Origin of the sequence: Mesorhizobium caraganae (assembly GCF_016836705.1) — a bacterium.
Taxonomy (GTDB): domain Bacteria; phylum Pseudomonadota; class Alphaproteobacteria; order Rhizobiales; family Rhizobiaceae; genus Mesorhizobium; species Mesorhizobium caraganae.
Window position 1 is genome coordinate 115,180 of sequence record NZ_JAFCGY010000002.1, and the last position, 223,589, is coordinate 338,768.

Annotated in this window: 220 protein-coding genes, 1 tRNA gene and 3 pseudogenes (2 of these 224 only partly in view); 118 read left to right on the forward strand and 106 right to left on the reverse strand. The window is 63.0% G+C overall.

From position 1 onward, the window contains the following. Together JQK88_RS08110 and JQK88_RS08115 are read left to right on the forward strand one after the other, a co-directional pair. Positions 1–444: the 3' portion of an SDR family oxidoreductase gene (locus JQK88_RS08110; RefSeq protein WP_192256550.1), read on the forward strand. 312 nt of this gene lie to the left of the window's left edge; the window shows 444 of its 756 coding nt (coding positions 313–756); the start codon falls outside the window, past its left edge; it ends in the stop codon at positions 442–444. 4 nt (positions 445–448) lie between these two features. Next, positions 449–1,318: an aldose 1-epimerase gene (locus tag JQK88_RS08115; protein ID WP_192256552.1), complete on the forward strand. Its 870-nt coding sequence runs from the start codon at positions 449–451 to the stop codon at positions 1,316–1,318. A 79-nt stretch (positions 1,319–1,397) separates the two neighbouring features. Here the strand turns inward: JQK88_RS08115 and JQK88_RS08120 are convergent, their stop codons facing one another. From JQK88_RS08120 to JQK88_RS08160, 9 genes are all read right to left on the reverse strand, one after another. Further along, positions 1,398–1,874 carry a DUF4189 domain-containing protein gene (locus JQK88_RS08120; RefSeq protein ID WP_192256554.1) on the reverse strand — a complete coding sequence of 159 codons (477 nt, stop codon included), beginning with the start codon at positions 1,872–1,874 and terminating at the stop codon, positions 1,398–1,400. After that, positions 1,871–2,566, reverse strand: a complete 696-nt coding sequence (locus JQK88_RS08125) for a hypothetical protein (protein WP_192256556.1) — start codon at positions 2,564–2,566, stop codon at positions 1,871–1,873. The genes JQK88_RS08120 and JQK88_RS08125 overlap by 4 nt, the downstream gene beginning before the upstream one ends. 13 nt (positions 2,567–2,579) lie before the next feature. Continuing rightward, positions 2,580–3,155, reverse strand: coding sequence for an invasion associated locus B family protein (locus JQK88_RS08130; protein WP_192256558.1), 576 nt, complete (start codon positions 3,153–3,155; stop codon positions 2,580–2,582). Positions 3,156–3,164: 9 nt separating this feature from the next. Further along, a complete protein-coding gene (locus JQK88_RS08135; RefSeq protein ID WP_446669873.1) occupies positions 3,165–8,345 on the reverse strand; it encodes a YadA-like family protein in 5,181 nt (1,726 codons plus the stop codon). A gap of 106 nt (positions 8,346–8,451) precedes the next feature. Beyond that, positions 8,452–8,871 (reverse strand): hypothetical protein, encoded by a 420-nt coding sequence (locus JQK88_RS08140; protein ID WP_203278022.1) that lies wholly within the window; start codon positions 8,869–8,871, stop codon positions 8,452–8,454. A gap of 200 nt (positions 8,872–9,071) precedes the next feature. Further along, on the reverse strand, positions 9,072–9,977 hold the full coding sequence (locus JQK88_RS08145; RefSeq protein WP_203278023.1) for a helix-turn-helix transcriptional regulator: 906 nt from the start codon (positions 9,975–9,977) through the stop codon (positions 9,072–9,074). Positions 9,978–10,438: 461 nt separating this feature from the next. After that, positions 10,439–10,639, reverse strand: coding sequence for a hypothetical protein (locus JQK88_RS08150; RefSeq protein ID WP_192256566.1), 201 nt, complete (start codon positions 10,637–10,639; stop codon positions 10,439–10,441). A gap of 294 nt (positions 10,640–10,933) precedes the next feature. After that, positions 10,934–11,740, reverse strand: coding sequence for a L,D-transpeptidase (locus JQK88_RS08155; protein WP_192256568.1), 807 nt, complete (start codon positions 11,738–11,740; stop codon positions 10,934–10,936). A 299-nt stretch (positions 11,741–12,039) separates the two neighbouring features. Then, positions 12,040–12,702 (reverse strand): haloacid dehalogenase type II, encoded by a 663-nt coding sequence (locus JQK88_RS08160; RefSeq protein WP_112564279.1) that lies wholly within the window; start codon positions 12,700–12,702, stop codon positions 12,040–12,042. A 167-nt stretch (positions 12,703–12,869) separates the two neighbouring features. Between JQK88_RS08160 and JQK88_RS08165 the strand changes: the two genes are divergently transcribed. From JQK88_RS08165 to JQK88_RS08180, 4 genes are all read left to right on the forward strand, one after another. Next, the gene (locus JQK88_RS08165; RefSeq protein ID WP_112564120.1) at positions 12,870–13,748 is read left to right on the forward strand and encodes a branched-chain amino acid aminotransferase; all 879 of its coding nucleotides are present in this window, start codon (positions 12,870–12,872) and stop codon (positions 13,746–13,748) included. A 185-nt stretch (positions 13,749–13,933) separates the two neighbouring features. Continuing rightward, positions 13,934–14,536, forward strand: coding sequence for a superoxide dismutase (locus tag JQK88_RS08170; protein WP_142866647.1), 603 nt, complete (start codon positions 13,934–13,936; stop codon positions 14,534–14,536). 162 nt (positions 14,537–14,698) lie between these two features. Next, on the forward strand, positions 14,699–15,136 hold the full coding sequence (locus JQK88_RS08175; RefSeq protein WP_203278024.1) for a c-type cytochrome: 438 nt from the start codon (positions 14,699–14,701) through the stop codon (positions 15,134–15,136). Positions 15,137–15,145: 9 nt separating this feature from the next. Further along, positions 15,146–16,096: a cytochrome c gene (locus JQK88_RS08180; protein ID WP_192256572.1), complete on the forward strand. Its 951-nt coding sequence runs from the start codon at positions 15,146–15,148 to the stop codon at positions 16,094–16,096. Positions 16,097–16,102: 6 nt separating this feature from the next. Here JQK88_RS08180 and JQK88_RS08185 read toward each other — a convergent pair whose 3' ends face one another. From JQK88_RS08185 to JQK88_RS08195, 3 genes are all read right to left on the reverse strand, one after another. Further along, complete coding sequence (locus JQK88_RS08185) at positions 16,103–16,492, reverse strand: SET domain-containing protein (protein ID WP_112564128.1); 390 nt, start codon at positions 16,490–16,492, stop codon at positions 16,103–16,105. Positions 16,493–16,639: 147 nt separating this feature from the next. Further along, positions 16,640–17,266: a LysE family translocator gene (locus JQK88_RS08190; protein WP_192256574.1), complete on the reverse strand. Its 627-nt coding sequence runs from the start codon at positions 17,264–17,266 to the stop codon at positions 16,640–16,642. Next, the gene (locus tag JQK88_RS08195) at positions 17,263–19,407 is read right to left on the reverse strand and encodes a S9 family peptidase (protein ID WP_192256576.1); all 2,145 of its coding nucleotides are present in this window, start codon (positions 19,405–19,407) and stop codon (positions 17,263–17,265) included. Before JQK88_RS08195 ends, JQK88_RS08190 begins: the two co-directional genes overlap by 4 nt. Before the next feature lie 127 nt (positions 19,408–19,534). Here JQK88_RS08195 and JQK88_RS08200 point away from each other — a divergent pair, with 127 nt between their 5' ends. After that, positions 19,535–20,017: an SH3 domain-containing protein gene (locus tag JQK88_RS08200; protein WP_312037249.1), complete on the forward strand. Its 483-nt coding sequence runs from the start codon at positions 19,535–19,537 to the stop codon at positions 20,015–20,017. Between the two features lie 305 nt (positions 20,018–20,322). Beyond that, a complete protein-coding gene (locus JQK88_RS08205; protein ID WP_181058877.1) occupies positions 20,323–20,748 on the forward strand; it encodes a Ros/MucR family transcriptional regulator in 426 nt (141 codons plus the stop codon). A gap of 60 nt (positions 20,749–20,808) precedes the next feature. On the opposite strand, the gene JQK88_RS08210 is transcribed toward JQK88_RS08205, so the two are convergent. Both JQK88_RS08210 and JQK88_RS08215 read right to left on the reverse strand, forming a co-directional pair. Beyond that, positions 20,809–21,237, reverse strand: a complete 429-nt coding sequence (locus JQK88_RS08210; RefSeq protein ID WP_192256860.1) for a SufE family protein — start codon at positions 21,235–21,237, stop codon at positions 20,809–20,811. A gap of 115 nt (positions 21,238–21,352) precedes the next feature. After that, complete coding sequence (locus JQK88_RS08215; protein ID WP_203278025.1) at positions 21,353–21,727, reverse strand: DUF5330 domain-containing protein; 375 nt, start codon at positions 21,725–21,727, stop codon at positions 21,353–21,355. Positions 21,728–21,972: 245 nt separating this feature from the next. Between JQK88_RS08215 and JQK88_RS08220 the strand changes: the two genes are divergently transcribed. The 4 genes from JQK88_RS08220 (at position 21,973) to JQK88_RS08235 (ending at position 25,191) form a co-directional block, all read left to right on the forward strand. Continuing rightward, positions 21,973–22,200, forward strand: coding sequence for a hypothetical protein (locus JQK88_RS08220; protein WP_192256580.1), 228 nt, complete (start codon positions 21,973–21,975; stop codon positions 22,198–22,200). 64 nt (positions 22,201–22,264) lie between these two features. Further along, a complete protein-coding gene (locus tag JQK88_RS08225; RefSeq protein WP_192256862.1) occupies positions 22,265–24,007 on the forward strand; it encodes an ATP-binding protein in 1,743 nt (580 codons plus the stop codon). Further along, positions 23,982–24,770: a peptidoglycan-binding domain-containing protein gene (locus JQK88_RS08230; protein ID WP_203278026.1), complete on the forward strand. Its 789-nt coding sequence runs from the start codon at positions 23,982–23,984 to the stop codon at positions 24,768–24,770. Before JQK88_RS08225 ends, JQK88_RS08230 begins: the two co-directional genes overlap by 26 nt. 73 nt (positions 24,771–24,843) lie before the next feature. Next, on the forward strand, positions 24,844–25,191 hold the full coding sequence (locus tag JQK88_RS08235; protein ID WP_192256584.1) for a DUF1491 family protein: 348 nt from the start codon (positions 24,844–24,846) through the stop codon (positions 25,189–25,191). Here JQK88_RS08235 and JQK88_RS08240 read toward each other — a convergent pair. From JQK88_RS08240 to JQK88_RS08260, 5 genes are all read right to left on the reverse strand, one after another. Beyond that, positions 25,178–26,188: a DUF2336 domain-containing protein gene (locus JQK88_RS08240; protein ID WP_192256586.1), complete on the reverse strand. Its 1,011-nt coding sequence runs from the start codon at positions 26,186–26,188 to the stop codon at positions 25,178–25,180. The genes JQK88_RS08235 and JQK88_RS08240 overlap by 14 nt on opposite strands. Positions 26,189–26,601: 413 nt before the next feature. Then, positions 26,602–27,150: a DUF1254 domain-containing protein gene (locus JQK88_RS08245; protein ID WP_192256588.1), complete on the reverse strand. Its 549-nt coding sequence runs from the start codon at positions 27,148–27,150 to the stop codon at positions 26,602–26,604. Beyond that, positions 27,143–27,727 carry a DUF1214 domain-containing protein gene (locus tag JQK88_RS08250; RefSeq protein ID WP_192256590.1) on the reverse strand — a complete coding sequence of 195 codons (585 nt, stop codon included), beginning with the start codon at positions 27,725–27,727 and terminating at the stop codon, positions 27,143–27,145. The genes JQK88_RS08245 and JQK88_RS08250 overlap by 8 nt, the downstream gene beginning before the upstream one ends. A gap of 267 nt (positions 27,728–27,994) precedes the next feature. Further along, positions 27,995–30,154: a transglycosylase domain-containing protein gene (locus JQK88_RS08255; RefSeq protein WP_203278027.1), complete on the reverse strand. Its 2,160-nt coding sequence runs from the start codon at positions 30,152–30,154 to the stop codon at positions 27,995–27,997. Between the two features lie 152 nt (positions 30,155–30,306). Then, the gene (locus tag JQK88_RS08260) at positions 30,307–30,516 is read right to left on the reverse strand and encodes a hypothetical protein (RefSeq protein ID WP_376740386.1); all 210 of its coding nucleotides are present in this window, start codon (positions 30,514–30,516) and stop codon (positions 30,307–30,309) included. Between the two features lie 26 nt (positions 30,517–30,542). Between JQK88_RS08260 and JQK88_RS08265 the strand changes: the two are divergent. Then, positions 30,543–30,746 (forward strand): annotated as a pseudogene (locus tag JQK88_RS08265) (glycine cleavage T C-terminal barrel domain-containing protein); the annotation flags it as partial. 12 nt (positions 30,747–30,758) lie between these two features. Continuing rightward, the gene (locus JQK88_RS08270) at positions 30,759–32,312 is read left to right on the forward strand and encodes a trimethylamine methyltransferase family protein (RefSeq protein WP_203278028.1); all 1,554 of its coding nucleotides are present in this window, start codon (positions 30,759–30,761) and stop codon (positions 32,310–32,312) included. 167 nt (positions 32,313–32,479) lie between these two features. On the opposite strand, the gene JQK88_RS08275 is transcribed toward JQK88_RS08270, so the two are convergent. The 5 genes from JQK88_RS08275 to JQK88_RS08295 all read right to left on the reverse strand — a co-directional run bounded on the left by JQK88_RS08275 (position 32,480) and on the right by JQK88_RS08295 (position 36,003). After that, complete coding sequence (locus JQK88_RS08275; protein WP_112564283.1) at positions 32,480–32,839, reverse strand: SPW repeat protein; 360 nt, start codon at positions 32,837–32,839, stop codon at positions 32,480–32,482. Positions 32,840–33,010: 171 nt separating this feature from the next. Beyond that, a complete protein-coding gene (locus tag JQK88_RS08280; protein WP_192256596.1) occupies positions 33,011–33,643 on the reverse strand; it encodes an NAD(P)-dependent oxidoreductase in 633 nt (210 codons plus the stop codon). 57 nt (positions 33,644–33,700) lie between these two features. Then, a complete protein-coding gene (locus JQK88_RS08285; protein ID WP_192256598.1) occupies positions 33,701–33,865 on the reverse strand; it encodes a hypothetical protein in 165 nt (54 codons plus the stop codon). A gap of 131 nt (positions 33,866–33,996) precedes the next feature. Continuing rightward, complete coding sequence (groL, locus tag JQK88_RS08290) at positions 33,997–35,628, reverse strand: chaperonin GroEL (RefSeq protein WP_203278029.1); 1,632 nt, start codon at positions 35,626–35,628, stop codon at positions 33,997–33,999. A gap of 60 nt (positions 35,629–35,688) precedes the next feature. Next, positions 35,689–36,003 (reverse strand): co-chaperone GroES, encoded by a 315-nt coding sequence (locus JQK88_RS08295; RefSeq protein ID WP_112564160.1) that lies wholly within the window; start codon positions 36,001–36,003, stop codon positions 35,689–35,691. A gap of 247 nt (positions 36,004–36,250) precedes the next feature. Between JQK88_RS08295 and JQK88_RS08300 the strand changes: the two genes are divergently transcribed. Both JQK88_RS08300 and JQK88_RS08305 read left to right on the forward strand, forming a co-directional pair. After that, entirely contained in the window at positions 36,251–36,514 is a 264-nt protein-coding gene (locus tag JQK88_RS08300; protein ID WP_112564162.1) for a hypothetical protein, read from the forward strand. After that, complete coding sequence (locus JQK88_RS08305) at positions 36,511–36,777, forward strand: DUF1488 family protein (RefSeq protein ID WP_112564165.1); 267 nt, start codon at positions 36,511–36,513, stop codon at positions 36,775–36,777. The genes JQK88_RS08300 and JQK88_RS08305 overlap by 4 nt, the downstream gene beginning before the upstream one ends. 23 nt (positions 36,778–36,800) lie before the next feature. On the opposite strand, the gene JQK88_RS08310 is transcribed toward JQK88_RS08305, so the two are convergent. Both JQK88_RS08310 and JQK88_RS36010 read right to left on the reverse strand, forming a co-directional pair. Then, the gene (locus JQK88_RS08310) at positions 36,801–36,992 is read right to left on the reverse strand and encodes a hypothetical protein (RefSeq protein ID WP_192256602.1); all 192 of its coding nucleotides are present in this window, start codon (positions 36,990–36,992) and stop codon (positions 36,801–36,803) included. Positions 36,993–36,998: 6 nt separating this feature from the next. Then, positions 36,999–37,394 (reverse strand): hypothetical protein, encoded by a 396-nt coding sequence (locus tag JQK88_RS36010; RefSeq protein ID WP_246749774.1) that lies wholly within the window; start codon positions 37,392–37,394, stop codon positions 36,999–37,001. A gap of 91 nt (positions 37,395–37,485) precedes the next feature. Here JQK88_RS36010 and JQK88_RS08320 point away from each other — a divergent pair, with 91 nt between their 5' ends. Then, positions 37,486–37,890 (forward strand): DUF3168 domain-containing protein, encoded by a 405-nt coding sequence (locus JQK88_RS08320; protein WP_192256606.1) that lies wholly within the window; start codon positions 37,486–37,488, stop codon positions 37,888–37,890. Between the two features lie 7 nt (positions 37,891–37,897). On the opposite strand, the gene JQK88_RS08325 is transcribed toward JQK88_RS08320, so the two are convergent. Continuing rightward, complete coding sequence (locus JQK88_RS08325; RefSeq protein WP_192256608.1) at positions 37,898–38,284, reverse strand: ester cyclase; 387 nt, start codon at positions 38,282–38,284, stop codon at positions 37,898–37,900. Positions 38,285–38,564: 280 nt separating this feature from the next. Here JQK88_RS08325 and JQK88_RS08330 point away from each other — a divergent pair, with 280 nt between their 5' ends. The 13 genes from JQK88_RS08330 to JQK88_RS08390 all read left to right on the forward strand — a co-directional run bounded on the left by JQK88_RS08330 (position 38,565) and on the right by JQK88_RS08390 (position 53,655). Continuing rightward, positions 38,565–38,825, forward strand: a complete 261-nt coding sequence (locus JQK88_RS08330; protein ID WP_192256610.1) for a hypothetical protein — start codon at positions 38,565–38,567, stop codon at positions 38,823–38,825. Between the two features lie 64 nt (positions 38,826–38,889). Next, a complete protein-coding gene (locus JQK88_RS08335; protein WP_112564177.1) occupies positions 38,890–39,555 on the forward strand; it encodes a response regulator transcription factor in 666 nt (221 codons plus the stop codon). Continuing rightward, a complete protein-coding gene (locus tag JQK88_RS08340; RefSeq protein WP_203278030.1) occupies positions 39,539–40,960 on the forward strand; it encodes an ATP-binding protein in 1,422 nt (473 codons plus the stop codon). The genes JQK88_RS08335 and JQK88_RS08340 overlap by 17 nt, the downstream gene beginning before the upstream one ends. A gap of 175 nt (positions 40,961–41,135) precedes the next feature. Continuing rightward, a complete protein-coding gene (locus JQK88_RS08345) occupies positions 41,136–41,579 on the forward strand; it encodes an RT0821/Lpp0805 family surface protein (protein WP_142866619.1) in 444 nt (147 codons plus the stop codon). Between the two features lie 106 nt (positions 41,580–41,685). Next, a complete protein-coding gene (gene ccmI, locus JQK88_RS08350; RefSeq protein ID WP_203278031.1) occupies positions 41,686–42,840 on the forward strand; it encodes a c-type cytochrome biogenesis protein CcmI in 1,155 nt (384 codons plus the stop codon). A 3-nt stretch (positions 42,841–42,843) separates the two neighbouring features. Then, a complete protein-coding gene (ccmE, locus tag JQK88_RS08355; protein ID WP_192256616.1) occupies positions 42,844–43,287 on the forward strand; it encodes a cytochrome c maturation protein CcmE in 444 nt (147 codons plus the stop codon). Next, the gene (locus tag JQK88_RS08360; protein WP_203278032.1) at positions 43,287–45,278 is read left to right on the forward strand and encodes a heme lyase CcmF/NrfE family subunit; all 1,992 of its coding nucleotides are present in this window, start codon (positions 43,287–43,289) and stop codon (positions 45,276–45,278) included. The genes ccmE and JQK88_RS08360 overlap by 1 nt, the downstream gene beginning before the upstream one ends. Next, positions 45,275–45,739: a cytochrome c-type biogenesis protein gene (locus JQK88_RS08365; protein WP_203278033.1), complete on the forward strand. Its 465-nt coding sequence runs from the start codon at positions 45,275–45,277 to the stop codon at positions 45,737–45,739. Before JQK88_RS08360 ends, JQK88_RS08365 begins: the two co-directional genes overlap by 4 nt. A 350-nt stretch (positions 45,740–46,089) precedes the next feature. Further along, positions 46,090–47,640, forward strand: a complete 1,551-nt coding sequence (locus tag JQK88_RS08370; protein WP_192256622.1) for a Do family serine endopeptidase — start codon at positions 46,090–46,092, stop codon at positions 47,638–47,640. A 256-nt stretch (positions 47,641–47,896) separates the two neighbouring features. Next, complete coding sequence (locus JQK88_RS08375) at positions 47,897–48,568, forward strand: response regulator transcription factor (RefSeq protein ID WP_112564197.1); 672 nt, start codon at positions 47,897–47,899, stop codon at positions 48,566–48,568. A gap of 107 nt (positions 48,569–48,675) precedes the next feature. Further along, complete coding sequence (locus JQK88_RS08380) at positions 48,676–50,151, forward strand: sensor histidine kinase (protein ID WP_203278034.1); 1,476 nt, start codon at positions 48,676–48,678, stop codon at positions 50,149–50,151. Positions 50,152–50,162: 11 nt separating this feature from the next. After that, entirely contained in the window at positions 50,163–53,117 is a 2,955-nt protein-coding gene (locus JQK88_RS08385; protein WP_376740392.1) for a bifunctional [glutamine synthetase] adenylyltransferase/[glutamine synthetase]-adenylyl-L-tyrosine phosphorylase, read from the forward strand. A 64-nt stretch (positions 53,118–53,181) separates the two neighbouring features. Beyond that, positions 53,182–53,655 (forward strand): EF-hand domain-containing protein, encoded by a 474-nt coding sequence (locus JQK88_RS08390; RefSeq protein ID WP_192256627.1) that lies wholly within the window; start codon positions 53,182–53,184, stop codon positions 53,653–53,655. A gap of 256 nt (positions 53,656–53,911) precedes the next feature. Here the strand turns inward: JQK88_RS08390 and JQK88_RS08395 are convergent, their stop codons facing one another. After that, entirely contained in the window at positions 53,912–56,233 is a 2,322-nt protein-coding gene (locus JQK88_RS08395) for a PAS domain-containing sensor histidine kinase (RefSeq protein WP_203278036.1), read from the reverse strand. 317 nt (positions 56,234–56,550) lie between these two features. Beyond that, positions 56,551–59,190 carry an aminopeptidase N gene (gene pepN, locus JQK88_RS08400; protein WP_203278037.1) on the reverse strand — a complete coding sequence of 880 codons (2,640 nt, stop codon included), beginning with the start codon at positions 59,188–59,190 and terminating at the stop codon, positions 56,551–56,553. 242 nt (positions 59,191–59,432) lie between these two features. Here pepN and JQK88_RS08405 point away from each other — a divergent pair, with 242 nt between their 5' ends. Further along, positions 59,433–60,407: a DMT family transporter gene (locus JQK88_RS08405; RefSeq protein ID WP_376740387.1), complete on the forward strand. Its 975-nt coding sequence runs from the start codon at positions 59,433–59,435 to the stop codon at positions 60,405–60,407. A 29-nt stretch (positions 60,408–60,436) separates the two neighbouring features. Here the strand turns inward: JQK88_RS08405 and JQK88_RS08410 are convergent, their stop codons facing one another. The 3 genes from JQK88_RS08410 to JQK88_RS08420 form a co-directional block, all read right to left on the reverse strand. Beyond that, a complete protein-coding gene (locus tag JQK88_RS08410) occupies positions 60,437–61,249 on the reverse strand; it encodes a helix-turn-helix domain-containing protein (RefSeq protein WP_203278038.1) in 813 nt (270 codons plus the stop codon). Positions 61,250–61,496: 247 nt separating this feature from the next. Next, on the reverse strand, positions 61,497–62,381 hold the full coding sequence (locus JQK88_RS08415; RefSeq protein WP_203278039.1) for a uracil-DNA glycosylase: 885 nt from the start codon (positions 62,379–62,381) through the stop codon (positions 61,497–61,499). A gap of 208 nt (positions 62,382–62,589) precedes the next feature. After that, complete coding sequence (locus tag JQK88_RS08420) at positions 62,590–63,228, reverse strand: hypothetical protein (protein ID WP_203278040.1); 639 nt, start codon at positions 63,226–63,228, stop codon at positions 62,590–62,592. 219 nt (positions 63,229–63,447) lie between these two features. Between JQK88_RS08420 and JQK88_RS08425 the strand changes: the two genes are divergently transcribed. Together JQK88_RS08425 and JQK88_RS08430 are read left to right on the forward strand one after the other, a co-directional pair. Then, positions 63,448–65,127, forward strand: a complete 1,680-nt coding sequence (locus JQK88_RS08425; RefSeq protein ID WP_203278041.1) for an electron transfer flavoprotein-ubiquinone oxidoreductase — start codon at positions 63,448–63,450, stop codon at positions 65,125–65,127. Positions 65,128–65,275: 148 nt separating this feature from the next. Continuing rightward, on the forward strand, positions 65,276–65,875 hold the full coding sequence (locus JQK88_RS08430; RefSeq protein ID WP_203278042.1) for a DUF922 domain-containing protein: 600 nt from the start codon (positions 65,276–65,278) through the stop codon (positions 65,873–65,875). Positions 65,876–65,900: 25 nt separating this feature from the next. Here the strand turns inward: JQK88_RS08430 and JQK88_RS08435 are convergent, their stop codons facing one another. The 5 genes from JQK88_RS08435 to JQK88_RS08455 all read right to left on the reverse strand — a co-directional run bounded on the left by JQK88_RS08435 (position 65,901) and on the right by JQK88_RS08455 (position 69,638). After that, the gene (locus JQK88_RS08435) at positions 65,901–66,932 is read right to left on the reverse strand and encodes an endonuclease/exonuclease/phosphatase family protein (protein WP_246749775.1); all 1,032 of its coding nucleotides are present in this window, start codon (positions 66,930–66,932) and stop codon (positions 65,901–65,903) included. 104 nt (positions 66,933–67,036) lie between these two features. Beyond that, positions 67,037–68,497, reverse strand: a complete 1,461-nt coding sequence (locus JQK88_RS08440; RefSeq protein ID WP_246501744.1) for an AMP nucleosidase — start codon at positions 68,495–68,497, stop codon at positions 67,037–67,039. A gap of 182 nt (positions 68,498–68,679) precedes the next feature. Continuing rightward, positions 68,680–68,874: a hypothetical protein gene (locus JQK88_RS08445; protein ID WP_192256648.1), complete on the reverse strand. Its 195-nt coding sequence runs from the start codon at positions 68,872–68,874 to the stop codon at positions 68,680–68,682. A gap of 39 nt (positions 68,875–68,913) precedes the next feature. Continuing rightward, complete coding sequence (locus JQK88_RS08450) at positions 68,914–69,072, reverse strand: hypothetical protein (RefSeq protein ID WP_192256650.1); 159 nt, start codon at positions 69,070–69,072, stop codon at positions 68,914–68,916. 224 nt (positions 69,073–69,296) lie between these two features. Continuing rightward, positions 69,297–69,638 carry a DUF2147 domain-containing protein gene (locus JQK88_RS08455; protein ID WP_203278043.1) on the reverse strand — a complete coding sequence of 114 codons (342 nt, stop codon included), beginning with the start codon at positions 69,636–69,638 and terminating at the stop codon, positions 69,297–69,299. 444 nt (positions 69,639–70,082) lie between these two features. Between JQK88_RS08455 and JQK88_RS08460 the strand changes: the two genes are divergently transcribed. Together JQK88_RS08460 and JQK88_RS08465 are read left to right on the forward strand one after the other, a co-directional pair. Then, a complete protein-coding gene (locus JQK88_RS08460; protein ID WP_025583692.1) occupies positions 70,083–70,349 on the forward strand; it encodes an SEL1-like repeat protein in 267 nt (88 codons plus the stop codon). A gap of 381 nt (positions 70,350–70,730) precedes the next feature. Further along, positions 70,731–71,852 (forward strand): branched-chain amino acid ABC transporter substrate-binding protein, encoded by a 1,122-nt coding sequence (locus JQK88_RS08465; RefSeq protein ID WP_142880019.1) that lies wholly within the window; start codon positions 70,731–70,733, stop codon positions 71,850–71,852. 63 nt (positions 71,853–71,915) lie between these two features. On the opposite strand, the gene JQK88_RS08470 is transcribed toward JQK88_RS08465, so the two are convergent. The 4 genes from JQK88_RS08470 to JQK88_RS08485 all read right to left on the reverse strand — a co-directional run bounded on the left by JQK88_RS08470 (position 71,916) and on the right by JQK88_RS08485 (position 76,630). After that, positions 71,916–73,877 carry an acetyl/propionyl/methylcrotonyl-CoA carboxylase subunit alpha gene (locus tag JQK88_RS08470; RefSeq protein WP_203278044.1) on the reverse strand — a complete coding sequence of 654 codons (1,962 nt, stop codon included), beginning with the start codon at positions 73,875–73,877 and terminating at the stop codon, positions 71,916–71,918. Between the two features lie 118 nt (positions 73,878–73,995). After that, positions 73,996–74,370, reverse strand: a complete 375-nt coding sequence (locus JQK88_RS08475; protein ID WP_192256655.1) for a hypothetical protein — start codon at positions 74,368–74,370, stop codon at positions 73,996–73,998. 114 nt (positions 74,371–74,484) lie between these two features. Continuing rightward, positions 74,485–75,021 (reverse strand): O-acetyl-ADP-ribose deacetylase, encoded by a 537-nt coding sequence (locus JQK88_RS08480; protein WP_203278045.1) that lies wholly within the window; start codon positions 75,019–75,021, stop codon positions 74,485–74,487. Between the two features lies 1 nt (position 75,022). Next, on the reverse strand, positions 75,023–76,630 hold the full coding sequence (locus tag JQK88_RS08485) for a carboxyl transferase domain-containing protein (RefSeq protein ID WP_192256659.1): 1,608 nt from the start codon (positions 76,628–76,630) through the stop codon (positions 75,023–75,025). A gap of 105 nt (positions 76,631–76,735) precedes the next feature. Between JQK88_RS08485 and JQK88_RS08490 the strand changes: the two genes are divergently transcribed. After that, the gene (locus JQK88_RS08490) at positions 76,736–76,990 is read left to right on the forward strand and encodes a type II toxin-antitoxin system HicA family toxin (protein ID WP_192256661.1); all 255 of its coding nucleotides are present in this window, start codon (positions 76,736–76,738) and stop codon (positions 76,988–76,990) included. Then, positions 76,987–77,355: a type II toxin-antitoxin system HicB family antitoxin gene (locus tag JQK88_RS08495; RefSeq protein ID WP_203278046.1), complete on the forward strand. Its 369-nt coding sequence runs from the start codon at positions 76,987–76,989 to the stop codon at positions 77,353–77,355. The genes JQK88_RS08490 and JQK88_RS08495 overlap by 4 nt, the downstream gene beginning before the upstream one ends. On the opposite strand, the gene JQK88_RS08500 is transcribed toward JQK88_RS08495, so the two are convergent. From JQK88_RS08500 to JQK88_RS08510, 3 genes are all read right to left on the reverse strand, one after another. Continuing rightward, a complete protein-coding gene (locus tag JQK88_RS08500) occupies positions 77,352–78,515 on the reverse strand; it encodes an isovaleryl-CoA dehydrogenase (RefSeq protein WP_203278047.1) in 1,164 nt (387 codons plus the stop codon). The two genes, JQK88_RS08495 and JQK88_RS08500, sit on opposite strands and share 4 nt — an antisense overlap. A gap of 66 nt (positions 78,516–78,581) precedes the next feature. Further along, the gene (locus JQK88_RS08505) at positions 78,582–79,232 is read right to left on the reverse strand and encodes a TetR/AcrR family transcriptional regulator (RefSeq protein ID WP_203278048.1); all 651 of its coding nucleotides are present in this window, start codon (positions 79,230–79,232) and stop codon (positions 78,582–78,584) included. A 73-nt stretch (positions 79,233–79,305) separates the two neighbouring features. After that, positions 79,306–79,590, reverse strand: a complete 285-nt coding sequence (locus JQK88_RS08510; protein WP_203278180.1) for an acylphosphatase — start codon at positions 79,588–79,590, stop codon at positions 79,306–79,308. Between the two features lie 196 nt (positions 79,591–79,786). Here JQK88_RS08510 and JQK88_RS08515 point away from each other — a divergent pair, with 196 nt between their 5' ends. Further along, complete coding sequence (locus tag JQK88_RS08515; RefSeq protein WP_203278049.1) at positions 79,787–80,323, forward strand: MarR family winged helix-turn-helix transcriptional regulator; 537 nt, start codon at positions 79,787–79,789, stop codon at positions 80,321–80,323. Positions 80,324–80,492: 169 nt separating this feature from the next. Here the strand turns inward: JQK88_RS08515 and JQK88_RS08520 are convergent, their stop codons facing one another. Beyond that, positions 80,493–81,605 carry a pyridoxal phosphate-dependent aminotransferase gene (locus JQK88_RS08520; RefSeq protein WP_203278050.1) on the reverse strand — a complete coding sequence of 371 codons (1,113 nt, stop codon included), beginning with the start codon at positions 81,603–81,605 and terminating at the stop codon, positions 80,493–80,495. Positions 81,606–81,724: 119 nt separating this feature from the next. Between JQK88_RS08520 and JQK88_RS08525 the strand changes: the two genes are divergently transcribed. After that, positions 81,725–83,377, forward strand: coding sequence for a sulfotransferase family protein (locus JQK88_RS08525; protein WP_203278051.1), 1,653 nt, complete (start codon positions 81,725–81,727; stop codon positions 83,375–83,377). 247 nt (positions 83,378–83,624) lie between these two features. Here the strand turns inward: JQK88_RS08525 and JQK88_RS08530 are convergent, their stop codons facing one another. The 3 genes from JQK88_RS08530 to JQK88_RS08540 form a co-directional block, all read right to left on the reverse strand. Continuing rightward, a complete protein-coding gene (locus JQK88_RS08530) occupies positions 83,625–84,800 on the reverse strand; it encodes a porin (RefSeq protein WP_203278052.1) in 1,176 nt (391 codons plus the stop codon). Positions 84,801–84,925: 125 nt separating this feature from the next. Next, entirely contained in the window at positions 84,926–85,291 is a 366-nt protein-coding gene (locus JQK88_RS08535) for a GIY-YIG nuclease family protein (protein ID WP_376740389.1), read from the reverse strand. Positions 85,292–85,390: 99 nt separating this feature from the next. Continuing rightward, positions 85,391–85,481: transfer RNA gene (locus JQK88_RS08540), tRNA-Ser, on the reverse strand. A 463-nt stretch (positions 85,482–85,944) separates the two neighbouring features. On the opposite strand from JQK88_RS08540, the gene JQK88_RS08545 reads away from it, so the two are divergent. Together JQK88_RS08545 and JQK88_RS08550 are read left to right on the forward strand one after the other, a co-directional pair. Beyond that, a complete protein-coding gene (locus JQK88_RS08545) occupies positions 85,945–87,162 on the forward strand; it encodes a porin (RefSeq protein WP_203278053.1) in 1,218 nt (405 codons plus the stop codon). Positions 87,163–87,451: 289 nt separating this feature from the next. Continuing rightward, the gene (locus JQK88_RS08550; RefSeq protein ID WP_246749776.1) at positions 87,452–88,474 is read left to right on the forward strand and encodes a tyrosine-type recombinase/integrase; all 1,023 of its coding nucleotides are present in this window, start codon (positions 87,452–87,454) and stop codon (positions 88,472–88,474) included. Between the two features lie 61 nt (positions 88,475–88,535). On the opposite strand, the gene JQK88_RS08555 is transcribed toward JQK88_RS08550, so the two are convergent. Together JQK88_RS08555 and JQK88_RS08560 are read right to left on the reverse strand one after the other, a co-directional pair. Further along, the gene (locus tag JQK88_RS08555) at positions 88,536–89,435 is read right to left on the reverse strand and encodes an alpha/beta fold hydrolase (RefSeq protein ID WP_203278055.1); all 900 of its coding nucleotides are present in this window, start codon (positions 89,433–89,435) and stop codon (positions 88,536–88,538) included. A gap of 314 nt (positions 89,436–89,749) precedes the next feature. After that, positions 89,750–91,783: a lytic transglycosylase domain-containing protein gene (locus JQK88_RS08560; protein ID WP_203278056.1), complete on the reverse strand. Its 2,034-nt coding sequence runs from the start codon at positions 91,781–91,783 to the stop codon at positions 89,750–89,752. 245 nt (positions 91,784–92,028) lie between these two features. On the opposite strand from JQK88_RS08560, the gene dapA reads away from it, so the two are divergent. From dapA to JQK88_RS08575, 3 genes are all read left to right on the forward strand, one after another. Continuing rightward, complete coding sequence (gene dapA / locus JQK88_RS08565) at positions 92,029–92,910, forward strand: 4-hydroxy-tetrahydrodipicolinate synthase (RefSeq protein WP_112560720.1); 882 nt, start codon at positions 92,029–92,031, stop codon at positions 92,908–92,910. A gap of 25 nt (positions 92,911–92,935) precedes the next feature. After that, on the forward strand, positions 92,936–93,415 hold the full coding sequence (gene smpB, locus JQK88_RS08570) for an SsrA-binding protein SmpB (RefSeq protein ID WP_025583626.1): 480 nt from the start codon (positions 92,936–92,938) through the stop codon (positions 93,413–93,415). 89 nt (positions 93,416–93,504) lie between these two features. Further along, positions 93,505–94,233 carry a glycoside hydrolase family 25 protein gene (locus JQK88_RS08575; RefSeq protein ID WP_203278057.1) on the forward strand — a complete coding sequence of 243 codons (729 nt, stop codon included), beginning with the start codon at positions 93,505–93,507 and terminating at the stop codon, positions 94,231–94,233. A gap of 1 nt (position 94,234) precedes the next feature. Here the strand turns inward: JQK88_RS08575 and JQK88_RS08580 are convergent, their stop codons facing one another. Next, entirely contained in the window at positions 94,235–95,146 is a 912-nt protein-coding gene (locus tag JQK88_RS08580; protein ID WP_246749777.1) for a DMT family transporter, read from the reverse strand. A 139-nt stretch (positions 95,147–95,285) separates the two neighbouring features. On the opposite strand from JQK88_RS08580, the gene JQK88_RS08585 reads away from it, so the two are divergent. Next, on the forward strand, positions 95,286–95,759 hold the full coding sequence (locus JQK88_RS08585; RefSeq protein ID WP_142867694.1) for an Lrp/AsnC family transcriptional regulator: 474 nt from the start codon (positions 95,286–95,288) through the stop codon (positions 95,757–95,759). Positions 95,760–95,777: 18 nt separating this feature from the next. Here the strand turns inward: JQK88_RS08585 and JQK88_RS08590 are convergent, their stop codons facing one another. Then, entirely contained in the window at positions 95,778–96,428 is a 651-nt protein-coding gene (locus tag JQK88_RS08590; protein WP_203278058.1) for a uracil-DNA glycosylase, read from the reverse strand. A 12-nt stretch (positions 96,429–96,440) separates the two neighbouring features. Further along, a complete protein-coding gene (locus tag JQK88_RS08595; RefSeq protein ID WP_192256691.1) occupies positions 96,441–97,022 on the reverse strand; it encodes a LabA-like NYN domain-containing protein in 582 nt (193 codons plus the stop codon). 331 nt (positions 97,023–97,353) lie between these two features. On the opposite strand from JQK88_RS08595, the gene rpoZ reads away from it, so the two are divergent. From rpoZ to pyrE, 3 genes are all read left to right on the forward strand, one after another. Further along, on the forward strand, positions 97,354–97,755 hold the full coding sequence (rpoZ, locus tag JQK88_RS08600; protein ID WP_027045279.1) for a DNA-directed RNA polymerase subunit omega: 402 nt from the start codon (positions 97,354–97,356) through the stop codon (positions 97,753–97,755). 127 nt (positions 97,756–97,882) lie between these two features. Then, on the forward strand, positions 97,883–100,114 hold the full coding sequence (locus JQK88_RS08605; RefSeq protein ID WP_192256693.1) for a RelA/SpoT family protein: 2,232 nt from the start codon (positions 97,883–97,885) through the stop codon (positions 100,112–100,114). A gap of 25 nt (positions 100,115–100,139) precedes the next feature. Further along, positions 100,140–100,718 (forward strand): orotate phosphoribosyltransferase, encoded by a 579-nt coding sequence (gene pyrE / locus JQK88_RS08610; RefSeq protein WP_192256695.1) that lies wholly within the window; start codon positions 100,140–100,142, stop codon positions 100,716–100,718. Positions 100,719–100,842: 124 nt separating this feature from the next. Here the strand turns inward: pyrE and JQK88_RS37135 are convergent. Both JQK88_RS37135 and JQK88_RS08620 read right to left on the reverse strand, forming a co-directional pair. Continuing rightward, positions 100,843–101,001, reverse strand: a pseudogene (locus JQK88_RS37135) (type II toxin-antitoxin system HicB family antitoxin); the annotation flags it as partial. Positions 101,002–101,006: 5 nt separating this feature from the next. Continuing rightward, positions 101,007–101,180, reverse strand: a complete 174-nt coding sequence (locus tag JQK88_RS08620; RefSeq protein ID WP_192256870.1) for a type II toxin-antitoxin system HicA family toxin — start codon at positions 101,178–101,180, stop codon at positions 101,007–101,009. Positions 101,181–101,223: 43 nt separating this feature from the next. On the opposite strand from JQK88_RS08620, the gene JQK88_RS08625 reads away from it, so the two are divergent. The 6 genes from JQK88_RS08625 to era all read left to right on the forward strand — a co-directional run bounded on the left by JQK88_RS08625 (position 101,224) and on the right by era (position 105,349). Beyond that, the gene (locus tag JQK88_RS08625; protein WP_192256699.1) at positions 101,224–101,604 is read left to right on the forward strand and encodes a VOC family protein; all 381 of its coding nucleotides are present in this window, start codon (positions 101,224–101,226) and stop codon (positions 101,602–101,604) included. A gap of 260 nt (positions 101,605–101,864) precedes the next feature. After that, positions 101,865–102,449 carry a DUF2062 domain-containing protein gene (locus JQK88_RS08630; protein WP_192256701.1) on the forward strand — a complete coding sequence of 195 codons (585 nt, stop codon included), beginning with the start codon at positions 101,865–101,867 and terminating at the stop codon, positions 102,447–102,449. After that, positions 102,446–102,859: a holo-ACP synthase gene (acpS, locus tag JQK88_RS08635; RefSeq protein ID WP_192256703.1), complete on the forward strand. Its 414-nt coding sequence runs from the start codon at positions 102,446–102,448 to the stop codon at positions 102,857–102,859. The genes JQK88_RS08630 and acpS overlap by 4 nt, the downstream gene beginning before the upstream one ends. Positions 102,860–102,954: 95 nt before the next feature. Beyond that, on the forward strand, positions 102,955–103,704 hold the full coding sequence (lepB, locus tag JQK88_RS08640; RefSeq protein WP_192256705.1) for a signal peptidase I: 750 nt from the start codon (positions 102,955–102,957) through the stop codon (positions 103,702–103,704). After that, positions 103,704–104,420, forward strand: a complete 717-nt coding sequence (rnc, locus tag JQK88_RS08645) for a ribonuclease III (protein WP_203278060.1) — start codon at positions 103,704–103,706, stop codon at positions 104,418–104,420. Before lepB ends, rnc begins: the two co-directional genes overlap by 1 nt. Continuing rightward, positions 104,417–105,349: a GTPase Era gene (gene era / locus JQK88_RS08650; protein ID WP_203278061.1), complete on the forward strand. Its 933-nt coding sequence runs from the start codon at positions 104,417–104,419 to the stop codon at positions 105,347–105,349. The genes rnc and era overlap by 4 nt, the downstream gene beginning before the upstream one ends. 113 nt (positions 105,350–105,462) lie before the next feature. Here the strand turns inward: era and JQK88_RS08660 are convergent, their stop codons facing one another. Continuing rightward, positions 105,463–106,266, reverse strand: a complete 804-nt coding sequence (locus JQK88_RS08660) for a type II CAAX endopeptidase family protein (protein WP_192256709.1) — start codon at positions 106,264–106,266, stop codon at positions 105,463–105,465. A 267-nt stretch (positions 106,267–106,533) separates the two neighbouring features. On the opposite strand from JQK88_RS08660, the gene recO reads away from it, so the two are divergent. Both recO and JQK88_RS08670 read left to right on the forward strand, forming a co-directional pair. After that, positions 106,534–107,310 (forward strand): DNA repair protein RecO, encoded by a 777-nt coding sequence (gene recO, locus JQK88_RS08665; RefSeq protein WP_203278062.1) that lies wholly within the window; start codon positions 106,534–106,536, stop codon positions 107,308–107,310. Between the two features lie 10 nt (positions 107,311–107,320). Continuing rightward, positions 107,321–107,839 (forward strand): PaaI family thioesterase, encoded by a 519-nt coding sequence (locus tag JQK88_RS08670; RefSeq protein ID WP_203278063.1) that lies wholly within the window; start codon positions 107,321–107,323, stop codon positions 107,837–107,839. Between the two features lie 16 nt (positions 107,840–107,855). On the opposite strand, the gene JQK88_RS08675 is transcribed toward JQK88_RS08670, so the two are convergent. Next, positions 107,856–108,320, reverse strand: coding sequence for an NUDIX hydrolase (locus tag JQK88_RS08675; RefSeq protein ID WP_203278064.1), 465 nt, complete (start codon positions 108,318–108,320; stop codon positions 107,856–107,858). Positions 108,321–108,567: 247 nt separating this feature from the next. Between JQK88_RS08675 and JQK88_RS08680 the strand changes: the two genes are divergently transcribed. The 6 genes from JQK88_RS08680 to JQK88_RS08705 all read left to right on the forward strand — a co-directional run bounded on the left by JQK88_RS08680 (position 108,568) and on the right by JQK88_RS08705 (position 115,858). After that, positions 108,568–111,330 (forward strand): DUF2339 domain-containing protein, encoded by a 2,763-nt coding sequence (locus JQK88_RS08680; RefSeq protein ID WP_203278065.1) that lies wholly within the window; start codon positions 108,568–108,570, stop codon positions 111,328–111,330. Positions 111,331–111,485: 155 nt separating this feature from the next. After that, the gene (locus JQK88_RS08685; RefSeq protein WP_192256714.1) at positions 111,486–112,004 is read left to right on the forward strand and encodes an RNA polymerase sigma factor; all 519 of its coding nucleotides are present in this window, start codon (positions 111,486–111,488) and stop codon (positions 112,002–112,004) included. Then, the gene (locus JQK88_RS08690; RefSeq protein WP_192256716.1) at positions 112,001–112,792 is read left to right on the forward strand and encodes an anti-sigma factor family protein; all 792 of its coding nucleotides are present in this window, start codon (positions 112,001–112,003) and stop codon (positions 112,790–112,792) included. Before JQK88_RS08685 ends, JQK88_RS08690 begins: the two co-directional genes overlap by 4 nt. Positions 112,793–112,999: 207 nt before the next feature. Further along, positions 113,000–114,100, forward strand: a complete 1,101-nt coding sequence (locus JQK88_RS08695; protein WP_112560738.1) for a peptidase C39 family protein — start codon at positions 113,000–113,002, stop codon at positions 114,098–114,100. 2 nt (positions 114,101–114,102) lie between these two features. Next, positions 114,103–115,566, forward strand: coding sequence for a RimK family ATP-grasp domain-containing protein (locus JQK88_RS08700; RefSeq protein WP_192256718.1), 1,464 nt, complete (start codon positions 114,103–114,105; stop codon positions 115,564–115,566). Between the two features lie 19 nt (positions 115,567–115,585). Then, positions 115,586–115,858, forward strand: coding sequence for a DUF3303 domain-containing protein (locus tag JQK88_RS08705; protein ID WP_112560740.1), 273 nt, complete (start codon positions 115,586–115,588; stop codon positions 115,856–115,858). 43 nt (positions 115,859–115,901) lie between these two features. Here the strand turns inward: JQK88_RS08705 and JQK88_RS08710 are convergent, their stop codons facing one another. Then, positions 115,902–116,801 (reverse strand): LysR substrate-binding domain-containing protein, encoded by a 900-nt coding sequence (locus JQK88_RS08710; RefSeq protein WP_203278066.1) that lies wholly within the window; start codon positions 116,799–116,801, stop codon positions 115,902–115,904. A gap of 87 nt (positions 116,802–116,888) precedes the next feature. Between JQK88_RS08710 and JQK88_RS08715 the strand changes: the two genes are divergently transcribed. Then, positions 116,889–117,806, forward strand: coding sequence for a fatty acid desaturase family protein (locus JQK88_RS08715; RefSeq protein ID WP_203278067.1), 918 nt, complete (start codon positions 116,889–116,891; stop codon positions 117,804–117,806). Positions 117,807–117,816: 10 nt separating this feature from the next. Here JQK88_RS08715 and JQK88_RS08720 read toward each other — a convergent pair whose 3' ends face one another. Then, positions 117,817–118,998 (reverse strand): amidohydrolase, encoded by a 1,182-nt coding sequence (locus JQK88_RS08720; protein WP_203278068.1) that lies wholly within the window; start codon positions 118,996–118,998, stop codon positions 117,817–117,819. 91 nt (positions 118,999–119,089) lie between these two features. On the opposite strand from JQK88_RS08720, the gene JQK88_RS08725 reads away from it, so the two are divergent. After that, positions 119,090–119,938 carry an AraC family transcriptional regulator gene (locus tag JQK88_RS08725; protein ID WP_312037250.1) on the forward strand — a complete coding sequence of 283 codons (849 nt, stop codon included), beginning with the start codon at positions 119,090–119,092 and terminating at the stop codon, positions 119,936–119,938. Here JQK88_RS08725 and JQK88_RS08730 read toward each other — a convergent pair. From JQK88_RS08730 to ygfZ, 3 genes are all read right to left on the reverse strand, one after another. Next, positions 119,907–122,045, reverse strand: coding sequence for a putative bifunctional diguanylate cyclase/phosphodiesterase (locus tag JQK88_RS08730; protein ID WP_203278069.1), 2,139 nt, complete (start codon positions 122,043–122,045; stop codon positions 119,907–119,909). The genes JQK88_RS08725 and JQK88_RS08730 overlap by 32 nt on opposite strands. Positions 122,046–122,112: 67 nt before the next feature. Beyond that, entirely contained in the window at positions 122,113–122,751 is a 639-nt protein-coding gene (locus tag JQK88_RS08735) for a YfbR-like 5'-deoxynucleotidase (protein WP_203278070.1), read from the reverse strand. Then, entirely contained in the window at positions 122,751–123,611 is an 861-nt protein-coding gene (ygfZ, locus tag JQK88_RS08740; protein ID WP_203278071.1) for a CAF17-like 4Fe-4S cluster assembly/insertion protein YgfZ, read from the reverse strand. The genes JQK88_RS08735 and ygfZ overlap by 1 nt, the downstream gene beginning before the upstream one ends. A gap of 82 nt (positions 123,612–123,693) precedes the next feature. On the opposite strand from ygfZ, the gene JQK88_RS08745 reads away from it, so the two are divergent. Continuing rightward, positions 123,694–125,025 carry a dihydroorotase gene (locus JQK88_RS08745; protein ID WP_203278072.1) on the forward strand — a complete coding sequence of 444 codons (1,332 nt, stop codon included), beginning with the start codon at positions 123,694–123,696 and terminating at the stop codon, positions 125,023–125,025. A gap of 15 nt (positions 125,026–125,040) precedes the next feature. On the opposite strand, the gene JQK88_RS08750 is transcribed toward JQK88_RS08745, so the two are convergent. From JQK88_RS08750 to JQK88_RS08765, 4 genes are all read right to left on the reverse strand, one after another. Continuing rightward, on the reverse strand, positions 125,041–125,844 hold the full coding sequence (locus JQK88_RS08750) for a RodZ family helix-turn-helix domain-containing protein (protein ID WP_203278073.1): 804 nt from the start codon (positions 125,842–125,844) through the stop codon (positions 125,041–125,043). 127 nt (positions 125,845–125,971) lie between these two features. Continuing rightward, the gene (locus tag JQK88_RS08755; RefSeq protein ID WP_008874920.1) at positions 125,972–126,229 is read right to left on the reverse strand and encodes a hypothetical protein; all 258 of its coding nucleotides are present in this window, start codon (positions 126,227–126,229) and stop codon (positions 125,972–125,974) included. A gap of 332 nt (positions 126,230–126,561) precedes the next feature. Next, positions 126,562–126,936, reverse strand: a complete 375-nt coding sequence (locus JQK88_RS08760; protein ID WP_203278074.1) for a TIGR02301 family protein — start codon at positions 126,934–126,936, stop codon at positions 126,562–126,564. A gap of 49 nt (positions 126,937–126,985) precedes the next feature. Beyond that, positions 126,986–127,411, reverse strand: a complete 426-nt coding sequence (locus JQK88_RS08765) for an NUDIX hydrolase (RefSeq protein ID WP_203278075.1) — start codon at positions 127,409–127,411, stop codon at positions 126,986–126,988. Between the two features lie 123 nt (positions 127,412–127,534). Here JQK88_RS08765 and JQK88_RS08770 point away from each other — a divergent pair, with 123 nt between their 5' ends. Continuing rightward, entirely contained in the window at positions 127,535–128,299 is a 765-nt protein-coding gene (locus JQK88_RS08770) for an SOS response-associated peptidase (RefSeq protein WP_203278076.1), read from the forward strand. A 134-nt stretch (positions 128,300–128,433) separates the two neighbouring features. On the opposite strand, the gene JQK88_RS08775 is transcribed toward JQK88_RS08770, so the two are convergent. Continuing rightward, positions 128,434–128,589 carry a hypothetical protein gene (locus tag JQK88_RS08775; RefSeq protein WP_192256740.1) on the reverse strand — a complete coding sequence of 52 codons (156 nt, stop codon included), beginning with the start codon at positions 128,587–128,589 and terminating at the stop codon, positions 128,434–128,436. 446 nt (positions 128,590–129,035) lie between these two features. Here JQK88_RS08775 and cysS point away from each other — a divergent pair, with 446 nt between their 5' ends. The 8 genes and pseudogenes from cysS (at position 129,036) to JQK88_RS08815 (ending at position 136,221) form a co-directional block, all read left to right on the forward strand. Beyond that, on the forward strand, positions 129,036–130,469 hold the full coding sequence (gene cysS, locus JQK88_RS08780; RefSeq protein WP_192256742.1) for a cysteine--tRNA ligase: 1,434 nt from the start codon (positions 129,036–129,038) through the stop codon (positions 130,467–130,469). After that, positions 130,466–130,852 carry a VOC family protein gene (locus JQK88_RS08785; protein ID WP_192256744.1) on the forward strand — a complete coding sequence of 129 codons (387 nt, stop codon included), beginning with the start codon at positions 130,466–130,468 and terminating at the stop codon, positions 130,850–130,852. The genes cysS and JQK88_RS08785 overlap by 4 nt, the downstream gene beginning before the upstream one ends. A gap of 22 nt (positions 130,853–130,874) precedes the next feature. Then, positions 130,875–131,372, forward strand: coding sequence for a GFA family protein (locus JQK88_RS08790; RefSeq protein ID WP_192256746.1), 498 nt, complete (start codon positions 130,875–130,877; stop codon positions 131,370–131,372). Then, the gene (locus JQK88_RS08795; RefSeq protein WP_192256748.1) at positions 131,369–131,845 is read left to right on the forward strand and encodes a GFA family protein; all 477 of its coding nucleotides are present in this window, start codon (positions 131,369–131,371) and stop codon (positions 131,843–131,845) included. Before JQK88_RS08790 ends, JQK88_RS08795 begins: the two co-directional genes overlap by 4 nt. Continuing rightward, entirely contained in the window at positions 131,842–132,810 is a 969-nt protein-coding gene (pip, locus tag JQK88_RS08800) for a prolyl aminopeptidase (RefSeq protein WP_246749778.1), read from the forward strand. The genes JQK88_RS08795 and pip overlap by 4 nt, the downstream gene beginning before the upstream one ends. A 46-nt stretch (positions 132,811–132,856) precedes the next feature. Then, positions 132,857–134,473 carry a citramalate synthase gene (gene cimA, locus JQK88_RS08805; RefSeq protein WP_192256752.1) on the forward strand — a complete coding sequence of 539 codons (1,617 nt, stop codon included), beginning with the start codon at positions 132,857–132,859 and terminating at the stop codon, positions 134,471–134,473. Positions 134,474–134,597: 124 nt separating this feature from the next. Continuing rightward, positions 134,598–135,523, forward strand: a pseudogene (gene rarD / locus JQK88_RS08810) (EamA family transporter RarD). An 11-nt stretch (positions 135,524–135,534) separates the two neighbouring features. Next, on the forward strand, positions 135,535–136,221 hold the full coding sequence (locus tag JQK88_RS08815) for a glutathione S-transferase family protein (RefSeq protein WP_192256756.1): 687 nt from the start codon (positions 135,535–135,537) through the stop codon (positions 136,219–136,221). A gap of 14 nt (positions 136,222–136,235) precedes the next feature. Here JQK88_RS08815 and JQK88_RS08820 read toward each other — a convergent pair whose 3' ends face one another. Both JQK88_RS08820 and JQK88_RS08825 read right to left on the reverse strand, forming a co-directional pair. Then, positions 136,236–137,234 (reverse strand): transporter, encoded by a 999-nt coding sequence (locus JQK88_RS08820; RefSeq protein WP_203278077.1) that lies wholly within the window; start codon positions 137,232–137,234, stop codon positions 136,236–136,238. A 256-nt stretch (positions 137,235–137,490) separates the two neighbouring features. Beyond that, positions 137,491–137,781 carry a muconolactone Delta-isomerase family protein gene (locus JQK88_RS08825; RefSeq protein WP_203278078.1) on the reverse strand — a complete coding sequence of 97 codons (291 nt, stop codon included), beginning with the start codon at positions 137,779–137,781 and terminating at the stop codon, positions 137,491–137,493. Positions 137,782–137,894: 113 nt separating this feature from the next. On the opposite strand from JQK88_RS08825, the gene JQK88_RS08830 reads away from it, so the two are divergent. Further along, positions 137,895–138,779, forward strand: coding sequence for a LysR family transcriptional regulator (locus JQK88_RS08830; RefSeq protein WP_203278079.1), 885 nt, complete (start codon positions 137,895–137,897; stop codon positions 138,777–138,779). A gap of 135 nt (positions 138,780–138,914) precedes the next feature. Here the strand turns inward: JQK88_RS08830 and JQK88_RS08835 are convergent, their stop codons facing one another. Further along, entirely contained in the window at positions 138,915–139,526 is a 612-nt protein-coding gene (locus JQK88_RS08835; RefSeq protein WP_203278080.1) for an LOG family protein, read from the reverse strand. A 124-nt stretch (positions 139,527–139,650) separates the two neighbouring features. On the opposite strand from JQK88_RS08835, the gene JQK88_RS08840 reads away from it, so the two are divergent. The 4 genes from JQK88_RS08840 (at position 139,651) to JQK88_RS08855 (ending at position 144,179) form a co-directional block, all read left to right on the forward strand. After that, positions 139,651–141,090, forward strand: a complete 1,440-nt coding sequence (locus JQK88_RS08840; protein ID WP_203278081.1) for a LysM peptidoglycan-binding domain-containing protein — start codon at positions 139,651–139,653, stop codon at positions 141,088–141,090. A 226-nt stretch (positions 141,091–141,316) separates the two neighbouring features. Then, entirely contained in the window at positions 141,317–141,652 is a 336-nt protein-coding gene (locus tag JQK88_RS08845; protein WP_203278082.1) for an ArsR/SmtB family transcription factor, read from the forward strand. A gap of 24 nt (positions 141,653–141,676) precedes the next feature. Next, complete coding sequence (locus JQK88_RS08850; RefSeq protein ID WP_203278083.1) at positions 141,677–143,557, forward strand: ABCB family ABC transporter ATP-binding protein/permease; 1,881 nt, start codon at positions 141,677–141,679, stop codon at positions 143,555–143,557. A gap of 274 nt (positions 143,558–143,831) precedes the next feature. Further along, positions 143,832–144,179, forward strand: coding sequence for an antibiotic biosynthesis monooxygenase family protein (locus JQK88_RS08855; protein ID WP_203278084.1), 348 nt, complete (start codon positions 143,832–143,834; stop codon positions 144,177–144,179). Here the strand turns inward: JQK88_RS08855 and JQK88_RS08860 are convergent. After that, positions 144,158–145,036 carry an SMP-30/gluconolactonase/LRE family protein gene (locus JQK88_RS08860; protein WP_203278085.1) on the reverse strand — a complete coding sequence of 293 codons (879 nt, stop codon included), beginning with the start codon at positions 145,034–145,036 and terminating at the stop codon, positions 144,158–144,160. The genes JQK88_RS08855 and JQK88_RS08860 overlap by 22 nt on opposite strands. A gap of 231 nt (positions 145,037–145,267) precedes the next feature. Here JQK88_RS08860 and JQK88_RS08865 point away from each other — a divergent pair, with 231 nt between their 5' ends. From JQK88_RS08865 to JQK88_RS08875, 3 genes are all read left to right on the forward strand, one after another. Next, positions 145,268–145,966 (forward strand): phosphatidylserine decarboxylase, encoded by a 699-nt coding sequence (locus tag JQK88_RS08865; protein WP_192256775.1) that lies wholly within the window; start codon positions 145,268–145,270, stop codon positions 145,964–145,966. A 2-nt stretch (positions 145,967–145,968) separates the two neighbouring features. Continuing rightward, on the forward strand, positions 145,969–146,784 hold the full coding sequence (locus JQK88_RS08870) for a CDP-alcohol phosphatidyltransferase family protein (RefSeq protein ID WP_192256777.1): 816 nt from the start codon (positions 145,969–145,971) through the stop codon (positions 146,782–146,784). Positions 146,785–146,954: 170 nt separating this feature from the next. Continuing rightward, positions 146,955–147,218, forward strand: a complete 264-nt coding sequence (locus JQK88_RS08875; RefSeq protein ID WP_112560775.1) for a hypothetical protein — start codon at positions 146,955–146,957, stop codon at positions 147,216–147,218. A gap of 11 nt (positions 147,219–147,229) precedes the next feature. Here JQK88_RS08875 and JQK88_RS08880 read toward each other — a convergent pair whose 3' ends face one another. Beyond that, on the reverse strand, positions 147,230–149,452 hold the full coding sequence (locus tag JQK88_RS08880; RefSeq protein ID WP_192256779.1) for an AMP-binding protein: 2,223 nt from the start codon (positions 149,450–149,452) through the stop codon (positions 147,230–147,232). A gap of 167 nt (positions 149,453–149,619) precedes the next feature. Next, positions 149,620–150,027, reverse strand: a complete 408-nt coding sequence (locus tag JQK88_RS08885) for a tautomerase family protein (RefSeq protein ID WP_203278086.1) — start codon at positions 150,025–150,027, stop codon at positions 149,620–149,622. A 112-nt stretch (positions 150,028–150,139) separates the two neighbouring features. Between JQK88_RS08885 and JQK88_RS08890 the strand changes: the two genes are divergently transcribed. Beyond that, positions 150,140–151,003: a LysR substrate-binding domain-containing protein gene (locus tag JQK88_RS08890; RefSeq protein ID WP_203278087.1), complete on the forward strand. Its 864-nt coding sequence runs from the start codon at positions 150,140–150,142 to the stop codon at positions 151,001–151,003. Between the two features lie 151 nt (positions 151,004–151,154). Here the strand turns inward: JQK88_RS08890 and JQK88_RS08895 are convergent, their stop codons facing one another. Continuing rightward, positions 151,155–152,078 carry a DMT family transporter gene (locus tag JQK88_RS08895; RefSeq protein ID WP_376740390.1) on the reverse strand — a complete coding sequence of 308 codons (924 nt, stop codon included), beginning with the start codon at positions 152,076–152,078 and terminating at the stop codon, positions 151,155–151,157. A gap of 350 nt (positions 152,079–152,428) precedes the next feature. On the opposite strand from JQK88_RS08895, the gene JQK88_RS08900 reads away from it, so the two are divergent. Next, positions 152,429–152,860: a nuclear transport factor 2 family protein gene (locus JQK88_RS08900; protein WP_203278088.1), complete on the forward strand. Its 432-nt coding sequence runs from the start codon at positions 152,429–152,431 to the stop codon at positions 152,858–152,860. 10 nt (positions 152,861–152,870) lie between these two features. Here the strand turns inward: JQK88_RS08900 and JQK88_RS08905 are convergent, their stop codons facing one another. Then, positions 152,871–154,376, reverse strand: coding sequence for a S10 family peptidase (locus tag JQK88_RS08905; protein WP_203278089.1), 1,506 nt, complete (start codon positions 154,374–154,376; stop codon positions 152,871–152,873). Between the two features lie 139 nt (positions 154,377–154,515). On the opposite strand from JQK88_RS08905, the gene JQK88_RS08910 reads away from it, so the two are divergent. Beyond that, entirely contained in the window at positions 154,516–155,022 is a 507-nt protein-coding gene (locus JQK88_RS08910; RefSeq protein ID WP_192256789.1) for an OsmC family protein, read from the forward strand. Positions 155,023–155,178: 156 nt separating this feature from the next. Here the strand turns inward: JQK88_RS08910 and JQK88_RS08915 are convergent, their stop codons facing one another. The 15 genes from JQK88_RS08915 to JQK88_RS08985 form a co-directional block, all read right to left on the reverse strand. Beyond that, complete coding sequence (locus JQK88_RS08915; RefSeq protein ID WP_023689120.1) at positions 155,179–155,400, reverse strand: hypothetical protein; 222 nt, start codon at positions 155,398–155,400, stop codon at positions 155,179–155,181. A 139-nt stretch (positions 155,401–155,539) separates the two neighbouring features. Further along, positions 155,540–156,169 carry a hypothetical protein gene (locus JQK88_RS08920; RefSeq protein WP_203278090.1) on the reverse strand — a complete coding sequence of 210 codons (630 nt, stop codon included), beginning with the start codon at positions 156,167–156,169 and terminating at the stop codon, positions 155,540–155,542. A gap of 79 nt (positions 156,170–156,248) precedes the next feature. After that, on the reverse strand, positions 156,249–157,004 hold the full coding sequence (locus tag JQK88_RS08925) for an SDR family NAD(P)-dependent oxidoreductase (protein ID WP_203278091.1): 756 nt from the start codon (positions 157,002–157,004) through the stop codon (positions 156,249–156,251). Positions 157,005–157,034: 30 nt separating this feature from the next. Then, complete coding sequence (gene purF / locus JQK88_RS08930) at positions 157,035–158,516, reverse strand: amidophosphoribosyltransferase (RefSeq protein ID WP_112397309.1); 1,482 nt, start codon at positions 158,514–158,516, stop codon at positions 157,035–157,037. Positions 158,517–158,645: 129 nt separating this feature from the next. After that, positions 158,646–159,314 carry a CvpA family protein gene (locus tag JQK88_RS08935; RefSeq protein ID WP_203278092.1) on the reverse strand — a complete coding sequence of 223 codons (669 nt, stop codon included), beginning with the start codon at positions 159,312–159,314 and terminating at the stop codon, positions 158,646–158,648. Positions 159,315–159,362: 48 nt separating this feature from the next. Continuing rightward, positions 159,363–160,766 (reverse strand): DNA repair protein RadA, encoded by a 1,404-nt coding sequence (gene radA, locus JQK88_RS08940; RefSeq protein WP_203278093.1) that lies wholly within the window; start codon positions 160,764–160,766, stop codon positions 159,363–159,365. After that, a complete protein-coding gene (locus JQK88_RS08945; RefSeq protein ID WP_192256796.1) occupies positions 160,766–161,362 on the reverse strand; it encodes a hypothetical protein in 597 nt (198 codons plus the stop codon). Before JQK88_RS08945 ends, radA begins: the two co-directional genes overlap by 1 nt. A gap of 21 nt (positions 161,363–161,383) precedes the next feature. After that, positions 161,384–162,874 (reverse strand): replicative DNA helicase, encoded by a 1,491-nt coding sequence (locus tag JQK88_RS08950; RefSeq protein ID WP_112560787.1) that lies wholly within the window; start codon positions 162,872–162,874, stop codon positions 161,384–161,386. 219 nt (positions 162,875–163,093) lie between these two features. Then, a complete protein-coding gene (locus JQK88_RS08955) occupies positions 163,094–164,071 on the reverse strand; it encodes a small ribosomal subunit Rsm22 family protein (RefSeq protein ID WP_192256799.1) in 978 nt (325 codons plus the stop codon). A 2-nt stretch (positions 164,072–164,073) separates the two neighbouring features. After that, positions 164,074–164,397 carry a YnfA family protein gene (locus tag JQK88_RS08960; RefSeq protein ID WP_192256801.1) on the reverse strand — a complete coding sequence of 108 codons (324 nt, stop codon included), beginning with the start codon at positions 164,395–164,397 and terminating at the stop codon, positions 164,074–164,076. 72 nt (positions 164,398–164,469) lie between these two features. After that, positions 164,470–165,804, reverse strand: a complete 1,335-nt coding sequence (locus tag JQK88_RS08965; protein ID WP_203278094.1) for a cyclopropane fatty acid synthase — start codon at positions 165,802–165,804, stop codon at positions 164,470–164,472. A 177-nt stretch (positions 165,805–165,981) separates the two neighbouring features. After that, on the reverse strand, positions 165,982–166,566 hold the full coding sequence (gene rplI, locus JQK88_RS08970) for a 50S ribosomal protein L9 (protein WP_112560791.1): 585 nt from the start codon (positions 166,564–166,566) through the stop codon (positions 165,982–165,984). Between the two features lie 269 nt (positions 166,567–166,835). After that, the gene (gene rpsR / locus JQK88_RS08975; protein WP_006203718.1) at positions 166,836–167,084 is read right to left on the reverse strand and encodes a 30S ribosomal protein S18; all 249 of its coding nucleotides are present in this window, start codon (positions 167,082–167,084) and stop codon (positions 166,836–166,838) included. Further along, entirely contained in the window at positions 167,084–167,584 is a 501-nt protein-coding gene (rpsF, locus tag JQK88_RS08980; protein ID WP_112560792.1) for a 30S ribosomal protein S6, read from the reverse strand. The genes rpsR and rpsF overlap by 1 nt, the downstream gene beginning before the upstream one ends. Before the next feature lie 315 nt (positions 167,585–167,899). Further along, the gene (locus JQK88_RS08985; protein WP_203278095.1) at positions 167,900–169,825 is read right to left on the reverse strand and encodes an LTA synthase family protein; all 1,926 of its coding nucleotides are present in this window, start codon (positions 169,823–169,825) and stop codon (positions 167,900–167,902) included. A 281-nt stretch (positions 169,826–170,106) separates the two neighbouring features. Between JQK88_RS08985 and fabD the strand changes: the two genes are divergently transcribed. From fabD to gmk, 7 genes are all read left to right on the forward strand, one after another. Beyond that, positions 170,107–171,054, forward strand: coding sequence for an ACP S-malonyltransferase (fabD, locus tag JQK88_RS08990; protein ID WP_192258964.1), 948 nt, complete (start codon positions 170,107–170,109; stop codon positions 171,052–171,054). Positions 171,055–171,114: 60 nt separating this feature from the next. Beyond that, on the forward strand, positions 171,115–171,852 hold the full coding sequence (gene fabG / locus JQK88_RS08995; RefSeq protein WP_203278096.1) for a 3-oxoacyl-[acyl-carrier-protein] reductase: 738 nt from the start codon (positions 171,115–171,117) through the stop codon (positions 171,850–171,852). 221 nt (positions 171,853–172,073) lie between these two features. After that, positions 172,074–172,310 (forward strand): acyl carrier protein, encoded by a 237-nt coding sequence (locus JQK88_RS09000; RefSeq protein WP_006203723.1) that lies wholly within the window; start codon positions 172,074–172,076, stop codon positions 172,308–172,310. Between the two features lie 34 nt (positions 172,311–172,344). Next, on the forward strand, positions 172,345–173,607 hold the full coding sequence (fabF, locus tag JQK88_RS09005; RefSeq protein WP_112560796.1) for a beta-ketoacyl-ACP synthase II: 1,263 nt from the start codon (positions 172,345–172,347) through the stop codon (positions 173,605–173,607). 202 nt (positions 173,608–173,809) lie between these two features. After that, positions 173,810–175,069, forward strand: coding sequence for an endolytic transglycosylase MltG (gene mltG / locus JQK88_RS09010; RefSeq protein WP_203278097.1), 1,260 nt, complete (start codon positions 173,810–173,812; stop codon positions 175,067–175,069). 253 nt (positions 175,070–175,322) lie between these two features. Beyond that, a complete protein-coding gene (locus tag JQK88_RS09015) occupies positions 175,323–176,213 on the forward strand; it encodes a YicC/YloC family endoribonuclease (RefSeq protein ID WP_203278098.1) in 891 nt (296 codons plus the stop codon). A gap of 6 nt (positions 176,214–176,219) precedes the next feature. Then, the gene (gene gmk, locus JQK88_RS09020; RefSeq protein WP_246749779.1) at positions 176,220–176,894 is read left to right on the forward strand and encodes a guanylate kinase; all 675 of its coding nucleotides are present in this window, start codon (positions 176,220–176,222) and stop codon (positions 176,892–176,894) included. A gap of 48 nt (positions 176,895–176,942) precedes the next feature. On the opposite strand, the gene rsmA is transcribed toward gmk, so the two are convergent. From rsmA to lptF, 6 genes are all read right to left on the reverse strand, one after another. After that, the gene (rsmA, locus tag JQK88_RS09025; RefSeq protein WP_192258969.1) at positions 176,943–177,782 is read right to left on the reverse strand and encodes a 16S rRNA (adenine(1518)-N(6)/adenine(1519)-N(6))-dimethyltransferase RsmA; all 840 of its coding nucleotides are present in this window, start codon (positions 177,780–177,782) and stop codon (positions 176,943–176,945) included. Further along, entirely contained in the window at positions 177,779–178,807 is a 1,029-nt protein-coding gene (gene pdxA / locus JQK88_RS09030; protein ID WP_203278099.1) for a 4-hydroxythreonine-4-phosphate dehydrogenase PdxA, read from the reverse strand. The genes rsmA and pdxA overlap by 4 nt, the downstream gene beginning before the upstream one ends. Before the next feature lie 13 nt (positions 178,808–178,820). Next, positions 178,821–179,750 carry a peptidylprolyl isomerase gene (locus JQK88_RS09035; RefSeq protein ID WP_203278100.1) on the reverse strand — a complete coding sequence of 310 codons (930 nt, stop codon included), beginning with the start codon at positions 179,748–179,750 and terminating at the stop codon, positions 178,821–178,823. 76 nt (positions 179,751–179,826) lie between these two features. Then, positions 179,827–182,271, reverse strand: a complete 2,445-nt coding sequence (locus JQK88_RS09040) for an LPS-assembly protein LptD (RefSeq protein ID WP_192258972.1) — start codon at positions 182,269–182,271, stop codon at positions 179,827–179,829. Next, complete coding sequence (lptG, locus tag JQK88_RS09045) at positions 182,271–183,353, reverse strand: LPS export ABC transporter permease LptG (protein ID WP_192258973.1); 1,083 nt, start codon at positions 183,351–183,353, stop codon at positions 182,271–182,273. The genes JQK88_RS09040 and lptG overlap by 1 nt, the downstream gene beginning before the upstream one ends. A 2-nt stretch (positions 183,354–183,355) precedes the next feature. Beyond that, positions 183,356–184,555 (reverse strand): LPS export ABC transporter permease LptF, encoded by a 1,200-nt coding sequence (gene lptF / locus JQK88_RS09050; RefSeq protein ID WP_203278101.1) that lies wholly within the window; start codon positions 184,553–184,555, stop codon positions 183,356–183,358. Positions 184,556–184,739: 184 nt separating this feature from the next. Here lptF and JQK88_RS09055 point away from each other — a divergent pair, with 184 nt between their 5' ends. The 3 genes from JQK88_RS09055 to JQK88_RS09065 are packed head-to-tail and all read left to right on the forward strand — an operon-like array spanning position 184,740 to position 186,877. Next, positions 184,740–184,880 (forward strand): hypothetical protein, encoded by a 141-nt coding sequence (locus tag JQK88_RS09055; protein ID WP_192258975.1) that lies wholly within the window; start codon positions 184,740–184,742, stop codon positions 184,878–184,880. A 48-nt stretch (positions 184,881–184,928) separates the two neighbouring features. Beyond that, on the forward strand, positions 184,929–186,419 hold the full coding sequence (locus tag JQK88_RS09060) for a leucyl aminopeptidase (RefSeq protein WP_203278102.1): 1,491 nt from the start codon (positions 184,929–184,931) through the stop codon (positions 186,417–186,419). 8 nt (positions 186,420–186,427) lie between these two features. Beyond that, the gene (locus JQK88_RS09065; protein WP_112397329.1) at positions 186,428–186,877 is read left to right on the forward strand and encodes a DNA polymerase III subunit chi; all 450 of its coding nucleotides are present in this window, start codon (positions 186,428–186,430) and stop codon (positions 186,875–186,877) included. Between the two features lie 6 nt (positions 186,878–186,883). On the opposite strand, the gene JQK88_RS09070 is transcribed toward JQK88_RS09065, so the two are convergent. Then, positions 186,884–187,480 (reverse strand): T6SS immunity protein Tdi1 domain-containing protein, encoded by a 597-nt coding sequence (locus JQK88_RS09070; protein WP_203278103.1) that lies wholly within the window; start codon positions 187,478–187,480, stop codon positions 186,884–186,886. A gap of 155 nt (positions 187,481–187,635) precedes the next feature. On the opposite strand from JQK88_RS09070, the gene JQK88_RS09075 reads away from it, so the two are divergent. The 6 genes from JQK88_RS09075 to JQK88_RS09100 are packed head-to-tail and all read left to right on the forward strand — an operon-like array spanning position 187,636 to position 193,831. After that, positions 187,636–188,625 (forward strand): 3-oxoacyl-ACP synthase III family protein, encoded by a 990-nt coding sequence (locus tag JQK88_RS09075; RefSeq protein WP_192258978.1) that lies wholly within the window; start codon positions 187,636–187,638, stop codon positions 188,623–188,625. Between the two features lie 2 nt (positions 188,626–188,627). After that, the gene (locus JQK88_RS09080; RefSeq protein ID WP_203278104.1) at positions 188,628–189,626 is read left to right on the forward strand and encodes an NAD-dependent epimerase/dehydratase family protein; all 999 of its coding nucleotides are present in this window, start codon (positions 188,628–188,630) and stop codon (positions 189,624–189,626) included. Then, complete coding sequence (locus JQK88_RS09085) at positions 189,623–190,447, forward strand: MBL fold metallo-hydrolase (RefSeq protein WP_203278105.1); 825 nt, start codon at positions 189,623–189,625, stop codon at positions 190,445–190,447. Before JQK88_RS09080 ends, JQK88_RS09085 begins: the two co-directional genes overlap by 4 nt. After that, positions 190,444–191,700 carry a F390 synthetase-related protein gene (locus JQK88_RS09090; protein WP_203278106.1) on the forward strand — a complete coding sequence of 419 codons (1,257 nt, stop codon included), beginning with the start codon at positions 190,444–190,446 and terminating at the stop codon, positions 191,698–191,700. The genes JQK88_RS09085 and JQK88_RS09090 overlap by 4 nt, the downstream gene beginning before the upstream one ends. Further along, positions 191,697–192,830, forward strand: a complete 1,134-nt coding sequence (locus tag JQK88_RS09095) for a GNAT family N-acetyltransferase (RefSeq protein ID WP_312037251.1) — start codon at positions 191,697–191,699, stop codon at positions 192,828–192,830. The genes JQK88_RS09090 and JQK88_RS09095 overlap by 4 nt, the downstream gene beginning before the upstream one ends. A gap of 41 nt (positions 192,831–192,871) precedes the next feature. Then, the gene (locus tag JQK88_RS09100) at positions 192,872–193,831 is read left to right on the forward strand and encodes a Rieske 2Fe-2S domain-containing protein (protein ID WP_312037256.1); all 960 of its coding nucleotides are present in this window, start codon (positions 192,872–192,874) and stop codon (positions 193,829–193,831) included. Positions 193,832–194,049: 218 nt separating this feature from the next. Here JQK88_RS09100 and JQK88_RS09105 read toward each other — a convergent pair whose 3' ends face one another. Both JQK88_RS09105 and JQK88_RS09110 read right to left on the reverse strand, forming a co-directional pair. Then, positions 194,050–195,207, reverse strand: a complete 1,158-nt coding sequence (locus JQK88_RS09105; RefSeq protein ID WP_203278109.1) for an ATP-grasp domain-containing protein — start codon at positions 195,205–195,207, stop codon at positions 194,050–194,052. Between the two features lie 144 nt (positions 195,208–195,351). After that, entirely contained in the window at positions 195,352–198,627 is a 3,276-nt protein-coding gene (locus tag JQK88_RS09110; protein WP_203278110.1) for a DUF6212 domain-containing protein, read from the reverse strand. Between the two features lie 156 nt (positions 198,628–198,783). Here JQK88_RS09110 and JQK88_RS09115 point away from each other — a divergent pair, with 156 nt between their 5' ends. Then, positions 198,784–199,797 (forward strand): glycosyltransferase family 2 protein, encoded by a 1,014-nt coding sequence (locus JQK88_RS09115; protein ID WP_203278111.1) that lies wholly within the window; start codon positions 198,784–198,786, stop codon positions 199,795–199,797. A gap of 37 nt (positions 199,798–199,834) precedes the next feature. On the opposite strand, the gene JQK88_RS09120 is transcribed toward JQK88_RS09115, so the two are convergent. Together JQK88_RS09120 and JQK88_RS37140 are read right to left on the reverse strand one after the other, a co-directional pair. Next, the gene (locus tag JQK88_RS09120; protein ID WP_192258986.1) at positions 199,835–200,122 is read right to left on the reverse strand and encodes a hypothetical protein; all 288 of its coding nucleotides are present in this window, start codon (positions 200,120–200,122) and stop codon (positions 199,835–199,837) included. Between the two features lie 154 nt (positions 200,123–200,276). Next, entirely contained in the window at positions 200,277–202,895 is a 2,619-nt protein-coding gene (locus JQK88_RS37140) for a DUF6212 domain-containing protein (protein WP_203278112.1), read from the reverse strand. 298 nt (positions 202,896–203,193) lie between these two features. On the opposite strand from JQK88_RS37140, the gene JQK88_RS09130 reads away from it, so the two are divergent. The 3 genes from JQK88_RS09130 to JQK88_RS09140 all read left to right on the forward strand — a co-directional run bounded on the left by JQK88_RS09130 (position 203,194) and on the right by JQK88_RS09140 (position 207,269). After that, complete coding sequence (locus tag JQK88_RS09130; protein ID WP_210328418.1) at positions 203,194–203,712, forward strand: hypothetical protein; 519 nt, start codon at positions 203,194–203,196, stop codon at positions 203,710–203,712. 272 nt (positions 203,713–203,984) lie between these two features. After that, complete coding sequence (locus JQK88_RS09135; RefSeq protein WP_192258989.1) at positions 203,985–206,474, forward strand: sulfatase-like hydrolase/transferase; 2,490 nt, start codon at positions 203,985–203,987, stop codon at positions 206,472–206,474. A 228-nt stretch (positions 206,475–206,702) separates the two neighbouring features. Then, complete coding sequence (locus tag JQK88_RS09140; RefSeq protein WP_246749781.1) at positions 206,703–207,269, forward strand: DUF995 domain-containing protein; 567 nt, start codon at positions 206,703–206,705, stop codon at positions 207,267–207,269. A 186-nt stretch (positions 207,270–207,455) separates the two neighbouring features. On the opposite strand, the gene galE is transcribed toward JQK88_RS09140, so the two are convergent. Both galE and JQK88_RS09150 read right to left on the reverse strand, forming a co-directional pair. Then, entirely contained in the window at positions 207,456–208,535 is a 1,080-nt protein-coding gene (gene galE / locus JQK88_RS09145; RefSeq protein ID WP_192258991.1) for a UDP-glucose 4-epimerase GalE, read from the reverse strand. Beyond that, positions 208,536–209,573 carry a UDP-glucuronic acid decarboxylase family protein gene (locus JQK88_RS09150; RefSeq protein WP_192258992.1) on the reverse strand — a complete coding sequence of 346 codons (1,038 nt, stop codon included), beginning with the start codon at positions 209,571–209,573 and terminating at the stop codon, positions 208,536–208,538. A gap of 1,213 nt (positions 209,574–210,786) precedes the next feature. Here JQK88_RS09150 and JQK88_RS09155 point away from each other — a divergent pair. The 5 genes from JQK88_RS09155 to JQK88_RS09175 all read left to right on the forward strand — a co-directional run bounded on the left by JQK88_RS09155 (position 210,787) and on the right by JQK88_RS09175 (position 214,669). After that, positions 210,787–211,401 (forward strand): hypothetical protein, encoded by a 615-nt coding sequence (locus tag JQK88_RS09155; RefSeq protein ID WP_203278114.1) that lies wholly within the window; start codon positions 210,787–210,789, stop codon positions 211,399–211,401. Between the two features lie 7 nt (positions 211,402–211,408). Beyond that, positions 211,409–212,257, forward strand: coding sequence for a 23S rRNA (adenine(2030)-N(6))-methyltransferase RlmJ (locus JQK88_RS09160; protein ID WP_192258994.1), 849 nt, complete (start codon positions 211,409–211,411; stop codon positions 212,255–212,257). A 412-nt stretch (positions 212,258–212,669) separates the two neighbouring features. Next, positions 212,670–213,122: a hypothetical protein gene (locus JQK88_RS09165; RefSeq protein WP_203278115.1), complete on the forward strand. Its 453-nt coding sequence runs from the start codon at positions 212,670–212,672 to the stop codon at positions 213,120–213,122. A 132-nt stretch (positions 213,123–213,254) separates the two neighbouring features. Continuing rightward, positions 213,255–213,836, forward strand: a complete 582-nt coding sequence (locus JQK88_RS09170; protein WP_203278116.1) for a TetR/AcrR family transcriptional regulator — start codon at positions 213,255–213,257, stop codon at positions 213,834–213,836. After that, positions 213,833–214,669 carry an EamA family transporter gene (locus JQK88_RS09175; RefSeq protein WP_203278117.1) on the forward strand — a complete coding sequence of 279 codons (837 nt, stop codon included), beginning with the start codon at positions 213,833–213,835 and terminating at the stop codon, positions 214,667–214,669. Before JQK88_RS09170 ends, JQK88_RS09175 begins: the two co-directional genes overlap by 4 nt. Before the next feature lie 31 nt (positions 214,670–214,700). Here the strand turns inward: JQK88_RS09175 and JQK88_RS09180 are convergent, their stop codons facing one another. After that, on the reverse strand, positions 214,701–215,327 hold the full coding sequence (locus JQK88_RS09180; protein WP_312037252.1) for a TetR/AcrR family transcriptional regulator: 627 nt from the start codon (positions 215,325–215,327) through the stop codon (positions 214,701–214,703). A gap of 62 nt (positions 215,328–215,389) precedes the next feature. Here JQK88_RS09180 and JQK88_RS09185 point away from each other — a divergent pair, with 62 nt between their 5' ends. Then, the gene (locus JQK88_RS09185; RefSeq protein ID WP_192258997.1) at positions 215,390–215,920 is read left to right on the forward strand and encodes a DinB family protein; all 531 of its coding nucleotides are present in this window, start codon (positions 215,390–215,392) and stop codon (positions 215,918–215,920) included. Positions 215,921–216,192: 272 nt separating this feature from the next. On the opposite strand, the gene JQK88_RS09190 is transcribed toward JQK88_RS09185, so the two are convergent. After that, the gene (locus JQK88_RS09190; RefSeq protein WP_192258998.1) at positions 216,193–216,945 is read right to left on the reverse strand and encodes a hypothetical protein; all 753 of its coding nucleotides are present in this window, start codon (positions 216,943–216,945) and stop codon (positions 216,193–216,195) included. Positions 216,946–217,205: 260 nt separating this feature from the next. On the opposite strand from JQK88_RS09190, the gene JQK88_RS09195 reads away from it, so the two are divergent. Then, the gene (locus tag JQK88_RS09195; RefSeq protein ID WP_192258999.1) at positions 217,206–217,802 is read left to right on the forward strand and encodes a glutathione S-transferase family protein; all 597 of its coding nucleotides are present in this window, start codon (positions 217,206–217,208) and stop codon (positions 217,800–217,802) included. 63 nt (positions 217,803–217,865) lie between these two features. Here the strand turns inward: JQK88_RS09195 and JQK88_RS09200 are convergent, their stop codons facing one another. After that, positions 217,866–218,516 (reverse strand): outer membrane protein, encoded by a 651-nt coding sequence (locus JQK88_RS09200; protein WP_192259000.1) that lies wholly within the window; start codon positions 218,514–218,516, stop codon positions 217,866–217,868. Positions 218,517–218,928: 412 nt separating this feature from the next. Here JQK88_RS09200 and JQK88_RS09205 point away from each other — a divergent pair, with 412 nt between their 5' ends. From JQK88_RS09205 to JQK88_RS09230, 6 genes are all read left to right on the forward strand, one after another. Further along, on the forward strand, positions 218,929–219,693 hold the full coding sequence (locus tag JQK88_RS09205; RefSeq protein WP_203278118.1) for an SDR family oxidoreductase: 765 nt from the start codon (positions 218,929–218,931) through the stop codon (positions 219,691–219,693). Further along, positions 219,690–221,768 (forward strand): excinuclease ABC subunit UvrC, encoded by a 2,079-nt coding sequence (gene uvrC, locus JQK88_RS09210; RefSeq protein WP_203278119.1) that lies wholly within the window; start codon positions 219,690–219,692, stop codon positions 221,766–221,768. The genes JQK88_RS09205 and uvrC overlap by 4 nt, the downstream gene beginning before the upstream one ends. Positions 221,769–221,868: 100 nt before the next feature. Continuing rightward, positions 221,869–222,465, forward strand: a complete 597-nt coding sequence (pgsA, locus tag JQK88_RS09215) for a CDP-diacylglycerol--glycerol-3-phosphate 3-phosphatidyltransferase (protein ID WP_023673449.1) — start codon at positions 221,869–221,871, stop codon at positions 222,463–222,465. A gap of 1 nt (position 222,466) precedes the next feature. Beyond that, positions 222,467–222,724 (forward strand): molybdopterin converting factor subunit 1, encoded by a 258-nt coding sequence (gene moaD, locus JQK88_RS09220; protein ID WP_112560833.1) that lies wholly within the window; start codon positions 222,467–222,469, stop codon positions 222,722–222,724. 19 nt (positions 222,725–222,743) lie between these two features. Beyond that, complete coding sequence (locus JQK88_RS09225) at positions 222,744–223,205, forward strand: molybdenum cofactor biosynthesis protein MoaE (protein WP_203278186.1); 462 nt, start codon at positions 222,744–222,746, stop codon at positions 223,203–223,205. 86 nt (positions 223,206–223,291) lie between these two features. Beyond that, positions 223,292–223,589: the 5' end (the start) of a YbaY family lipoprotein gene (locus JQK88_RS09230; protein ID WP_203278120.1), read on the forward strand. The gene runs 470 nt beyond the window's last position; 298 of the gene's 768 nt are visible here — the first part of the coding sequence; it begins with the start codon at positions 223,292–223,294; its stop codon lies beyond the right edge, outside the window.

The following is a 223,589-nucleotide window of genomic DNA, read 5'->3' on the forward strand; positions in this document are numbered from 1 at the left end:
TCGCTGACCGAGTATGAGGATCAGATCCGCGTCAATTCCTCGGCCGCCTTCGCGCTGGCGCGGGCCTGCGCGCCGGGGATGAAGGCGAAGGCCTACGGCAAGATCATCAACTTCTGCTCCATCACGCTCAATGGCCGCTGGGATGGCTACGTGCCCTATGTCGCCTCCAAGGGCGCGATGTTGGGCCTGACCAAATCACTGGCGCGGGAGCTTGGGCCGCACGGCGTCCGGGTCAACGCCGTATCCCCCGGCGCGGTGGTTTCGGAGGCCGAGGCGCGTGTGTTCGGCGACCGTCTGGCGCAATACAACGACTGGATCCTGGAGAACCAGGGTCTCAAGACGCGCATCGAGCCGCATCACGTCGCCGATCTCGTGCTGTTCCTGGCATCGCCCGCCTCGGACATGATCAGCGGCCAGAACATTGCCATCGACGGCGGCTGGTAAAGGGATGGCCGGCCTGCTGGAACTGCGCGACAGCCGCGCCCGTCTCGTCCTGGCGCCACAGAAGGGTGCGGCGATCGCGCGCTTCGACGCACTGGTCGGCGGCGCACCGGTGCCGCTGCTTAGGCCCGGCGATGGCACCGGCACGTCGGGCTGTCAGGTTCTGGTTCCCTGGTCGAACCGCATTTCAGGCGGCGGCTTCGAGTTCGACGGCCGTTTCCATTCCGTCGAGCCGAATGTGGCGGGAGAGGCCTTTCCGATCCATGGCGACGGTTTCCAGAGGGAGTGGCGGATTGCCGGCCACAGTGCCACCGAGGCGGAACTGGTCCTCGACGCAGGCGGGATCGGCCCCTATCGATACACGGCGCGGGTCGTCTATGCGCTGCATGACGGGGCCTTGGATGCCACGCTCAGCGTGGAGAACCGTGCCGGCATTCGCCTGCCTTACGGCCTCGGCTTTCATCCGTGGTTCCCGCGCAGCGCCGCAACGACGCTCGAGGCGAAGGCGGCGCGGGTCTGGCTGGAGGACAAGCGTCATTTGCCGACCGGCGTGGCACCCGTGGCCGATTACCCCGCGTGGAATTTCTCGCGCGCCTCCCTGCTGCCGCGAAGCTGGGTGAACAACGCCTTCGACGGCTGGGACCGCCGCGCCAGGATCACCCGGCCCGAGGACAGGATCGCCATCTCGCTCACGGCCTCATCGGCGCTCGACGTCTTCATCCTCTATTCGCCGTCGCAGGACGCCGATTTCTTCTGCTTCGAGCCGGTGTCGCATTCCGTCGATGCCCATCACGGTGAGGGGCTGACCCCGCTTGAGCACGGCGCGACGTTGAGTGCAAACATGCGGCTTGATTGGAGTCCCATCGCTTGGCGCTGATGTGAAACAGGCCCGCACAACCGTTCTCCGCCCCCTTGGCGACCGGTCGGGTGAAGGGCTCCTGAACCACAGCAGGGCCTCATGTACACACCCATTCGCGGATCTTGCATTTCTGTCCACTCCGTTCGCAGGCCTGCAGTGTCAGGTCTTCGGCCTGCCGGCGTGTTTGTGCCGTCTCCGCGCCCCAGCTGGTGGATTGTCCGCTCGTCTTCTCGCCCACCGCAAGCGCGCCGCAATGATTGTAGGGGAAGCCAGTGTTGTCGTCGTCGTCCCAGTGACGATGATTGCGAAACACGCTCACCACGGCGCAGCTATCGCCGCCGGCGTTCTGGCAATGCTTGAGGGCGATGTCCATCGCCTCCTGACGCTTGTCGGCACCCCAGAAGAAGCCGTGCTTCCCGTCAGGGTTCGAATAAGCGATCGCCGCCCAGATGCCTTTCTCTTCCTGGGCCGGCGGCTCGGGTACGTCCGCCGCGGGGGCGAGGTCCGCCGCAGCGAGCCGCCCGGCGCAGGCCAACAGCATGCCGATTGCCGCAATGGCGGAATTCACCCTCATTGTACGCCTCCTTGTTTTCCTGCTGCCGAGGCCACGGAAATGACGACGCAGCTGTTGCCGGTGGGCAAGAGCATCGCGTTGCCCCCTCCATTGGCCAGTTCATAGACGCTGATTTGTCCAAGATTGTTGGCAAGCTTGCTGCCTTTCGGAAGCAGGGCCGGAACGTCGGCGCAATTGGCCGCGAACGGCGCCACCCTGACCATCGTACCTTCGCAAACAGATGCGGTGGGTGCTGCGAACACCAGGCCCGCGGCCGGACCGCTGTAGCCCTGCGTGGCATAGTTCATGCCGACCAGGGCTTCCACGACGTGTTTGTCGGGGGCCTCGTTGTTCCAGATCGACTGAACGCTGTAGGTCGTGCCGGTCGTCAGCATCTGCCCAAGGGCCGGGAAAATGTTGGAACAAGACTGCAAACCCGCCTGTTTGGCGTGTTGCAGAAATGGCGTGTCAGCCAGTGCCGGATCGGGCTCGTTGGTCTCCGCGACCGCCGGCTGCGGCAATAAATTGCGGACCAGGTCGTAGCGCATGGCTGCGAAGCCGGCCGCGGCGACGACGGCAATGGCGAGCAACGAGAAGACAGTGGTCTTCGCCAGGTTTCGTTTCGGTCTGCTCCGGTCATCGATGCCGACCTGAACAGCATCCTTTCCCTGGTTGCGGGACATTATCCGGTCATGGATCGATTGCTGGTTCATCGCAATGCCTTCGTCAATTGATCGCCTCGACGGCCGCGGCCAAGCCCTTGAGGGTTGCGGTCACGTTGATCGTCCTGCCATCCGTCGTCGGAAAAGAGATGACGGATGCCGCGGCCTTCGAAATCTGTTCGCGCATGATCGGACCAACCGGCAGCATGCCGACGCAGACGGCTTGATTGCATCCGTCGAGTTGAATTTTTATCGGCTCCTTGCGCCCTTCGAATGTCAGCGAGACAGGACTGTCGCTCTTGGCGATCGGCGGGGTGCGCAAGATCATATAGGGGTTGCCTTCCTTGGTGGCGGCCAGCGACCAGCTGAACGCAACCTGTCCTGCCTGGTCCTCGATGATCTGGGTGACGTTGCAGACCTTTTGGCGGGCCTGCAGGTTCTCGTCGCAGATCAGCGTCCAGTTCTCGAACGGACGGGTGGTCCGTTGATATTCGCCAAGCTTCGCATCCGCAGGCACCGCGACGTCGGAAGGTTTTACCCTGTAGCCGGAAGGAACCGCTTCCTGCCCGACCGCGGACGAGCCGGACAGGAGCACAGACGTCATGGATATCGCGACAGCAAAGACTGCCTGCCTGATCATAGCCGGGCTCTAGTTCAGCGTAAGGCTGACGCCCGCGCCGACACCCCAGTGCCCGCCTGCTGTCGTGCCGGACAGGTTCGCTCGAACACGTCCCTCCTCGCTGGTGTAGCCCGCGCCGAAGGCCAGCGCCCCTTCACCGCGCCAATAGCCGCCGCCGGCCGCCACGCTCAGCTTGCCGGGTCGGTCGTCGTAGCGCAGCGAAGCGGCCGCCAGGCCGATCGCGGCAGCCTGGCGCGCCTCGCCCTTGACCTCGCCCATGTCCATGTTGAGCTGGCTGAGTTTGGAGTCCGCATACGCATTGGCCTGCTGCAGCGTGGTGGCCGCCACCTGGTTGGTGTAGGTCTTCGAATCCGCCAGGTTGAGCGACAGCCCGGTGTTGAACTGCTGCACGTTGACCGCATCAGTGTTGGCAACGCCCGCCCCGACATTGTGGATGACGACCGGCGTGTTGGGGTCGCCGCCGGCAAGCGTTATCGAGTTGGATTTGCTGCCGTCCCCGTTCTTGTCGTATTGGACCGCGAACTCATTAAGGTCACCGACGCTTCCCTGCACGGCTTCGACGGCCTGGTTGGTGGCGTAGAGCTGGCTGCCGTTGATGGCGTCGGTGGAGGTGCCGCTGATCCGGCCCGCCGCGACATTGGTGACGGTGCGCTCGTTGCCGACGGTGCCGACGCTCACCGTGCTCGTCGGAGCTGTCCCGGCGAAGGTGTAGTTGACGCCGTTGATCGTGGTGCCGGTGGTGGCGACCGCCGCCGCCGTCGTCGAGCCCGCGCCGAGCGCGACGCTGCCCGGCTCATTGGCCGTGGCGCCGGCGCCGAGCGCCACCGCCTGGGCCCCGTTGGTGGTCGAGTTGGTACCGAGCGCGATGCTGTCGGCCTGGTTGACGGTCGAATTCTGGCCGATCGCGATGCCGCCGGGCGCCGTCTGCTGCACGATGGCGCCGTTGCCGATGCCGATGCCGTTGTCGCCGTTGACGGTGGTGCGAGGACCGACCGCAACCGAATCGACGCCGACCGCAAGCGAATCCGCGGCTGTCGAATTGGCGTGGAAGTACAGGCTTCCCGTCACCGCGAACGAGCTCAGCGCGCCCTTCAGCTGGCGAAGCGTGACCGCGTCCTGGTCCGCGGTACCGTCGGCGACGTTGATGATCTGGCGGTAGGAGGTGGAGGTGCCGACCGAGACGGCGCCGAGCAGGCTCATGTCCGCGGTGTTGTAGGGAATGAGGCCGGTGCCGGAGAGGATCGATCCCGATACGGGCGCGACCGCCCGGTCTGAGATCGAGCCGGCGCCAAGCGCCACGCCGCCAAGGACGGTGGCCTGGGTGCCGCGGCCGAGCGCCAGCGCGTCGCCGGCGGAGGCGGTCGCCTGGTAGCCGAGGGCGGAGGAGCCGACCCCTTGAGCGAAGGCGTCGGTGATCGGCAGGGTGCTGTCGTTGGTGCGCACATAGCGGATGCCGTCGCCATTGGCGTCGGTGTAGGCCGTGGAGGTGTCGCCGGCAAAATTGTTGATCGTGTTGCCGAGAGTGGTGATGTCGGCGGTGTTGGCCGCGATATCGGCGGTGTTGGCGGCGATATCGGTGGTGTTCTGCGTCACCTGCTGATTGGTCGCAAACAGCTGCGACCCGTTGACCGCATCGGTCGAGGAGCCACTCAACTGCCCGGCCGCGACGTTCTGGATCTGGCGTTCGGCGCCTACAGAGCCGACCGAGAACGCGCCCGCCGGCGTCGTGCCAGCGAAAGTGTAGGCAACGCCGCCGATCGTCGTACCGCCAACCGCGGTCGTGGTGCCGGAGACCGAATTCAGGCCGATCGCCACGTCGCCGGCATTGTTGGCCACGGCATTCGGGCCGACCGCGACGGAATCCGTGCCCAGCGCCTGGGAGTCCGCCAGTGTCGAGTTGGCGTGGAAATACTTGATGCCGCCGCCGGTGCTGATGCTGTTGATCGTGTTGCCGAGAGTGGTGATGTCGGCGGTGTTGGCGGCGATATCGGTGGTGTTCTGCGTCACCTGCTGGTTGGTCGCGAACAGCTGCGAGCCATTGACCGCATCGGTCGATGAGTTGCTCAACCGTCCGGCCGCGACGTTCTGGATCTGGCGCTCCGCGCCGACCGAGCCGACCGAGAACGCACCGGCCGGTGTGGTTCCGGCGAAGGCATAGTTGACGCCGCCGATCGTCGTGCCACCAACCGCCGTCGTGGTGCCCGAGACCGAATTCAGGCCGATCGCGACGTCGCCGGCATTGTTGGCCACCGCATTCGGGCCGACCGCAACAGAATCCGTCCCCAGAGCCTGGGAATCCGCCAGCGTCGAATTGGCGTGGAAATATTTGATGCCGCCGCCGGTGCTGATGCCGTTGATCGTGTTGCCGAGATTGGTGATGTCGGCGGTGTTGGCGGCGATGTCCGTTGTGTTCTGCGTCACCTGCTGATTGGTCGCGAAAAGTTGCGAGCCGTTGATCGCGTCGGTCGATGAGTTGCTGAGCCGGCCGGCCGCGACATTGGTGATGGTCCGCTCCGCGCCGAGCGCGCCGACGCTGACGGTGCTCGTCGGCGTCGTGCCGGCGAAGCTGTAGGCCGTGGTCCCGATCGTCGTGCCGCTGGTGCCGACAGCCACGTCGGTCACCGAGCCCGAGCCCAGCGCGACATCGCCGGAGCTTGCCGCCGCGGTCGCGCCATTGCCCAGCGCGACGTTGCCGACGAAGCCGGCCGCACCCGCGGTGGAACCGTTGCCCAGCGCCACCGAGCCCTGCCCGATCGCCTTGTTGCTGTTGCCGATGGCGACGGCGCCGTTGGCCATATTGGCCGCGGTGGCGCTCGCCGTCCCATCGCTGTTGGCGATGTTATTGGCGCCGCCGGTAAAGGCGCCGGTGCCGCTCGCATAGCTAGGATCGCCGATGGCCACCGCGCCGTCGCCATAGGCTTCGTTGCCGTAGCCGATCGCCACCGCCTTGCCGCCATCGGTAATCGCGCCGGTGCCGATGGCGACGGAGTCGGCGGAGAGCGCAGCGGATTGTAGACCGACCGCGATGGCGTTGGTTGCGGTCGCCTGGCTGTCGCGTCCCATCGCAATGGCGTCGTCCTCGGATGCCGTCACGTCCGTGCCGATGCCGATGGCGTTGTCTCCACTGGCGCTCGTTGCAAAAGTGCTTGAGCCGACATAGACGGAACCTATCCCGGTCGCCCTCGTTCCGGCGCCCAGAGAGATGGAGTTCACGGCGCTGCTTTGGGCGCCGCGGCCGAGCGCTGTGCTGTTGAGTCCGGTGGCGCGGGAATCACGTCCGACGGCAGTGGAATTGTCGGCGCTGGCGACCGTGCCGATGCCGAGCGCCACCGACTGCGCGCCAGCCGAGCTGGCACTGACGCCGGCGGCGAGGGAATTGTCTCCCGCCGCACTCGCACCGGATCCATACGAGGAGGCGTTTGCGCCGCTGGCAACGGCCGTGTTGCCAACCGCCGTGCTGGCTGAGCCACTCGCCTTTGAGGTGGTGCCAATGGCGATGGCGCTTTGCGCACTCGCATTGGCGGACCTGCCGACCGCGGTGCTGTCTACACCACCCGCCGTGGCGCCCAGTCCAAGCGCACTTGCGTTCGCGGCGGTCGCCGCGGCGTTGTTGCCGACGGCAGTGGTGGAGACGTCGGTGGCTTGGGCTCCCGAACCTGCGGCGACGGATCCGATCCCGCTCGATACGGCTCCATTGCCCAAGGCCAACGCGAAATTGGCCGAAGCATTGGCGGTGGGACCGAATGCCGCTGCGCTTGTCGCCGTTGCCCGTGCGGCGGTCCCGACCGCGGCGGCGGAGCTGCCGGACGCCGTGCTTGCACGGCCGATTGCCGTGGTGTCGGTCTGGGACGCGGTCACGTCCACACCGATAGCGATCGCGCTCTGAGCGAGAGCGCCCGTGCCGGCAGCGGAGCGTGCGCCCAGATAGATGGAATTCACGCCGCTGGCGATGGATCCGGTGCCAATGGCGGCGGCGTTGGTCTGGCTGGCTTGAGCGTTGTGGCCGATCGACGCGGTATTACTGACGGTGACGCCAATACCGGCATTGGTTCCGATCGCGACGTTGTCGTTGCCCGTGACCAGGCTGCCCGCGGAAGCGGAGAGCGTCGCGTCATAGGCGACGGTGCCATCGCCGGTGCCAAGGGCAACGTTGCGCGCGCCAGTAACACCGGAACCGGCGCCTCGCGTCACGCTGGGGATGCCACCTCCTATTGCGGTATTCTGTCCGCCGCTGACGAACTGGCCCGCCGCAATGCCCACCGCAACCGAATTGGCGTTGGCGGTGGTGGATCCGGCGCCGGCGGCCAGACCGACCGCCACCGTGCTGCTGCCAACGGCCGCCGCTTGCGCACCGAGTGCAAGCGAACTGTTACCGGCGGCCTGGGCGGCCGGGCCGAGTGCGGCCGCATTTACGTTTGATGCCGCCGCACCCTGGCCGAGGGCGATGGAGGAAACGCCGCTGGCACTGGACTGCCGGCCGATGGCGGTGGAGGAATCGCCGCTGGCGACAGACCCCCAGCCTGCGGCCGTGGAATAGTTGCCGCTGGCTTCGGAACTGGTGCCGAGGGCAGTGGAGTTCCCTCCCGAAGCAACAGAGAAAGTGCCCAAGGCGTTGGCGCCGGCTCCTGTGGCACTGGCCTGGACGCCGAGCGCTACTGAATTGACGCCGCTTGATACCGTACCTTGCCCCAGCGCCATCGCGCCGCCTGTGCCCGTGGCTTTGGCGTTCAGGCCAAGAGCCACCGAGTATTGCGCCGACGCAACGGATGCACGTCCTATCCCGATGGCGTCGGCCTGGGATGCCGTCACATCCGTGCCGATCCCGATCGCGCTCTGAGCCAGCGCTCCCGTTCCTGCGGCGGTGCGCGAGCCAAGATAGATGGAGTTGATCTGGGAGGCGAGCGACTGAAAGCCGATCGCGACGGCGTTCTGGGCGCCGGCGTTGGCATTGGTGCCCTCGGCAATGGAATCGGCTCCGTTTTGCACGGCCCCGGATCCAAACGCGATACCGCGCACGCCGTTTGCCGTGCCGCCGCCGCCGAAAACCTGTGCCGATGCCGGGGTGGCGATGCCGCCCAATGCGATCGCACCCAGCGCCGCTGCCAGGATCCGTCCATTGCCGAGCGCACCAAGCCCCAGAGCTTTGCGGCGCATCCCGAGCACGCGGCACGCGTTGCGTAGCACCGCCATCAGGCGGCGGCGAACCGAGCGGCTGTCGGTCGCGCCCGCGATCCAGCTTCCGACAAAGCTTGAAGAAAGTTCGATCCTTGCCCGCCCCTTGACGTATCCGGTCATGCTACTTTTCCCTCGCAATTGCCGAGGCGCCCTGATGTGCCGCATCATTCGCCTCGACGACCAAAAAATCCTTGAAATTACCCGTCGTCTCTCGCAGCGAGAGACCTATCTTCGCACCTTGTTTTTCAATCAGCTGGCAGGCGCTCGCGACCCATGGCTGCGTCGGCTCAGGAACCGTATGCAAGGCGGCTTCGGTCCGCTCCGGCGACAGGTTTATCGCCACCAGCGCGCGGCAGAGATCGAAATGAAATCCTGGATCGCCTTCGCCACAGGCCGGAGAGGTCAGTCCAAGCACGAAACAGGCCAGAAGATGGTCGAGTTCCGCACCGCTGATCCGGCTGGCATATTGGCGCTGCAGCGCGGCCCATGCCGCTTCGGCCTTGGGTGCGAAGACGTCGATTTCCGCGAATTGAATGTCCATGGGACAATCCGACATGCCGCATCATCTGGTTGCCCCCGCCCCAAATGACTTTCCATCGCGACCATGGGCACGTTCGCGGTGTATGTATTTTGTAAAAGTCCGGAATCTTTGTAGGAAAATCCGGTCTTTGAGCGCTGAGCGGCAGGTGTGGCCGCTCTGCCACGCAACTTTTGGCTGCGGAGACGCGCCCGCGGCAAATATCACCGCTGCAGTTTCACCTGCCTGGGGGTTCTGCTGCGGTATTTCGACATGGTGACGGTCAGGTGGCTCTGATCTGAAAAGCCGCTCAGATGCGCGACTTCGGCTATCGACAGATCGCTCTCGATGAGAAGTTTTTCGGCGAAATCGAGACGCAACAGCAGCAGGTATTTGTGCGGCGGCTCGCCAAAGGTTTTCGTGAATGCCTGGATGAAATGGCTCGGCGAAAGGCCGGAAAGTGTGGCTAACTCGGCCACCGCGATCTTGCTGGAAAAATTTACGTCCAGGAATTCCCGCACCCGCCGGGCGCTGCGGTTCGACAGACCGCCCTTTGGGCCTTGTGGCAACTTTCCCGCTCCTGCGTAGTTCCGAAGCATATGGACGCCGAACATGGTGACCAGCGAGTCGACATAGAACTCGTTTGGAGTTTCCCGATGCGTCAGTTCCATCTTAAGCAACTGCGCGAGTTGCAGCGCCTGGAAATCGACGGTCCCGAACGGCGGCGGTTGAAGCTCGGCGCGGCCGGTGCCGAATTCACGCGTAGCCAGTTCGAAGAGACTCTCGGGGGTGAGCGCCACGATTACACTCTCCGTGGTGGATGACCGGGTCACCTTGCCGCCGAGATCGGCTGGGACGATCACGATCATCCCGACGTCGCCGTCGTATTCGTGGACTTTGTCGCTGCCCAGCGATGCCGCTATCCCGGGTGAGGGCGCAAACAAAACCGAACAGAAATGTTCCCCCGCTTTGAATGTGTGTGATCCCGGCCCATGAACGACATGAGCCGCTCCGCCTCGAAAGGTGACCAGGCACCGCCCCGCGCTTTCCGGAATTCCATCGAAGATGCGCCGATCCGCGCGCCGCCGGTCTGTCCCGGCGCTTTCCAGGACGTTGCCTCTGTGTTGCATCGTCGTCTTGCCTCAGCCCTGCGCCGATCGATCGAATCCTGTGTTGTATGGAGACGCCCAGAATTCACGCTTATTCCTGGGTGTTCTTTCGAACCTTAGAGGCGTTGCTTCATATTGAAAAGCAGATTTTCAGGAGAAATCAAAACTTTGGCAGGGGTTTTGCCTATAAATGTGCCTATTCTGCTTGTTTAGCACGAACTAATCTGACGATTTGCCGATCTTATCTTACCATTTTGTGCCTAGTTATTGTGCATCGCGAGCGCCGCTTCACAATCCAGCGTTGCATACAGAACATAAATCGCGCGGCTATCGCCGAACCTGCTCTGCCAATGCCGCCACTATCAAGGACACGCTTCCCCGCATGGTTGCCCTTCTCCGACCAGCGCTTTCGAGATTCCGAGCTACCCGATCGGTGACCGTGCAGTGACCCCGATACAGAATTACCCGGTCACGCGGGGCTGCTAAAGATCGCCTCGACGTTTCTCGTACAGATCCCAAGACAGCTCAACCATGGCGAGAAGAACATCCTCCCGGCTCCACCCGGCGGCAACCGCGGCTTCGACAATTCCGCGGACGAGCGGCAGCAATTGGCGCTCGCATTCGGCCGACAGGTTGAGCTCGGCGCTGTCGGCAGGCGGACTATCGAAATGAAATCCCACCATTGGCGTTCCCCCGCCATCAATGAACTAATGAAACGTATATATCTGCAATTCTATTCCCGCCTAATATACATGCATCGGAGACGAAATACAGGCGCGTCTGAATTGACGGTGCACGGGCGTGTCGATTGCGCCGGCTCCATAGCTCGTCTGGAAGTCTTCCTTGGGGTCCTGCTGCCGGCAGTGCATGTCTTGGATGCGGACCCCAGCCATTCGCGTAAAGCTATCGGAATCCTGGCGAAGTTTGCCGCATGGAACGGCAAACCTGCCGCTCCACCAGCATCGGGAGAACGTTGATCAGTTCACCGGGCCGAGCAGGACAGAACCGTCCGGCACGCCGCCGTCGATCGGAATGGCTGTGCGGTTTGCGCTCGCCACCATCGGCTGGCCGATATCGGACGTCACGATGACCGGGCTCTTCGAGGGCACGCGGTCGTAGAGGTCGATGATGTCCTGGTTTATCAGGCGCACGCAGCCTGACGAGACGGATTTGCCGATCGAGTTCCATTCCGGCGAGCCGTGCAAGCGATAGAGCGTGTCGACATTGTCGTGGAACAGATAGAGCGCGCGGGCGCCGAGCGGGTTCTTGAGGCCGCCGGGCATGCCGCCATTCTTGGCGCTGTATTGCTCCAGTTCCGGTTGCCGGGCGACCATCTCATCCGGCGGCGTCCATTTCGGCCATTTCTGCTTCCATTGAACGACGGCGTCTCCCGACCATTCGAAGCCGGCGCGGCCGAGGCCGACGCCGTAACGGATCGCCTGGCCGCCCTCGCGTACCAGATAGAGGAAATGGTTGGTCGTATCGACGATGATGGTGCCGGGCCTCTGGCCGGTCGGATCGGGAACGATCTGGCGCAGGAACTGCGGGTCCATCTTCTTGATCGGAATGGCTGGGAGCTCGAAGCCGCTGTCCGAAATCGGGCCGTACATCGTCGCGTAGTCGCCGAGCGGCGGATCGACATAGGTCGGCGGCGGCTCGACCGGCGCTGGTTCCGGCCCGGTGGTGGTGCAGGCGGAGACCGCAATCGAGGCGGCGCCGAGGGCTGCGGCATTCAGAAAGCCGCGACGGCTCAGGCGATAGGGGTCGATTTCGGTCTTCAACATGGTTGCCTTTTTTAAGTCTCAAGTCGCAAGAAAGCGTGAATGCTTCCAGGCGGCGCAGTGTTAGTCTCCCCCAATGCCTGGCGCGATAGGCGGTTCCGATTCTGGCCTGAGGGTGGACAAACAAAGGCGAAGCTGTGACCGTCATGCCACTGTTGCTTTGAGGCAACAGAGCCCTTGAGCAGTTCATCGTTTCACAGAAACGCCGACTATTCTGCGTCTTTCCTTCTGCGCAATTTTCCAAGGGAAAGCGCTGCGCGCTTTTCCCGGGAAAACCGTTTCACACTTTTCCTGGAATTGCTCTAGCCGCCTGTCAACAATCCTTCCAGCGACGGCAGGATCAGCGCCGGCGGGAAGTCCCTGTATTCCTCGGGCTGGTTGGCCCGGTTGATCCACACGGTGCGAAAACCGAATTTGGTCGCGCCGGCAATATCCCAGCGGTTGGAGGACTGGAACGAGACCGCGCCGGGATAGAGACGCCAGCCCGTCGCCACCATGTCGTAGGTCGACGGGTCGGTCTTGAAGCGCCTGACGGCGTCGACGGAAAAGATGTCGTCCAGCACCTGGTCGAGGGCCGCCGACTTGACCGCTGCTTCCAGCATCTCGGGCGAGCCGTTGGAGAGGATTGCCAGCTTGGCGCCGGACGCTTTGAGCGCCTTGAGCACGGCCGGCACTTCCGGATAGCAGTCGAGCCGCCAATAAGCTTCGAGCAGCTTGGCCTTCAGCCCCTTGTCTGCCGAAGGGACCTTGCGCAAGGCAAAGTCGAGCGCCTGTTCGGTGAGCTGCCAGAAATCGGCATAACCGCCCATCAGCGTGCGCACCCAGGAATATTCCAGCTGCTTGGCGCGCCAGATTTCCGACAGAAGCTGGCCGTCCGGCCCGATCTCGCCGTCGTGACGGCGCACGGCGGCGTGCACGTCGAACAACGTGCCATAGGCGTCGAAAACGTAAGCCGCGTAATGCATGACGACAGTTTTGAGGGCAGGCGGGGCAAGGTGCAAGCACCGATTGCAGACTTGATGGCTTTCTGGGCTCGCTGGCCTCAACAAAATCCGCTCCATGCCGGTTGACGGCGCCCGCCAAAGCATCTTCCAATGATACCAGACAGGCAGCATCGAAGCGGAACCGAACAATGACACTGGCGACTGCGGCGCAATCGGCGACATGGACCTTCGTCGACGGCGACTGGTACGAAGGCAATGTCGCCATCCTTGGGCCGCGCAGCCATGCCATGTGGCTTGCCACCAGCGTCTTCGACGGCGCCCGCTGGTTCGAAGGCGTCGCCCCCGACCTCGAACTGCATGCCGCCAGGGTAAATGCTTCCGCGATCGCGCTAGGTCTCAAACCGTCGATGAGCGTCGACAAGATCGTCGGCCTGACCTGGGACGGGCTGAAGAAGTTCGACGGCAAGACGGCGGTCTATATCAGGCCGATGTACTGGGCCGAGCATGGCGGCTATATGGGCGTGCCGGCCGATCCGGCATCGACCCGCTTCTGCCTTTGCCTCTACGAATCGCCGATGATCTCGCCGGCCGGCTTTTCGATCACCGTGTCGCCGTTCCGGCGGCCGACGATCGAAACCATGCCGACCAATGCCAAGGCAGGCTGCCTCTACCCCAACAATGGCCGCGCCATTCTCGAAGCCAAGATGCGCGGCTTCGACAATGCACTTGTGCTCGACATGCTGGGCAATGTCGCCGAGACCGGAACCTCCAACATCTTCCTGGTCAAGGACAGCCATGTGCTGACGCCGGCGCCGAACGGCACTTTCCTGTCCGGCATCACCCGCTCGCGCACCATGACGCTGCTTGGCGACTATGGCTTCAAGACCACCGAAAAGATGCTGTCGGTGCGCGACTTTCTCGAGGCCGACGAGATCTTTTCGACCGGAAACCATTCCAAGGTCGTGCCGATCACCCGCATCGAGGACCGCAATCTCCAGCCCGGGCCGGTGGCCAAGAAGGCGCGCGAGCTCTATTGGGAATGGGCGCATTCGACGCCTGCCGGCTGAGCCGCCGCCGCTTCGTTTGCTGGGCGCTCTTTTTTGACGCAGCATCCAGTCGGCAAAACCGTGTGACACTTTTCCGGAACCCGCTTAGAAAGGAACCGGCGCTTCATTCCGGAGTTGTTCCAGAACAATCCAGCCCTATCTTAATCCGGTATCCGCACCGGATTTTTCCATGAGGAGTATGACCGATGGCTTTTGAATTGCCCGCCTTGCCCTATGACTACGAGGCCCTCCAGCCCTACATGTCGAAAGAGACGCTGGAGTATCACCACGACAAGCACCACAAGGCCTATGTCGACAACGGCAACAAGCTGGCCGCTGAAGCCGGTCTTGGCGACCTGTCGGTCGAAGAGGTGGTCAAGCAGTCGTTCGGCAAGAATGCCGGCCTCTTCAACAACGCCGCCCAGCACTACAACCACATTCATTTCTGGAAGTGGATGAAGAAGGGCGGCGGCGGCAACAAGCTTCCCGGCGCCCTGCAGAAGGCGGTCGACGCCGACCTCGGCGGCTACGACAAGTTCAAGGCCGACTTCATCGCCGCCGGCACCACGCAGTTCGGTTCGGGCTGGGCCTGGGTCTCGGTCAAGGACGGCAAGCTGGCGATCTCCAAGACGCCGAATGGCGAGAACCCGCTCGTCCACGGCGCCTCGCCGATCCTCGGCGTCGATGTCTGGGAACACTCCTATTACATCGACTACCGCAACGCGCGGCCGAAATATCTCGAAGCCTTCGTCGACAGCCTGATCAACTGGGACCATGTCCTCGAAATGTACGAAAAGGCGAAAGCCTGATCGATCCAGAAAGCCCCGGCATCCCCCGGGGCTTTTCTTTTTTCAGATCGAAACGGAGGCACACTGCAAAGCGGCAGTTTCCGTGCGGCGAGCAGGGAATAATCTCAGCCCGCCATCCGTTAACGTCAGGTCGCGACCCCTCATCATCCTGGAGCCAATTGAATGAGAAAGCTCGTCATCGCCATCTCTATGCTCAGCCTCGCCGCCTCGGCCGCCTTTGCCGACCCGATCCTCGACCGACAGGGACTGATGAAGGAGCGCGGAAAACTCGTCGGCGGCCTGTCGAAAATCGCCAAGGGGGAAGCAGACTTCGATGCCGCCGCCGTGTTGACGGCGCTGCAGGCGCTGCAGGTCAATGCCGAGAAGGTCGATGTCGATGCGCTGTTCCCGGCCGGCAGCGACAGCGGTGACACCACCGCTTCGCCGAAAATCTGGCAAGACATGGCGGGCTTCAAGACCACGAACGAGAAATACGTCGCCGACGTCAAGGCCGCTGTCGCCGCCGCACCTGCCGATGTCGATGCGCTCAAGGCGCAGATCGGCACCCTCGGCAACGATTGCGGCACCTGCCACCAGAGCTATCGGGTGAAGAAGGGCTGATCCCGGGCAATGGCCCTGTTGAAAAAACTCATCGGCGCCGCGCTTGTCCTGGGCGTCGCCGGCGCCGGCGCCTGCTGGTTGTTGTCGGCGCCAGTGAAACTCGACACTGATACCCTGGCACAGCTTGGCCCCGGCAACGCCGCCAGGGGCAAACGCATTTTCTATGCCGGCGGCTGCACCTCCTGTCACGCCAAGCCGGGCTCGCAAGGCGAGGCCCGTCTCCAACTCGTCGGTGGCCTTGAACTCAAGACGCCGTTCGGCACCTTCGTGCCGCCCAACATCTCGCAGGATCCCAAGGACGGCATCGGCGCCTGGACGGTCGAGGACCTCGCCAATGCCATGCTGAAAGGCGTGTCGCCTTCCGGCGAGCATTTCTATCCGGCCTTTCCCTACGCGTCCTACGCCCGCATGAAGCCGGCTGACATTGCCGATCTCTATGCCTTCCTGAAGACGCTGCCGGCGGTCGCCGGCAAGGCGCCGGACAACTCGCTCAGTTTCCCCTTCAACATCCGTCGCGGTCTCGGCCTGTGGAAGCGGCTCTACCTCAGCAACCAGCCGGTGATCGCCTTGGCCGACGGCACGCCTGACCCAGTGTTGGCCGGCCGCTATCTGGTCGAGGGACCCGGCCATTGCGGCGAATGCCACACGCCGCGCGAGCTCAGCGGCGGCACCAGGAAAAGCCAGTGGCTGGCGGGTGCCACCGCCGCCGAAGGCAGCGGCATTGTGCCGAACATCACCTCGGGCGAGGGCGGCATCGGCGACTGGTCGGAAGCCGACATCGCCAATTATCTCGAAACCGGTTTTACGCCCGATTTCGATTCGGTCGGCGGCGCCATGGTCGACGTCCAGCGCAACATGGCCCGGCTGACGCCGGAAGATCGCACGGCAATAGCCGCCTATCTCAAGGCAGTGCCGCCGCATCCCAATGGCTATCCGGCGCGAAGCAAGCCGGCTAAGTGATCCCGACTAAAGGTGGCGGTCACCGAGGAAGTCGAAGCCCGTTTCGAAGAAGTGACTGTAATTGCAGGTCAGTTCCTCGCCGGGCGCGATGTCGCGCAAGGCATAGGTCTCCTCGGGCGAAGAAACATCGCAATTCGGTTCGTCGTCATGGTTCATGTAGCGGGCATCGTCGGCTTCGAAGACGATGTAGTTCGGATCGCGGCGGTCGGGATAGGAATAGCGGTCGAGGTAGCTCTTCACCGGCCCGCTCTCGCCCTCATAGGTTTCAACGTCGATCAGCCGGTCAAAGCGCGGGTCGAGCTTCCAGACCAGCGTGCCCTTGGCAATGTGGGTCTTTGCGAAAACACCGATGCCCTGGATCGGCGATTTCTCGAGATAAGTGTCGACGAGCAACATAGTGGCCCCTTTGCGTATGTCATTGTCTGGAAGGTGGCGCGCATTGGGTAGCGCGCAGCCATTACAATTGCGAGTGAAAATGAGCAGCGCGGAATTCAAAAAGTGATGATCGGCACGCCTCGACGGGGCGCGCCTTTCGCTCCGACATCAGCGCTGCTGCAAGGCCAGACGAACGCCCAACGCACAGTAGATACCGCCGACCACCTTGCCTTGCCATTTCACCACTGATGGATTGCGGCGCAGGAACGTACCGAGCTTCCCCGCGCTTACGGCAAAGACGACTGTGCTGAAAAGGCCGAGCAGAACAAAGATTATGCCCAACGTCATCAGCTGGAGCATTACCGATCCGTTTTCAGGCCGCACGAACTGAGGCAGGAAGGCGAGGAAGAAAAGCGCGGTCTTTGGATTGAGCACCTCGGTCAGGACAGCCTGTCGAAACGCCTTGCCGGCGGAGATCGCCAGCACGCCGGCAGTAGGGTTGGCCGGTGTTCTCTCGATGATCGCGCGAATGCCGAGGTAAACCAGATACGCCGCGCCAATGTATTTTACGATGCTGAACAGCGTTGCCGACGTGGCGATGATCGCCGAAATGCCGACCATCGCCATGACGGTATGGAACACATCGCCAGCCGCGACGCCGGCGCCCGTCGCGATGCCAACCCTGGTCCCGGAACTCGTCGCTCGCGCCACCGTCAAAAGTGTGGCTGGGCCTGGAATGAACACAAAGCCAAGCACAACCGCCACGTAGGCCATCAAGGTGGATAGATCGATCATGACGCCTCCTTTGCTATCTCGGCCTTGCCCATCACCTCAGGTTCGAGCTTGCTCGTAACCTTCAGCGCAAAGGAATAGGTATAGGCGATCTCCTCCAGCCTGGAAAACCGGCCCGACGCGCCGGCATGGCCGGAATCCATGTTGATCTTGAACAGCACCGGATTGGTCCCGCTCTTGCGCTCGCGCAGCCGCGCCACCCACTTGGCCGGTTCCCAATAGGTGACGCGCGGATCGGTGAGGCCGGCCAGCGCCAGGATCGGCGGGTAGTCGTGATCCGCGACATTGTCATAGGGCGAGTAGGCGGCGATGATCCGATAGTCCTCCGCTGATGCGATCGGATTGCCCCATTCCGGCCATTCCGGCGGCGTCAGCGGCAAGCTTGCGTCGAGCATGGTGGTCATTACGTCGACAAAAGGAACCTCGGCAACGATGGCGCCGAAACTGTGCGGCGCCATGTTGGCGATCGCGCCCATCAGCATGCCGCCGGCCGAGCCGCCTTGCGCGACGATGCGATCATGTTGTGTGTAACGCTCGGCGACGAGGTGCTGCGCGACGGCGATGAAATCGGTGAACGTGTTCATCTTGTGCGCCCGCTTGCCGTTATCATACCAGCCATAGCCCTTGTCCTTGCCGCCGCGGACATGGGCGATGGCAAAGACAAAGCCGCGGTCGACCAGCGAGAACCAGTTGGTGTTGAAGGCCGCCGGAATGGCGATGCCGTAGGAGCCGTAGCCGTAGAGCAGGCAAGGTGCCGAGCCATCGAGCGGCGTGTCGCGATGATGCAGCAGCGAGACCGGCACCAACTCGCCATCGGCGGCGGGCGCCATCAGCCGGCGCGTGACATAGTGGTCCGGATCGTGGCCGGACGGCACTTCCTGGGTCTTCAGCAGCACGCGCTCGCGGCTGCGCATGTTGTAGTCGAAGACCTGCGCCGGCGTCGTCATCGACGAATAGGTAAAGCGCATGATCTCGGTGTCATACTCATAGGACCCCGACAGGCCGAGCGAGAAGGCTTCCTCGTCGAACGAGATCAGGTGCTCCTCGCCGTTGCGGCGGTCGCGCACGACGATGCGCGGCAGGCCTTCCTTGCGCTCGAGCCTGACCATATGGTCCTTGAAGCCGACCACCGACAGGATCAGCCGGCCCGGTTCGTGCGCCACCAGCTCTTCCCAGTTGGCGCGCACCGGGTCATCAGCCGGCGCCGTCATGATCTTGAAGTCCTTGGCGCCGTCGGCATTGGTGAGGATGAAGAAGATGTCGCCGCCTTCCTCCAGATCATATTGCAGGCCGATCTCGCGCACCGCCACCAGCTTGGGTTCGGCGAACGGCTCATCGGCGCGCATCAGGCGGTATTCCGAGGTTTCGTGATCGTTGATGCCGATCATGATCCATTCGTTGGAGCGTGTGCCGCCGACATCCATGAAGAAGCCGGGATCGTTTTCCTCATAGATTAGCCGGTCATTTTGAGGGCTGTCGCCGAGCGCATGAAACAGCACCTTGGACGGGCGATGATTGTCGTCGAGCCTGGTGTAGAAGAAACCGTCATCGGCGGCATTCCAGGTGCCACCACCACTGGTGGCGTCTATCTGGTCAGGCAATTCCTTGCCGCTGGTGAGGTCGCGCACGCGCAGCGTGAAGAATTCGGAGCCCTTGTCGTCGAACGCCCACAAGAGCTTGCGGTGATCGGCCGAATGGTCGACGCCCCCGAGGCGGAAATACGGCTTGCCCTCGGCTTCCGCGTCGCCGTCGAGGAGGATCTGCTCATCGCCGCCATCGCGCGGCATGCGGAAATAGCGTGGTTGTTCGCCGCCAAGCTTGAAGGATGAGCCATAGGCATAGGGGCCATCCTTCATCGGCACCGTCGAATCGTCTTCCTTGATGCGCCCCTTCATCTCGCCGAACAGTTGCTTCTGAAGCTCTGCGGTATCGGCCATCAGCACTGTCTGATAGGCGTTCTCGGCTTCGAGATGGGCGCGAATGCGGCCGTCGAGCAGGGAAGGATCCCTGAACATCGCCTGCCAGTTATCCGCCCTCAGCCAGGCATAATCGTCGGTGCGGGTGAAGCCGTGATGCGTGTCGAAGACTGGGTGTTTCTCAGGGCTCGGCGGGCGAGCGGTCGGAAAGGCTGGGGTCTTGGTCATTGCGTCTCACTGAAGAAGTTACTTGAACGGCAAATGAACACGCCGATCAGCGCGGGTTCAAGGGCAGGCAGGCATTGGTGGGGCTGGCTCGGGAAGATGAGCCGCAGAAGATGTACAGGAGGAGAGGATGACGAATTTCTATCTCAGCACCGCTGCGGCTCTCGCCGTCGCTTCGACCGTTCTGGCTTTCACCGGCCAGTCTCATGCAACCGCGTTCGCCGCTTGGCAAGTGGCTGGCGTGCCGTTCGGCGACACGCTCAACATTCGCAAATATCCGTCCAACGCATCCCAGAAGCAGGCGGCCTATCCCAACGGGACCATCCTGCAGATGACCGGCAAGTGCACCGGGGGGCTGAACCTTCTGGAGATCGCCGGCAAGCCGGACTGGAAACAGAAACAGGCAATTCGCTACCAATGGTGTCAAGTTTGGCACGACCCGGCGCAAAATGGTGGTTTCGTTACTGGCTGGGGTCTACGGAAAATACCTCGTTCCCTATTGAATCCGGTTCTAAGCAGGTCTTCCTTCGGCGGGTTTCGCAAACACCTTGCAACTTCTGATTTTGTACGAATCCAGAAATTCAGCTATTCGAGCCTGCAAAGCATAGGCTAAGCATCGCTATCCATTTTATGAGTCCTTGCTGATTTAGTGATGCATGACCTTACGTCATGCCAGTCCTGGTCCGACCAGAAAATATCGCGAAGTTACAGAGTGCACGAAAGATTGAAGCTGAAGAGCGACTATTCGATGAATATCATTGAATATAGCGCAAGATGCGAATTGACTTACTTGGTCCGCAGGCTCATTAAGATGCCCGGACGCGAATCCATGAAGCTCTTCCCGCGTGAAATTCGCGCCATGCCCGATCTCTCAAAAAGGGCGCAAACAGAAACATCTTTCGTTGGGGCCTGAACACCATGGATATCGTCGAAACACCTTCCAGAAATAGCGATGCGCTGATCGAGTTGACCGCCGATGTGGTCGCCGCCTACGTCAGCAACAATCCCGTGCCAGTCGGCGAACTGCCGAATCTTATCGCCGATGTCCATGCCGCTCTCGGGCGCGTGGGCGGAACGAGCGAACAACCTCCGGCCGACAAGCAGAAGCCTGCGGTAAACCCGAAGCGCTCTGTCCATGACGACTACATTGTCTGCCTTGAAGATGGCAAGAAGTTCAAGTCACTGAAGCGTCATTTGATGACGCACTACGGTCTGACGCCCGATGAATACCGCGAGAAGTGGAATCTGGACGCCAGCTACCCGATGGTTGCCCCCAATTATGCCGCTGCCCGTTCGCAGCTGGCCAAGAAGATGGGCCTCGGTCGCAAGCGCAAGGGCCGGTAACACCGGCTCCAGTTCGACAAGATCAACGGCGCCTTCGAGGCGCCGTTTTTGTTTCCGGGGTCAAGCAGTTTGCTTGAGAGCCATCTCCGCGTCGCGCTTGATGCGCTTGACCATCGAGCGCAGACCGTTGGCGCGCTGCGGCGACAGATGTTCGTCGAGGCCGAGCGACTTCAGCGTCGCCTCGGCGTCGGTTTCCAGGATCTGGCTGGCGGACCGTCCCGAAAACAACGCCAGCATGATGGCGACCAGGCCGCGCACGATATGGGCGTCCGAATCGCCAGTGAAGGTGATGACGGGATCGGCGCCCGGGGCTTGTTCAGTGGTCAGCCAGACCTGGCTGACGCAGCCAGGCACCTTGTTCACGGCATTGCGTTCGGCGTCGGGAAATGGCGGCAGCGCTTCGCCGAGCTCGATCACATAGCGATAGCGGTCTTCCCACTCGTCGAGCAGGGAAAAGTCGTCGCGGATCATCTGGATCGTCGTGGCCATTGCTTGGGATATAGTCATCCGCGGCTGCGGCGTCACGGAAAAAGAAGAAAAACACCGCAGGCGCCGAGAGGTCCGACCGGCCTGCGGTGTCGCTGTAGAGACAGCGGAAACGGTGTTAGTTCTTCGCCACCAGGCTGGCAGGGATGTTGACGGTCGCCGGCAGCACAATGTCCTCGGCGACGCTGCCGGTGGCCAGTGAGGTATCGGGCGACGTCTCGGGCTCGGTGCCCTTGTCGTCCAGCATGGCGGCGGCGATCTTGGCGGTTTCCTTGGCCCGGGCGCTGATCGTATGCATCGCCGACTTGCCGGTCTCGCAGACATCGGGCTTGCGCTCGCAAATGCCGGCGATGTCGCCGACCGCCTCGCGCGCCGCAAAGAGTGCCTGGATCGGCCCGACGCTCTCGTGGCCCTCTTCGTCGGAGCCGACGCTCAGTGGCAGCGCCAGCAGCACCAGCGAAAACCAGAACGCCATTCTTATCAGAAAGCCCATCGAATTGCCCTCTCGTCCATGACCGGATCATGCGTCCATGCGCCATGACCTCTTTTATCTCAGCGACAATGACACATGAGGCGCAAAGGACGGCTTGCTTGCTCAGCGAAAATTTTCCTCAAATTTTAGGCAAATTCGAAACGAAGCATTTTGCAATGCATTGGTTTCAAACGCCGGCGGTTCTCTTCACCTTGCACTAACCATCTAAGCGATTGTTATGAATGGATATATCCAGAGGTGCTGGCATGCCGGCGCAGGATTTTGCCGCCGCAGGCACGCCTTTTGCACATAACGCTCCGTTTACTATGGCCGCAAATGGCGGTGCATTCTGGCGCCTGCGCCGCAATTTTTGCCGCAGGGAGGTCGTTGTTCCGGTCAGCCTTATTCATTCCTTAAACGCTCGATGCGAGTTTCAAACAAACAAAAACGACCTGCAAAGCAGGGGCAGTCACGACCGGGTGCGAGTGCGTTGAGTTGAGTTTGATAAAGGCCAGATATCTTGAACTGCCTGGCGCGCTGGCGGCCGGTTGCGAACGCATGGTCCATCCGGCCATCGTTGGCCGGGACGACCGCCTGCGCCAGCGCCGGTTCATCGGCATCATGCTTGCCGCTCCGTTCTTTGCCGCGGGTGCCGCGGTGACACTGGTCACCTCGGGCATGGGTGCCGCCGTCACCGTCGCAACAATCTTCGCCGCCTTCGGTCTTTGCTGGTTCGCCGCCTTGCTGGTGGCGGCGTCGGGCAAAATGGCGCTGGCCGCCCAGGTCGCGCTTGCCGCCGGCGGTCTTGCCCTTGCCGGCGCCATCGCGGCAGCAGGCGGCCTGGCGTCGCCGGTTGCGCTGCTGGCTCTGGCGCTGCCATTCGAAGCCTGGTGGATCGCTGGGTCAAAGCGCGCGGCACTTTGGGGCGGCATTTCCGCCCTTGCCGCGGTGCTGCTGCAGCCCTTTGTCGGCACTATCGTCCCGCTCGGCGCGGTGCAAGTCGCGGTGTGGCACTGGCTTCTGCCGCTGGCCTGGGGGCTGACGCTGGTTCCCCGGCTTGCAGCCCTTGGCGATGCCGCACGCGCGCCGGCGCTCCTTCCAAGCGACCGCCTCGAGGACATGATCGACGCCGTTGTCCTGCATGTTGCCCGGCATGGCGAGGTCCAGGATGCCTCGGCCAAGGCGCGCACCATCCTGAAGCTGCCGCCGGAACTGCTTTTCGGCGCCGGCCTGTTTGACCGCATTCATCTGTCCGATCGCGTTGCTTATCTGAGCGCGCTTGCCGACCTGCGCGATGGCGCCCTGGCGCGGCGGCTCGATCTTCGGGTACGGCTGCCCCAGGACGGCAATGCTCCGATGGCCGACAATTACCGGCCATTCCAGCTCGAACTGGTTCGGTCCGAAGAGCAGCAGGAAACCTTCACCCTGCTGCTGCGCGAGAACGACGAGATCGCCGAACTGCGCGACGAGCTTGCCGCCGCCAATGAGGCGGCAGCGTCGGCCGAGGTGGCGAAAGGCCGCTTCCTGGCCGTGGTCAGCCACGAGCTTCGCACGCCGCTCAACGCCATCATCGGTTTTTCCGATATGCTGCTGCACGAGATGTTCGGCGGCTTCAAGGACCCGCGCCAGAAGGAATATGTCGGCCTGGTCAGGGATTCGGGCCAGCATCTGCTTGCCGTCGTCACCTCGATCCTGGACGTCTCGAGGATCGAGGCCGGCGCCTACGCAACCGAGCCCGAACCGTTCCGCTTCATCGAGGCGGTCGAGATGTGCCAGTCGATGATGCAGTTGCAGGCCAACGCCAAGAATATCGACCTCCAGGCGCAGATTGCGCCGGACGCCGGCGAGATCAATGCCGACCGTCGCGCCGTGCAGCAGATCCTGATCAACCTCGTCTCCAATGCGATCAAGTTTACGCCAGATGGCGGCGATGTTGTCGTTGGCGCCAAGCGGATTGGCTCGCGGCTGCATTTCTGGGTCAGGGACACCGGCATCGGTATCGCCGAAGAGGATTTCGCCAATCTCGGCAAGCCCTTCATGCAGATCCAGAATGACTATACGCGCCGCTTTGAGGGCACCGGGCTCGGCCTGTCGCTGGTCAAGGGCCTGGTGGCCTTGCACGACGGCACGATGTCGATCGAGAGCATGCCGGGCGAGGGGACCACGGTCACGATCAGCCTGCCGGTGAACGGGCCGAAGAAGCGCGCGACCGACAGGAACGGCGTGCTGCCGATGCCCGCGACCAGGACGAAGGGCGACGCGAAAGGGGACAGGAATGGCTCGCTCCGCAAAACAGCCTAAGGCGGTCAAGCGCCGCAGCGGCGCTTTCGAGGCCGGCGCGATTGCGCTCGGCGGAGCGATCTCGCGCAATCCGGTCCTGGTCGGCGGCTCGACAGCCTTTCTGGTGACGCTGTTCTACGTTTCCGCCAACGCGCTGTGGTACCAGCCGTTTCCGCATGCCGGTGCCTTCTTCGCCACTCGCAGCATCGAGGGTTTTCCGCACCCCGGCACGGACGAACCCGAAACCACCATCAACATACTGCGGCCTGGCCCGGCTCCGGCCAAGAGCGACCCAACGGTCGAGCAGGTGCAAGGCATCCTCAAGGACCTCGATTTCTACACCGGCACCGTCGACGGCATTTCCGGGCCGAATACCCACAAGGCCATCCAGGCCTACCAGCAGAAGGTCGGTCTGCCGGCATCCGGCGAGATCGACGCCGTCCTGCTCGACCAGCTCGGCGCCAAGCAGACGACGGCGGGTATTCCCCATCCGGTGCCGCGGCCCGTGGATATGGCTGCTGCTCCCGCTGCCGCGCCCGAGGCTGCCCCCGCGCCAATTCCGGTCTCAGCACCGGCATCCGCCCAGGCGCCCGATCCTCGCATCGTCAAGATCCAGGCCGGGTTGAAGGCATTCGGCAATGACGACATGCAGCTCGACGGCGTCGTCGGCGCCCGCACCAAGGCCGCGATCAAGGAATTCCAGTCGCTGTTCGGCCTGCCGCAGACCGGCGAGCCGGACGAGGTCGTCTACGTCAAGATGCGCGAAATCGGCCTGACCAACTGAGCGGGCCGGACGACCGCTCGCCGATGGGCAAAAATCCGGCTAAGACCCTGCGCATGTCGTCCGGAACCCTGCCATGCGCGTAACCACCGATCTATGGGTGTCGGCCCTGTTGCGCCGCGTGTTCGGCGCCGGCGGCTTTGCGGCCGTCGTCAAGCGCGGCGCGACCGAGGCCGGCACTGTCTTCGTGCTGTCGCGCGGCCGGCTGGGCGAGGTCTCCCTGTTCGGCCCGGCGCCGCAGACGAGCTACGATTCGGCCAAACCGGATGACCGGTTTTTCACGCTGCTCGGCTCTGGTGAAGACGCCAGCGTACTCGACGCCAGGCTGGAGCGGGAGAAAAAATTCGATCCCGATATCTGGGTGGTCGAGATCGAGGCCGGTTCGGTTCCCGTCGAGGAGCTTCTCTCCGTCAAGACGCCTTGAGGCTGGCCCCTAAACTGGCCTTGTCGCCATCCGGCACCTGGTCGGCGTTTGCGGCTACTGGTGCGTTGCCGCGCACCGCTCGCGACACTGTTTCGGCCTTCCAGCCGCGGAGCTTTTCGAGAGCCGCCTCGTGGTGCAGCAGCCGGTAGCGGTCGAGGAAGTTGCGGATCGCCTGCGGGTGCGGGAATTCCCGGGGGTGGACGGCGACCGTGATCAGGAATGCCCTGTCCTCGCTGAGGTCGAGCGCCCGCAAGGCGGCAAGCAGCGAGAGGTAGCTCGACTGCTCGGTCAGCGCGCGCGCCGTCGAAAAGTCGATGTCGAGCGCGTCGGCAAGCGCGGTCTGGAAGAAAGCGGCGTTGCCGGTCAGCGCCGTCTCGCGCAGCTTGCCGTAGGTTGCTGAGCCGACGAAGGGATTGACCGATGTCGCCTCGCCCTCGGCGAGCATCATCGAGCGTAGCCGGCGCCTGGCGTTTTCGGCAGCGCTGCCGGACAGTTTGGGTGGGCTGGGAGCGGTGGGAGCGGATTCGGCGCTGTCGCCCGCCACTTCGGCGATAGACTCGGGCTGCCGCACCCGCACCAGGGTTGGTTTCTCCAGCGCCTTGATCAGCTGCGCGATGGTCGGGTTCAAATCCTTGCGGCGGGCAATGGCGCGCGCGTGCGGCAGGCCGTGACGGCCGATCAGCGCAATCAGGTCGATATCGCTCAGGGCGCGGGAACGGACCAGTAATGGCGCGCAGACATCGACCGGCTCCTCGCAAAGCCGCCGCACCAGGGCAGCCGGCGCATATTCGCATTCGGAGAGGGCAGCGGCGACATAGCGGCGCGATTCGACCGACACAGTCTCGAAAAGCGGCAGCGTCAGATCCTCGAGCTGGGCGATCTCGCGGCGTGACGGGCGGGTCAGCGAGCAGAACGCCGACACGGCGGCGCGAAACAGCCTTTCGGCTTTTCCCGATTCCGTCCGTATAGCGATTTGCCTGAAATCCGAAACTGACACGGAAGATACGCCCGACACTCGACACGACCCGGACCATGCTCAACCGCAACTGTGTCGGTTTCGCGTAAGGCCTGGAACAAACATCAAATTAGCGGCGATCCGTTAGCGCTCCGTTAACCCTCTGCCTGCCTTAATCACATTTGGAGGCGTTGCGTTGTGCTCCGGGGCAACCGAGAGGAATACGCGAACCATGGGCATGGTACTGTCTTTCGTGCCGCGACCGGCACCAGTCAATCGAGCAGTTCAGGACACCGGCACGCCGGCGGCGGTGATCATTTTCCCAGGCGTCCGCTACGAGCATCCGCCATTGGCGGGCGAGGCGCGGCCGGCCGGTCCCGACAAGCCAGGCACACCACGGACGCCTGTTCCGCACCACTGAGCCGGCTTCTTACAAGGGCTTCTCAAGGCTGAAATCAGTAGTCCTGCAGCTCGCAGGAGCTCTGCTCCAGGAACTGCGACACCACCGGCTTCCAGCTGTCGTCGGGCACGAAGGCACGGATGACGAAGATGCCTTCCTCGATCGGCGCTTCGACGAAGATCGCCCCTTGCAGGTCTTCCGGAAGCTCCCGGCGCACGTCGATCATCTGCGCCGGCGTCAGCACCACGGTGTCGAGCTTGCTGTCCGTTGCGGTGTGGTCGTTGAAGGAATAGAAATTGTGGCCGTTGCGGTCATAGACCGACACCGACCAGAACGGCACGCTGCCCGGCGCCTTGATCCGCACTATGCCTTCGGCAAGGTCGAAGCGGCAGGCGGCGGCGTAAAACAGCGGATCGACCGACTTCACCACAGGGGCGCCGCCGGCCTCGGCGTCGAGCCTGGTCATCTTGTAGAGGTCGGATGCCGTAGCCAGCCGTGACCAGGCGTCGCGCTCGGTAAACTCCGGCACCAGCAAAAGCACCACGATGTGGACGATGCCGGCACCGAGCAGGCCGAGCAGGATGGCGTGCAGCAGCCTACGCATTGCAGCCCGCCTTGACGATACGGGGCAGCGTCACGTCGGAAAGGCCGGTGCTCGAGGCGATCGGCGTGTCGTAGAAGGTGAGCACGAAATACATCCGGCCAAAGCCTTCGGTCAGAAGCCAGTTGCCGGGCGCCGGGCGATTGCCGACGGCAATGATCACCGAATTGTCGGGCTGGCGCAGCACCTGGTAGGATTGCAGTGCTGCCAGGCGCGGCTTGCCGGTGTCGACCACGCTGAGCGACTGGTCGGCGGCATAAAGCGTCCAGAACCGGGCGGTCGGGAAACTGCCTTCGATCCTGTAGTCGCATTGCCGCTGAAGCTCGTCGCCGGCCGCATCGCGTTCGGCGATGAAGGACAAGCCTTCCGCCTTGCCGAGCGCCAGTACGCCCTCGCGCGCCACGCGCGCCTTCGAATAGGGGTCGGCATCTTGGGTGCCGATCTCGGGGAAGGCGGTCCATTGGCCGATGCTGATCGCGCCGACACCGCTCTGCGCCTGCAGCGCATACCAGACGCTGCCGCCGCCGCCGCCGATGGCAATGGCAAGCGAAAGCAGCGTGAAAAAGGCGGTCTTGAGCATGAAGAACCGGGACGAAGGAAGGAGTTGTTGGTCGGGATATCGCGGGCGAGGGGTTTGTGGCAAGCCAGTAGCGAAATTGCAGATAGGCAGTAGGTGGGCGGCGCTCCCCCTTCTCCCCTTGTGGGAGAAGGTGGCCTCGCGAAGCGAGGTCGGATGAGGGGTGCTCCAGCTTGGCGGCGACGGCTCTCCGTCACCCACCCCTCAACCGTCTCGGCGCTGCGCGCCGATCCACCTTCTCCCACAAGGGAGAAGGAAAAGCCGCGTTGGTCAAAGCGCCGACAGGGTCTCCGGCGCCGATGGTGCGACCAGCACGGGCGCGGCCTGGAACACCTTGGTCATTTCGCGCAGTGTCTGCGTCGTGCGGCTGGACAGCACGGGCGGGCGCTCGGCGGCGGCATCCGGTGCCGCCTGATCGGCGTTTTTCTTCTCCGCCTCCTCGGCCTTGGCGGCGATTTCTTCGTCGACAAAGGGCTTGTCGAGGCCGGGGATCGGCTTCAGGTCGATGTTCTGGTGCGCGTAGACCATCAGCCGCTGCCACACCATCGCCGGCAACGTACCGCCCGTCATGTTGCGGGTCGGGGTGAAGTCGTCATTGCCGAGCCAGACAGCGGCCGTGTAGTTGCCGGTGAAGCCGACGAACCAGGCGTCGCGGTAGGATTGCGTCGTTCCGGTCTTGCCGGCAACGACGATGTTGGGCAGCTGCGCGCGCCGCGCCGTGCCGATCGCCGGCACGGCCGCCAGCATGGTGTTCATGTATTTCAACGCCTGTTCCGACAAAACCCGATGCGGCGCAGGCGCATCCTTGGCCCAGTCGTAGACGACATCGCCGGTGCGGGTGACGAGCTGGGTAATGCCGTGCCGCGAGCCGGCGAAGCCGTCCTGCGCGAACACGCTGTAGCCCGTCGCCTGGTCCATCACCGTCATGCCCGATGTGCCGAGCACCATGGTCTTGTGCGATTCCAGCGGCGATTCCACGCCGAATGATTCCGCCATCGCCTTGATCGGACCGATGCCGAGATAGTCCTTGGCCAGCCGCACCGGCACGGTGTTGATCGACTTGGCGATCGCCGTGATCAGCGTCACATTGCCGGCCGAGCCGCCATTGTAATTGTGCGGCGACCAGCCGCCCCAACTGATCGGCCCGCCCGAGACGACGGAGTCCGGGGTGAAGCCATGCTCCATCGCGGTGGCGTAAACGTAGGGTTTGAAGGATGAACCGGTCTGGCGCAGCGCCTTGGTGGCGCGGTTGAACTGGCTGGCGCCATAGTCGCGGCCGCCGACAATGGCGCGCACCGCGCCATTGGTCTCGATCACCACAACGGCGCCTTCGGTGACGTTGTATTCCTTGCCGAACTGGCGGAGGTGGAATTCGACGGATTCTTCCGCCGCCTTCTGGATGTTGGCGTCGAATGTGGTGTGGGCGACCAGCGAATGCTGGCCGGGCTTGGCGATCTTCTTGACCTCGTCGAAGGCCCAGTCGAGGAAATAATCCGGGCTCTTCTGCTCGCCGCGGTCGACGATCTCGGCAGGGTGCAGCCGTGCCTGCAACACCTGGCCTTCTGTCATGAAGCCGGAATCGACGAGGTTGGACAGCACCACATTGGCGCGGGCGCGGGCAGCCGGCAGGTTGATGTGCGGGGCGTATTTGGTCGGCGCCTTGAACAGGCCGGCCAGCATCGCCGCCTCGGCGAGGTTCAGATCCTTGACGCTCTTGCCAAAATAGAAATCCGCCGCCGCCTCGATGCCGAACGTGCCGCCGCCCATATAGGCGCGGTCGAGATAGAGCTGCAGAATCTCCTTCTTCGACAGATTGGCCTCCAGCCACAGCGAAAGGAAAGCTTCCTTGATCTTGCGCTGCAAGGTCCGCTCATTCGACAGGAACAGGTTCTTGGCCAACTGCTGGGTGATGCTGGAGCCACCCTGGACGACGGAATTGGCCCGCACATTCTCGAAGATGGCGCGCGACAGGCCGAGCACGTCGATGCCGTAATGCTCGAAGAAACGCCGGTCCTCGGTCGCCAGCACCGCCTTGATGACATGGTCCGGCATCTCGTCGACCGGCACCGAATCGCGCTGGATGATGCCGCGCTGGCCGATCTCGTTGCCGTAGCGGTCGAGGAAGGTGACGGCGAAATCGCCCTGGCTGCGCCAGTCGCCTGTGGTGATCTGGAAGGCCGGCATGGCCAGCGCCAGGAGCACCACAAAGCCGCCGGCGCCCATGGTGAAACTTTCGCTTAGCACCTCGATGATGCCGCGCCGCCAGCCGGTGACGCGGAAGCGCCGCGAAAAAATGGTCGCCGATTCCCAGAACTGGCCGGCCTTGAAGCGGATCTCGTAGAGCGAGGAATCGATCCACGCATCCACCGCCAGCAGTGCGGCGGCGATCGGACCTCTTCTCCTTGGACGTCGTTCTAAAGGACTGGCCATTCCCGAAACTCACCCCACCCAGGACCTGAGAACCGCAAGCGGGCAATTTCAGGGCGGGCACACCCGACGAAGACTATTCATCCATTTCAGCCCCGCTCACAAGGGCAGCCGGGCCACACCGCACGGTTTGCTGACCGCCAACCGCTATTCTATCAGCGCGCAGCGATGAAGTGCATAAAATGCGCTACATCCGCATCGCTCGGCTCCTGGCCGGTGAAGGCGCGCAGATAGGCGGCGAGATGGCTGACCCGCGCCTCGACCGGCTCCTTGAGGTCGAGCACGTAATAGCCGATCTGCATGTAGTAGAGCACGCGCGCCCGGATGAAGGCGTCTTCCTCGTCATAGCCGTGGCGGCGATACATCTCGCGGATGGCGCCAAGACGGTCGTTGGCACAAGGGTCGGCGCGTCGGCTTCGTCACCTCCGGTGGCTATGGTTACACGATTGGCAAAAGCGTCGCGCTGGCGTTGGTCGACGACGATTTCGCCGGGGAGGGAACCGACCTTTCGGTGCACATTGTCGGCGTCGAGCGGCCTGCACGTGTCATCGCGGCTTCACCCTACGACCCTGACGGCAAGGCAATGAGGCAATGAGGAGTGGTGGCCATGGTCGATGATGTCATAAGGGAGACCAGGCGCGAGCGCCGGCACGGACACACCGGTGAGGCCGGCAGCGGGTCGAGCCGCCACCCGAATTATCGTTCGCTCAAAAACCCGTTCCTGCCGCAGCCGGTGTTTTCGGACGATCGCGTCGTCGCTATCCACCACACGGCGCTGCGCGTACTGGAAGAGCTCGGCATCAAGGCGCTGCTGCCCGAGGCGCGCGCGATTTACGCGAAAGCCGGTGCGCTGGTCGATGAGGACAGCCAGATGGTGCGCATCGGTCGAGACATCGTCGCGGCCGCACTGGCCTCGGCGCCAAAGTCGATCCCGGCGCTGGCCGGCGATCGCAGCCGAGACCTCACGCTCGAACTCGGCTCCATGACCTTCCTCGCCGGCGCTGGCGCACCTAACGTCACCGATCTCGAACGCGGCCGCCGGCCGGGCACGCTCGCCGCCTTCGAGGAATTGACCAAGCTCATCCAGCATTTCGACGTACTGCATATGCTTTGCCCCTGCATCGAGCCGCAGGATGTCGACAACCGTTTACGCCACTATGCCGTCAACCGCGCGCAGTTGACGCTGTCCGACAAGTTCCCCTTTGTCTTCGCTCGTGGAACGCCGCAGGTCGAGGATGGGTTTGAGATGATCCGGCTGGCGCGCGGGCTGTCAGAGGATGAATTCCGCGCTGGCGCCCATTGCTACACCATCATCAACACCAATTCACCGCGCCAGCTCGACATTCCGATGGCGCAAGGCATCATCGACTTCGCCCGCGCCGGGCAGGTCCTGGTCATCACGCCGTTCTGCCTGGCCGGGGCCATGGCGCCGATCACGGTCGCCGGCGCGCTGACGCTGCAGCATGCCGAGGCGCTCGCCGGTCTGGCACTGGCGCAGATCGTGCGCCCGGGCGCACCCGTGCTTTACGGTTCCTTCTCCTCCAATGTCGACATGAAGTCGGGCGCGCCGGCATTCGGCACGCCCGAACACGTCAAGGCGACACTTGGGGCCGGCCAACTGGCGCGCTTCATCGGCCTTCCCTGGCGTTCGGGTGCTGGCAGTGCCGCCAACATTTCCGATGCGCAGGCAGCTCATGAGTCGCAGTTCGCCCTTTGGGGTTCGGTGCTTGCCGGCGCCACCGTCTGCATCCACGCCGCGGGCTGGCTAGAGGGTGGCCTGAGTGTCTCTTTCGAAAAGCTGATCACCGACATCGAGGCAGTGCAGTCGATTGCCGAGCTTTGTGCGGCAACTCCTGGCGACGACGACGCGATCGGTTTCGAGGCCATCGCCGAAGTCCAGCCGGGTGGGCATTTCTTCTCGACCGGCCACACCATGGCGCGCTACCGCACCGCCTTCTATGAGCCGCTGGTCGCCGACTGGTCGAATTTCGGCAACTGGACGCAGTCCGGTTCGAAGTCGGCCACCGAACGCGCCACCGGCATCTGGAAGCGGGCGCTTGCCGACTTCCAGCCACCGGCTTCGGCGGCTGCTACATCAGGTATTCTCGATGAATTCATAGCGCGGCGCACCGAACAGGGCGGGGCAGCACCGGTCTCGTGAAAGGAACGCAACGGCAATGATAATCTGCTGGGCCGCCGGGATATTGACCGGGCGGTCCTTTTTTTCACGCTATATGCACGCGGCCCGGCTCACGGGCCGGCGTATCGCTCTCAGCGATCAGTGGAGCCCGCCGCCCACGCGCCGGGCCCCTCCTTTGTCGTCACCGATCACGCATGCGCGTGCGGGTGATGAACGTCCCAGACTGCCCAGGCCGATGCGAGAACCACCAGCACGCCAAGAACCACATGGGTTCCCATTGCGTTTGCGTTCGCCATAAAACCAAGCAGCCAGGGCGAGACGATCAGCCAGAGCCCGAGAACAAGATTCACCCACTCTTCCCACTCGGCGAATACGGAAAGCGTCGCGAAAGCCAGCGCACCGAGCACAACGCCAACAATCCAGGCGTTGTAAGCGGCAGTGGTTTCAGCGGCGAAGCCGACTATCCAGGGTGAGACGAACAGGCAAACGGCAAGGATCAGATTAATCAAATCCTGGCCACGTTTTCCTTCCATGAGTTTATTGGCCATGACAACCTCCATAGAGAAGCTTGACCAAAGCACTACGTTTCGCGTGCACCGCACGCTTAGTTGTTGATATAATTACGCTTCAAATGACCTTCAAGGACCTGCCCCAGGGCGGCCGATGGCTGCGAATTCATGGCGTAGCTATCGAACAGGGTCGGGGCGGCCTCTAGAGGGTCAACGCAGGATGGCAACCGCCCGGCGCGAATAGGTGGTGTCGTCGAGTTGGCCGAGCATGAAGGCCGCCACATCGGCACGCGTCAATGTCGGCAGCAGGGATGCTGCCCGAATATCATTGCCGTGGCGGAATTCACCGGTTGCCGCACCGTTTGTGAGCTTGGGCGGCCGCACGATGGTCCAGTCGAGGCTGGATTGGACGATAAGCTTTTCCTTCGCCTCGTGATCGGCCACTTCGTTACGCAGCACAAGCGGCACTAGGACACCGCCGAGCAGCGGCCCCAATTGCCGCCGGCTGTCGCGGACGCCAAGGAACGAAAGATAGATGAGCCGGGCAGGGCCGGTCCGCTGCATGGCATCGACGATGAAGCCGATACCGGCAACCACAGCCGGGTCGTGTTTCAGCGGCACGCCGACCCCGAGACAGCTGAAAACTGCCTCATGCCCGCTAACGGCGTGCGTCACCGCCTGGTGATCGGCGACATCTCCGACGATCACCCTCAGGTTTTCATGGCTGACGGCAAGCTTGCTCGGGGTGCGAGCGAAGGCGGTAACCGCATGGCCTTTTGCCAGCGCCGCCGAGACGAGGACGCGCCCAGTCGCACCTGAGGCACCAAAGATGAGCAGTTTCATCATCCGCTCCCCTGGAACTGATCAGCCTGCCGCGCCCCTGAGGAACGCGCCACCGGCTCACATCGGGCGCTTGTCGCCGGCCTTTTGGGGATCGCGGCGGGTTGTGCCGGTATCGGTCTGTCTGTGCTTGTCGGCGGCAATCCTGCGGATGCGGTCGAAGCGGCTTTCCTCGGCCGGCTTGGTCGCCGGAACGCCATTTGGCTTTGGTACGAAGGTAATCATCTGTCGATCTCCCTGTCGTTGCTGACTGCTGACTGGCGGAAATCCTTGGCGCGCCGGGGGAAATGCTCCCGGCGGCCGTTTTTCTGTGTATGCCCGTCCGGCTTTCCCGGGCGGGCAATTTCAGGCGGTGGTCAGTAGCCGCCCATGCCGCCGCCGCCACCACCTGCCGGTGCCGCATCCTTCGGCGGAACGTCGGTGATCATCGCTTCGGCGGTGATCAGAAGCGCTGCGATCGAGCCGGCATCCTGCAGTGCGGTGCGCACCACTTTCGCCGGATCGACGATGCCCGCCTTGATCATGTCGACATAGACCTCGTTCTGGGCGTCAAAGCCCTGATTGTGATCCTTGCTGTCGGAGAGCTTGCCGACGACGATCGAGCCTTCGACGCCGGAATTCTCGGCGATCTGGCGGATCGGCGCCTCGAGCGCCCGCAGCACGATCGAAATGCCCGCGGTGACATCGGCATTGGCGCCGGTCAGGCCGGCAAGCGCCGACCTTGCGCGCAGCAAGGCCACGCCGCCGCCGGGCACGATGCCTTCTTCAACCGCCGCGCGCGTGGCGTTCAGTGCGTCGTCGATGCGGTCCTTCTTTTCCTTCACTTCCGACTCGGTGACGCCGCCGACACGGATGACGGCAACGCCGCCGGCAAGCTTGGCCAGCCGCTCCTGCAACTTCTCCTTGTCATAGTCGGACGTCGTCTCTTCGATCTGCCCCTTGATCTGGGCGATGCGCGCCTGGATGGTCGCCTTGGTGCCGGCGCCGTCGATGATCGTGGTGGTGTCCTTCTCGATCAGCACCCGCTTGGCGCGACCGAGCATCTCGATGGTGACGTTTTCGAGCTTGATACCGAGATCCTCGGAAATCATCTGGCCCGATGTCAGCACCGCGATGTCTTCCAGCATCGCCTTGCGGCGGTCGCCGAAACCTGGCGCCTTGACGGCCGCGACCTTCAGGCCGCCGCGCAGTTTGTTGACGACCAACGTCGCCAGCGCCTCGCCCTCGACGTCTTCCGAAATGATCAGCAGCGGCCGGCCGCTCTGCACCACCGCCTCGAGGATCGGCAGCATCGCCTGCAGATTGCCGAGCTTCTTCTCGTGGATGAGGACGTAAGGCTCTTCCAATTCGACGCGCATCTTGTCGGCATTGGTGACGAAATAGGGCGAGAGATAGCCGCGGTCGAACTGCATGCCTTCGACGACGTCGAGTTCGGTGTCGGCGGTCTTGGCTTCCTCGACGGTGATGACGCCGTCATTGCCGACCTTGTCCATCGCCTTGGCGATCATGGCGCCGACGGTGGCGTCGCCATTGGCGGCGATGGTGCCGACCTGGGCGATCTCGGCCGACGACTTGACCTTCTTGGCCTTCGCCTTGATGTCTTTAACCACGGCGGCGACAGCCTGGTCGATGCCGCGCTTGAGATCCATCGGGTTCATGCCGGCGGCAACGAGCTTGGCGCCTTCGCGCAGAATCGAGGCGGCCAGCACCGTGGCGGTGGTGGTGCCGTCACCGGCTAGGTCGTTGGTCTTCGAAGCCACTTCGCGCACCATCTGCGCGCCCATGTTCTCGAACTTGTCGGCAAGCTCGATTTCCTTGGCGACGGTGACGCCGTCCTTGGTGATGCGCGGCGCGCCATAGGCCTTGTCGATGATGACGTTGCGGCCCTTGGGGCCAAGCGTGACCTTCACCGCATTGTTGAGGATCTCGACGCCGCGCAGCATGCGGTCGCGCGCGTCGGTGGAGAATTTGATTTCCTTGGCAGACATTTTTTTCATCCAGTTCGCATTTGGAGTGGACCGTCACCGCGCAGATGCGCGGCGCTTCAGTCAGGCGGCCTTCTTGGCTTCGACGGCCTTTTCGATAACGCCCATGATGTCGGCTTCCTTCATGATCAGAAGGTCCTCGCCATCGATCTTGACCTCGGTGCCCGACCATTTGCCGAACAGGATCAAGTCGCCTGCCTTGACATCGAGCGGAACAAGCGCGCCGTTTTCGTCGCGTGCGCCGGGGCCGACGGCGATGACTTCGCCTTCCTGCGGCTTTTCCTTGGCATTGTCGGGAATGATGATGCCGCCCTTGGATTTGGTATCGCCTTCGGCGCGCCGGATGACGACGCGGTCGTGGAGTGGCCGAAACTTCATGAGAACTTCTTTCTGGGGCCTGCACAGGCGGCCACGCCGCTCTTATAGGCGCGTTGGCACTCGATAGATAGGAGTGCCAAAAATTATTCGCGGGCAGCTCAGAATATTAAAAGTACTATGTGGCCTGCGGATTTCCAGATATTGCGCTCCGTCTAAATAATTCAAAAAATTGAATTTCTGCACCAAAGCGACTATTTATATGGAAAGTTTCATTTCAACGGTTTCAGGCACAAGGGAGATTTAAGCGATGGCCGACGGCAATCAGAGTATCATGGAAAAAGCTGAGGCCCGCTTCATGGACAAGCAGAAGAAGACGGCCGAGCGCAACAAGGCAACCTCCGATTACGTATCCGAGGCCAGAGCCAGGGAGATCAAGACCGCAAGGCTCAGGGGATTGCGCCTGGCCAAGGAAGAGGCCGACCGCGTTGAGGAAGCCCTGAACCCGACACCGAAGAAGAAGCGGGCGACAGTCAAGAAAGCTGCCGCCGCACCGAAGGGAGCCAAGTCATGAGCCTGACATTCCCCAATCCAAGCCGCAGCTATGACGAGGCCGGCAAGCGCATCCGCTTTGTCGGCCATGACGGCATGTTCCAGATTTCCTTCTCTGTCGCCGCCGATGCAATCTCGAAGGCGCCGTCGGGGACGGCGACCTCGGAAGCCACCTATCTGGCAGCCTTCGATACGGCGTCCAGATCCATCCATGACATTGCCAGCAAGGCCTATGCCCGCACCCGCAAGAGCATATATGTGCTCACCGCCGCGGATTTCAGTTAGCTCCCGGCTGCGATCGACCTGGATCAGGATTTGCGATCCGCTTTTGCCCGCCGCTTGACGTCCCGGCTGTTCAGGCGGTCGGCCAACGCTTCCGCATCGCGCACAGTCATGCCGACCATGACCTGATGCTTGAGCTCGACAGGCTGGCCGGTGAAGATGTCGAAGATGGTCCAGCTCTCCGGCTGGTCCATGCGCAAGGCGTAGCGGTTTGCCATGCGGCGTCAGGCCCGTGACATGAAAAATGCCGCCGCCAGGATCAGGATCGTCCAGACCAGCACCGACAGCTTCAAGATCAGGCCGCCATGCGCGGAAAGAACCTTCCGCATGCGCAAAGCTGCGCTGTTCATGCTCTTGGACAGCGTGGGTGCTGCCGCAATCACGACCGGCGGCTTGACGCCGAGCTTTCCAAAAGCCGGCAGCAGCGATGGCGTTCGCATGAAATGACCTCGAATTGTCGGAGAAAACTCATAACACCCTTCTTGAAACTCCCTGCATGCCAAATAGAAACCGGTCGGTGAAACGGCGATGCCGCCCGATTCGCCACTTGCGTGGGGCCGGTTGTCATCTGGCGAAATCGGTGCAACGCAGTTAGGTTGCGCGCGAAACTGGTGCGGCATGAGGTTTGTTCCAGAGCATGATGCCGAAAAGTGTGAAGCGGTTTTCGGATGTCATCATGCTCTTAGGCGTGACAGGCGAACGGAGACGAGGATGACGGCGCCCGGCGATTTGCTGCAAGCCTTGTTCATGAGATTGAAGAGCGACGCCTCGCTGACGGCGCTGCTCGGCGGCGCCGGGTTGCGCGAGCAGGCGGCCGACAGTGCCGCCTTCCCCTATGTCACCTATGGCCGGACCAGCGCTTTCGATCTCGACACCGGCGCCGACAACGATGACGACCAGCTGATCACGCTACATGTCTGGTCGAAGGCGCAAGGCGATGCCGAGACGCGTCTGATCATGGACAGCATCCGGGCGCGCCTCGACGGCGCTGCATTCGCCACCGGCTCGCGCGACCAGACACGCCTGTCACTGGAGTTCGCCGAGGCGCGCTATGACGAGGATCTAGCGCTCCATCACGGGCTGCTGCGAATTCGCGCCATCACGCAGCAAAATTGATAGAAGCCTAAATCTGCGCCTGGATCTCGGCCTTGTCGATGACCGACCACACCTCGCGGATGCGACCCTCTCCGAATTCGTAGAAAACATTCTCGGCGAACGACACGCGCTTGCCATTCACCGGCAGGCCGAACAGCATTCCCTTGGGATGACAGTCGAAATGCAGGCGCGCCGCCACGCGCGGTGGTTGGCAGACCAGCAGTTCGATGTTGAAACCGAGATCGGGAATGGCCTCGAAATCGCCTTCGAGCATGCGGCGATAGCCTGACAGGCCGAGCATTTCGCCATTGTGCTGCACCTCGTTGCCGACGAACTTTCCGAGATTGGCCCAGTCCCGGGCATTCAGGCAGGCGATGTAGCCCCGGTAGAGGTCGGCAAGATCATTATCCGTCATGGCCCACTCCGATGGTTTGGCGTTTCCTACGCTAATTAGGGCGCCCCTGAGGATGGTCGCGCCTTGACCTCTTCCCAATCCATCTACGACTTGAGAACCTGCTCGCAAAAACCATAGCCGAGCTGCCGGTTTTCCGGCTATGAATCCCATTCCCGGTCTGGGGGGACTGGGCGGCATGATCGCATTCATTCGTTTCGCGCGCAGGGGATATTGCGGGGATGGATTTTCAACCGTTCACCGTTCATTTCACGTTCAGCACAGTTGCGTTACAACGCCGACCATGAAAACGCTTCGCTCTCATTTCAGAACCGCGACAATGGCGCTTGGCATCGCCGGCGTGTTGGCGTCGCAGGCGACGCCGGCAGCCGCGGCTGACTGCTACGCGATCGGCCAGCAGGTTGCCGAGCAGAATGGCGGCACACTGGCCAAGGCCTCGCAGTCGACGCGTGGCGGCCAGGAGGTCTGTGTCATCGTCGTGCTCGTTCCTGGCAAGAACGGTCAGCGCCCCCGCCGTTCCGAGATCGTCGTCCCGGCGAACTGACCCCATTGTTTCCCAGGCCGCCGGAATCGGCCTATATCTGAGACATCAACAGGCCTGACCAATCATGCGCGTACTCGTTGTCGAAGATGACAAGGATCTGAACCGGCAGCTGGCCGACGCGCTGGTCGATGCCGGCTATGTCGTCGACCGCGCCTATGACGGCGAGGAGGGCCATTTCCTCGGCGACACCGAGCCTTACGACGCCGTCGTGCTCGACATCGGCTTGCCGCAGATGGACGGCATCAGCGTCGTCGAGCGCTGGCGCCGCAACGGCCGCAAGATGCCTGTGCTGATCCTGACCGCGCGCGACCGGTGGAGCGACAAGGTGTCGGGCATCGACGCCGGCGCCGACGACTACGTCACCAAGCCGTTCCACATCGAGGAGGTGCTGGCGCGGGTGAGGGCGCTGATCCGGCGCGCCGCCGGCCATGCTTCATCCGAACTCACTTGCGGGCCGCTGCGCCTCGACACCAAGGCCTCCAAGGCCGATGTCGACGGTCAGCCGCTGAAGCTGACCTCGCACGAGTTCCGTCTGCTTGCCTATCTGATGCACCATATGGGCGAGGTGGTGTCGCGCACCGAACTGGTCGAGCATCTCTACGACCAGGATTTCGACCGCGATTCCAACACCATCGAGGTGTTTGTCGGCCGGTTGCGCAAGAAGATGGGCATCGACATGATCGAAACCGTGCGCGGCATGGGCTATCGCATGCGTGAGCCGGAGGCGTAAGGCGGAACCGCTCCCCATACCAGCAAGGAAGCCTTTTTCGGCACGGCTCTGGCCGCGCTCGCTGGCCTTCCGCGTCATCGGCTTTTCCACCATCTGGGCGATCCTCACTTTGATCGTCATCTTCACCCTGATCACCACGCTCTACCGCCAAGCCAGCGAGCGTGGCTTCGACAGCCTTTTGTCGGCGCATCTGTTCAACCTGATCGGCTCCGTCGGCGTTTCTGAGTCCGGCCAGCTCACCGGCGCTCCCGACCTCGGCGACCTGCGCTTCTCGGAGCCGAATTCAGGCTGGTACTGGTCGGTTGAGCCGGCTTCCGAAGGCGTGCATGGCAACCTTCATTCGTCCTCGATGACCACGACGATCCCGTCGCCGACCGTCGCCGAGGTGCCTTTCAATTCCAGTTTTCAGCGCAGCTATTCCACCGACGGCATCGGCGACGAGGAACTGCAAGTGTTCGAAAGCGAATTCGTCCTCGACGCCAAGAACCGCGCCGCGCGCTTCCGCGTCATGGGCAACAAGACCGAACTCGAGCAGGAGATCGCCACCTTCCAGGGCCGCCTCTTAACCTATCTCAGCCTGTTCGGCGTCGGCATGATCGCCATCAACGCCATCGCCATCCTGCTCGGCCTGCAGCCCTTGCGCCGGGTCCGCAACGCGCTCGCCATGGTGCGCGAGGGCACGGCGCAGCGGCTCGACGGCCAATTCCCCGCCGAGATCGAGCCGCTCGCCAACGAGACCAATGCGCTGATCGAAAACAACAAGCGCATCGTCGAGCGCTCACGCACGCAGGTCGGCAATCTCGCCCATTCGCTGAAGACGCCGCTCGCCGTGCTGATCAATGAGGGGCGGGCGCTCGGCGGCGCCAAGGGCCAGCTCATCGCCGACCAGGCCGCCTCGATGCAGAAGCAGGTCGATCATTATCTGCAGCGCGCCCGGGTCGCGGCGCAGCGCGATAGCGTTGTCTACCGTACGCCGGTGACGCCGCTGGTCCAGCGCATGGTGCGCGTGCTGCAAAAACTCAAGCCTGATGTCAGTCTGTCGCTTGCGCTGCCGGCGGCCGACATCGTCTTTGCCGGCGAGCGCCAGGATCTGGAGGAACTGCTCGGCAATCTGCTCGACAATGCCATGAAATGGGCAAAGAGCACTGTCGCCGTGTCCGTCACGCCGGCCGGCGCCGCCGGCTTGTTCGAAATCGCGATCGAGGATGACGGTCCAGGCATTCCTGAGGACAAGGCGCGCGATGCGCTGAAACGCGGCCGGCGCCTCGACGAGACCAAGCCAGGCACCGGGCTCGGGCTTGCTATTGTCGCCGACCTCGTCAACGAGTATGGCGGCGCTCTGGCGCTGGACCGCTCCGCCATGGGCGGGCTGAAGGCGGTGGTGCGCTTGCGGAGCCTGCAATGATGCATTTCCAGGGCCAATCGACATGGCTGGGCGCCTGTGTTAAGGCGACCTGTCGATTGCTCCTCGGATGGTCGGCAAACGGCCAAATTTCCGACAAATATCAATACTATGGCCAGCAGGCATCCCCGATGACGCGGCCCCTAGCGCATCCCGTTCAAGAAAACCGGTTGTTGGCATGAAGATTCGCGTTGCGCTCGTTTCCGCACTGCTCGCTCTCTCCGGCTGCGGAACCCTGAGCAAGGGCGGCGGCCCGGATATCTCCATCACCAACCCGCCCGCGACGCCTCCTTCAGGGGCCAAAGTCGCGACGACGATCATTTCGGCCATGGCCGGCGGGCTCGTCGGCGGATCGATCGGCAGTGGCCTGAACGAGACCGAGAAGCGCAAGGCGCTCGAGGCGGAATACAAGGCGCTCGAATACACGGCGAGCGGCCAGAAGGTGACGTGGAAGAGCGACAGTTCGGCCCATTCCGGCGAAGTCGTCGCGGCCCAGCCGTACCGCGTCGGCTCGCAGGATTGCCGCCAATACACCCATACGGTGTTCACCGGCACGGCCGGCCAGACCGCGCGTGGCACCGCCTGCCGCAACGCTGACGGCAGCTGGACGCCGCTGACCTGACCGTTCGGGTCGGCTGATCGGGATCGGGCTTGCTTGCTCGCTGCCGTCAAAGCGTCGCAGTGTGTCTGTGTTGGCAGAGCAGGGCTCTCGCTCTATTGGAAGAACCATGCTGTTCTGGGTCATAGCTGCAATCCTCACGCTGGGCGCAAGCCTGGCGGTGCTGCTGCCGCTGACCGGCGGCGGCAAGGGCGCTTCGTCCAGCAACGACCATGACCTCGAAGTCTATCGTGACCAACTGGCCGAGCTTGAGCGCGACGCCTCGCGCGGCCTGATCCAGCCGGCGGAAGCCGAGGAGGCGCGTGCCGAAATCGCCCGCCGCGTCCTTCGCCTGGGAGATGTTGGTCAAGCCAATACCTGCCAGGTCGATGTACCCGGCACGCGGCAGCCGTCGAGGGCGACCAGGCTGGTGGCGACATCAGCGGTGCTGCTGGTCCCACTGCTCAGCTGGGGCCTGTACAGCCAGCTCGGCTCGCCCGATTTGCCGTCGCAGCCACTTGCCGAACGGCTGGCCAAAAACCCGGCCGATAGTTCGGTCGATGAGCTGGTGGCGCGCGCCGAGGCCCATCTAGCCGCCAATCCGTCCGATGGCAGGGGATGGGACGTGCTCGCCCCGATCTATCTGCGCCTGCAGCGCTTTTCCGATGCGGTGACAGCCTATCGCAACGCCATCCGCCTCGATGGCGACACCGCTGCCCGCGAGGCCGGTCTCGGCGAAGCGATCGCCAATGCCGCCGGCGGCATTGTCTCGGCCGATGCCCAATCGGCATTCGAGCAGGCATTGAAGCTCGACCCGGCAAACCAGAAAGCCGCCTTCTACCTGGCCATGGCGCTGGCGCAGGAAGGCCGCTTGGCAGAGGCGACCGCTGCCTGGCAGAAGATGCTCGGCCTCCTGCCGCCGGATTCGCCTTGGCGGGGCGCTGTCCAACAGGCGCTGGCCGAGGCCGCCAACCGCAGCGTCGCGTCAGGAGAGCCCGCGAAAGGCCCCGATGCCGCAGCCGTCGATGCCGCCTCGTCGATGGCGCCGCAGGACAGGCAGGCCATGATCGACACCATGGTCGCCGGTCTCGATGAAAAACTGCGGCAAAATCCGCGCGACACGGAAGGATGGATGCGGCTCATTCGTTCCTATGTGGTGCTGGGCAAGGCCGACCAGGCGCGCGAAGCGCTGCATCGCGGTATTGCCGTTTTCGGCGCCGATAGTGAGGAAGCGAAGAAATTCACCGCCTTTGCCGCCTCGCTCGGCCTGACGGCGACGGAGTAGGGCATGACGCGTAAGCAGAAGCGATTGTCCGTGATCATCGGAGGCCTCGCCTTCCTCGGCGCCGCCACCGGGCTGACCTTCTATGCGCTCGGCCAGAAAGCTTCGTATTTCTACATGCCTGCCGATCTGACCAGCGCCAGCTTGGAGCCGGGACAGCGCATCAGGCTGGGCGGCCTCGTCGAAAAGGGCACGGTCGTGCGCGGGCAGGGCGCGACGGTTGCCTTCTCGGTGACCGATACCCACAAATCGGTCAAGGTCACCTATACCGGCATCCTGCCCGACCTGTTCCGCGAGGAACAGGGAGTCATCACCGAGGGCGCTTTCGGCTCGGATGGCGTCTTCGTCGCCGACAGCGTGCTGGCCAAGCATGACGAGCGTTATATGCCCAAGGAAGTGGCCGATGGGCTGAAGGCCAAGGGCGTCTGGCAAGAGAGCAAGAGTGAGTAATGGTTGAGACCGGACATTTCGCGCTCGTCCTCGCCTTCGCCCTGTCGCTGGTGCAGACGCTGGTGCCGCTCATCGGCGCCCGCACCGGCAATCAGCGGCTGATGGCTGTAGGCGGCCCGGTCACAGTCACCGGCTTCGCGCTGACCGCGCTCTCCTTCGCAGCCCTCGCCGGCGCCTATGCCAGCTCCGATTTCTCGGTGGCCAGCGTGTGGGAAAACTCGCATTCGCTGCAACCGCTGATCTACAAGATCACCGGAACCTGGGGCAATCACGAAGGCTCGATGCTCTTGTGGGTGCTCATCCTGACCTTCTTCGGCGCGCTGGTCGCCGTCTTCGGCTCCAATCTGCCGGCAACGCTGCGCGCCAATGTGCTGGCCGTGCAAGGGGCGATCGGCGCCACCTTCTTCCTGTTCATCCTGGCAACGTCCAATCCGTTCATCCGGCTCAATCCGGCGCCGATCGAAGGCCGCGATCTCAACCCGGTTCTGCAGGACCTCGGCCTCGCCATCCACCCGCCGCTGCTCTATCTCGGCTATGTCGGCTTCTCCATCTGCTTTTCCTTCTCGGTCGCGGCCCTCATCGAAGGCCGCATCGATGCCTCCTGGGCGCGCTGGGTGCGACCATGGACGCTGGTCGCCTGGATGTTCCTCACCGGCGGTATCGCCATGGGCTCATACTGGGCCTATTACGAGCTTGGCTGGGGCGGCTTCTGGTTCTGGGACCCGGTCGAAAACGCCTCCTTCATGCCGTGGCTGGCAGGCACCGCGCTCTTGCATTCGGCGATCGTCATGGAGAAGCGCTCGGCGCTCAAGATCTGGACGCTGCTGCTCGCCATCCTCACCTTCTCGCTGTCGTTGCTCGGCACCTTCCTGGTGCGCTCCGGCGTGCTGACCTCGGTGCATGCCTTCGCCACCGATCCGACGCGCGGCATCTTCATTCTGTGCATATTGACGTTGTTCATCGGCGGCTCGCTGGCGTTGTTTGCGCTGCGCGCCTCCAGGCTTACGGCCGGCGGCCTGTTCCACCCGATCTCGCGCGAAGGCGCGCTGGTGCTCAACAATCTGTTCCTGACCACGGCCACCGCCACGGTGCTGGTCGGCACGCTCTATCCGCTGGCGGTCGAGGCGCTTTCGGCCGGCAAGATCTCGGTCGGTGCGCCGTTCTTCAACCTGACATTCGGCCCGCTGATGGTGCCGCTGCTGGTCGTGGTTCCGTTCGGGCCGCTGCTCGCCTGGAAGCGCGGCGACCTCTATGCGGTCGCCCAGCGCCTGATGGCGGCCTTCGCCGCCGCCCTTCTGGCGATGCTGGTCACCGGCCTGTTCATCGACGGCGCATCAGTGTTCGCCGCTCTTGGCGTCGGCCTTGCCTTCTGGCTGGTCTGCGGCGCGCTCACCGACCTTGCCGTCAAATCCGGCTTCGGCAATGTGTCGCCGGCCACCATGCTGCGCCGTTTCGCCGGCCTGCCGCGTTCGGTGTTCGGCACCGCCTTGGCCCATCTCGGCCTCGGGCTGACGACGCTTGGCATTGTCGGCACGCTGTGCTTCGGCACCGAAAAAATCCTGTCGATGCATGCCGGCGAGAGCGTCGAACTCTCCGGCCACACGCTGCGCTTCGAAGGGCTCTATCCCGCGCAGGGCCCGAACTACAGCGAGGACCGCGGCCGCTTTTCCTTGATCGGCGCCGATGGCGGCATTGCGGCTGAAATCACCTCGGCCAAGCGCTTCTTTCCGGTGCGGCAGACGACCACGACCGAATCTGGCATCGAGACGATCGGGTTCAGCCAGCTCTATCTGTCGCTGGGCGACGAGGGCACCGACGGTTCGGTCGTCGTACGCCTGTGGTGGAAGCCGCTGGTGACGCTGATCTGGGGCGGTGCTCTTGTGATGATGGCGGGCGCGGCAATGTCGCTGTTCGACCGTCGCCTGCGTGTCGGCGCGCCCTCGCGCCGCCGCAAGCCGACAGCTGCCATGCCATCGGCAGGCCTGCCGTGAGCACCAGGTTTTCGCTGGCCTCGCTCGTCCTGCTGCTGACGCTGCTGTTCGCCGGCGCAGCGCACGCAGTGAAACCCGACGAGGTTCTCGCCGATCCCGCGCTCGAGGCCAGGGCGCGGCTGCTGTCGGAAGGCCTGCGCTGCATGGTCTGCCAGAACCAGTCGATCGACGAATCCGATGCCGACCTTGCCCGCGACCTGCGCATTCTGGTGCGCCAGCGCCTGGTTGCCGGCGATACCGACCAGCAGGTGATGGACTACATCGTGTCGCGCTATGGCGAGTTCGTGCTGCTGAAGCCGCGCTTCAGCTTGCGCAACGCCTTGCTGTGGGGCACGCCGGTGCTTCTGCTGCTGGTCGGCGGCGTCTTCATCGTGCTCACCACGCGCTCCCGTCGCTCGCTGGCGACCAAGGCGCTGAGCGCCGAGGAACAGGCGGCGCTGGACAAGATACTGAACGATTAGGCTCGATTCGGCCCTCGGCGACTGGCCGCTATTATCTTGTGTTCCGCTTCGATCAAGGCGTCAATTTCCGCCATCGCTTCTTCATGGGGCACCATGTGGCCAGCCACGGCATCGGCGATGCCGCGTTTGATACCTTCGATAATGTCGCACTCCCAATTGTCTTGGTGGTGCTTTGTGTCATGGACCCGCGCGCCGTTCGCTGTGCTGTTAGAATAGAGCAGTAGGTGAGCACCGCAAACATTACAAAACTTTCATGAACCGGAAATGGCGCCGTAATGTGCGCCTCGCTATTCCTCTTTTCCGAGGATGCTCTGCCTGAGCCGCATCCAGTGAAAAGAGGATACAGATCCATGTCTATTGCCCCCAATTCATATTCCCGCACCCGCAAGCGCCTGTTGGCCGCTGCCGCCTCGCTGGCCATTGCCGGTGCCATTGGTTTCGGCGCCGTCACCACCGGCACGGCCCCTGTTCTGGCCGACGCTGTCCGGGTCGAGGCGCCGCAGGTGCCGGGCTTTGCCGATGTCGTCGAGCGCGTTTCGCCCGCCGTGGTTAGCGTCAAGGTCAAGGCCAAGATCGAACCTGCCGCCGATGACGGTTCCGACCAGTCCGATGATCCGGACGGCATGAACAACCTGCCCGACAATCCGCAGCTGCGCCAGTTCTTCAAGCAATTCCGCGGCTTCGGCGACCAGAACGGCCAGTTCGGCAATCGCCGCTTCAACCGTCGCGACCACAACAACGACCAGCCCCGCCCGGTGGCGCAGGGTTCGGGCTTCTTCATCTCCGATGACGGCTATCTCGTCACCAACAACCATGTCGTCGAGGAAGGCTCTGCCTTCACCGTGGTGATGAATGACGGCAAGGAACTCGACGCCAAGCTGATCGGCACCGATCCGCGCACCGATCTGGCCGTGCTCAAGGTCGACGGCGTCGGCAAGTTCACCTATGTCGACTTCGCCGACGATTCCAAGGTTCGCGTCGGCGACTGGGTGGTTGCCGTCGGCAATCCGTTCGGTCTCGGCGGCACTGTCACCGCCGGCATTGTCTCGGCCCGTGGCCGCGACATCGGGGCCGGCCCTTATGACGACTTCATCCAGATCGACGCCTCGGTCAACCGCGGCAATTCTGGTGGACCGACCTTCAACCTCAACGGCCAGGTCGTCGGCATCAACACCGCGATCTTCTCGCCCTCGGGCGGCAGCGTCGGCATCGCCTTCGACATTCCGGCCTCGACCGCCAAGCAGGTTGTGCAGGATCTGATGAAGAGCGGCTCGGTGCAGCGTGGTTGGCTCGGCGTCGAAATCCAGCCGGTCACGTCGGATATCGCCGAATCGCTGGGCTTGAAGTCTCAGAACGGGGCTCTGGTCTCCAGCGCCCAGGACGGCGGTCCCGGCAAGAAGGCCGGCATCACCGCCGGTGACGTGATCACCCAGGTCGAAGGCAAGGACGTTGCATCGCCGAAGGAACTGGCTCGACTGATCGGTGCCTATTCGCCCGGCAAGTCGGTCGACGTCACCGTGTGGCGCGACGGCAAGAGCGAGACGATCAAGGTCGACCTCGGCACGCTGCCGTCCACCGACAAGCAGGCCTCGGCCGACCCGCAGCAGCCTGCAGCACCGGCAAAGCCGGCCGCGCTGGCCGATCTCGGCCTCACCGTCACCAAGTCGGAGAACGGCAAGGGTCTGGTGGTGACCGATGTCGACCCCGACAGCGATGCCGCCGACCGTGGCATCCAGCCCGGCGATGTCATCACCTCGGTCAATTCGACGGAGGTGAACGGCACCGAGGACGTCGCCAAGGCGATGGCCGATGCGGTCAAGTCCGGCCGCAAGGCGGTGCTGATGCAGATCACCCGCGATGACTCGAACCGCTTCGTCGCGCTTCCGGTCGCCAAGGGCTGACATCGAACACTTTTCCAGTGCGGCGGTTTCAACACCCCCGAGCTGCCGCACGGGAAAGCAAGGGGCCGAACGCGTTAGTCAGTCATCGTGTTCTGCCCTCGGCGGCAGCGGGCCCCATCGCCCGCTGCCGCTCTAACAGCAAAGCATGTCGCCCAAAAGTGCACGGTGGTTTTGGGATAACGACATGCTTGAACGAAAGCTTTTCACGCTCATGGCGGCCCCTCAATCTTCCAGCGAAATCGCGTATAACGGCTCTATGAAGATTCTCGTCATAGAGGACGATCGCGAGGCGGCCGACTATATGCAGAAGGCCTTTACCGAGGCCGGACACACCGCCCATGTCGCCGGCGACGGCGAAACCGGCTTCGCGCTTGCCGATGCCGGCGACTATGACGTGATGGTGGTCGACCGTATGATGCCGCGCCGCGACGGGCTCTCCGTCATTGCCGGCCTGCGCTCGCGCGGCAACACCACGCCGGTGCTGATCCTGTCGGCGCTGGGCGAGGTCGATGACCGCGTCACCGGTCTGCGCGCTGGCGGCGACGACTATCTGACCAAGCCTTATGCCTTTTCCGAATTGCTCGCCCGCGTCGAGGTGCTGAACCGCCGCGCCAGCGCCAGGGAAGCCGAAACCGTCTACCGGGTCGGCGATCTCGAGCTCGACCGTCTCTCCCATTCCGTGAAGCGCGCCGCGCGCGAGATCACGCTGCAGCCGCGCGAATTCCGCCTGCTCGAATATCTGATGCGCCACGCCGGCCAGGTGGTGACGCGCACTATGCTGCTCGAAAATGTCTGGGACTATCATTTCGATCCGCAGACCAACGTCATCGACGTGCATGTCTCGCGGCTGCGCGGCAAGATCGAGAAGGGTTTCGACAAGCCGATCCTGCACACCGTCCGCGGCGCCGGCTATATGCTGAAGAGCTAGAGCATGATCCCAAAAAGTGGGTACCGGTTTTTGGAAAAGATCATGCTCCAACAAAGGGGTAGATCATGGTGAGATTTCAACCAAATCTCATCATGATCTAGACATCCATGGCCCTTTCCTTGCCGGCCACCATGAGAACGACGGCGGCGCGGCTTTCGGCGCTTTATTTCCTGCTTTTTGCGCTCTGCGCCGTGCTGCTCGTCTTCTACATGACGTCGCTGTCGGCGCGCATGCTGACCGGCCAGACCCAGCAGACGATCAATGACGAGGTGCTGGGCCTTGCCCGCGCCTATCAGCGCGGCGGCCTGCCGGTGCTGGTGCGCGTGGTCGAGCAGCGCTCGCGCCAGCCCGGCGCCAACCTCTATCTGATCGCCGACGCCAACGGCCAGATCCTGACCGGCAATGTGCAGAGCCTTGAGCCGGGCGTGCTCGAGACCGATGGCTGGACGACCGAGCCATTCTCCTACCGCCGCTTCGGCGAAGGCGAACTTGAGCGGCAGCGCAATCAGGCTGCCGACCCTAACGGGGCGCAGCCCGGCGAGACCGAAATTCAGTCCGAGGGCGAGAAGGGCCACAATGCCATCGCGCTGGTGCTCAGGCTACCCAACCAGATGATCATGCTTGTAGGCCGCGATCTCGGCGAGCCCGAGCGCTTCCGTGCCGTCATTCGCCGCGCCCTGATGCTGGCGCTGGGCATGATGGGCCTGGGCGGGTTGCTGATCTGGTTCTTGGTCGGCCGCACGGCGCTGAAGCGCATCGACAGCGTCTCGGAGGCGAGCCGCCGCATCATGGGCGGCGACCTCACGGGACGGCTGCCGGTGACTGGCGCCGGCGACGAATTCGACCGCCTGTCGGAAAACCTGAACACAATGCTGGCCAGGATTGCGACGCTGAACGAAGGCCTGAAGCAGGTCTCCGACAACATCGCCCATGATTTGAAGACGCCGCTGACCAGGTTGCGCAACCGCGCCGAGGCCACGCTTTCGGGCAAGCACAAGACCACCGACTATCGGCAGGCGCTGGAAGGCACCATTGCCGAGTCTGACCAGCTGATAAAGACCTTCAACGCCATCCTGATGATCTCCAGGCTGGAGGCCGGTTATTCCTCAGAAAGCACCAGCAAGGTCGATCTCGCCGCCGCCGTGCGCGACGTCGTCGAGCTCTACGAGCCGGTGGCGGAGGAAGCGGGCGTGGAACTCGAGACCTCCGTGGAAGGCGATTTCACAGTCAACGGCAATCGCGAGCTGATCGGCCAGGCGCTGTCGAACATCGTCGACAACGCCATCAAATATTCAACCGACGCAACTGAGAAGCCGGCCGTGCGCGTTGCGCTGCAGCGTGTCGGCCATGACATTCGGCTTTCCGTCGCCGACAACGGCCATGGCATTCCCGATGACGCTGATCGCGCGAGGGCGACCGAGCGCTTCGTGCGGCTGGAAAAGAGCCGCTCGCAGCCGGGGTCCGGCCTCGGCCTCAGCCTCGCCAAGGCGATCATGACGTTCCACAATGGCAAGCTCGAACTTCTGCCCGCCAATCCCGGATTGTCCGTTATCATGAGTTTCCCCGCGCGGGAGGATCATTGATGGCGGTGACAATGGCCGAGAAACCGATCGAGACCGAATGGCAGCTGCAACTGGCGGCAAAGCTCGCGCCGCTGGATAAGAGCCGCGCCCGCCGTGAACTGTCGGAGATCGCTGGCGACGCCGAGGACGAAGGTCTGCCGCGGCTGGCGAAATTCTTAGGCGGCAAGGGTGCGGCCCAGGATTTTCTCGCTGCCGTCGTCGATCTCTCGCCTTTCCTCCGCGATGTCGCGCGCCGCCGGCCGCAAATCCTCGACGCGCTGTTCGATGACGGTGTCGAGGCCAGGCTGCTCAGCATTGCCGAAGCGATCGGCAATGCTGCCTTTGCCGAGACCGTTTCGGAATCCAGCCTGATGATGGAGCTCAGGCAGTGGAAGGCGGAAGCTCACTTCCTGATCGCGCTTGCAGATCTCTCCGGCGAGGCCGATGCCGCGCTGACGGTCAGGCGTCTCAGCAACCTAGCCGACACCTGCACCCGCGCGGCGGTCGACTTCCTGCTGCGCGAGGCGCACAGCCAGGGCAAGCTCAAATTGCCGGATCCCGAAAACCCGTCGCAGCAGTCCGGCTGGATTCTGCTCGGCATGGGCAAACTCGGTGCCCACGAATTGAATTTTTCCTCCGACATCGATCTCGTCGTCTTCTTCGATCCGGAAGCGCCGGCGATCGTCGATCCGCTCGACGCCACCGAACTGTTTGCGCGCCTCACCCGCAGGCTGGTCCGCATCCTGCAGGACCGCACCGAGCACGGTTATGTCTTCCGCACCGATTTGAGACTCCGTCCCGATCCCGGGTCGACGCCGCTGGCGATCCCGGTCGAGGCAGCACTTCGCTATTACGAGGCGCGCGGGCAGAACTGGGAGCGCGCCGCCATGATCAAGGCGCGCCCGGTGGCCGGCGATCTCGCCACCGGCGAAGCGTTCCTGCGGGAGTTGCAGCCCTATGTCTGGCGCAAATACATGGACTATGCGGCGATCGCCGACGTCCATTCGATCAAGCGACAGATCCATGCCCACAAAGGCCATGGCGAAATCGCGGTGAAGGGTCACAACGTCAAGCTCGGCCGTGGCGGCATTCGCGAGATAGAGTTCTTCGTCCAGACCCAGCAGCTGATCGCCGGCGGCCGTTTTCCCGAGCTGCGCGGCCGCGAGACCGTGCCGATGCTGGGTGCGCTGGCGGCGCGCGGCTGGATCACCGCCGATGCCCGCGACACGCTCACCCGCCAATACTGGTTCCTGCGCCGCGTCGAGCACGCCATCCAGATGGTCGCCGACGAGCAGACGCATATCCTGCCCGACGATGATGAGGGGCTGGAACGCGTCGCCCATATGCTGGGCTTTGCCGATGCCGCCAAATTTTCCGAAACTTTTCGCGCGGCTTTGCAGGAAGTCGAGCGCCATTACGCTGCGCTGTTCGAGACAGCTCCGGAACTGTCCGCAGGCGTCGGCAATCTGGTCTTTACCGGCGATGTCGACGATCCCGACACGCTGCGGACCTTGCACGGGCTCGGCTTCAAGCGGCCGAGCGACATCTGCCGCGTCATTCGCGGCTGGCATTTCGGCCGCTACCGCGTCACCCAGTCGGCTGAAGCGCGTGAGCGGCTGACCGAACTGACACCGGCGCTGCTCAAAGCCTTCGGCCAGACGCGCCGGGCCGACAAGGCTTTGGTGCGCTTCGACGAATTCCTCGCCGGTCTGCCCGCCGGCATCCAGCTGTTTTCGCTGCTGCAGTCCAATCCCGCTTTGCTGAAGCTGATGGCAACCATCATGGGCGCCGCGCCCCGGCTGGCTGCGATCATCACCAAGCGCCCGCATGTCTTCGACGGCCTGCTCGATCCGGCGCTGCTGAACGAACTTCCCAACCGCGCCTATCTGTCGGCGCGGCTTGCGGCTTTCACCGAAGGCGAAAGGGCCTATGAGGACGTGCTCGACCGTCTGCGCATCTTTGCCTCCGAGCAGAAGTTCCTGATCGGTGTACGCCTGCTCGCCGGCTCGATCACCCCGAGCCGTGCTGGCCGTGCCTTTTCCGACCTCGCCGACCTCACCATCGACGCCGCACTGCAGGCAGTGACGGCCGAATTCGCACTCCGCCATGGCCGTATCGCCGGCGGCACGGTGTCGCTGCTCGGCATGGGCAAGCTCGGCAGCCGCGAATTGACGGCCGGCTCAGACGTCGACCTCATCCTGCTCTACGATCACGACGCTGACGCGGACGAGTCCGACGGCGACAAGCCGCTGGCGCCGTCGCATTACTACACCAGGATGACGCAGCGGTTGATCGCAGCCGTCTCTGCGCCGACCGCCGAGGGCGTGCTCTACGAACTCGACCTGCGCTTGCGGCCATCCGGCAACAAAGGGCCGGTGGCGACCCATGTCGACGCCTTCAAGAAGTACCAGCGCCAGGAAGCCTGGACCTGGGAGCACATGGCGCTGGCCAGAGCCCGCGCCATTGGCGGCGACGCGGCACTGTGCGCCGAGGTCGAAACCGAGGTGGCGGCACTTCTGGCCTTGCCGCGCAATGTCGACAAGGTGAAGGCCGAGGCATCCGAGATGCGCGCGCTGATCGAGAAGGAAAAGTCGCCACGCGATCTCTGGGACATCAAGCTGATCGCGGGCGGCCTGATAGACCTCGAATTCATCGCGCAGGTGGCCGTCATCACCGGCCAGGTCGAAGCCGGCGGAAGGCTGACCGCCACCGGCGAAATCCTGTCGCATCTGGCCCCGGATTTCGCCGACACCGATGTCAGGCAGCAGCTTTGCGAAGCCTATCAACTCTATCTGGCGCTGACCCAGATGACGCGGCTTTGCCTTACCGGCGCATTCGAACGTGACGACGTTCCGCCGGGATTGTCGGATCTGCTTCTGGCGGTGACTGACCTGCCGGATTTCGGTGTGCTGGAAGCACATCTCAAGGAAACGTCGCAAAAGGTCAGAAAGGATTTCGACCTTTTGCTTCGTACGAAACAGTCGTGAGGGCGTGAAGCGCTGACGGCTGTTTCGGATCGCATCGGGGGTGACGATGCAACAGGAGATATCAATGAGAAAGACAACCGGACTTGCCCTTGCCTTCGTCGCGCTCGCAGGCGCCGTCGGCACCACCGCCTATGCCGAGAACAATGCCAGTGCCAGAATGCGCGAAGGCACGATGATGCGCCTCGACAAGGCGATGAAGGATTCCAACGGCACCATCAGCTTCGACCAGTTTTCCGACGCCATGAACGCACGGCTGAAGAAGCTGGTCGCCGACAATGGCGGCAAGCTCACCGTCGCCCAACTCGCCGACGCGCTGGAGAAGGCGCGGTTCGAGGAAATGGCCAAGCGCATCGTCGCCCGCTACGACACCAAGGGCGACGGGACGCTGACCACGGAAGACATCACCGGGCGCGAGAAGAAGGTGTTTGCCATGCTCGACCGCAACAATGACGGCAAGATCGAGCGCAACGAGCTGCCGAAGAACGGCCGCATGGGCCGCCATCGCCAATGGGACGGCGGCGACGACAGCATGCAGTGATGTTGAATGATCTGGGTCCGGCGGCAGAGCCGCCGGATTCTGGAAGGTCTCGTTCCTTCGCGCCCCCCCTCTGTCCTGCCGGACATCTCCCCCACGACGAGGGGAGATTGGCTGTCGCAACCGCCTTCGCCAAATCGCCAGCGTTGCAGAAATGAGCGAAGCGTCAAAACTGCTGATCTCCCCCCAAGCGGGGGAGATGTCCGGCAGGACAGAGGGGGGCGCTGTCCCGCCAAGCCTTCAAAGATTGCGCAAAAATCTAGGCCGCTGCCTTCACCGACGGCGCTGCCTTCTTCACCGGGATGCGCACGGACACGATTGTGCCGACGCCTTCGGTCGAGCGGATTTTCAGCGCGCCGCCCTGCAACTCGGCCAGTGAACGCGAGATGGCGAGCCCAAGGCCGGAGCCAGCGTGGTTCTTGGAGAACTGGTTCTGCACCTGTTCGAATGGCCGCCCAAGCTTGCTCAGCGCCTCCTTCGGAATGCCGCAGCCATTGTCTTCGATGGTCAGCACCAGCGCGCCCGAAGTGTTGCGGGCGCGCACCGAGATATGGCCGCCCTGGCCGGTGAACTTCACCGCATTCGACAGAAGATTGATGGCAATCTGCTTGATGGCCCGGCGGTCGGCGAACAGGGTCATCGTATCGGCGATGCGGGTTTCCACCGTGATCGATTTTTCCGCCGCCTGCAGCGAGATCACGCGCACCGTCTCGCGGATCAGCGGGCAGAGATCGATTTCCTCGCGGTCCATCGAGAACTGGCCGGCCTCGATCTTCGACATGTCGAGTATGTCGTTGATGACGCCGAGCAGATATTTACCGCTGCCGTTGATGTCGTTGGCATATTCCTCGTAGCGTGGCGAACCGAGCGGCCCGAACAGGCCCTGTTCCATCAGTTCGGAGAAGCCGATGATAGCGTTGAGCGGTGTGCGCAGTTCGTGCGACATGTTGGCCAGAAACTCGGACTTGGCCCGGTTGGCGGCTTCGGCGCGCTCGGTTTCCCTCATGTATTTGCGGTTGAGCTCGACCAGTTCGCTGGCGCGTTCCTCCTCGGCCCGACGGGCGAGGCTGAGGTCGTGGATGGTCGCCATCAGCCGACGCTCGCTGTCGACCAGCTTTTCCTGGTGCAGTTTGATCTGGGTGATGTCGGAGCCGACCGAGACGGTGCCGCCATCCCTGGTCCTCAATTCGTTGACCTGAAGCCAGCGCCCGTCGGAGAGCTGCCGCTCGAAGGTCGCGCCGCCTTGCGGTCCGTTGGTGTTGGCCAGCCGCCGTTCCGAGGCGAAGGCCAGCATGCGCTCCTCCAGCACGGCGCGCGCCGCGCCCGGCATGACGTCGCGGTCCGACAGTCCGTTGTCCTTCTGGAATTTGGAATTGCACATGATCAGGCGCTGGGCGGCATCCCACAGCACGAAGGATTCGTTGATGTTCTCGATCGCGGTCCTGAGCCGCAGGTCGGCCGCCTCCGAGCGCAACGCCAGATGCCGCTGTTCGGTGACGTCGACGGCAATGCCGATCAGCTGGATCTCAGGCGCTTCCGGGTCGATCACCTGGGCCCTGGCGCGCATCCACACCCACTGGCCGTCGGCGTGGCGCATGCGGAACACCTGGTCGATATGGTCGATCTCGCGCTCGACGATTTTGTTGGCCAGCTCGAACAGGTCGCCGTCCTCGGGGTGGATGATTTCGTCGACCTCGCCGAAGGACAGCATCGAGTTGCAGGGCTCGTAGCCCAGCATGTCGTACATCGAGCGCGACCAGTACATCTTGCCGCGCACCATGTCCCAGTCCCACAGGCCGCAGCGGCCGCGCACCAGGGCCATGTCGATGCGCTGGTGGGCTTCGAGGTAGATGCGGTCGGCCGTCTGGGCGCGCGATGCCTGGCCGAAATAGGCGTAGAGGATGATGATCAGCACACCCGCCGTCAGCACGAACAGCGTGACATTGAGCGACACGGTTTTGCGCCAGCTGTCGAAGACCGCTTCCTGCGGCACCAGCACGGCGGCGGCGTTCTTCCTGTCGCGGGTCAGGCTCACCGCCGCGTACCAGTCCTGTCCGCCGATGCTGACATCCATTACGCCAGCGCGGTCGCCGAACATGAACAGGGGCTGGCCGTCCAGCACCAGGCTGTCGAGCGATCGCCCTTGCCAGCCGGTCGACAGCGGCGACACGGCGATGATCTTGAAGGTGTTGTCGGTGATGACGAGCACATGGCTTCTGCCCATGGCGCCCTGGCGGCTCGTGCTTTCCAGAAGATCGATGGCGCCGCTGGCGGCCGCGTTCGGATCGGCCGAGATTGCGTTCGCCATCTGGCCGGCAGCCAGTCCCAGCACTGCCTTGACGTCGCGCTCGACCTCGTCGCGTTCGTTCATCAGCGACAGGACGCGCAGTGCGGCGATGACGATCAGGAAGATGATGATGAGCGCCGGTATCGAGCGACGCAGAAGGGGTTCGGCAGCCAGGAGCCGCCGGTAGGCTGGTTCAGCAATGAGCCGCGTATTGCCGGCGAGGCCGTCGCCTCGCGCCTTGCGCCGCTCAAAAGCCGTCCCTTCGGGCGCGCCCCACGCGTCCGCCTTGGCCATAAATGGCACTCCCCGAATTTCCGTACGCTTGACGATCCGGCAACACCGCACGTCCGAATCGTCTGTAAAGAATCAAAGGTGATTCGCCTTGTCCAGTGGCGCGGGGCAAAAAACATTAAAAATTGATTGAAATAGCACTGGAATCCCTCCCCCTTGAGGGGAGGGTGGCCCGTAGGGCCGGGAGGGGTCCTCGGCGAAGCGCTCGACTCTTTCAATCACGATCGAAATCGGTTGAGGTCGCGCGCTGCCGCAACGACCCCACCCGTCCATCCGCCTCCGGCGGCTGTCCACCCTCCCCTCAAGGGGGAGGGATGGGCTCACGCCAGCGTCCGCTCCACAATGTCCCGCAGATCCGCCGACAGGTTCTCGCCGTTCGCGATCGCCAGCAGCGCTTCCCTGGCCTTGGCCTGTCTGCCCGGTTCCAACGAACGCCAGGAGCGCAGCGCCGTCGCCAATCTTGCCGCGACTTGCGGGTTGCGCTTTTCCACCTCGAGTACGGTCTGCGCAAAAAACCGGTAGCCTTCGCCATCGGCGCGGTGAAAGCCGGTCTGGTTGGCGCTGGAAAATGTGCCGACCAGCGAGCGCACCCGGTTCGGATTGGCCATCGAGAAGGAAGCGTGGCCGATGAGCTCGCGCACGGTGTCCACGGTCCGTGGTCCCGGCACGCTGGCCTGGATCTGGAACCATTTGTCCATGACCAGCGGATCGGCCCCATAGCGCGCCTCGAAGCGGGCCAGCGCCTTGACCGCCTCGGGCGACCCGTCATGGCGATGCGCAAGCACGGTGAGCGCTGCGGCGCGGTCGGTCATGTTGGTCGCGGCTTCGAAATGCCGGGCGGCGAGCGGGGCGCCTCCCGGCAACAGCGAGAGGTAGTCGAGCAGGATGTTGCGCAGCGCCCGTCGTCCCGCATTTGCCGCATCGGGGCTGAACCGACCAGCGTCGGCAAGGCGGCCGTAAAGATTGGCGAAGGCGTCCTGGTTGGCGCGGGCGATTGCCAGCGACAGCGCCTCGCGGGCGGCAAAGATGGCGTCGGGATCGATGGTCCTGCCGATGTCGCGGGCAATATCGGCCTCGCCGGGCAGCGAGAGCGCTAGCGCGCGGTAGGCGGGCTCAAGCGTCTCATCGCCGGCGATCTTGCCGGCAAGCCCGGTCAGCCTGGCGCTGAAGGCTGGCTTCGCGCCGCCGAGGATCTGGCGGAAGGCCGCTATCAGTGCATCGGTGAGCAGTGTGTTGAACGCCTGCCAGCGCGCGAACGCGTCGCTGTCGTGGCCGGCGAGGAAGAACTGGTCGTCGGCCTTCTGCTCGACAGAAAGCGTGATCGGCGCCGAAAAGCCGCGGTTGAGCGACACCGCCGGCCGCTCGTCAACGCCGGAGAAGCGCACCATATGGCGGCGCTTGCGGATATGGATGACGCCATCCTCGACGGCGGCGCCCTCGACGCCGCCATAGGCGACCGGCTCGCCGCCGGCACCGACCAGGCCGAAGGCGAGCGGAATGTGCATCAGCCGCTTGCGGCTTTCCGACGGTGTCGGCGGCACCGACTGCTCGATCTCGAGCGTGAACTCGCGCGTGGCCGGATTATGCGTCGAACTGACGGTCAGGTTCGGCGTGCCCGCCTGGTGGTACCAGAGCGCGAACTGCGACAGGTCGCGCCCGGAAACGTCCTCGAACACCTTCAGGAAATCCTCGATCGTCGCGGCTTCGCCGTCATGGCGCTCGAAATAGAGGTCCATGCCGGCGCGGAAAGTCTCGGCCCCGAGGATAGTGCGGATCATGCGCACCACTTCCGAACCTTTTTCGTAGACCGTCGCCGTATAGAAATTGTTGATCTCGCGGTAGCGGCGCGGCCGCACCGGATGCGCCAGCGGTCCCTGATCTTCGGGGAATTGATGCGCCCTCAGCGTACGCACCTCGGCAATGCGCTTTACCGCGCGCGAGCGCTGGTCGGCGGAGAATTCGTGGTCGCGAAAGACCGTCAGCCCTTCCTTCAGGCAGAGCTGGAACCAGTCGCGGCACGTGATCCTGTTGCCGGTCCAGTTGTGGAAATATTCATGCGCGATGATCGCCTCGATATTGGCGAAATCGGCATCGGTCGCGGTCTCCCGGTCGGCCAGCACATATTTGTCGTTGAAGATGTTGAGGCCCTTGTTCTCCATGGCCCCCATGTTGAAGTCGGAGACGGCGACGATGTTGAAGACGTCGAGGTCGTATTCGCGGCCGAAGGCCTGCTCGTCCCATTGCATCGAGCGCTTGAGCGCATCCATGGCGTAGCCGGCAAGCCCCTCCTTGCCCGGCTCGACATAGATGCCGAGCTCGACCTTGCGGCCGGACATGGTGACGAAACTAGCGGCGACCTGGCCGAGATTGCCGGCCACCAGCGCAAACAGATAGGACGGCTTGGGAAAGGGGTCGTGCCATCTGGCATAGTGCCAGCCATCGGCCAGCGCGCCGCTTTCCACCGGGTTGCCGTTGGAGAGCAGCAACGGCGCCTCGTCCATTCTTGCCTCGATGCGCACGGTGTAGACCGACAGGATGTCGGGCCGGTCGAGGAAATAGGTGATGCGGCGAAAGCCCTCGGCCTCGCATTGCGTGCAATAGACATTGCTGGAGCGGTAGAGGCCCATCAACGCCTCATTACTGGCCGGTGCGATCTCGGTCTCGAGCAGCAGCTCGAAGCGGGCCGGCGGCTTCAAAATGGTCAGCTGGTCCGGCGTGGCGAGATAATCCGCCGGCGCGAGCTCGCGGCCGTCAATGGCGATGCGCTTCAGCACCAGCCCGTCGCCGTCGAGCACCAGCGACGCCGAGGCGGCGGCGCCATCGCGGCGTTCGATCGTAAGCACGGCGGTGACGCGCGTCGCGTCTGGCGAAAGGCGAAAGGTCAGGCCAGTTTGCGGAATGGAAAAATCGCTGGGGCGATAGTCTTCGAGCTTGAAGACCTGGCCGGTATCGGTTCGCATTCCCTGGGGTTTCCCTGTCGTTATAGGGGCCGCTGATGTGTCCGCTGGCCCATAAAATCTGAAGTTGCGCGCTCTTTACACGAAACGGCCACTCGACAAAACTGCGCCAATGCCTATTTCACGGCGTTCTCCTTCCATCGCGAGGCCTTGATGACCATCGTCACACCGAAGTTCGGCATGCGCGCCTCTGTGCTGCGTCGTGTGACGTGCATCTCAGCGGCGATCCGGGAAGCAACACCGCAGTGAAAGCCGGACCGAGAAACGAAGCGGCCGGGAACCTGTCCGACCACCCTGGCCGTGTCCTGACCGGGATCACGCTCAAGATCATGTCGGTGGCGGTCTTTGTCGGTATGCAGACCTGCATCAAGGCGGCTGGCACTCTGCCCGCAGGCCAGATCGTCTTCTTCCGCTCCTTCTTCGCCATCTTTCCGATCATCGTCTTCCTGGCCTTGAAGGGGAAACTGGGTACGGCGTTCGCGACCAAGCGACCGCTGAACCACATTGCTCGCGGCGTCGTCGGCGTCTGTGCCATGGGACTCGGCTTCTTCGCGCTGACGCGCTTGCCGCTGCCGGAGGCGATAACGCTCAACTATGCCCAGCCGCTGCTGGTGGTGGTGTTCTCCTCGCTGTTCCTCGGCGAGGCCATCCATATCTATCGCTGGAGCGCGGTTGCCGTTGGTCTGGTCGGCGTGCTGATTATCTCGTGGCCGGAACTGACGCTGCTCACTTCGGGCGCCGCACTCGGCGACCAGGAGGTGCTGGGCGTGGTTGGGGCACTGATTTCCGCTGCAATTTCCGCCAACGCCATCCTGCTCGTGCGCAATCTGGTCCAGACCGAACGGACAGCAACCATCGTGCTGTGGTTCTCGGCGACGGCGAGCGTCATGGCGCTGTTTTCACTGCCTTTCGGCTGGCAGGCGCTGACGCCGCTGCAGGCCGGCCTGCTGGTTGCCGCTGGTTTTTGCGGCGGGCTGGCACAGATCCTGATGACGGCGGCGTACCGCCATGCCGAGGCCTCGGTGGTGGCGCCGTTCGAATACACCTCGATGATCCTCGGTGTCGTCGTCGGTTATTTCGCCTTCGGCGATGTCGCAACCATCAACACGCTGGTCGGCGGCGTGATCGTCGTCGCCGCCGGCATCTTCATCATCTGGCGCGAGCGCCAGCTCGGTCTTGAGCGCACCCGCACCCGAAAAGCGGCGCCGCCACAAGGGTGATCAGAGGCCCGCGCAGGGCAGGGGCTGGCTCAGTTCGCTTCCGCCCGTTCCTTCGCCAGCCTCACCAACACCGCCCTCGTCTCCTCGTCGGCCGGGAAAAAAGACTCGATCGCCAGTTCCGACAGCGTCACGTCGAGCGGCGTGCCGAAGACGGTGATGGTGCTGATGAAGGACAGCACCTGATCACCATGCGCCAGCCGCAGCGGATGGACGATGCCGTTGGGCTCGACCGGCACAGGTCGCGCGCCCTTGAGGCCGGATGGATAGGTTCGCAATTCACGCTCCAGCTCGACCAGCACGGGATCGCCGGCGGCATCGTTCTGATGCTTCAGCCGCTCCAGCAGATGCGCCCGCCACTCCCCGAGATTGACGATGCGCGGCGCGATGCCGTTCGGGTGCAGGCTGAGCCGCAGCACGTTGACCGGCGGCTGAAGCAGCGACCGCTCGGCAACATCGGTCAGAAACGGGCCGATGGCGGCATTGGCCGAAACCAGGTTCCAGTGCCGGTCGACGGCGAGCGCTGGGAACGGTTCATGCCCCTTGAGCACGGTCTCGACCGCCGCCATCGCCGGTGCCAGCGTCGCGTCGGTGAGCGGCCGTTCGCTGAAGCTCGGTGCGAAACCGGCGGCAAGCAGCAGCTGGTTGCGCTGCCTGAGCGGGATCGACAACTGCTCAGCCAGATGCAGCACCATGTCGCGCGAGGGGGCCGCGCGGCCGCTTTCGACAAAGGAGAGATGCCGCTGCGAAATCTCGGCCTCCATGGCGAGATCGAGCTGGCTCATGCGCCGCCGCGTGCGCCATTCGCGGATCAGGCTGCCGGCGGAGGTCTGGGCTGTTGTCATGCGGGATGAGTAGGCCGGCGAGGGGCGTATTTCAATTACTTCGGAGGTTATAGGGGCAATAGCTCCATTGAATATTGGCGAAGGCGGTTGAGCGCCTGATCTCCCCCCTTGAGGGGGGGATGGCCGGTAGGCCAGAAGGGGTCGGTTCGACGGGATGCGACCGTCTTGCGGAAAATGGAAGTTGGCCCTCCACGCGCAACGACCCCCTCTGTCGCCTTCGGCGACATCTCCCCCTCAAGGGGGGAGATTAGCCAGCTGCCAACCCCTTCAGCTTCGCCTTCACCTCGAGAAAATCCCGCCATGCCAGCTTCTTGTGCGCCGGTGTGCGCAGCAGGTAGGCCGGATGCAGTGTCGGCATCGCCGGAATGGCGATGCCGGAAGCCGTTGTGTGCACCCGCCAGTTGCCGCGCAGCCGCAAAATGCCTTCGCTCGTGTTGAGCAAGGTCTTGGCCGATGGGCCGCCGAGATTGACCAGCACCTTGGGATTGACCAGCTCGATCTGCCGCTCGATGAAGGGGCGGCAGATTTCGGTCTCGTGCGGCGTCGGCGTGCGATTGCCGGGCGGCCGCCAGGGGATGACGTTGGCGATATAGGCGGAAGTGCGGTCAAGCCCGATCGCCGCCAGCATACGGTCGAGCAGCCTGCCGGAGCGGCCGACGAAGGGCAGGCCCTCAATGTCCTCGTCGCGGCCGGGCGCCTCGCCGACCAGCATCAGCGATGCCTGCGGATTGCCGTCGGCGAAGACCAGGTTCTTGGCGGTGAATTTGAGGTTGCAGCCGTCGAAGGACGCCATGTGCTGGCGCAACGCGTCGAGCGTCGAGGCGCTTGCCGCCATTTGCCGGGCAAGTGCTGCCTGTGCCTCATCAGGCACGGTCGCGGTGGCTGGCACGGAGCGCGCCGGCGCGTCCGGCACCTGGCTCGCATCCAGCCTGGGGCTGGCTGTGGGTTGTTCCGGTGCCTTGTTTTCGCGTAGAGGCGCGGCCGGCGGCGCTGCGCGCTCGGCGGGCCTCGGTGCGGCCTCGGCAAACCGGTTCACCGGCGCATCTTCCAACGCCTCGTCAACGCCTGCGCTGGCGTAGAATGCCAGAAGGTCGGCAAGGTCGGATCGGTTGTTGGGGGAGGCGGCAGTCATGCCGGGCACATTCGTCCGCCGAGAAGCGATTTGCAAGGTTTGTGCGGTTAGTAATCTCCCCCCTCGAGGGGGAGATGGCCGGCAGGCCAGAGGGGGTCGCCTCGCGTGGAGCGCTAGCCTCCTCTGCCGGCAAAGGGGTGTCGCGTCCGGTCGAACCGACCCCCTCTGTCGCCTTCGGCGACGTCTCCCCCTCAAGTGGGGAGATTACTCATCCCGTCGGTATCCGCGGATCCTGCACCAGATAGAACGTCCAGCGCGGCGTATAGTCTGTGATCAGAAATTCGAAGCTTCCCGTCTTCAGCGGGTCGATCTTGCCGTTTTTGAACAGCAGCCGGTCATAGGGTTCGAAATCGCGGTCGAAATCGGCATAGGCGCTCGATACGATGTTGTCGGGCGTCTTGTTGCGCTGGTCGAAGGACAGGCCGTCGCCGAACACGCTCGGCTGGTTGAGGATCTCCTGCAGCTCGAACTGGAATTCGACCCAGGCCTGGCCGCTGTTGTTGAGCACCTCGATGCGCATGTACAGGACGCCGTTGGCGAATTCGCCATTGGTGCTGAACGGCTGGATCGGTTTGGTGGTGCGGATGGTCAGCGTCACCGGCGTCGACGAATTCAGCTCCTCTGAGATGACCAGCGGGTCTTCCTTGGTGCCGAGGCCCGAGGCGCCGGTGATGTGGAAGCCGCCAAGCTCGTCGGAAAAGGAATAGGCCCCGGTCGCCCACACCTTCACCGGATCGGCATGAGCCTCAACCGGGGCCAGCAGCGAAAGGGCGAGAAGAAGCGCGCGGCAGGTCCGGCCGGGCGGAAGGGGAAAGCGCGTCAATGAAATGCCGGACGGCGTGCGCATGCGCCGAAGTATGGCCGATAAGCGAGCCGTCGAACAATTAAAATATGGGAACCGTAAGTCCAGCCGGTGCAAAACACTTGCAGCACCACTGTTGTCCGCGACTTTTTGGCGAAAACGGCATTGTCACGTCAGCGCCGGTTTCCTGTCGCGGATTGATGCGCTATGCAGCGCAAGAGCCAGCAAAATGCCCGGAAACGGTTAGCCAGTGCGGAGGGGTTGATGAGCGAGATCGAACGCGAGAGCATGGAATTCGACGTTGTCATCGTCGGGGCCGGCCCGGCGGGCCTTGCCGCGGCGATCCGTCTCAAGCAGGTCAATCCCGAGCTTTCCGTCGTCGTGCTGGAAAAGGGCGGCGAGGTCGGCGCCCACATATTGTCCGGCGCCGTCGTTGATCCCATCGGCATCGATCGCCTGCTGCCCGGCTGGCGCGACGAAGACGGCCATCCCTTCAAGACGCCGGTCACCGAGGACCATTTCCTGGTGCTTGGCCCTGCCGGCTCGTTCCGCCTGCCCAACATCATGATGCCGCCGCTGATGAACAATCACGGCAACTACATCGTCTCGCTCGGCAATGTCTGCCGCTGGCTGGCTGGCAAGGCCGAAGCGCTGGGAGTCGAAATCTATCCGGGCTTTGCCGCCGCCAGCCTTGTTTACAACGATGCCGGCGCCGTCACCGGCGTCATCACCGGCGACATGGGCGTCGAAAAGGACGGCACGCACGGCCCGGGCTTTGCGCCGGGCATGGCGCTGATGGGCAAATATGTGCTGATCGGCGAAGGCGCGCGCGGCTCTCTCGCCAAGCAGCTGATCGCCAAATACAAGCTGTCCGACGGTCGCGAGCCCGGCAAATACGGCATCGGCCTCAAGGAACTGTGGCAGGTCAAGCCGGAGAACCACCGGCCGGGCCTGGTGCAGCATTCCTTCGGCTGGCCGCTCGATCTGAAGACCGGCGGCGGCTCCTTCCTCTACCATCTGGAAGACAACCAGGTTGCGGTCGGTTTCGTCCTCCACCTCAACTACAAGAACCCCTGGCTGTCGCCGTTCGAGGAGTTCCAGCGCTTCAAGACCCACCCGGCGATATCGGGCACCTTCGCGGGCGCCAAGCGCATCGGCTATGGCGCGCGCGCCATCACCGAAGGCGGCTGGCAGTCGGTGCCGAAACTGTCCTTCCCCGGCGGCGTACTGATGGGCTGTGCTGCCGGCTTCGTCAACGTGCCGCGCATCAAGGGTTCGCACAATGCGGTGCTGTCCGGCATGCTGGCGGCCGACCATGTCGCGCAAGCCATCAGCGCCGGCCGCGCCAATGACGAATTGGCCTCCTACGAGGCGGCCTGGCGAGCGACCGACATTGGCAAGGACCTGAAGAAGGTGCGCAACGTCAAGCCGCTATGGTCGCGCTTCGGCACCATTATCGGCGTCGGTCTCGGCGGGCTCGACATGTGGCTGAACACGCTGTTCGGCTTCTCGCCCTTCGGCACGCTGAAGCACGGCAAGGCCGACTATGCCACGCTCGAGCCGGCCGCCAAGCACACGAAGATAGCCTATCCCAAGCCGGATGGCGTGCTGACCTTCGACCGTCTGTCCTCGGTGTTCCTGTCCAACACCAATCACGAGGAAAACGAGCCGGTGCATCTCATCGTCGGCGACATGGCGCTGCAGCAGCGTTCCGAGCACGACGTCTTTGCCGGGCCGTCGACGCGCTACTGTCCGGCCGGCGTCTATGAATGGGTCGACAAGGATGGCAACGCCGCCGCCGATCCGGCTGCGAAAGATGTGCGCTTCGTCATCAACGCGCAGAACTGCGTGCACTGCAAAACCTGCGACATCAAGGATCCCAACCAGAACATCAACTGGGTACCGCCACAAGGCGGCGAAGGCCCGGTCTACCAGGGCATGTAAGCCGCTGGCCGGGCCGTCTCGACCGCCGCCAACAAAGAATACTGGCGAGGGGCCGGTCTACCAGGGCATATAAGGCGCCCGGCGCCATTGATTGTTGAAACCGTCATCTGCTTGTGGTCTCATTGCCGTGTCCATGTGGGAGAATGGCATGCGGGTGTTGGTCTTGTTTTGCGTCGCCGTCATAGGCGTGGCCTGCGGCATCGTCGGGACGGCGTCTGCCGGCGTGAAAACCATCGTCAAGACGCGAACCTACGACATTACCGGCGCCACGGGTGCCGGTCTGGTCGTAGCCATGAACCGCAGGGGCCCCAAGCACGGTTTCATGACCCACGCCATCGCACAGACAAGCTACACCGCGGACTGGAGCCTGGACCTCGGCCAGGTCAACGGCGTCTGCCGCCTGCGCCAGGCCAATGGAACGCTCAACATCACCTACACCTATCCGCGCGTGGCCTCGGCCGTCACGCCGGCGCTGCGCAAACGCTGGAACCGGTTCTTCACCGGCGTTCTCGCTCATGAAGGAACTCATGGCCGTATCGCCGGGCAGATGATGCAGGCCGCGGAGCGGTCGGTTCGCGGAATGAAATTTGCCAATGATCCGCAATGCAATAAGACGCGCGCCGAAGCCCGGCGGCGCTTGGAAGCCACCGCCAAGGTCTATGAAGCGAAACAGATCGCCTTCGACGCGCGCGAGCACAGTGAAGGCGGCCATGTCGAGCGCATCATCGAGGCCCTGGTAGGCTTGTGAAACCTCAAGCCCGTAACGTGTTGATCTAGCCGCGCATGTCGGGCTGAATGAGCGACACGGTCGCGGTGGTGTCCTCGTCAACCGGCTTGTTCTCGTCGCGCTTCAGCGAAAATTCCACCATCACCGGCAGATGGTCCGAGCCAGTGTCTTCCAGCCGGGTTGACGACAGGATCGTCACCCCGCCCTTCGAGAATACCTGGTCGATCGGCAGACCTGCGTAGCGGCGCAGGAAGTCGGGCAGCGTCCGGTGAATCCAGCTCGGCCCGGCCGACGGCATCACGGTCAGTCCGCCGAGCGAGGCGACGCGCCGCACCGCAGCGCTCCACGGCACGGCGTTGCAGTCGCCGGCCATGATCGCCGTCTCGCCCAGCGAGGTGAGCGTCTTGGTCAACTCGCCAATCTGCCAGTATTGCTCCTTCGGCCACGGCCAGCTCAGATGGATCGCCGCGACATCGACGCCGATGCCGCCGAAGTCGACCGTGGCGGTGGCCATCGCGCCGCGCGGTTCGCAGTATGGTTTGGTACCGACGGCAAACGGCCGCCTGGACAACAGCGCCACGCCGAACACGCCGTTGGGATAGGCGCACAGGATGCGATAGGGATAGGCGCTGCCGATATAGCCGAGCTCGGTTGCCCACATCGCCGATACTTCGTCGAGCGTGATTACGTCGGGGTTGGTCCGGCCGATCAGCGAAAGAACCTTCTTGGGCGTCGGATTGTTGAAGCGCAGGTTCATCTGCAGCAGCCGATAGACCGTCTCATTGCCGGGCTCGGCGTCACCAGCGGCCTGCACCGGCCACAGCCGCGGCAAGGTGCTCAACGTGCTGGCGAAGGCGGCTATGGCCAAGAGCAGGCCCACACCCGCCTGCAGGCGAAACGAGGTGGCAAGCAGCGGCAGCGCAATCAGGGCCATCAGCACGGCAAAATGGATGCGGAAATGGGCGAAGGAATCGAAGGCCGGATGCAGTGTGCCAAGGAACCCGGCTACAAGCGCGGCCGAGAGGCCGAGCATTGCCAGGAACGCCATCGAAGCCATCATGTTTCGCACGCGTGCCATCAGACCGGGTTTTGCATTGCCGAGGTGTCAGGCCTGTTATCGGCGCAAATGCGGCCCAATCAAGATGACGAAACGCCTCGCGGCCAACATTTACGGGAGCCAGTCTACTGGAAGGCCGTCTCCGAAAAGCTTCTCAGCTTGCGCGAATGCAGCCGTTCCATCGGCATTTCCGCCAGCTTCTCCATCGCCTTGATGCCGATGGTCAGATGCTGCGCCACTTGCCGCTTGTAGAATTCGGTCGCCATGCCGGGCAGCTTCAGCTCGCCATGCAGCGGCTTGTCCGAGACGCACAGCAGCGTGCCGTAGGGAACGCGGAAGCGGAAGCCATTTGCGGCGATGGTGGCCGATTCCATGTCGAGCGCGATGGCGCGTGACTGCGACAGCCGTTGCACCGGTCCGCGCTGGTCGCGCAACTCCCAATTGCGGTTGTCGATAGTGGCGACGGTGCCGGTGCGCATGATGCGCTTGAGATCGTAGCCGGAAAGCCCGGTGACTTCGGCGACCGCCTCCTGCAGCGCCACCTGGATCTCGGCCAGCGGCGGGATCGGCACCCACACCGGCAGGTCGTCGTCCAGCACATGGTCCTCCCTGACATAGGCATGCGCCAGCACATAGTCGCCCAGCGCCTGCGTGTTGCGCAGGCCGGCGCAATGGCCGAGCATCAGCCAGGCATGTGGCCTGAGCACCGCGATATGGTCGGTGATCGTCTTGGCGTTGGACGGGCCGACGCCGATATTGACCATGGTGATACCGCCATGGTTCGGTTTCTTCATGTGATAGGCCGGCATTTGCGGCAGGCGCGGTGCGGCCACGCCTTCGCTGGGCGCGCTTTGCCCGGCCTTGGTGACGACATTGCCGGGTTCGACGAATTCAGCATAGCCGTGGCCGCCTTCCGCCATCTGCGCCCGGGCGCGGGCGACGAATTCATCGATGTAGAACTGGTAGTTGGTGAACAGCACGAAGTTCTGGAAATGCTGGGGGCTGGTCGCCGTGTAATGCGTCATGCGGTGCAGCGAATAGTCGATGCGCTGCGCCGTGAATGGCGCGAGCGGCCTCGGTTCGCCGAACGCCACTTCGAATGTGCCATTGGCGATCTGGTCGTCGGTGCCGTCGAGATCCGGCACATCGAACAGGTCGCGGATCGGCCGCTTGATGCGTTCTGCCGCGGCGCCGTCGACATGCGTGCCTTCAAGGAAGGCGAAATGCAGTGGGATAGGCGTGGTCGATTCCGAAACCGTCACCGGCACGCCGTGATTGCGCATGATCAGGCGAAGCTGCTCGACGAGATAACGTTCGAACAGCACCGGCTGGGTGATGGTGGTCGAGAAATGCCCTGGCGTCGGCATATGGCCGTACGCCTGGCGCGAATCGATCTGGGTGAAAGAATTGGTGGTGACGCCGATCTCCGGGTAGAAGGCGCGGTACCGCTTGCTTTCGTCGCCGCCGGCGGCAAGTGCCGCAAAGGAGTCGCGCAGGAATTTGGTGTTGCGGTCGTAGAGCGCCTGCAAGGCGGCCACGGCCTTTTTGGCGTCGTCGAAGCTCTTCTTGCCGAAAGGCTCCGGCATCACGACCGATTCGATAGCTTGTGGGTAGATTCGCTTTTCCATGGCTCAATATAGGGACTTGAGGCCGCACTTGGGAGGGGGAGGGTGGCCATCCAGGCGGCCAAGGCGAAGATTTATTCCACCACGTTTCAAGGTGTGTTGAGATTCGGGTCAGGCCGGCATCACCTGAATGCCGGCATAGCTTACCCGCGCTGCAGGCTGACCAGCAGAACAAAGCCAACGCCATGCTTCTTCGTCGCCGGCGCGTCGGTCGTCGTGTCGGCGGCGGCCCGCATCATTGGCATGGCCAAGACTGGCGCCGACAGCACGATCAAGACGAGCGCCGCCCGTGGCAGAAGCCGGAGGGTCTGGAGGGCGTTGATGGCGATGCGGTTCATGGCTTTTGCTTTTCTGTTTGGATCTATGTCTTTGTCGTCTCAGGGGCGAAAATGGTTCATGCAATCGAACCGGCAGCTGCTGGAACTGGCTGCATCCCAGGGGCGGGCCGGACGGCCGGCTTCGGCCACGAGAATGGCGAAGAACATGCCGAACAGGCTCATCAACAGGCAGACGATGGTGAAGCGGCGAGCGAGCATTTGCGTGGTGTCTCCTTGAACACGCCTTCAAAATGCCCTGATGCGACTGAACCGGCTCTGATGCCGGCGTTCATCTGCGGTTCAAAGTGATTGACGATGTTTTAGGACAGCGTCGGCTCGGCTAAGAGGCCGCGAGGTGCCGATGCGGGTATGCCGTGGACCGTCCTGGAAAAGAAAACGGGGCCTGTTGGGGGCCCCGTTGTCGTCATGGCAAAACAGCAAGCTCAGAGCTTGTGCCAGGTCTGGCTCTTGCAGATCAACCCGCCGAGCACGCAGCCGCTCATCTTCAGCGATGTGCCCGACAGTGTCGCCTTGCCGGAATACGTCTTGTCATTTGCCGGATCTGTGATGTTGCCGGCATATTTGTTGTCGCCGGCCGGCTTGAGCGAGCCGATGGTCTTGCCGGCATATTTGCCGGTCTTTAGCGTGATGGAGAATGAGCCGCTGCCGCCGATGAGTGCGGTGTCGCCGGCTTGCGTCTTCCAATTGCCTTCGATCGGATCGGCCCAGGCCGCGCCCGCCATCATCACTGTAGCCGCCAGGGCCAAGCTCACTTTCCGAAACATATCTGTCCTCCCTGTGGTTTTAGGTGGGGCGCCCCGCCTCTCTGCCCCTTACGCAAACGTAAGCTAATCCAGCTCCCGGCAAAACAAAAGCGGGTGCCGTGGGGAAGGGTTTGCAATTTTCATGAGGGTCGAGAAAGCGCTCAGCGACCAGGAAATGAAACGATCGAGGCGTTGGCTTTGGTTTCCGTGGTTAGCAGAGTGTTGATTGGTGCCCCATAAATTTTCGTCAAATCCGGCGCGAAACGGCGCGGTTGCTGACTTTGTATCCTTAACGAATTTCCGCGTTTACCTCTTGTTTTAGCTTTGTTTTCTCCAAATTAAGCACGCCATTTAACGACGAATTCAAGGCTCGGCTTCATTCTCGAAAGCATCGAAAGAGCGGCTCCCCAAGGGACACCGGGGGATAGAAAAGGCCCGCTCTCGGGAGCCAGACAGGGGACTAAAATGGCACGTTTTGAAATGCTTGAAGCCGGCTTCGGCGCCATGGGGGCAACTGCCCAGGCCGACATACTCTTCGAACTGGGCATGATGTATGCGACCGGCCGCGATTGCGAGACCGATGTCGTTGCCGCCCACAAATGGTTCAACATCGCCGCCATCAAGGGCTCGATCCGCGCCGCTGAACTGCGCTCGGAACTGTCGGCCGCAATGTCCAAGGTCGAGATCGCCAGGGCGCTGCGCGAAGCCCGCGAATGGATGACCATGCACTGAGATCGCCGATCTCGAGCAGATATACGAAAGACAGGGAAGCTCCGGGATCAAGACCGCATAGACGGCCGGAACCGGTAGACAACAAGACCGCGACAAGACGGTCGACAATGAAAAACAAGAACGCGGCAGGCCGACACGGTCCAGTCGCGCACAATGGGGACGGTGAGCCAGGTTTTCGGGCGCGGGGGCGCTAGGGACTGCTCCACGGGCAAAAAAGCCACGACCGGCCGGAACAAGGCTGGCGTGGCTTTTTGCGTTGACGAGGCCTAATCGAGTGGCGCCGATGCGCCTAGACAGGCCCGATGAAGGATGAAATTGTCCCGCCTTCTGAAAGAAGCGCGGCCAGAGCGGCTGCGCGAGTGTGGGAGGAGTTCTATCACCATGAAAAAAATGGGTATTTTGAGCGCGGCCGTATTTGGCCTGATGATGAGCGCGCCGGTTGCCTTTGCCGATGACATCACCATTTCGGTGGTCGGCCCGATGACCGGACAGCTCGCCACGATCGGCGATCAGTTCAAGCAGGGCGCAACGGCAGCCGCCGACGCGATCAACGCCGCCGGCGGTGTCAACGGCTCGATGATCAAGCTCGACATCGAAGACGACCAATGCGATCCCAAGCAGGCGGTTTCGGTGGCCAACCGCATCGTCGCCAACAGCGTAAAGTTTATTGACGGCCATGCCTGTTCGGGTTCGAGCATCCCGGCTTCCGCCGTCTACGCCGAGGCCGGCGCGCTGATGATGAGCCCGGCCTCTTCAAATCCCGAGCTGACTGACGCCGCCGCCAAGGCCGGCTGGCCGACGATCATGCGTCTCTACACGCGTGACGACGCGCAAGGCGCCTTCATCGGCCCGTGGATCGCCAAGAAATATGCCGGCAAGAACATCGTTATCCTGCACGACAAGAGCGCCTACGGTCAGGGCGTGGCGGATGCCGTGAAGGCGACGATGAATGCCGGCGGCCTCAAGGAAGTCGACTATGAAGGCATCAATGCCGGCGAGAAGGACTATTCGGCTCTCGTCACCAAGCTGAAGGACCTCAAGGCCGATGTCGTCTATTTCGGCGGCTATCACCCTGAAGCCGGGCTGATCCTGCGTCAGTCGGCCGAGCAGAGCGTGAAGTTCCAGCTTATCATGCCGGACTCGATCGCCTCGCCGGAATTCTGGCAGGTCGCTGGCCCGGCCGGCGAAGGCACCATGTTCGTCTTCCCGTCCGACCCGCAGGCCAAGCCCGAAGCCAAGGACGCCATCGCCAAGATCAAGGCGGGCGGCTTCGTGCCGGAAGGCTTCACGCTGTTCTCCTACGCCGTCGTTCAGGCCTTTGCAGAGGGCATCAAGCGCGCCGGAACCGACGATCCGGTCAAGGTTGCCGAAGCGCTAAAGAACGGTACGCCGTTCAGCACCGTGGTCGGCGAGGTGACCTTCGACGAGAAGGGCGATCTGAAGAACGCCAGCTACGACATCAACCAGTGGCATGACGGCAAATACGCGCCGATCGCGCAGTAATCGTCCGCATACTCGCGAAATGGCCGGGCTTGCCCGGCCATTTTTGTTCGAGCCTCCAGCCGGCTATGCAGCCTCTTCAACGAAACGCACCAGCACGGTTCCGTCGGTGACCTGCGCGCCTTCCGCTGCAATCTCGGCGACGATCCCGTCATGGGGGGCCGAGATCGTGTGTTCCATCTTCATCGCTTCCAGGATGAGCAGCGGCTGGCCCTTGGTCACGGCTTCGCCCTTGGCCGCGCGCACCAGCTTGACCAGGCCGGGCATCGGCGCGCGCAGACTGCTGGACGCAGCGGCGGCCTCGTCGGTTCGCGCCAGCGGATCCGGGACGAGGAAACTGTAGCCGACCGCGCCTTCAAACACGGTCACGTGGCCTGGCCAGCGGGCAAGGCGAGGGGCAGCGCGAAGATCGTGCGAATTGACGCTGTCATAGGGCGCATCCAGCGCCACCTCGAAGCGCCCGTCCGGCCGCACTGAAACGCGCGCCAGAATATAGTCCTCGCCATGGCTCAGCCGCGTGCGCCGCGCAACAGCGTGGAAATGCGCATAGCCGGCCAGCGACGACCACGGATCGTCCGATGGCGGCAACGCACCGGCGCCGGCCGCGGCAAGGGCTGCCGCGGCAACGATCTCGCCGCTAGGTGGGGCGACCGTGGTCAGCGCCTCCTGATGCCTGCCGATCAGGCCGGTATCGACGTCGCCGGCGGAAAAGTCGGTGTCGGCGGCAAGTGCCGCGAGAAAGGCGGTGTTGACGGTCGAGCCGGCAATCTCGGTCTGCGACAACGCTGTGCCGAGCGCGTCGAGCGCCGCTTGCCTGTCCCTGGCGTGGACCACCAGCTTGGCGATCATTGGATCGTAGAAGGGCGAGATCGCATCGCCGGCCCGCACGCCGGTCTCGATGCGCATCGTGGCGCCTTCGGGAGCTTTGTCGGGAAACGCCAGATGATGCAGCGTGCCGGTCGCCGGCAGAAACCCTTTCGCCGCGTCCTCGGCATAGATGCGCGCCTCGAAGGCGTGGCCGGACAGCGTTATCTCGCTCTGCGTCTTCGGCAGCTTTTCGCCGCTGGCTACCCGCAGCTGCCACTCGACCAGATCGATGCCTGTGACCATTTCGGTAACGGGATGTTCGACCTGCAGGCGGGTGTTCATTTCCATGAACCAGAAGCGGTCGGCCTCCAGCCCTTGCGAGGCGTCGACGATAAATTCGATGGTGCCGGCGCCCGAATAGCTGATCGCCTTGGCGGCCTTGACCGCCGCTTCCGTCATCGCCTTGCGCAACGCCGGTGTCATGCCGGGTGCCGGCGCTTCCTCGATCACCTTCTGGTGGCGGCGCTGTGCCGAGCAGTCGCGCTCAAACAGATGCACGGCGTTGCCAAAATTGTCGCCGAACACCTGAACCTCGATGTGGCGCGGCTTGTCGACATATTTTTCCACCAGCACACGGTCGTCGCCAAACGCGGCCTTGGCCTCGCGCCGTGCGCCCGACAATGCCTCGGAGAAATCGTCGGGATGCTCGACGCGGCGCATGCCCTTGCCACCGCCGCCGGCACGCGCCTTGATCAGCACGGGATAGCCGATTTCGCGCGCCTTGGACGCCAGCAGCACAATCTCCTGCGCCTCGCCATGATAGCCCGGCACCACCGGCACGCCGGCCTTCTCCATCAGCCGTTTGGCTGCGTCCTTCAGACCCATGGCGCGGATCGAGGCGGCCGAGGGGCCGATGAAGATGAGCCCTGCCGCCACCACCTCATCGACGAAGTCGGGGTTTTCCGAGAGAAAGCCGTAGCCGGGGTGGATTGCCTCGGCGCCTGTCGCCAGCGCCGCCGCGACAATCTTGTCGCCGCGCAGATAGCTTTCGCCGACCGGCGAAGCGCCGATATGCACCGCCTCGTCGGCCATTTCGACATGCATGGCCTTGGCATCGGCGTCGGAATAGACGGCGACGGTGCGCACGCCGAGCCTGCGCGCGGTGCGGATCACCCGGCAGGCGATCTCGCCGCGATTGGCGATCAGGATCTTGGCGAACATGGAGCCTCCAGCGTTTGCCTTAGGCGCCGCCGCTTTGCGCCCCGTTTCCCGCAAGCCCTCACCACGCCCTGCGATGGCATCAGGCTGTTGTCAAAAACCTGTGGGGAATAGCTTCCGCCTACTTGGACGCCGCGATTTCGCAAGCGCCTCCGGTCGTGACTTTCCATTTGCTGCGGCCTGCCTGGCAGGATTTCAAGGCCGCGTCTTCGGCAGCCTTTTGGGACGGCGCGTTCACGCGCGAGCCGCAGATCATGTATAACGACGTTACCCGCATGTACGGCGTGGTCGCATAGGCCGAATGGCCGCTGGCCGCCACATAGGCATTGTAAGCCTTGGTGCAGGGGTCTTTTGGGTTTTTCGGCAATTCCGGCCAGAAGCGAACCTCGCCCTTGCTTCCCGCCAGCGACGCTGCTGCGCCGACGCCGGGCGCCACAAATATTAGGAGTCCTGCAAGTATCGAGATGGCCGACTTGCGACAATATTTCACATTCATGTTCACCCAACCCTAATTGCCCAATTCGAGACGAGCAGTAGCGAATATTTTGCACGCCCGCCAGATCGCTGGTGGAAATTCGCATTTGCAGGTGGGAAGAAATCTGTTGGGTCATCAAGTTAAGCGCTTATCAAGGTCAGCAACGGCGCATCGGTATAGTTCAGCGGTTTCGTCATCGAAGCAGCAGAAAACAACGGTCTCGGGCAGGGCCTTCTGTTGCAGGAAGTCGCTTGCGGTGCCGACGGCGATGACTGCCGCCTCATTCTTCGGATAACGGTAGATGCCGGTCGAGATCGCCGGAAACGCCACCGTCCGGCAATCATGAATATGTGCAATTTCAAGCGACCGGCGGTAGCAGGAAGTGAGCAGTCCGGCCTCGCCCTTGCCGCCGCCTTGCCAGACTGGCCCGACCGTGTGGATGATGTAGCGCGCCGGCAGCCTGTAGCCCTTGGTGAGCTTTGCATCGCCGACCTTGCAGCCATTGAGCATCCGGCATTCGAATTCGAGCTCCGGGCCGGCGGCGCGGTGAATGGCACCGTCGACGCCGCCGCCGCCAAGCAGCGAGGAATTGGCGGCATTGACGATGGCATCGACCGCAAGCCTGGTGATGTCGCCGGTGTGGATGCTGATGCGTTGGCCGAGCGTGCTCATCTCACATCCTGAACACGCCGAACTTCGTTTCTTCGATGTCGGCGTTGAGCGCGGCCGACAGGCTGAGCGCCAGCACCTCGCGTGTTTTCGCCGGGTCGATGATGCCGTCGTCCCACAGCCGCGCCGAGGAATAAAGCGGATGGCCCTCGTGCTCGTATTTCATCAGGATCGGCTTCTTGAATTTTGCTTCCTCGTCCGCGCTCCACTCGCCGCCCTTGCGCTCGATGCCCTCGCGCTTGACCACCGCCAGCACGGTTGCTGCCTGTTCGCCGCCCATCACCGAAATGCGGGCGTTCGGCCACATCCACAGGAAGCGTGGCGAATAGGCGCGCCCGCACATGCCGTAATTGCCGGCGCCGAATGAACCGCCGATGATCATCGTCACCTTCGGCACGCGCGCGGTAGCGACCGCCATCACCAGCTTGGCGCCGTCCTTGGCGATGCCGCCGGCCTCGTACTTTCGCCCGACCATGAAGCCGGTGATGTTTTGCAGGAAGATCAGCGGAATCTTGCGCTGGCAGCACAGCTCGATGAAATGCGCACCCTTCAGCGCGCTTTCCGAAAACAGCACGCCATTGTTGGCGATGATGCCGACGGGCATGCCCTGGAGATGGGCAAAGCCGGTGACCAGCGTGGTGCCGTAATTCTGCTTGAACTCGTCGAACTCGGAGCCGTCGACGACGCGCGCAATCACATCGCGCACATCATAGGGCTGGCGCAGATCGGTCGGCACGATGCCATAGAGTTCCCGAGCGTCGTAAAGTGGCGGCGTGGGCTTCTGTAAGGTCAGGCTTACACTCTTGCGCCGGTTGAGGTTTTTCACAATGCGCCGGCAGATGGCCAGCGCATGTTCGTCGTCCAGCGCGTAGTGGTCGGCGACACCGGACAACCTGGTGTGCACATCGGCGCCGCCCAGATCCTCGGCGCTGACGTCTTCGCCAGTGGCAGCTTTCACCAGCGGCGGGCCGCCAAGAAAAATGGTCGCCTGATTGCGCACCATGATCGTCTCGTCCGACATTGCCGGCACGTAGGCGCCGCCCGCCGTGCACGAGCCCATGACGCAGGCGATCTGCGGGATGCCGGCCGCCGACATGTTGGCCTGGTTGTAGAAGATGCGGCCGAAATGCTCGCGGTCGGGAAACACCTCGTCCTGGTTGGGCAGATTGGCGCCGCCGCTGTCGACCAGATAGATGCAAGGCAGATTGTTCTGCAGCGCGATCTCCTGCGCCCGCAAATGCTTCTTCACCGTCAGCGGGTAATAGGTGCCGCCCTTCACCGTGGCGTCGTTGACGATGACCATCACCTCGGTACCCTCGACACGGCCGACGCCGGCAATCATGCCGGCCGAGGAAATCTCCTCGCCATACATCGACCATGCCGCGAACTGGCCGATCTCGAGGAAGGGCGAGCCGGTATCGAGCAATTGCGCCAGCCGCTCGCGCGGCAACAGTTTCCCGCGCGAAACATGGCGCTCGCGCGCCTCGTCCGAGCCGCCGCGCTCGACGCTGGCGGCCTTGTCTGCGATGTCGACGACCAGTGCCCGCATGCGTTCGGCATTGGCACGGAAGGTTTCGGAGGAGGGCGAGATCTGAGAGGCTAGAGTGGCCATTGACGAACCTTTTGTGATATCATATTTTAGTATCACTATGGGCTCTCGCCCTAACCCGAGAGGAGCCGACTACCACGGTATTCAATTTGGGGAGGGCGGAAAGTCATGAAAGCTGCGCACCGGCAGACACTAGACAAGATATTTGCGAATCCGGTCAGCGCTTCGATCAAATGGCGCGATGTCGAGGCATTGCTGGTGGCGCTTGGAGCCGAAGTCTCGGAAGGCAGCGGCTCACGAGTGAGGTTCACCATCGCCGACCAGACACTGTTCCTGCACCGCCCCCATCCATCGCCCGACACCAAGCGATGGGCAATCAGGGACATCCGGGAATTTTTGACCAATGTTGGAATAGGGCCATGAAACTTTACAAGGGTTATGCCGGATCGATCGAGTTCGACGATGAGGACATGGTGTTCCATGGTCGCGTCCTTGGCATTCGCGACATCGTCACTTTTGAAGCCGAGACTGCAGAGCAATTGGTGAAGGCTTTTCAAGGCAGCGTCGACGACTATCTTGCTTTTTGCAAGGAGCGTGGTGCTGATCCTCAGAAGCCGTACTCGGGCAAGCTCGCTTTGCGCACGACACCAGAGATTCATGCGCTCCTGGGCAAGGCCGCCGCCAGCGACGGCAAATCGATCAATCAGTGGGTGTCGGACACGCTTGCCGAAGTCGCCCGCAAGCGGGTCGACCAAGGTTCGACAAAAGTCCGAACCCGCGCCCACTAAAACCCCTCCGCCATGATCTCGCGTCCGATCAGCCAGCGGCGGATTTCGCTGGTGCCGGCGCCGATCTCGTAGAGCTTGGCGTCGCGCAACAACCGGCCGGTCGGATAGTCATTGATATAGCCGTTGCCGCCAAGCAGCTGGATGGCGTCGAGCGCCATCAGCGTCGCCTTCTCCGCCGCAAACAGCACGCAGCCGGCGGCGTCCTTGCGCGTCGTCTGACCGCGATCGCAGGCAGCCGCCACTGCATAGACGTAGGCGCGCGCGGCGTTCATCGTCGAATACATGTCGGCCAGCTTGCCTTGCACCAGTTGGAACTCGCCGATCGGCTGGCCGAACTGCTTGCGCTCATGCACATAGGGGATCGCGACATCCAGGCACGCCGCCATCAACCCGATCGGTCCGCCGGCAAGCACGGTACGCTCATAGTCGAGGCCGGACATCAGCACCTCGACGCCACGCCCTTCCTCATGCAGCACATTGTCATAGGGAACCTCGACATTGTCGAACACCAGTTCGCCGGTGTTGGAGCCGCGCATGCCAAGCTTGTCCAGCTTTTGCGCCGTCGAAAAGCCAGCCATCTTCTTTTCGACGATGAAGGCGGTGATGCCGCGCGATTTCCGTTCCGGATCGGTTTTGGCGTAGACCACCAGCGTTTCGGCGTCGGGACCGTTGGTGATCCACATCTTCGAGCCGTTGAGGACATAGCGGTCGTTGCGTTTTTCGGCGCGCAGCTTGAGCGAGACGATGTCGGAGCCGGCGCCGGATTCTGACATTGCCAGCGCGCCGACCTTTTCACCCGAGCACAGCGCTGGCAGATATTTCTCCTTCTGCGCCGGTGTCGCCCAGCGGTTTATCTGGTTGACGCAGAGGTTCGAATGCGCGCCGTAGGAGAGGCCGACCGAGGCCGAGGCGCGGGAAATCTCTTCCACCGCGATCACGTGGGCGAGGTAGCCCATGCCGCTGCCGCCGAAATCGGGATCGGCGGTGATGCCGAGCAGGCCGAGCGCGCCGAGTTCTTTCCACAAATGCATGGGGAATTGATTGCTGCGGTCGATCTCGGCGGCGATCGGCGCTATTTTCTCCTGGGCAAAGCGGCGCACCAGATCGCGCAGCGCCTCGATGTCTTCGTCATGCCCGAAGCTGAGCGTGTTCGTGTACATGCCGTTCCTCCTGCCGCATGACCCCGAAAATCGACTTCGATTTTCGGAAAGGGATCATGCGCGAAATCAAAATGCTACAGCGTCCTTTGCGCGTCCGAAGGGACGCGCGGCGCTGTAGGAACCGATCTTCGCGCCAACCAGGCGCATTGTCATTGAAAGATATGTCGCCGTGACTTCAGCCATGGACAGCCGCGCGCCCGGCCGGAACCAGACGATGACGCCGGTCATCATCTGGATCAGCGCCATGGCGGTGAGCCCGGTGTCGTCGATGCTGAAGGTGCCGGCCTCCGCGCCGTCGCGCAGGATGGCGCGCAACTCCTTCTCATAAGCGGTGCGCATGCGCAGGATCTGCGTCAGCCGGTCATGCGACAGGCTGCGCAATTCCATGTTAGAGACATGGGTGGAATGGCGGCGCTCGATGTGGAAGGCGATATGGTTTTCGACATAGGCGGCAAGCCGCGTCGCCGGGTCTGCAGCATCGGGACGTGCGGCGTCCCAAGCTTTGATCAGCCCTTCCATATGCTCGCGCATCAGCGTGAACAGAAGGTCTTCCTTGGTCGGGAAATAGCGGTAGAGCGCGGCCGCCTGGACGCCGACTTCGGCGGCGAGCTGGCGCATCGACATCGCCTCATAGCCGAAGCGCGCGATCAGGCTGACTGCCGCCTCGCGGACGGCGGCTTCCGTCTTTTCACCATCGGATCCGGTCGTGCGCGCCATGAATGCCTCTCGATAGGTCTTGATAATAAAACGAACGTTCAATTAATTCAAGAGAGCAATCAGGATCGCACCTTTAGACGATGATCCGAAAGTCGATGGGGGCGTCGCGGAGTTCGAATTCCTCGGTCTCGACCTTTGAAACCGAAGCTCCGCTTGGTCCTTGCCGTAGCCGTTCGATCATTGTCGAAACCGCGGCATTGCCACCGGCAATCCAGGCCGTCACGGTGCCGTCCCGTTCATTGCGAACCCAACCTACGAGGCCAAGCTCTATCGCTTCGTGTCGCGCCCACACCCGGTAGCCGACGCCTTGCACCTTGCCGTGGACGCGCGCCTGTACCGCCTTTTGCTGGTCATCCATCGTTATCTCCCATGCACAGAGTCTGGCGCAGGATCGAACGAAAGCAACAGGCTTGAACGGCTGGATTGTTGCTGGATCGACGGGAACCCGGCTCACACCTTCGAGATGAATGGCATCGTCCAGCAAATAGTTGACGAGATCAACTAATTCGATGAAGATCGGGCACTGCGGAAATCTTCCGGGAGAGATGTCCGACATGCCAGCCGATCGAGATGCGTTGGTCGCCGAGATGCGCGGCTTCAACAGGTTCTACACCTGCCGGGTAGGGCTGCTCGATGAGACGCTGATGCAGAGCGCCTACACTTTGGTCGAAGCCAGGGTGCTGTTCGAACTCGGCCACCGGTCGGCTGACGTTTTTGCTGGCCCCGGCGGCGAATCGGGATTTTTGGCGAGGGCGTTCCATCTCGATCTTGCGCCGGCTGCATCGGCCCTTGCCGGCGAGCTCCAACTCCCGCCGGCCCACCTCATGCGGATCCTGCGAAAATTCACGGCCGCCGGCCTGATCGAACTGCGTGCCAACCCGGACGATCGGCGCCGGCGGATCCTGTCGCTGACGGCCCGGGGCAGTGCCGCGCTGGCCATACTTCAGACGGCGGCAAATCGTGATCTCGCCTGTCTGACGGCCGGCCTCGCCGATGATGAAGCCGCCGAGCTTTCAGATGCGCTGAAGCGCGTCACGCGGCTGCTCGGTGGTGGCGGCAAGGAATCCCGGGCTCTGCCGGCTGCAAGGTGATGCCGGTCTGCCGGCTGGTTCGCCTGCAGCGTCGTGCCCGCCGCCACGTGGCGATGGCAGCGGCCGGTCTAGAGCAATTCCAGGAAAAGTGTGAGCGGTTTTCCGTCCGGAATTGCGTCAAAACAACGAGATAGAGCGGTTCGCCGTTTCCGGGAAACGGTGAAACGCTCTAGTTCCCGCGCGCTGCCGCCAGCGCGCCGGGCAGTTCCTCGGCAAAGATGTCGAGCTCATGATCGAGGCCGACGCTGACCCGGATGCAGCGGTCGAGCCCTGGCGCCATAGGCTTGCGGATGAAGACGTCGCGCGACAACAGGTTTTGCAGCACCTTCAGCGCGAAGGCGCCGTCCTGGCCACAGTCTATGGTGACGAAATTGGTCGCTGACGGCAGCGGCTTCAGTCCGTTTGTCTCGGCAATCCCGGCGATGCGTGTGCGCCCGGCGTCGACCCGTGCCCCCACGCTGCGCAGCCAGTCCTGGTCGGCAAGCGCTTCGACGCCGGCGACCTGCGCCATGCGGCTGACGCCGTAATGGTTGCGGATCTTCTCGAAATCGCGGATCACCTCAGCCTCCGCCACCGCGTAACCGCAGCGAATGCCGGCCAGCCCGTAGGCCTTGGAGAAGGTGCGCATGCGGATGACATTGGGCCGCGCGACATCGATCGGCGGCAGTGCCGAGGCCGGCCCCAACTCGCCATAGGCCTCGTCGAGAACCAGCATGGTGGTTTCCGGCAAGGCTTCGATGAAGCGGGTAATCTCGCTTGCTTTCCACCAACTGCCCATCGGATTGTCGGGATTGGAGAGATAGACCAGCGGCGCTTTTTCCCTGACGACCGCAGCCAGCAGGCCGTCCAGACTTTCCTTGTCGGTCTCGTAAGGCACCGTGACCAGCCGGCCGCCGACGCCGGCGATGTGGAAGTTGAAGGTCGGATAGGCGCCGAGCGAGGTGACCACCGCGTCGCCGGGCGCCGCATACATGCGGGCCACCAGGCTGAGCAGCCCGTCTATGCCTTCGCCGACTACGACGTTTTCGGCGCTAACGCCGAGATGGCGGGCCGCGGCCTGCTTCAGATCGTAATTGTCGGGGTCGCAATACATCCACTGGTCACGCGCGACGCTCTCCATGCGCGCAATAACGCGCGGCGAAGGCCCGAAACTGCTCTCATTGGCGCCGATGCGGGCACGAAACGGGCGGCCGCGCTCACGCTCCTGCGCCTCCGGACCGACAAACGGCACCGTCGAGGGAAGCGCGCCGACAAGCGGCGTGAGGGCAGGGCGCAGGCGCATGGCAAAGGCTCACTCGAAAAGAGCCTTCTTGCTATCGTGCCCGAAGGGGCGGCGCAAGTTCTGGGCAGGCGGGAACCGTCACGCTGGATTCCTGCGGCTCTTTTTGCTAGCGAGACACGATGAGCACCCGACTGCCACCTGCTTGGTCTAAGCATTTGAAGGGCCGGTCCGGTCCGAAAGCCTCACCGGTTGTGAAAGCCAAACCCCTGCCGCGATCGCAGGCTGACGACCTGTTGCTGAAACAGGCGCTGGAGTTTCAGCAGGCGAAGCGGTTGCCCGAGGCCGAGGAATTGTGCCACCGCGTTCTGGCACGCACGCCCAACAATGCCCTTGCCCTATACATACTCGGCACGCTTGGGGTTGGTTTCGATAATGAACTGTCCATCAAGTACTTCGAACGCGCGGTCAGCCATGATCCACAAAATCCTTATTTCCACTTCAGTCTGGGCGACACGTATCTAAAGGTTGGAGAATATGTGCGTGCAATCATGCACTTGCGGCGTGCAACCGAACTGAAGCCGGATTTGGTAGAAGCGTTTTGCTCGCTCGGGCTCGCTCACCTGGAGTTTGGAGAGACTGATAGCGCTCTCTCTGCTTACGAGAGAGCGCTTGAAATCAATCACGATCATCCACTCGTCCGAACGAGCCTTGCCAGCGCCTTGATCAGCGTCGGTCGTATGGATGAAGCCGCCGCCCATCTCAAGGAATCGATCGAGCGTCGGCTTGATTTGGCGACTGCATACAGCGCCTACATTTTCAGCCGCAAATTCACGGAAGAGCCGCCTGAATTCGCATCGATGATGCGCGAACTCTCCAATCCGAATCTGGACCCGGCGTCCTCGCAACAACTACATCGTGCCGCAGGCAAAGTGCTGAACGACCTTCGACGCTATGAAGATGCGATGGATCACTTCCACAGGGCGAAAGAGAACACCGGTTACTATGACCTCGCGTCCTATCGCGGCAAGATCGATTCCCTGATACGCACATTCAGCCCAGCGAATGCGGCTCCTCGAGTGGGCTACGGCGATCCCTCCGAGGTACCTGTGTTCGTACTGGGGATGCCCCGCTCAGGGACAACACTGACCGAGCAGATTTGTTCGAGTCACCCGGACGTGCATGGCGTCGGGGAAATTGGAAAGCTGCGGCGGATTGCCCTTTCATTGGGATTCACCCCAAAATCGGCGGAGGCCTTTAACCGCTCGGTCAGGTCGATGACGGCCCCACATTCGAAGGCGCTAGCTGAGGATTATCTGTCCTACGTGCGTCAAATGGCTCCAAACGCGCTGCGCATCATAGACAAAAGAACCCACAATTTTGAGCTTATCGGCCTTATCGCTACAATTTTTCCAAACGCCCGTATCATTCATTGCAGACGCGATGCAATCGATACCTGCTTGTCTTGCTTTACTTCAAACATCAATCAGGGTCACACATACATAACTGACCTCACGACGGTTGGTTTGTATTATCGTGAGTATGATCGCCTAATGCGTCACTGGCAGGCAGTTTTCCCAGGGCGAATTTTTGAAAATCGTTACGAAGACATGATTTCGGATCAGGAAGGGCAGTCGCGCCGGCTGATCGATTACCTTGGCTTGGAGTGGAGCGACACCTGTCTTCGTTTTTTCGACAAGGATAGCTCCGTCAGAACTGCCAGCAGCTGGCAGGTTCGCCAGCCGGTCTACAAATCGTCGGTCAAGCGCTGGAGAGACTACGGGAGTAAGATCCAGCCACTGATCGCTGCCTTGGGCGACCTCGCAGAGGTTTGATCAAAATAGCGGTGGATGCGATGCGGGCCCGGCCTGCAATCGAGGTTAGGCGGCAGAATCGCTGCGCCTTGCTCCCGTCGGAATGACACCGTAACGCACGCCTGATAGCCGGTCGGTTTGATCGTGGCCAGCTCCACACTGGCGGCAACGATTATGGATTGGCTGGTTCCCCGATTTGCACAGCCTCCACAAATGCAAAAAACCCGGCGGTTGCCCGCCGGGTTCGATCTTAAGCCAGCTCTGCCTGTTAGAACGAGCGCTGGAAGCGGAGGAGACCGCCGACGCTGCTCTTCTTGTCGGCGTTGGTGAAGTTGGAGAAGTCGGCGTCGTCGAACTTGCCTGCATTGAGGTAGTCGACTTCGGCCGTGACCGTGAAGCCGGGAACCACATCGTAGGCGATGTTCGCGGCGACGCCGAGGTTCTTCCAGTCGTCATATGACACCTGGAGGTTGAACGAGGTCTTCTCGTTGATGGTGTAGGTGCCACCACCCCAGAATGCCCAGTTGCCGCCCCACTGCTTGTAGAAGCCGCGGCCACCGGCGTCGATCGCGTAGTTCGGATCCGTCAGGTTGTCGTCGGTGCCGTAGCCGCCCATGATGAAGAGCGACAGGTTCTGCATCGGGGTGATGTCCAAACGAACCTTGCCGGCGACTTCCTCATAGTTGCTATCATAAGCGACGACGCCAGTGATGGCGCCCCAGCCCTGCGTGTACTTCACGCCGCCGACGACATGCGGAACGTAGCTATCGATCGTGCCGACGGTGCCCGAGCCTTCTTCGAGCGAGACCACGGCCGAGAAACCGTTGCCGGCATCGAAGTAGTACTGGACGACATTGGTGTCGAAATCGCCGTAAGGAACCAGCGTATCCTGGATGACGTTGCCGGCGTAGCCGATGAACGTATCGAAGGCCGATTCGTCCTTACCGACGCGAAGGCCACCGAGCTGGATCCAGGCGAAGTTCAGAGAAACGTTCTTGTTGCCGGCAGGGTTGGAGTTGAATTCATCTGCTTCCGTTGCCGGATCGTCTGCCGACGGGTAGCCGTTGCGGTTGCCGAAGTTGAAGCGGGTCTCGGTGTAGGTCTTCAAGGTGCCGAGCTCGGTTTCCTGGCCGGTCCAGGTCTTCAGCGTGAAACGGGCGTTCTTGTAGAAGGTATCCTGCTCGTCGCCGTCCTTATGATCGAAGGACCTGGCACCATCGAACGAGCCGACGTCGCCGACGCCGATGTCGTAACGGACATAGCCGCCGATGCGCAGGCAGGTTTCGGTGCCGGGGATGTAGAAGTAGCCCGAGCCGTAAACGTCGCAAATCTTGACGTATTCAGCCGGTTCCGGCTCGGCGACGACGACGGCGTCGGCGGCGCGCGCACCGGAAACTGCGATCAGGGCCGCAGCGGAGCCGAGAAGAAGGCTCTTGATGTTCATTTTCTGACCTCCAGTCAGAATCGAACGAGATTATCGAGATTGCGGCCAGAATTTTCGTGATAATCAGTTGTTATTGCTATATTTTCTTGGAAAGGCGTGGGATTTTTGCGGCGGGCGCGCGGTCATCACCACAGGCGTTTGCCGGCGAAAGCGTGCCCCGAACCGGATTTGAGATAGCGCTCGAAAGAAGCTGCCTTGGCCTGGTTTGAGAAGGCCATATAGGTGACGATCCGCCATGGCAGGAACTTGCATGTATGGCTGGATTTTCCCGCATTGTGCTCCGCAAGCCGTCGTTTCAGGTCCGACGTAATGCCGATATAGCGCTCGCCTTCTGTAGTCTCGCTCTCCAGAAGATACACGTACCACACGAGCCAGCCCTCCTTTGCCGAGGCTTCGGATGGCATCCTGCTTCGCGCAAAGGCTACTGCCAACTCTATTTTTACAAGGGATTCTCTGGCTTTATGCTGTGCAGCACGTAACACATACCACACGGACCGGCCCTCCTTCGCCAAGGCTTCGGAGGGCATCCTGCTTCGCGCTGAGAAGGATTCGCTGGGCTTGTCCTGCGAAGCGCGCAGCGCGAAGCAGGATGGCGGAGAGGATGGGATTCGAACCCACGAGAAGCTTTTGACCTCTACTCCCTTAGCAGGGGAGCGCCTTCGACCACTCGGCCACCTCTCCGTTGCGCCGGTGGATAAAGAAAAGTGCCGGCACAATCAACAAGCCGGCGGCATTATCCGTGAAAAATCCGGATTCGGCCGCAGCAGCCCCTTTGCATGCGGCGATTCTGCGGCAACTCCCTGGCCAGCGAGTCGGCAACGGAGCCGCAATTTCGGCCGGCCATCGCCGGATTCGGCCGTATTGCGAGGCCCAGGCCAAGGCTTCCGGGCCCTTCGATGGTTAATGAGAGCTTTCTGACTGAGGCCAAATCGTGTCATTTGTGCAACAACGCCGGGGGATAGCGTCCGGTCAGCCCTTTTGCCGGTACGATCGTGGTTGAACGCCGCCGCCTCATGGGTAATGTCGAATTCGAAGGAGCGGCGCGGTGCGCATCTTTTTCGGTAGTGGGGATGGGGCAGGGAACGCTGTCCTTCAGCAAAGAATACCCAGACCCGTTTTTTAACTTTTGACTGGAGGTCAGAAAATGAACATCAAGAGCCTTCTTCTCGGCTCCGCTGCGGCCCTGATCGCAGTTTCCGGTGCGCGCGCCGCCGACGCCGTCGTCGTCGCCGAGCCGGAACCGGCTGAATACGTCAAGATTTGCGACGTTTACGGCTCGGGCTACTTCTACATCCCCGGCACCGAAACCTGCCTGCGCATCGGCGGCTATGTCCGTTACGACATCGGCGTCGGCGACGTCGGCTCGTTCGATGGTGCGACGTCCGCCGATGTTGAGGACGGCGGCAGCAACGACACCTTCTACAAGAAGGCCCGCTTCTCGCTGAAGACCTGGACCGGCCAGGAAACCGAGCTCGGCACCCTGAAGACCTACACCGAGACCCGCTTCAACTTCCAGAACAACAACCGTGATGCGGGCGCACTCGTTGATCCCGATGGCACGGGTCCGCTCCCCGCGGCCAATGCCGTCAATCCTGCTGGCAACACCGGTGCTTCGCTGAACTTCGCGTGGATTCAGCTCGGTGGCCTGCGCGTCGGTAAGGACGAATCGGCCTTCAACACGTTCATCGGCTACGCCGGCAACGTCATCCAGGATACGCTCGTTCCCTACGGCGATTTCGACACCAACGTCGTCCAGTACTACTTCGACGCCGGCAACGGTTTCTCGGCCGTGATCTCGCTCGAAGAAGGCTCGGGCGGCGGCACTGCTGGTGCCTACGGCGTCGGCACCATCGACAGCTATGTTCCGCATGTCGTCGGCGGCGTGAAGTACACGCAGGGCTGGGGCGCCATCACCGGCGTCATCGCCTACGACAGCAACTATGAAGAAGTCGCTGGCAAGGTTCGTTTGGACATCACCCCGATGCAGAACCTGTCGCTCTTCATCATGGGCGGTTACGGCACCGACGACAACCTGACGGATGGGACCTATGCCTTCCCGGCTGGTGGTCGCGGCTTCTACAAGCAGTGGGACGGCAACTGGGCAGTCTGGGGTGGTGGCACCTACACCATCAACGAGAAGACCTCGTTCAACGTCCAGGTCTCGTATGACGAAGGTGAGAACCTCGGCATCGCAGCCAACGTCGCTTACGATGTTGTCCCGGGCCTGACGGTCACGGCCGAAGTCGACTACGTCAATGCAGGTTCGATCGACAGCACCGATGGCCTGAACCACAACTGGACCAATATTACTGATGGCGACGACGCCATCGGTGGCATGCTCCGCTTCCAGCGCTCGTTCTAAGGGCTGGCTTTAGACAGGTGAATACCAGCCCGGGCGCTTCAACGCCCGGGCTGTTTTGTTTCGTGACTGGGTCAAGACAAGCAGAAGGAACAGGGGGAATCGGCAGCTGAACAGTCCGTAAGGGTGAGTTCGTGGGATCCGCTGATGGGCGGATGAATTCACAACTGCGTGATTAAATCTCTTGAAAGGACGCTTCCAAGCGGGTAGGTCTGACTCTATCCACTCGGGGGTGTGGCATTTGATGACCATCGAAGCGATACAAGAGGGTGATCCCTCCGAACATTTCTCAATGTTCTCTTCTCAAACCTCGAAGATAAAATACAGCTACAACAAGATCAGAGAAGTAAAGTCGCACAGGGTCGGAGAGCTTTTTTCAGCATACCGAGACATACTCTGGGATGATGGGCGGCATAAGTACAATGTCAGCTCCTTCATCGGCGAAATAGACGAGATTCTCCTCGGAGAACGGTTTAGCGCCTTCGACCAGAGCACCCTGGACAACCTTATCGGCACCTTGCGCCAGCGCGGCAACAGCAACGCAACCATCAATCGAAAGATGGCTGCCCTCAGCAAACTGCTGCGCAAGGCTTACAAGATGGGGGATATCCACAGCCTGCCCGAGTTCCGCCGCCAGAAGGAGCGGGCGGGACGGATTCGTTTCCTCGAAAGGGACGAAGAGGCAAGGTTGTTCGCTGCCATCAAGAGCCGCAATGAGGATGCCTATCGTCTCTCGGTCTTTCTCGTCGACACCGGCTGCCGCCTCGGCGAGGCGCTCGGACTGATCTGGAACGACATCCAGGAACATCGCGTCTCGTTCTGGATTACCAAATCCGGCCGCAGCCGCACCATTCCGATGACCGAACGGGTCAAAGAGGTGATCAAGCTGCCACCTTCAGAGGGTCGCAGGCCCAAGGGTCCGTTCACAAAACTCAGCCAGGCGCAGTTTCGCGCCATCTGGAATGATGCCAAGGCCGAAGTTGGCCTCGGCGCTGACGACCAGGTCGTGCCGCATATTTTGCGCCACACCTGCGCCTCGCGTCTGGTCCAGGGTGGCATCGACATCCGCCGCGTGCAGATGTGGCTCGGCCACCAGACGCTTTCGATGACCATGCGCTATGCGCACCTGGCCACCAACGATCTCGACGGTTGCGTCGTCGTGCTGGAGACGCCGCGCGGCGAGGGCCTGTCAGGCGAAAGCTCGGCCTTCGCATCTCCGCTGACCACCGTTTCAGCGGCAGCGCCGACGCAAAAGGGCGAAGCGACCGCGGCGAAACCGGCCAAGGCGCCCAGGAAAAGCTCGAAAGCCAAATAGTTTCATCGAGTCACTCATATACTGAAAAGATGACCCCAGGATCATATTTGATCTTGGGGTTTTACTTTGTTCGAGCCGTGTTTTCCGCCTTGTCCAGGAAAGCCGCGATGGCGCCGGGCAGATCGCCTGTCTCCAGGAAGGGCGCGTGGCCCTGGCCGTCGACCGTGATCGTTTCCAGGCCGGGATGGCGCTTGCCCATCTCTTCGAACGTCTCCACCGACAAAAGTTTCGAGTTGGCGCCACGTATGGCAAGCAGCGGTATGGCCGCCAGCGCTTCGAACTGCGGCCACAGATCCGGCAGCGGCTTGCTGGGGTCGAGGCCGGCCAGTGTCTCGACCAGCCGCGGGTCGAAATCCGGCAGCAGCCCCTGATCCGTCTCGCGATAGAGAGCCGACACCATCCGCTTCCAATCCGCCTCGGTGAAGGCGGGAAAATCCGCGCCATGCGCTACGCATTGCGCATGGACCGCCTCAGCGCGGCTCTTCGGTTTCGGCGAGGGATCGAGATAGGTGCGGATATGAGCGAGCCCATTCGCTTCGATCACCGGGCCAATGTCGTTCAGCACAATGGCTTTCAGCACGGCTGGCCGCAGCGCGCCGAGCACATGGATGATCAGCCCGCCGCGCGACGTGCCGATGAAGGCCGCTTCCGCGATGTCGAGCGCCGCGAGCCCGGCGAGAATGTCGCCGGCCTCGATGCCGACATTGTAGTGGCCGATTTCAGGATCGTAGGCCGACTGGCCGCGGCCGCGATAGTCGAAGGCGATGACCTTGCGCGGATGGTTGGCCCGCCGCGACAGATAGAGCGCCAGCTCATGAAAATCGCGCGCGTTGCGGGTCAGCCCAGGCAGGCAGACGACCGGCCATGTTCCCGAGTTTGTCTCGCCATAGGCGCGGGCGTGAAGCCTGAGCCCGTCCGGCGCGGTGTAGAAAAAGTCGGAAAAGCCGTCGCTGCTCGACATCTGAAGGGGTTCCCTGGTCGGATCGTCTCCGACTGCTACAGGTGAGGGTGGGAGCGGTCAAATAAGGTCTTCCCTTCCCCCCTTGTGGGGTGAGAAGCGGTCCGCGTTAGCGGACGAAAAGCCAATTGCTTGGCTTTGAGAGCTTCGAACGCCCTGAGCCTGCGAAGGGCTGGGTGGTGGCCCGATCCACCTGCCGGGTCCCCGCTGCTCCGCAGCGTCCCGGCGTTCGCCGGCCTTTCATCGTGCCACCGGCACGATGAATTCGCCTTCGGCGAACCGGCTGCTCACCCCACAAGGGAGAATGGGAAGGGCCTTCAGCTCCGCCCGTTCACCAGATCACCAACAATGTCGTACTTCCCAGAAATGCGCATCTTGTAGACTTCGTAATTCTCCATCACGCGCTGAACGTAGCTTCTTGTTTCCGTGTAGGGAATCCGCTCGATCCAGTCGACGACGACGTCGATGCCCTTGCCGCGCGGGTCGCCATATTTGGCCACCCATTGGCTGGCGCGGTTGGGGCCGGCATTGTAGCCGGCGAAGGTCAGCACATAGGAGCCGCCGAAGCGGTCGAGCTGCTCGCCGAGGAAGGCCGCGCCCAGCGTCGCATTGTAGCCGGCATCGCTGGTCAGCCGATCCTGCGAAAACGTTAGCCCGGCCTTCTTGGCCAATTGTTTTGCGGTGCCCGGCATCAGCTGCAGCAGGCCGCGCGCGCCGGCGCTGGAGACGGCGCCGACATTGAACTCGCTCTCCTGGCGGGCGATGGCATAGGCCAGCGCCTTGCCCGAGCCGGAAATGTCGGCGGTGTCGGGAATGACGCCCAGCGGATGCGACAGCGCGCCGACATCGATGCCGCGCGCGCCGGCGATCTTGCCGACCTTCAGCGCCATGAAATGGTTGCCCTGCTTTTCCGCCAGCACGGCCAGCAGCGCCAGTTCGCCGGGGCTGGTCAACTGTCCGGCGAGGTCGCGGTAGAGTGTCTCGGCATAGCGGTCATAGCCCGCCTCCTGCAGCCGCTTGATGGCGCTGACTGCTTCGCGTCCGTCAAAGCTTTGGCGGTCTGCGGTGCTTGGCTCGGGATAGACGATGTTCAGCGTGCGCAGACCAACCCGTTCCGCCGCCAACTGTCCGTAGAAAGTGGTGCCATAGGCGGCCGCCTCGGTGAAATAGGTCTTTGCATCGCCGGGGCCGCCGACTTCCGCTGCGCGGCCAAGCCAGTAATAGGCGCGCGACAGAGACATCGGCCCCTGCGCGAGGCCGGCGATGCGGGCAAAATGGGTCGAGGCCGTCGCGGGATCGTTGAGGCCGCGCAGCGCATACCAGCCGGCGTGGAATTCAGCCTCGGCCGCACTGACGGGGCTTTCGGCGGCATGCGCGGCAACGATCTTGTAGGCAGTCTTCCAGTCGCCCTGGTCGACCAGTGCGCGCGACAGCACGCGGCGCTCGACCCACCAGGCGTCGGGATCGACCAGCGTGTCGCGATCGGTTGGCGCTTTCATCACCACTGCGGCTGCGTCCGCAAACTTCCGCTGCTTGCGCAGATATTCGGCTTGCGCGAAGAAATAGCCGGCCGATTGCTGAGCCGCAGGCACTGCCTTCAACAGTTTGGCCGTGGTCTTGTCACCACGCGAGGCGGCGGCCCAGGCATCGGCCAGCGGTTGCGCGCCGGCAAGTCCTGCGACCCGCAGCGCCGAATTCTCCCGGTCTGCATAAAACATCCGTTCCATGCGGAAACGATGGTCGGCAGCCGGGATGATGGCGCCAAACTCCTTGATGACGGACGCCTCATCCTTCGCGTCCAGTTTTTCGGTGCGCCAGAACGGTGACAAAACTGAAAGAGCGGCCTTGGCGTTGCCCAGCGCCACATAGGATCGGGCCAAGATCACCACGCCTTCAAAGGTCAGCGGTTGGCTGCCGTCAAAGGCTTTCACCACGGTCTGCGGCGACGGGCTTTCACGGTAGAGCGCGCGTTCGCTGTTCTTGCGCAGAGCGATGGTGCCCGGCCAGGTCGGCAACATCTTTGCGGTATCGGCAATCTCGCTGCTCGGCACACGGTCGCCGCCATAGAGCGCGATCGCCCAGGCAAGGATGTGGCGGTCGAGCGAATTGGCCGGCAATGTCTCGCGTACGGCTCGTGCCGCGGCAGTATCGCCGGTCGCCAACGCGTCGAGACCGCCTTTCAACACGACGATACTGGCGGAGGGCGCATCAATCTGCGCGCCGTCCTGCAGGCCAGGCATCGGGATCGACGAGGTCGTCTGCTCATCGACGCTCTCGTTTGCAGCCGTCCCTGCTATCAGCAGGGCAAAGGCCCCAAGCAATACGAAGCGGCGGGGCCGACTGGCCGGCATGATCCTGATCTTTCCCTGTTGCGGCACTTTAAATGGCAAGCCCAGGTGCCTGAGAGCCTAGACTTAGGTCGTGAAGAGCCCGTAAACAAAGGGTTATCGAGGCCGTTCGAATTGCGCTCGCTGCACCATCGGCATGCTTGCCGCGCAACAGTGTCGAGACTATGGTGCGCGGCTTCGCTTTCGGCTAGAAGGCGCCGACGCTAAAACACACCAAGAAACCGAAAAGTCCCAAGGAGTTGGACGACATGCTGAGAGGCTCGCTTACTGCGCTCGTGACACCGTTCGAAAAGAGCGGGCGTTTCGACGAGAAAGCCTTTCGCGCCTTCGTCGAGTGGCAACTCGCGGAGGGCACCACGGGGCTGGTCCCGGTCGGCACCACCGGCGAGTCGCCGACGCTGTCGCACGACGAGCATCGCCATGTCGTCAAGGTCTGCATCGAGGTCGCCAAGGGCAGGGTGCCTGTCGTCGCCGGCGCCGGCTCCAACAACACCGCGGAAGCGGTCGGTCTGGTGCAATATGCCGAAAAGGCGGGCGCCGACGCGGCCTTGGTCGTCACGCCCTATTACAACAAGCCGACGCAGCGCGGGCTCTACGAGCATTTCGCTGCCGTCGCCAGGGCGACCAGCCTGCCGATCATCATCTACAACATCCCTCCGCGCTCGGTCATCGACATGATGCCCGACACGATGGGTCGGCTAGCGCACGACTTCAAGAACATCGTCGGCGTCAAGGATGCCACCGGCAAGGTCGAGCGTGTATCCGAACAGCGCGCCACCTGTGGCAAGGATTTCATCCAGCTTTCGGGCGAGGATGCCTCCGCGCTCGGCTTCAACGCCCATGGCGGCGTCGGCTGTATCTCGGTGACGTCGAATGTCGCGCCCAGGCTATGCGCCGAATTCCAGGAGGCCACGCTGTCCGGCGACAGCGCCAAGGCACTGGAGTTGCAGGACCGTCTGTTGCCGCTGCACAAGGCGATCTTCCTCGAGCCAGGCCTGTGCGGCGTCAAATACGCGCTGTCGAAGATTGGCAAGGTCGAGAACGTTGTGCGCTCGCCACTGGTGACGATCGAGGCATCGACCGCCGAGAAGATCGATGCGGCGATGAAGCACGCCGGCTTGATAAATTGAGGATGAGGCGCCACCTCTCCGCATCATGAATCAAGTCAGAAAAGCCGATCCCAACAACAAGACCGTTGCGGAAAACCGCAAGGCGCGGTTTTCCTATGAGGTGCTCGACACGGTCGAGGCTGGCCTGGTGCTGACCGGCACCGAGGTCAAGTCTTTGCGCCAGGGCCAGGCCAACATCCAGGACAGTTACGCCTCGGTCGAAGGCGGCGAGATCTGGCTGATCAATTCCTATCTGCCGGAATATCTGCAAGCCAACCGCTTCAACCATGAGCCGCGCCGGCGCCGCAAGCTGCTGCTCAACAAGCGCGAGATGGCAAAACTGTCACAAAGCATTGAGCGCGAAGGCATGACGCTGGTGCCGCTGAAGATTTATTTCAACGACCAGGGCCGCGCCAAGCTGCTGCTCGCCGTCGGCCGCGGCAAGAAACTGCACGACAAGCGCGAAACCGAAAAACAGCGCGACTGGTCGCGCGAGAAGGGCCGGCTTCTCAAGGAGCGTGGGTGAGGGGCCTCGGAGAATAGCCTTAGAAAAGCCAACGGTTTGGCTTTCAAGGGTTTCGACCAATCAGCCACGACGATGAACAGGGGATGGTCTTGAGAAACCGGATCATCCTTTGGGGTGCGGCCAGTCTGGTCATTGCCGGCCTCATCGCGGCCGGCGGCTTCTTGTATTTCCAGACTTTCTCGCCGGATCGGGACAGCTATCCGGTCAGGGGCATCGACGTTTCCCATCATCAGCGCGAGATCGACTGGCGGCGCGTTGCGGCCGATGACGTCGCTTTCGCCATCATCAAGGCGACTGAGGGTGGCGACCATGTCGACGATGCCTTTGCCAAAAACCTGCGCGAGGCTCGTGCGGCCGGCCTTGCGGTCGGCGCCTACCACTTTTTCACCTTCTGCCGGCCAGGCGCCGACCAGGCGAAGAATTTCATTGCAGTGGTGCCGCACGACCAGCCGCTGCTGCCGCCGGTCGTCGACATCGAATTCGGCGGCAATTGCCCGCAGCGCCCGTCGCCGCAACAGCTGGGCGCGGAACTCCAGGCCTTCCTCGGGCCGGTTGAAGCCGCGTTCGGCAAGCCGGCGATCATCTACCTGACCGACGAGGCTGAGGACGCCTATGCCGAACAGATAGCTGTGCGGCCGCGCTGGCTACGCTCGCTGGCGATCAAACCGAGCGAGGACGGCTGGATCTACTGGCAGTACCATAATATGGGCCGCGTCGACGGCATCGAGGGCGATGTCGACCTCAATGTGCTGCAGGGCGGGCAGCAAACGCTGGCTGAGTTGTTTGCACCATCTGCACAACCATCGCCATCGCCCTGAATCAGGCGGTCTTGGCCGCAGGTCTGGCAACAGCCGAAAAGGCCATTCCCGCAGCCATGATCACGATGGCGGCGAACTGGGTGCCGGTCGGCGTTTCGCCGAGCACTGTCATGGCGATCAGGACAGTTGCGATCGGCACGCATGGCATGAACAGCGATGCCGTTTGCGACCCCAGCTGTCGGACGACATAGGTGTAGAGGAACATGGCGGCCGCACCTGCCAAAAACCCTTGAATGACGATCTGGCTGGCGATCTCGGCCACTGATCCGGCGCGCAGCCCGCTTGGGGCAAAGAAATAGAGCGATGGCAGCGGCACGCATGACAGGAGCACGACCGTTGCGGTCGCCGTCACCGGATCGACGCGCCAACGCCGCACGAGAACGGCATAGGCGGCAAACATTGCGCCCGACGCGATGAACAAAAGATCACCGAACAGGACATCCTTCACGCCGCTGCCGGGGCGCACCGGCGCGATGAAAAGGATCAGCCCGGCGATGATGGCGGCGACGCCGATGGTTCGCTGGCGCGAGGCTTTATCAGTCGTAGACATGTGCGACAGCACGAACGAGAAGAACACGATCGAGGCAGGGCAAAGTGCCGCGCCATGCGCGGCGGGCGCATAGGTCAGGCCCCAATTGATGATGATCGGGTAGGGCAGTCCGGCCAGCGCCGCCAGCGTCAAGGCACGTCTCCAGCCCAATGCCTTGATGGTCACCAGGCCGCTTCTCCAGACGACCGGCAGCATGACCATGCCGGCGCCGATAAAGCGCAAGGTCGCGAGATCGGTCGCCGTCAGATGCTCCCGCAGGCTGAACCGGGCGGCGACGAACTGCAAGGCGTAAATGCCGATCATGGCCAGGCCGGCAAGAATTGCCGGCTTCGTGTTTCGGTCCTCTGCCGCGCGCATTCTCATCCCGTTGGATCCTACCGGCGGAGGTTTCTTCCTCTAGCGGCTCTCGTTTAAAGCGCAGCCTATTGTTGAAAATGGTGCGACAAAATATGCTGTTTTCGCAATTTGGAAGTGAAAATCACACAACAGGGGCACTACGAACGTGAATCATGAATCCGATCAGCTTGATGCCATCGACCGCAGCCTGCTGCGGTTGCTGCAGGAGGACGGTCGCCGCACCACGCTCGATCTCGCAGCCCGAGTCGGCCTGTCGCCGACCGGCGCCAGCCAGCGGGTTAAGCGCCTGTTTCGTGACGGGTTCATCACTGCCGTCCGGGCCGTGCTCAATCCGCAAAAGATCGGCCGGGGCACGCTTGTCTTCATCGAAGTCAGGCTCGACCAGGCGGCGCCGCATGTGTTCGACCGTTTCGCCGAGGCAGTGGCGAAAGCCCCCGAAGTGCTGGAGTGCCACATGGTCGTCGGCGGCTTCGACTATCTGGTGAAGGCGCGCATTTCCGAGATGGCCGCCTATCAGGATTTTTTGAAGCGCGTGATCCTGCCGCTGCCGGGTGTGCGGGAAACCCACACCTATGCGTCGATATCGGATGTGAAGCCGGACGCGCTGCTGCCGGTGTGAGACGACACTTGGCAGCCCTCAGCCCCGCAGGAAAGCGGCGATGTCGCTGAAAACCCTGACGAACATCGCCTCTGTCAAAACACCGGTGTTGGTGTTGTAGCGCGAGCAGTGATAGCTGGAAAACAGTGTAACAGCGCCGGCCTCGAGCCGGCCGCCATGTTTGAATGGATAGGCGGCGACGCGCTGGCCCAGCGCCCTGACCGTCGACTGGTGAGCGATCGAACCCAGCGCCAGCACTGCACGCAGCCTGGGGAAGCGCGCAATCGTCGGCACCAAAAAACTGCGGCAGGTGGCGATCTCGGCGCCGACCGGCTTGTTCTCTGGCGGCACGCAGCGCACCGCATTGGTGATCGCGGTGCCGACCAGCAGCAAGCCGTCGTCGGGCCGCGCCTTGAACTCGCCGCGCGCGAAGCCGTGCGCGATCAGTGTGGAGTAGAGCAGGTCGCCGGCATAGTCGCCGGTGAAAGGCCGCCCGGTGCGGTTGGCGCCGCGCAGTCCGGGCGCCAGCCCGACGATCAGCAGCTCGACGGCGCCGTCGCCTTCTGGCGGCAGGAAGGTCGGCACCGGCGCATTGAACCAGGATGGCTCGCGCTGCCGCCAGTCTGCGATGAAATCATGCAGGCGCGGGCAGAGTGGGCAGTCGCGGTCGGGTTCGGAAGCGGCGTTCAAGGCGACCGCTTCTCAATAGTCTTCCTCGTCGACCTCGGCCGGCTCGGACCGGCGCACCGGCCGCTCGGATGGATCGCGGCCGACCTCGTTCTTCAGCGAGGTCAGGTCGATGAAGTGGTCGGCCTGGCGGCGCAGATCGTCCGAGATCATCGGCGGCTGCGAGGCCATGGTGGAGACGATCGAGACCTTGCGGCCGCGCCGTTGCAGCGCTTCGACCAACGTGCGGAAATCGCCGTCGCCGGAGAAGATGACATAGTGGTCGACGACATCGGCAAGCTCGAGCGCATCGACGGTCAGCTCGATGTCCATGTTGCCCTTGATCTTGCGGCGGCCGGTCGAGTCGGTGAATTCCTTGGCCGGCTTGGTCACCACCTTGAAGCCATTATAGTCGAGCCAGTCGATCAGCGGCCGTATCGAAGAGTATTCCTGGTCCTCGACCAATGCGGTGTAGTAGTAAGCACGCAGCAGATAGCCGCGCTTTTGAAAGCTCGACAGCAGTTTGCGGTAGTCTATGTCGAAGCCAAGTGCCCGTGAGGTGGCGTAAAGATTGGCGCCGTCGATGAAAAGAGCGATTTTTTCACGGGGGTCGAACATGGCAATATTCCTTTTTCGAAATAGGTGGCGGACTAATCGAAATGGGTCTGATATATCGGTCGGCTCGTAAATAAACCGGCTGACCTTTCGTCAACCGAGATAGCGCCAGTTTTACGGCAATCCAAGGGTGCCTGGCCCGACTGCAAGCAATTGTGATCGGGGCCGTATCGTCGCCGGTGGGCGAGCTTCGCCGGCAAGGCATTCATCGGCGCCCGAAACCGGTATTGGTCGGCCCATGAGGTCACAGTGCCATAATGCTTGTATTTTGGCGGCGTTCGGGTTATGGACCGCGCCTGTTTTCCATCAAATCCAGGCATGAAAGGGGCAATCAATGGCCCGCGTAACCGTTGAAGACTGCATCGACAAGGTCGACAACCGCTTCGAGCTCGTGCTGCTCGCCGGCCATCGCGCCCGCCAGATCAGCCAGGGCGCGCCGATCACCGTGCCGCGCGACAACGACAAGAATCCGGTCGTGGCGCTGCGTGAGATCGCCGATGAGACGCTGTCGCCCGACGACCTCAAGGAAGATCTGATCCACTCGCTGCAGAAGCATGTCGAGGTCGACGAGCCCGAAGCCGACGGCGAGGCGATCGCCGACCAGACCGGCGGCGCAGTCGCGGCAACCGATGCTGACGACGCCGAAGAAAACGTCACCTTCGATCGCATGACCGAGGAAGACTTGCTGGCCGGCATCGAAGGCCTGGTACCGCCAGAAAAGAGCGACGACTACTAAGCGGCGCTCTGGACCTGCCGGGAATATGGTTCCGGCACTTCCGTCCCGTCAGTTTCGTGGCTATCTATGAGATGCGCCGTACGCTAGTGCGGCGCATCAATCATTTCAGCACCGCGAGAACCCGCCCATGATGCGTCAGTATGAGCTTGTCGAGCGCGTCGCGCGCTACAAGCCTGACGTCAACGAGGCGTTGCTCAACAAGGCCTATGTCTACGCCATGCAGAAGCATGGCCACCAGAAGCGCGCGTCCGGCGATCCCTATTTCTCCCATCCGCTCGAAGTCGCCGCCATCCTCACCGAAATGCACATGGACGAGGCGACGATCGCCGTCGCTCTGCTGCACGACACGATCGAGGACACGACCGCGACGCGGGCCGAGATTGACGATCTGTTCGGCCCCGAAATGGGCAAACTGGTCGAGGGTCTGACCAAGCTGAAGAAGCTCGATCTCGTCTCCAAGAAGGCCGAGCAGGCGGAGAACCTGCGCAAGCTGTTGCTGGCCATCTCGGAGGATGTGCGCGTCCTTCTGGTCAAGCTCGCCGACCGTTTGCACAACATGCGCACCCTCGACCACATGCCCGAGGCCAAGCGCCTGCGCATCGCCGAGGAGACGATGGATATCTATGCGCCGCTCGCCGGGCGCATGGGCATGCAAGGCATGCGCGAGGAGCTGGAGGAGATCGCCTTCCGCTTCATCAATCCGGAAGCGTATCGCGCCGTCACCGCGCGGCTTGCCGAGATATTCGAGCGCAACAAGGGCGTGCTGACCGACATTGAGAAGGCGCTGTCGGCGCTGTTCGAGAAGCACGCGATCAACGCCGGCGTGAAGAGCCGGCAGAAGAAGCCGTGGTCGGTGTTCCGCAAGATGGAGGCCAAGGCGCTGTCCTTCGAGCAGCTCTCCGACATTTTCGGCTTCCGCGTCGTCGTCGACAGCGTCGAAGACTGCTATCGCGCGCTCGGCGCCATCCACACGACATGGTCGATGGTGCCCGGCCGCTTCAAGGATTACATCTCGACGCCGAAGCAGAACGATTACCGCTCGATCCACACCACAATCGTCGGCCCCTCGCGCCAGCGCGTCGAACTGCAGATCCGCACCCGCGAGATGAACAAGATCGCCGAATATGGCGTCGCCGCCCATTCGATCTACAAGGACACCGGCGGCAAGACCAACGGTGCGGCCCATACGATCTCGAAAGAGACCAACGCCTATGCCTGGCTGCGGCGCACCATCGAGCAACTGGCCGAAGGCGACAACCCGGAAGATTTCCTCGAAAACACCAAGCTCGAGCTGTTCCAGGACCAGGTCTTCTGCTTCACGCCGAAAGGCATGCTGATCGCGCTGCCGCGCGGCGCTACCCCCATCGATTTTGCCTATGCCGTGCACACCGATGTCGGCGACACCTGCGTCGGCGCCAAGGTCAACGGCCGCATCATGCCGCTGATGACCGAGCTCAAGAACGGCGACGAGGTCGAGATCATCCGTTCCAAGGCGCAGGTGCCGCCCGCTGCCTGGGAATCGGTTGTTGTCACCGGCAAGGCGCGCTCCGCCATCCGCCGCGCCACCAAGAACGCCATCCGCAAGCAGTATTCGGGTCTCGGCGCCCGTATCCTCGAGCGCGCTTTCGAACGCGCCGGCAAGACCTTCACCAAGGAAAACCTGAAGCCGGTGCTGCACCGGCTGGCGCGCAAGGACATCGAGGATGTGCTGGCCTCGGTCGGGCGTGGCGAGCTTGCCTCGACCGACGTCATGAAGGCGGTCTTTCCCGACTACAAGGACGAGCGCGTCACCGTCAGTGCCCCCAAGCAGCGCGAGGAGGGCTGGTCGAAGATCCGCAACGCCGCCGGCATGCTGTTCCAGATGCCCGGTACGCGAGCCGCGCGCAAGGACAAGAACCAGCCGCGCGATGGCGCTGTGCCGATCCGCGGCGTGCGAGGCGACCTGCCGGTGCGCTTCGCGCCGGAAGGAGCTGTGCCCGGCGACCGCATCGTCGGCATCGTCCAGCCCGGCACCGGCATCACCATCTATCCCATCCAGTCGCCGGCGCTGCAGGCCTTCGACGACCAGCCGGAGCGCTGGATCGACGTGCGCTGGGACATTGACGAGCAGACCAAGGAACGCTTTCCGGCGCGCGTCTCGGTCACCGCCATCAACGCGCCAGGGTCGTTGGCCGACATCGCCCAGGTGGTTGCCTCGAACGACGCCAACATCCATACGCTGTCGATGGTGCGCACCGCGCCCGACTTCACCGAAATGCTGATCGATCTCGAAGTCTGGGATCTGAAGCATCTCAACCGGCTGCTGTCGCAGCTCAAGGACAATTCGAGCGTCAGCGATGCGCGGCGCGTCAACGGCTAACCACTAGTTTTTCGGGGCAGGCAGGATGAACACGGACGAAGTGCTGGGCATATTCCGCGAGGCGGGCGCTGTTCTGGAGGGACATTTCATCCTGACGTCAGGCCTGCGCAGCCCAATCTTCCTGCAGAAGGCGCGGGTCTTCATGCATGCCGATAAGACCGAGCGCCTGTGCAAGGCGCTGGCCGAAAAGATCCGCAAGGCGGTGCCGGGCAAGATCGACTACGTCGTCGGCCCGGCGATCGGCGGTCTGATCCCGGCCTACGAGACGTCGCGCCATCTCGGCGTGCCCGCAATCTGGGTCGAGCGCGAAGGCGGCGAGTTCAGGCTGCGCCGCTTCGAGATTGCGCCGGGCTCGCGCGTCGTCATCGTCGAGGACATCGTCACCACCGGCCTCTCGATCCGCGAGACCATCGACTGCCTGCGTGAACTCGGCGCCGAAGTGGTGGCCGCCGCCTGCATCATCGACCGCTCGGCCGGCAAGACCAATGTCGGCGTGCCGCTGATCGCGCTCGCCGAATACGAAGTGCCCGCCTATCCCGCCGACCGCCTGCCGCCGGAACTTGCCGCCATACCGGCGATCAAGCCCGGCAGCCGCAACATCTGAGGGAATGCATCTCGCCCAACAGTGCGCTGGACCTTCCGCAATGAAAGTCAGGCAGCCTCTTGCTGCATTGCCTTCTCCGCCGCCTTGGCGAGAAAACCAGATCGCGTATAGCCGTGAGCCTCAGCTCAACGGGTCCTTGGATATGGAAGGCAAGGGCTTCTTCGGCCATGCCTCGGGCGTCGTCCAAGTCTTCACCCGCCGTAACCAGGCCGGGAAAATCAGGAAAAGAGACGCCAACGTCGCTTTCAGCATCCTTATGGATAAGTCCGATATACTGCCGCATGGTTCTCACCTCAGTTTCAGTCCGGATTGTTTTCCGATGCTGCGCAGGGTGCCGATGGGTATGTCTCGTTTGGGGTGTGGTACGGTGACCCGTCCCGGTTTGTCGTGGTGCTTGAATTGAGCATGACTGCCTTTTCGAGCAACTTCAAACCAACCACCAGCAACCAACTTTACAATCATGTCGGCGGTTTTGGAGCAACGACATGCATAAGGGAAAAACACTATGATCGCCGGTATCGATCATTTCGTGCTGACGGTCCGCTCGGTGGAGGCCACCTGCACGTTCTATCAGCGCGTGCTAGGCCTGAAACGTCTCGACGAGCCGAACCGGCCGACGGCGCTGCTGTTCGGGTCGCAGAAGATCAACCTGCATGAAGTCGGTCGCACTTTTGAGCCGAAAGCCAGGACGCCGACGGCCGGGTCCGGCGATTTCTGTCTGGTCGCCGCCAGGCCGCTCGCCGAGGTCTGTGGCAGCCTGGAGGCCAATGGCGTGGCAATAGAAGTCGGTCCGGTCGAACGTACCGGCGCTCGCGGCCCAATGATGTCGATCTATTTCCGCGACCCGGACGGCAATCTGGTCGAAGTCAGCGAGTATCGGGAATAGTTATCCGCCTCGGCGTGGTCTTCGCGGCCGGCCTTATCGTCGTCATCTAACCTCTCACCTGGGGTTGTCCTCAGTTTCGCCCCAATAGCGCTCTTTTACAGGACTGCGGCAGACCAGCGCGGCGGCGTTTCGTTGTTCCGCGGCAAGGCAGTCGCTATATTAAAGTCGTTGTTGCCTTTCTGCGCCCTCGAAGCGCAAGATAGACCTATCGCGTCCGGCCTGGGATGGTTGGGGCGTTGCTGAACGGGAATTGAAACAGAGTGCTTTTTCGACGCCGCAAGCCTGATGGCCTGTTGGAGCGGGTGCGTACCTATCTATGGCCGCGCCGCTCGTTTTCCCGCTCGTTGCAGTATTTCTCCAAGCGCATCCTCAGGCTGAAGGCGACACCGCACGCAGTGGCGGCCGGCGTCGCGGCCGGCGTGTTCGCCTCCTTCTTCCCGCTCGGCTTCCATTTCGCCGTCGCCGCCGTGCTCTGCTGGGTAATCGCCGGGAATCTGGTGGCCGCCGCCCTCGGCGCGGTATTCTTCGGCAATCCGCTGACTTTCCCGCTGCTGTGGGGGGCGTCCTGGGAAGTCGGGAAGCTGATCCTGCATGAACGCCTGCCCAAGAACGGACCGCCTGCGCATCTTGGTGAGATGATGCACACGCTGTCGTTTGCCAAACTGTGGCACCCGGTGCTGGAGCCGATGCTGATCGGCGCGGTGCCGCTCGGGCTGGTCTTCGGGCTCATCTTCTACGGCATCACCCGCTGGGGCATGACCGCCTTTCGCGAGCAGCGCCGGAAGCGCATGGCCGAACGGGCACACAAAGCCGGCCACGGCGGACGAGAAGTTCCGGCTGAATGATCATCGGCATCGGCAGTGACCTGATCGACATCAGACGCATCGAAAAGTCGCTGGAACGGCATGGCCAGCGTTTCATCCAGCGCATCTACACCGAGGTCGAGCAGGCCCGCTCCGAGGGCCGTGGCGCGCGTGCCGCCTCCTATGCCAAGCGCTTCGCCGCCAAGGAAGCCTGCGCCAAGGCGCTCGGCACCGGCCTGGCGCAAGGTGTGTTCTGGCGCGACATGGGTGTCGTCAACCTGCCTAGTGGCAAACCGACCATGGCGTTGACCGGCGGGGCGGCCGCGCGGCTGGCCAAAATCCTGCCGCAAGGACACAAAGCGGCGATCCACCTCACAATCACCGACGATTTCCCGCTTGCTCAAGCCTTTGTGATCATCGAGGCGCTGCCCGCCGAACAAGCGCCACATTGATTGCATCTGACGACCGGCGATTATATCTAACGCCGGCATGACGTTGCCCAGCGCGCGCCGAGACTCTATACCATCCAAGCACAATCGAGGACGACATGAGCGTGGCTGAAAAATCCGAGAAGAAATCCGGCGGGCTTGGCGAAATCGTCAGCGTCATCATCCAGGCTTTGCTGCTGGCCATGGTCATCCGCACGCTCCTGTTCCAACCCTTCTCGATCCCGTCGGGGTCGATGCGGCCGACCTTGCTCGAAGGCGACTATCTCTTCGTCACCAAATGGTCCTATGGTTTCTCGCGCTATTCGCTGCCGTTCGGGCCCGACATCTTTTCGGGCCGCATCTGGGGTTCCGACCCGAAGCGTGGCGACGTGGTGGTGTTCAAGTTCCCGCCGGATCCGTCGCTCGATTACATCAAGCGCGTCGTCGGCCTCCCTGGCGACCATATCCAGATGAAGGACGGCCAGCTGTTCATCAATGGCCAAGGCGTGCCGCGCGTGAAGACCGGCCAGATCCAAAATCCTGATATCACGGAAGTGCCCGAGCCGGTTGATGTCTATCGCGAGACTCTGCCCAACGGCGTCAGCTACGACACGCTCGACCTGACACCGAATTCGATCACCGACAACACCCGCGAGTTCGTTGTGCCGCCCGGCAACTATTTCATGATGGGTGATAACCGCGACAATTCCTCCGACAGCCGCCTGAGCGTCGGCTACGTGCCGGCTGAAAACCTGGTCGGCCGCGCCAACATCGTCTTCTTCTCGATTGCCGGGAAGGCGAGTCCGCTCGAGATCTGGAAATGGCCGTCGCTGGTGCGCCTGTCGCGCATGTTCCATTTCGTAAATTGATGGCTTTGAAGCGCCCGACTGGTGAAACTCTGGCCGGTTTGGTGAAAGCCAGAACCGGCCATTCCTTCCGGGATGTCCGTTTGCTCGAGACCGCGCTGACCCATTCCAGTGCGGTCAGGGCCAACAGCAACAACCAGCGCCTCGAATTCCTCGGCGATCGCGTGCTCGGCCTGATCGTTGCCGACCTGCTTTTCGAAAAATTTCCCGAAGCGCCGGAAGGTGAAATCGCGCCGCGCTTCAATGCCCTGGTCGATGCGCGGACATGCTCCGAGATCGGCATTGAAATGCAGCTGGAAGATCTGGTCCGCGCCGACGCCGCCTTGAAGGCGCGCTCGCGCGGCTCGGGCGGAAACTATCTGGCGGATGCGGTCGAGGCGCTGATCGCGGCGGTCTATATCGATGGCGGCCTCGATGCGGCCAGGCAATTCGTCCTGCGATACTGGGAGCCGCGCTCGCAAAAGGTCGTGGCAAAGCCGCCCAATCCGAAATCCGACCTGCAGGAATGGATCGCCAAGAGCAGCGATGTCAGGCCCGAATACGCGATCGAAAAACGCGAAGGACCTGAACACCAACCGGTCTTCACGGTGTCCGTGAAGGTCAGTGGTTTTGCCCCGGCAAGCGGCATGGGCGGCTCTCGCCGTGCAGCCGAAGAAGCGGCGGCATCGGCATTTCTTGTGCGCGAAGGCATCTGGGCCAACCAAGGGAGTGCGGCATGACCGCCAGCGAAGACTTGCCCTCGGCAGCGGAAGCGCCTGCAACGCATTCCGGCTTCGTCGCCCTGATCGGCGCGCCCAATGCCGGCAAGTCGACTTTGGTCAACCAACTGGTCGGCGCCAAAGTGTCGATCGTCACCCACAAGGTGCAGACCACCCGCGCTATCGTGCGCGGCATCGCCATGCATGACAATGCACAGATCGTCTTCGTCGACACGCCCGGTATCTTCAAGCCGAAGCGCCGGCTCGACACCGCGATGGTGACCACCGCCTGGGGCGGCGCCAAGGACGCCGATATCGTGCTGCTCTTGATCGATGCCGAGCGCGGCATCCGGGGCGATGCCGATGCCATCCTCGAGCGGCTGAAAGACGTGCGCCAGCCGATGGTGCTGATCCTCAACAAGGTCGACCGGGTCAAGCACGAGGCGCTGCTGGCCTTGGCCGCGGCAGCAAACGAAAAAGTGCCGTTCAAGCGCACTTTCATGGTCTCGGCGCTGACCGGCTCCGGCTGCAAGGACCTGCTCGACTACCTCGCGCAGGCGCTGCCAGTTGGCCCCTGGTACTATCCGGAGGATCAGATCTCGGACCTGCCGATGCGCCAGCTGGCGGCTGAGATTACCCGCGAGAAGCTTTATCTGCGGCTTCATCAGGAACTGCCCTATTCCTCGCATATCGAGACCGAGAAATGGGAAGAGAAGCCGGACGGCTCTGTGCGCATCGACCAGACCATCTATGTCGAGCGCGACAGCCAGAAGAAGATCGTGCTCGGCCACAAGGGCGAGACGATCCGCGCCATCGGGCAGGCCGCGCGGATGGAGATCGCCGGCATTTTGGAACAGAAGGTGCACCTGTTCCTGTTCGTCAAGGTGCGGGAGAACTGGGGCGACGATCCCGAGCGCTACCGCGAGATGGGGCTTGAGTTTCCCCATTGAGCTTCGTCGTGCTGATCACCGTTGCCGGACACGACGCCAACCAGGCCGAGGCCGAAAGATCCCGGCGCGTGATCGATGAGGTGCTGGCCGACCATGCGCGAGTGGCGTGACGGTCAGGCCGCACTCGCGACTGCAAGCGCAACCTTGGGCCGGCGGACAAAGCTTTCTGTGCCGTAATAGGCAACGATTGCCGCCGCGATCATCGCCCAGATCGCGACACCGATCCATTGCTGTTGCACATAGTCGCCGCCAGTGAACACTTTGCCGAGGAAGCGGACGCTGTTCTGATGCGTGACATGCATGATGAAGGCGAGCAGCACGCTGCCGGTATTCTGACAGAGCCAGGTAAAGACGATGCCGGCCAGCAATACGTTGATCGTGCCGTAGACACTGAGGTCGCCGACCAGGCCGAGCGGAAAATGCCAGATCGCCCAGAGCACGCCAAGGATCAGGCTGGCTGTGAGCGCCGAATGGCTGGCCAGCAGCCGCGGCGTCGCAAAGCCGCGCCAACCCGGCTCTTCACCGAGCGGGCCGCTGAAGACGGCATAGAGCGCGATGATCGGCAGGATCTCGCTCATCGCCGGGATGTTGCTCCAGGCGGGCGCTGAGGCCCCAAGCAGCGGATTGATCAGGATCGAGGCCAGCTGTGCCGCGAACGGCAGGCCGAACGCCACGAGATACCACAGCGGATGCACCCGCCACTTCACCATCGAGGCAAGGATGGCCTTGACCGAGGCCAAGCTTCCCGAAAGAGCCGCGACGGTGAAGGCGGCAACCACCGGCCCGAAGGTGAACCACGGAATGCTGTCGCCCTTCGTCAGCCAGAATGGGATGAACAACAGCCAGGTCAGGCCAAGCGCCATTGAAAAGAAGGATATCAGCTGGTGCCTTCGCACCAGGCTCAGCAAGGAAATCATGTCGGGTCCTCTCGGGCAGAGTGCATGAGAGGTCGCCGGGCTGCCCGATCGGTCGACATGCATCTGGACACGAACCATCCGAACATTTCGGAAGGTTGTGCGTCGGCCGTGTCGGCCAACCCGTCCTTACTGACGGCTGCGGGGCGGAAAATCCCGACGGCTTTCCGATGGTTTTCCGATATTTCGGCGGCTACCAATGTCAGTATGCCCGAGCGCGTCTCCGCCCCATCCTTGATTTCGCCACGCATCCGGTGACAAGCTCCCGGCATGGAATGGCGCGACGAGGGAATCATTCTCGGCACCCGCAAGCATGGCGAAACCAGCGCCATCCTCGAGGTGATGACGCGCGCGCATGGCCGCCATCTCGGCCTGGTGCGCGGCGGCCGCTCGCGCAAGCAGCAGCCGGTGCTGCAGCCCGGCAATCGTGTCGACCTGTTGTGGCGGGCCCGCCTCGACGAGCATCTCGGCATCTTTCAGGCCGAGGCGATCGAGATGAATGCCGCCCGGCTGATGGACAGCGCGGTGGCCGTCTACGGCCTGCAGACCATGGCCGCGCATCTGAGGCTGCTGCCGGAGCGCGACGCCCATGGCGGCCTCTACGAGACGCTGGCCGTGATGATCGCCCATCTCGACGATCCAGATGCCGCCGGTGAATTGGTGGCGCGCTTCGAACTGCTCATCCTCGACGAGCTCGGCTTCGGCCTCGATCTCAGCCAGTGCGCGGCGACTGGCGCCCGGCAGGATCTGGCCTATGTCTCGCCGAAATCCGGCCGCGCCGTGTCGCGCCAGGCCGGCGCGCCATGGCGCGACAAGATGCTGGCGCTGCCGGCCTTCCTGCAGCGCGGCTCTGGTCTGCGCGCCGATCAGGCGGCACTCGAGGATGCTTTCCGGCTGACCGGTTTCTTCTTCACCCGCCATGTCTATGAGCCGCGCGGCACCGAACAGCCCGACGCGCGTGCCGGCTTCCTCGCCGCCTTGCGCAAGCACCATTCGGGCGGCAAGGCCGCCGCAACAACACACGCTGCCCCAGAAATCACAACCTGAGCATCATCATATGAGCGAAGTCGAACTTTATCCCGGCCAGGTGTCGCCGCTTGGGCTCGGCACCATTCCGCTTGGCGACCTCCTCGAATACAGCGGCATCGACCTTTTGCAGCGCATCGTCGACGGCAACTATCCGGCGCCGCCGATTTCCTTCCGGCTGAATTTTACCCTGACCGAAGTGTCGGAGGGGCGGGCGGTGTTTCGCGGCATGCCGAGCGAGCGCCATCTCAACCCGCTGGGCGGCGTGCATGGCGGCTGGGCGGCGACGCTGGTGGATTCGGCGCTGGCCTGCGCAGTGCAGACGCTGCTCGAGAAAGGCGAGGCCTACACGACGGCGGAGTTCAAGGTGAATTTTACGCGGCCGATCACGCCGAAGACCGGCGAAGTCGTCTGCGAGGGCAAGATCGTCCACAAAGGCCGCACGCTGGCGGTATCGGAAGCAACGCTGAAGGACGCGCAGGGCAAATTGCTCGCCTTCGGCACCGAGACATGCTCGATCTTCCCAGCCGCCAATCTGGCGGCGCGCTGAGGAAGGCGGCTTTGGCTCAGCCGGCTTTGCGCCGTCCCATGAAATCATCGAGGATGGCACGTTGACCGCTGAGGATTTTGAGGCTGGCTTCAGGCAATGAAAACCAGCCGGCTCTGTCGACTTCGGGGAATTCCTTCATCGAGCCCGACCTTGGCGGCCATTCGAGGGTGAACATGTCGCTTTTGATGGCATCGGTATCGATATCGGCTTCGACGCTCCAGGCGATGACGATCTTGCCGCCCGGTTGCCGATAGCTGCCAACGGGTTCGAAATCGCCATCGATGGCGACGCCGAGTTCCTCTCCGGCCTCGCGCCGGGCGGTCGCCAGCTCATCCTCGTTCTCTTCGATGAGACCCTTGGGGATAGACCACGCGCCTTCGTCCTTCCTTGCCCAGAAGGGACCGCCGGGATGGACCAGCAGAAACTCGAGAATGCCGGCCCTTGTCCGGTGGATCAGCAGTCCCGCGCTTCTTTTAGGCATTTGATTTTCCCTGGAGTTCACCTGAGAATAACATGGTCCCTGGCAAGTGGCTGTGGCGCGTCATTCCTGACCATCCGAGATGATGGGTGAGGATAACGACTGTAGGCTGCTGGAATTTGCCGGCGAAACATGCTCGATGATTTCTCTTCAGTCACCATTGCGGTGGCGTGACTTGAATAGCCGTCTGGGGTGGCCGTGTGGCCGCCGCAATTGTCAGTGAAAACTGGCCTGGTTTGGGGGAACCGCCATGTTTGAAAGCCTGATTGGCGCTGTCGTCGTTGTCGTGCTGTTCGTCCTCGTCTTGCGCCAGCAGGGCCGCATCAGCCTGATCGAGCGCGAACTCGGCGCGCTGCGCAGTCTGGTTCTGTCCGGTGTGAATGTTGCTGCGCCCGCTGCCAAGGCTGTTGAGGCGACCGTAAATGACAGCGTGCCGGCGGATGCCGCTCAGGCCACCACGGCGATTGCCGACATAGCTTCGCCAACAGTGGCCGAAGTGGCACAAGCGCCGTCCGCGGCGCCCGAAGCGGCCACCAGCGAGCCCATGCCGGAACTGTCAGCAGCGGCCAAGGCGGCGTTGACCGGATCCGCGCCGGCTGCCACCGCGAAAGCGGCCCGGCAGTCCGAAGTCGAAACCGCGCTCGGCACACGATGGGCGGTCTGGGTCGGCGGCATCGCGCTGGCCTTGGGCGGCCTGTTCCTGATCCGCTACACCATCGAGGCCGGCATTTTCGGCCCGGAAGTGCGGCTGGCCCTGGCGGCATTGCTCGGTCTGGTGCTGATCGGCGGCGGCGAGTTCATCCGCCGCACGGGCTTCAAGGTCCCGGTGGAAGGAGTGGCTGGCGCCTACATCCCGGCGATCCTGACGGCCGCCGGCGCCTTCATCCTGTTCGGCACGGTCTATGCCGCCCACGCCGTTTACGGCTTCGTCGGCCCGGCCTTCGCCTTCACCGTGCTCGGCGCCATCGGCGTGGCGACGATTGTCGCCGCTCTCGTCCACGGCCAGGCGCTGGCCGGCATCGGCCTTGTCGGTTCAATGGCAACGCCGGCGCTTGTGTCCTCGCAGGCACCCAACCCATGGGCGCTGTTCATCTATCTCGCCATCGTGCTTGCCGCCACCGCGGTGATCGCCCGCATGCGCGACTGGAAATTCCTGATCGCGGCGGCCTTCTTCGGCACCGGCGCCTGGACCATCGCCTACATGATGGCTGCGCCCGGAACCGACCTTGCCGTCATCCTGTTCATCGACGCGGTGACGCTGGCTGTGCTTGCTTTTATCTGGCTGGGCAGTCGTGGCGGCGAAGCGGAAACGGCAAGGAATGGCTTCGACTGGCCCTCGATCGTGCCTGGCGTCTTCGTTGCGTTTTCGGCGCTCGGCCTGTCCGTCGACACGACACTGGTCGCCGCCGGCGGCGCCTTGCCGGGCGCTACCGTTCTTGTTGCCCTTGTCGCCACCGCACTCTACATGCCGCGCGCTTTGCCCCTTCTTCATGCCGCCGGTGTGGTGAGCGTGATGATCTATCTCGGCATTATTCCGCCCGCTACCATCGGCTCGGACATATCCCAGGGAAACATAGGCTTTGACGGCATGCCGGTGGCCGCCGGAAACCCGTGGACGCTGCGCATCGGCATTGGTCTTGGCCTGGTCTTCATCGGCGCCGGCTTCTGGGCCGCACGCCGCTTCGCCGCCACCGCGCAGGTTCGCGCGGCATGCTGGGCGGCATGGGGCGTCGCCGCGCCGCTGGTCATCCTGCTGGCGCTTTGGTTCGCCTACGGCAATCTCGACCGCGACCTTGCTTACGCCGCGGTCGCTGCCCTTCTGGTTGTCGTCTTCGCCGCAGGCGGCGAAGGGATCGCGCGCGCCGAACAGCCGCCGCTCAAGGGCGACATCGCCGTCTCCTTCGCGCTTTGCGGCTCGGCTCTGGCCGGCCTCCTGATGCTGCATATGGCCTTCGGTTCCGGCTGGACCACGCTGCTTGCCGGCGTGGCCGCCGTCGTGCCGGCGCTGGCGACGCGCTGGCGCTCCTATCCGGTGCTCGGCTGGATTTCGGTTGGCGCGGTCGTCGCGGTGCTTGGCCGTATCGCCTTCGATCCGACCATCGTCGGCGCGAAATTTCTCACGAAGACGCCCGTGTTCAACTGGCTGCTGCCGGGATACGGCGTGCCGGCGCTGGCCTTCGGCTTTGCCGCCTGGCAGCTCGCCCGCACCACCAATGGCCGGCCACGCCTTGCCATGGAGGCGGGTGCAGCCCTGTTCGCGCTGCTCACCGTCGCGATGCTGGTACGCCACGCCATGCATGGCGGCATCATTGACACCGGCACCGTCACGCTCGCCGAACAGGCGATCTATACGCTGATCGCCATCGGCGCCGGCGCCATATTGGTCGCCATCGACATGCGCTCGCCAAGCTCGGTGCTGCGCTACGGCTCGATGGCCGCCGGCGTGGTCTCGGTCGCCTTCATCGTCTTCCAGCATTTCCTGGTGCTGAACCCGCTGTTCACAGACGAGTCGACCGGTCAGATCCCGGTGTTCAACCTGTTGTTCCTGGCCTACCTCCTGCCGGCCATCGCCGCCGGCGGGCTGGCGCTCTATGCCAGGGACAAGCGGCCGCCATGGTATGCGCAGATGCTGGCGGTGGTCGCGGCACTGCTTGTCTTCGCCTACGCCACACTGTCGGTCAGGCGCGTGTTCAAGGGCGAGTTCATCGGCCTGTGGAGCGGTCTCGGCCAGCTCGAGACCTACACCTATTCGGCGCTCTGGCTGGTCATCGGCGTCGTGCTGCTGACCGCCGGCGTCTGGCTGAAATCGCAGGTGCTGCGCATTGCCTCGGCGGCGCTGATCGCGATCGCCGTGGTGAAAGTCTTCCTCTTCGACATGTCGGAGCTGGAAGGCGTGCTCAGGGCGTTGTCCTTTATCGGCCTGGGTGCGGTGCTGATTGGCATCGGGCTGTTCTATCAGCGGCTGCTGACGCGGGCGGCGAGGGAAGTGGATAAAGACAAGCAAGAACAATAAGATTTCCATTTAGCCAGGAATAAATCGGCCAGCGGTGTCGTTATCTCATTGCTTGGGTGACCGGGGCGGCGGACCGCTTCGCGCTGGCCGCTTGCGCCGCGCCGGGAAGGCGCGTTCAGTCGGGTTAAACAAGGGCGACCTCAGAACCAGCGGTCATGGACGAAAAGAAGGCAGCAATCCTTGGTGAAATACCGCGCCTGCGCCGCTACGCACGCTCGCTTCTGCGCGACCGCGATTCCGCCGACGATCTCGTCCAGGATTGCCTCGAACGGGCGCTCTTGCGGCTCGAGGGCTGGCAGACAGGAGAAAGCCCCCGGAGGTGGCTGTTTACGATCATGCATCATTTGTTCATCGATCAGATGCGCAAGGTGAACCGGCGCGGTGAGGCGGCGATCCTGCCGCTCGACGCAAACGAGGCGCAGGCAGTCCCCGCCGAGCAGGCGGAGAATGCTGCCTCGCGCGAGATCATCGACGCTCTGCAGGCGATCAGCCCCGACCGCCGCGCCGCCCTCGTGATGGTCGCCATCGAAGGCTTTTCCTATGCCGAGGCCGCCAACATTCTCGGCGTGCCCGCCGGCACGCTGATGTCGCGCATAGCGCGCGGGCGCGAGGAGCTGCGCAGCCTGCTCGACGACACCGCGCGCCGCCGCTCGATAAGGATCGTCGAGAAATGACCCGCCGCGATTTTTCCGAACGCGATATCCACCTGGCCCTCGACGGTGAACTGCCGGGCGACGAGCGCGCCGCCTATGACGCCTGGATCGACGCCAATCCCGAAATGAAGGCGAAAAGCGCCCGCTACACCGCCGACCGCGCCGCACTGCGCGCCGCCTTTGCCGGCGTGCTCGACGAGCCCGTGCCGGTGCTGTTGAAGCAGATCGTGCGCGGTGAAGGCGCGACCAAAGTGGCGGCGCGGCAGTCGCGCTGGTGGCTTGCAGCCGCGGCGGCCGCGGTGCTCGTCGTCGGCGGTCTTGGCGGCTATTTTGCCGGCATCGACGGTATCGGCAGGGATGACGGGGCAGACGACCAGCTGGCCGAAGAGGCTATCGCCGCCCATGTCATCTATGCCGCCGAACAACGCCATGCGGTGGAAGTGCCGGCCAGCGACAAGGATCATCTGCAGACCTGGCTGTCCAACCGCGTCGGCCTGAAGCTGGTGGCGCCCGATCTGGTGGCGGAGGGCTTCCAACTGGTTGGCGGCCGGCTGCTGCCCGCCGGCCAGGGCAAGGCCGCCATGCTGCTTTACGAGGACGCCAAGGGCCAGCGCATCTCGCTGTTCGTTACCGCTGATTCCTCAGCCAAGTCCAAGGGTACCTACACGGCCGACGCCGGCGGTCCCGAGGCGGTCTACTGGCTGGACAAGGGCTATGCCTGCGCAGTCGTCGGTTCGCTGCCGCGCGAGCAGCTGGCGGCAGTGGCCAAGCGCGCCTATGGCCAGCTAGTGGCCGGTCTCGCCAGTTGAGCGCATTTCGTTTTCGCAGTCGTGCAAAGGGGCGGCGGCGCACTTCGTGGTCCCGCTCTCATCGCCCCCCACTCGCGGCGGAACCTGTCACAATTCGGCCCTATTCAAGGTGCGATAGCGCTTGGATGATATCGGCGTTTCGGCTGATGTTTGCGACGTGTTCGACCGGGGCTTTCCACCCACTCAATCGAGGTTTTCTGAACCCGCATGCCTGCCGAGATTCGCAAGGCCCGCGCGTCCGACGTCGATGACCTCGCCGCCATCGAGAAGGCGGTTTTTTCCAGTGACCGCATTTCCCGGCGCTCCTTCCGCCTGTTGATCGAACGCGAGACCGCAGAGATGCTGGTCGCCGAAAGCGATGGCCGCGTCGCCGGCTACGCCGTGGTGCTGTTTCGCAAGGGCAGCGGCGTCGCCCGGCTCTACTCGCTTGCCACCAGTCCGTTTTTCAGCGGCCTCGGCTTCGGCCGCATGCTGCTTGCAGCGGCCGAAGAGGCCGCCTTCGAGCACGACCGCATGATGCTGCGCCTCGAAGTGCGCGAGGACAATCTTCGCGCCATCCGCATCTATGAGCAGAGCGGCTACCGGAAGATCGGCCGCGAACCCCACTACTACGAGGATGGCGAGACGGCGCTGCGCTATGAGAAGACCTTGCGCGGCGACATTCCGGTCGCCACCAAAGTGCCATTCTACCAGCAGACCTGCGAATTCACCTGCGGCCCATGCTGCCTGATGATGGCGATGGCCAATTTCGATTCCGGCTTCGTGCCCGATCCGGTCATGGAAATCCGCCTGTGGCGTGAGGCGACGACGGTGTTCATGATGTCAGGCCCTGGCGGCTGCGAGCCGTTCGGCCTTGCGGTGGCAGGCCACGAAAACGGGCTGGCGGCGGAAATCTTCGTGTCCTTCTATGGCGCGCTGTTCCTGCAGTCGGTGCGCAGCGAGGACAAGCGCCGGGTGATGGAACTCGCCCAGGTCGACTTTCGCCGCCGCGCGGAACAATACGGCATCCCGGTGAATTACCGTCCATTCGCCATCGACGACATCCGTGGCGCTTTGGCCGAAGGCAAACTGGTGCTGGTGCTGATCAGCGGTTTCCTGATGTTCGGCAAGAAGGTGCCGCATTGGGTGCTGGCCATCGGCGATGACGGCGACCATATCCTCATCCACGATCCCTGGGTCGAGGACGAAAGACAGGAGACCATCCTCGATGCCGCCAACATTCCCGTGCCGCACGGCATCTTCATGAACATGGCGCAATTCGGCCGCGACGGACTGCGTGCCGCCATCACTCTTGGGAAACGCAGATAACAATGACCTGGGTCATCCTCACCGGCCGGCAGAACGATCTCGACCAGGCCGCGACGCCGCATAAGATCATCACCAACCGTGATTATCTTGCGCATCCGGCGCTGTTTCGCGGCCAGCAGCCGAAGGTCATCAACCTGTCGAACAATTACGCCTACCAGAGCCGCGGCTACTATGCCTCGCTGCTCGCCGGTTCGCGCGGCCACAAGGTCATCCCGACGGTCGAGACGATGATCGACCTGTCGGAGCGCAAGCTCTACGAGCACGCGCTGCCGGAACTGGAACTGGCGCTCAACAAATGCCGCAAGGATCTCGGCGGCGTCTTTCCGCAAAAAGTCTGCATCTTCTTCGGCATCGGCCCGTCGAAGATCTGGGATCGCTTCGCCAAGCTTTTGTTCGACTGGTTCCGCGCCCCGGCGCTTGAGGTCCACATCAAGGACAGCGCCGAATGGGCTTCGATCCGCAAGATCGGCTTCCTGCCGCTGGCCAGGATGACCGAGGAGGAAGAAGCCTTATTCGTGCAGGCGCTCGAGACCTACACCAACCGCGAGTGGCGTGACACCAAGGGCCGCACACCGGCGCGCTACACTTTCGCCACGCTGGTCGATCCGCATGAGGAACTGCCGCCGTCAGAGATTTCCTCGCTGCGCTACTGGGCCAAGATCGCCGAAAAGATGGGCGTCGAAATCGAACCGATCACCAGGAAGGATCTGGCCAAGCTCGCCAATTACGACGCGCTGTTCATCCGCGAGACCACCTCGATCTCCAACCATACTTACCGCTTCGCGCGCCGCGCCCAGCAGGAAGGCATGCCGGTGATCGACGATCCGCTGTCGATGATCCGCTGCACCAACAAGGTCTATCTCAACGAGCTGATGGCCTACAACAAGGTGCCGGTGCCGCCGACGGTGATGATTGCCGGCACCACGGACCTCGAACTGGCGGCGCAGACGCTGGGCTTTCCGCTGGTGCTGAAGATCCCGGACTCATCGTTCTCGCGCGGCGTCAAGAAATGCGGCAACTTCGAGGAACTGAAGACACTCGCCACCGAGTGGCTGGAGGATTCCGATCTTCTGATCGCGCAGAAATTCATTCCGACCGAATATGACTGGCGTGTCGGCGTGCTCGGCGGCCAGCCTCTGTTTGCCGTGCACTATCTGATGGCCAAAAAGCACTGGCAGATCGTCAACCACAAGGCCAGCGGCAAGCCCGACCAGGGCGGTATCAAGACCTTCACGCTGAAAGAGACACCGCCGCATGTCGTCGAGACGGCGGTGAAGGCGGCGCGCTGCATCGGCGACGGGCTTTACGGCGTCGACCTCAAGGAAACCAAGGATGGCGTCTTCGTCATCGAGGTCAACGACAACCCCAATCTCGACCATGGCTGGGAGGATTCCGGCGAAAAGGACGAGGTCTGGGTGCGGCTGACGCAATGGTTCCTGGAGCGGCTCGACCGTCCCGGGCGGTAATTCAAGGCGAGGGGGAAGTATGCAGTTCATCGTCATCGAGGATTTCACCGGCTGCGATCGCAAGGAGATCTATCGTCGCTTCGGCGAGCGCGGCCGCCTGAAGCCGGATGAGCTTGTCGTGCACCACTCGTGGATCGCGGCGGATATGAGCCGCTGCTTCCTTCTGGTCGAGGCCGATGACGTCACGCTGCTGCAGCGCTGGGTCATCGAATGGGCTGACCTTGTGGAGTTCGAGATCATTCCCGTGGCGACGAACAAGGACATGGTCGCCGCATTGGCCAGCCATCTCTGAGTGGGGCGGCATTCGCCGCCCATGTCTGAGCGGGGGCACGCAATCATCGGAGCGCCGGCGAACCCACCGACCGCCGGCATTCCCCGATCAACCAATTGCGAAACGCCGCAACCACGTCGCGCCTTGCGCTGCGCTCGGGGATCGTCAGGCAATAGGGTTGGCGCAGCGCGATCGATAGGGCATTTGCCCGGACCAGCCGGCCGTCTTCCAGCGCCTGGGCGCAATAGATGCCTTGTGCCAGCGTCACGCCCAACCCTGAAATGGCCAGGTCGAGCGCTGCCCGCGACGAGTTCGCCGACAGGCCGCGCTGGACTGCCCGGCCGGGCTCGATGCCAGCCGCCTCGAACCAGTTGCGCCATGACGGAAACGACGCTCCGGTCGGTCCCCAATCGGTGTGGATCAGCGGCAGGCCGGCCAGGTTTTCCGATCTGGCGGCAAGTCCAGGCGCGCAGACGGGATAGACGGCGTCCCTGACAACGTCCTCTGTCGGGTGCTCGCGATAATGCGGTCCAAAGGACAGTCTGAGGTCGATCAGTTCACGGTCGAACGGCACCGGGTCGTCATCACCGCGCAGCGAGATGTCGACGGCGCCATGGCTGGCGACGAAGCCGGCGAGACGTTCCGAAAGCCAGCCCATCGCCATGGACGGCGGCACCGATATGACAAGCCGCGGGCGGAAGGCATCGCTGCCGCGCGCGATGCTGCCGATCTCCTGGAAGGCCAAGGTCAGCCTCGGCAGCATCTCGACGCCGGCTTCGGTCAGCACCACGCGACGGTTGACGCGATGGAACAGCTTGCGGCCCATCTGCTCCTCGACAGTGCGGATAAGCTGGCTGACGGCCGCCGCCGAGATCGACAGCTCTTCCGCCGCCGCGGCAAAGCTCCCCGAGCGTGCAGCCGCCTCGAAGGCTTGCAGTCCTTTCAGGGATGGAAGCGCGGCCATTTGGTGTTCCGATAGATAAGCTTAGCTTATCTATTTCGCAGAAATCCTCGTTTTTAGAAAGGTTTCTTATTGGGGTAGCGTGGCGCAATGAACATATCGGCTCAGACTGAACCCAGAGACCATCGCGATGTCATCGCGTCGCTGACCAATGAGCAGCGCAGCCGCCTGACCGGCAAATCGAACGGGCCGGGTCTGGTTCAGCTCGCATTTCATCTCGGCGGGATCATCGTTCTCGGCCCGCTGATCGCGGCCAAGGTGCCGTGCTGGCCGCTGCTGATGCTGCCGCAAGGCATCCTCATCGTCTTCCTGTTCACGCTGCTGCATGAGACGGTGCACAGGACGGCTTTCGAGACACAGTGGCTCAACGATGCCGTGGCAAGGGTCTGCAGCCTGGCGATCGCGCTGCCGGCCGACTGGTTCCGCTACTTCCATTTCGCTCATCATCGCTTCACCCAGGATCCCGAAAACGATCCCGAACTCGCCTTTCCGAAACCGGAGACGGTGCGGCAATACATCGTCCATGTCTCGGGCCTGCCGGTGTGGTGGGGGAATCTGCAGACGCTCTACACCAACGCGACCGGCAGCTGCCGCGACAGCTACGTGCCGCCGAAGGGCCTGCCCAAGGTGCGTGCTGAGGCCCGCGCCATGATCGCTTTCTACGTCGTAGTCGCCGCACTGGCGCTCTGGTTCAACGCGACGGTGCTGCTCTATGTCTGGATCGTGCCGGCGCTGCTCGGACAGCCATTCCTCAGGCTCTATCTGCTGGCCGAACATGGCCGCTGCCCGCTCGTCGCCAACATGCTGGAAAACACCCGTACCACGCTGACCAATTGGCTGGTGCGCAAGGTTGCCTGGAATATGCCCTACCACGCTGAGCATCACGCTTATCCCGGCGTGCCGTTCCATCAGTTGCCGGCGTTCCACCAGCTGATAGAGCGGCATCTTAAAGTGGTCGAGTCCGGCTATGTCAGCTTCCACGAAAAATACATCGAGACGCTGCGCTGAATAGCGGCATTCAATCTGGTGTATTGGTGGCCGCCGTCTGCTCGACGAGGGTGACGAAATAACTCAGCACGGTCGGAACGATTGCGTCGTTGAAGGCATAGCGATCGCCATGCAGTCCTTCGCCCGGTCCGACTGAGCCGGCGCCGACCCACGCATAGCAGCCGCCGGCTTCGCGGATCATGTAGGCGAAATCCTCGCAACCGAGGCTCGGGTTGAATGCGGTCTCGACCCGCTCGCGGCCGACGACAGCGGCGGCGGCCTGGACGGCTTGGGCCGTCGCGGCTGATGTATTGACCAGCGGTGGGTAACCCTTTTTGTAGACGAGCTTGGCGGTCAGGCTGTTCGCCGCAGCGATACCCTCCGCGATCTCCCCGACCAGTCTTTCGCAATGGTCCGACAGAGCGGGCTCGAAGAAACGGCAGGTCCCCTGCAGCCAGACCTTGCCCGGCACGATGTTGCCGACATTGCCGCCATGGATCTGGGTGATCGAGACGACCAGCGCCGTCTGCGGATCGACCGAGCGGCTGACGATGCGCTGCACGGCCTGAACGAAAGCGCTGGCTGCAAGCACCGGGTCGTCGCCAAGCTGCGGCATGGCGGCATGTGCGCCGGTTCCCTCGAAACTCAACTCGAAAGTGTCGACAGCCGCCATCATCGCGCCGGCTCGGGCCGCGATCGTGCCGAGCGGCAGTCCCGGCCAGTTATGGACGGCGTAGACGGCTTCCACCGGGAAGCGCTCGAACAGCCTGTCCTCGATCATGCGCATGCTGCCGCCTTCATTTTCCTCCGCCGGCTGGAAGATGAAATAGACGGTTCCGTCGAAGGCTCTGCTATCGGCGAGCAGCTTGGCGGCGCCGAGCAACATCGCGGTGTGGCCGTCATGGCCGCAGGCATGCATCACGCCGTCCTTTTTCGAGGCATATGGCAATCCGGTCTTCTCCAGCACAGGCAAGGCATCCAGCTCGGCCCTGAGCCCGATGGCGCGTGTCCCCGGCCGTCCCCTGAGGACGCCGACCACGCCGGTGCCGCCCATGCCTTCATGGATTTCATCGAGCCCGAAGGCGCGCAGCTTGTCGGCAACAAAGCGCGCTGTCTCATACTCGCTGAAACCAAGCTCGGGATTGGCGTGGATGTGATGCCGCCATTCCACCACCTGCGGGGTGAGGGCGGCGACGGGGTCGTTGTGCAGCATTGCGCTCTCCTTGCCGGCCGTCGTAAATTCGGCCTTGTCGATGCCAGCACCTAAAGGGTTTGCGCCGGCAGCGTCTTGAACAGGATTGACCGTGTCGGGAATTCAGGAGCCGCAGGAGACAACGCAGTTCTGGCGTCATCCGCGCTTTCGCGATCTTGGCATGCTGAGGGCGCGTTTCACCCGGCATCGCTACCAGTTGCACACGCACCCGACCTATGTCGTCGCGCTGATCACGCATGGCTGCGAGCGTGTCCGCATCGGCAACGAGACCGTCGTCGCGCCGGTGGGCACGGTCCTCCTCGTCAATCCGGAGGTGTGGCACGACGGCGAGGCAGGTGCCGAGCAGGGCTGGGCCTACCGCACCTTCTATCCCTCGGTTTCCCTCATGGGCGCGATCGCTGCAGAACTCGGGCAGGATCGCGCGCCACTGTTTTCGCAATCGATCGTCGATGATGCCGATCTCGTCCAGGCGGTGGCCGCCGCACACCAGGTCTCGACATCAGGCGATGCCACAAGTGCCGAGACATCCATGCTGATCGCCTTGCGCAAGCTCGTCCTGCGCCATGGCGATTGGGGCGGCCGGAGGCGCGAGGCGGTCGAAAGCTTCGGATCGAAAAGCCGGCTCCGGGTCTATGAACAGGTCATCGAAGACCATCTGAACTCGGGCCTCGATTTGCGGCGGCTCGCCGAAGCTGCAGGCGTGACGCGCTTTCAGGTCATCCGGGATTTCAGGAAGGTGCTGGGTCTCACGCCCGCTGCCTTCATCCGTGACCGCCGGTTGCGCCGCGCCGATCTCCTGATCCGCCAAGGCTCAAACCTCGCCGACGCCGCCTTTGCGGCCGGCTTCTCCGACCAGAGCCATCTCTCGCGCACCTTCCGCGCGGCGCATGGAATGACACCGGGGATGTTCAGGCGGGCCGGGACGCTGCCTTCGACTTGAGCAGTCGTGCCATGTCAGCCGCCTTTGACGGCACGCCGATCAGAAAGCCCTGCGCCTCGACACAGCCAGCCTTGTGCAATATGTCGAGCTGCGCTTGCGTCTCGACGCCTTCGGCGGTGACGGTGATGCCGAGCTCGGCGCCAAGCCCGATGATCGAGCGCACGATCGCCGCCGTGTCCCGGTTGTCGATATCATGGATGAACGAGCGGTCGATCTTGATCTTGTCGACGGGAAAGCGCCTGAGATAGCCGAGCGACGAATAGCCGGTGCCGAAATCGTCGAGCGCGATGCGGATGCCGAGTTCGCGGAGCTGTCTAAGCGTCTTCAGCACCGTCTCGCTTTCATCCATCAACACGGTTTCGGTGATCTCCAGCTCAAGCCGCCTGGCCGGCACGCCGGAAACGGCCAGCGCCGAAATCACGCTGCGGGCAAAGTCGGCACTTCTGATCTGTACGGCCGAGACGTTGACGGCAATGCGCATTCCGGGCGGCCAGCCGGCGGCCACGCTGCAGGCCTGTTTCAGCGCCCATTCGCCCAGCGGGACGATCAGTCCGCTGTCTTCGGCGGCCGCGATGAAATCGTCGGGCGCCACCAGACCGCGTGTTGGCGAATTCCAGCGCATCAAGGCTTCGGCGCCGACGATTTCGCCCGACGCGATGTTGGTGATCGGCTGGAAGTCCAGGACGAATTCCTGCCGCTTCAGCGCCGTATCGAGATCGGTTTCGAGCGTCAGGCGCGCCCGCGCGAGGGCGTCCATGCCGGGTTCGAAAAAGCGGTAGACGTTGCGGCCTTCACTCTTGCCGCTGTAGAGCGCCATGTCGGCATTCTTCAACAGCGTGTCGGCGTCCTTGCCATCGTTGGGATAGAGAGCGATGCCAAGGCTGATGCCGACATGCATGTCGCGGCCCTTATAGCGAAACGGCTGGCTGATGACAGCGACGATGCGCTTTGCCAGTTGTTCAGCATCGGCGGTACCTTTGAGATTGAACTGCAGGATGGCGAACTCGTCGCCGCCGAGGCGGGCGACCACATCGGTCTCGCTGCGCAGGCTGTGCCGCAACCGGTCCGCCACGCACTTCAGCAGCCAGTCGCCGGCCGGGTGCCCCCAGGTGTCGTTGATGGCCTTGAAGCGATCGAGGTCGAGCGAGAAGATCGCCAACGGAGTAGCAGCGGTTTCGCCAAGCGCCTGGTCGAGCCGTTCGCGGAACATCGAGCGGTTGGGCAGGTCGGTCAGCGTGTCGTAATGGGCAAGGTGGCTCATGCGCTCTTCGGCGCGCCGGCGCTCGGTGATGTCTTCGAACGTCGCCACCCAGCCGCCGCCGGCAAGCGGCCGGCGCGCAATCAGCAATGTTCGGCCATCGGCAAGGATGCGATTTGTCGAGCGCGTTTCGCCGGCCTGCAGGCTGGCCCTGGTCTTGGAGATCTCGCCGTCGATATCGATCGACGGATAGATGCGCAGGCGCACCATCTGCTCGAGCAGGGCGCGATGGCTCATGCCGAGCGGGAAGTCTCCGGGCTTGACGTTGTAGAGGTCGAAGAAGCGCTGATTGCGCACGATCAGCGTGCCGTCGGCGTCATACATCAGCAGGCCTTGCGACATGTTGGCTAGCGCCGCATCGAAGCGGCGGTGCTGCTCCTTCAACTCCTGCTCGGCCCGCCTTTGCTCCGTGATGTCCTCATAGATCGACACCCAGCCGCCCGAGGCCAGCGGCCGGTGCGTGATGGAGATGATACGGCCGTCCGAAAGGATTTCCTCGTAGGTCGAGGCTTGCGCCCGCTCGATATAGGGCTTGCGGATGGCATAGAGGTCCGCGGCGCTCTGCGAGGCGACGCCGATGTCGACGCTGTGTTGGAGAATATCCAGGAACGCGATGCCGGGCCGCACGATCTTCGCATCGAGGGAGAAGATTCTGAGATAGTTGCCGTTGCAGATGATCATCCGCTCGTCGGCATCGAACATGCACAGCCCATGCGACATGTTTTCGACGGCCGCCGAAAAGCGCTCGTTCTGGTGGCGCAATTCGTCTGCGATCTGCTGTGGGGCGGCGACGCCTCCGGCTCCCCGTCTGCGGACGGGCGAACCACCCTTGACGTGCGCAACGGACATGAGGCGTGCCTGCTGACCGTGATCGAAACCCGGTACTGTGGTTACCGCTGGTTAATTTAGCGTATGTTCACTCGGCCGAATGCACGGCAACCGCTGCCTGGCGCTGCTTTTCGAGCGTCGCATAACGCTTGAGGAACGCCGCCTGCGCCGAAGTCACCGAGCGCGGCGTGAAATCGAAACGGTCCGCGTTGAAGCCGCGCGGCCGGCCGAAGAACTCGGTTGCCTCCGCGGTCGAAAAGCCGGCAAGCAGCGTCGCCTCGTAGTAAGCAGCGATCTGGTCGGCCCGCTTGATCTCCTTGCGAAGGCCGGCGCCGAGTTCCGCCGGCAGCGAAAAGCGCTGATGGATGGCGCGCTGCAGGCGCAGCTCGCAGTCCTTGTAGGAGCCGCCCATCACCGATTTGAACGGCGAGATCATGTCGCCGATGACATATTCCGGCGCGTCGTGCAGCAGCGCCGCCAGCCGTGCATTGGCCGAGGCGTCCGGCTGCAATTCGCCAAAAAGCGCCTCGACCAGCAGCGAATGCTGAGCGACCGAAAAGGCGTGATCGCCGTGTGTCTGGCCATTCCAGCGGGCGACACGGGCAAGCCCGTGGGCGATGTCGGAGATTTCGATGTCGAGCGGCGAGGGATCGAGCAGGTCTAGCCGCCGTCCCGACAGCATGCGCTGCCAGGCGCGCGGCGGCGCCCCGACACGGTCGGCGGCCATCAGGCGTCCTCCGCGCCGACCGCTTCCCTGGGAAAGCTGAACTTTGCCCAGGCCGGAATGGCGAGCGAAACAGCGACGTCACCCGCCAGGATCGGTTGGCCGGCGTCGAGCGCCGCCTTGACCCGGTCGATGCGGGCAATGGCTAGGCCGATCGGGCCTTTGCTCGAGCCGAGCATGCCGACCGACCGCCCCGCCACCGTCAGCTCCGTGCCCGGTGCGGGCAAAGCATGGTCGGCCGAAACGATCAGCACGCGCCGTCTGGCGGTGCCGCGATGCTGCATGCGCGAGACCACTTCCTGGCCGACATAGCAGCCCTTCTTGAAGCCGACCCCGCCGGTCTCGTCGAGCAGCACGTCATGCGGGAAGGTGTCGCCGAGCTGATAGTCCGGCCCGCTTTCGGCGATGCCGTGGGCGATGCGCAGGGTTTGCCACGCAGCCTGATCGCCGCCTTCGGATGCGCCTCCATAGGAGCGGCTGACGGCTACGTCACGGAAGCGGGTATCGGCAAGTGCCGTTGAATCAGAATGTGAAGCGGTTGAATCATCGCCCCATGCAACCGTCACAAGCAATTGATCCTGCTTGGCAATCTCGGCCTTGGCGCGCAGCTTGTAAAGCATCAGCCGGCGCACGAAATCGTCTGCGACGTCGGCCCGGCATTCCAGCTGGAAGCCGCTGTCGCCGGCGCGCGAGATCAGAAAATCGAACAGGATCTTGCCCTGCGGCGAAAGCAGCGCGCCGGGCTTTGCCTCGCCGGCGGCCAGCGTATCGAGGTCGGTGGTGAGGATATTCTGCAAAAAATGCTCGGCATCCGGGCCTGACACGGAAATGAGGGCGCGGTTGTCGAGAAGGGCAAAGGGCATGGGCGGCAAAGAACCTGATCTTGCAAAACAGACGGTCATTACGTAAGCCCCTGATACTCCCCCCGCAAGAGACCGAACACCCATGGCCAGCACCTACGACCTCATCCTGACAGGCGGCACGGTGGTCAATCATGACGGCGAGGGCGCGCGCGATGTCGGCGTCAAGGATGGTCGCATCGCGGCTATAGGCGATCTTAGCCAAGCCTCGGCTAACGAGAGCGTCGACTGCCGCGGCCTGCACATCCTGCCGGGCGTCGTCGACAGTCAGGTGCATTTCCGCGAGCCGGGGCTGGAGCATAAGGAAGATCTGGAGACGGGCTCGCGCGCGGCGGTGCTGGGCGGCGTCACTGCCGTGTTCGAGATGCCCAACACCAACCCGCTGACCACCAGCGAGGCGGCGCTTGCCGACAAGGTGCGGCGCGGCACCGGCCGCATGCATTGCGACTTCGCCTTCTGGGTCGGCGGCACGCGCGAGAACGCCGGAGACGTCGGCGAACTCGAGCGGCTCCCCGGTGCGGCCGGCATCAAGGTGTTCATGGGTTCCTCCACCGGCGACTTGCTGGTTGAGGATGACGAGGGTGTCGCATCGATCCTGAGAAACACCCGCCGCCGCGCCGCCTTTCATTCGGAGGATGAGTTCCGTCTGCGCGAACGCCTTGGCCTGCGCGTCGAGGACGACCCGTCCTCGCACCCGGTCTGGCGCGACGAGATCGCCGCCTTGCGCTGTACCGAGCGGCTGGTCCGCATCGCGCGAAACACTCGCGCCCGCATCCATGTCCTGCACATCTCGACCGCCGAAGAAATCCTGTTCCTCGAACAGCACAAGGATGTTGCCACCTGCGAGGCGACGCCGCATCATTTGACGCTCGCGGCCGACGACTATGCGCGGCTGGGCACGTTGATCCAGATGAACCCGCCGGTGCGGGCGGCACGCCATCGCGACGGCGTCTGGCACGGCATTGCGCAAGGCATCGTCGACGTGCTGGGCTCCGACCACGCCCCGCACACGCTGGCCGAGAAGGCAAAGCCCTATCCGGCCTCGCCGTCGGGGATGACCGGGGTGCAGACGCTGGTGCCGATCATGCTCGACCACGTCAATTCAGGCCGGCTGACCCTGCAGCGCTTCGTCGACCTGTCCAGCCACGGCCCGCAGCGCATCTTCGGCATGGCCCGGAAAGGCCGCATCGCCGCCGGCTACGACGCCGATTTCACCATCGTCGACATGAAGCGCCGCGAGACTATCACCAATGCGCAGGCCGGCTCCAAGGCCGGCTGGACGCCCTATGACGGCAAGCAAGTCACCGGCTGGCCGGTTGGCACCGTCGTGCGCGGCCGCCGTGTAATGTGGGACGGCGAGATCGTCACGCCCGGGCAGGGCAAGGCTGTGGAGTTTTCCGAGGCCCTGCCGAAATAGGCTGACGGCAAAAACTCAATCGCCGGCGACGAAGAATGTCCACTGCCCGGCGGGCGTGATGCCGACGCGATAGAAGATGTAGGCGCCGAACTGCTTCATGTCGTCATAGTCGCCGGCGGTGACGATCTTGAACAGTTCGACCCGCTGTTTGGCGTCGAGCTTGTCCAGCGGCATGGCGAAGAAGTATGGCCAGACATAGAGCTCCTGCGGCGTGCCGACATCGACATGGACATAGCCGGCATTGAGCACCTCTTCCATGATGGCGAGGATTTCCTGGCCTTCCTTGTCGCCTGAAAGCCCTTTCAGGAAGGCGATCGGGTCGCCCTCGATCTCGCCCAGCGACAATTGGGTCATGGTCTCGCCCGTGCCGATCAGGGGCCGCAGCTTCTCGATGTCGCCGCTGACGCAGGCTTCGACCATCAGGTCGTGCATGCGCCTGACCGGCTCCGGCAATTTGGAAAGGTCGTAGACGACTTCAGGCACCGGCGCGTCGGGATCGGCACGCGGGTTGGCCACGCCGCCATCGTCGGTCGGCCCTGCCGGCTCGCTTTGTTCGGGCTCTGCGGGTGATTTCGGCTGGCTGGCCGCTGGCGGCGTCGTGCCGGGCAGATCGGGCATCGGCACGGAATTTTCGGATGGCGCCGTCTCACCATTGGCTGGCGGCGCAGCCGGCGCCGGAAGCTCCTCGCGCTTGATCTCGCTCAGCGCGTAGGCAGGGCTGCTTGTCAGGACAAGTGCCGGCGGAACCGCGGCGCAGGAAGCGGCAAGCCAGATGCTGAGGACCAGTCCGCGAGGCTGGCCTGACATCGAAAAATTCACCGCTTGCCTCTCCTTGGGCCTGGGCCTCCTTCAGGTGCCAGGCATGATGCCCAAACAGCGCGCCGTCGTCAAAGAACCGATCAAGGCGCCGGAGCGCCGGTTTGCGCCCAGAGGGACGCGCGCCGCTCTAGTGCCGCAGCCGCTCCGGCTCGAAAGCGCCGGCGATCACCTTTTCACGCATGCGGTCGAGCAGGGCAAGAGCTGAAGTCTCGCCATTGGCGCGCAGCATCTCGCCGAACGCCGTTTCAAGTGCTGCCTCGGCAATGATTTCCGGCTCGATACCGGCCGACAGACCTTCCGCCCAGGCCTCGCTATGGCTTTCCACCGCGGTCAGGCGCTTTTCTTCCCTGACCAGCGCGTCGATGTCGTTGACGCCATGTTCCATTGCGATGTCCACCCTTTTCAAGCGGCGATCCAACGTGTCGGATCCGGCTTGGGCTGTCCCTATCTCCACGCAGGCTAAGTAAGCATTTGTAAATACGACATTTTTTTGATCGTCTTTGACAAACTTCATCGCCAGCGTTCGGTCCGATTCAAACTTAGCCGATTAGACCGGTGAGCGGGGTGAAAACCTTCAGTTTGAGTTAATTCCACATCCGCGCGCTAACGTTTCGTTAATACTGTTGCGAAAGTGCAACACCAACATTGCATCAACGTGCCGTGGATACAAGGCGGGGTGCTCGAAAAGGCGTTGGCTGTGACGCGGTCTGGCGCTCGTCAGTTGCCGTAGCGCGAAGCGATGTCGCGGGTCAGTGTCTCGCCTTCCTTCATGTAGCGGCTGATGGCCGCGGTCGCCGATGGTGTGCACTGCGTGTAGGTGCCACCGAACGAACGGTAACCGCGGTTGAAGCTGGCGATGAAGCGGGCGCGCCGCTCGGGATCGGGATTTTCCGAATCGATCAGCTTTTCCATCTCGGTACGCCACTGGTCGCCCTTTTCGCCGCACAGATTGCGCAGGAAATGCAGCGACCCCAGCACCTCGGCCAGCCGCATCAGACCGGGCTCGAATGGCGACTCGGCGGCCGGCGCCGGCTGCACGGCAGCCATGCTGGCGGCGAGGCATGCGGCGAGGAAGAGCGCGGCGCGGGTCATAAGTCTTTCTGGCCAAACAATTTGTCGCCTGCAAGGCGATTCTCTGTGTTCAGATACCGGGACGGCTTGAGCCCAGAAGCTCCTCAGCGACCTCAAACACATCGCCTGCGAGCGGCATGTCGGTCATTTCGTTCAGCGTATAGAAGGCGGCGGTCTCGGCGTCGTCACTGGCTGTCGCCTCGCCCCCGGCATAGACAGCGCCGAACACCGTCAGGAGATAGTCGACCGGGTGATTCTCGCCGCTGCCGTCGATGTGGATGTCGCGAAGCGGACGATAGTCTTTTGCCCGCAACCCGGTCTCCTCCAGCAATTCGCGCGCCGCGGCTTGCTCAAGAGCTTCGCCGGGCTCGACCTTGCCGCCGGGAAAGGCATAGACCCCTTGCGACGGCGGCCGCGCCCGCTTGACCAGCAGCACTGTCGTGCCGCGCACAACGGCGACGGAGACGGCGGGAAGTGTCTTGCGCTGCTCGTTCATCGATCGCGATTCGCCTATATGAGGTCAGGCCCTTGTGGACGGCTGGCGGCATTGAGCTTTAGCGGTTGCGCAACGCCGGTTCCATCGCCACCTTCGCATGACACCATTCAGAGACCTTAGCCTATGTGCGGACGCTTTGCCCTGACGGCCACGCCGGACCAGACCGCTGCCTTGCTCGGCCTGGCGGAGCTGGAGGAGTTTCCAGCCCGCTACAACATCGCGCCGACGCAGCCGGTGCTGATGGCGCTCTCTGGACCGCCGCGCATGCCGGGCTCGAATTTTCCGGATCGCCAGGCGATGCTGGTGCGCTGGGGGCTGATCCCGGCCTGGGTCAAGGACACCAGGGAATTTCCGCTGCTGTTCAATGCGCGCTCGGAAGGAGCGGCGGAGAAGGCCTCGTTCAAAGCCGCCATGCGCCATCGTCGCGCATTGGTTCCGGCCTCCGGCTTTTATGAGTGGCAGCAATCGGGCAACGGCAAGAAGGGCCAGCCCTACTGGATACGGCCGAGGAATGGCGGGCTCGTCGCCTTTGCCGGGCTGGTCGAAACCTATGCCGAGCCGGGTGGTTCGGAGATGGACACCGGCGCCATTCTCACCGTCAACGCCAATGCCGACATCGCCCATATCCATGACCGCAGTCCGGTGGTCATCGCGCCGGAGGATTTTGCCCGCTGGCTGGACTGCCGCGCGCTCGAGCCGCGCGACGTGGCCGACCTGCTCAGACCTGCACAGCCCGATTTCTTCGAGGCTGTGCCGGTCTCCGACCTCGTCAACAAGGTCGCCAACACCGGGCCCGAGATACAGGACAGGGGCATCGTCGGGCCTGAGCCCGAGAAGGTCAGGCGCCAGAAGCCCGGCGCGGACGACAGTCAAATGACGTTGTTTTAGAGCACGACCCCAAGAAACCAGTCTTCGGGAAGAACCTGCTCAATCGGGAAGAGCTGCTGTTTTCAGGCGCGCTCAGGCGCCTCGGCCTTCCGTGCCGGCGTACGCCTTGGCGGCGGCCGGTGCCGGAGCTTTGATCAGGCAGCGCGGGGCGAAGTGATTTTCGGTGCCGGCTTCTTCTTCTTGGCAGTGTGGAGAAGGGCGGCGACGATAGCGGCCGGGCCGATCGCGCGGTAGTGGTTGGCGAGCGCCGGTTGCTTGGCGCGGCTCGATTCCTGCTTGGTTCGTGGCATCGATCTCTTCCCTGGTAACATTTCCGTGTCTGCGTTTGCCGGCCGAATCTGACCGAATCGTGACCCATGGTGAACTAGCCGGCGAATGTTTCATGACTGTGCCGACATGTTTAATAAAATGTTTCAGTGCCTCATGACCTGTGATCCAGCGGCGCTTTTGCCGGAAGTTGCGACTTGACGGCAACACCGGCCAAGGCGATAAAGCCGCCCATGAAAACGTTTTTCGCCATTTGTGGCATTTGCATTATTGGCTAGCCTCGCGCTGGTCCGGACGTTTTCGCCTCATCTTTCCCCAGAGTGGACAAACGCCCCGGCCAGCAGGCTGGAGCCCGATTTGTGCCTCGGCGCAAGGACGGCTCTGCCCAGAGCATGATCCCGAAAAGTGGGTACCGGGTTTCGGATAAGATCATGCTCAACCAAAGAGTAAACGGACCGGAAGGGCACGCATGTCTGACGCATCGAAGGGTCTTAGCCTCTACAACACGCTAACGCGGACGAAGGACGCGTTCGTCCCGATCGACGCTGGGAATGTGCGCATGTATGTCTGCGGCCCGACCGTCTACGACTTTGCCCATATCGGCAATGCGCGGCCGGCGATCGTCTTCGACGTGCTGTTCCGTTTGCTGCGTCATGTCTACGGCGAGGCGCACGTTACGTATGTGCGCAACATCACAGATGTCGACGACAAGATTAACGCCCGCGCGCTGCGCGATTTCGGCGCCGAGATCGCGTCGGGAAAACTGACGCTCAACGAGGCGATCCGCCGCGTCACCGAAAAGACCGCCGACCAGTATCACAAGGATGTCGCGGCCCTCGGCTGCTTGCCGCCGACGGTCGAGCCGCGCGCCACCGAGTTCGTCGCGCGCCGCGCCGACGGCAAGGCCGACATGATCAGCCTCATCGAGCGCCTGATCGAGCGCGGCCATGCCTATGTCGCCGCCGGCGAGGTATTGTTCGACACCGCCTCGATGCCGGATTACGGCGAACTGTCGAAGCGCAATCTCGACGAGCAGCAGGCCGGCGCCCGCATCGCCGTCGATGCCCACAAGAAGAACCCCGGCGATTTCGTTTTGTGGAAATTGTCGTCGCCGGAAGAGCCCGGCTGGGACAGCCCGTGGGGCAGGGGCCGTCCGGGCTGGCACATCGAGTGCTCGGCCATGTCGGCCGCCTATCTCGGCGACGTCTTCGACATCCATGGTGGCGGCCTCGACCTGATCTTCCCCCACCATGAGAACGAGATTGCCCAGTCGCGCTGCGCGCATGGCACCGACGTCATGGCCAATGTCTGGATGCACAATGGCTTCCTGCAGGTCGAGGGCCAGAAGATGTCGAAGAGCCTCGGCAATTTCTACGCCATCGCCGAACTGCTGGAGACCGACACATTCGGCGGCCGCAAATGGCCGGGCGAGGTGCTGCGGCTGGCGATGCTGATGACGCATTATCGCGAGCCGATCGATTTTTCGGTCCGCAAGCTGGAGGAGGCCGAGAACACGCTGCGCAAATGGAAACGCGCAGCCGACCTCGCACCGGCCGCTGGGCAAGTGCCGGCGGAAGTCGTGGCAGCGCTGTCGGACGACCTCGCCACCTACGCCGCCTTCCAGCAGCTGACGCAGCTTGCCGGCGAGGCCGCGGACGGCAACGAAGCTGCCGCTTCGCTGAAGGCCTCGCTGCTGTTCCTCGGCTTCGATGTCGGTGCGGCCAAGGTCGATGAGGCCGCGGTCGCCAAAGCCATCGCCAAGCGCCTGGAACTGATCGCCGCGAAAAACTGGGCCGAAGCCGACCGCGTGCGTGATGAGCTGCTGGCGCAAGGCGTGCAGCTTAAGGACGGCAAGGATCCGGCCACTGGCGAAAGAATCACCACCTGGGAGGTAAAAAGATGATCGACCATCTCGGCATCAACGTCGCCGATTTCGACGCTTCGAAGGCCTTTTACGATCAGGCGATGGCGCCGCTAGGCGCCTCGCTGATCTACATGGTGCCGCTGGAATATACCGGCGGCGCCAAGGTCGGTGGCTATGGCCGCGACCGGCCGGTGTTCTGGTTGCAGGCCAGCAACGATGAGCCGAGGACCCATCAGCACGTCGCCTTCACCGCGCGCAGCCGCGCTGAGGTCGATGCGTTCCATGCCGCCGCCCTTGCCGCCGGCGGCAAGGACAATGGCGGGCCGGGCCTGCGGCCGCATTATCACCCGCACTATTACGGCGCCTTCGTCTTCGATCCCGACGGCAACAATGTCGAGGCCGTCTGCCATGCCCCGGAATGAATATGAAACGGAGCGAGACACGATGAGCCTCGACAATCGGCCGATCTACACCGGCGGCTGCCAATGCGGCGCGGTGCGCTTTCGCGTCGAGGGCGCGCTGGGCGATGCCTCGATCTGCCATTGCCGCATGTGCCAGAAAGCGTTCGGCGCCTTCTACGCGCCGCTGGTTTCGGTGCGTGGCGCCAAGCTCGACTGGACGCGTGGCGAGCCGAAATATTTCGCCTCGTCCAGTCACGTCGACCGCGGCTTCTGCGCCAATTGCGGCACGCCGCTGACCTTTACCGCGCCTGATGGCGTCGGCCTCGCCATTGGGGCGTTCGACAATCCGGCCGAAATCGTGCCGCTGATCCAGTGGGGCACAGAGGCAAAGCTGCCCTATGTCGACACCATCCCGCAACTGCCCGGCGAGGACACGATGGCCGACATATCATCGGCGCCTTATCTCGCCGAACTCGTCTCCTACCAGCATCCCGACCACGACACCGAACAATGGCCGCCAGAGGAAAGACAAAGACCATGACCGATGAAATTCGAACCGGCGGCTGCCAGTGCGGCGCCGTGCGCTTCCGCATCAAGGGCAAGCTCGGGCGCCCGTCCATCTGCCATTGCCGTATGTGCCAGAAACAGTTCGGCAATTTCTTCGGCGCGCTGGTGACGGTGCCGAAGGACGGCGTCGAATGGACCCATGAGGAGCCGAGCTACTTCCAGTCTTCGGTCAATATCGATCGCGGCTTCTGCGCCCGCTGCGGCACGCCACTCACCTATCGCCAGCCCGGCGCGCTGGAGATCGCCATCGGTGCCTTCGACGACCGCTCGGATCTCGCGCCGCAGATCCAGGTCAACTACGCGGCTCGCCTGCCTTGGGTGGAGAAGATCTTCGAGGCGCCGATCCTCGACGATCCCGACTTCTATCGACGGCAGGAGCAGATCATCTCCTTCCAGCATCCCGACCACGAGACGGCCAACTGGCCGCAGCAGGGCTTGAAACTATGACGATGCACAGCAGCTCCATGCGTACGCTCTATCCCGAGATCGAGCCGCTCGAGTCGGGCATGCTTGATGTCGGCGACGGCCACACCATCTACTGGGAACGCTGCGGCACCAAGGGCGCCAAACCCGCCGTGTTCCTGCATGGCGGCCCGGGCGGCGGCATCTCGCCAAAACATCGGCGGCTGTTCGACCCGAAGCTTTACGATGTCATCCTGTTCGACCAGCGCGGCTGCGGAAAATCGACGCCCAACGCCTCGCTCGACGCCAACACCACCTGGCATCTGGTCGCCGACATCGAACGCCTGCGCGAAATGTGCGGCTTCGACAAATGGCTGGTGTTCGGCGGCTCCTGGGGTTCGACGCTGGCGCTTGCCTATGCCGAGACGCATCCCGACCGCGTCAGCGAGCTCGTCGTGCGCGGCATCTATACGCTCACCCGCGCCGAACTCGAATGGTATTATCAGTTCGGCGTCTCCGAAATGTTTCCCGAGAAGTGGGAGCGTTTTCAGGCGCCGATCCCTGAAACCGAGCGCGGCGACATGATGGCCGCCTACCGCAAGCGGCTGGTTGGCTCCGACCGCAAGGCGCAGCTCGAAGCCGCCCTGGCGTGGAGCCTGTGGGAAGGCGAGACGATCACGTTGCTGCCGGAACCGGAAACCAGCGACAAGTTCGGCGAGGACGATTTCGCCATCGCCTTTGCCCGCATCGAGAACCACTATTTCGTTCACGCCGGCTGGCTCGAGGAGGGACAGCTGCTGCGCGACGCACACAGGCTGAAGGACATCCCTGGCACCATCGTCCATGGTCGCTATGACATGCCGTGTCCGGCGCGCTACGCCTGGGCGCTGCACAAGGCCTGGCCGAAGGCGGATTTCCATCTCATCGAAGGCGCCGGCCATGCCTATTCGGAACCGGGGATCCTCGATCAGCTGATCAGGGCGACGGACAAGTTCGCAGGAAAGAAATGACATCGGCCTTCGGGCCAGAGGAGGGTGCGTACGCACCCGCGCAGCCATGACAAAGCAACGCCTCTATCTCTTCGACACCACATTGCGCGACGGCCAGCAGACGCCGGGCATCGACTTTTCCGTCGAGGACAAGATTGCGATTGCCAAGCTGCTCGACGAGTTCGGTATGGACTATGTCGAAGGCGGCTATCCCGGCGCCAATCCGACCGACACCGCATTCTTCCAGCAGAAGCGCACGGCGAAGGCAAAATTCGTCGCCTTCGGCATGACCAAGCGGGCAGGCGTATCGGCGTCCAACGATCCGGGCCTGGCGGCGCTGGTACAGTCGAAATCCGACGCCATCTGTTTCGTGGCCAAGAGCTGGGACTATCATGTCCGCGTCGCGCTTGGCTGCACCAATGAGGAGAACCTCGACTCCATCAAGGTTTCGGTCGAAGCAGCTGTTGCCGCCGGCAAGGAAGCTATGGTCGATTGCGAGCATTTCTTCGACGGCTTCAAGGCCAATCCGGATTATGCGCTGGCTTGCGCCAAGGCCGCCTATGACGCCGGTGCGCGCTGGGTGGTGCTGTGCGACACCAATGGCGGCACGCAACCCTCTGAAGTGCACACCATTGTCGACAAGGTGATCGCCGCCGGCATACCGGGCGACCATCTCGGCATCCATGCCCATGACGATACCGGCCAGGCGGTGGCGAATTCGCTAGCCGCCGTCGAGGCCGGCGTGCGCCAGATCCAGGGCACGCTGAACGGCATCGGCGAACGCTGCGGCAACGCCAATCTGGTCTCGATCGTGCCGACGCTGGCACTGAAGCCGGCCTTCGCTGACCGCTTTGAGACCGGCATCTCGGCTGAGGCGCTGACCGGCATTTCACGGCTATCCCGTGCCTTCGACGAACTCTTGAACCGCGCGCCGGAAGCGCAGGCACCCTATGTCGGCGCTTCCGCCTTCGCCACCAAGGCCGGCATCCATGCCTCGGCACTCGCCAAGGAGCCGGCGACCTATGAGCACGTCGAGCCGCAAGCCGTCGGCAACCGCCGCCGCGTCATGGTCTCCGACCAGGGCGGCAAGGCCAATTTCCTCGCCGAACTGAAGCGGCGCGGCATTGACGTGCCAAAGGACGATCACCGTCTCGACGCGCTGATCTCGGTGGTCAAGGAACGCGAGGCCGAGGGCTACGCCTATGAGGGTGCCGATGCCTCGTTCGAGCTCTTGGCACGCAAGATGCTGCACGGCCTGCCGGAGTTCTTCAACGTCACCTCGTTCCGCTGCATGGTCGAGCGCCGCTTCGATGCCAACGGCCAGCTGAAGACGGTCTCCGAGGCGATCGTCAAGGTGATGGTCGATGGCGAGGAAAAGATGTCGGTGGCCGAAGGCCACGGCCCGGTCAACGCGCTCGACATCGCGCTGCGCAAGGACCTCGGCAAGTATCAGAACGAGATCGTCGATCTCGAGCTCGCCGACTTTAAGGTGCGTATCCTCAACGGCGGCACCGAAGCCATCACCCGCGTTCTGGTCGAATCGCACGATTCCACCGGCGCCCGCTGGTGGACGGTCGGCGTGTCGGAAAACATCATCGACGCCTCCTTCCAGGCGCTGATGGATTCCATCGTCTACAAGCTGATGAAGAACCGCGAGATGGCAGGGCTGGTGGCGGCCGAGTAGGCCTTTTCCTCGCCCCGCGAGAGCGGGGAGGTGGCCCGGCCCTTTGAACCATCAGCAAAAGTCCGTTGATCCATCACAACTTTGCGATGGTCTTGGCCGAGCCGTTGAGCCATAGCGTTGCGCCATGGCCACCGACGCACTCGCCCCCGATGCCGATGCCAAGGCCCGCAACGGCTTCCTGCTGGCGCTGGGCGCCTATCTCCTGTGGGGGCTGCTGCCCTTTTATATGAAGGCGGTGGCGCATCTGCCGCTGATCGAGGTGATCGCCGCATCGTCTGGTCGGTTCCGATTGCCGCTGCGGTGCTGGTCTGGGCAGGCCGCACGGCAGATTTCAAGGCGGCGATCCGCTCGCCGCGCAGCATCGGCATGGCGGCGCTGACGGCGACGCTGATTTCGATCAACTGGGCCATCTATGTCTGGGCGATCTCGGTCGACCGCACCGTCGAGACCGCGCTCGGCTACTACATCAACCCGCTGGTGGTGGTCGTCGTCGGCGCGGTGCTGCTGGGCGAGCGGCTGGACCGGCTGCAGATCGCGGCGGTGGTGCTCGCAGCAGTCGCGGTCACGGTCTTGACCATCGAAGGTGGCAAACTGCCTTGGGTGTCGCTGGCACTGGCCTTCTCCTTCGCCGCCTACGGCTTCTTCCGCAAGACTTTGCCGATCGGCCCAAGCCAGGGTTTTCTGCTCGAAGTGCTTTTGCTGTCGGTGCCGGCGCTGGGCTACATCATCTTCCTGATCGCCAACGGCCAGGACCATTTCATCTCCAGCACCGGCACCGACACGGCGCTGCTGATCGGCTGCGGCCCGGTCACCGCGGTGCCGCTGCTTCTGTTCGCCTTCGGCGCCAAGCTTCTGCGCCTGTCGACCATCGGCATCATGCAGTACATCGCGCCGACCATGGTGTTCCTGATCGCCGTGCTTGCTTTCGACGAGCCGTTCGGCACCACGCAGGCGATAGCCTTCGCGCTGATCTGGGCGGCGCTGGCGATGTATTCCTGGTCGATGTTCCGCGGCCGTGAAACCCGCCCGGCGGCGCTGGCCGCGAAGTAGGGAACCTTTCGATGTACGTGCTGCACATTGCCAACAAGAATTATTCGTCATGGTCGCTGCGGCCATGGGTGCTGATGCGTACCCTCGACATTCCGTTCGAGGAGCGGCTGACGCCGTTCCCGACCGGGCCTAGCTTCGATCTCTACCGGTCGTTTTCACCCAGTGGACGTGTGCCTTGCCTGGTCGATGACGGCTGGGCTGTCTGGGATTCGCTGGCCATCGCCGAATATCTCGCCGAGCACCACCACGGTGTGTGGCCGATTGAGGCCAAAGCACGCGCCTGGGCGCGTTCGGCCGCCGCCGAAATGCATTCGGGCTTCACCGCCTTGCGTGGCTCATGCCCGATGAATTGCGGCGTGCGGGTAAAGCCGTTGCCGATGTCGGATGTGTTGAAGCAGGATCTGTTCCGGTTGGGCGATCTCTGGAACGATGGCCTTGCCCGGTTCGGCGGGCCGTTTCTTGCCGGCGGCCATTTCACCGCCGTCGATGCCTTCTTCGCCCCGGTGGCATTTCGCGTGCAGTCCTATGGGCTCTCTTTCGAAGGCGCAGCTGCCGCCTATCCCGCGCAATTGCTCGGTCTGCAGGCGATGCAGGAATGGTATTCGGCGGGCCTCGCAGAGACCTGGCGTGAACCGGATCATGAAGCGGAAGTCGCTGCCGCCGGCACCGTCATAGAGGATCTTCGAGCGACGGCGTGACCCTCTGATGGGCGCTACATCCGCCCGAGCCGCCTGACGAACAGATAGGTCGCTGCGGCGATCACGATCGAAACCGCCGAAACCACCCAGAAGCCCATCGGCGTGTTGACCATGGGCAGGCCGCCGACATTCATGCCGAACAGTCCCGAAATGATGGTCATCGGCAACAGCACCGCCGTCATCACCGACAGCACATAGAGCAGCTGGTTGGACTGCATCGTCAGCTTGGCCATCAATTCGTCCTGCAGCAGCCTGGTGCGCGCCTGCAGCTGCTCGCCATCGTGGTAGAGCGTGTGCGCACGGTGCGAGAGCCTTGTTGCCATGTCGTTGATCGGGTCAGGCAGCTCGTTGCGATGTGAATGGTCGAGATGGCGGAACAGGTTTGTGAGCGTCGCCATCTGCCGATGGATGACCACCAGCTGACGGCGCGCCTCGACCAGTGACTGCCGCTCGCTGTGCCAGGCGTCGCGCACGATGCGGTCCTCGATGCCGTCGAGCGTATCGCCAAGGCCGTGAAGCTCGGCCGCCATGCCGTCGAGCGACTGGCCCATCACCGCCTCGATCAGGTCCGCCGGGGCGCGGAATTTGCGTGAGCCGCTCTCCACCGCCTTGCGGATGAGATCGACCGATTCCAGTGGCTGCTTGCGCGCGCCGATCAGCATTTTTTCGTTGAGGGCAAAGCGGAAATGGCCGAGCCCGCGCGCCTCCGCGGAATAGTCGTGGCGCAGATCCGGCAGGTCGCCATAGAGCCAGTCATCCTCGAGATCGATATGGCAGCCCTGGCTGGCGCCGAGGAAAGTTTCGCGCACCGGCGCCGGCAAAGCCTGCTCGGCGGCGATCTCGCGACGGGCGCGCAGGTCGGAAAGCTGGTAGCTGCGCCATGTCCATTGCGCCTCAGCCGCGTCCTTGGTGCGCAGGCCCTCGGCGGTGAAATGATAGATGAAGAACAGCCCGTGCTCGTCGGGCAGGTAAGGCGACAGAGGGGTGCCTTCCGCGTTGAGAGCGATGTTCACGGCTCGCCTCGCCAAGAAATTTCGACCAAGTACAGATTTCGACCACGCCGTGCGCGGATGCCGGCACGTCATTCGTAGCATGGGCTAACCGGGTTCTGTGTGACAGTTTCTTGACAGGGCGATCACAGTCCGTCGATCAGCGACGCGCGGCGGCGCTACAGATCCTAGCGGAACAGATGCAGGCGATGCAGCGGCTTGGCCCTGCAGAAATTGGCCGGCGGCAGGGATCGCCGCCGGCGGCGTATTCGCGGCGTGCTCAGCGCTTGGGCCCAAACCCGGGATAGGGCGCGAGCGGCACCACTGCGGCAATGTCCATCATTCCGGCCTTGACCAGCGGCAGAGTGGCGAGATGGCCGCGCACGTCGGCATCGCTGCCGGCTTCGAACATCATGCCGCTGCCCGGAATATCGCCGCGGTTCCAGACCTGGCGCACGGCGCCTTCGGCATAGAGCGTGCGGCGCTGTTCGGCCTCGCTGGGCAGCAGCGGCGCGAAATCGGCGTCGCTGAACTTTTCGGTGTTGCGGGTGAGAAGGGCAAAGAACTGCATTTTCTGTCTCCTGTGGTTGCGATGCCCAAACTATCGCCGGCGCTGGTCAGACTGTCCAAGGCTGATTAGGCTAAAGTTGAGACCCTATAGGACTACAAGAGGGGGAGGAAAAAATGTTCGACCTGCGCCAGCTCAGATATTTCGTCACTGTCGCCGAAGCCGGCACTGTCGGCCGTGCCGCCGAACTCCTGCACATCTCGCAATCGCCGTTGAGCCGCCAGATCATGCAGCTCGAAGCGCGGCTTGGCGTCACCCTGTTCGAGCGGGCAAAGCAGCGCGTCCACCTCAATGCCGAAGGCAAGGCCTTCCTTGTCGAGGCGCAGGCGCTGCTTGCCAGTGCACGGCGCCTGGAGGAACTCGGACGCAACCTCGCCAGCGGTGCGGTCGGGCGGCTCGCGATCGGTTATGTCGAGGGCGCGGTGCATGCCGGCCTCGTCAGCCGGATGTTGCGGCAGTTTCGCCGCGACCGGCCGGATTTTCACCTGCAGCTGAAGAACCAGCGCTCCGCAGTGCAACTCGAGGGGTTGCGCCAGCGTTCGCTTGACCTCGGCTTCGTCTATGGCCCGCCGTCCGCCGACGATCCCGATCTTGCCGGCATGCTGGTTCGGCGCGAACCGCTGGTGCTGGCAATGCCGGAGAATGATCCGCTCACCGATGTCGCCGACATCCGGCCCGACCATCTCGACGGCCGCGTCTGGATCACCGTGGTGCGCCAGCCCGACGACACCAACCGCGCCCAGTTCCTGGCGGCCTGCGCCAAGGCCGGCTTCCTGCCCGACATTGCCTATGAGACGGCCGATCCGCTGACGTCGCTCGGCCTGGTCAGCGCCGGACTCGGCCTGGCGACGGTACAGGCAAGCCTCCGGAGTGCAGCACCGTCAGGGATCGCGTTTCGTGACCTGCCCTGGTTCGAGCGCACCGTCTCGATCCATCTCGCCTGGCGGCGCCAGGACAAGCGAGCGGTGATTGCGGAGTTGAGGGAGGCAGTAGGGCAGTAGGGCAGTAGGGCAGTAGGGCAGTAGGGCAGTAGGGCAGTAGGGCAGTAGGGCAGTAGGGCAGTAGGGAGAGGCTCGAGGCCTTCTAAACATACTGCCTTACTGCCTTACTGCCCTACTCCCCTACTCCCCTATTCCCTACATCTTATCAATCACCGACTGCACGCCTTCCGTCGGCGCATCGACCGACGAGCCCGCCACCATGATGGCGGCGACAATGGCTTCGGGGTCTTCGATCACCAACGGTTTGACCCGCTGCGCGGTGTGAATGAAGCCTTCGCTCGACATATGGTCGAGCAGTGCCAGCATCGGATTCCAGAATCCTTTGACGTTGGCGAAGACGATCGGCTTGCGGTGATGGCCGAGCTGGCCCCACGTCATGACTTCGACGATCTCCTCGACCGTGCCGATGCCGCCCGGCAGCGCCACAAAGGCGTCGGATTTTTCGAACATCTTGTGCTTGCGCTCGTGCATGTTGTCGGTGATCAGCAACTCGTCGAGCCGGTCAAGCGCGGTTTCGGTCGCCTCCTTGTTGATGAGGAAGCGCGGAATGATGCCCGTTACCTTGCCGCCGGCCTTGAGCGCGCCGTCGGCAACGGCGCCCATAATGCCTTTGGTGCCGCCGCCGTAGACCAGTCGCAGGCCGGATTTGGCGAGGGAGCGGCCAAGCAGGTGTCCGGCCTTGGCGTAGATATCATCGCGGCCCGGAGACGAGCCGCAGTAGACGCAGACGGATCGAATCGTGTTCATGCGTGATTGGTGATTGGGTCTGAATGCGGGGTCAAGCCCCAGAGGCTGACAAGCCCGGGCTTTTTCTTGTCGGTTCCGGCAAAACACGCTAGACCGGCGTTAGGTGGCTAAGGGGCAGGGGAATATGGCTGTTAATACATTGAAGGCGTTTCTGTTCGCGGCGGGTGGGACCGTCGCGGTCGTCGGAACGGCCTATGTATCGGGTGCACTTGACCCGTATCTCAATCCCACGCCGCCGGCGGAGATTGCGTCGCTGACGCCGCCGGCCGACTCCGGGACCGAGGGAAGGCTGCCGCCGGCGCCTGCCGCCCCAACCGATGCCAAGGCTACGCCGGCACCGGCGCCTGCCGACGCAACAGCTCCCGCGACAGCCCCGGCAGCGGCCGGCTCGGTTGTGCCGAGCTTCGATGTCGTACGCGTCGAAAGCAACGGCTCGATCGTCGTTGCCGGCAATGCCGCGCCCAATTCAAAGGTCGAAATCCTCAACGGCTCGACGGTGCTCGGGTCGACCGTCGCCGGTCCGGACGGCGCCTTCGTCATCGTCCTCGACGATCCGCTCAAGCCCGGCGACTATACGATCGCGCTGCGTTCGACGACTGGCGATGTCGTAACGCCTTCGATGCAGACTGCCGTCGTTTCGGTTCCCAAGGATGCCGCCGGTCAGGTGCTGGCGATGGTCGAGGAACCGGGCAAGCCGGCCGAGCTGCTGACTGTTCCCGCGCCTGAGACCAAGCCTGCGGCACCGGCTGCCGGCGATCAGGACGCTGCTCCTGCTGCTGAGGCACCTGCCGCCCCGGCCGGAACTGCGCCGGCCGCTCCGGCTCCGGCGACACCGCCGGCTGCGGCGGTGGCCGAACCCAAGATCGTCGTCGAGGCGATCGAGATCGACGGCAACAAGATCTTTGTTGCCGGTCTGGCTGACGCCGGCCGCAAGGTGCGCGCCTACGCCAACGACATCCTGCTCGGCGACGCGCTGACCTCGCCAGACGGCCATTTCCTGGTCGAAGCGACGCGCGACATCCCGGTTGGCAGCTACACCATCCATGTCGACGGTCTCGATGCTGACGGCGTGAAGGTGGTTGCCCGCGCCGCCGTGCCGTTCGAGCGCGAACCGGGCGACGCGGTTGCCGCCGTGGCGCCTGCAGAGACCAAGCCAGCAAAGCCGGCTGAACCGAAGCCGGCCGCACCGGCTGCTGCCGAAGCGCCGGCCGCTCCCGCAGCGCCGGCACCGGCGGTGCCGGCAGCGCCCGCTACCGAGGCTCCGGCTGTCGTAGCGGCAGCAACGCCCGACGTGCCGGAGACGGTGGCGCCGAAACTCGAACATGCCGACGGCGCCGTCATCATCCGCCGCAACGACACGCTGTGGCGGATTTCGCGGCGGGTCTATGGTCATGGCGTGCGCTACTCGACCATCTATCTCGCCAACCAGGACCAGATCAGCGATCCCGACCGCATCTGGCCAGGGCAGGTGTTCAAGGTCCCGGAAAAGTCGAAGGAAGGCGAAGCCGCCGACCTCAAGGCGATGGGCGAGCAAGCGACGACGGCGCCGGTGAAGGCGCAGTAGGCGATTGGCTAATCTCCCCCCTTGAGGGGGAGATGTCGCCGGAGGCGACAGAGGGGGTCGCGTCGCGTAGAGCGCCGACCTCCTGTGTGGGCCGCAAGGGGTCGAGTCCAGTCGAACCGACCCCCTCTGGCCTGCCGGCCACCTCCCCCACACGGGGGAGATTAGGGCGCTCCACCCATCGGGTTAGCTTGCCTCACACCCGTTCATCGTCTATCGCCGATGAACGATGACAGACTCCCTGGCCGAACCAGACCACGCAAACCGCGCACCGCCCGAAAGCCGCGCGGTTGCCGCTCGCTTTGCAGCACTCTCACACCCGGCGCGCATCGAGATCCTGAAACATCTGTCGGCCAGCAATTCCTGCTGCTGCCGCGAGGTCGTCGACCATCTCGACCTCGCGCAGTCCACCGTTTCCCAGCATCTGAAGATCCTGGTCGAGGCCGGCCTGGTCCGCTTCCAGCCCGACCGCCAGCGCTCGCGCTATGAGGTCGACCGCGCAGCGCTCGCGGACGTTTCCGCATCTTTGACCGCGCTCGTCAATTCCTGCTGCTACGGCCGCTGAACTCCCACCCAAAAGGCAAGACAAGTGGCAGAAAAAACCGTCTCCGATAGCTCGACCTTCGGCACCTTGCGCAATCTGTGGCCGTATATGTGGCCGGCCGACCGCGCCGATCTCAGGGCACGCGTCACCTGGGCGACGCTGCTTCTGGTCGTTGCCAAGCTGACACTGGTTGCCGGACCCTATTTCTTCAAATGGGCGACCGATGCGCTGGCAGGCGACGCCAAGTCGCCGCCGCCGCTACCGTCCTTCCTGCTGGCGCCGGTCATGCTGGTCGTCGCCTACAATGTCGTGCGGCTGGTGCAGCTCGGCTTCAACCAGCTGCGCGACGCGCTGTTTGCCCGCGTCGGCCAGTATGCGGTGCGCCAGCTCGCTTTCCGCACCTTCGTCCACATGCACCAGCTGTCGCTGCGCTTTCACCTTGAGCGCCGCACCGGCGGCCTGTCGCGCATCATCGAGCGCGGCACCAAGGGCATCGAGACGATCGTGCGCTTCATTATGCTCAACACAGCGCCGACCATTCTCGAATTCGCGCTGACCACAGGCATCTTCGCCTACACCTATGGCTGGAAATATGTGGCTGTGGTGGCGCTCACCGTCTGGCTCTATGTCTGGTTCACGGTGCGTGCCAGCGACTGGCGCATCTCGATCCGCCGCGACATGAACGACAGCGACACCGACGCCAACACCAAGGCGATCGATTCGCTGCTCAACTACGAGACCGTCAAATACTTCAACAATGAGGGTATGGAAGCCGAGCGCTTCGACCGGTCGATGGCGCGCTATGAGATGGCCGCGACCCGGATCTGGACCTCGCTCGGCTGGCTGAATTTCGGCCAGGGCATCATCTTCGGCCTCGGCACCGTCATTGTCATGTGCATGTCGGCGCTGGAGGTGCAGGCCGGCACGCAGAGCGTCGGCGATTTCGTCTTCATCAACGCCATGCTGGTGCAGCTGTCGGTGCCGCTCAATTTCATTGGCTTCATCTATCGCGAAATCCGCCAGGGCCTGACCGACATCGAGCAGATGTTCGACCTGCTCGACGTGCCGCAGGAGATCACCGACAAGCCCGATGCCAGGCCGCTTGCCGTCTCGGCCGGCAAGGTCGAGTTTCGCGACGTGCATTTTGCCTATGATCCGAGCCGCAAGATCCTGAAGGGCATCTCCTTCGAGGTTCCGGCCGGCAAGACGGTGGCCATTGTCGGCCCGTCGGGCGCCGGCAAGTCGACCATCTCGCGGCTGCTGTTCCGCTTCTATGACGTCCAGGGCGGCCAGGTGCTGATCGACGGCCAGGATGTCCGTGATGTGACGCAGGAGAGCCTGCGCGGCGCGATCGGCATGGTGCCGCAGGACACCGTGCTGTTCAACGACACAATCGCCTACAACATCCGCTACGGCCGCATCGGCGCCAGCGAGGAGGATATGCAGAAGGCCGCCGAGCTTGCTCAGATCGGCCCGTTCATCGAACGGCTGCCGGAAGGCTATCGCTCGATGGTCGGCGAGCGCGGGCTGAAACTGTCGGGCGGCGAAAAGCAGCGCGTGGCGATCGCCCGCACCATTTTGAAGGCGCCGCCGATCCTGATGCTCGACGAGGCGACCTCGGCGCTGGACAGCCACACAGAGCAGGAAATCCAGGCAGCGCTCGACCTGGTCAGCAAGGGCCGCACCACCATCGTCATTGCCCACCGGCTGTCGACGGTAATCACGGCCGACGAGATCATCGTGCTCAAGGACGGCGAGATCGCCGAACGCGGCACCCATGCCGAGCTGATGCGCCAACACGGCCTCTACGCCTCGATGTGGGACCGCCAGCGCGAAGCGACGGAAGCCGAAGAGAGGCTGCGGATTGCGCGCGAGAGCGATGAGCTCGGGGTGATTGTGCGCAGAAGGACTTCGGAGGTGAGTTAAGCGGTGGAGCGCCAATCTCCCCCCTTGAGGGGGAGATGTCGCCGGGGTCGTTGCGCGTGGAGCGCTAACCTTCATCGCTCGCAAGAAGGTCGCGTCCAGCCGAACCGACCCCCTCTGGCCTGCCGGCCATCTCCCCCTCAAGGGGGGAGATTTGCAGCGTCGCTGCCGCGCCACCCTTCACCAAAAATTCCCTCTTGACCTCAACCTAAGTTGAGATCGCAAACCCGTTCCTGAGCCACCGAACCCAAGTCGTTCAAGAACGGAGACAATTGAAATGGATCAACTCAATCAACAGCTTGGCAGTGAAGCCGTGTTCAGGGTCGACAAATTCGTCGTTCCTGCCGAGGCACGCGAAGAGATCCTCAGCAAAGTCAGGGCAACGCATGAATTGCTGCGTCTGCAGCAAGGCTTCGTGCGGGATTTCGTGCTCGAGCAATTCTCGGGACCGGGCGAATTCAACCTCGTCACCATCGTCGAATGGCAAAACCAGGCGGCCGTCGACAATGTCGTGCCGATCGTCAAGGCGGCACAGGAACGGGCAGGCTTCGACCGGCAGGCGACGCTGACCCGGCTCGGTGTTCGTGCCGATATCGCAAACTATCAGCGGATTCCGGGACTATAAGACGGCCAGCCCGCGCCAGGTGCAGGCGCTTCGGCGCTCAGCACCTGGCCGGTGCGCGCATCGCCGATCATGTGTTCGAAGCCGCGCCATTCGGCGGCGGCGATGAACAAGATTCTGCCGTCGGGTCCGCCCAGCATGCAGGCAAAGCAGCCGCGATCGACTGCAACGGTCTGCAGGACCTCACCACCCTCGCGCACCCGCACGCAGCGCTTGTTGGGAACATCCGCATACCAGGCAGCACCGTCGGCATCGAGGCAGATGCCGTCGGGAAAGCCATCGAGATCGGCCCATACGCGGCGGTTGGCAAGGCTGCCGTCCGCAGCGATGTCGAAAGCGGTCAGTCGGTTGGCGTGCGATTCCGCGATGATCAGTGTCTTGTTGTCGGGCGTCACGGCCATGCCGTTGGCGAAGGCGATGTTGTCCGCCACCTGGCGGATTGTGCCGTCGGGCGTGATCAGCACTATGGTGCCCGGCCCGAAATGCTCGCCCGGCGCCGGCGCTGGCCCGCCGCCATTGACATAGATATTGGCGCGCCCGTCGACGACGATCTCGTTCCAAGGGGTGTTCGACAGCGATCGAAGATCGGCATGGGTGGCAAGCGTTCCATCCAACTCCTGCCGCAGCAGCAATCCTTCGCGCCCCGACATGACCAGCAGCCGTCCGTCCGTCCGCCAATCGATGGAATAGGGCAGGGTGGCCGATATTTTGAGCATGATCTCGCTGTTGCCATCGGTATCGACGGCGACGATCTCGCCGGTGCCCCAGTTGCAGAGCCACAGCCGTCCGTCATGCCAGCGCGGCGATTCGCCGAAAGCGAGGCCTTCAGCAACAAGCCGCATTTGAGTGGGGTTTTGCATTTGGGAAACTCCTTGTTGTGAGCGTCTTCATGGCAAGGACGAAGATCGCTCACCAAGGACGGGCGAGGGGGCGGTTCGCCGACAGCAGGTTTACCGATCTTTCGCTCGGGAAGAACGTTCCGGCCGCGCCCGATGCAGCCTTGCCCAATGTTGCGTTGCGACAGCGGAGCCTTTCCGGTATTGAGGCCGGACCTGAAACAGGGACCGCCCCCATCCTATGAGCCCCATCCGATGAGCCTCGTCGACTCGGTCAAGAATGCCTTCGTTCCGATCCATCGCGAGGGCTATCCGTTCATCGCCGCCTTCGGCGCGGGCACGCTGTTCCTCGGTTATTTCTCCTCGGTGCTGTTCTGGATCGGCCTGATCCTGACCGCCTGGTGTGTGTACTTCTTCCGCGATCCCGAGCGCGTCACGCCGGTCGACGACCGGCTGGTGGTCAGTCCCGCCGACGGCATCATCTCGGCGGTCGGGCCGGCGGTGCCGCCGCGCGAGCTCGGCCTCGGCAACACCGAGATGACCCGTATCTCGGTGTTCATGAACGTCTTTTCCTGTCACGTGAACCGCGCCCCAGTGCGCGGCCGCATCACGAAAATCGAGCACCGGCCGGGCAAATTCCTCAACGCCGAACTCGACAAGGCAAGTTCGGAAAATGAGCGCAACGGCCTGGTCATCGACAGCCCCAACGGCACCGTCGCCGCCGTGCAGATTGCCGGCCTGCTGGCGCGGCGCATCGTCTGCTGGGCCGAGACCGGCGGCTCGATCGCCATCGGCGAACGCTTCGGCCTGATCCGCTTCGGCTCGCGCGTCGACGTCTTCCTGCCTTCCACCGCCGTGCCGCGCGTCGCCGTCGGTCAGACCGCGGTCGGCGGCGAAACGGTACTCGCCGAGTTCGGCGGCATCGCCGCAACCCCGCTCGTCAGGATCTCGTAAGCGTGGGCGCGCCGTTCAAAAAATTCGAGGCACACGGCAGCGGCGGCCCGCGCATCCGCGAGATCCCGATGCGCATGGTGCTGCCCAATCTGGTCACCGTGCTTGCCATCTGCGCCGGGCTGTCCGGGATCCGCTTCGGCTTCGAAGGCCGTTTCGAGCCGGCGGTGGTGATGGTGCTGCTCGCCGCCTTCCTCGACGGCATAGACGGGCGCCTGGCGCGCATGCTGAAGGCGACGTCCAAATTCGGCGCGCAGATGGATTCGCTGGCCGACATCGTCAATTTCGGCGTCGCGCCCGCTTTGGTGCTCTATGCCTTCCTGCTCGACCGCGCAGGATCGCCGGGCTGGATCGCGGTGCTGCTGTTCGCCATCGCCTGCGGCTTACGGCTCGCGCGCTTCAACGTGCTCGACGAGGACAATGATCGCCCGATCTGGCAGAGCGAATATTTCGTCGGCGTACCAGCGCCGGCAGGCGCCGTGCTGGTCATGCTGCCGCTCTATCTGTCGTTCCTGCGCGTTGGCGTTGAGCCCAGCCGCCCGGCCGCCTTCGTCGCCACCGGCTTCACCATCCTGGTTGCCTTCCTGCTGGTCAGCCGGCTGCCGGTCTACTCCGGCAAAAGCCTGAAAGTGCCGGGCGACAAGGTGCTGCCGATCATCCTCGCGGTCGTGCTCTACGTGCTGCTGTTGATGACCTATCCCTGGTACACGCTGACCGCCTCGGTCGCGGGCTATCTCATCTTCCTGCCGTTTTCCGTGCGGGCGTACTCGAAACGTGCCAAGCGCGAAGGCGAGAAGGTTCCACCTTCGGATATTGGCTGACAGGCCCCTGCCGGAACCTGCCGGGCATCTTGACCGTTGTGTCTCTATGGACGACCGGGAGAAGCCATCGCGCTATATCGGTAGGCATGAGCGGCGAGGTGCGGCGTCGCCGAAACGCTAATCTCGCAAGCGACTTGCGTCAGGCAGGCCCTGGAGAAGAGCGAGGAGAAATGGCTGTCATCCTTATCGGCGCGTTGCTCACTGTCGCTGGCGTTGTGTACATGGCGGGCGCGGTCATCGGGCGCGGGCGGCTCAGCGATCCGAAGTCCTCTCCCGCGACGCCGGATCGCCCAGCGCCAAATCTCGCAACGACAGGCCCGACACTTGAGCCGCGGCGGCGCGGGCTCGGTTTCTTCGGCCTGTCGCAGAACTGGCCGGGCCTGCTGATGATGGGGGTCGGTCTTATCATGCTGTTGTCGGCGGCGGTCTTTTAGGCGAGGGACTCTCAGGCCGCAGCACTCAGCCCCAGCCGATCGATCGCCAATTTGCGGGTCGAGACATAGTCGGTCTTGCCGGAGCCCAGCACCGGGATCTCCTCGACCTTGACGATGTCGTTGGGCACCATCAGCTCGGCCGCACCCGCCTTCTTGCCGAAGGCGCGCAGTTCCTCCGGATCGGCGTCGTCGGCGGTGGTGACCAGCACGATGCGCTCGCCGCGCCTTTTGTCGGGCACCGCCACCGCGGCGTGGCGCTCTTCCGGCCATAGCGACTGCACCAGCATCTCGACCGCGCCGAGCGATACCATCTCGCCGGCTATCTTGGCGAAGCGTTTGGCCCGGCCGCGAATGGTGATGAAGCCCTCGCGGTCGACCGAGACGATGTCGCCGGTGTCATGCCAGCCGTCCAGCGGCTGCAATTCGCCGGGGCGGTCCGCCGTCATGTAGCCCATCATCAAATTCGGCCCGTCGAGCCACAGCCTGCCGGCGCCTTCGATGCCCTCGACCGGTTCCAGCTTCATGCGCATCGCCGGCAACGGCCGCCCGACCGTGCCGTCGCGGCCATGGATGGCGGTGTTGACGGCAACCACGGGAGCTGCCTCCGTCAGCCCGAACCCCTCGATGATCGAGGCATCGAAGCGCTCGCGGTAGACGCGGCGCGTCTCCGGCTTCACCGCTTCGGCGCCGGCAACGACGAAGCGCAGGCTGGAGAAATCGCCATCCTTGGCGGTGCGGGCATAATTGGCGAGGAAGGTGTCGGTGCCGAACATGACGGTCGGCTTCACCTTGCGCGCGATCTCCGGGATGATCTTGTAGTGCAGCGGCGAGGGGTAGAGGAACAGCTTTACCCCGGTCACCAAAGGCAGGATGGTGCCGCCGGTCAGGCCGAAAGAGTGAAACACCGGCAGAACGTTGAGCAGTATGTCGGATGGCGAGATGGTAATGCGCGCCTCGGCCTGCATGGCATTGGCGTGGAGATTGCGGTGCGACAGCACCACGGCCTTGGGCGTGCCTTCCGAGCCTGAAGTGAACAGGATCACGGCCGGCTTGGCAGCGTCCTGCCGTTGCAGCGGGAACCGCCACAGCACTGCGGCGGTGAGCTTTTCCAGCGCGGTGATACTTGCGCGCACATCCTCCAGCCACAGCATTTTGGCGCCGCCGGCCTCGACCGCGGCGATGATGTCGGCAATCCCGGCCTTCTCGACGAACGCGCGCGATGAGATGACGGTGCGGATGACCGCCGTGCGCACCGCGGCGGTAACGCTCGCCGGCCCGGCGGTGTAGTTGATCAACGCCGATACCCGGCCGGCCGAAAGCAGGCCGACAAAGGACAGCACCACGCCATTGGCGTTGGGCAGCAACACCCCGACCGCTTCGCCCGGTGCTGTCACCGCCTCGAAACGGCGGCCGAGCACGCGCGCGCCGATGAACATTTTTCGGTAGCTGAGCGAGCCGCTGATCACATCCTCGATGATCGGATGCGAGGCACCGGTGCGGTCCGCTGCATCGCGTATGGCGAGGAACAGGCCGCGATCGAGGTTGCTGCCGAAAAGCCTGGCCTCGGCGATGCGGTCGAACAGCGCATTGGTGTTGGAAGCCTGGTCGGGATTGCGCGCCACCAGTTCGGCAATCGTCATCGGCTCCAGCACGCTGATCGACAGTTGTGGGAACCAGTGGCGGGGCGCCCGGTCCTTTGGCGTCAAGGACACCGGCAGGTCGCGCGCGCCGGCGACGAAGATCGGCACGATGGTGGCGTCGGCCTGCATGGCTATGCGGGTAACTGCACGGAAGAGGCGAAATGACTTCACATCGGGCTCGACGTCGTCGGGCAGATAGACGGCAAGCCGGCCTTTGCCCTTCAGCACCCTGACCAGCCGGCGGCTGACGAACAAATGCTCGGCGTTGAAGGCAATGGTGCGGCCAAGCTCGCGCCATGGCTCGAGCCAGAGCGAGCGCGCCGACGCCTCGTCCAAGATGTGCAGCGTGTCGTCAGGCAGCAGCGACAGCATCAGTGCCGGCTCGAAGCGCGACTGGTGCGAGACCACATAGATCACCGGCGTCGGCGCGTTGCGGGCAATGCGGATGCGCCGGTCCTCGATCTGGTAGGCAAGCTTGAACGGCACGTAGAGCAGCGCCTGGGTGAAGCGCAGGTCGAGGCGAAAGGTCTCGATCGCGGCAATCAGCAGCCAGGCCAGCACGAGGCCTGCAAGCAGCGCCAGTGTCAGGATCATGCCGCGTCTCTCCCAACGTTCCGGTATCGCGGCTCTTCGTCCGCTTCGCAGCAGAGGGTAACGCAATGGGGGGCAAGGTCAATGTCGAGCGTTTTTCCTTCTCCCCGTTCACGGGGAGAAGGTGCCCGAAGGGCGGATGAGGGGCGGCGCTGCGCTCGTTGGCTTCCTCACGCCGCCTTCAGTCTTCCGCTAATGAACCGGAACTCCTGGCTCTTGCCGCCATAACCGTAGGCAGCCGCTGGCACCTCGTGCACGAAAGCATAGCTCTCCTCATGCACGCCACCCAGCAACTGGCCAAAGGTAGCAAAGATCGCCTTCAGATAGGCCTCCAGTTCCAGCTTGGTGTTGGTGCCGTCAACCACCTTGATGTCGAGCCAGAAGGTGTTGGAGCCGTGCTCGGCCAGCGACTTGCCGCCGGCGAACCAGTGCTGCGGGTCGACATAGCTGACGGCGACGGCGGTGATCGTCGGATCCTTGCGCAGATGGGTTGCGGTCAGCTCAGTGATTTCCTTGGCAATTGTCGCGGACAGCTTGGCGTCGGGCTTGCCGGTGGCGCTGATGTTGATGATCGGCATTTTTCTCTCCTTTGGTCGAGCGGCATCTGTTTGCCGTTGGAGAGACCATGCCATCATCCTAGAATCAAAAAAATCGAATTGTTTCGAACAAAAGGTTCTGTATTGTCGAAGTATGCAAGCGCTCGACCCTGATCTGCTCAAAACCTTCCTTGCCTTTGTCGATGGCGGCTCGTTGGCCCAGGCTGCGTCCGCTGTCGGCCGCTCGCCCTCTGCGGTGACCGCCCAGATGCAGCGGCTGGAGGAGATCGTCGGCGAGCCGCTGCTGGTGGCACAGGGACGCGGCCGCGGGCTGACGCCGGCCGGCGAGGATCTGGTCGGCCATGCCCGTCGCATCCTTGCCGTGCACAGCGAGGCCTGGCTGGCACTGAAAGGCGCGCGCGCCGCCGGCCGCGTCGCCATAGGCACCACGCAGGATTTCGCCGACAGGGGCTTGCCGGAGCTACTCAGGGCCTTTGCAACCAGCCATCCGCGCGTCAGGATCGAACTGCGCGTCGGCCGCTCTGCCGAGCTTGGCGAAGCGCTGCAGGTCGGTCAGCTCGATCTGGCCATCATCATGCGTAAAACCCCGGCCAATGACGAAGTCGGGCTGTTCAGCGAACCGATGCTGTGGCTGTGTTCGCAAAAGGGGCTTGCCGTGCGGGAAGAGGAGTTGCCGCTGGCGCTGCTCGACCCCTATTGCGGCTTTCGCGAAGCGGCACTCGCAGCCCTCGATGCAGCCGGCCGCCGCTACCGCATCGCCGCCGGCAGCGCCAGCCTTGCGGGCCTGCGCACCGCGGTCAATGCCGGCATCGCGCTGACCTTGCGCACGGCGCGATTTGCCCATTCCGGCATCGTCGACGCACCGCGCGAGCTCGGCCTGCCGCCGGTGCCCATTGCGCAATTCGCCATAAGGCTCGGCCAGGGCGCCGAACGGCCGGCGCGGGACCTTGCCGCCTTGCTCAGCGACAATCTCGCTCTGCCCGGCCTTACCGGCTGATTTCCCCATGCCGGCTGATATCCAAAGAAAAAGCCGACCTTTACGATCGGCTTTAAGGAGGACGGGTCGAGGGGTTTGGGGGGACTTGGGGGGTGACCCGTCGCACCAATAATGCCTGAGCCGAATGATGGTTCCATGACTCCGAAAATAATTATGGGGTTGCCGCCCTTTTTCTCGCCACCAGCCAATCACGCCCGGCATGGGCAAAAACCGCGCACAGAACGATGGCGCCGCCGGCCAGGCTGGCGGTCGGCGCGATCTCGCCCAGGAACAGGAAGGTGAACAGGATCGCGAACGGCACTTCGGCGGCACCGAGCAGGCCGGATTCGGGCGCCGGGATCAGCCGCGAGCCTTCCGTCCATAGGATCGACGCTGCTGCGAACGATCCTCCGAAGGCAACGAGCAGCACAGCATCGTGGGCCGAAACCGCTAGCGGGTCGGTGACGAACCAGCCGAACACGAACAAAAGGAAGGCCGACACCGCGCCCGCCCACACCACCGGCGTGTCGCGAAAGGCGCGCACCATGATCATGTAGAGCGCGCTGCCGGCGGTCATCAGCAGTGCGAGCCCATCGCCGAACAGATGGCCGCTGCCGAAGCCGGAACCGACCATGATCGCCACGCCGCACAGCGACGCTGCTGCAGCAACAAGCGTCTGCGCGCGGAAAGGCTCGCGCACCAGCACGAAGGCGAGCAGCGCGGTGATGAAGGGCGCGGTGGCATAGATGACCGCCACATTGGCGACATAGGTGAACTTGAACGCCGAGATGAAGGCGATGCTAGCCGCCGCACCCTCAACCGCCAGCAACCAGCCGCGCCAACCGGGTCGCAAGCTTTCCCGCCCGCCGGAGCGGCGGCGACGCCACAGCACATAGAAGGTGATCAGGATCGAGCCGACAAAGCCGCGCCAGCAAGTGATGGTCAGCGGGTCGGCATGGATCGATTTGGTCAACACCCCGGTGAGGGCGAATGCGACGGCCGACGCCGAGACCAGGGCGATGCCGAGCGTGCGCTCGGCGGCGATGCTGGCCGCGCTGTTCATGAGCGTGTCGGGTTTGTCGAGGGAATCCGTCATGTCACCAGACTACGCTTGCTGTCCTGACACCTTGCTGTCAGCAGGGGCATCATCCCATGGCACAGCCGGCGCGCCTCTGCGCCAGCTTCGGGCTTACGTTGGGGCAAGGGCCGGCGGCATTCGCTGATGCTTACAAAGGGCTTTTACGCGGACAAAAGCCACTTAACAGTGGTCGCTGACGCTGTTGCGCGCTGCGGCGGGACGCGCATGTTCGGCGTCTTGCAATGCTGGACGGCCCCAGCCCAATCAGGTAATTTCGAGGCTCGCGGATTGATCGGCGCGGCTCACCCCGGCAGCGGACTACGGAGAGGGCGCGCCAATGCGTGCGCTGCATAAGTCCGGGAGTTTCGATGACCGAAGTGATCGATCGACTGGTGACGGCGATGAACGCGCATCATCTCGACGCTGTCACCGCTCTCATCCACGAGAACTATCGGAGCGTACAGCCGGCGCACCCGGGCAGAGCCTTCGTTGGGCGTGACCAGATGCGCGCCAACTGGGAGGCCATGTTCACGGGAATACCTGACTTCCACGCGGCGGTCACGCGCTCGGTCCAGGACGGTGACACGACCTGGATCGAATGGCATTGGTCAGGGACTCGCAGCGACGGGCAACCCTTCGAGGTGCGCGGGGTCACGCTGTTCGAGATCATGGACGGTCAGATTGTGGCCGGGCGATTGTATCTGGAGGACGTCGAGCGCCAGGTTGTCGGCATCGAAGACGCGGTTGAAGCCCTCTCCGGGCGCCGTCCGCCAACGGCCAGCAGTGGAACCGGTTCGTGACCTCGCCACCTCACTGCGTTACCTGGTAGAGCTCCGCAACGGCCTCCTTCAGCGCGCGCCTTCCGTCGGGCCGGAAATACATCATGTGGCCGCCTTCTACGACGTCGAGACGGATGGGTTTTGCGCCGCCGAGCGTCGGAAGCTGGTTCACCAGATAGCGCGAGGCGAGATAGGGCGTGACCAGGTCGGTTTCGCCATTGACGATCACCACGCCGAGCGCCGGGTTCAGCGAACGTGCGCGCTGCAGATCGTCCATCACCCCGGCATAGCCTTGCCGCGAGCTGCCGTAGTCCCAATTGTGGGTGACGTCGCCGTTGAGCAACCGGTAGCTGACGTCGGTGCGAAAATTCAGCTCGTCGCGTGCATAGGAGACGAAGGCCGAGGTCAATGCCGGCACGCTGCGGTCGAGCACCGGATCCGGGCCGGCGATGCGCGCGCTCTCGGGGGCGATATCGCTGGTGGCGATCATGCCGTCATAAGGACTGAGCACCTTGCCGCCGGCGCGTTGGAATTCGCGCGCGAAAAGGCCGGTCGGGATGCGAGCAAAATTGCGCTGCACGAGCTCGAGCGGCAGGCCGGTGATCTCGGCCACGCGCTGGCTGGCCAGCCGCCCGCCCTGTTCCAGCCCGCTGGTCAGAGCGGTGAGGTAGTCACCCAACGCATAGTGCTCGATCTCGGCGAGTTTCTCGCGTAGCGCCTCGCCGCTGACGCCTTCGCTGCGCAGCCGCACCGCCGCCAGCGAGGGCAGTTCCAGCGCCCAATGCAGCGGCTGAAACTCGTCCGGCAGCACCAGCGTGAATTCCAGCGCCGGCGAGATCAGCACGATGCCGTTCGGGCTCAGGCCGACATCTTCCTGCAGGGTTCTGGCAAGCAGTGCCGCACGGAATCCGCCATAGCTTTCGCCGGCAAGGAAGAGTGGCGATCCTGTGCGGCCATTCTGGGCGAGATAAAGCCGGATGAAGGCGCCGATCGAACTGGCATCCTGGCTGACGCCCCAGAAATCTTTCGTGTCCTGGCCGGGTGCCTCGCGGCTGTAGCCGGTGCCGACCGGATCGACAAAGACGAGATCGGTCATATCGAGCCAGCTGTCGGGATTGTCGATCAGCTTTTGCGGCGGCGGCAGGAATTGCCCGTCGGCCCCGGTCGCGATGACGCGCGGGCCGAGTGCACCGAGATGCAGATAGGCGGACGCGGCGCCGGGGCCGCCATTGAAGACGAAGGTGATGGGGCGAGCCTTCTCCGCGCCCGCCGCCGGCGGCAGCGAGTAGGCGACATAGAAGATTTCCGCCGTGACCTCGCCCTTGCCGGACAGCAGCGACAGCGTGCCGGCCTTTGCCTGGTAGTCGAGTTTGCGCCCGGCAATGGTGATCGAATGGCTGGTGATCTGCGGCGCCGGCAGCAGCGAAAGCACACCGCCGGCAGGGGCGGGGCGCTCGGGCGTTTCGGAGAGGCCGGGCTGCGCGAAGGCGACAAGCACCAGGAGAATTGCGGGAATAAGCTTCAGCTTGGCACGCATGACACCTCCGGAATGGCTCCCGCATAGGTATGGTCTAGGCGGTCGAAGTCAAAGTAACTATTCGCGACGTCGTGGCCCCTCTGTCCCACCGGCATATCAGTGCTATCAAAGCGTGAAGGACTCGAAAGGACAGACCACCATGGACGCCACCGCACTCAAAGCCATGCAGGCGCCGCTCAAGGAGGCTTATCGCGGCGATGCCGCGCAGGCGCTGATCACGCTTCGCGCCAGGGGTTCGATCGACGACCAATCGATCGCCTGCAAGGTCGAGACGGGCAGGGCGCTGGCGGTGGCCGGGCTGCATCCGGCAACCGGCGGCTCCGGGCTCGAACTTTGTTCGGGCGATATGCTGCTCGAGGCGCTGGTCGCCTGCGCCGGCGTGACGCTGAAGGCGGTGGCGACGGCGCTGGAGTTCAGGCTCGGCGCGGCGACCGTCGAGGCCGAGGGCGATCTCGATTTTCGCGGCACGCTGGGTGTGGCCAAGGATGCCCCGGTCGGCTTCCGCGCCATCCGGCTGAATTTCAACCTCGACACCGACGAGCCGCAGGAGCGCATCGACGCGCTGATCAAGCTGACGGAACGCTATTGCGTGGTATTTCAGACGATCAACAGCAAGCCGGAGCTGGTGGTTTCAGCGCAGCGTTGATCTCCCCCCTTGAGGGGGAGATGTCGCCGAAGGCGACAGAGGGGGGCGGGCCGACTGGACGCGACGCCCTTTGCGCAGAAGGAGGTTGGCACTCTACGCGAGGCGACCCCCTCTGGCCGCTTTGCGGCCATCTCCCCCTCAAGGGGGGAGATTACGCTACTGCGCCGCCGGCTCTTCCGCATCACCTTCGTCGGTGAAGGGCGAGGCGCTTGGCACGCAGTTCACCGCCCAGCCGGCCGGGGTCGGCTGCTTCTGGTATTCGGTGATGGCGTTGGTGCATTGTTCGCGGGTGTCGAAGGTGCTCGGCAGCACCACCATGCCGCCTTGCGGGCCGGCGATCACCAGGTACCAGACCAATGCTACGCTGGGAGCAGCCATGGGAATTCCTCGCTTTGCTGGATGTCGGATTCGGATCGAACCCTAGCAACTCCCGGCTGATGGCGAAAGCAGGGCGAAGGGGGAGCGGCCCGCCGGACCATCACAGACCCGTGAGCGAACCACGCCCCTGAGCTTGCGCTCAGTTCGTGGCAAAGCAGTAGAACAGACCGTCGCCGCCGGTGCCTTTCAGCGCCTCCTGGCTGCAGCCGCCGCGCGAGGCGTGCGAGGAGTTCCAGGATTTCGCCGCCGCCGACTCATCAAGGCCGGTGCGGTCGTGATGGCCTATCATCGCCGCGCCCTCCGCGCCACTTAGCGTCCAGTCGCCGCAAGTCTGGTCGGCGATCTTGGTGCCGTCGGGCTTCGAGCCGGTCAAAATGTCGTGCCGGTTCGGCTTGTCGCCACGGCCGTTGACCACTTCGCCCTTCTCGTTCAGTGCCGTCTGCTTGGTGATGGCGTTGGTGTCGCCGTGCAGCGAGGCGACGTCATCGGCGATCTTTTCGCCCTTGGCGTTGAGCCACGGACCCTTGCCGATGCGGTCGCGCGCATCGACGTCGGCGGTCGAGAGATAGGCGTGCCATTCCTTGCCGGTAACCCCGGCCGCTTCCGCCAGGGAGGCGCAGTGGGCGTCCGCACCCTTGAGACCGCCGAGATCGGCGCCCTTGCCGGACCCGACACTGGTGACGAAGAAGCTCATCTTGGCGTCTTGGGCGAGGGCTGCGCCAGCTGTGGCTGCAAGCGCTGCGGCGGCAACGAGAAGAAGTCTGCGCATGTCGGTCCTCCGGTTTCGAATGTCCTACATTCGAAGAAACGTAACTGGAGGCCTGTTTAATCCCGCTTCAGCCCAGCTTTTATTCCGGCTGCCGGTAAGCGACGAAGCGTTGGTTCTTGGCTTGGAAGATCAGCCCTGTCTCTTTCAGCTCGGGGCTGGCCAGCGGCACGATGCGCTTCGCAATTTCTGAGGGATGCGGCAGCGTCTCCGGATCCTCGCCGGGTGCCACCTGAGCACGCATGGCGGTGCGGGTGGCGCCTGGGTCGACGGCATTGACGCGCAGCGGCAGGCTTTGGGTCTCATGCGCCCACGAGCGCATCATGGCTTCCACGGCCGCCTTCGATGCCGCATAGGGCGCCCAGAAGGCGCGCGCCGAATGCGCGGCCCCGGAGGACATGAGAATGGCGCGGCCGGCGTCGGAGAGCCTGAGCAGCGGGTCGACCGAGCGGATCAGCCGCCAGGTCGAGGTGACGTTGATGGTCATCACCTTCTCGAAGGTTTTCGCCTCGACATGGCCGATCGGCGAGATGACGCCGAGCACGCCGGCATTGGCCACCAGTATGTCGAGCTTGCCCCAGCGCTCGTGAATGGCGCCACCTAGCCGATCAATGCCGGGCATATCGGCAAGATCGAGCGGCACCAGCGTCGCTTCGCCCTTGCCGGTTTTGGCGCGTTCAGCCTTGATCTGGTCGTCGAGCTCTTCCAGCCCTCCAACCGTGCGGGCGACCGCAATCACATGCGCGCCGGCGGCGGCAAGTTCTTTCGCGATGAAATAGCCGATGCCGCGCGAGGCGCCGGTAACGACCGCGACGCGGCCGGAGAGGTCGAGGGTCATGCGAGCGCTTTCAAGGATGGCAGTTGGGCTTTACGCCCCGTTGTTCGCCAGCAGCGACAGCGTGCGCACATTGTCGTGGCCTTCGAAGTCGAGCAGGCGGGTCGGGTACTGGCCGGTGAAACAGGCATCGCAGAATTGCGGCTGCTCATTGTCGCGGCCGGCCTCGCCAACGGCGCGGTAGAGCCCGTCAATGGTAAGGAAGCCGAGCGAATCGACGCGGATGAATTCGGCCATTTCCTCGATCGACATGCGTGACGCCAAAAGCTTCGACTTCTCCGGCGTGTCGACACCGTAGAAGCACGACGCACTGGTCGGCGGCGAGGCGATGCGCATATGCACTTCCCGGGCGCCGGCATCGCGCACCATCTGCACGATCTTCTGGCTGGTGGTGCCGCGCACGATGGAATCGTCGACCAGCACCACGCGCTTGCCCTCGATCATGCGACGGTTGGCGTTGTGCTTGAGCTTGACGCCCATATGGCGGATCGAATCGCCGGGCTGGATGAAGGTGCGGCCGACATAGTGGTTGCGGATGATGCCGAGCTCGAAGGGAATGCCGGCAGCCTGGGAAAAGCCGATCGCCGCTGGCGTGCCGGAATCCGGCACCGGCACGACGATATCGGCCTCGACCGGGCTTTCCTGGGCCAGCTCGGCGCCGATGCGCTTGCGCACCTCATAGACGTTGCGGCCTTCGACCGAGGAATCCGGACGGGCGAAATAGACATATTCGAAGATGCAGAAGCGGGTCTTCTGCGGCTCGAACGGAAACAGGCTCTCGATGCCCTTGGACGTCACGACGACCATCTCGCCAGGCTTCAGGTCGCGCACGAAGCGGGCGCCGATAATGTCGAGCGCGCAGGTTTCGGAGGCCAGGATCCAGGCGCCGTCGAGGTCGCCGAGCACCAGCGGCCGGATGCCGAGCGGATCGCGGCAGCCGATCATCTTCTTGGAGGTCATCGCCACCAGCGAGAAGGCGCCTTCGACCTGACGCACGGCGTCGATGAAGCGCGAATTCAAATCGCGCTCCTTGCTGGTCGCAACCAGATGCAGCAGCGTCTCGGTGTCGGAGGTCGACGAGAAGATCGCGCCCTGCTTCTGCAGCGCGCGCTGCACGGTCATGGCGTTGGTGAGGTTGCCGTTGTGAGCGACGGCAAAGCCGCCATCGGCGAGTTCGGCGAAGAAGGGCTGGATGTTGCGCATGCCGGCACCGCCGGTGGTGGCGTAGCGCGTGTGGCCTATGGCGCGGTTGCCTTGCAGGCTGTCGATGACGTGCTGCTTGGTGAAGGTGTCGCCGATCAGCCCGACATGGCGTTCGACATGGAACTGCGTGCCGTCATAGGAGACGATGCCGGCCGCTTCCTGGCCGCGATGCTGCAGTGCATGCAGGCCAAGCGTGACGATGGCCGCGGCGTCCTGCCGGCCGAAAATGCCGAACACGCCGCATTCGTCGTGAAAATGGTCGTCTGCTTCGGCGGAAAGCACGTCGTCTGCGTCTGCCTTCGAAACTGCCATGGGGCTCTAGCTCCGCTAAAATGGCCATATAAGGCGAGAGCGCCGCGAAAGCAACGCACTCCGTGCGCCGTTCACACCATAGTCAGCTCATAAATGGCGCCCGCCCGGTGGGCGCCATACCGTTCCAGGTCAGTTTGCCGGCGCGGGCGCCGGAGCGGCGGGCTGTGCCGGCGCATTGTCGGCCGGAGCGTCGGTCTCGTCGTCGGGCGCGGGCGCATCCTCGCCGGCTGCCGGCGCATCCGCCGCCGGTGTATCGGCTGCCGGGGGCGTCTCAGGTGCTGCCGGCTGATTCGGGTTTAGCTTCTTCAGGATGGCGTTTTCCGGATCCTCGGGCAGCAGGCTTTCCAGCTTGGCGCCGATGGTTTCGAGCAGCGGCCTCGACTTTGCGTTGGCGATCCAGGCCGGAGCCTTGGCGCCGGCCAGCCAGTTGAAGAACAAGAGCGCCACCGCGACGACGAGGATGCCGCGCGCCGCGCCGTAGAGGAAGCCGAGCGTACGGTCGAGCGCGCCGATCCTGGAATCGATGATCCAGTCGGCAAGTTTCATGGTGATAACGGAAACGACGATCAGCGCGATGAGGAAGACGATGCCGGCGGACGCCGCCATGGCGATCTTGTCACTTTCCACATAGGGCTGAACGTAAGGCAGCACCGGCTTGTAGAAGAAGAACGCCGCCACGGCGGCCGCGGCCCAGGAGACGACGGACAGGATCTCGCGTGACAGGCCGCGAACCATGGCGAGCATCGCCGAGACCAGGGTGAAGCCGACGAGAATTCCGTCAAGCAGCGTAATCGGCATGTTGTTCGCCCCACTCCGATTGTCTTTTCACGGCTCGGCCGAGCCGCGTTAGTCTTCCTCGTCGACACGGCTGCGCCGTGAGCCGGCTATGCGCGCCACGAGATCGGCAAGTTCGGTTGGCTGGAAAGCGCCGGTCCCGATCCCCCCGACAACCTCCTCGCTGCCCAAGGGCAGAACCGCACTTCCAAAACCCAGCTTTTCGGCCTCTTTAAGGCGCTGTTGCGCATGCGCAACCGGCCTCACTGCGCCCGACAGGCTGATTTCGCCGAAATAGACGCAATCGGCGGGAAGGGCAAGACCGGTGAGCGACGAAACCAGTGCAGCGGCGACCGCCAGATCGGCGGCCGGCTCCGAAATCCGGTAGCCGCCGGCGACGTTGAGATAGACATCGTGGGTGCCGAAGCGCACCCCGCAATGCGCTTCGAGCACGGCCAAAATCATCGACAGCCGCGCACCGTCCCAGCCGACGACGGCACGGCGCGGCGTACCCAGCGACGACGGCGCCACCAGCGCCTGGATCTCGACCAGCACCGGACGCGTGCCTTCCATCCCGGCGAACACCGCGGCACCGGGCGATTTCGCATGGCGTTCGCCGAGGAACAGCTCCGACGGATTGGCGACTTCGCGCAGGCCCATGTCCGACATTTCGAAGACTCCGATCTCGTCGGTCGGGCCGAAACGGTTCTTCACCGTGCGCAGGATGCGGTAGTGGTGGCCGCCTTCGCCTTCGAAATAGAGCACGGCGTCGACCATGTGCTCGACGACGCGCGGGCCCGCGATCTGGCCGTCCTTGGTGACATGGCCGACCAGAACGATGGCGGCGCCCGTGGATTTGGCATAGCGGATCATCGCCTGGGCGGCGGCGCGCACCTGGGTGACGGTGCCGGGCGCCGAATCGGCCATGTCGGTCCACAGCGTCTGGATCGAATCGAGGATGACGAGGTCCGGCCTTCTGCCGTCGGCGATTGTTGCCAGGATGTCCTCGACATTGGTCTCGGCGGCAAGTTCGACGGGTGTGTCGGCGACCCCAAGCCGTTGTGCGCGCAGCCTGATCTGGGCGACGGCCTCTTCGCCCGAGACATAGACGATGCGGTGGCCTTTTGACGCCAATGCTGCCGCAGCCTGGGTGAGCAGCGTCGACTTGCCGATGCCGGGATCGCCGCCGACCAGCAGCGCCGAGCCACGCACGAAACCGCCGCCGGTGGCGCGATCAAGCTCGCCAATGCCCGAGATGATGCGCGGCGCATCCTCGATGTCGCCGGACAGGCTGGTCAGCACCACGGCGCGGCCCTTGCGGGCATTGCGCGTGTTGGCCGGGCCAGAGCCGATGCCGCCCGACGTGCCTTCCTCGACGAGCGTGTTCCACTCGCCGCAAGCATCGCATTTGCCGGCCCAGCGCTGATGCACCGAGCCGCAATTCTGACAAATGAACTGGACGCGGGATTTAGCCATCAGTTTATTGGTTCCAAAAGGTATTTCTGGCGATCCCAATAGATAGGCAAAGCCTCTTCGATTGCATCGAAATGGGCACGGCGCTGTCGATTGATCTGGGCCCAATTGTCATATGCGGACCAACAGGCGTGGATGAACAGGCCGACTGCCAGATCGTTGTCTTGCATAACTGCTTCGTGCAGCGTTTCCAGAAGTCGCCCTAGCGCCAGAGAAAGACGGCGATCCTGAAGTCGATGCATGAGAAGGAACGCACACCCGATTGCTACGATAGACGTGTTGTGCCGAGTTTCCACTGACCAAAGTGCCAGAAGGTCCAGGAGATCCTCGATATCGGAGGTGTCTCCCTGCTTCCAGATTCGATAGAGACCGGTCACTGCCGCGCTTCGCGTATAGTCTTCAACATGTCTGGCGAGGAATTTCCTCACTAGCACAATATTCTCAGGGGTCGGCTCGCTGGATACCAGCAAACCAGCATGCGATTCCGCATGAGAAATCGACTCGGCGGATTTCAAGTAGTCAGTAAGTTGCGTGCGTTCATCTGCGGAAATTTCGTAAGCTTCAAATTTCATCCGCTGGTAGATATCGCTAAAGTCCAATCGGCTGCTCCGCAACCATTTCTACTCAAACCTCTCCGCAATATGATGCTCTTCGGCGAGATCGGAGAAGCGGGTGAATTCGCCCTGGAAAGCGAGGCTGACCGAACCGGTCGGGCCGTGGCGCTGCTTGGCGACGATGACTTCGGCCTTGCCGCGCATCTCGTTCATCTCGTGTTCCCACTTGATGTATTCGTCGGTGCCGGGCTTGGGTTCGCGGTTCTTCAGATAATATTCCTCGCGATAGACGAAGATCACCACGTCGGCGTCCTGCTCGATCGAGCCGGATTCACGCAGGTCGGAGAGCTGCGGGCGCTTGTCCTCGCGGCTTTCGACCTGACGCGACAGCTGCGACAGCGCGATGATCGGCACGGACAGCTCCTTGGCCAGCGCCTTGAGGCCGGTGGTGATCTCGGTGATTTCCTGTACGCGGTTCTGCGAGGCCTTGGCGCTGGAACCCTGCATCAGCTGGATATAGTCGATGACGATGAGGTCGAGGCCGCGCTGGCGCTTCAGTCGCCGCGCACGTGCCGAGAGCTGCGCGATCGAGATACCGCCGGTCTGGTCGATGAACAGCGGGATCTTCTGCATGGTCTGCGAGCAGGCGACCAGCTTTTCGAAATCCATCTCGGAAATCTCGCCGCGGCGGATTTTTGACGATGGAATCTCGGTCTGCTCGGAAATGATTCGGGTCGCCAGCTGTTCGGACGACATTTCCAGTGAGAAGAAGCCGACGACGCCGCCATTGGCGGCCTTGAACGACCCGTCGGCCTGCTGCGCCGGCACATAGGCCTCGGCGATGTTGAAGGCCATGTTGGTGGCGAGCGATGTCTTGCCCATGCCGGGGCGGCCGGCGATGATAATCAGATCGGAGGGCTGCAACCCGCCCATGCGGCGGTCGAGATCGCGCAGGCCGGTGGCGACGCCCGACAGATGGCCGTCGCGCATATAGGCGGCGTTGGCCATGTCGACGGCGGTCTTGACGGCGTCGGTGAAACTCTCGAAGCCGCCATCGTAGCGGCCGGTTTCGGCCAGTTCGAACAGCCGCCGCTCGGCATCCTCGATCTGCTCGGACGGCGCCATGTCGACCGGTGCGTCATAGGCGATGTTGACCATGTCCTCGCCGACGGTGATCAGCGCGCGGCGCGTGGCGAGGTCATAGATGGCGCGGCCATAGTCGGTGGCGTTGACGACGGTGACGGCCTCGACGGCGAGCCGCACGACATACTGCGCCACCGTCATGTCGCCGACCTTCTCGTCGGCCGGCAGGAAGGTTTTTAGGGTGATCGGGGTCGCCACCTTGCCCATGCGGATGAGTTCGGCCGCGACCTCGAAGATCTTCCTGTGCAGCGGCTCATAGAAATGGCCGGCCTTGAGGAAGTCGGAGACGCGGTAGAAGGCATCGTTGTTGACGAGGATGGCGCCGAGCAGCGCCTGCTCGGCCTCGATGTTGTTTGGCGCCTCACGATAAAGCGGTTGCTCCGCCACGCCGAATTTTCGTGCTGCCTCTGCCATGATGTCCCCGATTTCGATCCCGGCTTCTCGATACCAGAACGCGAAAGATCCGATGCTGACTTATATGCATCAGTTGCGTCCAATCGGCGTTGATGCCCGCTGTCCACAGGGGACGGCAAACCGTCCACAGGACAGAATTCCCGTGCTCTGATTCCGATTGACTCGCCAAGTGGTGATTGTATTGGTTCGACAGGAACGAAGCAAGAACAATCTCGGCGGCTATCGGCTTCTCTCGTCCAACGTATCGCCCCAGTCCAACCGCCGCGCTTGCTTGAACAGCTCGCCGTCGCGCTTGGTGAAAAGCGTCTCGCCGGCGCTGCCGTCCGGCCGGCACAATTTGAGCAGCACCTTGCCGGAGCCGGCTTTCGGCGGCGCAATGACGCGCGCGGCGCGGGAGGCCGCTGGCTGCCGCGACGCCACGACGTAGATGAACTTCTCGTCCTCCCAGGGCACTTCGGCATCCTTGGCCAGGCGATGCAGGCGCGAGCGGGCGACGCGGCGCGAAAAATGGCACCAGTCGGGCGGCTCAAGCGGGCAGGGCGCCTCGTGCGGGCAGGGGGCCAGCACATGCGCGCCGGCCTCAAGCAATTGCCGGCGCACCGCCAGGATGCGCTGCCAGCCGGCCGGCGTGCCCGGCTCGACAATCAGCAGCGTGTCGCCGGTCAACTGCCAGAGCCGGCCGACAAGCTTCGGCAGCGATGCCGGCGCGATCTCGTCCAGCACATAGGCGCAGGTGACGAGATCGGCAGGCTTGAGATCGGCAAGATCGATGGTGACGTCGCCGGCGCGCCAGTCGGTGCTCGCGACAATGGTATCAAGAGCGAGCGACTGGCCGACCTTGCGCACCGCGGCGCCGGCCTCAAACAGCACCGCCTGTTCGAGGTCTGGCCAGAGGTCCGTGGCGGCCCAGAGCACCGTACCAGGGCCGGCGCCGACATCGAGCAGGGTTTTTGGCTGGAAATCGGGCCGTGCCTCGGCGAGCGCGTCGAGGCTGGCGCGCGCGGCCGCATAGGTCGCCGGCAGCCGCGTCGCCAGATAGGCTTTTACCGCCATCTCCTCGGCCATGTGCAGGCGGCCGTCGCGCAGTTCGGCACGGTAGCGGTCCGACAGCGTCTTCGCCGCCTGGCGCAACGCCGGCAGCGGTATCGTTTCGAGCAGGCGGTCGACGCCTTGTCTGAGCGGTGCTGGCAGTTCCACGCTCAGGCTCCGTGCGGTGCGAACAGGATGACAGAGGCGCCGGCAATGCAAAGCGCCGCGCCGGCAAGATCCCAGCGGTCCGGGCGCACGCCTTCCGCCAGCCACAGCCAGCCGAGCGAGGCCGCAATGTAGATGCCGCCATAGGCGGCGTAGGCGCGGCCGGCGGCATTGGTGTCGACCAGTGCCAGCAGGAAGCCGAACAATGCAAGCGAGACGAGGCCAGGCGCCAGCCACAGCGGTGACTTTTCAAGCCGCCACCAGGCCCAGAAGGAAAAGCAGCCGGCGATCTCGGCCAATGCGGCGGCGATGTAGAGGAGGTAGGTCATGAAAAAGGTCTCGGCATAGCGAGACCTTTTTCATGTTTGGGCAGGCGATGGCAAGGCCGATGGGGCCTCCGGCTACTCGCGATCCGCCACCTTGCGGCGGCGCGCGGACTTGGCAACAGCTGACCTTGTAGCAACAGCCTGGGCAACGGCAGGCTGGGCGACCGGTTGTTCGTGGCGATGCCCAATCTCGCGCATTTCCAGTGCCTTTTCACATTTGGCCATGTAGTCGCGCGTCATCGGCAGCGTGTCGTTCTTCTTGGCGATCTGGATCTGGAAGATCACCAGATCCTGCCAGCGGAAGGCCGCTTCCGAGGCGGCGAGATAGAACTCCCACATCCTGCAGAAGCGCTCGTCATAGATGGCCTTGGCCTTGTCGCGGTTGGCGGCAAAGCGCTGGCCCCAGTGCTTCAGCGTATCGGCATAGTGCAGCCGCAGAATCTCGATGTCGGTAACCACCAGCCCCGACTTTTCGATTGCCGGCATCACCTCCGACAACGAAGGGATGTAGCCGCCGGGGAAGATGTATTTGCGGACGAAGGCGCTGGTCGCCCACGGCACGCCGGAGCGGCCTATCGTGTGCAGCAGCATGACGCCGTCCGGCTTCAACAGCGTCGCCGACTTCTCGAAGAAGGTGCGGAAATGGTTGACGCCGACATGCTCGAACATGCCGACCGAGACGATGCGGTCGAAGCGTTCGTTGAGTTCGCGGTAGTCCTTCAGGTCGAAATGCACCCGGTCCTGCAGGCCTTGCGCATGCGCCCGGTCGGTGGCGACGCCGTGCTGCTCGGTAGACAGCGTCACGCCTTGCACGTCGACGTCGAAGGCCTTGGCGAGATAGAGGCCTAGCCCGCCCCAGCCGGAGCCGATGTCGAGCACGGTCTGGCCGGCCTTCAGCCTGAGCTTGGCGGCGATGTGGCGCTTCTTGGCGACCTGCGCCTCGTCGAGCGTCATGTCCGGCTGCTCGAAATAGGCGCAGGAATACTGCATGTCCTCATCGAGGAAGAGCCGGTAGAGGTCGCCCGACAGATCGTAGTGGCGCTGCACGTTGCGGCGCGAGCGCGAGGCGGTGTTGATCTGCTGCAGACGGCGGAAGGCGTGGCGCAGGCCCTCGATCGCCTTCGACCAGGTGGCGTCGATGCCGCCGCTGCCCATGTTCTGGAAGGCGATGCGCATCAGGCCGAGAACGCCGCCCTCAAGGATGTCCAGTTCGCCATCCATGTAAGATTCCGGCACCGCCAGCATCGGATCGAAGGTGATGGCGCGTTCGGCATGCTTGGTCTTGATGTGCATGTGCACCGGCTCGCCGCTGCCGTCGCCGAACACATGCGTCGAACCCGTCGGCCCGGTGACTTTGAGATTGCCTGTGCGCACCAGGCGGTCGAGAACGCGCTTCAACAGGATATTCATCACCAAATGTCCCCTCACGGTCAGACTGGCGGGCTAACTCTGCAACAATATATAGGGGTTCGAAAAGTTCCATTTGGTACAAAAATGCCCGGGCGAGAGGCCCGGGCATTGGTCCACAAAGGCTGGATGACGACAATGTGATTGGGGAGTGCCGCTCCCTCGCTTGTCGTTAGGCGATCAGGCGTTGTCTTCGCCGCCTTCGAACTCGGTGTTCGGGTCGAAGAAGTTCTCCGGCCGCGCATTGTCGTTGATGTCGTCGCCATAGATGGCTTCGGCGGTGGTCAGCGTTTCGCCCTTGGCCTGACGCTCGGCTTCATCGGCCGTGCGGGCGATGTTGAGGCTGATGGTGACCTCGACTTCCGGATGCAGCGCGATCGCCACATTGGTGACGCCGATGGTCTTGATCGGCTGGTTGAGCTGGATCTGGTTGCGGTTGACCGAGAAGCCTTCCGCTGTCAGCAGTTCGGCGATGTCGCGGGTCGACACCGAACCGTATAGCTGGCCGGTCTCGCCGGCCGAACGCACGGCGATGAAGCTCTTGCCGTCGAGCTTTTCGGCAACCTGGCTGGCTTCCGACTTGCGTTCGAGGTTGCGGGCTTCGAGCTGGGCGCGCTGGCCCTCGAACTTCTTCTTGTTGGCTTCGTTGGCGCGCAGCGCCTTGCCCTGCGGCAAGAGGAAGTTGCGGGCAAAGCCGTCCTTGACCTTGACGGTATCGCCCATCTGGCCGAGGCGGGAAACGCGTTCGAGAAGAATGACTTCCATGGTTTTGTTCCTTCGTCTGGGCACCGATCACAAGGTCGGCGCCGAATTGAGTGGAACAGGTCAGGAAGCTCTGAGCGCCTTGGCGCCGGTGTCGCTGTCCTGCCTGTCGCGGCAGTTAGAGGCTTTTCACCTCAACTCGGGATTTCAATGCATGTCGCCCAGAAGTGGGTCCCGGTTTTGGGACAACGACATGCATCATCAAATTACTCCCTGCGGCGCCCGTCGCCGTGGGAGAATAGAGCGGGCGGCGAACCGCCCGCTCGAAAGTCTTAGCGAACCACGTAGGGCAGCAGGCCGAGGAAGCGGGCGCGCTTGATCGCCTTGGCGAGTTCGCGCTGCTTCTTCTGGCTGACGGCGGTGATGCGCGACGGCACGATCTTGCCGCGCTCGGAAATGTAGCGCTGCAGCAGACGCACGTCCTTGTAGTCGATCTTGGGCGCGTTGGCGCCGGAGAACGGACAGGTCTTGCGGCGACGATGGAACGGGCGCCGGGTCGGGATCTGATTGATGTCGACCATTATTCTGCACCCCCTTCAACGCCTTCGCGCGGACGGCGCGGACCACGATCGCCACCGGCGTCGCCAAATGAGCGCGGCGGACGATCGCCACGGTCGCCGCGATCACGATCGCCAAACGAGCGCGGACCACGATCGCCACGGTCGCGGTCGCCGAAGCCGCCGCGTTCCGAGCGCTCTTCGCGCTTCTGCATCATGGCCGACGGGCCTTCCTCATGCGCCTCGACCTTGACGGTCAGGAAACGCAGCACGTCTTCGGACAGACCCATCTGGCGCTCCATCTCGTTGAGCGCTGCCGGCGGGCAGGTGAGGTCCATGAGCGTGTAGTAAGCCTTCCGGTTCTTGTTGACCCGGTAGGTGAGGGACTTCAGTCCCCAGTTCTCGACCCGGCCGACGGACCCGCCATTTGCGGAGATGACGCCCTTGTACTGTTCGACAAGCGCATCGACCTGCTGCTGCGAGAGGTCCTGCCGGGCAAGAAACACATGTTCGTATAGAGCCATAGTGGTTCAATGCCTTTCTTCGTTTCTCTCCCGGACCCTCGCGGCAAAAGCCTCTGCAACTTCTCTGACCCGCTGGTCCCGAAGGGGCGGGGAAGAAAGGAGCATTTCGAGACGGTCGAGAGCGGAGACACGGGAGGCGGAAGCGCTTCTGGCTTCACACGCCGCTTTCCCCTGGGAAAACAACGGCCCTCCGTTCAGCCCCCAGCAAGGACCGGCAGATTGCGGGCGTCTATATAGCAATTTGGCGGGAAGGCAAGGGTAGGACGCCGTTCCAGACAGCATCCTTGGCGTCGCAGGATCGAAAAACGCCGGGCGTCAACTTGTATGGGCGACCCTGTCCATCGTTTCGGGAAAGAAGTCGGGTGCGGCCTTACGCTTGCCGAACATCATGTCGTATTGCAGCAGGCGGAAATCGTTGATCGCCGGATCGATGTCCTTCTGCCGCGCCCAGTCGGGCGTCGCTTCGCCTGACGGTGTCAGCAGGAGATTGCGATCGACGACGCGGTAGCGTTCGCGCAGCGCGCCGAGGAAGCCGGTGTAGTAGGGGTGCGTGATCCCGGCGGTGGTCAGGATGTGGTAGGGCAGGAAGGCCGGGCTGACCGCGCCCATATCCTGCGCCGGGCCGGTGCTGTTCGACCAGATGATCAGCGGCGTCTGGTGGTGCTCAAGTGCTGCCTCCGGCGTCGGCTCCTTGCGCGGCGCGACATTGTCTTTGAGGAAGCCGGTCTCAACATAGACGGGACCAAGCGGCGGCAGATGGTCGCCGAAGAAGGCTATGACCGTCGGCCGCTCGCGCTTCTTCGCCCATTCGATCAGCCGTTCAAGGCCACGGTCGGCATCGGCCGAACCCTCGGCGTAGCTGAGCAGCGATTCCCGCGCCCATGTGCTGATGGGTGCCGCGACCTTGTGGGTCGGGTTGTAATAGCGGTACGGCTCGTAGGGGCCGTGGTTCTGCAGGCTGACGGCGAAGAAGAACACCGGGTCTTCGCTGGCGTCGGCCTCTGCGATGATCTCGTCGGTCATTGCCGCGTCGGAGGCCAGCGGCCCGCGCTTCTCCAGCGGCGGCAGCGTCTCTTCCGAGCGGAAATCGTTGAAGCCGAAATCGGCATAGACCGCGCCGCGATTCCAGAACCAGTTGGTGCCGGGATGGATGGCGCGCGCCCGATAGCCTTCGCTTTTCAGGAAGGTCGCCAGCGACGGCGTCGGCGTGCGCACATATTGCTGATAGGGGATTGAGCCCGCCGGCAGGAAGGCATTGGAAAAGCCGGTCAGCGCCTCGAATTCGATGTTGGCGGTCATGCCGCCGAATTCCGGCGAGAACATGTAGCCCGAGCGCAAAGCGCGCACATTGGGGATCGGGTCCGGCGTGATGGTGACGCCGGGCAGCTTGGTCGGATCCCAGAAGGATTCGCTCATCACCACGATGATGTCGGGTTTCTCATCCGGCACCGAGGCCGTCACATCCGGTCTGTCGATCGCATCGATCGCCTTGTCGGAATAGCCCACTGGCGCCGAGACATGCGCCATCGGCACGTTGAGCGCGAAAGCCAGCGCAAACCCGTTGGAGGCGTAGTTCTCCTTCTGGTCCCACATGATCGGGATGATCTGCAGCCGGTCGCGGGTCCACGAGAAGGTGGCGTAATCCATGATCGAGACGAAGAAGGCGAGCAGCGGCACTGCCAGCGTCAATCGCGCCAGGCGCCCCTTGCGGCTGAGGATCGGCACCTTGCGGCGCCACAGCCGCCAGCCATAGACCAGCAGCGACAGGCCGGCGACGATGCCGACCGCCATGGCCACCGCCGTCCAGGGCCGCTCGCGCACCAGAAGCGGCATCAGCGCCATGATCTGGCGCGAATAGAGGAAATCGGTCGGGTAGAGCGGATCGCCGAGATAATGGGACTTCTGGTGCCCGACAAAGGCCAGCGCCAGCGTCAGCGGCGCCACGATCATCAGGCTTTGGTGGCTGCGGCCAAGCACGGCGTCCAGTCCGATCAGCACCAGCGCAAAGACGATGATGGTGGTCCAGCCCGGCTTGAAGGGTTGCAGGAAGAAGTCGACCGTGCCGAAGAAGTCGCCGCGCACGATCCATTCGATGGCGAACACCAGGACGGCGGAAGCAAGCAGCGTGACCAGACCGTAGCGGATGACAGGCCATCTGCGCCCCGGCAGGTAGCCGGTGGACGGATCGTCTTCCAAGAACTGTGGCGCGGGTACTGCCGCGCCCTTCCTGATCCTTGCCACTTCTCTTCTTCCCCCGGCCCAAGCAACGCGTTTTTCCACTCGCGTCCCCGTTCTGTCATAGAACTGTCATGCAAAAGCTAGCGCCTGTGGCGGAAATAAGAAGAGCCAGCAAACGATTCGTGAGCGGTTTTCATCAGGAGTGATCGGCAAAAAGCCTTTCAGAACAGGGACTCGAGGTCAGCTTCCGGGTGGAACGGGGGCCGAAATGCTGCTCGCGGGCTTGACTTGGCGGTCCGCCTTGCGTCACAGGCAGGAAAAATCAGCCGCTGGAGAGAGCCCAAATGGCCGTTGCATTCACCTTTCCGGGACAAGGCAGCCAGGCTGTCGGCATGGGCAAGGGCCTCGCCGACGCCTTCCCCGAGGCGCGCAGGGTCTTCGAGGAAGTTGATGAGGCGCTGGGCGAAAAGCTGTCGACATTGATCTGGGAAGGCCCTGAAGAGACGCTGACCTTGACCGCCAATGCCCAGCCGGCGCTGATGGCAGTGTCGCTGGCTGCGGTGCGGGCGCTGGAAGCGCGCGGTTTTTCGCTGAAGGACAAGGTCGCCTACGTTGCCGGCCATTCGCTCGGCGAATATTCCGCCCTTGCCGCCGCCGGTTTCGTCTCGGTCGCCGATGCCGCCCGGCTGCTGCGCATTCGCGGCAATGCCATGCAGGCGGCGGTGCCGGCCGGTGAGGGCGCGATGGCGGCGATCATCGGACTGGAACAGCCTGACGTCGAGGCCGCTTGCGCTGAAGCGGCAGCCGGCTCCGGCAAGGTCTGCCAGATCGCCAACGACAATGGCGGCGGGCAGCTGGTGATCTCCGGCGCCAAGGCGGCGGTGGAACTCGCCGCGAAACTGTGCACCGAGAAGGGCGCCAAACGGGCGCTGATGCTGCAGGTCTCCGCTCCCTTCCACTCGGCGCTGATGGCGCCGGCGGCCAATGTGATGCGCGAGGCGCTGGCCGGGGTAGCCAAGCATGCGCCGGTGGTTCCCGTCGTTTCCAACGTTACCGTGACCCCGACCAGCGATCCCGATGAGATCGCTCGGCGGCTTGTCGAGCAGATCACCGGCCGCGTGCGCTGGCGCGAAACGGTGGAATGGTTCGGCGCCAACGGCGTCGCCACGCTCTACGAGATCGGCGCCGGCAAGGTGCTGTCGGGCCTGGCGCGGCGCATCAACCGCGACATCGCCACATCAGCCGTCGGCACTCCGGCCGATGTCGAGGCGGCGCTGGCCGCGCTTGCATAATCCACTGGCGATTTGACCCCTCCCGTGGGAAGGGTGTTCTCTTAAGATCAGGAGACAAAAATGTTCGAACTGACCGGCCGCAAGGCGCTCGTCACTGGCGCATCGGGAGGCATTGGCGAGGCGATCGCCCGCGTGCTGCATGCGCAAGGCGCCATTGTCGGCCTGCACGGCACCCGCATCGAGAAATTGGAGACCCTGGCAGCCGAGCTCGGCGACCGGGTAAAACTGTTTCCAGCCAATCTGTCGAACCGCGACGAGGTCAAGGCGCTTGGCCAGAAGGCGGAAGCCGAGCTCGAAGGCGTCGATATCCTGGTCAACAATGCCGGCATCACCAAGGACGGCCTGTTCGTGCGTATGTCGGATGCCGATTGGGATAGTGTGCTCGAGGTCAACCTGACCGCCGTGTTTCGGCTGACCCGTGAACTCACCCATCCGATGATGCGCCGCCGGCATGGCCGCATCATCAACATCACCTCGGTGGTCGGTGTCACCGGCAACCCAGGCCAGACCAATTATTGCGCCTCCAAGGCCGGCATGATCGGCTTTTCCAAGTCGTTGGCGCAGGAGATCGCCACCCGCAACATCACCGTCAACTGCGTCGCCCCGGGCTTCATCGAATCGGCCATGACCGACAAGCTCAACGACAAGCAGAAAGATGCGATCATGGCGGCGATTCCGACACGCCGTATGGGCAAGAGTGTTGAGGTGGCGTCGGCCGTCGCCTATCTCGCCTCCAACGAAGCCGCCTACGTCACCGGCCAGACCATCCATGTCAACGGCGGCATGGCGATGATTTGAGGGGAGATGGCCGGGTTACAAGAAGACGTGGGCGGCTTGTGAAAAGAGACCATTTCGCCTTGGACCTCAGCCAATTTTCGTGTAATGCGGCCCGCAACCCGGCGGTTCGGGCAAAAACCGGTCCGGTGCCGTTGCGTTTCCGGCAGGACCATCTTTCAGCTTGATTAGCGGCATTCTGCCCGCTAACGAAGACAGACAAACAAAAGACGAGGATGCCCCAAATGAGTGACACCGCAGAGCGCGTCAAGAAGATCGTCATCGAACATCTTGGCGTCGATGCCGACAAGGTGACGGAGCAGGCGAGCTTCATCGATGATCTGGGCGCGGACAGCCTCGATACGGTCGAACTCGTCATGGCGTTCGAAGAAGAGTTTGGCGTCGAGATTCCGGACGATGCGGCCGAGACCATCCTGACCGTCGGCGATGCCGTGAAGTACATCGACAAGGCTTCGGCCTGACGCTATCCGCAGTCATCACCGGGGAGGACCTGCGATGAGGCGTGTCGTCGTCACGGGCCTTGGCCTGGTTTCGCCGTTCGGTATGGGCTTCGAGCACAGCTGGAAGGAATTGCTGACCGGCCGCAGCGCTGCCAAGCGCGTCACCGAGTTTGAAGTGGAAGATCTTGCCTGCAAGATCGCCCACGTCATTCCACGCGGTGACGGCACCAACGGCACGCTCAATCCCGAAGCCGTGCTTGAGCCGAAGGAACTGCGCAAGATCGGCGACTTCATCCTTTACGGGATCGCGGCCGCTGACGAAGCGCTGAAGGATTCCGGCTGGGAGCCCGGCACCGAAGCCGAGCGTTGCGCCACCGGCGTCATGATCGGGTCCGGCATTGGCGGCCTCGAAGGTATTGCCGAGAACGCGCTGATCCTGCATGAGCGCGGTCCGCGCCGCATCAGTCCGTTCTTCATTCCTGGAAACATCATCAACCTGGTGTCCGGTCAGGTGTCGATCCGGCACGGGCTGAAGGGTCCCAATCACGCCGTCGTCACTGCCTGCTCGACTGGCGCGCACGCCATTGGCGATGCCGCCCGGCTGATCATCTTCGGCGATGCCGACGTGATGCTGGCCGGCGGCGCCGAATCGCCGGTGACCAGGCTTTCGCTAGCCGGCTTCGCCGCTTGCCGGGCACTGTCCACCGACCGCAACGACACGCCTGAAAAGGCCTCGCGCCCCTATGACCGCGACCGTGACGGCTTCGTCATGGGCGAGGGCGCCGGCGTCGTCGTGCTGGAAGAGCTCGAACACGCCAAGGCGCGCGGCGCCAAGATCTATGCCGAGGTTACCGGTTACGGCCTGACCGGCGACGCCTATCACATCACCGCGCCGGCCGAAGACGGCGACGGCGCCTTCCGCTGTATGACGGCGGCGCTGAACCGGGCCAAGCTGACGCCCGCCGATATCGATTACATCAATGCGCACGGCACCTCGACCATGGCCGATACGATCGAGCTCGGCGCCGTCGAGCGGCTGGTCGGCAATGCCGCCTCGAAGATCTCGATGTCGTCGACCAAGTCGTCGATCGGCCATCTCCTGGGTGCCGCGGGGGCCGCCGAGGCGATCTTCTCGATCCTCGCCATCCGCGACAACATCGCTCCCGCCACCATCAATCTCGACAACCCGGAACGCGAAACCGCGATCGATCTTGTACCCAACACGCCACGGCATCGCCAGGTCGACGTGGCGCTGTCCAACTCCTTCGGCTTCGGCGGCACCAACGCTTCGCTGGTTTTCCAGCGCTATATCGGCTGATTGCGGTATCGACCGGCGCGCCAGCGGTCTGTCGTCAATTTTGCCATATTCGAGCCTACTCTGCCGCTGGGGATTCGTCGCATCGGCCTGAAACCGAAGGCGCTTTTTTTGAAAGCACGATGCGTAGGCTTGAAATGTTAGGGCACGCTGTGCGTCCAACCGGACGCATGAGCGCTCTAAGAGATCAGATGGTAGGGCGCTTATGAACACCAATCCGGGCGGCAGCGGACAATTCGGACAAAACCAGCAGACCGGCCCTATCGTGCCGAAGACTGCGGCCGAGGCCTTGCGGCCGGAAGCCGGCACGCCGCCGCCGAAGCGCTCGCGCGCCTCGCGCAGCCAGGTCGTCGTGTTCATGAACTTCGTCATCTCCGCGGTGATGTTGATGATCCTCGCCGCCGGCGTCTCGCTCTATTTCGGCAAACAGGCCTTCAACGAACCTGGTCCGTCCGCCAATGGCGACACCTTCCTGGTCAAGCCGAACACCGGCGTCCAGGATATTGCCGACCAGCTCGAACGGCGTGGATTAATCAGCGACGCCCGCATCTTCCGCATTGGCGTGCGCGTCTATGGCAATGATTCAGCGCTGAAGGCCGGCGAATACGAAGTCAAGCCACACGCCTCCATGCGCGACATCATGGAGCTTCTGAAGAGCGGCAAGTCGGTGATGTATTCGCTGACCATTCCCGAGGGCCTGACGGTCGAGCAGGCGCTGCAGCGCGTTGCCGAACAGGATGCGCTGACCGGGGACATGCCGGCGACCACGCCGGCCGAGGGCAGCCTTGCCACCGATACGTTGCGCTTCACCCGCGGCGCCACGCGCCAGCAGATGATCGACAAGCTGCTCGCCGACCAGAAAAAGCTGGTCGACGAAGTCTGGCAGCGGCGCGCGCCCGACCTGCCTCTGGCCAATGTCGACGACTTCGTCACCTTGGCCTCGATCGTCGAAAAGGAAACCGGCCGGGGTGACGAGCGCTCGCGCGTTGCCGCCGTCTTCCTCAACCGTCTGGCCAAGGGCATGCGGCTGCAATCGGATCCGACCATCATTTACGGCCTGTTCGGCGGCAAGGGCAAACCCGCTGACCGGCCGATCTACCAGTCGGACATTGAGAAGCAGACGCCTTACAACACCTATCTGATCAACGGCCTGCCGCCGACGCCGATCGCCAATCCCGGCCGTGCCGCACTCGAAGCCGTCGCCAATCCGTCGAAGACCGACGATCTCTATTTCGTTGCCGACGGCACCGGGGGCCACGTCTTTGCCACGACGCTTGCCGAGCACAATGAGAACGTGGCTCGCTACCGGGCGCTGCAGAAAAAGCAGGCTGAAGACGTTGCCAAAGGTGCCAAGACCCCGGGCCAGACCGATGCGCCGGCGGATGGCGACGACAGCGGTGACGCCAGTGGCGATGCCGGCAGCGACAGTGGGGATGCCGGCGGCGATGCGGGTGCCGCCCAGTAGCAGGCCGGCGCTTTTTGGCGGAGTGACCTTACGCGCTGCGGACAAGGCGACGCGCTGATGCTTTGAACGCCAGCGCGGTTCGAAGCGTCTTTGGCCTTGCTCCGATGGCTCTGCAGATTTCAGCACTGCGAGATCAAAACGATACCGGAAATCAACACCTTGCCGGTATTGCGATTCTGACATTCGCGCTCGCCGTGATATCGAACGCGAGCGGGATTTCAGAATTGGAACATCAGGAGACACGAGCCGCATTATGAATTTGCAGAGCATGACCGGATTTGCACGCGCCGTCGCCGAGCACGACGGCGCCTCGATCGCCTGGGAGGTCAAGTCGGTCAACGGCAAGAGCGTCGAGGTCAGGCTGCGGTTGCCGCAAGGTTTTGAGCGGCTGGAGCCGGCGGTCCGGCAGACGCTGCAGAAGCGGTTTTCGCGCGGCAATTTCCAGGCGACGCTGACCGTCGGCCGCGCTGCCGGCCAGCAGGTGCAGCCGGTGGTCAACGAAGTCTTCCTCCGGGATCTGGCCGGCTTGGCCAAGCGGCTGCAGGACCAGTTCGGTGTTGCCCCGGCGACCGCCGACGGCCTGCTTTCCCTGCGCGGCGTGCTGGACATCCCTGAAAGCAACGAAACCGAGGAGGTGCGGGCAGCGCTCGACACGGCGATCCTGGCGGCGCTGGAGGCGGCGCTTACCGGTCTCGAGCAGGCGCGCCACAGCGAAGGCGAAGCGCTGCGCTCGCTGCTTTCTGGTCACATCAACGCCATCGAGGCGCTGACGCGCAAGGCCGAGGCCGACCCGTCGCGCGAACCGGCGGTAATCCGCGAGCGGATCGCCGAACAGGTGCGGCTGCTGATGGATGCGTCGGCCAATCTCGATGCCGGCCGGCTGCACATGGAAGCGGCGTTCCTGGCCACCAAGGCCGATATCCGCGAAGAAATCGACCGGCTGAAGACACATGTTGTGTCGGGCCGGGTGCTGCTGGCAAATGGCGGCGCCATCGGCCGCAAGCTCGATTTTCTGGCGCAGGAATTCAATCGCGAATCGAATACTCTGTGTTCGAAGTCGAACGCCGCCACTGTCACCGCCATCGGGCTGGAGCTCAAGGCGGTGGTCGACCAGTTTCGCGAACAGGTCCAGAATCTGGAGTAACCCAAAATGGGTGCCAAGGAGCCGATGGTTGCCAGGGATCTGGGGTCGCGCATTCGCCGACGCGGGCTGATGCTGGTCCTGTCGTCGCCGTCCGGCGCCGGCAAGTCGACGATCGCGCGCAACCTGCTGGAAAGCGACGGCAGCTTGGAACTGTCGGTCTCGGTCACAACCAGGCCACGCCGTGGCTCGGAGATCGAAGGCGTCCACTATCATTTCCGCACCATGCGCGAATTCGAGCGGCTGCGCGATACCGACGCGCTGCTGGAATGGGCCGAAGTGCACGGCAATTGCTATGCGACACCGCGTGAGCCGGCCGAACTGGCGTTGGCGCAAGGACGCGACATGCTGTTCGACATCGACTGGCAAGGCGCCCAGCAGCTCAAGGAAAAGATGCGCGCCGACATCGTCTCGATCTTCATCCTGCCGCCGTCGATGAAGGAATTGAAGGCGCGGCTGAAGCGCCGCGCCGAGGACCAGGAACAGGTGATCGAGACCAGGCTGAAGAACGCCCGCAACGAGATCGAGCACTGGAAGGAATACGACTTTGTCATCGTCAACGACGATCTCGACCGCGCCTTCGCCGAAGTGCGCGGCATCGTGACGGCAGAACGGCTTCGGCGCGACCGCCGGCCGGGTTTGTTTGACTTCGTATCGGGGTTGTTGGACGAGAAGACGGAGTGAGGCGGTGGGGCGCCAATCTCCCCCCTTGTGGGGGAGATCAGCAGTATCTCAAACAGCGTTCGTCAACCGTACGAACTCCTCCACGCTGAGCGTCTCCGCCCGCCGCGTCGGATCGATACCAGCGCGGGTGAGCAACGCCTCGCCGCCCAAGCTCTTCACGCTCTGCCGCAGCATCTTCCGGCGCTGGCCGAAGGCGGCTTCGGTGACGCGGCCGAGTTTTTTCACGTCGGTCGCCAGCGGGCTGGCACGCGGCACCAGATGCACCACCGAGGAGGTCACCTTGGGCGGCGGCGTGAACGCTTGCGGTGGCACATCGAAGGCGATCCTCGCTTCGGTCCGCCAACCCGCCAGCACGCCGAGCCGGCCATAGGCGTCGCTGCCGGCGCCGGCGACGATCCGCTCGGCTACCTCGCGCTGGAACATCAGCGTCATCGACTGATAGAAGGGCGGCCAGTCGGTGACGGTCAGCCAACGGATCAACAGCTCGGTGCCGATATTGTAGGGCAGGTTGGCGGCAATCCTCACCGGGCCGCCGCCTTGCGACGCGGCACTGGCAAGAGTGGCAAAATCCGTCTTCAGCGCGTCGCCGCTGATCACCTCAAGCCGGCCCGGATAGTGGTTGGAGACCTCGGCAAGCGCCGCCAGGCAGCGTTCGTCGCGTTCGATGGCAATGACGCGCCGGGCACCGGCAGAGAGCAGCGCCCTGGTCAGCCCGCCGGGGCCGGGGCCGACCTCGATCACCGTGCTGTCGCTAAGGTCACCGGCGGCGCGCGCGATCTTGCCGGTCAGATTGAGGTCGAGCAGGAAATTCTGACCAAGTGCCTTCTTTGCCTGCAGCCCATGGCGTTCGATCACCTCGCGCAGTGGCGGCAGCCCATCAACGCTCATGCGGCTGCGACCTTTATACCGGTATCGGCCAGCCGGCGGGCCAGCTTCAGCGCCGCGATCAGGCTGTCGGGACGTGCGATGCCTTTGCCGGCGATGTCGAAGGCTGTGCCGTGATCGGGCGAAGTGCGAATGAACGGCAGGCCAAGCGTGACGTTGACCGCCTCGTCGAAGGCCAGCGCCTTGGCCGGGATCAAGGCCTGGTCGTGATACATGCATATCGCCACGTCGTAGCCGGCACGGGCGCGCGCATGAAACATCGTATCGGCCGGCAACGGCCCGAAGGCGTCGATGCCTTGCGCGCGCAGGATCTCGACCGCCGGACGGATGATGCGCTCATCCTCCGTTCCCATGGCGCCGCTTTCGCCTGCATGCGGATTGAGGCCGGCAAGCGCGAGCCTCGGGCTGGCGATGCCGAAGCGGCTTGCAAGATCGGCGGCGGTGATGCGCGAGATCGCAACGATCAGCTCCGTCGTCAGCACCTTCGGCACCTCGGCCAGCGCAATGTGGATGGTGACCGGAACGGTGCGCAATTCGGGGCCGGCGAGCAGCATCACCGGGGTTACCGCGCCACCGGTGTGGAGAGAGGCCAGATGCGCCAGATATTCGGTGTGGCCGGGAAAGCCGAAACCGGCATCGTAAAGCGGCTTCTTGGCGATCGGACAGGTGACGACCGCGGCCGCGTGGCCGGCAAGGCAGTCGGCGACGGCGCGGTCAATAGCCTCGATGGTGCCGGCGGCATTGGCCGCGTCAGGCCGGCCGGGATCGTCGGTGAAGCGGGCCGCCAGCGGCACCACGGGCAAAGCGTGTTGAAAGACATCAGCTGCTTGCGCCGGCACCGTCTCCGCGATTGCCACTTCGGCGCCGATCCGGCGCGCCCGCGCGGCGATCAGCGCCGGGTCGCCGAGAAGATAGAAGGGTGCCGCACCCGAATCGTGGGCGCTCTGCCACGCGGCAATGGCGATTTCCGGCCCGACGCCGGACGGATCGCCGACGCTCAGTGCCAGCGGAAGCTCTGTCTCACGCACGGCCAGGCCGGTTTCAGCGCGTGACGATCTTGGCTTTCGCCTTCAGCTCCTCGACATATTTGGCCGAGAGGTCGTCGGCGTTCTTGTCGCCGGTGCTTTCGCTCTGGAACACCATCTGGGCAGCCTTGTCGTCGGAGACCTCGCGCGACGAGCAGATACCGATGAATTCGATGCCGCGATCGGTCTCGCGCACGGCCGTGGCGCCGCCCAGCTTGGTGGCCTTGATCTGCTCGGCCCAGTCCGGCGGCAGTTGCGGCGCCAGCACCCTGGGCAGATCGCGAACGGTGACGTCGATCAGGCCCTTGGCGAATTCGCGCGTGGTGGCGCAGCCGTTGAAGCGGGCGCGCATGGCCTCGGCCTCACGCTTGCGCTTGGCGAGTGTGGCGCTGCGCTCGGCCTTCGGCACCACGAAGATCACCTGCTGCAGCATGTACTCGGTGGCGCTCGGCTTGGCGCCGCCTTTTTCGAGCATGTGCTTGACCAGATCCTGTTCGCTCATCTGTCCGCCGCCGCCGCTATAGCGTGCGCTCAGCGCCTGGTTCCACGCCATCTGGGCGCGGATGAATTCCTTGAAATGCTCCTTGGTCACGCCGGACTGCGTCATGACGCCGTCCAATTGCTTGAGCTGCATCTTGTTGTTCGAGGCAAAGCGCTGATAGGCGGCCTCGACCTGGGCGTCGGTGATGCGGATGCCGAGGCGCTTGGCCTCGGCCGTGCGCAGCGTCTGGTCGATCATCTCCTGGCCTGCGTCGCCCTTCTTGCGCTGCAGTTTCAGGAAGGCAGCCCGGTGCGCAATGTCGCCGCTGGTGATCGGTATGTTGTTGACGACATACTTGATTTCACTGGCGAAGGCTGGCGGCATCATCATGGTGACTGAGTTCGAGGTCGCCGCTATCAGGAGCGCGAATCCTGCCGAAAACAGGTATTTCCTCATCGAAAGCATCCCAATTCTAAGCCCGGTTTTGGATGACCGAAACCCGTGCCCGCCTTATACGGCAAAACGATGTCGTCAGCCGGCTCTACTGGATGGTGTCGATCGAGTTTTGTGACGAACCGAAATCGCCGAGCGTGCGGAACGACAGATTGAAGCCGACATTCTGCGACACTTCCTTGGTGTTGATGTCGCGCGATTCCGAGAACGTCATCAGATAGGTGAAGCAGGAATCGTTGTAGGCAAAGCCGACGCCGTCCTTGACCAGCACGCTTTGCTGCAGATCGTAGGTGCCTGTGCCGAAGACGCGCCAGTTTTCGGCCAGGTGCGTCGAGGCGCCGAGCGTGACTTCGTGGCGATCGGTGGTGAAACCGTAGAGCGGCTGCGCCTGGATGAAGGCGTATTTGGCGCTCAGCGAAACCGGCAGGCCGGAATAGGCGGCCTTCACCTCGGCGCGGCGAACTTCGAAGCTCTGCTCGTCGAAGCGGCCGCTGAGCGAGCCTGAGAAGCCGCTCGGGCTGCTGAACCCGATAAGGCCGACATAATCGGAGGTCGAAGTCTCCAAGCCGGAATCGGCACCCGCATTGACTAGATCCGGTGAATCGAACGAATTGCGTCCGCCCAGCTGGTAGGACTGGCCAAAGATGGCGTTGGTGCCCCAGCCATCGTCATAGGCGCCCGAATAGCGGAACCCGACATTGGCGCGGCTGCCGCCTTCGACGCGGTCGTAGCCGGAGAACTTGTCGCGCTCGAATAGCGTCGTGGCGTCGAAGACGAAGCTCTGTGCATCCTCGTTGGGAACGGCCAGGCCGCCGACATACTGTTCGTTTGGGCGCATGAAGACCTGCGCCATCGGCTCGACGATATGGCTGGAGCCGGTCATCGAGAACAGCACCGGCCAGCGCATTTCAAGTCCGGCGGTCGCCATGTAACGGGCAAAGGAAGACCGCATGTCGGCGGTGGTGTCTATTCGAGGATCGGCGGCCATCGCATTAATGGCAGCGAGCGAACCTGAGGATGCATTGAGATAGTCGACGTCACCCTGCAGAGCCAAGAGAGGCGTCAGTTGCAATCCGCCGTCCGTGGTGAAGGTGCGCTTCCACTCGGCCTCGGCGGTGAAGCGGCCCGACTCGCCCTCGATGCCGCGCACGCGCTGGACGCCCGAGGCCGGCACGTAGGGGGTAAAATAGGCCTGATCGAGATCGTCACGGCGGATCACCCGCGCATTGACATTGAACGACAGTTGGCCACCGGCCACCGACATGTCGGGGATATAGGCATAGTCGAGCGACGGCAGCACCCAGGGCTGCTTGTCGCTGCGCGACGAGATGTTGCTGTCCAGTGCGTTTTCCTGAACCTGGAAGCGCATCGCGCGCACATCGAAATAATTGCGACCGTTGAGGCCGGTCAGGTAGACCGACGATTGATGCACGGCGTCGTTGTAGCCGTCGATCGTATAGGTACGCGAGAAATTCTTGTCGGTCTGCAGCAGGATGTCCCAACCGAAGTCCCAGCGCGGATTGATGGCGAACTGGCCTTTGGTGCCCATCATGCCGCGAAACTTGTTGGGATCGCCGACATCGCCCGAATTGACATTGTGGCCAGCGCTGGTGGGGAAAGCGGAGCCATCGATGAAGGCGTTGGGGTCTTCCTGACGGATGCCGGCGATCTTCAGCGTGTACTGGCCATTGTTGAAGCGCTGGCGCCACTCGGCCTCGCCGAGGAAACCCTGCTTGGTATAGCCGCTGCCGGTGACGGTGAGATCGTAGGTCGGCGACAGTGCGAAATAGTAGGGGACTTTGACGCCGACGCCGAGTTCGTTGTTGAAGGCGATGCTGGGGATCAGGAAGCCGCTTTTGCGCTTGACCGTCGGGTCGGCGATCTCGAATGCCGGCAGATAGGCCAGCGGGAAGCCGAAGAATTCGAAATTCGCGTTCTCGAAGCGAACCGTCTTCTTTTCGCCGTTCCAGATGATCTTCCTGGCTTTGACCCGCCAGGTCGGCGCCTTGTCCGGCTTGTCCTCGCAAGGCTCGCAGGCGGTATAGACGCCGTTGTGGAACGTCGTCAGCACGCCGCCCATGCGTTCAGCGCTTTCGGCGGCGAAATAGGCCTTTTCGGGAGTTTCGACGCGCAGCGCGTTGACGAAACCATCGGCGAAATCGTCGGTAATATCGATGTGCTGCGAGTTGATCTTGGTGCCGTCGCTGTTGACGATCTCGACATTGCCGCTGGCGACGAGCCGCTTGGTGTTGCGATCATACACGACACGCTGGGCGACGAGCTTGTTGCCGCCATAGTCGATCTGGACGCCGCCGATGGCGGTGACCGTCTGGTTGTCGTTGTTATAGACGAGCGTGTCGGCCGCCAACAGCATCTGGGAGCCGGAGGGAACCTTGGTTGCCACGTCGGTGACATCCTGCGCCAGCGCAGGAGCCATCGGCACGCCGCAAGCGAGCAGACATGCCAAGGCGCTCGCCGAATAAAGGCGCGCCAAACCAGCCTGCCTATGGCTGCGCAAAGCCGCCTCCCTCACTAGCCGTCTTCCTTGTATAGCAGGAATGTCACCCCAAAGAACATAGCCACGACAACCGGAACCCATGCAGCCACGGCTGTGGGCACGAATCCCGCCACGCCGAATGCCTTGACCAATACCGAAACGACATAAAGCAGAAAGCCGGCGAGGACGCCACCCAGAATCATCGTTGCCGACTGCCCCATCCTCGCAAATCGCATTGAAACTGTTGCCGCAATCAGCGTCATGGCCACAAGCAGGAACGGTAACGCCACCAGCGAATCGAACTGCATGGCGAAGGCATTTGCCTTGAGGCCGAAGGAGCGGGCAACCTCAATCTTGCCGGGAAGCTCGTAAAACGGAATGGTTTCGGGGCGCGCCAGCCTTTCCTGCACGAACTCCGGCTTGAGGTTGGTCGGCAACTGGTCCGTCGTTTCCGAGCGGATGTTGCCGTCCTTGAACACCTTGACGTCCTGCAATTCCCAGTAGCCGTCGCGCAGGAAAGCCCGCGCCGCGTCCTTGCGCTCGACGATATTGCCGCGCGGATCGAGAACGAAGAACACCGCGTCGGCCATTTCCAGGCCCTGGTTAAGGATGGCGCGGGCGCCGATGATGGTGTCACCGGTGGCGGTTTTCTGGCGGATCCACGGCGTGGCATCGGCCGCCACGGCGTTCGAATTGCCGGACCGCAGCTGATTTTCCATCTGCTCCGACCAGGAAAAGCCGTGCGCGGCGATCGGATTGAGCACGCCGACCGACAGCGCGCCGAATAACAACGCACCGATGCAGCAAGGCAACAGAAACTGCCAGGCCGACACGCCGGCCGACCGCGCAATCACCAGCTCATACTTGCGGTTGAGCGACACCAGCGTCGCCATCGCCGAAAACAGGCCGACAAACGGCACCGTCTGCAGCATGATCATCGGCATCCTTAGCGCCGAGATGGCGACCGCCGTGCCGTAGGTAAAGCCCGGCAGGCCGGTGATGCGGCCGGACAGTTCGGTGAAGTCGATCAGGAACACCAGCGCCAGAAGGCCGATGAAGAACCAGATCGTGATCGACACGTAGCGAAAGAAGAAGTAGCGGCCCAAGGTCCAGCCCATCGTCAGGCTCCCTGGCCGGATGTGTAGCGCCGGGTGAGGCGCAGCTTCAGCGCCGTCCAGCCATCGGTGACGCGGCCGGCGAAATTCGTCAGCCAGTCGGCCCAGCTGCCGGGCAGTTCCATGCTTCGTGAGGTGATGATGAACCAGATGGCGACCGCCGAGGCGACGATCGGCACGCCATAGACCATGTAGGTATATTGCGGGATCTTGTCGGCTTTCCCGGCGGCAAAAAAGCCCAGCCAGCGGACGAACAGCGCAATGGCAATGGCTGTGATCAGCGGATGGATGCGCGCCTCGCGGTGTGAGCGCGCGTCGCCTGCCACGGCCAACGCGATCAGCGCGAAAACCAGCGAGTACGACCATTCGGAAAAACGCTGGTCGAGCTCGGCCTTGTAGGCGCCGGGCCTGCGCTGGAAGATCTTGTCGTTGGCGTCCGGGTTGAGCAGATACTGCGTCGTTCGGTCCTTGGGCAGGAGCAGGATATCGTTCGCCGCCGACATGAAGGCGGACAGATCGAAGGCGTAGGAGGTGAAGCGGATGACCGACAGGTCACCGGTCAGCGTCTTGCGATGAATGACGCCGTCATTCATCATCAGCACCTTCTCGTCACCCTTTTCGACGACGCTGCCGCTCTTGGCATAATAGATCAGATTGGCGCCTTCCTCGCGCGAATCGGCGACGAAGATGCCGCCGAGCCGGTTGTCCGGCAGCCGCTCGCCGACCTGCAGGAACAGCCCGTCGTCGATCTTGCGGAATGTGCCTTCCTGGATGATCAGCGACAAAAGATCGGCGCGCGAGGATGCGATCAGCTGGCGGTTCTTCTGCCTGGCATAAGGCTCGACGCCATTGTCGACGGCGAAGGAAAGGACACTGGCCGCCAGAGCGATCAGCAGGACCGGCCGAACGATCGTCCAGCGCGAGGCGCCGGCGGCGTTGATGACGGCCAGCTCCGAATCGGAATTCATGACGCTGAGCGTCTGGGCGACCGCCACCACCAGGGCGAACGGCACCACGATCGGGATGATCGTGGGGATGATGAGGGCCGCGACCTCGAAGAAGGTCAGCGCCGACTGGCCGCTGTCGGTAACGAGATCGATGCGGGCGAGCACCTGCGTCGTCCAGACAATGGCCAGCGTCCAGATCAGCGCAGCGAGAAACACCGCCAGCGCGCGACGCATGATGTAGCGTTCAACGACCTTCATGTAAGGCTTTTCTCGATTTGCCGAACGGCATCATGCCCGCAGACAAGGTAGTCGTCCGGCTGCGCCTGTACAACTGGGTGTGTCTGGCCATTTCTTTCAGGCGGATCGATCCGTTTCCCGTCCCACATCGCCCGTCCCGCGGGCCGGAGTGTCGACGGCAATGGATAAGAAAGGGAGAACATCGATGGTTAACAACAAGTTGCGGCAGGAAAGCGGGGCCGTGCCGCGACGAATCGTCATCGATTCCACAGCGCATATGGGCCCCGATTCCGGCAAAGTCTTGCCAAATGAAGGAAAACGACCAAATGTCGCGCATCTTCCCTGAAAACGCATTCTCCCTGAAAATCTGAGCCGTTTCCGAAAGCAGGACCTGATGACTTTGAGACCATTGATCGCCTTCGCCAAATTTGCCGCGCCCAAAAAGGGCAGCGTCTTCGTGCTGGCGGCCGACGATGGCGGTCTTGGCGAGCCGGCAAAGGCCTGCGATCCGGATGGGACGCTGGCGCGGGCGTTTCCGGTGGCGGACTTTACCGGAAAATTTGCCAGTGTCGTCGAAGTGCTGGCGCCCCAGGGGACATCGCTCGACCGGCTGGTGGCGATCGGCGCCGGCAAGGTTGCCGGTCTCGATGACTTTGCCTGGCTGAAGCTTGGCGGCACCATTGCGGCGTCCCTGCGCAAGGCGACCGAGGTGACCGTCATTCTCGATGTGCCGGGCGCAAAAATTGGCGGCAAGCAAGCGGCGAACCTGGCTGCCGGCATCGTCCTGCGCAGCTACGCCTTCGACAAATACAAGACCAGGAAGGATAAGGACGACGCCGAGCCGAAGAAACCGGTCAAGGTCACCATCCACACCGCCGATCCGGCCGCCGCGAAAAAGGCTTTCGCCGACGAAGTAGCGGTGATCGATGGCGTGCTTCTCGCGCGCGACCTCGTCAACGAACCCGCCAATGCACTCGGCCCGGTGGAATTCGCCGCCCGCGCCAAGGAACTGGAAGCCCTCGGCGTCGAGGTCGAGATCCTCACCGAGAAGGAAATGAAGAAGCTCGGCATGGGCTCGCTGCTCGGTGTCGCGCAAGGGTCGCCGCGCGGCGCCCGCATGGCTGTCATGCAATGGAAGGGCGGCAAGGCCAAGGATGCACCGGTCGCCTTCGTCGGCAAGGGCGTCACCTTCGACACCGGCGGCAATTCCATGAAGCCGGCTTCCGGCATGGAAGACATGAAAGGCGATATGGGCGGTGCTGCCGCAGTCACAGGGCTCATGCAGGCGTTGGCGGCGCGCAAGGCAAAGGCCAATGTCGTCGGCATCATAGGGCTGGTGGAGAATGCCGTCGACGGCCATGCCCAGCGCCCGGGCGACATCGTCACCTCGATGTCGGGCCAGACCATCGAGGTGCTCAACACCGATGCCGAAGGCCGCCTCGTGCTGGCCGATGCGCTGTGGTACTGCAACGACCGTTTCCAGCCGAAATTCATGGTCAATCTGGCGACGCTGACCGGCGCCATCATGGTCGCGCTTGGCCAGCACTATGCCGGCCTGTTCTCCAACAATGACGAACTGTCGGACAGGTTGACGACGGCCGGCCAGGCGACGCAGGAGCGGCTGTGGCGCATGCCGCTTGGGCCCGAATACGACAAGCTGATCGATTCCAAGAGCGCCGACATGAAGAACATTGGCGGCCGCTATGGCGGCGCCATCATCGCGGCGCAGTTCCTGCAGCGCTTCGTCAAGGAAACGCCGTGGGCGCATCTCGACATCGCCGGCACCGCGATGGGCTCGCCGCCGAGCGAGATCAACCAGTCCTGGGGCTCGGGTTTCGGCGTCAGGCTGCTCGACCGCCTGGTGCGCGACAATTACGAGGGATAGGGCCGGATATGGCCGACGTCCTTTTCTACCACCTGACCGAATCGACGCTGGAGGATGCGCTGCCCGGCCTGCTCGAGCGCAGCGTCGATCGCGGCTGGCGCGCCGTGGTGCAGACCGGCACCGAGGAGCGGCGCGACGCGCTCGACCAGCATCTGTGGACATTCAGGGACGATTCCTTCCTGGCCCATGCGACCGACCGCGAAGCCTATCCGGCCGAGCAGCCGATCCTCCTCACCACGAGCGAAGCCAATCCGAACCAGGCGCAGATCCGCTTTCTCGTCGATGGCGCGGCACCCGCCGATCTCGCCGGCTACGAACGCGCCGTGTTCCTGTTCGACGGCCATGACGCAGCCCAGGTCGAAGGCGCCCGCACGCACTGGAAGACGTTGAAGGAGGCCGGCCACGCGGTCACCTATTGGCAACAGACGCCCGACAGGCGCTGGGAGCGCAAGGCTTAAGGCGCGTCAGCCGTCGCTGATGGTAACCTTGTTTATCTTCGCGCCCTGCGGGAGATCTTTCACCTGCCGATGGATTTGGCCGGCGATATGCACCTTCACAACGAAAAACGTCGTTTCCATCTCTCCCAGACTCATTTCGCCGCCAAGCACCGGCGGCTTCTTGAAATCATAGCATTGGCCGGCTGCCGGGATCAGTCCGTTCCTTCGGGCGGCAAGGACAAGACCCGCCAGCAGCAACTCGTCGCGGCGCGCTTCATTCTGCAAGTCGGCCTGAAATTCCGACCAGTCTCCAGCGATCCTGGCTAACTTTCCATCCAGCATATCAAGGTGATGAATCGACCCGTCGCCAGCGCGGAAAAATATGTCGCCGAAAGCTGAAACGGCAGCTGGTTCAAGGCCGTCCAGCCCGATCCACTTCCAGCCGTCCAACGCTTCCGCGACATCCTTCGCCTGCGGTTCGATAAAAAGGAACTGAAAGTCTCGGGGCCATTCGGCTCTGATCAAGCCCTCTATACCGGCTCTGCCGGCCCCGGCTTTTCTTTCCTGTTTGGCATTGGATGAGCCAAACATTGAAGAAATAAAGCGAGAAAAAGAATTAGCCATAACCGCCTCCAATACCGGCCTTTATACTTGCGAGAGATTCCAGGCGCAATCCAACTGAAGTCTCCACAGTTCCCGCGCATTCGTGTTGATGATGGCCATCACACCGGATCCGTTTTATGGATTGAGTGGATGCAGGCTCATTTGGCGGGCTGAGAATGCGGGTCAAGATCATCGGAACCGGGCGGGCCGTGCCGGCTCAATGCGTGACGTCGCGCAGTCTCGACGCGCGGCTGGGGCTTGGCGATGGCCATCTCGAAGCTGCCACCGGCGTCATTGAGCGCTATGTCTGCGAGGCCGAATCGCAGGTCGATCTCGCCTGTGCGGCGGCGCGCCTCGCACTCACCGATGCCGGCATCGATGCCAGCAGCGTTGATCTGGTGATCGGCGGTTGCGGCGTGCCTTACCAGCCGCTGCCGTCGACCGCGCCGCTGGTCATGCAGCGTCTCGGCCTAGCGGATGGATCGGCCGCCGCCTTCGACGTCAACAGCACCTGCCTCGGCTTCCTCACCGCTTTCGAGACGGCGTCGCGGCTGATCGAGGCCGGGCAATGCCGCACCGCGCTGGTGTTTTCTTCCGAGATCGCCTCGCGCGCTTTGCCGTGGCAGGATCAGCCGGAAATCGCGGCCTTGTTCGGCGACGGCGCGGCGGCCGCGGTGCTGCAGCAGGCAGCGCCCGGCGAGGGCAGGGTGGCGGCCAATCTGATGCGCACCTATCCCTCAGCCTATGAAGCCTGCAGCATCGGCTCCGGCGGTACGCGTTTCGACTTTCACCGTCAGCCGGAGGAATTCGCCCACCACAGCCTCTTCCACATGGACGGCAAGGAACTGTTCCGCGTCACGTCGCGCCATTTCAACGGCTTCGTTGCCGAATTGCTCGATCGTGCCGGCTGGCGGCGGGACGATGTCGATGTCGTCGTGCCGCACCAGGCGAGCCCGTTCGCGCTCGCCCACATGGCGCGTCAGACTGGCTTTGCGCCGGAGAAGCTGATCGATATCGCGGCGCGCTACGGCAACCAGATCGCCGCTTCGATCCCCTTTGCGCTCGATGTCGCGCGCCGCGAACGCCGCGTCGCGCCGGGCGTCAAAGTGCTGTTCCTCGGCACTTCGGCCGGCGTGTCGTTCGGCGGCATGGCGCTGGAAGCCTGACCATGAGACGCGTGCTCGTCACCGGCGCCAGCGGTTTCGTCGGCTCGCATGTCCTGGCGCGGCTGGCGGCAATGGGCACACCGGCGCTCGGCCTTGGCCGCGATGCCGAGCGTTGTGCGGCGCTCGAAGCCGCCGGTCACGAGATCATTCGCCTCGATCTGTCCAAACCGTTCGATGCCGCTGCCGAACACGATCTCGGAAGCCTCGACGCGATCGTCCATTGTGCCGCTCTTTCGGCGCCCTTCGGCAGGCTGGCGGATTTCGAGACGGCCAATGTCGTGGCAACCCGCAACCTTGTCGATTTTGCCCGCCGGCAAGGCGTACGCCGCTTCGTCCATATCTCCAGCCCGACGATCTGTTTTGCCTATCGCGACCAGCTCGGCGTCAGCGAGGACGCCGGCCTGCCGCCGCCGGTCAACCACTATGCTCGCACCAAGCGACAGGCTGAGGAAATCGTTCTGGCCGCGCCTGAAATCGGCCCGGTGCTGCTGCGTCCTCGCGGCCTCTACGGCCCGGGCGACCGCACGCTGCTGCCCCGCCTGCTGCAGGTGGCCCGGCAGCGCCCGCTACCGCTGTTTCGTGACGGCCAGGCGCGCATCGATCTCACCTACATCGATGACGTCGTCGATGCTGTGCTTGCCACCCTGTCCGCTGGCGGCACTGCCGAGGGACAGATCTTCAACGTCTCCAGCGGCGAGGTGGTGCCGGTGCGGCGTATTGCCGAGGCGGCCTGCGCCCGCGCCGGTGTACAGCCACGCTGGCGCAAAATGCCGCTTTTGCCCGCAATGCTGGCAGCCGGGTTAGCGGAGACGGTGGCTGAACTTCTGCCCGGCCGGCCCGAGCCGCCGGTAACGCGCTACGGTCTTGGCCTGTTCGCCTACGCCCAGAGCCTCGACATTGCCAAGGCCCGCCGCATCCTCGGCTGGGCGCCGAAAGTGTCCTTCGAGGAAGGGCTCGATCGGACCTTCGGCGAGGCGGCGGAAAATCGGGGGTTGGCATGAAGATCGTCTTCGCCAACAGCGCCTCTGTCAGTGCGGCCGAGCGCCTGATTTTGCGCGGCGGCAGCTGGGCGAAGGTCAGGCTGCGTGTCCGCTACGGGCTGATCCTGCATCCGCAGTCGCGTCCGGTGCTGATCGACACCGGTTACACGCCGCACGTGACTCAAGGGAGCGAGCGCAGCACCGCGCTGCGTCTCTACAGTGCGATCCTTCGGCCCGAGCTCAACGAAGCCGAGCAGCCGCTGCCGGTTCTGGCGCGCTTCGGCCTGTCGCCGCAGGATGTGCGAACCGTCATTGTTACGCATTTCCATGCCGACCACATGTCGGGCCTGTCGCTGTTTCCCCATGCCCGCTTCATCGCCAATGACGCCGCCTGGGCGCGCGCCAAGGCCAAGACAGCTCGGCAGAATCTGCGCCACGGCGTTTTCAAGGAACTGTTTCCGCCGGATTTCGAGGCACGGCTCGACGGACTGTCGTCGAAGCGACGTGTCGAGCCACGTGGTGATGTGCCCGGCGGTGCCGACCTGTTCGGCGACGGCAGCGTCGTCGCCGTCGATCTTCCCGGCCATGCCGATGGCCAGTTTGGCCTTTTGTTCCCCAATCTGGAGCGGCCGCTGCTCTACGCCGTCGACGTGCAATGGCTGATCGAAGCCCTTGTCGAAAACCGGACGCCCGGTCTGCCGGCAACCCTGCTGGCCGAGGACGCCGCCGCGCTCGATCCGACCAGCGCGACGGTGCGGCGGTTTCTGGCAACTGGCGGCGAGGTCGTGCTTTGCCATGATCCGGCGTTGACGCCCCACGATCTTGCCGGAGAAGGCGCATGAACGGGCCGGCCGAAGCGGTTCGTGCGTTTGCGCTGACGCAATGGCTCTCGCGCAAGAGCCGCGGGAATTTCGAACGCTGGCAGGCGCATGCCTTGCGCCGCTTTCTCGACCGCGACCTGCCGCGCGCTCCGTTCTATGGCAAGCCGCCGCACCATCTCGGCGACCTGCCGGTGATCGACAAGGCGACGGTGATGGCCAATTTCGAGCGCTTCAATATCAATGGCGTCTCAGCCGCCGAAGCCTGGAAGGCGCGGGCCGGCTATGGCCGCATCGGTGAACTGACGGTCGGCGCCAGCACCGGCACGTCGGGCAATCGCGGTCTGTTCGTCATTTCCGAAGCGGAAAAATATCGGTGGCTGGGCACGATCCTGGCCAAGGCCGTGCCCGATCTCATCTGGCGCCGGCAGCGCGTGGCGGTGATCCTGCCGCAGAACACCGGACTCTACGAAAGCGCGCGCAGATCGCGGCGCATCGATCTCGGCTTCTTCGACCTGACGCGCGGGCCGGAGAGCTGGCGTGCGGCACTCGAGGATTTCGCGCCGACAGTCATCATCGCACCGCCGAAAATCCTGCGGCATTTCGCGGTCGAGGGCTTTCGGCTCAAGCCGCAACGCGTCTTTTGCGCAGCAGAAACGCTCGACTCGGTCGACCGCCCGGTCATCGAAACATTCTTCCGGCTGCCACTGGACCAGATCTACATGGCGACGGAAGGGCTGTTCGCCGTCACGTGCCGAAAGGGTGGGCTGCATCTGGCCGAGGATTCGGTGTTCTTCGAGTTCGAACCGGCGGGCGACGGGCTGGTCATGCCGCTGGTCACCGCCTTTCGCCGCCAGACCCAGATCATGGCGCGCTATCGGATGAACGATCTGTTGCGGCTCTCCGAAACTCCATGCCGCTGCGGCTCGCCGCTGCGCATGCTGGATGAGATCGTCGGCCGCATGGACGATGCTTTCCGGCTGGCGTCGCCGCATGGGCAGATTTTTGTGACGCCCGACATCCTGCGCAATGCCGTGCTCAAGGCTGACAGGCGCATCGACGATTTCCGCCTGGTTCAGACGGCTGCCGATGCGATCGAACTCAGCCTCGCGCCCGAGCTTGCCGACGAAGCGGCTACTGCCGCGTATGCAGCGGTGCGGACACTGCTGGCGGGGCGCAAGGCGACGGCGACGATCAGCCTGTTGCGAAAGAATTTGCCGTTGGAGACTGGCCGCAAACTGCGCCGCGTCGAATGCCGGTTGGGAGCGGCGCCGTGAACCGGCCTGACGCATTCCCGCTCGATGAGGCGGACCGGGTGGAGAACAATCCGCGCGAGGTCGAAGCCTTCGTGCGGCTTTTCAACGAAGTGCCCGTGCGCGACCTCGTCCGCAATCTGACGGTGGCCGTCGAGGCTTTCGAGATCGCCGGCCGCTCCTTTCCGCTGACGCTGAACGACAGAAGCGAAGCGCCGAATTGCTATATCTGCTGCCCGTCCAGCGCCTATATCGACTATGCCATCGACGAGACCCGCAATTTCGTCTCCTCGCCCTTGTTGCAAAAGGCGATCCGGATGCTGATCGGCCTATGCGCACCGCTGGTCAGGGCCAGCGGCCTCGACCATCAAGTGCAGGTCAACAACTGGCTCTATTCCACCAATCCGGTGCCGTTGCTCGACCGTAAGACGGTCGCTGCGATCCGAGACGATCTCAAGGTGCGTTTTCCCGACCGTGCTGTTCTCATCCGCTCGCTGAACGAGCTAGCCGATCGCTCGACCATCGCGGCGCTGAAGGCGGAAGGGTTTCGCCTGCTGGCGGCGCGGCAGATCTATATCTTTGCCGACCGCAGTTCGGCCATGACCAACGACATGAAGCGCGACCGCAAGCGGCTGCGCACGACGCCTTTCGAGGAGGTCGGAGATGGAGACTTTACCGAGGCAGACTATGCGCGCTGCGAAGCACTCTACCGCATGCTCTATCTCGACAAATACACGCCGCTCAACCCACATTACACCGCACGCTATATCAGCGAGATGCACCGTCGCGGCATCCTCAAGCTGGCGGGTCTGCGCCGCCCCGGTGGTGAGCTGGTCGCCGTCACCGCTTTGTCGAAAAACGGCAGGACATTGACGCAACCGATCGTCGGCTACGACACCGGCCTGCCGGCGAGCGAAGGCCTCTACCGCATGATGATGGCGCTGGCGCAGGACCATGCCACGGCGCATGGGCTGTTCTTCAACATGAGCGCCGGTGCCGCCGCCTTCAAACGCTTGCGCGGCGCCGTGGCGACGGTGGAATACAACGCCGTCTATGCCGGTCATCTGCCGCGCCGCCAACGCATGGCAGTGCGGATCATGGAGTTTGTGCTCGCGAAGATCGGCATTCCCCTGCTCAGGAGATTTGAACTTTGAGCGAAGCACGGCTGCAAAAAGATAAAGACCATTGGCAGGCTGTGATGCGGTCCGCCGATATCAAAGCCAAGCCGAAGCGCATCCTGTTCGACGGCGCGCCGCTGGTGCTGTTCCGCTCGGCGCAAGGGATCACAGCCCTGTTCGACCGCTGTGCTCACCGCCTGGTCGAACTGTCGACCGGCAAGGTCATTGGCGGCGAGATCGAATGCCCTTACCATGGCTGGCGCTACAATGGGGAAGGGCGATGCACCGCCATCCCCGGCCATGTCGGTGATATCCCGCACTATCGCGTCCGCCGCTACGCCGCCATCGAGCGCGACGGCGTCGTCTTCGTCTCGTCAGGCACGCCCGAAGTCGAGCCCTATCTCCACTGCATGCACGGCAAGGATGTCGTCGTGAAGCGGGTGCGCAGTTCGGCGCAATCGACGGTGCTCGACGCGGCCGAGAACATTCTCGACGCCACCCACACCCACTTCACCCACAAAGGCGTGCTGCGCGGTCTCACCGCAAAGCGCCATCTCGTGCGCGTCGAGGTGACCGGCGGCGAGGGCTGGGTCGAAAGCTGTTACACCGGCGAGGACCGCCAGCAGGGGCTGGTCAGCCGTCTCCTCGAAGGCGAGCGCGCCAGGACCATCGGCCGCTACCGCCATCCAGGCATCGTCGAACTGGAATATTGGGGCAAGGGCGGTCTGGCGCTGGCGACCACTTTCCATCTGCGCCAGGCGGACGAACGGACCGTCGAAGGCGTCGGCTGGCTTATCGGCCCACGCCAGGGCCTGTTCGGCGAGCTCAAGGCGCTGGCCTTCCGGCCGCTCTTTGCCTTCGCGCTACGGCAGGATCGCCGGGTGCTGAAATCGGCCAGCGACAACGCCCTGATACCACCGCAGGTTCAGCCGGCGATCGGCCCGCTGGATTTCCTGCGCCGCGACATCGCGGCGATCATGAACGGCAAGATGCCGCCGGCGGCAGCGGAGCCGAGGGTGTACCAGATCGAGCTTTAGTGCAGGCTCGGCTTAGGTTCGCGCTGCCCCTCATTGCCCTGCCGGGCATTTCTCCCCGTATAGTGACGGGGAGAAAAACGCCATCACCGCCGCTTTCGCCAATCATCAAACGTTGCAAAGGGAGCGCCGAGGTCGCGGTAGCTTCCTTCTCCCCGTCACTATACGGGGAGAAGGTGCCGGCAGGCGGATGAGGGGCGGCGCTAAGCGTTTGGTTGGAGTCACGGAGAGGCCGGCCCGTTCCACTCGATATCCCGTGTCGACGCGGCTTGCAGGCTGATGCGCTGGCGCAGTGCGGTGCCGGCGATCTCGGCTAGTGCGCGCCATTGCGCTTTTCTGCTCGCGGGGTCGCCCGGCCAGTCGAGCAGCTCATCGGCCTCGCGCATAGTTTGGCGGAAGCGGCCAAGGCCGCCCGATCGCAGCGCCGCCGGCAGTCCGTAGATCCACATCGCCAGCCGCACCGTCTGCAGCCTGGCGACATCAGGCTTCACCTCCGGACCGTCGTCCAGCACAGCGTCGGCAAAGCGCTGCGGATCGCGGAAGAAATGCAAGCCGCTCACGGCGCGCGGATTGCACTCCAGCGGCAGCACCGTGCCGTCCTTCTCGCGCATCAGGTCGAAGGAGATCTGGCCTGTCCAGGCGGTGCCGGCGACGAAGATTTCGACAAAGCGCCGGGCAGCCGCATCCTCGACCGGCTCGAAGCAGATACCGGCGCCTTTGCCGGCGCGATAGAGTGACCGATAGAACGCCAGCGCCTTGAGCTTGCCCTCGATCGCCACCGCATAGGCACTGATCTCGTCGCCGGCGATGAAGCGCTGCGCCACCCACGGGGCGGCGGACGAGGGGCGGACGGCGTCGAGTTCGCCCGGCGATGGCCGCAGCAGCACGTCACGGGCGAAACGCGACCACACCGGCTTGAACACCAGCTCGCGCGAATGGCCGCGCACGGTTTCGAGATCGGCATCGCTTTGCAGCAGCGCTGTATCAGGCACGTCGAGGCCGAGGCTTTGCGCCAGCCGGATGAAGGCATGCTTGTTGTGGGCGCGGGAAAGCATCGTCATGTCGGGCGCGAACAGGCGGACCGGCATGGCGCGGTCCTGCCACAGGCGGCCGAGATAGAAGACCTCCTCGCAGGTCGGGATGACCAGTTCCACACCTTCGGTACGGACGAGAGATGCGACGGCCTCTGAATAGGCATCAGTGGCAAAGCGCGGCGGCGGCAGGCGATGGTAGGCGGCGCATGCCGCGCTCGCCGCAGCGATCGGCCGGGCCGGACTGTCGGCCAGGATCACCCGCCGCCCGGCGTCGTGCAACAGCCGCGCCAGATGCAGCGCCACCGGCGCGCGGGCGCCGGTGACCAGCACGGTGCTACCTGCCATCGAAGACCTGCATCAAGCCCGCCCGCCCATCGCCACTCTCTCAATCAGGCTTGCGCGAAATCGGCGGTGTTGACAACGTCCCCGATGCTACCGCACTCAGTGCTTCGACAAGGTAACGTTCCCGCGATCGACGACGCGTGCCTGTCAGTCCCACACCAACAACAACTTGCGCCAGAAAGCATTGGACGGCATCGGCTTCGAACCGCGTGGCAGCCGGATTGCCAGATAGATCGTCAACCACTTGCGATCGATCTCGCGGATCGAAACTTTCAGGTCATGCAGTTCGAAAGGTCTCGAGACGCGCGTCCATCCGGAGAATGACAAGGCGCCGACAGGAGCATCGTGTTTCCACACGAGTTTTTCTTCCTGCCTGCCCAGCGCCATGGCGAACTCGAATGGGGATGCGTCATCGTGAGCGATCTCCACCGTCGCGATGACACTTCTGGCAAAGGCCGGAAAGGCCGAATTGAGGGCGGCAACAACCGGGCCATGCGTGTTCGGCCGCAGGAATATGCCGCCATTGTCACCGGCGATGAGCAGCGTCGGCAGCTCGGACGGATAGTCCGTCACAAGCGTCGCACGCTTCATCTCATCATTGGTCATTCGACGCATGCGTTGGCGCTGTTGCGGTGCGTTGAGGCGCGGGCGCCGCGCGTCGGTCGAAACGACATGGCGGATATGGACGCTCGAAAAGCCGCCAAGTACGCGCGCGTCCGGGCGGCTGCCGCCGCATTTGACTGCAAACAGCAAATCGCGTCGGCCGGTTGCCGGCGAACTGACGGTCGCCCTTATCTCACGCGCCTCGTGCTGTCGGCTGACATCGGCCCAACCGCTCCCGCTCTCATCCTCGAGCAGCTGGGCGAGATTGCTGAAGGTCTGGTTTTCTGCGTCCACGATCGCGAGCTGAAACTGCGCAGAGCCCGTCAGCTCCTCGTCGAGGTAAACCCAACAACTCGCGCTTATGGCGCCCGGCGGGCAGACGCCTTTCAGCAAAGCCATGGTGACATTGCTGCCCTTGGCTTCGAGGAACAACTGGTCCGGCGATTGTTCGACATAGCTCAACAGGTCCGGATCGGCATCCGGATACGAACTGACATGAGCCAGGCGCATGGGCTCGGCGGATAGATACTGCTCGCGGTAAAGTGAGGAATGCAACTCCGGCACGGTCTCTTCGGTCGCCGCGTTGAGTATTTCAACCACACCCAGGGCGAAGTCGGTTCGTCCTGCATGGGCGAGAAGCGAAATTGCGGTATCCGCCCTGCCTTCGCGTGCCGCGATCTCGGCCAGCAACTGCATTGCGTCCGCGGTATTGGCGGGACCCGTACTCAATCTGAGATACCGCTCGTCGTTGACGCGCAGCTCCAAATTCCAGAGGTTGAGCTCCTTCTCATGATTGTCGGTGTTCGAGCTGATGCCGAGCTGCACGAACATGTCCGTTTTCGCGAATCTATGCTTTCGAAAGACAGCGATGATCGGCTTGCGATTCCTCAGCCACTCGGCATTTCGATTCATGCCCGTCGGTGCCGACCGGTACCAATAGAGCGGCTCCGGGACGGGGACGATCTCCAGACCTGCCAGGTCCGCGCGAAGGAAAAACTCCCAATCGCTTGCGGAAAACCCCCGCTCTTCGTTCAGGTAACCTATCTTGTCGAACACCTCACGCCGGAACATCGCATTGGCATCGCCATACGGATTGTTGAGCAAGGCGATGTCCGTAGGTCCGCCGACCGGGAAGTAAAGCATGTATCCGCTCTTGGTGTCCGGCGGCACGAAGGGCTCGTTGAGCCACTTGGCGAAGGTCGTGCAGATATCGGCGCCGGACTTTTGCATGCCGGCGACGAACGTATTGACGGCGTTCGGGAACAGCACGTTGTCGTCGTCCAGGAACAGGATCAGTGAACCCTTGGCGGCGCGGATTCCCGTGTTGCGTGCCTTGCCGAGAAAGCCGTTCTTCTTCCGGATGATTCGCCAGCCTCGCTGCTCGAACTCCGGTTCGACCTCCGCCAACAATTGGATTGCATCTGGATCGGTGCTGCCGTCATCGACGACGATCAATTCAATGTTGGGATAGTCCTGGCGTCGAACCGAGGCAATCGCCTGGGGCAACAGGCGCGCCCGGTTGTAGTGCGCCGTTATGATCGAAACGAGCGGTGGTCGGCTCCGGCTGCGACTGGAGACCTTACCGGGTTCACGGGAGAATTTTGCATGCAGCCTGCTCCAGGCTTTCTCGCGCGCGTCCCGTTTTTGCAGGGGCTTTGCCGGACCAAACGATGGGCTTTCCAGCACAGACGCAATTTTGGCCGCGACGGCGGAAGCGGACGCCTCCATCATGACGGCGTCAGCCGACTTCGGATGGAGAAGGTCACGTATGCTGCCGACATCTGTCGCGACGAACGGAATCTCTTCGTCGAGGCACGTCATCACTTCCAGCGGAAGCTGAGCCGCTGAGTGTGTCATCGCCACCAGCGCATGACGCTGGCGCAGGTATCTGTAGATATCAGGCTCATCGCGAATGGGCAGGAGCTTCAATTTGAACGGCCATTGCCGCGCACGCCGAACGATCATGCCGCCCGAATGCTCGCCCAGGACATGACCGAACGCGCCGACAACCGTCACTGTCAGATCGGTGACGCCGCTGTCGGCCAGACGATCGAGCGCATCGCAGAACAGCGTCAGTCCATCACGCGCCTCTGTGCCTGAGAAATGAACCACTTCGGCCGTGGGCCGCTCTCGCGGCCTGTAGTGATCGACAGCGAAGTTCGAACGCCACTCCTCCGGCTCGAGAGGCGCAGCAATGTGACGGCTGGTGGGCAGCTTCCATGCCGCCTTGGCCATCCAGTCGAGCAGCGACTGGCCAGCGATGACAAGATGGTCGCACATTTCGGCCGACATCTTTTCCATATGCGCGACGGTCATCTGCTCCTTTCGTTCGACCGCCCGGGAATTGGCTTCCAGCTTCCACATAAGCGGCTCATGCGCGAGCACGACGATCGCGGGAGGGTCGGGAAAGACTCCTGTGCGCTTCGCAAGGTTAGAGAAATGCGCCAGTCCGCCTTCAAGCGCAAAATAGACGATGTCGAATGCATTGTGCTTGAGGTAGTGGTAGACAGCCAATGAGTTCTTGTCGCTGGAATCCATGCCGCGCAGCAACTCCGGCGACGGCGGCAGCAATTCGAGCCGCACCAGGAAATTGTCGAAGCACCATTTGCGTAGCCTGGCGATTTCCTGATCATCGGGCTGGCTGCCGAGCGGGCTCGGCGCCCAAAGCAGCGTCACGGTGTCACCGGTTCCCGCCAGATGCTGCGCCAGCGCGTAGGTCACCGACCCGTGATCGCCAGTCACCGTCGAGCCGAACTCAACCTCCGAAACGACACACACATTGCGAGGCTTCTGGCTTGCCTGTCGCTTACCCTTGGGCATAGCGCCTGCCTTGGAACCAACGCTCAATGAGTCCCCCTTGTCAGCCCGCTTCGCTCGAAACAGTCTTGCCAACAGTTGGATAATACTTTGATAATCGTCTCGCGGGGCTCACCTTACCGCACCTGCCTTTCGCGTAACAGGTTTGATGACGTTCGGATGGTTGAACTTCGATCCCCAAAACATCTCGCGCGACTGGACGACCGGCCGATTGACGTGACCGGAGGTGAGATCTTGTGCTTTGTCGGACTGCGCAACGAAGCGACACTGCTACCGCAACTTCTCGACCATTACCGCGGCCTCGGCGTCGATCGGTTCTTCTTCCTGGACAATGGTTCCACGGACGGGACGCGTGAACTGATCCTGGAGCAGCCGGACAGCCACTGCTTCCACACGGAAGGATCGCATTTCTCTGAAAACATCGATCCGCCGCGATGGATCAACACGCTCATGAATGTGTTCGGCACCGGCCATTGGTGCCTTTCGATCGACGCTGACGAGCTTCTCGTCTATCCCGATTTTGAGCGAGCGAACCTGCGGCAGCTTTGCAGCTATCTCGATTCGACCGGTGCGGACGCCGTGATAGGCTCCATGATCGACATGTATGCCGACGGTCCGTTGGCCGAATACAGCTATGATGGCACGATCCCGCTTGTTGAAGCTTCACCCTACTTTGACCCGGAGCCAGGGTGGCTGCGCACCCGCGACGGTATGTATCCACCGGAGCAGATGTTCGGTGGCGTGAGGGAACGGGTCTTCTGGCACGGCCGGTTCAAGCAAACCTTTCCCCCGTGCCTGACAAAGGTGCCGATCGTAAAATGGGGGCGGGGCACGCATTATCACGTCGCACAGCACACGATCAGCAAGGTCCGATTCAGCGAACTGCGCGTCGCATTGCTGCACTTCAAATTCGTCTGGGGATTTCGCCAGAAATCAGCGTCGTCTCTGAGTGAAAATGCGCAACTCAAGGAAAAGACACTTGAGGAGCGCGCCGCCTACATGGAAGCCCTGGAGCGCGATCCGAAACTGGCGCTCCGTGACCATAGGTCTGTCCGCTATCGCGGAGACGCCGCGCAACTCGTGGAACTCGGCTGGATGAAAACTTCGGATCGCTATGCCGGATTCGTGTCAACCCTGGCCATACCGCATCAGCACATCGACGAGGCCACCTGATGTACCCGAACTGTTGAAGGAAAAATCCGGCCGATGCTTATCCGCCGTAGCGGTTGCCACCATCACCAGGGTTTCCGTCCCCACCTTCTGGCCCAAACTGGGACAGACTGTTGAGAGCAAGCGCCTTGCAGGCTGACGGAGCATTCGGGTAACGGTGCAGATAGTCCTCAAGCGCCTCGATGGTGCCGGTTTTGAGGGCCTGCTCGCAGGCAAGCTCGGCTTCCTGGACGCCAACGTCGGTCCTCGCCTGCGCCGCGCCAGTGAAAGCGACGCTTAACCCAAGCAGACTAAGTCCGCCCAAAAGCAACGAATGAATCTTGCGCATAACGCACCCCACACACAAAATAACCCACTGAAATATTAGCATCTATTAATGTTTTGTCAACCATTTCGGCAAGGTTGAGGAAACGTGGTTAACGCGAGCAATTGATCGAACCTGGGCCTCGCTGGCACTCGGGGATTTCCCGGGGCCGGCGCCGCTAATCGCTGAACAGTGCCAGCTTGCGGAAGAACGCATTGGTCGGAAAACCATTGGACGTTGCGGTGAAACGAACGGCGAGAACGATTGAAAGCGGGGTCTTCCGTCGTGCGCGAAGCGCTGCCGCCAAGGGATGACGCACGAATCTGTCTTCGATGCTCATCCAGCCTGAAAAGGCGATCGTTTGCGCGCCGATGTCCTGTTGCCAATCTATGGTTTGATCGGGTCGAGCAAGGGCGAGAGCAAATTCTATCGCCGGCGCGTCGGCATGAGCGATTTCGACGACTGCTTCCACCTTCCGGAAGAAGGCTGGAAATTGATGGTCAAGCAATGCAGCGACCGCGCCATCCACATGCGGACGCAAGAACAACCCGCCGTCATCCGGTGCGACAAGCAGCAGCGGAAGAGCCGAGACGCGCGGTGTAAGCAACCGTGCGCTCCTTAGTATGTCGTAGTCGAGGATGATCGAACTGCCGCCGACATCAGGACTGTACGGGGCATTGTGGTGCGTGGCGGCGGGGCGTCCAAGCAAGGTGGCAGCCGTATCGGGGCGACCGATCGACCCGGCAATGCTCGCAAGCTTCTCTATGGCCGCATCGCTGTTCGGTTCGATGTCGCACAGCTCCAGATATTTTCGATTGCGGGGGATATATTTCAGGTTTTCGCGGGCGCTTTCAATTTCGGACCGCTGCGTGTTCTGGGCGACGGCCAAATGATGCAGCAGGCGGACGTCATCAGGTTGGCTCGACCTGAACGCCTCCAGGACGGGAAGCCGGTTGTCGTACCAGTTCGACGTCCGAAACATTCCATCCGGTTTCGAGCGATACCAGTATAGCGGCTTTGGAATCGTCCTGATCTTGAGACCTGCGAGAGAGGCTCGCGCAAGGAACTCCCAGTCGTGCATGGCGTAGCCGGGCTTTTCGATCAGGAACCCGATCTGCGAGAACACAGATCGGCGCATCATCGCATTCGCGTCACCGTAGACGTTGTGGATCAGGCCGAGCGCGTCGGGACCACCCAGTGGCAGGTACTGGATCAGCCCGTCGGCGCGATGTTCGGGCACCAAATCCTCGTAGAAGATCAGTTGGAACGCAGTGCAGATGTCAGCGCCCGATGTTGCCATCGCACGCACGAAATGATCGACGGCCTCCGCAAACAGCGCGTTGTCATCGTCGACGAACAGGATCAGCTCGCCTTGCGAAGCGCGGATGCCGGCGTTTCGCGCCGCGCCGAGATGCTCGTGCGGTCGGCGCAGGATCTTCCATCCGCGCTGACGGAAGGCCGGTTCCAGCGTATCCAGCAATCGCCTGGCTTCGTCCAGGTCGCTTCCGTCGTCCACCAGAACCAGTTCCAGGTGAGCGTAGGTTTGCGCCTCGATCGCCGCGATTGCCTGTTTCAGATAGCGCGGCCGGTTGCGATGAGCCATGACGACAGAGACCAGTGGTGACGACCCGACACTTTTGTCGACGCGCCTGCGTTTGGCCGGCGTCGGCAAATTGCGCGTATCCAGCCAGGATTGCCGACATTGGCGCAGCCTGTCGACAGGCAGTGGGCGAGGCGGGTCATTGAGCGCCGCCGAAATCGCTTGCGCCAACGCGGCAGCGTCAGGATCGACCAGCCGCGGTTGCCTCGCCTGCACATTCCAGCTCTCGGCGTTCGCGTCGACATTGGTCGCAACAAAAGGCAGTCCCGCCTCGATACAAGCGGCAACAGTGGCGCCCGTCGATGCGGCGCGGACGGGGATGACGGCAAGTGCGCCGGTCCGCGCGACGTAGTCGAGCTTTGCGGCGGGGCTTGCGTGCGCCAACAGGTTGAGCTTGAACGGCCACCGCTCGGCGCGTCTCAGAAGCAGTCCACCGCTGTGCTCGCCCATGATCTTTCCGAATGGGCCGAATGCGGTGACCGTCAGCCCTTCGGGCGCCGCTGGCGCGATGATGTCGAGCGCGTCGCAAAGCAGCGTCAGGCCATCGCGGAAGCGCCACCCGGCCAGGACGGCAAGTTCTCTGGCGCTTGTCGTCACAACGGACGGCCGCGCTCCGGCCCGACCGAGACGATCCTGCAACGGCAACATCGGCGTCACTATCGCCTTCTTCACCTTCCAGCCCTTCGACAACATCCACATTCGCAAGGCGGCCGACGCACAGATCGTCCTGTTCGCCATCTCGGCGCAGTATTTCTCCATGTAGGCGACGGCAATCGCCTCGGTGCTGTCCATGAAGGCCTTGTCGGCTTCATGTTCCCATTCTTCTGGAGCGTGGGCGACGACCACGATCGACGGCGCGGCAAAGGCCGCAGTCTCGACCGCCAGCAGCGTGTAGAAAGCTAACCCACCCTCAAGCGGCGCGTAGACCAAATCGTGGCCGGACCGTTCGAGGTAATGCAGCACAGCGGCGGACCGGCTCTCGGGCGTCGTCAGCGAAGGTAGCAACTGATCGGACTTATCGAGAATTTCCAGTCGCACCGAGGCCGCCTCCAGGTCGCGGTGGCGTGCTGCCTCCTCCGCTGGGGCATTCCTGCCTGGAACCCACAGCAGGGTGACGTCGTCGCCATCTTCGGCGAAAAGCCTGGCCAGTTCGGCCATGGCGCCGTCTTCGCCACCATGATCGATTGCATTTGTCACGACGCAGACGCGGCGAGGCTTGCTTTCCTTTGACGGCCTCCGCTCCGTCCCACCAACGGCCATCCGATTTCCTCTGATCCAATTCCACCGAGTGCGCTCCGCAGCACAGTCGATCTGCAACGATGCCCGCGCCGCGTTTACGTTTCAGTGATCATCCTTCTGCGCCATTGGTAAACCAAATCGTCAATCAGGTCCTAAAACGGCTGCACAATCAATCAACTGATACAACTTTAGCGACACAGAATATTCAATCTTTACGGCTCCCAGCTAGTCATTGACGGCATAGCAGGAGGCGCAGATGAAAACGATAGTGAAGTTTCTCGGTGCGCTCGGTTTGATGGGCGCACTGGTCTCGGCAAGCTCCGCGGGAGAATTGCTGCGACCGCGCATCAGCCTGGGGACGGCCAACGTCAAGACGATCAGTGGCGATCGCGGTGGCTATGTGATCGACTATGCCATCCGTGCGCTGAAAATGCGCCGCAGCGGCACCTTTGTGCGGTTCAACGGTTCGTGTGACTCGGCCTGCACGCTTTATCTGTCGATGCCCAGGAGCAAGGTGTGCATCACGCGGAATGCTTCGTTCGGCTTTCACCTGCCATATGGCGTTTCTGCGCGGGGCAATCAGGTGGCCGCTAATTTCATGATGAAAAACTACCCTGGCTGGGTTCGCGGTTGGATCGCCAAGCGGGGTGGGCTGAAGAGTTCCATCGCGAAGATGACATACGCGGATGCGAGCCGCTTTCTGCCGACGTGTCCTTCCGAACAGCGGGGCATGACAGTTGCGAGCCTGAGCCCGACGCGTCTGCGTGGCGGCTGATTGCTGACGCAGTACTGAAACATCACGACGGCGGGTGCTCGACAGCGCCCGCCGTCGCCGATTCATACGGCGGATGCACAGTTGGTTGAACAGCTCACTTGCCCAAAACGCATCGCCGTTCAACGCGTTCGGTTAACCAGGTCTCAAGAGACTTGGTTAACCCAAACTTGATTTTGTTGACTCTTTTTTAGCGCAAGTCGATTCTGCGGATGGGGGTTTGAAGGCTGTCGGCCGTGGTTGAGCCGAAGCGCAGACTCGCGGCGGGTAGTTGTATGAGCATCGGCGGCAATACGGGGTCGGCGAGCCGACCTGAGAGCGGCCTTACGAAATCGAAGGCGGGGACGGCTTCGTCGAGGGACTTGCGCTTCCGGCGCATGAGCCAGCGGATCATTTGCACGGGCCTGTTGTCCTGGCTGCTTTTGGGTGTCTACCGCAGCGCAATCGTTGATCCGCAAACCACGTTTCCAGGCCTTTTAGGGGCCATCCCCAAGGGATTGGCATCGAGCTACTACGATCTGATTGTCGTTACTTCCGTGACCGTGGTGACCCTGATCCTGCTGTTCCTGGCAAAGGCCAGCCGTCTCGGCTCAGTCATCGTCGTCTTGCTCTTCTATGTTGCTGTCGTGGTTTCTCTGGGCTGGGGATTTGCCAACATCAACCTCGTCAAGATGCTGGGCGAACCGTTCACGTTCCAGTGGCTGGTCTATGGCGACTTCCTGCAGAATGCCGATGCCAGGAACGCGATGGGCGACGCGCTCAACATAAAGGACTTCGCGACCCTTTCCGGATCCGTCATTTTGGTGCTCATCCTTGGCTATGCCGCGGCCAGCTTGTGCCAGCGACTGAGCGCCGCTGGCTACGGGGCCTTTCTGGGCGTGCTCGTTGTGTGTGTCGGCACGGCTCTCGCCGGAACTGGATACCACGTGCGTGCGGAGGCGCTGCCGGCGGCCAAGATCGACAATCCGATCCTGTATTTTGTTGAATCGGCCGTGTTCAGTCCAACGCCGGTCGTGCTGGCAATGAACGCCAACACCAATGACCCGGATGTCGCAAGCGTCGGCGAGCGTCCGCCGGAGACGTCGGCCTTCAAGGCGCCGGCGCCAAACCCGATCAAGAACGTGCTGATTTTCATGATGGAGTCGGTGCCGTCCAAATACATCGAGACGTTTGGCGGCAAGTATCCGATCACCCCAAATATCAAGAGTTACGCAAAGGACTCCATACGATTCGACAACATATATGCGCACGCACCTTCCACGCATTACTCGGTCTTTTCTCTGCTCACCTCTATGTACAACGATATTTCATACTATGGCATGACCACCAGGTATCCATATCTGCCTCTGGACACGATCTCGAACACCCTGTCCAAGAACAATTTCCGCACAGGGTTTTTCTGGAGCGCGGATTCCCGATTCCAACGGGTCGATGAGTTTCTGCTCAACAAGGGGCTGGATGTGATCCAGGACTACCGGGGGCAGAAATGCGGTACCCCGACCTTCAAGCTCAGCTCCGAGCAGTGGAAGAACATGGACTACAACAGTGATCTTTGCACCGCGCAGTCGATCATCGACTGGATGAACAAGGACGCGGGAAAACCCTTCTTCGGCATAATGTTCACGGCCATGACCCATTATCCCTACATCACCGACAGCCCGATGTTTTCGAAGATGGCGCCTTCCTCCGATGGCAACACGCTGGTCCACTACTCGGATGATCAGAAATTCAATGCTTATCTCAACGCCCTGAAGGTCGGCGATACGGCGCTTGGCGAGATCCTTGAATCGCTCAAGCAGTCCGGCAAGCTCGATTCGACGCTCGTGGTCATATTGGGCGATCATGGCGAGGCGTTCGGGGAGCATGGCGACTACATTCATGCCAGCGCGATCTACGAGGAAAACATCCACATCCCGCTCATCATGATCAACAAGTATCTCTTTCATGACGAAGTTGCGCACCCGGTCGGCGGCATCATCGATATCGCCCCGACGATCTTCGACATACTTGGGCTTCCGCTGCCGAAGCAGTGGCAGGGGCGCAGCCTGTTCAGCGAGCAACGGCCAAACAAGACCTTCTTCTTCAATCCCTGGGCCGGTTTCCTGTTCGGCTATCGCGAGAACGATCGAAAGGTCATCTTCAACGCGACCACCGGCAAGGTGGAGGAATACGACCTCAAGGCCGATTCCGGTGAACGAACCAACCTCTTCGCGGCCGACACCGGCGGCCGAAACGCGCTGCTGCAGCCCATCGCCGGATGGGTGCAATCGCAGAGGCAGCGCGTGGCCGACCTGGTGGCGGCCGCCGCGAAAGACACAGGACGTTGCACCATCACCAGTCTGGAGGTCGACGCTGCCGGCATTGATCTCCAGGGCGCGCCTCGGTTCGACGTCCTGGTCGACGGAAAGACCGTCGCCGAGATCGACGTCCCGGGCAAGGAAAGCGTTGCATCGACGCCCGAAGCCGCCGTGGCGGAGCTAATGCAGGCGTCAACCGAGGCCAAGCCGTTCCACATCGATCTCAGCAGCGTTCCGAACCCGAAGACGATCGAGCTTCGCTATGTCAACGACCTGTGGGGCGGAGAGGGCAAGCCAGGTGATCGCAACCTGTTCATCAAGAGCATCAAGGTGAACGGTCAGCTGGTGCCAAACACCAGGCTGCATGTCGACGAGCAGTCTCACGGCTACACCGACGACAACGGGACCGCCATGTACAGCAACGGCTCGCTATGGGTTAGCGGCCCTTTCGTCGAGGGATGTGTATAATGTCCCGCGCACCTGATTGCCGTCCTCGATTTACAGCCCGTGCACACTCCGACAGATACTGTCGGCCCTCCCGGTTGACATCGTCGCGCGGCAGTCAATAGCATGCGAAATACTGATGGTTGTGGCGTGGAGACAATTATCAGCGCAGGACGGACCGGGCCCGTTCTTGCGGTATGCTCGGCTGGTCGATGCCCGCTTGGGAAGCAAACATCGATGCGATCGCTCGGCATGACGACCCAGACCGGATTGCCATCTGAATCGGCGAGCGGGGCGAGGCGCCATCGACTTGCCAGGCGTGTCTCCCTGGCGCCCCTCCTGGCCATTTGGTGCCAGATGGCGCTTTGCGGAGCCGCGCACGCCGAAGACAGCGGACCTGCAGATGCCGTTGCCGTCCCGACGGCTTTCGAACTTCAGCTTGTTTATGCCGATCGCACGTGGATATGGGATAACGGAGCGGCCTATTTCGGGCAGAAGGATCGACCGGTCCGGGCCTGGACCTCCGAGCAGGACACGGCTTCTGTCGGCGAAGGCAGATGGCATCTAAGCAACGATGGCAAGATGTGCATGGATCTCATCTGGCGGTCCAAGACCTACGCCGCAGCGCCGATTCGCACGTGTTTCAGCCACCGCATCCGGGGTGGGACCCTCGAGCAGCGCAAGGATCCGGACGGTCTCTGGTACAGTTTCAGGCACTCAGTGGAAGACCCTTCCGACGAGCAACGGAAATTCGAGGAAGGCGATACAAAGGGCGCGCAGTTTGACAAGGTCCGTGGCCTGATCGATTCCAAGAGTTGATGCATGCGGCCCAAGTGCGCATGCGATTTTGGGACGCGGCATGCATGAAGACAAGGATAAGCGCGTTGACGCGCTCTGTCGTGGGAGCGCTCCACGATTTCCAGGGCCGAGTCGTATCAAAGGCTCGCTGAGAAGCCCTCACCCACCTCAGCGAGCCCACGTCCCGACGCACAACAAACGGGACGACTACCAGCTTTGCGAGCTGGTATTGCTTTCCGATGCATTTGACATGTCTGGCGCAGTTGACCGGCTGCGCTTCGCCGTCGGCATCGGAATTGTGGACGCGGCGGCCTCCAGTCCGAAGAATGGGGCGGCTGTCCTGACGATGGTATCGATGTCGGAAAGTTCCGGCATGAAACCCAGATGTTCGCGTGCGCCGGCCGGGTCGGCATAGAGCTCTGCCGGGTCTCCCGGGCGCCGGGGCCTGAAGACCGCGGGAACCGATTTTGACGTCATCCGGGTGACCGCCTGGAGAATCTCCTTGATCGACACCCCGCGTCCGGTGCCGAGATTGACCGACAGGCTTTCGCCACCCGCCTCAAGATGCATGAGAGCCCTCAGATGCGCGCGGGCCAGATCGCTGACATGGATGTAGTCGCGCACGCAGGTGCCATCCGACGTGTCGTAGTCCGCACCGAAAATCTCGATCTCGTCGATCGTGCCGGATGCGGCCATGAGCACTCGCGGGATCAGGTGCGTTTCCGGCGTATGCCATTCGCCGAGCTCGCCCTCCGGATCCGCGCCGCAAGCGTTGAAGTAGCGCAGGATCGCATATTTCATTCCGTAGGCGGAGGCATAGTCCCTGATGATCTGCTCACCCATCAGCTTGGTCCGCCCATAAGGGCTGATTGGATTTTGCGCCGAGGTCTCGCGAATGGGCAATGTTTCGGGCACGCCGTAGGTTGCGCAGCTGCTTGAGAAGATGATGTTTTCGATCGAGCTTGCGCGCGCCGCATCCAGCACCGCGATGGTACCCGACACATTGGTCGAATAATATTCCGCGGGCTCCTGAACAGACTCGCCAACATAGGCCAGCGCTGCAAAGTGGATTATCGCCTTCGGCTGATAGGTCCTGATCGCCTGCTGCAGCACTGTCCGGTCCCGGATATTGCCGACGACAAGCGGCCCCCAGGCAACCGATCTCTCGTTGCCGCGGCTTAGATTGTCGAAAACGACGGGCAGGTAGCCGGCAGCCGACAACAGCTTGCAGGTGTGGCTGCCGATGTAACCGGCCCCACCCGTCACAAGGATTGCCGGGCGGCTCATTTACATCGCAGCTTCTTTGACGGGCCGGCTCGAGTAGAGCAGGGCGTCAAAATACGCCGTGGTATGCGCCAGCCCCTGGCTCAGGCTGATCTTTGGCTCCCAGCCAAGTTTTTCCCGGGCAAAGGAGATGTCCGGCTTGCGCTGTTTGGGATCGTCGACGGGCAGCGGCCGATGCACGATCTTCGACCGCGAGTTGGTGCATTCGATCACCTGCGTCGCCAGTTCCAGAATGGTGAATTCGGCAGGATTGCCGAGATTGACCGGGTGCTGCGGCGCGCTCGGTGCGTTCATCAGCCGGATGAGGCCTTCGATCAGGTCGTCCGCGTAGCAGAATGAACGTGTCTGCTGGCCGCTGCCGTAGACGGTCAGATCGTCACCGTGCAAAGCCTGGACGATGAAGTTCGACACGACGCGGCCATCGTCCGGCTGCATGCGGCGGCCATAAGTGTTGAAGATCCGCGCGACGCGAATATCGAGGCCGTACATTCTCGAATAATCGAAGAACAGCGTCTCGGCCGAACGCTTGCCCTCATCATAGCAGGATCGCGGACCGTGCGGATTGACGTTGCCGAAGTAGGCTTCCGGCTGCGGATGCACCAAGGGGTCGCCGTAGACCTCGGACGTCGAAGCCTGAAATATCTTGGCATTGTTCCGCCGCGCGAGTTCGAGCAGGTTCAGCGAACCAAGCACGCTTGTCTTGAACGTATGGATCGGATCAGCCTGGTAATGCGGCGGGGAGGCCGGGCAGGCGAGGTTGTAGATTTCATTGACCTGAATATCAGAAGGCAGTGCGTCGACAATGTCGTGCTCGATGCAGGTAAATCGCGGATTGCGCAGCATGGCATTGAGATTGTACCTTTTGCCGGTGTGGAAATTGTCCAGCACGACAACGTCGTATCCATCCAGCAAAAGACGCTCGCACAGATGCGAACCCAGAAATCCTGCCCCGCCGGCAACCAGGGCGCGGCCCCGATTGATGTTGGCGCGCCTTCGGCTGTTCCCGGACTCGAGTTTCAGAACGTTGACAGTCCTACGCATATTCCACCCCTTCGCCCTTACGCACTGCGCACGCTACCGCCCGGACATAGCGTTGCCCGGCCACGCCCCTGCGGACGTCGCAAACCCTCCGCTTCTGCGGAATCGTCACTCCTGATGTCTGTTGATTGCTTTCTGAGTTCGCTGGGCGACGCTATGCGGCTATTGGTTGCCGTTCAGCATTCGACTACGCCCCGAAATCGCGGTTACGCGTCTGGTGCCACAATCGCCCATTGCTCGCCCAAATTGCATATCCCAACGTGTCAAAAATATACCTGTGGAAATCATAGTCAACTAAATTAGCAAATCCTTAACCGTAATCGTTGGGGAGTGGTTAATCATGAGGTCGGCAGCGTCTGCCGCTTCAACTCGAGCGATGATCGAAAATGGAAATATACCGGTAGAAAATAGTAATATTAATGGGATTTTGCGATAGCAAAAAGTGCAAAATATGACAAAGAAATGTCAGATTTATAACGAAAACCCCAGTCGAAAGCTCGCACTGGCCCTATATATCGCATCGTATATTTGAAAATATTTCGATTTATGAAATATCAAAATATGGTAACGCTACGCTTCGTCCGCAAATTCTTAGAAAAAAATGCGACCAGCGCCCGAAACGGCTCGGGCCAGAAATGTTCGTGGCGTTCCCAATGTAGGGGTTTAGGTTCACCCCGTCGGTCGGATAAGGCACGTTCGCTCTCTTTATTCCATGGCCAGATATTCAGATTACCAGAGGGATATTCTATGATACAGTGAGCGACAAACAGTACTGACTCGTTAATTGCGGAAGTTTGGTGTTAAACTATAGTTACAATGAAACTCATTGACGTGACTCTATGCATGAATATCTATATCAAAGACATTTCGGCTTGAAATATGCGCCATCTTGCTTCTTGTAGACTTTTGGGATCGAAACCCCCTCGGGCACAATATGCCTCTCAATAAATCAAAATCGTGGAAGGTCCTGGCACCCATCCATTTATATAGATATTAGCGATGGCTTATGAGCGCATAGGTAGAAATCCTTTAGTGTTGCGACGCGGCCATGACGCCGATGCAATTGGACGGCGGGCAACTCGCTTGGCCAAATCCGCGCAAACATTCATTTGGCTATTATCTTTGTCTTGGACGGACGAGGCTCGCTGCGCAGGCCATCGCCTTTTGATCCCTAGGGCGCTATTGGCAAGCTGGTCGAACACTCGGGTTATTCTCAATGCGCTTTCTGTTTGCCCTGATCCTGCTCGCCGGTATCGCCATCGGCCTCGTCTACCCCTGGGCGATGACGAATTTCTCCGGCCATGAGGTCGGCAGCTACAGGGTCTACGAGCAGGGCCGCTTCAAGCCGGTGACGGTGGCGCTCTCGCCAAGCGACGCGCCGGTCAGGGTGCTGGTCGACCTGACAGCGCGGGCCGAGCGCATCGTCTCGCAGCAGCGCACTATCTTGACGTTGACCGCGGCAACTGGTGGCAAGACTGTGCTCGCCTCGACGCTGCAGTTCAACCACTCAGACAATCCGCGCCAGGTCAGCCCGCAACTGCCCGACAAGATCTTTCGCGACGAGGCCGGCGTGATCGCGACCGTCAGCCCCGGCTCCTATCTCTTCACCGTCGGCCCGGGCGATGCCGATGATATCCCGATGCGGGCGGTGGACCTGGTGCTGCGGGCCGGTACCGGCGAGATCGACAGCCGCGCCCGGCCGGTCGGCTATGGGTTGATTGCCGTCGGCCTGATCGGCTTCCTGCTATCGTTGCGTTTCGGCGGCAGCCGGCCGGAGAACCCCAACTCGAAGCCGCCGCCGCCGCGCTGGGGCAGGGGCTCCTCGAAATGAGCGCGGCATGAATTACCGTCACGCCTATCACGCCGGAAATTTCGCCGATGTCGTCAAGCATGTCGTGCTCAGCCTTCTGCTCGACTATCTAAAGCAGAAGGACAAGGCGTTCCGTGTCATCGACACTCATGCCGGCATTGGCCGTTATGATCTGTCGTCGACGGAAGCGCAAAAGACCGGCGAATGGCAGGGCGGCATCGGCCGCCTGATCGACGCCCCGTTGGACAAATCGGCGGCTGCGCTGCTTGCCCCCTATCTCGAAGCCGTGCGTTCGCTCAATCCCGATGGTGGCGTGAGGAAATATCCGGGCTCACCACTCATCGCCCGCCATCTCATGCGCAAGCAGGATCGGCTGTCGGCGATCGAACTGCATGGCGAGGATGCCGCCAGGCTGAAGACCTTGTTTGCCGGCGATTTCCAGACAAGGGTGATCGAACTCGATGGCTGGCTGGCCCTCGGCGCGCATCTGCCGCCGAAGGAAAAGCGTGGGCTGGTTCTTATCGATCCGCCCTTCGAGGAAGCCGGCGAATTCGACCGCCTCGTCGACGGGATGCAAAGAGCGCACAAGCGCTGGCCGGGTGGCATCTATGCGCTGTGGTATCCGATCAAGGACCGCAAGGCGATTATCGCATTCCGCAAGGCTCTCAAGCAATCCGGCGTCGCGAAGCTGCTCGACATCGAGTTCGAGATCCGGCCTGCGTCGCGGGAGCCGAGCCTCGACGGCAGCGGCATGGTGGTGGTCAACCCACCCTTCACGCTGGAGCGCGACCTGCGCATCGTGCTGCCGGCTCTGCACAGACTGCTGGCGGTCGAAAAGCCGGCGCACTGGTCGCTGGAATGGCTGGCCGGGGAATAGCAACGCTTCGCTGCGGGCGCCGCACGCGCCCGCAACCCCCAGCGAAGTTATGCTTGCCGTGTCCTGCGACAGCCGCGCGGCGGTCGATGCGATGAACGAGGCGGCGGCGAAACATGGCGGCACGGCCGACATCATGCCCAGCAGGACTATGGCTTCATGTACAATCGCAGCCTGGCCGATCCTGACGGCCACATCTGGGAAGGGCTGAACCAGGTTCCGGCAGAGCGCCGGCCCTGGCAGCCGCTTCCCCAAAACAGGGGAAGGCGAGTTCTTCAAAGGCTCGACCATGGTGGTTTCCCAGCTTCGCACCGACAAAACCGGTTTCGAAGCCGGAAACCATCGTCCGCGCAACCGCTTGACCGCGCGCCGCCGAATCCGCAGAGTGCGCGCAGTCGACCTTTGAGAGGCTGCCATGACTCGCTTTGCCAAATCCGCTCTTGCTGCCCTGATTTCGCTTTGCACGCCGCTGGCCGCACCCCTTGGCATCACCAAAGCGGTGCAGGCCGCCGATCTTTCTGTCTATTCCGACGAGGACAGCGGCGTCTGCGGGCAGGCCTGGGTGCTCAACAAGATCTCCAGCCGCTTCTCTTATCAGGTGCATCACGTGCCGCATCTGCCTGATGTCTCGATCACCGATTTCCAGCGCATTCACCAGCATCGCTATCTGCCGGCAAGCGAAGAATGGCCGATCGGCCGCCGCTATTGCGGCGCCACCGTCAGCCTCTCCGATGGCCGTGCCCGCACCATCTGGTACCTGATCGAGGAAGGCCAGGGTTTTGCCTCGATCGGCGACAATGTCGAATTCTGCGTTTCGGGCTTCGACCGCTGGATGGTCTACAACGGTCGCTGCCGCGTCCTGCGCTGAGAGCAGTACCTTTCTCCACCTTTAACGCCTGCGGCGAGATCGGCCGCAGGCGTTTTCGTTTGGCGTGTTGACAGCCGGCTTGATCGGTCCCATGAATATGAGACAGACCTGTCTCATCACTGGTGGAAGACCATGACGCCATCGCCTGCGATCGACAAACGCCAGCACGTCGTCGAAACAGCCTACTCCCTGTTCAAGCGCGCCGGCTTCCATGCCACCGGCATCGACCGCATCATTGCCGAGGCCGATGTGGCGAAGATGACGATGTATCGCCACTTTCCGAGCAAGGACGAACTGATCGTCGAGGTGCTCGACTACCGCGCCCGCCGTTTCGAGCGTCAGCTCGACCAGCTTGCGCAAGAGGTCGCCACGCCGGAGCGCAAGATCGGAAAAATCTTCGACTGGCACGAGCGCTGGTTCGGCAGTCCTGATTTCCACGGCTGCCTGTTCGCGCATGCACTGGCCGAGTTCGGCGATCCCACCCATCCGGTGTTCCAGGCCGTCATCAGGCAGAAGAACGGCCTCAAGCGGCGCATGCAGGCGATCCTCGAGGCGGTGATGCCACCGAAGCAGGCTGAGGGTGCTGCGGCGGCGCTGCTGATGCTGATCGAGGGCGCGACACTGATGGCGCAGATGGGTGAGGCCGACGCCGCCATCGATAGCGCCCGCAAGGCGGCCGATGCCGTCATAGCCAGCGCGCGTATAGCGCAATGAGCGCGACGGTCATTGCGCTCGCGCTGTTCGCGGCCATTCTGCACGCCGGCTGGAACGCCTTCCTGCGGACCGGAGCCGACAGGCTATGGACGGTCACCGTCATGAGCTTTTCGAGCACGCTCATCGCCATTCCAATGGCGCTTTACCATGCGCTTCCCGCGACCGGCGCCTGGCCCTATGTCGCGTTCTCGGCCGGCCTCCAGGTCGGCTACAGCGTGTTCCTGGTCGCCGCCTACCGCTATGGCGAACTGGGGCAGGTCTATCCGATCGTGCGCGGCAGCGTGCCGCTGCTGGTTACACTCGGCGGTTTCGTGCTGGCCGGCCAGCAACTCACAATGCCCGAGATCGTCGGCGTCACGCTGGTCGCCTGCGGCATCATGGGCCTGTCGCTCGGCAGGGGCAGGGCATCGACAACCTCGATCCTTTACGCGCTGGCGACCGGCGCGATCATCGCCGCCTACGCGACGGTCGACGCCATCGGCGTGCGCGTGGCGGGCGACAGCGGCGCCTACACCGCCTGGGTGCTGCTGATCTACGGCGCCTTGCTGCCGGCGACCTTCATCGTCCTGCGCGGCAGGCTCGTCGTCAACTTCAGCGCGCCCGAAACCCGTAAGGCTCTCGCCGGTGGCTTGTTCGCGCTGCTTGCCTATGCCGTCGTGGTCGCCGCTTTCGCACTCGGCCCGGCCGGCCCCATCACCGCCATCCGCGAAACCAGCGTTGTCTTTGCCGCCTTCATCGGTCGGCTCTTCCTCGGCGAGCAACTGACACCGCGGCGCGTCGGCGCCTGCGCCGTCGTCGCGCTTGGCGCCATCTGCCTCGGCTATCAGGCGTGAGCGGTGAGGGATCTCGATCGCGCTATTCTGTTCATGCGCTGCGGCCGGAACCCGACACATAAGCGCAGATCAGCTCGACGAGTTGCTTCTGCAGGTCCGGCGCATCGAGCATGTCGCGCCGCGCGGCATTGTGGATGACGCCCTCGACCGCCGAGGAGAGCACGCGGGCCACGGTCTCATTGTCCTTCCTGCGCCGGCGATACTGCGCTACCGCCGCAGTATAGTGGTCGAGATAGCGCGACTGAAACGAGGCATGAGCGGCGCGCGAGCCGCGATCGCCCGGCGCCTCGTCGAGCAGCACCTGATGCAGGGTCGGATGGATGCTGTGCGCATCGATCATGCCGCGCACCAGCTCCTGCGCGAATCGCTTGAGCGGCTTGTCGCCTTCTGCTGATTCGGCGATCACCGACAACACTTGATCGAAATGTCGCCGACGGATTGCCTCGACCAGCGACAGCTTGTCGGGAAAATATTGATAGAGCGAGCCGATGCTGACACCGGCGGCGTCGGCCACCTTGTTGGTGGTGAAGCCGGCCCAGCCGAGCGTGCTCAGAACGTGAGCGCCGGCTTCGATGATCGCCTCGACGGTTGCGCGCGAACGCGCCTGGCGCGGCTGCTTGCGCATGCGCGAGCGCGGCTTTGCAATGCGAGTAGACATGTCTGCTCCATCAGCCGAGAATATAGACAACATACTCACATTTTTCGGAAAGGATACAGACCATGAGCGCGCGGGATCTGCTTCGCAGCCTCTTCGTCTATCAAGCTTGGGCCAATGGCGAATTGCTGGAGAAGCTCGCGAGCCTGGATCAGCAGAAGCACGCGAAGGAACGTCATGCTGCGGTCCGCCTCGTCAACCATAATCTCGTCGTGTCGAGAATATTCGCGGCGCATCTTTCCGGCACGCATCACGGCTACGCGTCAGACAACACCGAGGACACGCCGTCGCTCGATGAACTCAGCGCCGATGTCGCTGCGATGGATCGCTGGTATCTCGATTATCTCGAAGCCGTGTCGCCTAAACTTCTGTCACAGCCTGTGCCCTTCATCTTCACCGACGGCGACAAGGCAATGATGTCGCGCCTGGAAATGCTGACCCATGTCGTCACCCACGGCGGCTACCATCGCGGCGAGATCGGGCGGATCCTGGTGCAGATTGGCGTCACGCCGCCATGGGATACGTTTGCCGTCCACCTGCACCAGACCGAGCCTGCGCGTCGGCTGCAGATGATACGTGAGCCCGTTGGGGTGTAGAGCTGCAAGCCTTGGATTCCAAGGGGTGCGAGGCTTCGCAGGATAAGGATCGCCGCGATCCTTGGCGCCCCTTTACCCGCCAGGAAAACTCCCCGCACCGAGGCTGGGCAGGTCCCTTTTCCTGGCGGAGATGTTAGGCAGAACAGAGCGGGCGCTGCTCCTTCAAATACTGCCTTTCATCGCGTCAGGCCGATCTCAAATTATATACGAGCAAAAAGCTCGCATTTAATTTCGTGCTGTTTTTCTTATCGTCTGAATGAAGCAAGATCAGTCTATGCGATACGATGGTTTTTTGTGATCTGCCAAGCTACCGATGACCACGCGGGATCGACGCCGCCGCAAGAGACTGTGAGCTTGACGAGAAGATCGCATGAGTCGCAACGCTCAGAAATTCTTCTGCAAAAGTTCGCTGTGACGCGCGAAGAATCTTTGCCGCTTTCGCTGTCGATCATCGCGGACATGCTCTCGGTGTAACCGAAATTTAATCTGCGTAATGCTTCGCTGGCTAGACACGCGCGAGTCAGATATGCATAGGCTCGCCGGGTCACTAACGGCCAACGGCACAAACGCAAGGGGCATCGCATGGCTAAGACGTCATCCAAAGCGCCGGCATCCAAGGCACCGGCAAAGAAAGCACCAGTAAAGGCAGTGGCGGCGAAAGCGGCAACTGCAGTGAAGAAGGCAGCACCTGCTGCCAAGCCGAAGGCGGCAGCGCCCAAGGCAAAAGCGGCACCGGCCAAGAAGCCGGCTGCGAAGGCTGCGGCGAAACCCGCAGTGAAGAAGGCAGCACCGGCCAAGGCCAAGGCTGCACCGGCAAAGAAGGCGGCACCTGCCAAGAAGCCGGCTGCCAAGGCTGCGGCGAAACCCGCCGCGAAGAAGGCACCTGCCAAGGCTCCGGCCAAGGCCGCCGCTGCGAAGTCTACCGCAGCCGTGAAGAAAGCAGCGCCTGCCAAGAAGGCAGCGCCTGCGAAGGCCGCGAAAAAGTAATCGCGTTTCTTCGCGCGCCGGGGACGATGCCGGGACATATGAGGGCGGGCGCCTTGGATACGCCGCGCCCTCCGTCCTGGTGTTAAGGCGCACGAACAGAGGGGCGAACGTAATCTATCTTTCGCAGCTCCCAGGACTTCGCCTCACGGCGAAGTCCGGTGGGGCTTTTTTGTTGCCCTGAGCAGACCGCCTGGCTCTCAATATACCGGTTCCTCTGGCGGTCAGTTTTTCTTCTGCTGGCATTTGCCTGTAGACGTCGATCGGTAGAAGCTCACTGTCTGCAAACAGGGAACCGATCATGCCGAAGCTGCTCTACTCGTCCTCATCCCCTTACAGCTCCAAGGTGCGCATGGCGGCACTCTATGCCGGCATTGCTGTTGACCTGGTGCCAATCAAGACCGAGGACAAGCCGGCCGAATTGATATCGGCCAATCCGCTCGGCAAGATTCCGGTGCTGGTGCTCGACGACGGCCGCTCGATCCACGACAGCCGCGCCATCACCCAGCACCTCAACCGCGCATCGAAGAATCTGCTGTTGCCGCGCAATGCCGACAAGCGGCTCGAAGCCGAAGTGCTGGAAGCGCTGGCCGACGGTATCTGCGACTGCGCGCTGTCGATGGTTTATGAGCGGCGCACGCGGCCCGACGAGATGGTCTATCAGCCCTGGCTCGATCGCCAGTGGACGAAGATCACCGCCGCACTCGACCTCCTCAACGCCAATCCGCCGAAACTGCCGAAGAAGATCACGCTCGGCCAGCTGGCGCTGCGCGCCTGCCTTGGCTATCTCTCGCTGCGCTTCGCCGGCAAATGGGAAAAGGGCCGCGGCCGGCTGACCCGCTGGGCTGCGCGCTTCGACGACAAGTTTCCGGAGCTGAGGGTGGCTGTGCCGGCGTGACTGGCGAAACAAAAAAAGCCGGGCGCGAGGCCCGGCTTTCTTGTGTCGTGGCTTGAACGACAATTAGAACTTCATACCGACGCCGAAGGTGACGCGGTTGTCGCTTTCCTTGACCTTGGTGCCGACACTGTCGAAGCTCTTGGAACCGAAGTCGGTGTAGCGGTACTCGACACGGCCGAACACATTGTCGGTGATCTTGATGTCGGTGCCGACGCCGGCCGTCCAGCCAAGCATGGTGTTGCTGTCGCTGTCGCCCGGAACCGAGATCTTCTGGTTCTTCAGGGCGCCACCGCCGGTGCCATAGAGCAGGATTTCGGGGGTCACAGCATAGCCCAGACGGGCGCGCAGCGAGCCTTCGAAGCCGCCCTTGGAATTGACGCCGCCGCTGTCACCCTTGACGCCGTTGTAGCCGAGATCGGCTTCAGCACCGTACACGAAGTTCTCTTGCTGCCACTGATAGCCGCCGAAAACGCCGCCGACAAAGCCCTTGGTCTTGATGTCGGGACCGCCGTCGTGGACCTTGGCATGACCGCTGAAGCCGTAGCCGGCGCTGATACCGGCGTAGGGGCCGGCCCAGGAAGCGACGGGGAGTTCGGCAACCGGGGCAGGTGCCGGGGGCTCTTCCGAGACGACGTCAGCGGCAAAAGCAGTACCGCTGAGGGCGAAGAGCCCGAGCGCGACCGCGATTGGCGCGAATTTGAGATTGGCTTGCATTGTTGTTTACTCCTTAAGCCACAAGACACGTAGGCTTGTTTGTTTTGAACGCCATCAACCCGTCCGGGGGATGAAACGGATCTGGCACTCAACGGTTCCGAATGTCGTGTCAAAATGCGGCGGCAGCGAACCTGAAACTGGGTCATTCCCCGGCGCGAATGAGGCCGAAGCTTGACGTTGCATCTTCGCAACAGCGAAATGTCAGCACGCTTGCGGTGCTGCACTGCACTCGGCTTGGTGCAAGGAGTCCAGCGTCCTATATTGCGGTCCTGCGGCCCGAATCCGGGACGGGTCATAGTGCTGAAAAAGCCGTTTCGCCACATTCCTGCCCCAGGTGGAAACGGCATTTAACCCCTGGACGCGTCACAATGTGCCGGCTAGCGGAATTGGGGCGCAGATTGAGGATTGACAGATGATCGAAGCCACAGGTGTGGCGCTGGTGACGGGTGGGGCAAAGCGGATCGGCAAGGCGATCGTCGAGGACCTGGCCGCGCATGGCTTTGCCGTCGCCATCCATGCCAACCGCTCGGGCGCCGAGGCTGACGCGCTCGCCGCGCGCATCAAGGGCGCGGGCGGCCGCGCCGCCGTGGTTGCCGCCGACCTGACCGACATGGCCGCCGTTGGCGATCTCGTCGGCCGCGCCGAGGCAGCGCTCGGCCCGGTCACGCTTCTGGTCAACAATGCCTCGCTGTTCGTCGACGACAGCGTCGAGGACTTCGACTGGACCGCGTGGGACCGCCACTTCGCCATCCATGTGAAGACGCCGGCGCTGCTGGCACGGAACTTTGCCCGTGCCTTGCCGCAAGGGCAGGAGGGGCTGATCGTCAACATCATCGACCAGCGCGTCTGGCGGCCGACGCCGCGCTATTTCTCCTACGCGCTGTCGAAGTCGGCCTTGTGGACGCAGACTGAGATGCTGGCGCAGGCGCTCGGCCCGCGCATCCGCGTCAACGCCATCGGCCCCGGCCCGACCCTGAAGAATGCGCGCCAGGAAGATCACGATTTCGACAAGCAGGTCGACGGCCTGATCCTGAAGCGCGGCCCGCAACTGGCCGAATTCGGCGCCACCATCCGCTATCTCTGGGAGGCGCGCTCGGTGACCGGCCAGATGATTGCGCTCGACGGCGGCCAGCATCTTGCATGGCAGACGCCGGATGTGACAGGCATGGTGGAATGAGTCCCGCAGACCAGAAACACAAGACGCGTGCCGGCGCCGCTGACGATATGCCGCCCGACATCGACCTTGAGGACGAGGCGGCCGAGGAGATCGTCGAGCCCGAGGCCGCCGGCCCCGATGTCGCCTTCACCGCGATCGACTGGGCGCCGCATGCCGGCGACGCCGACGGCATGGTCGGCGCCGAGGTCATCCAGACGCTGGTCAAGCGGCTGCCCAATGCGCCCGGCGTCTACCGCATGATGAACGCCGCCGGCGACGTGCTTTATGTCGGCAAGGCGCGCAGCCTGAAGAAGCGGGTGACCAACTACGCGCAAGGCCGGTTCCACACCGCCCGCATCGGCCGCATGGTGCGCGAAACGGCGACGATGGAGTTCGTCGTCACCCGCACCGAGATCGAAGCGCTGCTGCTCGAAGCCAATCTTATCAAGCGCTTGCGGCCGCGATTCAATGTGTTGATGCGGGACGACAAATCGTTCCCTTACATCCTGTTGACCGGCGATCATGTCTCGCCCGGTATCTACAAGCATCGCGGTGCGCGCTCGCGCAAAGGCGACTATTTCGGCCCGTTTGCCTCCGCCGGCGCCGTCGGACGCACCATCAATTCGCTGCAGCGCGCCTTCCTGCTCCGGAGTTGCACCAACTCCTTCTACGAGAACCGCACCCGGCCGTGCCTGCTCTACCAGATCAAGCGCTGTGCCGGTCCTTGCACCGGCGAGATATCGCACAGTGACTATGCCGAGCTTGTCGCCGAGGCGAAGGATTTTCTGTCCGGCCGCAGCCAGAAGGTGAAGACCGAGATATCTGAAGCCATGCAACAGGCGTCCCAGGAGCTCGATTTCGAGCGCGCCGCCATCTATCGCGACCGGCTAGCGGCGCTGTCGCATGTGCAGAGCCATCAGGGCATCAACCCGGCAACGGTCGACGAGGCCGATGTCTTCGCCATCCACCAGGAGGGCGGCCAGGTCTGCATCCAGGTGTTCTTCTTCCGCACCGGCCAGAACTGGGGCAATCGCGCCTATTTCCCCAAGGCCGATCCGGCGCTGGAGGGGGCGGAAGTGCTGGGCTCGTTCCTGGCGCAGTTCTATGACGACAAGCCGACGCCGCGGAACATTCTTCTGTCGCGAGCCGTCCAGGATCAGGAACTGCTGGCCGAGGCGCTTTCCACCCGCGCCGGCCGCAAAGTGTCGATCTCGGTGCCGCAGCGCGGCGAGAAGAGGGATTTGACCGACAACGCGCTGCAAAATGCCCGCGAGGCGCTCGGCCGCCGGCTGGCCGAAACCTCGACGCAAGGCAGGCTGCTCGCCGGTTTTGCCGAGACCTTCGGCCTGCCGAAGCCGCCCGTGCGCATCGAGGTCTACGACAACTCGCACATTATGGGCACCAACGCCGTCGGCGCCATGGTGGTGGCCGGGCCGGAAGGTTTCGTGAAGAACCAGTACCGGAAATTCAACATCCGCTCGCCCGAGATCACCCCCGGCGACGACTTCGGCATGATGCGCGAGGTGATGGAGCGGCGTTTTTCAAGGCTGCTGAAGGAGCATGGCGATGTCGCTGTGGCCGACGATGCGGCCGCAGGCGAGGCGGCCGACGATATCGAGGACGACATTTCGGGCAGTTTCCCGGCCTGGCCCGACGTCATCCTGATCGATGGCGGCCAGGGCCAGATGAGTGCGGTGCGCAAGATCCTCGCCGATCTCGGCATCGAGGACCGCGTCGTCGCGATCGGCATCGCCAAGGGCCAGGACCGCGATGCCGGCCGCGAGCGCTTCTTCGTCAAGGGCAGGGACTCTTTTTCGCTCCCCGTGCGTGACCCCGTGCTCTATTTCGTCCAGCGGCTGCGCGACGAGGTCCACCGCTTTGCCATCGGTTCGCACCGCGCGCGGCGCAAGAAGGAATTGGTCAAGAGCCCGCTGGACGAGATCGCCGGTATCGGTCCCGGCCGCAAGCGCGCCTTGCTGCTGGCCTTCGGCACCGCCAAGGCGGTCAGCCGTGCGGCGGTCGAGGATCTGGTCAAGGTCGACGGCATTTCCGAGCAGGTGGCGAAACTGGTCTACAACCATTTCCACGAAAGCTGACCGCCGGGGTGCTATTTTCGTCTGGCCAATCGAATCTCGGCTGTTGACCCCCTACATCCGGTTCTGATTTGAGTACGCAGGCAGAAAGAGTCCCTCCGATATGGCCAAGCGCGCGTTCAACCTGCCCAACATGCTCACCTACGCCCGCATCGTCGCGGTGCCGCTGGTGGTGCTGTGCTTTTTTCTCGAAGGGCATCTGAAATCGAGCGACTTCGCCCGCTGGTCGGCGCTGATCATCTTCCTGCTGGCCTCTATCACCGATTATCTCGATGGCTATCTGGCGCGCGCCTGGCAGCAGACCTCCAACATCGGCAAGATGCTCGATCCGATAGCCGACAAACTGCTGGTCGCCACCTGCCTGCTGCTCTTGGCCGCCGACACCGACCGCCACGCCGGCATCGCCGGCTGGTCGCTGTGGGCGGCGATCATCATCCTGTGCCGCGAGATCCTGGTCTCGGGCCTGCGCGAATATCTGGCGGCGCTGAAGGTCTCGGTGCCGGTGACCCAGCTCGCCAAATGGAAGACCGCCATCCAGATGGTCGCCATCGCCTTCCTGCTTGCCGGCCCTGCCGGCGACAAGATCTTCCCGCTGACCACGCAGACCGGGCTGGTGCTGCTGTGGATCGCCGCACTGGTCACGCTCTACACTGGTTACGACTATTTCCGCGCCGGCCTCAAGCACATCATGGACGAGTGAGATGACCACGCGGCTCATCTATTTTGCGTGGGTGCGCGAACGGATCGGCAAGCCCGAGGAAGACGTCGAATTGCCCGCCGGCATCGAGACGGTGGCCGACCTCTTGCGCTGGCTGAAATCCCGTGGCGAGGAGTATGAGCACGCGCTGCAATATCCCGACGTGATCCGCGTCGCCATCAACCAGGAACATGTCGAGCATCGGGAAAAGGTCGCCGGCGCGCGCGAGATCGCGCTGTTTCCGCCGATGACCGGGGGCTGACACCGTGTCCGGTGTGCCGATGGTGCGCATCCAGCGCGAGGATTTCGACGTTGCCGCCGAGATCGCCAGGCTGACGCAGGGCCGCGCCGACATCGGCGCCGTGGTGTCTTTCCAAGGCCTCTGCCGTGACGAGCAAGGCCAGCTGTCGGCACTCGAGCTCGAACATTATCCCGGCATGGCCGAAGCCGAGATCGGCCGCATCGCCGCCGAAGCCATAGCACGCTGGCCATTGCAAGGGCTCACCGTCATCCATCGCCACGGCAAGATCGCACCCGGCGAAAACATCGTGCTGGTGGTGGCGGCCTCCGCGCACCGGCAGGCGGCGTTCGAAGCGGCGAATTTCCTGATGGATTTCCTGAAATCGCGCGCGCCGTTCTGGAAGAAGGAACATCGCCTGGACGGCACCGACGGCGGCTGGGTCAAGGCCAAGGACGCCGACGACCAGGCTGCTGCGCGCTGGACACAGTCGCCGCCGGACTGATCCGCAGCCGGAATAATGCCATGCAGCCGCCTTCCATTGACCGCATTCGCCTAGCCAAATCGCATCTGGCAAAGGGGAGCAAGGGCATGCTGGGCAGGATCGCTGAATTCTTCGTCTTCGGTTTTGTGCCGCTGGTCGTCGGCATGCTGGCCGTTCCCGAAATGTCTGTCGCCGCCGAGAAAACCCTGAAGGGCGAGGTGATGTATCGCGAGCGCATCGCGCTGCCGCCCAACGCCGTACTTTCGGTACAGCTGGCCGATGTGTCTTTGGCCGATGCGCCGGCCGCCATTGTCGGCGAACGCAAGGTGGCGCCGGCCGGCCAGGTGCCGATCAAGTTCGAGATCAGCTTCGATCCAACGGTGATCCGGCCCAACACGACCTACG

Bases quoted from the DNA above. Each gene is read 5' to 3' on its own strand.
- rpoZ (WP_027045279.1), top strand. From the start codon at position 97,354: ATGGCCCGCGTAACCGTTGAAGACTGCATCGACAAGGTCGACAACCGC.
- JQK88_RS08745 (WP_203278072.1), top strand. From the start codon at position 123,694: ATGGCCAGCACCTACGACCTCATCCTGACAGGCGGCACGGTGGTCAAT.
- JQK88_RS08490 (WP_192256661.1), top strand. From the start codon at position 76,736: ATGAAAGCTGCGCACCGGCAGACACTAGACAAGATATTTGCGAATCCG.
- JQK88_RS08415 (WP_203278039.1), bottom strand. From the start codon at position 62,381: ATGACTGCCGCCTCCCCCAACAACCGATCCGACCTTGCCGACCTTCTG.
- JQK88_RS08270 (WP_203278028.1), top strand. From the start codon at position 30,759: ATGGTCGATGATGTCATAAGGGAGACCAGGCGCGAGCGCCGGCACGGA.
- gmk (WP_246749779.1), top strand. From the start codon at position 176,220: ATGGGTGCCAAGGAGCCGATGGTTGCCAGGGATCTGGGGTCGCGCATT.
- JQK88_RS08735 (WP_203278070.1), bottom strand. From the start codon at position 122,751: ATGGCCGCCGACCGTGTCGGGGCGCCGCCGCGCGCCTGGCAGCGCATG.
- JQK88_RS08215 (WP_203278025.1), bottom strand. From the start codon at position 21,727: ATGGGCTTTCTGATAAGAATGGCGTTCTGGTTTTCGCTGGTGCTGCTG.
- JQK88_RS08235 (WP_192256584.1), top strand. From the start codon at position 24,844: ATGCGCGTAACCACCGATCTATGGGTGTCGGCCCTGTTGCGCCGCGTG.
- mltG (WP_203278097.1), top strand. From the start codon at position 173,810: ATGAACACCAATCCGGGCGGCAGCGGACAATTCGGACAAAACCAGCAG.
- JQK88_RS08855 (WP_203278084.1), top strand. From the start codon at position 143,832: ATGGATCAACTCAATCAACAGCTTGGCAGTGAAGCCGTGTTCAGGGTC.
- JQK88_RS08670 (WP_203278063.1), top strand. From the start codon at position 107,321: ATGAGCGAAGTCGAACTTTATCCCGGCCAGGTGTCGCCGCTTGGGCTC.
- JQK88_RS09205 (WP_203278118.1), top strand. From the start codon at position 218,929: ATGATCGAAGCCACAGGTGTGGCGCTGGTGACGGGTGGGGCAAAGCGG.
- JQK88_RS08925 (WP_203278091.1), bottom strand. From the start codon at position 157,004: ATGACCCTCGACCTCTCCGGCCGCGTCGCGGTCGTTACCGGCGCCTCG.
- JQK88_RS08370 (WP_192256622.1), top strand. From the start codon at position 46,090: ATGTCTATTGCCCCCAATTCATATTCCCGCACCCGCAAGCGCCTGTTG.
- JQK88_RS08755 (WP_008874920.1), bottom strand. From the start codon at position 126,229: ATGGAACATGGCGTCAACGACATCGACGCGCTGGTCAGGGAAGAAAAG.
- JQK88_RS08510 (WP_203278180.1), bottom strand. From the start codon at position 79,590: ATGGATGACCAGCAAAAGGCGGTACAGGCGCGCGTCCACGGCAAGGTG.
- JQK88_RS08285 (WP_192256598.1), bottom strand. From the start codon at position 33,865: ATGATTACCTTCGTACCAAAGCCAAATGGCGTTCCGGCGACCAAGCCG.
- JQK88_RS08700 (WP_192256718.1), top strand. From the start codon at position 114,103: ATGACCTGGGTCATCCTCACCGGCCGGCAGAACGATCTCGACCAGGCC.
- JQK88_RS08875 (WP_112560775.1), top strand. From the start codon at position 146,955: ATGGCTGTCATCCTTATCGGCGCGTTGCTCACTGTCGCTGGCGTTGTG.
- JQK88_RS09065 (WP_112397329.1), top strand. From the start codon at position 186,428: ATGGCCGACGTCCTTTTCTACCACCTGACCGAATCGACGCTGGAGGAT.
- JQK88_RS08515 (WP_203278049.1), top strand. From the start codon at position 79,787: ATGCCAGCCGATCGAGATGCGTTGGTCGCCGAGATGCGCGGCTTCAAC.
- JQK88_RS08720 (WP_203278068.1), bottom strand. From the start codon at position 118,998: ATGCTGCACAACGACCCCGTCGCCGCCCTCACCCCGCAGGTGGTGGAA.
- JQK88_RS08840 (WP_203278081.1), top strand. From the start codon at position 139,651: ATGGCTGTTAATACATTGAAGGCGTTTCTGTTCGCGGCGGGTGGGACC.
- JQK88_RS08560 (WP_203278056.1), bottom strand. From the start codon at position 91,783: ATGCCGGCCAGTCGGCCCCGCCGCTTCGTATTGCTTGGGGCCTTTGCC.
- JQK88_RS08710 (WP_203278066.1), bottom strand. From the start codon at position 116,801: ATGGCCGCGCTTCCATCCCTGAAAGGACTGCAAGCCTTCGAGGCGGCT.
- cysS (WP_192256742.1), top strand. From the start codon at position 129,036: ATGTCTGACGCATCGAAGGGTCTTAGCCTCTACAACACGCTAACGCGG.
- ccmE (WP_192256616.1), top strand. From the start codon at position 42,844: ATGACGCGTAAGCAGAAGCGATTGTCCGTGATCATCGGAGGCCTCGCC.
- JQK88_RS08865 (WP_192256775.1), top strand. From the start codon at position 145,268: ATGAGCCTCGTCGACTCGGTCAAGAATGCCTTCGTTCCGATCCATCGC.
- ygfZ (WP_203278071.1), bottom strand. From the start codon at position 123,611: ATGCCCTTTGCCCTTCTCGACAACCGCGCCCTCATTTCCGTGTCAGGC.
- JQK88_RS08525 (WP_203278051.1), top strand. From the start codon at position 81,725: ATGAGCACCCGACTGCCACCTGCTTGGTCTAAGCATTTGAAGGGCCGG.
- uvrC (WP_203278119.1), top strand. From the start codon at position 219,690: ATGAGTCCCGCAGACCAGAAACACAAGACGCGTGCCGGCGCCGCTGAC.
- JQK88_RS08730 (WP_203278069.1), bottom strand. From the start codon at position 122,045: ATGTCCGTTGCGCACGTCAAGGGTGGTTCGCCCGTCCGCAGACGGGGA.
- JQK88_RS08175 (WP_203278024.1), top strand. From the start codon at position 14,699: ATGAGAAAGCTCGTCATCGCCATCTCTATGCTCAGCCTCGCCGCCTCG.
- JQK88_RS09160 (WP_192258994.1), top strand. From the start codon at position 211,409: ATGAATTACCGTCACGCCTATCACGCCGGAAATTTCGCCGATGTCGTC.
- JQK88_RS08410 (WP_203278038.1), bottom strand. From the start codon at position 61,249: ATGACAACAGCCCAGACCTCCGCCGGCAGCCTGATCCGCGAATGGCGC.
- JQK88_RS08380 (WP_203278034.1), top strand. From the start codon at position 48,676: ATGGCCCTTTCCTTGCCGGCCACCATGAGAACGACGGCGGCGCGGCTT.
- JQK88_RS09200 (WP_192259000.1), bottom strand. From the start codon at position 218,516: ATGCAAGCCAATCTCAAATTCGCGCCAATCGCGGTCGCGCTCGGGCTC.
- moaD (WP_112560833.1), top strand. From the start codon at position 222,467: ATGACCACGCGGCTCATCTATTTTGCGTGGGTGCGCGAACGGATCGGC.
- JQK88_RS08465 (WP_142880019.1), top strand. From the start codon at position 70,731: ATGAAAAAAATGGGTATTTTGAGCGCGGCCGTATTTGGCCTGATGATG.
- JQK88_RS08915 (WP_023689120.1), bottom strand. From the start codon at position 155,400: ATGGCTGCTCCCAGCGTAGCATTGGTCTGGTACCTGGTGATCGCCGGC.
- pip (WP_246749778.1), top strand. From the start codon at position 131,842: ATGACGATGCACAGCAGCTCCATGCGTACGCTCTATCCCGAGATCGAG.
- JQK88_RS09190 (WP_192258998.1), bottom strand. From the start codon at position 216,945: ATGTCCCGGCATCGTCCCCGGCGCGCGAAGAAACGCGATTACTTTTTC.
- JQK88_RS09105 (WP_203278109.1), bottom strand. From the start codon at position 195,207: ATGGCAGGTAGCACCGTGCTGGTCACCGGCGCCCGCGCGCCGGTGGCG.
- JQK88_RS08145 (WP_203278023.1), bottom strand. From the start codon at position 9,977: ATGCAACACAGAGGCAACGTCCTGGAAAGCGCCGGGACAGACCGGCGG.
- JQK88_RS08770 (WP_203278076.1), top strand. From the start codon at position 127,535: ATGTGCGGACGCTTTGCCCTGACGGCCACGCCGGACCAGACCGCTGCC.
- JQK88_RS08230 (WP_203278026.1), top strand. From the start codon at position 23,982: ATGGCTCGCTCCGCAAAACAGCCTAAGGCGGTCAAGCGCCGCAGCGGC.
- JQK88_RS08765 (WP_203278075.1), bottom strand. From the start codon at position 127,411: ATGAACGAGCAGCGCAAGACACTTCCCGCCGTCTCCGTCGCCGTTGTG.
- JQK88_RS08275 (WP_112564283.1), bottom strand. From the start codon at position 32,839: ATGGCCAATAAACTCATGGAAGGAAAACGTGGCCAGGATTTGATTAAT.
- JQK88_RS08550 (WP_246749776.1), top strand. From the start codon at position 87,452: ATGTTCTCTTCTCAAACCTCGAAGATAAAATACAGCTACAACAAGATC.
- JQK88_RS09110 (WP_203278110.1), bottom strand. From the start codon at position 198,627: ATGCCCAAGGGTAAGCGACAGGCAAGCCAGAAGCCTCGCAATGTGTGT.
- JQK88_RS08555 (WP_203278055.1), bottom strand. From the start codon at position 89,435: ATGTCGAGCAGCGACGGCTTTTCCGACTTTTTCTACACCGCGCCGGAC.
- JQK88_RS08155 (WP_192256568.1), bottom strand. From the start codon at position 11,740: ATGTTGAAGACCGAAATCGACCCCTATCGCCTGAGCCGTCGCGGCTTT.
- JQK88_RS08685 (WP_192256714.1), top strand. From the start codon at position 111,486: ATGGACGAAAAGAAGGCAGCAATCCTTGGTGAAATACCGCGCCTGCGC.
- JQK88_RS08450 (WP_192256650.1), bottom strand. From the start codon at position 69,072: ATGCTCGCTCGCCGCTTCACCATCGTCTGCCTGTTGATGAGCCTGTTC.
- rplI (WP_112560791.1), bottom strand. From the start codon at position 166,566: ATGGAAGTCATTCTTCTCGAACGCGTTTCCCGCCTCGGCCAGATGGGC.
- JQK88_RS08425 (WP_203278041.1), top strand. From the start codon at position 63,448: ATGAGCGAGATCGAACGCGAGAGCATGGAATTCGACGTTGTCATCGTC.
- JQK88_RS08360 (WP_203278032.1), top strand. From the start codon at position 43,287: ATGGTTGAGACCGGACATTTCGCGCTCGTCCTCGCCTTCGCCCTGTCG.
- JQK88_RS09070 (WP_203278103.1), bottom strand. From the start codon at position 187,480: ATGGCTAATTCTTTTTCTCGCTTTATTTCTTCAATGTTTGGCTCATCC.
- cimA (WP_192256752.1), top strand. From the start codon at position 132,857: ATGACAAAGCAACGCCTCTATCTCTTCGACACCACATTGCGCGACGGC.
- recO (WP_203278062.1), top strand. From the start codon at position 106,534: ATGGAATGGCGCGACGAGGGAATCATTCTCGGCACCCGCAAGCATGGC.
- JQK88_RS09150 (WP_192258992.1), bottom strand. From the start codon at position 209,573: ATGCGTAGGACTGTCAACGTTCTGAAACTCGAGTCCGGGAACAGCCGA.
- JQK88_RS09185 (WP_192258997.1), top strand. From the start codon at position 215,390: ATGAGCGCGCGGGATCTGCTTCGCAGCCTCTTCGTCTATCAAGCTTGG.
- radA (WP_203278093.1), bottom strand. From the start codon at position 160,766: ATGGCTAAATCCCGCGTCCAGTTCATTTGTCAGAATTGCGGCTCGGTG.
- JQK88_RS08660 (WP_192256709.1), bottom strand. From the start codon at position 106,266: ATGATTTCCTTGCTGAGCCTGGTGCGAAGGCACCAGCTGATATCCTTC.
- pgsA (WP_023673449.1), top strand. From the start codon at position 221,869: ATGGCCAAGCGCGCGTTCAACCTGCCCAACATGCTCACCTACGCCCGC.
- JQK88_RS08695 (WP_112560738.1), top strand. From the start codon at position 113,000: ATGCCTGCCGAGATTCGCAAGGCCCGCGCGTCCGACGTCGATGACCTC.
- JQK88_RS09180 (WP_312037252.1), bottom strand. From the start codon at position 215,327: ATGTCTACTCGCATTGCAAAGCCGCGCTCGCGCATGCGCAAGCAGCCG.
- JQK88_RS08225 (WP_192256862.1), top strand. From the start codon at position 22,265: ATGGTCCATCCGGCCATCGTTGGCCGGGACGACCGCCTGCGCCAGCGC.
- JQK88_RS08705 (WP_112560740.1), top strand. From the start codon at position 115,586: ATGCAGTTCATCGTCATCGAGGATTTCACCGGCTGCGATCGCAAGGAG.
- JQK88_RS08325 (WP_192256608.1), bottom strand. From the start codon at position 38,284: ATGACGGATAATGATCTTGCCGACCTCTACCGGGGCTACATCGCCTGC.
- JQK88_RS09130 (WP_210328418.1), top strand. From the start codon at position 203,194: ATGAAAACGATAGTGAAGTTTCTCGGTGCGCTCGGTTTGATGGGCGCA.
- JQK88_RS08455 (WP_203278043.1), bottom strand. From the start codon at position 69,638: ATGTTTCGGAAAGTGAGCTTGGCCCTGGCGGCTACAGTGATGATGGCG.
- JQK88_RS08950 (WP_112560787.1), bottom strand. From the start codon at position 162,874: ATGGCAGAGGCAGCACGAAAATTCGGCGTGGCGGAGCAACCGCTTTAT.
- ccmI (WP_203278031.1), top strand. From the start codon at position 41,686: ATGCTGTTCTGGGTCATAGCTGCAATCCTCACGCTGGGCGCAAGCCTG.
- acpS (WP_192256703.1), top strand. From the start codon at position 102,446: ATGATCATCGGCATCGGCAGTGACCTGATCGACATCAGACGCATCGAA.
- JQK88_RS08495 (WP_203278046.1), top strand. From the start codon at position 76,987: ATGAAACTTTACAAGGGTTATGCCGGATCGATCGAGTTCGACGATGAG.
- JQK88_RS08220 (WP_192256580.1), top strand. From the start codon at position 21,973: ATGCCGGCGCAGGATTTTGCCGCCGCAGGCACGCCTTTTGCACATAAC.
- JQK88_RS09075 (WP_192258978.1), top strand. From the start codon at position 187,636: ATGCGGGTCAAGATCATCGGAACCGGGCGGGCCGTGCCGGCTCAATGC.
- JQK88_RS08245 (WP_192256588.1), bottom strand. From the start codon at position 27,150: ATGCGTAGGCTGCTGCACGCCATCCTGCTCGGCCTGCTCGGTGCCGGC.
- galE (WP_192258991.1), bottom strand. From the start codon at position 208,535: ATGAGCCGCCCGGCAATCCTTGTGACGGGTGGGGCCGGTTACATCGGC.
- JQK88_RS08885 (WP_203278086.1), bottom strand. From the start codon at position 150,027: ATGCCGATCATCAACATCAGCGCCACCGGCAAGCCCGACGCCAAGCTG.
- JQK88_RS08140 (WP_203278022.1), bottom strand. From the start codon at position 8,871: ATGGACATTCAATTCGCGGAAATCGACGTCTTCGCACCCAAGGCCGAA.
- JQK88_RS08345 (WP_142866619.1), top strand. From the start codon at position 41,136: ATGAAGATTCGCGTTGCGCTCGTTTCCGCACTGCTCGCTCTCTCCGGC.
- JQK88_RS08485 (WP_192256659.1), bottom strand. From the start codon at position 76,630: ATGGCCACTCTAGCCTCTCAGATCTCGCCCTCCTCCGAAACCTTCCGT.
- JQK88_RS09060 (WP_203278102.1), top strand. From the start codon at position 184,929: ATGACTTTGAGACCATTGATCGCCTTCGCCAAATTTGCCGCGCCCAAA.
- JQK88_RS09120 (WP_192258986.1), bottom strand. From the start codon at position 200,122: ATGCGCAAGATTCATTCGTTGCTTTTGGGCGGACTTAGTCTGCTTGGG.
- JQK88_RS09055 (WP_192258975.1), top strand. From the start codon at position 184,740: ATGGTTAACAACAAGTTGCGGCAGGAAAGCGGGGCCGTGCCGCGACGA.
- JQK88_RS08910 (WP_192256789.1), top strand. From the start codon at position 154,516: ATGGACGCCACCGCACTCAAAGCCATGCAGGCGCCGCTCAAGGAGGCT.
- JQK88_RS08160 (WP_112564279.1), bottom strand. From the start codon at position 12,702: ATGCATTACGCGGCTTACGTTTTCGACGCCTATGGCACGTTGTTCGAC.
- JQK88_RS08690 (WP_192256716.1), top strand. From the start codon at position 112,001: ATGACCCGCCGCGATTTTTCCGAACGCGATATCCACCTGGCCCTCGAC.
- JQK88_RS09085 (WP_203278105.1), top strand. From the start codon at position 189,623: ATGAAGATCGTCTTCGCCAACAGCGCCTCTGTCAGTGCGGCCGAGCGC.
- JQK88_RS08295 (WP_112564160.1), bottom strand. From the start codon at position 36,003: ATGAAGTTTCGGCCACTCCACGACCGCGTCGTCATCCGGCGCGCCGAA.
- JQK88_RS08790 (WP_192256746.1), top strand. From the start codon at position 130,875: ATGAGCCTCGACAATCGGCCGATCTACACCGGCGGCTGCCAATGCGGC.
- lepB (WP_192256705.1), top strand. From the start codon at position 102,955: ATGAGCGTGGCTGAAAAATCCGAGAAGAAATCCGGCGGGCTTGGCGAA.
- JQK88_RS09175 (WP_203278117.1), top strand. From the start codon at position 213,833: ATGAGCGCGACGGTCATTGCGCTCGCGCTGTTCGCGGCCATTCTGCAC.
- rsmA (WP_192258969.1), bottom strand. From the start codon at position 177,782: ATGAGCGTTGATGGGCTGCCGCCACTGCGCGAGGTGATCGAACGCCAT.
- JQK88_RS08115 (WP_192256552.1), top strand. From the start codon at position 449: ATGGCCGGCCTGCTGGAACTGCGCGACAGCCGCGCCCGTCTCGTCCTG.
- JQK88_RS08920 (WP_203278090.1), bottom strand. From the start codon at position 156,169: ATGCGCAGACTTCTTCTCGTTGCCGCCGCAGCGCTTGCAGCCACAGCT.
- dapA (WP_112560720.1), top strand. From the start codon at position 92,029: ATGCTGAGAGGCTCGCTTACTGCGCTCGTGACACCGTTCGAAAAGAGC.
- JQK88_RS08760 (WP_203278074.1), bottom strand. From the start codon at position 126,936: ATGACCCGCGCCGCGCTCTTCCTCGCCGCATGCCTCGCCGCCAGCATG.
- JQK88_RS08375 (WP_112564197.1), top strand. From the start codon at position 47,897: ATGAAGATTCTCGTCATAGAGGACGATCGCGAGGCGGCCGACTATATG.
- JQK88_RS08150 (WP_192256566.1), bottom strand. From the start codon at position 10,639: ATGGTGGGATTTCATTTCGATAGTCCGCCTGCCGACAGCGCCGAGCTC.
- JQK88_RS08815 (WP_192256756.1), top strand. From the start codon at position 135,535: ATGTACGTGCTGCACATTGCCAACAAGAATTATTCGTCATGGTCGCTG.
- JQK88_RS08280 (WP_192256596.1), bottom strand. From the start codon at position 33,643: ATGAAACTGCTCATCTTTGGTGCCTCAGGTGCGACTGGGCGCGTCCTC.
- JQK88_RS08120 (WP_192256554.1), bottom strand. From the start codon at position 1,874: ATGAGGGTGAATTCCGCCATTGCGGCAATCGGCATGCTGTTGGCCTGC.
- JQK88_RS08445 (WP_192256648.1), bottom strand. From the start codon at position 68,874: ATGAACCGCATCGCCATCAACGCCCTCCAGACCCTCCGGCTTCTGCCA.
- JQK88_RS08180 (WP_192256572.1), top strand. From the start codon at position 15,146: ATGGCCCTGTTGAAAAAACTCATCGGCGCCGCGCTTGTCCTGGGCGTC.
- JQK88_RS08480 (WP_203278045.1), bottom strand. From the start codon at position 75,021: ATGAGCACGCTCGGCCAACGCATCAGCATCCACACCGGCGACATCACC.
- JQK88_RS08895 (WP_376740390.1), bottom strand. From the start codon at position 152,078: ATGACGGATTCCCTCGACAAACCCGACACGCTCATGAACAGCGCGGCC.
- JQK88_RS08320 (WP_192256606.1), top strand. From the start codon at position 37,486: ATGACGGCGCCCGGCGATTTGCTGCAAGCCTTGTTCATGAGATTGAAG.
- JQK88_RS08675 (WP_203278064.1), bottom strand. From the start codon at position 108,320: ATGCCTAAAAGAAGCGCGGGACTGCTGATCCACCGGACAAGGGCCGGC.
- JQK88_RS08620 (WP_192256870.1), bottom strand. From the start codon at position 101,180: ATGATTGTAAAGTTGGTTGCTGGTGGTTGGTTTGAAGTTGCTCGAAAA.
- JQK88_RS08190 (WP_192256574.1), bottom strand. From the start codon at position 17,266: ATGATCGATCTATCCACCTTGATGGCCTACGTGGCGGTTGTGCTTGGC.
- JQK88_RS08775 (WP_192256740.1), bottom strand. From the start codon at position 128,589: ATGCCACGAACCAAGCAGGAATCGAGCCGCGCCAAGCAACCGGCGCTC.
- JQK88_RS08605 (WP_192256693.1), top strand. From the start codon at position 97,883: ATGATGCGTCAGTATGAGCTTGTCGAGCGCGTCGCGCGCTACAAGCCT.
- JQK88_RS09090 (WP_203278106.1), top strand. From the start codon at position 190,444: ATGAACGGGCCGGCCGAAGCGGTTCGTGCGTTTGCGCTGACGCAATGG.
- JQK88_RS09080 (WP_203278104.1), top strand. From the start codon at position 188,628: ATGAGACGCGTGCTCGTCACCGGCGCCAGCGGTTTCGTCGGCTCGCAT.
- JQK88_RS08905 (WP_203278089.1), bottom strand. From the start codon at position 154,376: ATGCGTGCCAAGCTGAAGCTTATTCCCGCAATTCTCCTGGTGCTTGTC.
- JQK88_RS08830 (WP_203278079.1), top strand. From the start codon at position 137,895: ATGTTCGACCTGCGCCAGCTCAGATATTTCGTCACTGTCGCCGAAGCC.
- JQK88_RS08595 (WP_192256691.1), bottom strand. From the start codon at position 97,022: ATGTTCGACCCCCGTGAAAAAATCGCTCTTTTCATCGACGGCGCCAAT.
- JQK88_RS08500 (WP_203278047.1), bottom strand. From the start codon at position 78,515: ATGTACACGAACACGCTCAGCTTCGGGCATGACGAAGACATCGAGGCG.
- JQK88_RS08205 (WP_181058877.1), top strand. From the start codon at position 20,323: ATGGATATCGTCGAAACACCTTCCAGAAATAGCGATGCGCTGATCGAG.
- JQK88_RS08890 (WP_203278087.1), top strand. From the start codon at position 150,140: ATGCAAGCGCTCGACCCTGATCTGCTCAAAACCTTCCTTGCCTTTGTC.
- JQK88_RS08715 (WP_203278067.1), top strand. From the start codon at position 116,889: ATGAACATATCGGCTCAGACTGAACCCAGAGACCATCGCGATGTCATC.
- JQK88_RS08420 (WP_203278040.1), bottom strand. From the start codon at position 63,228: ATGCGCACGCCGTCCGGCATTTCATTGACGCGCTTTCCCCTTCCGCCC.
- smpB (WP_025583626.1), top strand. From the start codon at position 92,936: ATGAATCAAGTCAGAAAAGCCGATCCCAACAACAAGACCGTTGCGGAA.
- fabG (WP_203278096.1), top strand. From the start codon at position 171,115: ATGTTCGAACTGACCGGCCGCAAGGCGCTCGTCACTGGCGCATCGGGA.
- JQK88_RS08250 (WP_192256590.1), bottom strand. From the start codon at position 27,727: ATGCTCAAGACCGCCTTTTTCACGCTGCTTTCGCTTGCCATTGCCATC.
- JQK88_RS08625 (WP_192256699.1), top strand. From the start codon at position 101,224: ATGATCGCCGGTATCGATCATTTCGTGCTGACGGTCCGCTCGGTGGAG.
- JQK88_RS08785 (WP_192256744.1), top strand. From the start codon at position 130,466: ATGATCGACCATCTCGGCATCAACGTCGCCGATTTCGACGCTTCGAAG.
- JQK88_RS09195 (WP_192258999.1), top strand. From the start codon at position 217,206: ATGCCGAAGCTGCTCTACTCGTCCTCATCCCCTTACAGCTCCAAGGTG.
- JQK88_RS08395 (WP_203278036.1), bottom strand. From the start codon at position 56,233: ATGGCCAAGGCGGACGCGTGGGGCGCGCCCGAAGGGACGGCTTTTGAG.
- rpsR (WP_006203718.1), bottom strand. From the start codon at position 167,084: ATGGTCGACATCAATCAGATCCCGACCCGGCGCCCGTTCCATCGTCGC.
- JQK88_RS08475 (WP_192256655.1), bottom strand. From the start codon at position 74,370: ATGAATGTGAAATATTGTCGCAAGTCGGCCATCTCGATACTTGCAGGA.
- JQK88_RS09135 (WP_192258989.1), top strand. From the start codon at position 203,985: ATGAGCATCGGCGGCAATACGGGGTCGGCGAGCCGACCTGAGAGCGGC.
- JQK88_RS08305 (WP_112564165.1), top strand. From the start codon at position 36,511: ATGAGCCTGACATTCCCCAATCCAAGCCGCAGCTATGACGAGGCCGGC.
- JQK88_RS08835 (WP_203278080.1), bottom strand. From the start codon at position 139,526: ATGAACACGATTCGATCCGTCTGCGTCTACTGCGGCTCGTCTCCGGGC.
- JQK88_RS08300 (WP_112564162.1), top strand. From the start codon at position 36,251: ATGGCCGACGGCAATCAGAGTATCATGGAAAAAGCTGAGGCCCGCTTC.
- JQK88_RS09035 (WP_203278100.1), bottom strand. From the start codon at position 179,750: ATGCTTTCGATGAGGAAATACCTGTTTTCGGCAGGATTCGCGCTCCTG.
- JQK88_RS08935 (WP_203278092.1), bottom strand. From the start codon at position 159,314: ATGCCGATTACGCTGCTTGACGGAATTCTCGTCGGCTTCACCCTGGTC.
- rnc (WP_203278060.1), top strand. From the start codon at position 103,704: ATGGCTTTGAAGCGCCCGACTGGTGAAACTCTGGCCGGTTTGGTGAAA.
- fabD (WP_192258964.1), top strand. From the start codon at position 170,107: ATGGCCGTTGCATTCACCTTTCCGGGACAAGGCAGCCAGGCTGTCGGC.
- JQK88_RS08845 (WP_203278082.1), top strand. From the start codon at position 141,317: ATGACAGACTCCCTGGCCGAACCAGACCACGCAAACCGCGCACCGCCC.
- JQK88_RS08530 (WP_203278052.1), bottom strand. From the start codon at position 84,800: ATGAACATCAAGAGCCTTCTTCTCGGCTCCGCTGCGGCCCTGATCGCA.
- JQK88_RS08880 (WP_192256779.1), bottom strand. From the start codon at position 149,452: ATGATCCTGACACTGGCGCTGCTTGCAGGCCTCGTGCTGGCCTGGCTG.
- JQK88_RS08390 (WP_192256627.1), top strand. From the start codon at position 53,182: ATGAGAAAGACAACCGGACTTGCCCTTGCCTTCGTCGCGCTCGCAGGC.
- JQK88_RS08545 (WP_203278053.1), top strand. From the start codon at position 85,945: ATGAACATCAAGAGCCTTCTTCTCGGCTCCGCTGCGGCCCTGATCGCA.
- JQK88_RS08185 (WP_112564128.1), bottom strand. From the start codon at position 16,492: ATGTTGCTCGTCGACACTTATCTCGAGAAATCGCCGATCCAGGGCATC.
- JQK88_RS09015 (WP_203278098.1), top strand. From the start codon at position 175,323: ATGAATTTGCAGAGCATGACCGGATTTGCACGCGCCGTCGCCGAGCAC.
- JQK88_RS09000 (WP_006203723.1), top strand. From the start codon at position 172,074: ATGAGTGACACCGCAGAGCGCGTCAAGAAGATCGTCATCGAACATCTT.
- JQK88_RS08335 (WP_112564177.1), top strand. From the start codon at position 38,890: ATGCGCGTACTCGTTGTCGAAGATGACAAGGATCTGAACCGGCAGCTG.
- JQK88_RS08195 (WP_192256576.1), bottom strand. From the start codon at position 19,407: ATGACCAAGACCCCAGCCTTTCCGACCGCTCGCCCGCCGAGCCCTGAG.
- JQK88_RS08200 (WP_312037249.1), top strand. From the start codon at position 19,535: ATGACGAATTTCTATCTCAGCACCGCTGCGGCTCTCGCCGTCGCTTCG.
- JQK88_RS08385 (WP_376740392.1), top strand. From the start codon at position 50,163: ATGGCCGAGAAACCGATCGAGACCGAATGGCAGCTGCAACTGGCGGCA.
- fabF (WP_112560796.1), top strand. From the start codon at position 172,345: ATGAGGCGTGTCGTCGTCACGGGCCTTGGCCTGGTTTCGCCGTTCGGT.
- JQK88_RS08440 (WP_246501744.1), bottom strand. From the start codon at position 68,497: ATGCCGGAGCCTTTCGGCAAGAAGAGCTTCGACGACGCCAAAAAGGCC.
- JQK88_RS08460 (WP_025583692.1), top strand. From the start codon at position 70,083: ATGGCACGTTTTGAAATGCTTGAAGCCGGCTTCGGCGCCATGGGGGCA.
- JQK88_RS08505 (WP_203278048.1), bottom strand. From the start codon at position 79,232: ATGGCGCGCACGACCGGATCCGATGGTGAAAAGACGGAAGCCGCCGTC.
- JQK88_RS08260 (WP_376740386.1), bottom strand. From the start codon at position 30,516: ATGTATCGCCGCCACGGCTATGACGAGGAAGACGCCTTCATCCGGGCG.
- JQK88_RS09170 (WP_203278116.1), top strand. From the start codon at position 213,255: ATGACGCCATCGCCTGCGATCGACAAACGCCAGCACGTCGTCGAAACA.
- JQK88_RS09165 (WP_203278115.1), top strand. From the start codon at position 212,670: ATGACTCGCTTTGCCAAATCCGCTCTTGCTGCCCTGATTTCGCTTTGC.
- JQK88_RS08470 (WP_203278044.1), bottom strand. From the start codon at position 73,877: ATGTTCGCCAAGATCCTGATCGCCAATCGCGGCGAGATCGCCTGCCGG.
- JQK88_RS08165 (WP_112564120.1), top strand. From the start codon at position 12,870: ATGACACTGGCGACTGCGGCGCAATCGGCGACATGGACCTTCGTCGAC.
- JQK88_RS08135 (WP_446669873.1), bottom strand. From the start codon at position 8,345: ATGGCGGTGCTACGCAACGCGTGCCGCGTGCTCGGGATGCGCCGCAAA.
- JQK88_RS08330 (WP_192256610.1), top strand. From the start codon at position 38,565: ATGAAAACGCTTCGCTCTCATTTCAGAACCGCGACAATGGCGCTTGGC.
- JQK88_RS08210 (WP_192256860.1), bottom strand. From the start codon at position 21,237: ATGGCCACGACGATCCAGATGATCCGCGACGACTTTTCCCTGCTCGAC.
- JQK88_RS09225 (WP_203278186.1), top strand. From the start codon at position 222,744: ATGGTGCGCATCCAGCGCGAGGATTTCGACGTTGCCGCCGAGATCGCC.
- rpsF (WP_112560792.1), bottom strand. From the start codon at position 167,584: ATGGCTCTATACGAACATGTGTTTCTTGCCCGGCAGGACCTCTCGCAG.
- lptF (WP_203278101.1), bottom strand. From the start codon at position 184,555: ATGAAGGTCGTTGAACGCTACATCATGCGTCGCGCGCTGGCGGTGTTT.
- JQK88_RS08255 (WP_203278027.1), bottom strand. From the start codon at position 30,154: ATGGCCAGTCCTTTAGAACGACGTCCAAGGAGAAGAGGTCCGATCGCC.
- JQK88_RS08965 (WP_203278094.1), bottom strand. From the start codon at position 165,804: ATGAATATCCTGTTGAAGCGCGTTCTCGACCGCCTGGTGCGCACAGGC.
- pepN (WP_203278037.1), bottom strand. From the start codon at position 59,190: ATGCGAACCGATACCGGCCAGGTCTTCAAGCTCGAAGACTATCGCCCC.
- JQK88_RS08900 (WP_203278088.1), top strand. From the start codon at position 152,429: ATGACCGAAGTGATCGATCGACTGGTGACGGCGATGAACGCGCATCAT.
- JQK88_RS08170 (WP_142866647.1), top strand. From the start codon at position 13,934: ATGGCTTTTGAATTGCCCGCCTTGCCCTATGACTACGAGGCCCTCCAG.
- JQK88_RS08130 (WP_192256558.1), bottom strand. From the start codon at position 3,155: ATGATCAGGCAGGCAGTCTTTGCTGTCGCGATATCCATGACGTCTGTG.
- JQK88_RS08960 (WP_192256801.1), bottom strand. From the start codon at position 164,397: ATGACCTACCTCCTCTACATCGCCGCCGCATTGGCCGAGATCGCCGGC.
- era (WP_203278061.1), top strand. From the start codon at position 104,417: ATGACCGCCAGCGAAGACTTGCCCTCGGCAGCGGAAGCGCCTGCAACG.
- JQK88_RS08580 (WP_246749777.1), bottom strand. From the start codon at position 95,146: ATGAGAATGCGCGCGGCAGAGGACCGAAACACGAAGCCGGCAATTCTT.
- JQK88_RS09140 (WP_246749781.1), top strand. From the start codon at position 206,703: ATGACGACCCAGACCGGATTGCCATCTGAATCGGCGAGCGGGGCGAGG.
- lptG (WP_192258973.1), bottom strand. From the start codon at position 183,353: ATGGGCTGGACCTTGGGCCGCTACTTCTTCTTTCGCTACGTGTCGATC.
- JQK88_RS36010 (WP_246749774.1), bottom strand. From the start codon at position 37,394: ATGCCGCACCAGTTTCGCGCGCAACCTAACTGCGTTGCACCGATTTCG.
- JQK88_RS08435 (WP_246749775.1), bottom strand. From the start codon at position 66,932: ATGGCACGCGTGCGAAACATGATGGCTTCGATGGCGTTCCTGGCAATG.
- JQK88_RS08520 (WP_203278050.1), bottom strand. From the start codon at position 81,605: ATGCGCCTGCGCCCTGCCCTCACGCCGCTTGTCGGCGCGCTTCCCTCG.
- JQK88_RS08430 (WP_203278042.1), top strand. From the start codon at position 65,276: ATGCGGGTGTTGGTCTTGTTTTGCGTCGCCGTCATAGGCGTGGCCTGC.
- groL (WP_203278029.1), bottom strand. From the start codon at position 35,628: ATGTCTGCCAAGGAAATCAAATTCTCCACCGACGCGCGCGACCGCATG.
- JQK88_RS08795 (WP_192256748.1), top strand. From the start codon at position 131,369: ATGACCGATGAAATTCGAACCGGCGGCTGCCAGTGCGGCGCCGTGCGC.
- JQK88_RS08310 (WP_192256602.1), bottom strand. From the start codon at position 36,992: ATGGCAAACCGCTACGCCTTGCGCATGGACCAGCCGGAGAGCTGGACC.
- purF (WP_112397309.1), bottom strand. From the start codon at position 158,516: ATGGCAGTTTCGAAGGCAGACGCAGACGACGTGCTTTCCGCCGAAGCA.
- JQK88_RS08125 (WP_192256556.1), bottom strand. From the start codon at position 2,566: ATGAACCAGCAATCGATCCATGACCGGATAATGTCCCGCAACCAGGGA.
- JQK88_RS09115 (WP_203278111.1), top strand. From the start codon at position 198,784: ATGGTTGAACTTCGATCCCCAAAACATCTCGCGCGACTGGACGACCGG.
- JQK88_RS08825 (WP_203278078.1), bottom strand. From the start codon at position 137,781: ATGCAGTTCTTTGCCCTTCTCACCCGCAACACCGAAAAGTTCAGCGAC.
- pyrE (WP_192256695.1), top strand. From the start codon at position 100,140: ATGAACACGGACGAAGTGCTGGGCATATTCCGCGAGGCGGGCGCTGTT.
- JQK88_RS08680 (WP_203278065.1), top strand. From the start codon at position 108,568: ATGTTTGAAAGCCTGATTGGCGCTGTCGTCGTTGTCGTGCTGTTCGTC.
- JQK88_RS09155 (WP_203278114.1), top strand. From the start codon at position 210,787: ATGCGCTTTCTGTTTGCCCTGATCCTGCTCGCCGGTATCGCCATCGGC.
- JQK88_RS08860 (WP_203278085.1), bottom strand. From the start codon at position 145,036: ATGCAAAACCCCACTCAAATGCGGCTTGTTGCTGAAGGCCTCGCTTTC.